General features: G+C 41.0%; 168 protein-coding genes, 1 rRNA gene, 4 pseudogenes and 2 other annotated features (1 of these 175 only partly in view). Of the genes and pseudogenes, 112 read left to right on the forward strand and 61 right to left on the reverse strand.

What is annotated here, in order from left to right; genetic code table 11:
• The 5 genes from ACP7A0_RS12655 to ACP7A0_RS12675 form a co-directional block, all read left to right on the forward strand.
• Positions 1–242, forward strand: the 3' portion of a protein-coding gene (locus ACP7A0_RS12655) for a phage holin (RefSeq protein WP_426005379.1). It extends 22 nt beyond the left edge of the window; 242 of the gene's 264 nt are visible here — the last part of the coding sequence; its start codon lies beyond the left edge, outside the window; it ends in the stop codon at positions 240–242.
• 56 nt (positions 243–298) lie between these two features.
• On the forward strand, positions 299–1117 hold the full coding sequence (locus ACP7A0_RS12660; RefSeq protein WP_426005381.1) for a M15 family metallopeptidase: 819 nt from the start codon (positions 299–301) through the stop codon (positions 1115–1117).
• A gap of 422 nt (positions 1118–1539) precedes the next feature.
• A complete protein-coding gene (locus tag ACP7A0_RS12665; protein WP_426005383.1) occupies positions 1540–1785 on the forward strand; it encodes a helix-turn-helix domain-containing protein in 246 nt (81 codons plus the stop codon).
• 163 nt (positions 1786–1948) lie between these two features.
• On the forward strand, positions 1949–2284 hold the full coding sequence (locus ACP7A0_RS12670) for a hypothetical protein (protein WP_426005385.1): 336 nt from the start codon (positions 1949–1951) through the stop codon (positions 2282–2284).
• Positions 2281–3687 (forward strand): ImmA/IrrE family metallo-endopeptidase, encoded by a 1407-nt coding sequence (locus ACP7A0_RS12675; RefSeq protein WP_426005387.1) that lies wholly within the window; start codon positions 2281–2283, stop codon positions 3685–3687. Before ACP7A0_RS12670 ends, ACP7A0_RS12675 begins: the two co-directional genes overlap by 4 nt.
• A 23-nt stretch (positions 3688–3710) precedes the next feature.
• On the opposite strand, the gene ACP7A0_RS12680 is transcribed toward ACP7A0_RS12675, so the two are convergent.
• Positions 3711–3899, reverse strand: coding sequence for a hypothetical protein (locus tag ACP7A0_RS12680; protein WP_426005389.1), 189 nt, complete (start codon positions 3897–3899; stop codon positions 3711–3713).
• Between the two features lie 819 nt (positions 3900–4718).
• On the opposite strand from ACP7A0_RS12680, the gene ACP7A0_RS12685 reads away from it, so the two are divergent.
• The 7 genes and pseudogenes from ACP7A0_RS12685 to ACP7A0_RS12715 all read left to right on the forward strand — a co-directional run.
• The gene (locus ACP7A0_RS12685; protein ID WP_375567028.1) at positions 4719–6329 is read left to right on the forward strand and encodes an ATP-dependent nuclease; all 1611 of its coding nucleotides are present in this window, start codon (positions 4719–4721) and stop codon (positions 6327–6329) included.
• A complete protein-coding gene (locus ACP7A0_RS12690; RefSeq protein WP_375567029.1) occupies positions 6313–7383 on the forward strand; it encodes a UvrD-helicase domain-containing protein in 1071 nt (356 codons plus the stop codon). Before ACP7A0_RS12685 ends, ACP7A0_RS12690 begins: the two co-directional genes overlap by 17 nt.
• Before the next feature lie 33 nt (positions 7384–7416).
• Complete coding sequence (locus ACP7A0_RS12695; RefSeq protein ID WP_066031197.1) at positions 7417–8211, forward strand: hypothetical protein; 795 nt, start codon at positions 7417–7419, stop codon at positions 8209–8211.
• 43 nt (positions 8212–8254) lie between these two features.
• The gene (locus ACP7A0_RS12700) at positions 8255–9691 is read left to right on the forward strand and encodes a hypothetical protein (protein ID WP_375567031.1); all 1437 of its coding nucleotides are present in this window, start codon (positions 8255–8257) and stop codon (positions 9689–9691) included.
• A gap of 700 nt (positions 9692–10391) precedes the next feature.
• A pseudogene (locus tag ACP7A0_RS12705) lies at positions 10392–10502 on the forward strand (TetR/AcrR family transcriptional regulator); the annotation flags it as partial.
• 418 nt (positions 10503–10920) lie between these two features.
• Complete coding sequence (locus ACP7A0_RS12710) at positions 10921–11892, forward strand: tRNA dihydrouridine synthase (protein ID WP_060595718.1); 972 nt, start codon at positions 10921–10923, stop codon at positions 11890–11892.
• 110 nt (positions 11893–12002) lie between these two features.
• A pseudogene (locus ACP7A0_RS12715) lies at positions 12003–12452 on the forward strand (SMI1/KNR4 family protein); the annotation flags it as partial.
• Between the two features lie 132 nt (positions 12453–12584).
• Here ACP7A0_RS12715 and ACP7A0_RS12720 read toward each other — a convergent pair.
• Positions 12585–13349: a MurR/RpiR family transcriptional regulator gene (locus tag ACP7A0_RS12720; protein WP_060595719.1), complete on the reverse strand. Its 765-nt coding sequence runs from the start codon at positions 13347–13349 to the stop codon at positions 12585–12587.
• Between the two features lie 148 nt (positions 13350–13497).
• Between ACP7A0_RS12720 and ACP7A0_RS12725 the strand changes: the two genes are divergently transcribed.
• The gene (locus tag ACP7A0_RS12725) at positions 13498–15087 is read left to right on the forward strand and encodes an alpha-glucoside-specific PTS transporter subunit IIBC (RefSeq protein ID WP_375567033.1); all 1590 of its coding nucleotides are present in this window, start codon (positions 13498–13500) and stop codon (positions 15085–15087) included.
• A 17-nt stretch (positions 15088–15104) separates the two neighbouring features.
• Positions 15105–16433: a 6-phospho-alpha-glucosidase gene (locus ACP7A0_RS12730; protein ID WP_375567034.1), complete on the forward strand. Its 1329-nt coding sequence runs from the start codon at positions 15105–15107 to the stop codon at positions 16431–16433.
• A gap of 147 nt (positions 16434–16580) precedes the next feature.
• Here the strand turns inward: ACP7A0_RS12730 and ACP7A0_RS12735 are convergent, their stop codons facing one another.
• Positions 16581–16955, reverse strand: a complete 375-nt coding sequence (locus ACP7A0_RS12735) for a hypothetical protein (protein ID WP_106039467.1) — start codon at positions 16953–16955, stop codon at positions 16581–16583.
• 181 nt (positions 16956–17136) lie between these two features.
• Here ACP7A0_RS12735 and ACP7A0_RS12740 point away from each other — a divergent pair, with 181 nt between their 5' ends.
• Positions 17137–17574: an Rrf2 family transcriptional regulator gene (locus ACP7A0_RS12740; RefSeq protein ID WP_034664606.1), complete on the forward strand. Its 438-nt coding sequence runs from the start codon at positions 17137–17139 to the stop codon at positions 17572–17574.
• Positions 17575–17638: 64 nt separating this feature from the next.
• Positions 17639–18553 carry an NAD(P)/FAD-dependent oxidoreductase gene (locus ACP7A0_RS12745; protein WP_426005394.1) on the forward strand — a complete coding sequence of 305 codons (915 nt, stop codon included), beginning with the start codon at positions 17639–17641 and terminating at the stop codon, positions 18551–18553.
• A gap of 10 nt (positions 18554–18563) precedes the next feature.
• Here ACP7A0_RS12745 and ACP7A0_RS12750 read toward each other — a convergent pair whose 3' ends face one another.
• A complete protein-coding gene (locus ACP7A0_RS12750) occupies positions 18564–18773 on the reverse strand; it encodes a hypothetical protein (RefSeq protein WP_106039464.1) in 210 nt (69 codons plus the stop codon).
• Between the two features lie 98 nt (positions 18774–18871).
• Between ACP7A0_RS12750 and ACP7A0_RS12755 the strand changes: the two genes are divergently transcribed.
• Positions 18872–19534 (forward strand): DUF3885 domain-containing protein, encoded by a 663-nt coding sequence (locus ACP7A0_RS12755; protein ID WP_426005396.1) that lies wholly within the window; start codon positions 18872–18874, stop codon positions 19532–19534.
• A 33-nt stretch (positions 19535–19567) separates the two neighbouring features.
• On the opposite strand, the gene ACP7A0_RS12760 is transcribed toward ACP7A0_RS12755, so the two are convergent.
• Positions 19568–20896: a 6-phospho-beta-glucosidase gene (locus ACP7A0_RS12760; protein ID WP_034664592.1), complete on the reverse strand. Its 1329-nt coding sequence runs from the start codon at positions 20894–20896 to the stop codon at positions 19568–19570.
• A gap of 199 nt (positions 20897–21095) precedes the next feature.
• Here ACP7A0_RS12760 and ACP7A0_RS12765 point away from each other — a divergent pair, with 199 nt between their 5' ends.
• Entirely contained in the window at positions 21096–21827 is a 732-nt protein-coding gene (locus ACP7A0_RS12765) for a MurR/RpiR family transcriptional regulator (protein ID WP_060595724.1), read from the forward strand.
• Positions 21828–21844: 17 nt separating this feature from the next.
• Here the strand turns inward: ACP7A0_RS12765 and ACP7A0_RS12770 are convergent, their stop codons facing one another.
• Positions 21845–23044 (reverse strand): MFS transporter, encoded by a 1200-nt coding sequence (locus ACP7A0_RS12770; protein ID WP_375567037.1) that lies wholly within the window; start codon positions 23042–23044, stop codon positions 21845–21847.
• 145 nt (positions 23045–23189) lie between these two features.
• On the opposite strand from ACP7A0_RS12770, the gene ACP7A0_RS12775 reads away from it, so the two are divergent.
• Positions 23190–23669, forward strand: a complete 480-nt coding sequence (locus tag ACP7A0_RS12775; RefSeq protein WP_060595726.1) for an aminoacyl-tRNA deacylase — start codon at positions 23190–23192, stop codon at positions 23667–23669.
• Between the two features lie 34 nt (positions 23670–23703).
• Here the strand turns inward: ACP7A0_RS12775 and ACP7A0_RS12780 are convergent, their stop codons facing one another.
• The gene (locus ACP7A0_RS12780) at positions 23704–24612 is read right to left on the reverse strand and encodes a LysR family transcriptional regulator (protein WP_034664581.1); all 909 of its coding nucleotides are present in this window, start codon (positions 24610–24612) and stop codon (positions 23704–23706) included.
• A gap of 103 nt (positions 24613–24715) precedes the next feature.
• Between ACP7A0_RS12780 and ACP7A0_RS12785 the strand changes: the two genes are divergently transcribed.
• Positions 24716–25918 carry an MFS transporter gene (locus ACP7A0_RS12785; RefSeq protein WP_060595728.1) on the forward strand — a complete coding sequence of 401 codons (1203 nt, stop codon included), beginning with the start codon at positions 24716–24718 and terminating at the stop codon, positions 25916–25918.
• A 64-nt stretch (positions 25919–25982) separates the two neighbouring features.
• On the opposite strand, the gene ACP7A0_RS12790 is transcribed toward ACP7A0_RS12785, so the two are convergent.
• Complete coding sequence (locus ACP7A0_RS12790) at positions 25983–27062, reverse strand: DUF3900 domain-containing protein (RefSeq protein WP_106031362.1); 1080 nt, start codon at positions 27060–27062, stop codon at positions 25983–25985.
• Between the two features lie 198 nt (positions 27063–27260).
• Complete coding sequence (locus tag ACP7A0_RS12795) at positions 27261–27410, reverse strand: DUF1540 domain-containing protein (RefSeq protein WP_003213883.1); 150 nt, start codon at positions 27408–27410, stop codon at positions 27261–27263.
• Between the two features lie 355 nt (positions 27411–27765).
• Between ACP7A0_RS12795 and rfbF the strand changes: the two genes are divergently transcribed.
• The 5 genes from rfbF to ACP7A0_RS12820 are packed head-to-tail and all read left to right on the forward strand — an operon-like array spanning position 27766 to position 32547.
• Positions 27766–28530 (forward strand): glucose-1-phosphate cytidylyltransferase, encoded by a 765-nt coding sequence (gene rfbF, locus ACP7A0_RS12800; protein WP_426005401.1) that lies wholly within the window; start codon positions 27766–27768, stop codon positions 28528–28530.
• 4 nt (positions 28531–28534) lie between these two features.
• Positions 28535–29506 carry a GDP-mannose 4,6-dehydratase gene (locus ACP7A0_RS12805; RefSeq protein WP_025092661.1) on the forward strand — a complete coding sequence of 324 codons (972 nt, stop codon included), beginning with the start codon at positions 28535–28537 and terminating at the stop codon, positions 29504–29506.
• A 12-nt stretch (positions 29507–29518) separates the two neighbouring features.
• Complete coding sequence (locus tag ACP7A0_RS12810; RefSeq protein WP_060595731.1) at positions 29519–30430, forward strand: putative nucleotide-diphospho-sugar transferase; 912 nt, start codon at positions 29519–29521, stop codon at positions 30428–30430.
• Positions 30427–31617, forward strand: a complete 1191-nt coding sequence (locus ACP7A0_RS12815) for a glycosyltransferase family 2 protein (RefSeq protein WP_060595732.1) — start codon at positions 30427–30429, stop codon at positions 31615–31617. The genes ACP7A0_RS12810 and ACP7A0_RS12815 overlap by 4 nt, the downstream gene beginning before the upstream one ends.
• Positions 31618–32547, forward strand: a complete 930-nt coding sequence (locus ACP7A0_RS12820; protein ID WP_106037192.1) for a putative nucleotide-diphospho-sugar transferase — start codon at positions 31618–31620, stop codon at positions 32545–32547. It abuts the gene before it with no gap.
• Between the two features lie 35 nt (positions 32548–32582).
• Here the strand turns inward: ACP7A0_RS12820 and ACP7A0_RS12825 are convergent, their stop codons facing one another.
• The gene (locus tag ACP7A0_RS12825; RefSeq protein WP_375567041.1) at positions 32583–33821 is read right to left on the reverse strand and encodes an MFS transporter; all 1239 of its coding nucleotides are present in this window, start codon (positions 33819–33821) and stop codon (positions 32583–32585) included.
• 134 nt (positions 33822–33955) lie between these two features.
• Entirely contained in the window at positions 33956–35995 is a 2040-nt protein-coding gene (locus tag ACP7A0_RS12830) for a penicillin-binding transpeptidase domain-containing protein (RefSeq protein ID WP_375567043.1), read from the reverse strand.
• A gap of 262 nt (positions 35996–36257) precedes the next feature.
• On the opposite strand from ACP7A0_RS12830, the gene ACP7A0_RS12835 reads away from it, so the two are divergent.
• Complete coding sequence (locus ACP7A0_RS12835) at positions 36258–37673, forward strand: SLC13 family permease (protein ID WP_426005404.1); 1416 nt, start codon at positions 36258–36260, stop codon at positions 37671–37673.
• A gap of 204 nt (positions 37674–37877) precedes the next feature.
• On the opposite strand, the gene ACP7A0_RS12840 is transcribed toward ACP7A0_RS12835, so the two are convergent.
• Together ACP7A0_RS12840 and ACP7A0_RS12845 are read right to left on the reverse strand one after the other, a co-directional pair.
• Positions 37878–39269 (reverse strand): amino acid permease, encoded by a 1392-nt coding sequence (locus ACP7A0_RS12840; protein WP_060595736.1) that lies wholly within the window; start codon positions 39267–39269, stop codon positions 37878–37880.
• A gap of 180 nt (positions 39270–39449) precedes the next feature.
• Positions 39450–40523, reverse strand: a complete 1074-nt coding sequence (locus ACP7A0_RS12845; RefSeq protein ID WP_106048675.1) for a tetratricopeptide repeat-containing glycosyltransferase family 2 protein — start codon at positions 40521–40523, stop codon at positions 39450–39452.
• Positions 40524–40656: 133 nt separating this feature from the next.
• Here ACP7A0_RS12845 and ACP7A0_RS12850 point away from each other — a divergent pair, with 133 nt between their 5' ends.
• Positions 40657–42546, forward strand: coding sequence for an ABC-F family ATP-binding cassette domain-containing protein (locus tag ACP7A0_RS12850; protein WP_106048676.1), 1890 nt, complete (start codon positions 40657–40659; stop codon positions 42544–42546).
• Positions 42547–42571: 25 nt separating this feature from the next.
• Here the strand turns inward: ACP7A0_RS12850 and folE2 are convergent, their stop codons facing one another.
• Positions 42572–43468: a GTP cyclohydrolase FolE2 gene (gene folE2, locus ACP7A0_RS12855; protein ID WP_426005407.1), complete on the reverse strand. Its 897-nt coding sequence runs from the start codon at positions 43466–43468 to the stop codon at positions 42572–42574.
• Positions 43469–43611: 143 nt separating this feature from the next.
• Between folE2 and ACP7A0_RS12860 the strand changes: the two genes are divergently transcribed.
• Positions 43612–44037, forward strand: a complete 426-nt coding sequence (locus ACP7A0_RS12860) for a MerR family transcriptional regulator (RefSeq protein WP_060595739.1) — start codon at positions 43612–43614, stop codon at positions 44035–44037.
• Between the two features lie 56 nt (positions 44038–44093).
• Positions 44094–45284, forward strand: a complete 1191-nt coding sequence (locus ACP7A0_RS12865; protein WP_066031184.1) for an MFS transporter — start codon at positions 44094–44096, stop codon at positions 45282–45284.
• Between the two features lie 49 nt (positions 45285–45333).
• Here ACP7A0_RS12865 and ACP7A0_RS12870 read toward each other — a convergent pair whose 3' ends face one another.
• Positions 45334–46887: an ABC-F family ATP-binding cassette domain-containing protein gene (locus tag ACP7A0_RS12870; protein WP_106073139.1), complete on the reverse strand. Its 1554-nt coding sequence runs from the start codon at positions 46885–46887 to the stop codon at positions 45334–45336.
• A gap of 152 nt (positions 46888–47039) precedes the next feature.
• Between ACP7A0_RS12870 and ACP7A0_RS12875 the strand changes: the two genes are divergently transcribed.
• Positions 47040–48182, forward strand: coding sequence for a DEAD/DEAH box helicase (locus tag ACP7A0_RS12875; protein WP_066031182.1), 1143 nt, complete (start codon positions 47040–47042; stop codon positions 48180–48182).
• 35 nt (positions 48183–48217) lie between these two features.
• Here the strand turns inward: ACP7A0_RS12875 and ACP7A0_RS12880 are convergent, their stop codons facing one another.
• Positions 48218–49222 carry an NADP-dependent oxidoreductase gene (locus ACP7A0_RS12880; RefSeq protein ID WP_375567049.1) on the reverse strand — a complete coding sequence of 335 codons (1005 nt, stop codon included), beginning with the start codon at positions 49220–49222 and terminating at the stop codon, positions 48218–48220.
• A 108-nt stretch (positions 49223–49330) separates the two neighbouring features.
• Complete coding sequence (locus tag ACP7A0_RS12885; RefSeq protein WP_060595743.1) at positions 49331–49720, reverse strand: YfmB family protein; 390 nt, start codon at positions 49718–49720, stop codon at positions 49331–49333.
• Between the two features lie 221 nt (positions 49721–49941).
• On the opposite strand from ACP7A0_RS12885, the gene ACP7A0_RS12890 reads away from it, so the two are divergent.
• The 12 genes from ACP7A0_RS12890 (at position 49942) to ACP7A0_RS12945 (ending at position 65907) form a co-directional block, all read left to right on the forward strand.
• Complete coding sequence (locus tag ACP7A0_RS12890) at positions 49942–50289, forward strand: general stress protein (protein WP_060595744.1); 348 nt, start codon at positions 49942–49944, stop codon at positions 50287–50289.
• A gap of 961 nt (positions 50290–51250) precedes the next feature.
• Entirely contained in the window at positions 51251–51907 is a 657-nt protein-coding gene (locus ACP7A0_RS12895) for a class I SAM-dependent methyltransferase (protein ID WP_106037189.1), read from the forward strand.
• Between the two features lie 336 nt (positions 51908–52243).
• A complete protein-coding gene (locus tag ACP7A0_RS12900) occupies positions 52244–52969 on the forward strand; it encodes a GTP cyclohydrolase II (RefSeq protein ID WP_066031179.1) in 726 nt (241 codons plus the stop codon).
• Between the two features lie 33 nt (positions 52970–53002).
• Positions 53003–53806, forward strand: coding sequence for a formylglycine-generating enzyme family protein (locus tag ACP7A0_RS12905; protein WP_106048678.1), 804 nt, complete (start codon positions 53003–53005; stop codon positions 53804–53806).
• Between the two features lie 4 nt (positions 53807–53810).
• A complete protein-coding gene (locus ACP7A0_RS12910) occupies positions 53811–55568 on the forward strand; it encodes a WD40 repeat domain-containing protein (protein ID WP_106031353.1) in 1758 nt (585 codons plus the stop codon).
• Between the two features lie 283 nt (positions 55569–55851).
• Complete coding sequence (gene ribD, locus ACP7A0_RS12915) at positions 55852–56934, forward strand: bifunctional diaminohydroxyphosphoribosylaminopyrimidine deaminase/5-amino-6-(5-phosphoribosylamino)uracil reductase RibD (protein WP_060595748.1); 1083 nt, start codon at positions 55852–55854, stop codon at positions 56932–56934.
• Positions 56935–57050: 116 nt separating this feature from the next.
• Entirely contained in the window at positions 57051–59186 is a 2136-nt protein-coding gene (locus ACP7A0_RS12920) for an exosporium glycoprotein BclB-related protein (protein WP_426005414.1), read from the forward strand.
• 138 nt (positions 59187–59324) lie between these two features.
• Positions 59325–60923 (forward strand): sensor histidine kinase, encoded by a 1599-nt coding sequence (locus ACP7A0_RS12925; RefSeq protein ID WP_127687513.1) that lies wholly within the window; start codon positions 59325–59327, stop codon positions 60921–60923.
• A gap of 3 nt (positions 60924–60926) precedes the next feature.
• Positions 60927–61625: a response regulator gene (locus tag ACP7A0_RS12930; protein WP_034665245.1), complete on the forward strand. Its 699-nt coding sequence runs from the start codon at positions 60927–60929 to the stop codon at positions 61623–61625.
• Positions 61626–61628: 3 nt separating this feature from the next.
• Positions 61629–62606 carry a tripartite tricarboxylate transporter substrate-binding protein gene (locus ACP7A0_RS12935; RefSeq protein ID WP_106072566.1) on the forward strand — a complete coding sequence of 326 codons (978 nt, stop codon included), beginning with the start codon at positions 61629–61631 and terminating at the stop codon, positions 62604–62606.
• 191 nt (positions 62607–62797) lie between these two features.
• Entirely contained in the window at positions 62798–64096 is a 1299-nt protein-coding gene (locus tag ACP7A0_RS12940) for a citrate:proton symporter (protein WP_034665220.1), read from the forward strand.
• Positions 64097–64275: 179 nt separating this feature from the next.
• Complete coding sequence (locus ACP7A0_RS12945; RefSeq protein ID WP_426005418.1) at positions 64276–65907, forward strand: M14 family metallopeptidase; 1632 nt, start codon at positions 64276–64278, stop codon at positions 65905–65907.
• A gap of 72 nt (positions 65908–65979) precedes the next feature.
• On the opposite strand, the gene ACP7A0_RS12950 is transcribed toward ACP7A0_RS12945, so the two are convergent.
• Positions 65980–66465, reverse strand: coding sequence for a phenolic acid decarboxylase (locus ACP7A0_RS12950; RefSeq protein WP_106031346.1), 486 nt, complete (start codon positions 66463–66465; stop codon positions 65980–65982).
• A gap of 112 nt (positions 66466–66577) precedes the next feature.
• On the opposite strand from ACP7A0_RS12950, the gene ACP7A0_RS12955 reads away from it, so the two are divergent.
• Both ACP7A0_RS12955 and ACP7A0_RS12960 read left to right on the forward strand, forming a co-directional pair.
• On the forward strand, positions 66578–67135 hold the full coding sequence (locus ACP7A0_RS12955) for a PadR family transcriptional regulator (RefSeq protein WP_034665213.1): 558 nt from the start codon (positions 66578–66580) through the stop codon (positions 67133–67135).
• Positions 67136–67239: 104 nt separating this feature from the next.
• A complete protein-coding gene (locus ACP7A0_RS12960; RefSeq protein ID WP_066031173.1) occupies positions 67240–68346 on the forward strand; it encodes a nitric oxide synthase oxygenase in 1107 nt (368 codons plus the stop codon).
• Positions 68347–68365: 19 nt separating this feature from the next.
• Here ACP7A0_RS12960 and ACP7A0_RS12965 read toward each other — a convergent pair whose 3' ends face one another.
• A complete protein-coding gene (locus tag ACP7A0_RS12965; RefSeq protein WP_034665208.1) occupies positions 68366–68635 on the reverse strand; it encodes an acylphosphatase in 270 nt (89 codons plus the stop codon).
• A gap of 122 nt (positions 68636–68757) precedes the next feature.
• On the opposite strand from ACP7A0_RS12965, the gene ACP7A0_RS12970 reads away from it, so the two are divergent.
• Positions 68758–69408, forward strand: coding sequence for an MOSC domain-containing protein (locus tag ACP7A0_RS12970; RefSeq protein WP_060595758.1), 651 nt, complete (start codon positions 68758–68760; stop codon positions 69406–69408).
• Positions 69409–69449: 41 nt separating this feature from the next.
• Here ACP7A0_RS12970 and ACP7A0_RS12975 read toward each other — a convergent pair whose 3' ends face one another.
• The 3 genes from ACP7A0_RS12975 to map form a co-directional block, all read right to left on the reverse strand.
• Complete coding sequence (locus tag ACP7A0_RS12975; protein WP_003214303.1) at positions 69450–69587, reverse strand: YflJ family protein; 138 nt, start codon at positions 69585–69587, stop codon at positions 69450–69452.
• A 134-nt stretch (positions 69588–69721) separates the two neighbouring features.
• Positions 69722–69883 (reverse strand): hypothetical protein, encoded by a 162-nt coding sequence (locus ACP7A0_RS12980; protein WP_003214360.1) that lies wholly within the window; start codon positions 69881–69883, stop codon positions 69722–69724.
• A gap of 122 nt (positions 69884–70005) precedes the next feature.
• Positions 70006–70755, reverse strand: coding sequence for a type I methionyl aminopeptidase (map, locus tag ACP7A0_RS12985; RefSeq protein WP_034665196.1), 750 nt, complete (start codon positions 70753–70755; stop codon positions 70006–70008).
• 188 nt (positions 70756–70943) lie between these two features.
• On the opposite strand from map, the gene nagE reads away from it, so the two are divergent.
• Complete coding sequence (nagE, locus tag ACP7A0_RS12990; RefSeq protein WP_106039448.1) at positions 70944–72308, forward strand: N-acetylglucosamine-specific PTS transporter subunit IIBC; 1365 nt, start codon at positions 70944–70946, stop codon at positions 72306–72308.
• Between the two features lie 18 nt (positions 72309–72326).
• On the opposite strand, the gene ACP7A0_RS12995 is transcribed toward nagE, so the two are convergent.
• Positions 72327–73085 carry a DUF817 domain-containing protein gene (locus ACP7A0_RS12995; protein ID WP_375567059.1) on the reverse strand — a complete coding sequence of 253 codons (759 nt, stop codon included), beginning with the start codon at positions 73083–73085 and terminating at the stop codon, positions 72327–72329.
• A gap of 195 nt (positions 73086–73280) precedes the next feature.
• Here ACP7A0_RS12995 and ACP7A0_RS13000 point away from each other — a divergent pair, with 195 nt between their 5' ends.
• The gene (locus ACP7A0_RS13000; RefSeq protein ID WP_375567061.1) at positions 73281–73784 is read left to right on the forward strand and encodes a DoxX family protein; all 504 of its coding nucleotides are present in this window, start codon (positions 73281–73283) and stop codon (positions 73782–73784) included.
• A 44-nt stretch (positions 73785–73828) separates the two neighbouring features.
• On the opposite strand, the gene ACP7A0_RS13005 is transcribed toward ACP7A0_RS13000, so the two are convergent.
• Entirely contained in the window at positions 73829–74416 is a 588-nt protein-coding gene (locus tag ACP7A0_RS13005) for a YjgB family protein (protein WP_060595763.1), read from the reverse strand.
• Positions 74417–74515: 99 nt separating this feature from the next.
• The gene (locus ACP7A0_RS13010) at positions 74516–76498 is read right to left on the reverse strand and encodes an LTA synthase family protein (protein WP_034665184.1); all 1983 of its coding nucleotides are present in this window, start codon (positions 76496–76498) and stop codon (positions 74516–74518) included.
• 578 nt (positions 76499–77076) lie between these two features.
• Between ACP7A0_RS13010 and ACP7A0_RS13015 the strand changes: the two genes are divergently transcribed.
• From ACP7A0_RS13015 to ACP7A0_RS13045, 7 genes are all read left to right on the forward strand, one after another.
• Positions 77077–78735, forward strand: a complete 1659-nt coding sequence (locus tag ACP7A0_RS13015) for a pyridoxal phosphate-dependent decarboxylase family protein (protein WP_060595765.1) — start codon at positions 77077–77079, stop codon at positions 78733–78735.
• 31 nt (positions 78736–78766) lie between these two features.
• Positions 78767–80491: a methyl-accepting chemotaxis protein gene (locus tag ACP7A0_RS13020; RefSeq protein ID WP_034665174.1), complete on the forward strand. Its 1725-nt coding sequence runs from the start codon at positions 78767–78769 to the stop codon at positions 80489–80491.
• Between the two features lie 79 nt (positions 80492–80570).
• Positions 80571–80957 carry a DUF1992 domain-containing protein gene (locus ACP7A0_RS13025; protein ID WP_060595766.1) on the forward strand — a complete coding sequence of 129 codons (387 nt, stop codon included), beginning with the start codon at positions 80571–80573 and terminating at the stop codon, positions 80955–80957.
• A gap of 164 nt (positions 80958–81121) precedes the next feature.
• Positions 81122–82558 carry a PTS system trehalose-specific EIIBC component gene (gene treP / locus ACP7A0_RS13030; RefSeq protein ID WP_034665169.1) on the forward strand — a complete coding sequence of 479 codons (1437 nt, stop codon included), beginning with the start codon at positions 81122–81124 and terminating at the stop codon, positions 82556–82558.
• Between the two features lie 15 nt (positions 82559–82573).
• On the forward strand, positions 82574–84274 hold the full coding sequence (treC, locus tag ACP7A0_RS13035) for an alpha,alpha-phosphotrehalase (RefSeq protein ID WP_212041111.1): 1701 nt from the start codon (positions 82574–82576) through the stop codon (positions 84272–84274).
• A gap of 19 nt (positions 84275–84293) precedes the next feature.
• Positions 84294–85022, forward strand: coding sequence for a trehalose operon repressor (gene treR / locus ACP7A0_RS13040; RefSeq protein WP_060595768.1), 729 nt, complete (start codon positions 84294–84296; stop codon positions 85020–85022).
• A gap of 73 nt (positions 85023–85095) precedes the next feature.
• The gene (locus ACP7A0_RS13045; RefSeq protein ID WP_375567064.1) at positions 85096–85530 is read left to right on the forward strand and encodes a terpene synthase; all 435 of its coding nucleotides are present in this window, start codon (positions 85096–85098) and stop codon (positions 85528–85530) included.
• Between the two features lie 48 nt (positions 85531–85578).
• On the opposite strand, the gene ACP7A0_RS13050 is transcribed toward ACP7A0_RS13045, so the two are convergent.
• Entirely contained in the window at positions 85579–89868 is a 4290-nt protein-coding gene (locus tag ACP7A0_RS13050) for a multifunctional 2',3'-cyclic-nucleotide 2'-phosphodiesterase/3'-nucleotidase/5'-nucleotidase (RefSeq protein WP_426005426.1), read from the reverse strand.
• 254 nt (positions 89869–90122) lie between these two features.
• Between ACP7A0_RS13050 and ACP7A0_RS13055 the strand changes: the two genes are divergently transcribed.
• Positions 90123–90641 (forward strand): type 1 glutamine amidotransferase domain-containing protein, encoded by a 519-nt coding sequence (locus ACP7A0_RS13055; RefSeq protein ID WP_060595771.1) that lies wholly within the window; start codon positions 90123–90125, stop codon positions 90639–90641.
• A gap of 112 nt (positions 90642–90753) precedes the next feature.
• Here ACP7A0_RS13055 and ACP7A0_RS13060 read toward each other — a convergent pair whose 3' ends face one another.
• On the reverse strand, positions 90754–90969 hold the full coding sequence (locus tag ACP7A0_RS13060; RefSeq protein WP_003214000.1) for a DUF1128 domain-containing protein: 216 nt from the start codon (positions 90967–90969) through the stop codon (positions 90754–90756).
• Positions 90970–91046: 77 nt separating this feature from the next.
• Positions 91047–92402, reverse strand: a complete 1356-nt coding sequence (locus ACP7A0_RS13065) for an alanine/glycine:cation symporter family protein (protein WP_060595772.1) — start codon at positions 92400–92402, stop codon at positions 91047–91049.
• Between the two features lie 174 nt (positions 92403–92576).
• Between ACP7A0_RS13065 and ACP7A0_RS13070 the strand changes: the two genes are divergently transcribed.
• From ACP7A0_RS13070 to ACP7A0_RS13080, 3 genes are read left to right on the forward strand one after another with little or no spacing between them, the layout of a single operon-like run.
• Entirely contained in the window at positions 92577–93047 is a 471-nt protein-coding gene (locus tag ACP7A0_RS13070; RefSeq protein WP_426005429.1) for a low molecular weight protein-tyrosine-phosphatase, read from the forward strand.
• A gap of 20 nt (positions 93048–93067) precedes the next feature.
• Complete coding sequence (locus ACP7A0_RS13075; protein ID WP_095286080.1) at positions 93068–93400, forward strand: hypothetical protein; 333 nt, start codon at positions 93068–93070, stop codon at positions 93398–93400.
• 18 nt (positions 93401–93418) lie between these two features.
• Positions 93419–94237: a YihY/virulence factor BrkB family protein gene (locus ACP7A0_RS13080; protein ID WP_095286081.1), complete on the forward strand. Its 819-nt coding sequence runs from the start codon at positions 93419–93421 to the stop codon at positions 94235–94237.
• A gap of 209 nt (positions 94238–94446) precedes the next feature.
• Here the strand turns inward: ACP7A0_RS13080 and ACP7A0_RS13085 are convergent, their stop codons facing one another.
• On the reverse strand, positions 94447–95628 hold the full coding sequence (locus ACP7A0_RS13085) for an MFS transporter (RefSeq protein ID WP_106043726.1): 1182 nt from the start codon (positions 95626–95628) through the stop codon (positions 94447–94449).
• Between the two features lie 75 nt (positions 95629–95703).
• On the opposite strand from ACP7A0_RS13085, the gene ACP7A0_RS13090 reads away from it, so the two are divergent.
• From ACP7A0_RS13090 to ACP7A0_RS13100, 3 genes are all read left to right on the forward strand, one after another.
• Positions 95704–96081, forward strand: coding sequence for an OsmC family protein (locus ACP7A0_RS13090; protein ID WP_060595775.1), 378 nt, complete (start codon positions 95704–95706; stop codon positions 96079–96081).
• Between the two features lie 64 nt (positions 96082–96145).
• Positions 96146–97213 (forward strand): calcium/proton exchanger, encoded by a 1068-nt coding sequence (cax, locus tag ACP7A0_RS13095; protein WP_060595776.1) that lies wholly within the window; start codon positions 96146–96148, stop codon positions 97211–97213.
• Between the two features lie 67 nt (positions 97214–97280).
• Positions 97281–98063 (forward strand): YfkD famly protein, encoded by a 783-nt coding sequence (locus ACP7A0_RS13100; RefSeq protein WP_066031779.1) that lies wholly within the window; start codon positions 97281–97283, stop codon positions 98061–98063.
• Between the two features lie 38 nt (positions 98064–98101).
• Here ACP7A0_RS13100 and ACP7A0_RS13105 read toward each other — a convergent pair whose 3' ends face one another.
• The 9 genes from ACP7A0_RS13105 to yfkAB all read right to left on the reverse strand — a co-directional run bounded on the left by ACP7A0_RS13105 (position 98102) and on the right by yfkAB (position 105524).
• Complete coding sequence (locus tag ACP7A0_RS13105; RefSeq protein ID WP_060595778.1) at positions 98102–98668, reverse strand: stage II sporulation protein M; 567 nt, start codon at positions 98666–98668, stop codon at positions 98102–98104.
• On the reverse strand, positions 98661–99323 hold the full coding sequence (locus tag ACP7A0_RS13110; RefSeq protein WP_060595779.1) for an ATP-binding cassette domain-containing protein: 663 nt from the start codon (positions 99321–99323) through the stop codon (positions 98661–98663). Before ACP7A0_RS13110 ends, ACP7A0_RS13105 begins: the two co-directional genes overlap by 8 nt.
• Positions 99324–99337: 14 nt before the next feature.
• On the reverse strand, positions 99338–100894 hold the full coding sequence (locus ACP7A0_RS13115) for a hypothetical protein (protein WP_106037178.1): 1557 nt from the start codon (positions 100892–100894) through the stop codon (positions 99338–99340).
• Positions 100895–100912: 18 nt separating this feature from the next.
• A complete protein-coding gene (locus ACP7A0_RS13120) occupies positions 100913–101482 on the reverse strand; it encodes a YIP1 family protein (protein ID WP_159049986.1) in 570 nt (189 codons plus the stop codon).
• Between the two features lie 64 nt (positions 101483–101546).
• A complete protein-coding gene (locus ACP7A0_RS13125) occupies positions 101547–101744 on the reverse strand; it encodes a hypothetical protein (protein WP_024425263.1) in 198 nt (65 codons plus the stop codon).
• A gap of 460 nt (positions 101745–102204) precedes the next feature.
• Positions 102205–102924 carry a YebC/PmpR family DNA-binding transcriptional regulator gene (locus ACP7A0_RS13130; protein ID WP_012009270.1) on the reverse strand — a complete coding sequence of 240 codons (720 nt, stop codon included), beginning with the start codon at positions 102922–102924 and terminating at the stop codon, positions 102205–102207.
• A 131-nt stretch (positions 102925–103055) separates the two neighbouring features.
• On the reverse strand, positions 103056–103457 hold the full coding sequence (locus ACP7A0_RS13135; protein ID WP_127686801.1) for a nuclear transport factor 2 family protein: 402 nt from the start codon (positions 103455–103457) through the stop codon (positions 103056–103058).
• 101 nt (positions 103458–103558) lie between these two features.
• Positions 103559–104395: a mechanosensitive ion channel family protein gene (locus ACP7A0_RS13140; protein WP_060595782.1), complete on the reverse strand. Its 837-nt coding sequence runs from the start codon at positions 104393–104395 to the stop codon at positions 103559–103561.
• 7 nt (positions 104396–104402) lie between these two features.
• Positions 104403–105524, reverse strand: coding sequence for a radical SAM/CxCxxxxC motif protein YfkAB (yfkAB, locus tag ACP7A0_RS13145; protein WP_106157084.1), 1122 nt, complete (start codon positions 105522–105524; stop codon positions 104403–104405).
• A gap of 146 nt (positions 105525–105670) precedes the next feature.
• Here yfkAB and ACP7A0_RS13150 point away from each other — a divergent pair, with 146 nt between their 5' ends.
• Positions 105671–105862, forward strand: a complete 192-nt coding sequence (locus tag ACP7A0_RS13150; protein WP_044139757.1) for an SE1561 family protein — start codon at positions 105671–105673, stop codon at positions 105860–105862.
• A gap of 101 nt (positions 105863–105963) precedes the next feature.
• Positions 105964–106755 carry a delta-lactam-biosynthetic de-N-acetylase gene (gene pdaA / locus ACP7A0_RS13155; RefSeq protein WP_426005437.1) on the forward strand — a complete coding sequence of 264 codons (792 nt, stop codon included), beginning with the start codon at positions 105964–105966 and terminating at the stop codon, positions 106753–106755.
• A gap of 34 nt (positions 106756–106789) precedes the next feature.
• On the opposite strand, the gene ACP7A0_RS13160 is transcribed toward pdaA, so the two are convergent.
• The 3 genes from ACP7A0_RS13160 to ACP7A0_RS13170 all read right to left on the reverse strand — a co-directional run bounded on the left by ACP7A0_RS13160 (position 106790) and on the right by ACP7A0_RS13170 (position 108912).
• Positions 106790–107281, reverse strand: coding sequence for a DUF2716 domain-containing protein (locus ACP7A0_RS13160; protein ID WP_127686803.1), 492 nt, complete (start codon positions 107279–107281; stop codon positions 106790–106792).
• Positions 107282–107313: 32 nt separating this feature from the next.
• Complete coding sequence (gene corA, locus ACP7A0_RS13165; protein WP_426005439.1) at positions 107314–108273, reverse strand: magnesium/cobalt transporter CorA; 960 nt, start codon at positions 108271–108273, stop codon at positions 107314–107316.
• A 132-nt stretch (positions 108274–108405) separates the two neighbouring features.
• On the reverse strand, positions 108406–108912 hold the full coding sequence (locus tag ACP7A0_RS13170) for a hypothetical protein (protein WP_034665101.1): 507 nt from the start codon (positions 108910–108912) through the stop codon (positions 108406–108408).
• 432 nt (positions 108913–109344) lie between these two features.
• Here ACP7A0_RS13170 and ACP7A0_RS13175 point away from each other — a divergent pair, with 432 nt between their 5' ends.
• From ACP7A0_RS13175 to ACP7A0_RS13225, 11 genes and pseudogenes are all read left to right on the forward strand, one after another.
• On the forward strand, positions 109345–110214 hold the full coding sequence (locus ACP7A0_RS13175) for a DNA-3-methyladenine glycosylase family protein (RefSeq protein ID WP_282067439.1): 870 nt from the start codon (positions 109345–109347) through the stop codon (positions 110212–110214).
• A 102-nt stretch (positions 110215–110316) separates the two neighbouring features.
• On the forward strand, positions 110317–111702 hold the full coding sequence (gene rlmD / locus ACP7A0_RS13180; protein ID WP_106039439.1) for a 23S rRNA (uracil(1939)-C(5))-methyltransferase RlmD: 1386 nt from the start codon (positions 110317–110319) through the stop codon (positions 111700–111702).
• 134 nt (positions 111703–111836) lie between these two features.
• Entirely contained in the window at positions 111837–112247 is a 411-nt protein-coding gene (locus ACP7A0_RS13185; protein WP_106031330.1) for a DUF6508 domain-containing protein, read from the forward strand.
• A 216-nt stretch (positions 112248–112463) separates the two neighbouring features.
• The gene (locus ACP7A0_RS13190; protein ID WP_426005443.1) at positions 112464–113291 is read left to right on the forward strand and encodes a MerR family transcriptional regulator; all 828 of its coding nucleotides are present in this window, start codon (positions 112464–112466) and stop codon (positions 113289–113291) included.
• Between the two features lie 26 nt (positions 113292–113317).
• Entirely contained in the window at positions 113318–114505 is a 1188-nt protein-coding gene (locus tag ACP7A0_RS13195) for an MFS transporter (RefSeq protein WP_426005445.1), read from the forward strand.
• Positions 114506–114696: 191 nt separating this feature from the next.
• Positions 114697–115520 (forward strand): annotated as a pseudogene (locus ACP7A0_RS13200) (DNA alkylation repair protein).
• A gap of 119 nt (positions 115521–115639) precedes the next feature.
• On the forward strand, positions 115640–116401 hold the full coding sequence (locus ACP7A0_RS13205) for an HNH endonuclease (protein ID WP_260335879.1): 762 nt from the start codon (positions 115640–115642) through the stop codon (positions 116399–116401).
• Between the two features lie 178 nt (positions 116402–116579).
• Positions 116580–116802 (forward strand) — a binding site (T-box leader).
• A 37-nt stretch (positions 116803–116839) separates the two neighbouring features.
• Positions 116840–117064, forward strand: a binding site (T-box leader).
• A 50-nt stretch (positions 117065–117114) separates the two neighbouring features.
• Positions 117115–119037, forward strand: coding sequence for a threonine--tRNA ligase (gene thrS, locus ACP7A0_RS13210; RefSeq protein ID WP_426005448.1), 1923 nt, complete (start codon positions 117115–117117; stop codon positions 119035–119037).
• 173 nt (positions 119038–119210) lie between these two features.
• Positions 119211–119777, forward strand: coding sequence for a hypothetical protein (locus ACP7A0_RS13215; protein WP_340875594.1), 567 nt, complete (start codon positions 119211–119213; stop codon positions 119775–119777).
• 17 nt (positions 119778–119794) lie between these two features.
• The gene (locus ACP7A0_RS13220) at positions 119795–121087 is read left to right on the forward strand and encodes a hypothetical protein (protein WP_346266246.1); all 1293 of its coding nucleotides are present in this window, start codon (positions 119795–119797) and stop codon (positions 121085–121087) included.
• A 331-nt stretch (positions 121088–121418) separates the two neighbouring features.
• The gene (locus ACP7A0_RS13225) at positions 121419–121700 is read left to right on the forward strand and encodes a hypothetical protein (protein WP_003217864.1); all 282 of its coding nucleotides are present in this window, start codon (positions 121419–121421) and stop codon (positions 121698–121700) included.
• Between the two features lie 54 nt (positions 121701–121754).
• Here the strand turns inward: ACP7A0_RS13225 and ACP7A0_RS13230 are convergent, their stop codons facing one another.
• Positions 121755–123263, reverse strand: coding sequence for a helix-turn-helix domain-containing protein (locus tag ACP7A0_RS13230; protein ID WP_426005451.1), 1509 nt, complete (start codon positions 123261–123263; stop codon positions 121755–121757).
• Between the two features lie 688 nt (positions 123264–123951).
• On the opposite strand from ACP7A0_RS13230, the gene ACP7A0_RS13235 reads away from it, so the two are divergent.
• The 3 genes from ACP7A0_RS13235 to ACP7A0_RS13245 are packed head-to-tail and all read left to right on the forward strand — an operon-like array spanning position 123952 to position 131047.
• Positions 123952–130104, forward strand: a complete 6153-nt coding sequence (locus ACP7A0_RS13235) for a SpaA isopeptide-forming pilin-related protein (protein WP_426005453.1) — start codon at positions 123952–123954, stop codon at positions 130102–130104.
• A gap of 21 nt (positions 130105–130125) precedes the next feature.
• The gene (locus tag ACP7A0_RS13240; RefSeq protein WP_426005455.1) at positions 130126–130728 is read left to right on the forward strand and encodes a class D sortase; all 603 of its coding nucleotides are present in this window, start codon (positions 130126–130128) and stop codon (positions 130726–130728) included.
• Positions 130721–131047: a hypothetical protein gene (locus tag ACP7A0_RS13245; protein ID WP_060595798.1), complete on the forward strand. Its 327-nt coding sequence runs from the start codon at positions 130721–130723 to the stop codon at positions 131045–131047. The genes ACP7A0_RS13240 and ACP7A0_RS13245 overlap by 8 nt, the downstream gene beginning before the upstream one ends.
• Positions 131048–131100: 53 nt before the next feature.
• Here ACP7A0_RS13245 and ACP7A0_RS13250 read toward each other — a convergent pair whose 3' ends face one another.
• From ACP7A0_RS13250 to ACP7A0_RS13260, 3 genes are all read right to left on the reverse strand, one after another.
• A complete protein-coding gene (locus ACP7A0_RS13250) occupies positions 131101–131415 on the reverse strand; it encodes a DMT family transporter (protein ID WP_003217878.1) in 315 nt (104 codons plus the stop codon).
• Positions 131416–131760 (reverse strand): DMT family transporter, encoded by a 345-nt coding sequence (locus ACP7A0_RS13255; RefSeq protein WP_017358819.1) that lies wholly within the window; start codon positions 131758–131760, stop codon positions 131416–131418. It abuts the gene before it with no gap.
• Between the two features lie 73 nt (positions 131761–131833).
• Positions 131834–132412 (reverse strand): TetR family transcriptional regulator, encoded by a 579-nt coding sequence (locus ACP7A0_RS13260; RefSeq protein ID WP_060595824.1) that lies wholly within the window; start codon positions 132410–132412, stop codon positions 131834–131836.
• A 173-nt stretch (positions 132413–132585) separates the two neighbouring features.
• Here ACP7A0_RS13260 and ACP7A0_RS13265 point away from each other — a divergent pair, with 173 nt between their 5' ends.
• The 4 genes from ACP7A0_RS13265 to ACP7A0_RS13280 all read left to right on the forward strand — a co-directional run bounded on the left by ACP7A0_RS13265 (position 132586) and on the right by ACP7A0_RS13280 (position 135569).
• A complete protein-coding gene (locus ACP7A0_RS13265) occupies positions 132586–133134 on the forward strand; it encodes a VanZ family protein (RefSeq protein WP_034665053.1) in 549 nt (182 codons plus the stop codon).
• The gene (locus ACP7A0_RS13270) at positions 133131–133595 is read left to right on the forward strand and encodes a DUF6884 domain-containing protein (RefSeq protein WP_060595799.1); all 465 of its coding nucleotides are present in this window, start codon (positions 133131–133133) and stop codon (positions 133593–133595) included. The genes ACP7A0_RS13265 and ACP7A0_RS13270 overlap by 4 nt, the downstream gene beginning before the upstream one ends.
• Positions 133596–133746: 151 nt before the next feature.
• Positions 133747–134376, forward strand: coding sequence for a rhamnogalacturonan acetylesterase (locus ACP7A0_RS13275; protein WP_034665049.1), 630 nt, complete (start codon positions 133747–133749; stop codon positions 134374–134376).
• Between the two features lie 152 nt (positions 134377–134528).
• The gene (locus ACP7A0_RS13280; protein ID WP_060595800.1) at positions 134529–135569 is read left to right on the forward strand and encodes an NAD(P)/FAD-dependent oxidoreductase; all 1041 of its coding nucleotides are present in this window, start codon (positions 134529–134531) and stop codon (positions 135567–135569) included.
• A gap of 59 nt (positions 135570–135628) precedes the next feature.
• On the opposite strand, the gene ACP7A0_RS13285 is transcribed toward ACP7A0_RS13280, so the two are convergent.
• A complete protein-coding gene (locus tag ACP7A0_RS13285) occupies positions 135629–135739 on the reverse strand; it encodes a hypothetical protein (protein WP_106037171.1) in 111 nt (36 codons plus the stop codon).
• 15 nt (positions 135740–135754) lie between these two features.
• Here ACP7A0_RS13285 and ACP7A0_RS13290 point away from each other — a divergent pair, with 15 nt between their 5' ends.
• The 4 genes from ACP7A0_RS13290 to ACP7A0_RS13305 all read left to right on the forward strand — a co-directional run bounded on the left by ACP7A0_RS13290 (position 135755) and on the right by ACP7A0_RS13305 (position 138190).
• The gene (locus ACP7A0_RS13290; protein WP_106037170.1) at positions 135755–136258 is read left to right on the forward strand and encodes a hypothetical protein; all 504 of its coding nucleotides are present in this window, start codon (positions 135755–135757) and stop codon (positions 136256–136258) included.
• 78 nt (positions 136259–136336) lie between these two features.
• Positions 136337–137344 (forward strand): zinc-binding alcohol dehydrogenase family protein, encoded by a 1008-nt coding sequence (locus tag ACP7A0_RS13295; RefSeq protein WP_106039431.1) that lies wholly within the window; start codon positions 136337–136339, stop codon positions 137342–137344.
• A 15-nt stretch (positions 137345–137359) separates the two neighbouring features.
• Complete coding sequence (locus ACP7A0_RS13300; protein WP_106039430.1) at positions 137360–137887, forward strand: YfiT family bacillithiol transferase; 528 nt, start codon at positions 137360–137362, stop codon at positions 137885–137887.
• Positions 137888–137899: 12 nt separating this feature from the next.
• Positions 137900–138190 carry a hypothetical protein gene (locus ACP7A0_RS13305; RefSeq protein ID WP_060595804.1) on the forward strand — a complete coding sequence of 97 codons (291 nt, stop codon included), beginning with the start codon at positions 137900–137902 and terminating at the stop codon, positions 138188–138190.
• A gap of 22 nt (positions 138191–138212) precedes the next feature.
• Here the strand turns inward: ACP7A0_RS13305 and ACP7A0_RS13310 are convergent, their stop codons facing one another.
• Positions 138213–138692 (reverse strand): MarR family transcriptional regulator, encoded by a 480-nt coding sequence (locus ACP7A0_RS13310; RefSeq protein WP_003217817.1) that lies wholly within the window; start codon positions 138690–138692, stop codon positions 138213–138215.
• Between the two features lie 168 nt (positions 138693–138860).
• Here ACP7A0_RS13310 and mprF point away from each other — a divergent pair, with 168 nt between their 5' ends.
• The 3 genes from mprF (at position 138861) to ACP7A0_RS13325 (ending at position 142875) form a co-directional block, all read left to right on the forward strand.
• Positions 138861–141431, forward strand: a complete 2571-nt coding sequence (mprF, locus tag ACP7A0_RS13315) for a bifunctional lysylphosphatidylglycerol flippase/synthetase MprF (protein ID WP_034665032.1) — start codon at positions 138861–138863, stop codon at positions 141429–141431.
• Between the two features lie 91 nt (positions 141432–141522).
• Positions 141523–142071 (forward strand): thioredoxin family protein, encoded by a 549-nt coding sequence (locus ACP7A0_RS13320; protein ID WP_187704411.1) that lies wholly within the window; start codon positions 141523–141525, stop codon positions 142069–142071.
• 336 nt (positions 142072–142407) lie between these two features.
• Positions 142408–142875: a thiol-disulfide oxidoreductase DCC family protein gene (locus ACP7A0_RS13325; RefSeq protein WP_034665027.1), complete on the forward strand. Its 468-nt coding sequence runs from the start codon at positions 142408–142410 to the stop codon at positions 142873–142875.
• A 36-nt stretch (positions 142876–142911) separates the two neighbouring features.
• On the opposite strand, the gene ACP7A0_RS13330 is transcribed toward ACP7A0_RS13325, so the two are convergent.
• Positions 142912–144168, reverse strand: a complete 1257-nt coding sequence (locus ACP7A0_RS13330) for a transcriptional regulator (protein WP_034665024.1) — start codon at positions 144166–144168, stop codon at positions 142912–142914.
• Positions 144169–144441: 273 nt separating this feature from the next.
• On the opposite strand from ACP7A0_RS13330, the gene ACP7A0_RS13335 reads away from it, so the two are divergent.
• The gene (locus tag ACP7A0_RS13335; protein WP_253294413.1) at positions 144442–145029 is read left to right on the forward strand and encodes a nitroreductase family protein; all 588 of its coding nucleotides are present in this window, start codon (positions 144442–144444) and stop codon (positions 145027–145029) included.
• A 37-nt stretch (positions 145030–145066) separates the two neighbouring features.
• On the opposite strand, the gene ACP7A0_RS13340 is transcribed toward ACP7A0_RS13335, so the two are convergent.
• The 3 genes from ACP7A0_RS13340 to ACP7A0_RS13350 form a co-directional block, all read right to left on the reverse strand.
• Entirely contained in the window at positions 145067–145222 is a 156-nt protein-coding gene (locus tag ACP7A0_RS13340; protein ID WP_034665021.1) for a YfhD family protein, read from the reverse strand.
• Between the two features lie 61 nt (positions 145223–145283).
• Positions 145284–145397, reverse strand: a complete 114-nt coding sequence (locus ACP7A0_RS13345; RefSeq protein ID WP_080869592.1) for a YfhE family protein — start codon at positions 145395–145397, stop codon at positions 145284–145286.
• Between the two features lie 52 nt (positions 145398–145449).
• Entirely contained in the window at positions 145450–146346 is an 897-nt protein-coding gene (locus tag ACP7A0_RS13350; protein WP_375567108.1) for a TIGR01777 family oxidoreductase, read from the reverse strand.
• Positions 146347–146440: 94 nt separating this feature from the next.
• On the opposite strand from ACP7A0_RS13350, the gene recX reads away from it, so the two are divergent.
• Positions 146441–147232: a recombination regulator RecX gene (recX, locus tag ACP7A0_RS13355; RefSeq protein WP_340875620.1), complete on the forward strand. Its 792-nt coding sequence runs from the start codon at positions 146441–146443 to the stop codon at positions 147230–147232.
• Positions 147233–147235: 3 nt separating this feature from the next.
• Positions 147236–147550 carry a YfhH family protein gene (locus tag ACP7A0_RS13360; protein WP_034665012.1) on the forward strand — a complete coding sequence of 105 codons (315 nt, stop codon included), beginning with the start codon at positions 147236–147238 and terminating at the stop codon, positions 147548–147550.
• A 133-nt stretch (positions 147551–147683) separates the two neighbouring features.
• Here ACP7A0_RS13360 and ACP7A0_RS13365 read toward each other — a convergent pair whose 3' ends face one another.
• Together ACP7A0_RS13365 and ACP7A0_RS13370 are read right to left on the reverse strand one after the other, a co-directional pair.
• Entirely contained in the window at positions 147684–147857 is a 174-nt protein-coding gene (locus ACP7A0_RS13365; RefSeq protein ID WP_003217811.1) for a YpzG family protein, read from the reverse strand.
• 25 nt (positions 147858–147882) lie between these two features.
• On the reverse strand, positions 147883–148032 hold the full coding sequence (locus tag ACP7A0_RS13370; protein WP_003217849.1) for a small, acid-soluble spore protein K: 150 nt from the start codon (positions 148030–148032) through the stop codon (positions 147883–147885).
• A gap of 116 nt (positions 148033–148148) precedes the next feature.
• On the opposite strand from ACP7A0_RS13370, the gene ACP7A0_RS13375 reads away from it, so the two are divergent.
• The 4 genes from ACP7A0_RS13375 (at position 148149) to ACP7A0_RS13390 (ending at position 152916) form a co-directional block, all read left to right on the forward strand.
• Positions 148149–148421, forward strand: a complete 273-nt coding sequence (locus ACP7A0_RS13375) for a YfhJ family protein (protein WP_034665009.1) — start codon at positions 148149–148151, stop codon at positions 148419–148421.
• 289 nt (positions 148422–148710) lie between these two features.
• Positions 148711–149694, forward strand: a complete 984-nt coding sequence (locus tag ACP7A0_RS13380; protein ID WP_034665005.1) for a glycosyltransferase family 2 protein — start codon at positions 148711–148713, stop codon at positions 149692–149694.
• Positions 149695–149781: 87 nt separating this feature from the next.
• A complete protein-coding gene (locus ACP7A0_RS13385) occupies positions 149782–152373 on the forward strand; it encodes a YfhO family protein (protein WP_375567112.1) in 2592 nt (863 codons plus the stop codon).
• 48 nt (positions 152374–152421) lie between these two features.
• Positions 152422–152916 (forward strand): DinB family protein, encoded by a 495-nt coding sequence (locus ACP7A0_RS13390; protein WP_106037161.1) that lies wholly within the window; start codon positions 152422–152424, stop codon positions 152914–152916.
• A gap of 4 nt (positions 152917–152920) precedes the next feature.
• Here the strand turns inward: ACP7A0_RS13390 and ACP7A0_RS13395 are convergent, their stop codons facing one another.
• The 3 genes from ACP7A0_RS13395 to ACP7A0_RS13405 all read right to left on the reverse strand — a co-directional run bounded on the left by ACP7A0_RS13395 (position 152921) and on the right by ACP7A0_RS13405 (position 154835).
• A complete protein-coding gene (locus tag ACP7A0_RS13395) occupies positions 152921–153343 on the reverse strand; it encodes a regulatory YrvL family protein (RefSeq protein WP_375567114.1) in 423 nt (140 codons plus the stop codon).
• Between the two features lie 69 nt (positions 153344–153412).
• Complete coding sequence (locus ACP7A0_RS13400) at positions 153413–154576, reverse strand: oxalate decarboxylase family bicupin (protein ID WP_375567115.1); 1164 nt, start codon at positions 154574–154576, stop codon at positions 153413–153415.
• A 94-nt stretch (positions 154577–154670) separates the two neighbouring features.
• A complete protein-coding gene (locus ACP7A0_RS13405; RefSeq protein ID WP_106037159.1) occupies positions 154671–154835 on the reverse strand; it encodes a YvrJ family protein in 165 nt (54 codons plus the stop codon).
• Positions 154836–155001: 166 nt separating this feature from the next.
• On the opposite strand from ACP7A0_RS13405, the gene ACP7A0_RS13410 reads away from it, so the two are divergent.
• Positions 155002–155604 carry a sigma-70 family RNA polymerase sigma factor gene (locus tag ACP7A0_RS13410; RefSeq protein WP_106037158.1) on the forward strand — a complete coding sequence of 201 codons (603 nt, stop codon included), beginning with the start codon at positions 155002–155004 and terminating at the stop codon, positions 155602–155604.
• The gene (gene rsoA, locus ACP7A0_RS13415; protein WP_034620885.1) at positions 155552–155773 is read left to right on the forward strand and encodes a sigma-O factor regulator RsoA; all 222 of its coding nucleotides are present in this window, start codon (positions 155552–155554) and stop codon (positions 155771–155773) included. The genes ACP7A0_RS13410 and rsoA overlap by 53 nt, the downstream gene beginning before the upstream one ends.
• Positions 155774–155800: 27 nt before the next feature.
• On the opposite strand, the gene ACP7A0_RS13420 is transcribed toward rsoA, so the two are convergent.
• Positions 155801–156781 carry a metal-dependent hydrolase gene (locus ACP7A0_RS13420; RefSeq protein ID WP_060595813.1) on the reverse strand — a complete coding sequence of 327 codons (981 nt, stop codon included), beginning with the start codon at positions 156779–156781 and terminating at the stop codon, positions 155801–155803.
• 191 nt (positions 156782–156972) lie between these two features.
• On the opposite strand from ACP7A0_RS13420, the gene mutY reads away from it, so the two are divergent.
• Positions 156973–158073, forward strand: a complete 1101-nt coding sequence (mutY, locus tag ACP7A0_RS13425) for an A/G-specific adenine glycosylase (RefSeq protein WP_106031311.1) — start codon at positions 156973–156975, stop codon at positions 158071–158073.
• Here mutY and ACP7A0_RS13430 read toward each other — a convergent pair.
• Positions 158060–158284, reverse strand: coding sequence for a hypothetical protein (locus ACP7A0_RS13430; RefSeq protein ID WP_060595815.1), 225 nt, complete (start codon positions 158282–158284; stop codon positions 158060–158062). The two genes, mutY and ACP7A0_RS13430, sit on opposite strands and share 14 nt — an antisense overlap.
• An 81-nt stretch (positions 158285–158365) precedes the next feature.
• On the opposite strand from ACP7A0_RS13430, the gene fabL reads away from it, so the two are divergent.
• The 10 genes and pseudogenes from fabL to ACP7A0_RS13480 all read left to right on the forward strand — a co-directional run bounded on the left by fabL (position 158366) and on the right by ACP7A0_RS13480 (position 168035).
• The gene (gene fabL / locus ACP7A0_RS13435; protein ID WP_024425211.1) at positions 158366–159118 is read left to right on the forward strand and encodes an enoyl-[acyl-carrier-protein] reductase FabL; all 753 of its coding nucleotides are present in this window, start codon (positions 158366–158368) and stop codon (positions 159116–159118) included.
• Between the two features lie 75 nt (positions 159119–159193).
• Positions 159194–159343: pseudogene (locus tag ACP7A0_RS13440) on the forward strand (gamma-type small acid-soluble spore protein); the annotation flags it as partial.
• A 174-nt stretch (positions 159344–159517) separates the two neighbouring features.
• Entirely contained in the window at positions 159518–159778 is a 261-nt protein-coding gene (locus ACP7A0_RS13445) for a YgaB family protein (RefSeq protein ID WP_375567122.1), read from the forward strand.
• Between the two features lie 147 nt (positions 159779–159925).
• A complete protein-coding gene (gene ntdP, locus ACP7A0_RS13450) occupies positions 159926–160456 on the forward strand; it encodes a nucleoside tri-diphosphate phosphatase (protein WP_012009337.1) in 531 nt (176 codons plus the stop codon).
• A gap of 94 nt (positions 160457–160550) precedes the next feature.
• The gene (locus ACP7A0_RS13455) at positions 160551–162293 is read left to right on the forward strand and encodes an ABC transporter ATP-binding protein (RefSeq protein ID WP_375567124.1); all 1743 of its coding nucleotides are present in this window, start codon (positions 160551–160553) and stop codon (positions 162291–162293) included.
• Positions 162294–162405: 112 nt separating this feature from the next.
• Entirely contained in the window at positions 162406–163428 is a 1023-nt protein-coding gene (locus ACP7A0_RS13460) for an ABC transporter ATP-binding protein (protein ID WP_106031309.1), read from the forward strand.
• A complete protein-coding gene (locus ACP7A0_RS13465) occupies positions 163397–164374 on the forward strand; it encodes an ABC transporter ATP-binding protein (protein WP_106031308.1) in 978 nt (325 codons plus the stop codon). The genes ACP7A0_RS13460 and ACP7A0_RS13465 overlap by 32 nt, the downstream gene beginning before the upstream one ends.
• Positions 164349–165935, forward strand: a complete 1587-nt coding sequence (locus ACP7A0_RS13470) for an ABC transporter substrate-binding protein (RefSeq protein WP_106031307.1) — start codon at positions 164349–164351, stop codon at positions 165933–165935. Before ACP7A0_RS13465 ends, ACP7A0_RS13470 begins: the two co-directional genes overlap by 26 nt.
• 184 nt (positions 165936–166119) lie before the next feature.
• A complete protein-coding gene (locus tag ACP7A0_RS13475; protein WP_106031306.1) occupies positions 166120–167121 on the forward strand; it encodes an ABC transporter permease in 1002 nt (333 codons plus the stop codon).
• A 17-nt stretch (positions 167122–167138) separates the two neighbouring features.
• The gene (locus ACP7A0_RS13480) at positions 167139–168035 is read left to right on the forward strand and encodes an ABC transporter permease (RefSeq protein WP_106031305.1); all 897 of its coding nucleotides are present in this window, start codon (positions 167139–167141) and stop codon (positions 168033–168035) included.
• 229 nt (positions 168036–168264) lie between these two features.
• Here the strand turns inward: ACP7A0_RS13480 and ACP7A0_RS13485 are convergent, their stop codons facing one another.
• On the reverse strand, positions 168265–169338 hold the full coding sequence (locus tag ACP7A0_RS13485; RefSeq protein ID WP_066031775.1) for an FUSC family protein: 1074 nt from the start codon (positions 169336–169338) through the stop codon (positions 168265–168267).
• 246 nt (positions 169339–169584) lie between these two features.
• Complete coding sequence (locus tag ACP7A0_RS13490; protein WP_066031127.1) at positions 169585–170880, reverse strand: glutamate-1-semialdehyde 2,1-aminomutase; 1296 nt, start codon at positions 170878–170880, stop codon at positions 169585–169587.
• Between the two features lie 129 nt (positions 170881–171009).
• Here ACP7A0_RS13490 and bcp point away from each other — a divergent pair, with 129 nt between their 5' ends.
• A complete protein-coding gene (gene bcp, locus ACP7A0_RS13495) occupies positions 171010–171477 on the forward strand; it encodes a thioredoxin-dependent thiol peroxidase (RefSeq protein WP_034664955.1) in 468 nt (155 codons plus the stop codon).
• A 157-nt stretch (positions 171478–171634) separates the two neighbouring features.
• Positions 171635–172072, forward strand: a complete 438-nt coding sequence (perR, locus tag ACP7A0_RS13500; RefSeq protein ID WP_012009347.1) for a peroxide-responsive transcriptional repressor PerR — start codon at positions 171635–171637, stop codon at positions 172070–172072.
• 34 nt (positions 172073–172106) lie between these two features.
• On the opposite strand, the gene ACP7A0_RS13505 is transcribed toward perR, so the two are convergent.
• Positions 172107–172454, reverse strand: coding sequence for a YgzB family protein (locus tag ACP7A0_RS13505; RefSeq protein WP_024425201.1), 348 nt, complete (start codon positions 172452–172454; stop codon positions 172107–172109).
• A 189-nt stretch (positions 172455–172643) separates the two neighbouring features.
• On the opposite strand from ACP7A0_RS13505, the gene ACP7A0_RS13510 reads away from it, so the two are divergent.
• Together ACP7A0_RS13510 and ACP7A0_RS13515 are read left to right on the forward strand one after the other, a co-directional pair.
• Positions 172644–173522: a nucleotidyltransferase-like protein gene (locus tag ACP7A0_RS13510; RefSeq protein ID WP_375567128.1), complete on the forward strand. Its 879-nt coding sequence runs from the start codon at positions 172644–172646 to the stop codon at positions 173520–173522.
• Between the two features lie 315 nt (positions 173523–173837).
• Positions 173838–173959: ribosomal RNA gene (locus ACP7A0_RS13515) — 16S ribosomal RNA — on the forward strand; the annotation flags it as partial.

Consider the following 173959-nt stretch of genomic DNA (forward strand, 5'->3'; position numbering starts at 1 on the left):
CTGTGATCCGCACGGTGCTTCTTTTAATTGCTTTTATTAATCAAACGCTTGTGATGTTTGGACAGACGGCGTTGCCGATTAGTGAGGAGCAAGTACAAACCGCTGGTGAGTCACTATATGTAGCAGGTTCCACCATTTTTACGATAGTTACAGCCATTATCGCATGGTTTAAAAACAACTATGTGACATCTAAAGGGCAGCTTCAGAAAGAAACATTGAAACAAAAAGGATTAACAAAATAAGAGCTGCCCCAGGCGGCTTTTTTTGTTTTTAAAAATGAATTCAGAGGAGAATGAACATGGCTGAAAAAATTGGATTGCAAACTCTTATAGATCGTTCGGTTAGGAATATGGGTGCTGGCATTCACAGTGTTGTAAAAGTAAGTGCAATTGAAATGATCAAGCGAGCTTATAAAGAAGGCATCTATGTACAGATTACTTCTGGCTACCGTTCGTTTGCAGAACAAAACAAGCTTTACGCTCAAGGTCGTACCGCTCCTGGGAAGATTGTTACCAATGCTAAGGGTGGTCAATCAAATCACAACTATGGTTTAGCGATTGATTACGTTCTATTAAGTGCGGATGGAAAAAAAGCGCTTTGGACAGTTAACGAGAAATGGCGCCGAGTAGCGCAAATCGGTAAATCACTAGGGTTTTCATGGGGGGGAGACTGGAAGAGCTTTAAAGATTACCCACACCTTGAAATGATGGGCGGTTTGACTTTATCACAGCTTCAAGCGGGTAAGCGTCCTGTCTTAGTGTCATTACTTTCAAATAAAGTTTCTGCAAAACCAATCAAGACAACGCCGGTTAAATCATCACCATCAAAAAGCACAGTTAAGCCTAAAACAACTTCTAAAAAGACATATAACCTACCTGCTGGCATTCTAAAAGTTACAAAGCCTCTTACGAAGGGAGCGGGAGTAAAAGCCGTACAGGAAGCCCTAGCCGCTCTTTTCTTCTATCCTGAAAAGGGAGCAAAAAACAACGGCGTTGATGGCTATTACGGACCGAAAACAGCGGATGCAGTGAAACGGTTCCAGCTTATGCATGGGCTTGTTGCTGACGGCATTTATGGACCGAAAACAAAGAAAGCAATTGAAAAAGCATTGAAATAAAAGCGAAAAAACCTCTCTAAAAGGGAGGTCTTTTTTTGTCTAAACTATAGACATAAGTCTATAGTTATAGTATAATAAATATAGGAGGTGAGGAAATGCTAGACAACATGATAAAAGTCCTTCAAATCATCTTTTACGTTGCATCTATAGCGTGGATTGCCCAACAATCACACGACGCAAACAAAGATAATAAGAAGGACTAACACTGGGGAAGCGAGTTAATCGCTCGCTTCTCAATATAATTATAACCAGTCTAGCATATAATATGAACCAAAAACAATTGATCTTCTTTATGATCCTCTTGAGCGCAGCTTCAATTGTAACGCGTTCAATATGGACAAATACTTTCACAACGGTAAGCATGGCGGCTTTAATACTTGCAACGCTTTTTGTAATCATCAAAGACGTAAGGAGAAAATAACATGGAATATCATTTGAAGAACCGTCAGCAAGTTGAGGACTTCATGAAAAACGAGGTCCTCACCTCATCAGAAGCACAGGAGATTTTAAAGATAAACAAGCAGCGTATGAGTCAATTAATAAATAATGATCGAATACAGCCGATAAAAAGAGTGGGGAAAACGACTTTGTTTTTAAAATCAGATATTGTTCTGCTAAAAAAAGACTTGGAAGAAGGCCGAAAAAAATTCCGTCCTTATGAAGAATGATTAAGTAAATATTTAAGTATTCAAGCATATACTGAAAAACAGATGTATAAATAATGGGAAAATGGAGAGTACTGTGCCTAGACAAAAGAAACATTTTCACCTATTATTAAATGGATAAACTTATGATTATGGCACACAAATGATGTTAAGGTGGTGCATTGAAATGAAAAAGATTATAACTGAAAAAGTTAAACGATTAAGAGAAAATCTACACCTTAGAGAAACATACATGGCAGATTTACTTGAAGTAGAATTAAGTGAATATGTAATGTTTGAAGCGGGCTATTTGGATTTAAATAGTGATCGAATCGCTCTCTTGTCTAAAGCTCTAGGGGTTAAAGAGCAATATTTATATGTAGAAGAAGTAGAAGATACACAAGTCTTAGCAAGAACAGATGATGAGGAAATCACTGATAATGACAAAAGACAAATAGCTGAATTTAAAAATTTCCAGAGGAAATTGGGAAAAAAAAGAGATAAGGAGCTAGTCCTCAATTGATTACTGATGCAATTAAAGAATTAAGAGATGGCTATTCTCAGTACGGATATTCAGCTGAAAAACTCGCCAATAACGTTTTAAAAATATATTTTAAAGACGATCCCCCAAAGTTCCCTATTAACATATTTAAAATGTTAAAGGATTTTGGGGTTTTTTATGAGTTTAGAGACTTAGACAAGTTAGAAGGCGTATATTCACCAGAAAGTGAAGATTTAGCAGCACCAGCAGCTGTGCTTATTAACAAAAATCGTCCTTATGCAAGACAAAGGTTTACTACGGCACATGAACTTTGTCATCATATTAAAGATTATGACCAAGATGTGTTATGTCCTAAGAATAGTAAGGACCCAATTGAGCAATTTGCTAATAATTTTGCGTCTAGATTACTAATGCCAAAGAAATACTTCATTATAGAAGCGGATAAACTTGCTAATGAAGATGGCTATGTAGATCCCTTTGATGCTTTTTCTCTGTGTCATATTTTTGGTACAAGCTATCAATCTGTTATGTGGACTCTATATAAGTTTGGTAAATTATCTTTTGAATTAAAAAAAAGTTTTTTTTCGACAGTTCGGGTAACAGAAAAGTTAGGGGAAATAGGTCACAAAGATTTTTTACGAAGTATAATAGATGACTATGAATACTTTCCTTCAGAGAAAAATACTCATTTATGGTTGAAAATTCAACATGAGTTAGTTTTTAATGATAGCAGATTGGAAGGGTTAGATGTCAATTTAGAAGAAGTTGCTGAGTTGCTTACAGATTTTAGGCTTAAAGGTAAGGGAAGCAAATACTATGAGAGGTTTAAAGAAGGGGATCGCGGTGAGGTTATAGGTCATAGTTTCATGTATGATTATATTAAAAGAAAAAATTTCAGCGAAGTCCCAGACCGCTTTTCACTTTTAGAATTACATAAAACCTTGTTTTGTCTATCTCCACATGCAGATGATATGGGGGTATTCAGAAAAATTGATAATATGATTTCTGGTGCAAGCATACAAACTTCTCCATACTATAGACTAGAACAAGATATACATCTTATTTGTAAAGACATTGAAGGTATTTTGAATATAAAAGATAATTTGTCAATTTCAGATTATGTGTCAAAAGTTACTGTGATTCATCATGAATTGACAAAAGTTCATCCTTTTGAAGACGGTAATGGAAGGATTATTCGAGCTTTTTCAAATTGGTTATTAAAATTGAAAAACTTACCACCAATATATATTCCATACGAAGCGAAATCAGAATATGTCGATGCTCTTCAAATGGCTGATGAAAATTTTGATTTTGAAAAATTGGATGCATTTTTTTATCAGCGTTTGTTAGAATCATTTATAATATTAAATGAGGAATTCTCATTAATTTTTGATGAGGATTACGAACTTCAACAAACTAATTAAAGCCTAAGAGTTATTAGGCTTTTTTATATTATCCATTCCTTCTTATCCTTATCCCAAGTCAATTCTTTACGGGATACAAGGTTCTTAACCGCCTTACGAATCGTCGGCTCATCCTTCCCTGTTTTTCTTTTAAGGTCATCCATTGTTGGGTTCTTACGAAACCGGCTCATATTATAAATGATTCGATATATCTTTCTTTCGAGATCAGTCATATCATCACCACCAAGAACATTTTAACAGAATGTTTGTTCGGTGTCTAAGTGTGGTGTATAATTAAAGTATACGGTTTACCCGCGGAAACGGGATTTAAAAAATTCGTATATTTCAATGATTAACTTCTTATATTACTCACAACTTGGCCGCCCAAAAGGACGGCTTTTTTTGACCACTGACCACAAAATTGACCACATTTGATCTAAAAGTTTGCGAAAGTTTGCGAACGTATATTCTCCTACATGATTATTAAGATATTAATTTATACCGGTTGCGAAAGTCGAAAAATATTGACGAGGAAGATGTTTAATACGAGTCATGTGGAGTGCTGTGCGTTACTTGAACTAGTTGACAAATCCTAAGTTAAACATGTTTTTTACATGTATAATACTCGGATGTGGCTTTGGAATACTAACTTGATATTTGTTTAAACATAAAAAGCAGACGGTTTAGAAGTGCGATAATGCACCTTTAATGGCCGTCTGCCCCATGAAAAATAGATTGTTAAAAAGAGGTGGTCCCCAAAGAACCTAAGAAATCGTTAAACAAAAAGGCAAAAAGTAAATAAATAAGTAGTTATACTTAAAGATTAACACAGACTTTTTCTTATTCGAATTACTGGATTGACTCCACATGCATCATTTTTTAACCCTACCATCGAAAACCTCCTGAAAATTAAATGAAATTTTAGAAAGTCATCCAAATTGGTCTACCTATATCTGATATAATTTATTTTCAGATTATTGTAAAATTTGTTAATGATTATTCTTTTAGGTGATATAATAGTGATTATGTTTAGATTAAGTTGAGGTGCTCATATGATTAATAAATTGAAAATCAAGAACTACAAATCTTACGAAGACTTTGAATTAAATTTAAATCCTGATTTAAATATTATCATTGGAGATAATGAAACTGGTAAATCAACATTATTAGAAGCTATAAATTTAGCTTTGACAGGTCAATTGAATAACAGGCTGCTTCACAACGAATTAAGTCCATATCTGTTTAACATTAATAGCGTAAGAACGTATTTACAGCAATTATTAACAAATCCACAAGCCGAATTACCTAAAATCAATGTTGAATTATATTTTGATAACCTAAACAACATATACAGTGAATTAAAAGGGACAAATAACTTATTAAGAATTGATACTCCAGGGGTCTCTATAAGCGTTGAATTTGATTCAACATACCAAGCTGAGTACGAAGCTTATATTCAAGATGTAAGTACAATTAAAACGTTACCAATTGAATATTACAAAGTAGTTTGGCGATCTTTTGCTGGGAATAGTCTAACTTCAAGAAGTATACCTGCCAGATCGACATTAATAGATACATCCACTTCGAAATATCAAAATGGTACAGATATATACCTGCACAAAATTTTAAATGACTCCTTAGAACCTTCACAACGCACTGAATTAACTGTTCATTATAGAAAGTTAAAAGAAACGTTTTCAGAAAACCAATCCATTTCAACAATAAATAAAAACTTAAATGAAAAGAAGGGAGATATTACTGATAAAAATTTAAATGTATCGGTCGATATCTCGAACAAATCTAATTGGGACAAAATTATTACTGCATATTTAGATGAAGTTCCATTTGATTACATAGGGAAAGGCGAACAAAGTGCTATTAAAATGAAATTAGCATTAGAAGCAAATACAGATGTAGAAGCGGTAGTCTTAATTGAAGAGCCAGAAAATCATTTATCACTTTCAAATTTAAATAAATTATTAAACGTAATCAAAACTAAGAATAAAAGTAAACAATTAATAATTACAACGCATAGTAGTTTTATTTTAAATAAATTAGACATTGGAAAGATGATTTTACTATCAAACGATAAGGAAATTACAACATTCAATGATCTTGAAGAGGAAACTAGAGAGTTCTTTATTAGGTTGCCTGGATATGATACGCTGCGCCTTGTTTTAAGCCGAAAAGTTATTTTAGTAGAGGGGCCATCTGAAGATTTAATAGTACAAAGAGCCTACAAAGATTTATATGGGAAATTACCTTTAGAAGATGGTGTGGATGTATTTTGTATAGATGGTTTGTCCTTTAAAAGGTTTATAGAGATATCCGCTAACCTTCAAAAAGAAATAACGATAATTACAGATAATGATGGAAACATTGAACAAAATATTCATAAGAAGTACGAAGAATATTCATCAAATAATTTAGTGAAAATCTACTATGGTTCAGATGAAACGCTAAAAACACTTGAGCCAAATATTGTTGAGGCCAACGAACAAAATCTATCGGTAATTAAAGAGATTTTAGCTCATCCTGAATACACAGATGAACGTTTGTTAGAGTATATGCTAAACAATAAAACAAAGTATGCATTAAAGATATTTGAATCTGACCAAATTATTCAAATGCCGAGGTATATATTAGATGCAATTGAAGAATAAAGTAATTGTCGCAGCTGCTGGTTCCGGAAAAACAACATATATAGTGAAAGAAGCTCTTAATAATACTCCCAAAAAGACTTTGATTGTTACATATACTAATAAGAATCGTGAAGAGATTGAGAAAAAAATTATAGAGTTAAATGGATTTATACCAAATCATATTATGGTGAAAAGCTGGTATACATTTTTATTATCCGACTTAATAAGACCATATCAAAATTTCATTTATGAAGAATTTATAGAAGGTGTATATTTCCCTGCAGGACCTATTAATAGATTTGCAACGAAAACTAACATTAAGGCTTATTTTTTAAATGCAAAAAATGAAGTTAACAAGGATAGACTTTCTGAATTAGCAGAGTTAATTGCGCAAAATACTGAGTATAAGAATATTAATCGTATTAGCGAATTATATAACTCTATTTTTATAGATGAAGTACAAGATATGGCAGGCTATGATTTAGAGATATTTAATTTTTTAATGCATTCTACTATAAATGTATTATTTGTAGGTGATATTAGACAAGCAACTTATGCAACAAATAATACTAATAAGAACAAAAAATATAAAGGCATAAATATTATTGATTACTTTATAGAAAGAACAAACATCTGTGAGGTTGATCAGAGTTTAAATATTAGCCACAGATGCAATCAGTTGATATGTGATTTCGCTGATAGTTTATTCGAGGGTATGGCTAGTACGGTATCAACAAATGAAGAACGAACTGGACACGATGGCGTATTTATTGTTCATCCAAATAATCTGGAAGAGTATATTCAAAGATATAATCCACAGTGTTTAAGATACGACGCTAGAACGGTCTTACCCAAAGCGATTAATTTTGGGGATTCAAAAGGTTTAACATTTGATAGGGTGCTTATAAAACCTACGATTAAGATGGAAAAGTATATGGAATCTGGGGAGTTAGATTTAGATGAAACTACTTTAGCTAAATTTTATGTTGCTCTAACAAGGGCTAAATATAGTGTAGGAATTATTAGTGCAACTGAAAAAGTTAAGATAAAAGACATTTGTCATTTTAAGGAATAAAGCATTTTAAATAATTACGATAAAGGTGATATAATGGCCAAACCTAAAAGCTTTGAAGAATTTTATTATAGTAAGACGGGTAGGACCTGTAATGTTAAAGATGTAGTGGATTATTCAAAAAAAAATCATGGTAATTACACTCCTTTTGAAGGGGCTATGTTTTGTCCAGAGTGCGAAAAAGCAGAATTGTTTTTAGTGAGAGAAACGTCTGGTAAAAGAGCGCATTTAAAAAAGAAACCGTCATCTTCTCATGACGATACTTGCTCATATATATACGAATATGCTTCTAAGACAACGATTCAAAATTATGTTAAAGGATTAACTAATGGTCAAATTCAAGATAAGTTAAATTCTATTATGCATATGTTATTTAAAGTGAAAAATCAAAAATCTAATATCTTAATTAAAAACAATATCTCTAATAGTAAAAACAACTCTAGTCCAATGTTAATCCCTGAAGTAAAAAAAGATGTTATTGAGTTAAAATCACTCAGAAGAAAAAGCTTATCGAGTTGGATTGATGAGTCTGATGGAACGAATCTTTATTTATTTTATGGGGAAGTAAAATTAGAGGTAGTTGAAAAAGAAAAAGTAAATGATGGTGGGGAAAGTTACAAATATTATCTATTAAAGTTATGGACTTTGAATAAACTTGGGCAATGGAAATATAGAACACAAATTTACAGAGGGGGAAATAAAGACGTAGTTGATATTAATAAAGTACATAGAGTTGCAATGATAGGTAATCTTAATTTTAAATGGAAACGTTGGCAAATTGATTTAATTAATCAATCTGCTATACGTATAGAACATATGAAAATAATGTAAGAAAATTCCGAGTGGAATTTATAAATGCTATAAGAGGTGACTTTTGGAAGGATATATATTACAACCAGATGTTTTAACAAATGGTGCTATTACAAGAATCATTGAAAATGCTTGGAAAAATAATAATGAGATAAATCGAAAAGATTTAATAGAAATTCATAAAGCATTACTCGCATCTAATGTTTTTGATGAAATTGCAGAATCTATATCTTTTCCTATGGATAAGACAATAGACACTGAGGAAAAATTATTAGAGGGCTTGAAAATTGCTATAGGCGCAGCGTCACATAAAAAAAATAAACAAGTTACGTTATTTGATGAACCAGGTATAATTTTAAAAGATGGGATTTATGGTGCTGCTTTTGGAAAATACAAATATATATACCGTTGTAAAGGAATAAGAATTTATTGGTTTAGTACAGGAGCTATAGAATATCATCTTGTTTATGCAACTATAGACGAAAATGGATTTTCTTATCATACAGGAAATCAGGACGGATGGAATGTTTACAATGATGAAATTGAAGACTTCTCTAGTAGTCCGATGGAAGAAGCTTTAGGCAATGGAAAGATATTAATTTCAAATCTTATAGGAATTAAAGCAAAATTCTCACGTGACTATGCTATAGAATATCTATTAATACCACCTGATGTAGAGAAACTATCTAGTTTTTCTATTCAAGTAAGGGAGGAGATTTGGAATTCAATAATTGAGTTAATGAAGGACTTGGCTGTAAATTCTAATGAAGAAAAAAGTAATCTTTTAAAATATGTATTAGATTTTATAGATTCTATTAATATTTCTCCAGCGGCTTACCATATAATTTCTTTATTTGATTTTTATAGAGAAAACCAATCATCAATTAATCAAAATGAATTTATAAAGTTATTTTCATTAATAAGAGAACAAAGTCAACCTACCACTAATCAAATAGCTAATGTGGATTTTAATACATTGATACGTAACATAGATACGATAAAAGCAGGCCGTGATTCAGCTAATCAATATCATAATTTAATTTTTGAATGTTTAAACGGAATTTTTCAAGAAAGTTTAAAAAGAGGTAAAAAAGAGGTGATTCAACATGAAGGAAGGAAAAGAATAGATATCGTTTTCGATAACTTTGACACAGAAGGATTTTTTGGACATATAAGAGATAGATATAAAATATTTTGTCCTAAAATATTCATAGAATGCAAAAATTACACTAATGATCCTACAAATCCAGAAATTGACCAATTATTAGGTAGATTAGGAGAAACAACAGGAAAGTTTGGTATATTAGTATGCCGAAAAGTTGATAATATAGAATTACTTATAAAGCGTTGTAAAGACTCAATGAATAGGGACAGAAAGTATATCTTATTTCTTGATGATAATGATATAAAAACTTTATTAACCTTAAAATCAGATAAGAATGAAGAAGGAATTGTTGATTATTTATTTGGTAAATGGGATCGGTTAGTTTTAGATAGTTGAAAGTTTCGAAGATATTTATTTTGGCTAAGTATAGATTTTGTAATTTCTACTACATACTCTTATTTTGCCTATCATCAGCACTTACCACATGTAGAATGTGTGACCTCTTTATCTCTTAAATAATAAGGGATAAAGAGCCATTATCCTTTTTGACCTTAACCTCAAATTTTCATATAAATACCGAATTTAGCTTTAATTTTCGGCATTACGAGGGAGTAAAAGTTACCAATCTGAATGACCAAGACGTTCTATATGTATGATGCCAATCATGAATGCGTATTCTGGTAGAGCTGATTCTTTAGTCGCTCTATTGTCACTTAAAGTACGAGGATAAATTGGTCTGCCATCTTGTCTGTCTGTAAAAAATAAGATCTTAATCCTCATGTAACGATCTTAAACTTATATTCAGCATCCGTTCTCTTGTCTGCAATTGATTTTATCCTTTTCGGCCAATTGAATATCATCTCTTTAATTCCTTTTAATTCCTTTTAATTCCAGTGATAATACCAATTTTGACCATGGACATTCCTCTTGAAATTATTTTGGATGACTCTTTTTTTCGTTTTGCTGTTCAAATATGCAATACATTATATTTGCTTTAAATTTAAATCTGAAGTCATATGAATAATTATCAATAATAATAGTCCGATGAGTTTGATATACAACACATATCATATGGAAAAGTAGGAGGGGTAGCGAAGTGACTCAATCAAAAACGGACACCCGAGTTCTACGCACTCGTAAATTAATTATGGATTCTTTCATAGAACTTTCAAGGAAAAAGGAATTTAAGGATATTATCATAAAGAATTAACGTCATAAGCTATGATTAAGGTGCTTCTGTAGAATTGAGAAGGAGTAGTAATCAGTATCGTCTGTTGCAATTATCTAAACCGCCGTCACTTATATTCTTTCTGACATTAAGGTCAGATAACGAATAGATATTTGTTGGAAGGTGCGACGAGTTAAGGTTATAAGTATAATTCGACTGAAAAAAACATCCTGATTTCGAGGTTTTCACGAAATTAGGATGTTTTTTTGTAGTCTTTAGTCATAAAACCAATATTTTAATGATCAAATCAGCATTAAACCCTACTTCATCACCAAATTTCCTCTTTTGCAATTTTGCCCGGTTCATATTAAAGTATATAATGATAAAAATTGTTGAATGACTTTATAGAAGGACATGCCCTTTAAGGCGCTATGTCATGAGAGGAATTGGATGAAAGATGAGTAAAAATTTCTGGCGTGATTTACCACGGCCATTTTTTATATTAGCACCAATGGAAGAAGTGACAGATGTTGTGTTTCGTCATGTTGTGAGTGAGGCGGCGAGACCTGATGTGTTTTTTACAGAGTTCACGAACAGCGAGAGCTATTGCCATCCGGATGGGATTCAAAGTGTGAAAGGGCGTTTAACGTTTACAGAGGATGAACAGCCGATTGTTGCTCATATTTGGGGAGACAAGCCTGAGAACTTTAGACAAATGAGCATTGGAATGGCGGAGTTAGGATTTCAGGGGCTTGATATTAATATGGGCTGTCCTGTCCCGAATGTCACACAAAATGGGAAGGGCAGTGGATTGATTCTACGCCCAGATGTTGCGGCAGAGCTGATTCAAGCGGCAAAAGCTGGGGGACTGCCTGTCAGTGTGAAAACAAGACTTGGTTTTACAGAAATCGATGAATGGCGCGATTGGCTTAGACACATTTTGGAGCAAGACATTGTGAACTTATCGATCCATCTTCGTACTAGAAAGGAAATGAGCCAGGTGGATGCGCATTGGGAGCTTATTCCTGAGATTATAAAACTGCGTGATGAAGTAGCACCTGATACTCTTTTGACCATCAATGGTGATATTCCTGATCGTCAAACGGGCTTAAAGCTCGCTGAGCAGTATGGAGTGGACGGAGTGATGATTGGGCGCGGGATTTTCCATAATCCATTTGCCTTTGAAAAAGAACAGAAGGAGCATACGAGTGATGAGCTGCTAGGCCTTTTAAGGTTGCATCTTGATCTACATGATCAATATTCATCACTAGGCTTGCGTCCATTCAAGGCACTGCACCGTTTCTTTAAGATTTATGTGAAAGGATTCAGAGGAGCGAGTTTCCTAAGAAATCAATTAATGAACACATCATCAACAGATGAAGTGCGTGCAATGCTGGATGAATTTGAAGCGAGAAATAAAGAACAATAACGATTGAAAAGAGGAGGAGAAGCCCTTCTCTTTTTTCTATGAATAGGACTATTAAACTAGTCGTCTCAAATGGTAAGATAAGATAGAAATAACAATTGGAGGTATTTTATTTGAAATCATTTTGGGATAAAGACAGAGAAAGTGAAGAGACATTTAAGAAAATCAATGAGAAAGGAATTGCAAAAGCGGAAAAGAAGCTAGGCGTCATCCTGCCTGATACATATAAGAAACTTATTCTTGAACAAAATGGCGGTTATACCTTGCATAATGCTTTTCCAACGGACCAGCCGAATGGATGGGCAGAGGATCATGTGTCATTTGATCATTTAAGAGGAATTGCTAAAAATGAAGGCATTATGGATAGTGATTATTTAATAGAAGAATGGGAATTGCCTGAGGGACTTGTGCTGATTTGTGGGGATGGTCATACGTGGATTGCATTGGATTACAGAGAAACAAAGGAGCATCCGCCAATTCATTACTTTGATCTAGAATATGAGACGGATTTCAAATTAGCGGATTCGTTTGATGAACTGCTTGCTGGGCATTATACTGCTGAATAACATTGAGCAGTCATCACTTATTTCAGAAAAATATTTTGGTGTTTTTTGAGAGAGACAAAAGTGTCTCTCTTTTTTATGAAGCAAAATGAATTATTTCACCACTTCACCCCAAAACTGTACCTGTTATTTTTAAGTCCTATTATTCAATTGGTTCCTTTTCCACTCACTAAATTTTCTGACGATAATATCTACCACAATGTAAAATGGCAGAAAGCTGGAGTTGTCCACTTTGTTATACAAAGGAAACGGGGTGCTGCTTACATAGATGTTAAACATGGCATTTTGCGCAAGGAGGTTATTCCTCAATGTGGTCATGCTGATAAATTTGATATGTCTCGTTTTCACCAATTGAATGATTTGATCTAAATTCTTCGATTCGCCTGATAAAGAAATGATAAATAAAAGGTCATCCTCACCAAATTCAACGATTCCATCTGTTAAGTCTCGCTTACTTCGTAAAACTTGAGATTTCTTATGCAGTGACCATAACTGTCGTTGTACATCATTGGCCAAATCGAGCTGAGCTGTTCCTGTACCATAAATATAAATATACGGTGCGCGATCAATCAGTTGATTTAATTGATGAAAGTCCAACTGTTCCATATATTTCCTTGTCTGCTGGATATCTTGATCGAGCAGCTTCATTAAATCTTGTGTTGTTTCTTCAGTATGATTATTCAATTTCACATAAGACTTTAAGTCACTGTAGCCGTCGAAGCCTATTTTCTTGGCAAGCCGATGGATGGATGAGATGGAAGTATGAGCATAATGAGCAAGATCCTGAATTTTCATTGTCTTCATTTCTTCAAGGTGATCGTGAATCGTTTTAATAATGTGCAGATCATTCTTATTTAAATCTTCGAAGTATTCATTTACCAACTTGTCCAATATCATGCGATGTGCCCTCCAACATGAAAATATTTTCTTCCTGTGAAAATATAATCTAATGTTACAACTTGATTTCTAAATACGTCAAACCTATTGGTTTTTGAAAGCGCTCCCTTTACAGTGGTCTTATGGATCAAACAAAGGGGTTATGCTTATGAATGCAATCAAGCGATTTGGTAGTGCTATGGTAGTTCCTGTACTTTTATTCGCGTTTTTTGGTATTGTTGTAGGCCTTGCGACTTTATGTAAGAATCCAGCGATTATGGGGGAAATGGCTGCAGAAGATACGATGTGGTATAAGGTTTGGGCACTGATTGAAAGCGGGGGATGGACGATTTTCAATCATATGGAGCTGGCATTTGTGATTGGCTTGCCCATCTCTCTTGCAAAAAAAGCGCAAGCACGTGCTACGCTCGCAGCTTTGATGATTTATCTTGTGTTTAACAATTATATTCATGCTATTTTGACACTTTGGCCGTCCACTTTTGGTGTTGATTTATCGCAAGGTGTCGAGAATGTAGCGGGTGTAAAAGAAATTGCGGGTATACCTACGCTCGATACAAGTATCATTGGTGCGGTTATGATATCTGGAATCGTGATTTGGATCCATAATCGTTTTTATGATCAAAAGCTGCCTGAAATGCTTGGCATTTTCCAGGGGCTTGTATTTGTTGTCATCATCGGATTCTTTGTGATGATTCCTATTGCTTTTATCGTTGCTTTTGTATGGCCCTATGTTCAGCAAGGGATTCAATCTCTCCAAGGGTTCATGTCACAGTCTGGATATATTGGTGTCTGGCTGTTTCATTTCTTGGAAAGGGTGTTAATTCCAACAGGACTTCACCATTTTATTTATACACCTTTTGAGTTTGGTCCAGCGGCTGTAAATGGGGGGTTAAAACCATATTGGATTGCTCACTTAAATGAATTTGCGACCTCAACTTCCGATTTGAAAAATCTTTATCCATACGGATTTTTACTGCATGGAAATATTAAGATGTTCGGCTGTTTAGGGATAGCTCTAGCGATGTATTTTTCTACCCCGAATGAAAATAGAAAAAAGGTTTTGGCATTGGTGTTACCCGCCACATTAACAGCAATATTTGCCGGAATTACAGAACCACTTGAATTTACATTTCTATTTCTCGCACCTTATTTATTTGTGATACATGCACTTCTTGGAGCGACCATGGTGACAATCATGAATATGTTTGGTGTTGTCGGAATGATGGGTTCCGGGCTGATTGAAATAGCTGCATTGAACTGGATTCCGCTCTCTTCAAATCATGGAGGGGTTTATCTGATCCAAGCAATGATTGGATGTCTATTTACAGCATTGTATTTTGTCATATTTAGATGGATGATTGTGAAATTTGATATTCCATTACCAGGACGAAAACATGAGGAGGAGACGAGGCTATTTACAAAACAAGATTATGAGAATGCTAATAAAAAGGGTCATGACAAAAAGGAAGCGCCCGTTTATGCGTCTGAGTATGAAGAGAAAGCCGTTTATTTCTTAGAAGGCCTTGGCGGTAAAGAAAACATTAAAGATGTGACAAACTGTGCCACGCGTCTGCGTATTACAGTGTTTGACCCTAGCTTGGTGAAAGATAGGGAATACTTTACAAAAAATAAACGGGCACACGGAATGGCTAAGAGTGGTCAAAGCATTCAAATCATTGTTGGCTTAAGTGTACCGCAAGTGAGAGAGTCGTTTGAGACAAAACTTTCATTAGATTGAAAAAGGAGCTGGATATCATGAAAAAAACATTTAATATTACCATTGCTGGAGGCGGAAGTACATTTACACCAGGGATCATTTTGATGCTGTTAGACTATCTAGAGGAGTTCCCAATTCATACAATTAAACTCTATGATAATGATGAAGCTAGACAAAAAACGATTGCAGATGCATGTGAGATTATGTTAAAAGAACGAGCACCAGAAGTGCGATTACTGGCAAGCACGGACCCGGAAGAAGCCTTTACTCAAGTCGATTTTGTGATGGCACATATCCGTGTCGGCAAATATGCAATGCGAGAATTAGATGAGAAAATTCCATTGAAGCATGGAGTCGTCGGACAGGAAACATGCGGTCCAGGCGGAATAGCTTATGGAATGCGGTCCATTCCAGGTGTATTAGAACTTGTCGATTATATGGAAAAATACTCACCTGAAGCTTGGATGTTAAACTATTCTAACCCTGCAGCGATAGTAGCAGAGGCAACACGTAAGCTAAGACCGAATTCCAAGATTTTAAATATATGCGATATGCCAATTGGAATCGAAGAATTGATTGCAAAGAATTTAGGCTTAACTTCACGTAAAGAACTAGAAGTAGATTACTATGGTTTGAATCATTTTGGCTGGTGGACAGATATTAGAGATAAAGCAGGAAATAGCTTAATGCCTGAGGTGATTAAGCATGTAAGCCAGCATGGTTATGCAACAGATGGAACATCTGAACTAGAACAGCAGAAGAGCTGGAACAGCACATTAAAAAAGGCTAAAGATATTCAAGCACTTGATCCAAAAACGGTACCGAATACGTATTTGAAATACTATCTATTTCCAGATGAAGAAGTGGCACATTCAAATATAGAATTCACGCGTGCCAATGAAGTGATGGAGGGGCGAGAAGCTTTTGTTTTTAGTGAATGTCAGGCCATCATTGATAAAGGGAGTGCGAAGGAAACAAAGCTAACCATCGATGAACACGCTTCCTATATCGTTGATTTAGCAAGAGCCATTGCTTTTAATAAAAAAGAACGGATGCTGATGATTGTAGAGAACAATGGCGCCATCATGAACTTTGACCCAACAGCCATGGTCGAAATTCCTTGTATCGTTGGCAGCAGCGGTCCAGAAAAATTAGTGGTTGGAGAAATTCCTAGATTTCAAAAAAGTCTCATGGAGCAGCAAGTTGGCGTAGAAAAATTAGTAGTAGAAGCATTTGAAGAAGGTTCCTATCAAAAACTATGGCAGGCCATCACATTATCGAAAACGGTGCCGAGTGCTAAAGTAGCAAAAGATATATTAGACGACTTAATTTTGGCAAATAAAGCATTTTGGCCAGAGTTAACATAACATGAGAATAAGCAATATGGGCGTTACATCGCTCATATGCTTATTTGTTTTTTCAACCGATGTATTCCGCTTTTTTTGTGATGGCGACAAAGCGGTTTTCACTTGGTACTAAAAGACCCCCTCACCAAAAAGGGGGTCCCCAATTCCTTACTCTGCACTCTCCTCAACCTCACGGCTATCTTCTGTTTCACCAATATAAATAGGGCCGTTTGCGTGGTCGAGTCGGATTGGCCATTCGTATGGAATTTGAAGTCGTTTAGCAATACCTCTCCAGAATTTTGTAGAATCATATTCGAATTCTTGGAAGTCTTTTAATAAGTCTTTGTAAGACGAGCCATCAAATTGAATGAACATATCTTGAAGGCGCATGAACGCGACATGTCTCACTTCTAATGCTGCCGCAGCTTCCATTTCTTCTTCTGTTGCTTCACCAATGATTGTTCCTGCGGGCGGAAGCATGTCGTATACATTGAATTCCTCTTCTTCTTCTTCGTGTGCTGCATTGTGCTGTTGATCTGACATTTTCTTCACTCCTTCTAGTTTTCATCAAAATTTTATTCGTGCTTACCTTTATTATCGGAAGAAAATGCGAAATGTGGAATGAAAAAAGAAACAGATCCACAACACTTGCTTTTTCTTCTTGAATCTTTTATGATCAATTACAGATATAAAAGGTCTATAATAGATAGAAAGGAATGTTCCTATGAAATATTCTAAAGCGACCAACTATGCACTTCATACGATGGTGTTTTTAACTCTTGCGCCGAAGGGGAAAGCAATTGGCGTTGAGCCTCTTGCTAAAATGCAAGATCTTTCACCCACCTATTTATCTAAAATTTTAACAAAGCTTGTAAAGGCAGGATTGATTGAATCAACACCTGGTGCAAAAGGTGGTTACGCCATTATGAAACAGAAGGAAGACATTTCGTTTTTAGACGTCATTCAGGCTGTAGAAGGGCAAACGAATTTGTTTCGCTGTTCTTTAGAGCATGATTCTTTCATGCCTCATGATGACTGTTTGATTGAACAGGTCATGCAGGATGTTGAAACAAAAATGCAGGAGACGTTAAGTCAAAAGCGGTTAGTTGATATTGCAAGCCAAATTGAGCAGACAGAAAAGAATCCATTTTTCAACATGTGATTTTTTTGAACTAATTATAGATATTAAGAGTCTTTAAAATCTTTGATAAAAAGGAGAGATTTACATGTTATTAGATTGTGCCATTATCGGAGGCGGGCCAGCCGGATTAAGTGCAGCACTTGTTGTGGGGCGGGGCAGAAAACAGGTCATTGTATTCGATGACGAGATGCCAAGAAATCGAGTGACACAGAAATCACATGGATTTATTACAAACGATGGAATGACACCGTTTGAGATCAGACAAGCGGGAGAGGCAGATATTCAAAACTACCCTCATATCCAAATAAAGCGAAGCAGAATTGTTGAGATACAAAACAATGAGGACAACTTTACGTTACTGACACAAGAGGGAGAAAGATTCGAAGCGAAGAAAATCATATTGGCAACAGGACTTCAGGATATACTGCCAGAGATTAAGGGAATTCATGACGTGTATGGAAAGACGTTGTTTAGCTGTCCTTTCTGCGATGGCTGGGAGCTAAAGGACAAGCCGCTTGCCCTAATTGCTGAGAATCCACGCGCCTTGCATATGGCTAAACTTCTTTCCAATTGGACAAAGGATTTGATCGTGTTTACGAATGGGCAGCAAGTGTTTGCTGAAGAGGATAAGGCACTGCTATCAGCACATTCTATTCAAGTCACTGATGTACCGATTATGTCAATTCATCATGAGAATGGACAAATGCTCTCTCTACACCTTACGAATGGAGAAACGGTGAAAAGAGAAGGCGGATTTGTCGCAAGTGAATTCAAGCAGTCAGCTCCATTTGCTGAAAAACTAGGCTGTCAAATGACGAAAAATGCGGGCATTGAAACAGATATTCTTGGACGTACAACCGTCAGCGGTGTCTTTGCATGCGGTGACAATTTAGGCGGCCCTGCTCAGCTTGTACTTGCAGCAGCTGCGGGAAGCCAGGCAGGAATGGGCGTCATCCATGAACTTGTGCAAGAGGAATTTCAACAAAAAACATCTCTATGAAAAGAGATGTTCAGCGATGAGCGGTTTTCCGTTTTGCTAAGACGTGAGCTGCCCATTCAAAAAGTGCGTAGATGACAAAGAAGATAAGGATCCAGCTGCTGGCATCGACCCATACATTGGTGATATGAATGATGTTCGCCTGATCAAGTCCAGTCTGTACCCACATAGTGATCAGTGCTGTAAGGAACACTTGTAAAAACCTTGTTGATGTTTTTTTCAATTGGTCACACCTCCATCTCTTTCCATCATATAAGAAATGACAGTTTATTTCCAATTGTTTTCCCATAAGTTTCAACGGTAAAATAAGAAATAAAGCCAATGAAAGGAAAGCAAATGAGCCATCAAACCAATAGATTTTTAAAAAATCATTTCCCTGATCTTATCCTCACACCGTCCCTTTTTTATCAATGGCCTTTTGGGCTTCGCTTTGAAGTGGCAGATTGGTCATTAGGAGAAGAATCAGTTGTATTAGAAAAAGCAGGGGATCGTGCTTTGAAAATTGTCAGATATGCTTTTGATCCAGAAAACGATATTCTGTTTGTCACGGATGTCTATACGCAGCATGAACATGAATTAACGAAGCAAAAGCTCCTAGTTTATCAGAAATATGTCCGCCAGCAAGTACGCAATCGATTGCGTCACGAGCTTTTGACCTATGTTAGACCAGAATTAGATGAGCCACTGACATTGGAGAGATTTACCTTAACTTGTCAGCTGCAAGATATCCGATTACGCCCACTTCTACAAGCCATATGCCAAGAGGATTTCTATGCACCGAATCAAATTATGAACGGGAAGCTTGGTTATGAAATTTATCTCATCAATCTCACAAAACAGATGATTTTCCACTTATATGATGATCGAGGCTGTGATCTTATTGCGGCAGATGCTGAGCGTCTTCGGCCAGTCTATGAGGGCTTACAGCACTGGCTATTAGACTATGATCGTGCTCAGATGGACCGGCTGTTTGCAGCGAAATAAGAAAACCGCACTTTTGACAAGTGCGGTTCTGTTTTATGCTTCTACTTTATTGAAGAACTGTGGTAAATATTCTTTGTGTGCTTCTAGCATCTCATCTAGGATGCTTTTTGCAATCGCATCAGATGGGACTAGCGGGTTGATCGTCATTGCGACAAGTGCTGTGTTGTAATCGCCTGTCACGGCTGCTTCAGCGGCAACACGTTCAAAAGATTTAATTTGAGAAATAAGTCCTTTGACTGCGACAGGCATCTCGCCAACAGCGATTGGTTTAGGACCGTCTTTTGTGATGACACAGTTCAGTTCAACGGCAGAATCATTTGGAATGTCACTGATGGCACCATTGTTGATGGTGTTCACCGGCTGAATGTCGTGCTTGTCGTTATAAATGGATGCAATCAAGTTACAAGCCGCATCACTGTAGTAAGCACCGCCTCGTTTTTCAAGCTGTGGCGGTTTGATATCAAGATCAGGATCTTTGTAAAGCTCGAACAGGTCATTTTCTAGTGCACGAACGACTTCTGCACGAGTTCCTTCATTCTCTGCTGCTTTCTTTTCTTCAGCCAGCATATCACTTGTTTTGTAGTAGTAGCGGTGATATGGACATGGAATGACGCCAAGCCCTTTTAAGAAATCTGCATTCCACGGAATGGCTTGAATGTTGTTCATCGACATGCTGGAGTTTGGATCTGCCATGTCTTCGATGACTTGATCCATGATGCTTTTGCCATCTAAGAATACATTGAGTCCAAAGACCATATGGTTTAATCCAGCAAAGCTGACTTCGACTCTGCTTGCGTCGACATCAAGTCCTTTGGCGATTCCCATGCGAATACCGATTGGCACGTTGCATAAGCCAACGACTTTGCGATGGTTTGAATAGCGAAGAACGGCTTCTGTGACCATACCAGCTGGGTTGGTGAAATTCACAAGCCATGCGTCTGGGCACAGTTCTTCAATATCTTTGACAATATCAAGAATGACTGGAATGGTGCGAAGTCCTTTGAATAGACCTCCTGGACCATTCGTTTCTTGACCAATGACATCATATTTTAAAGGAATGCGTTCATCCTTCATACGTGCTTCAAGAAGTCCGACACGGAATTGTGTTGTAACGAAATCAGCGCCCGCAAGCGCTTTCCGGCGATCTAATGTTAAATGAACCTCGATTGGAAGTCCTGCTTTTTTCACCATTCGTTTTGCAAGATTTCCGACGATTTCAAGCTTTTCTTTTCCTGCTTCAATATCGACAAGCCAAAGCTCGCTAATCGGAAATTCATCGTATCGTTTAATAAATCCTTCTACAAGCTCTGGTGTATAGCTTGATCCTCCGCCAATTGTGACAACCTTTAATCCTTTTGCCATGTGCTGCACCTCCGAATAATGTAACGCGCAATGTTATAATAGAGAAAAGCCAATTCTTTTGTCTGTACATCTATAGCTTATCGTGAGAGCATCTAGTGCGTAAATGACTTCAGCGTCTTTAGGCAAGGGTGTCTCATTTAGAGATTTGTTACATAAAAGAAACACATTGTGACATGCTGTTGGAGAAAGGGGAAGTCAGATGTTTTCAAGTGAGGTCATTTCCAGCTTTAATGAACTAGAAAGCGCTTTATACCGATACATCATGGAAAACAGTGAAAAGGTCGTGTATATGAGAATTCGGGATTTAGCAGATGCTGCCCATATTTCCACCTCGTCAGTCCTTCGCTTTTGCCGAAAAGTGAATTGTGAAGGCTTTTCAGAGTTTAAAGTGAAACTCAAAATGTATTTAGAATCAGAGCAAACTCCTACTTTAAAAAGCACACAGCACTTTCTATATGAATTTATTGAACGCACACTGAAAGGGGACTTTGAAGGGAAAATTAAGGAGGCAGCAAGGCTCATTGCCGATGCAAAAAATGTGCTGTTTATCGGAACTGGCAGCTCTGGTATTTTGGCACAGTATGGGGCGAGGTATTTTTCGAGTCTTGAGAAATTTTCATTTTACATCAATGATCCGTTTTTCCCGATGAATATGCAGTATTTAGACAATAGTGTCACCATTGTGCTGTCTGTATCAGGGGAGAACCGTATTACGATTGATCATATTTCGAAGTTAAAAAGAGAAGGAAGCAAAATCATTAGTATTACAAACAATCAGCACTGTACGATTTCGCGCATTTCCGATTTAAATATTGCTTATTACGTGACAGACGAACGGGTTCACAGAGCCAATATTACGACACAGACGCCAGTTGTGTATATTTTAGAAGCGATGGCTCGTGACATGTTCGCGATGTTAAAGAAAAAGTAAAAGAGCCGCTGCATGAATCAGCCGCTCTTTTTTTTCTGTCTCATAAAAGCGAGGATGGCAATCCCCGAACAGATGAGCACAAACAAACCGCCTAGCAAATACACAGTCCTCGCTCCGAATGCATCTGCAATCAATCCAACAAAGAAAATAGATAAACCGACAGATACAGAAGAAAGGACGTAATGAGCCGAGTACACCTTTGATAAATCTCGGACGGGCGTTTCCGTTTGAAGAATGGTTTGCTGCGAAACATCTCGAATTTGATAAGCAGGCCCCATCAAAATGCAAAGCAGCAAAGCAAGCCACGGCAGGCTATTCAGTGAAAAGACAATAGTCAGCACTGCATAAATGAATGAACCAGCTGCCATAAAGAGAAGAAGCTGCTTTTGAATCAACCGGCTTATCCACGTAGCCAAGAGCCCGCCTAGAATGGCGCCTGTATAATAAGCGGCGTTGATAAAACCCCACCATTCCTCACTTTCGTTTAAATCATGGGTGACAAAGGCAAGGGTAATCGCCCCGATCCACACAGCGCCCGCCATATTTTCACAAACATCCATAAAGGTCAGAGTGCGAATCGTTTTATTTGTCCAAATAATCGCCCAGCCATCCTTGAAACTGTTCATCTTATTTGCTTTTCGAACCGTGTCTTCTTGCTTGAGAAGAGGAAAAACAGGGATGAAAAACAAATAAGACAACACAATCATGAAACAAGTAATCCACATTAAATAAAAAGGACCAATCAACAGGACGAGCATTCCAGTAAACGAATAACCGGCGATTTGCACCGTTTGATGAAAAATGGAGGCTGTACTGTTCGCTTTCACAAGCTGATTTGCTGGCACAAGCATCGGCATGATGGCCTGTAATAAAGGACTAATGACTCCACCTGTGATGGAAATGAGAATAAGCGCACCAAACAGCCAGACCATATGCTGCTGAAAGAAATGAAATTGGGATGTAAACACGATGAGCATCACAAGACGTAAAAGCGGGACCCATTTCAACAGCCGGCCCGCTTGAAAGTGATCTGCCAAAACAGGAGAGATGAGCCCAGCTAATAGCTGGCATAATGTTCTTATTAGCGGAAATAAAGCCGCATACGCAACAGATTGTGTATCTTGATAGATCACAAACGTGATCGTCATCACAAATAGAATATCACTTAGCATGAGAAGGCTTTTACTGCCTGTATAATACCAAAACTTGTTTCCCATATCCAACCGGCTCCTTTTCAAAAACAAGTTCAGTATAGCATGGTGATGAAGGACCTAGAGGCTTTTCATTGAAAAATACATCTTAAGGATGAGAGGATTGTGATAAGCTAAATGAAAGACATCGCAAGGAAAGGGGTTCAAATCAATGAAAGTACTACCGGCACATGAATTCTTGAATCAGCACAGCATCCCATATGAGATCAAAGCATTTTCTTCCGAAACAGAGAAGGGAGCAGCAAATGTAGCAGCAGCCCTTGGTTTTCGTGAAAGACAAATGATCAAAACATTGATTTTTGAAACAGGGGAAGGGGAGCAGCTGCTTGTGATGGTTGGCGCAGACCAGCATATTAAATCAGGGAAACTAAAGAAAGCGGCCGGCTCCCGTAATATTAAAATGGCATCACCAGAGAAGGTTCTGGAAGTGACGGGCTACCGAATTGGCTCGATACCGCCATTTTGCTGGCAGCCAGAAGGCTTCCGCACCATCATCGAAGCTTCGTTATTAGAGGAAGAGGTATTAGGCGTTGGAGCAGGCGAATGGGGAAATGAAATCCTCATCACACCAGAACAATTAGTGAAAGCCTCAAAGGCTGTACCGTATGACATTGTTCAACCAGCCGAATAGAAAAAAAGTGCCTGTTTCTTATGCAGGCACTTTTTTAATTTGCAGCAGGCGCCTTAAATGGACCGATATCTTTCATTTGCAGAAAGGCATCCACTGTTCTATTTTCTTCAAGATCATTCGCCCGTTTGCAGATAACAACGGGTCTGACGATTTCTATGCCTTCGATATATACGCGCCCAATCTCTTTCCGCTTGAGACTGCCTTGAACCGCATCACGGGGAACAAGTGTGATCCCATAGCCAGCTTTGATCATTTGAATCGCTTCATGAACACCGCTGAATTGTAAATCAACAGTCGGTTTTTTAATTCCTTTCGAGGTGAAAAGGGAAAAGAGCTTATCTCTTGTGGAGCTGCCTTCTTCACGCATTAAAAAAGGCTCCAGGCTCAGGCGCTCTAGCGGGACGGTTTTTCCGTTTAACGGATGGTCTGCTGGCACAATAAAATCATAGCTTAAATTCGTCAAATGGGAGGTAACGATCTCCTCATGATCCAAATCTTCAATTACAGCGATGGCCACATCTGATTCATATTGAAGCAGGCTGTCTATCACTTGAGCGGAGTTTCCGCTTTTTAATTCAATTTCTGTCTGTGGTGAAGACGATTTAAAAGCAGCGAGCCAATCAGGCAGTAAAAAGTTGAGTGGTACGTAGGTAGAAGCGATGCGGAGGCGTCCCTTTTTCCCGTTTTGTAATAGTGTGATCTGATATTCTACTTCCTTTTCAGCCTCGAACACTTGCCGGGCATAAGGATACAGCATCTTTCCCATTTCTGTGAGCGCAATTCCTCGGCCGTTTCGTTTAAAAAGGCGAAAACCGATCTCTCGTTCAATGCTTCTAAGCTGAGCCGTCACAGCTGGCTGTGTCAAAGATAGTGCGTCTGCTGTTTGTGTGACGCTTTTAGTCTCTGCGACCTTTGCAAAAATCCGAAGGGCATGTAAATTCAACTTTGCACCACCTATCAATTATTTTAATGGTTTAATCAAAAACATTCATTAGATTTATTATAAAGCATCCCTTATCGTAAAGATAGCGAAGGGGGAAGGGAAAATGGATCATCGTCAAAAGCAAGTTGTGTCAATATCGCTCATCACAGCATTTGCACTTATTGGGGATTCAATGCTCTATATTGTTCTTCCAGTCTATTGGAAAGAGATTGGTTTATCATCTATTTGGGAGGTCGGGTTACTGCTGTCCATCAACCGATTCATTCGCATTCCGCTAGCGCCTGTCGTTTGGTGGCTCTATCGCTATATCCCAATGAAGACCGGTGTATTAATGGCGATTTTGATCGCGTCAGTGACCACGGCATTATATGGGATGAGTGGTTTTTGGCTGCTGCTGATCTGCCGCTGCGCATGGGGGCTTGCTTGGACGTTACTCCGTATGAGCGGGATGAGGGTTTTGGCTGAAATGGACGAAGGCTCACAAGGACATTTGACGGGTCTTTATAATGGGCTTTACCGGCTTGGCAGTTTATTTGGTATGTTATTTGGCGGGATTTTCGCCAGCTTGTTCGGCTTCCAGTCCATGACGCTTGTCTTTGGTTTACTCACATTGATAGGGTGCGTTTTTTATGTATCTTTGGATGAAATTGAAAAGAGAGAAGGCACGCAGATGTATCATGGCATCAAACAGAAGTGGTTTGCACGAGATGTTGTAAAAGTACTGATAACAGGCATGCTGGTCGCACTTATTATACAAGGTTTATTCGCATCCACGCTGAGTCATGTCATTGAAGCAAAGATCGATCAGGATGAATTTGCTCTATTTGGCTTTGTCATCGGAGCTTCGGCTTTAAGCGGTGTCATTCAAGCAATCAGGTGGGGGTGGGAACCATTTGTCGCACCGAGAACAGGCAAATGGTTTGATCGGCTTGTGATGAAGGAACGAATGCTAAGCTGGATGTTTCTTTCATTTGGAGGGCTCAGTTTTCTTGGGGTCATGCTGAAGGTAAGCGGCTGGTTCCTATTGATGCTGCTTTTGATTCAGCTGCTGGCAACGATTGTAACAACGTTCACCGATACACTTGCCTTTCAAAAAGCCTCTGCTCAAACAGATAAGAACCGCTTTCTCGCAAGCTATTCTTTTGTTCAAGATATGGGTGCTGCTTTAGGGCCTTTGTGCGGATATACGTTGATTCAGTTTTTCGGAACAAACAGTGTCTTTTGGCTGATGCTCATCATAAGCTTAATGCTTGTCAGCATGTGGGCAAGAGGCGGGCAGCTGCATGTTTCTTCTGGTGCAGTGTAAAAAATGAAGCGTTATATAAAAAAACTGCCTCATGCAGCTGATCGCAGGAGGCAGTCATATTCTCTTATTCTATGTCTGAATCGTAGGCTTTTTGCGTCAGGTGGCTGACCACCTCTTTTAATCCATTTGGTTTATGGAATTCAACAGGTGTGCTTCCTTTTTCGAAGACGATTTGGTCTGCTTCAACGAGCAAGACATATCGATTGTTGACCTTCGCAATATGGATCGAGTGGCCAAAGTCCGCGAGAAGTCCTTTGATTTCAGTTTCACCTAGACGCATTTTCATTGTGATATCAGGGGTTTGTTCCACAATGTGAGAAGCTGCTAGTGTGACCTGTTCTGTATCGAGTGTTTCTCTAATTTCTCGTTTTTCACTCGCTTCCCATATTTCAAGATCCTCTTCGAACTGCTTTAATTCTTCACTTTCATCCTGTAATGTTTCAAATACTTGTTCCTGCACCATATTCATGACCTGTGATTTCATGATTTCAGGCATAGATTCCCCGTATTCGACGAATTTCAGAAAGTCCTCAAAATAACGCGCATGTGAGGATTGGTGAATTTTCACTTCGGCTTCCTCTGTCATGCCCTCTTCTGGCATAAACGGGTATTGAATCGATTTCATGTTTTTTGTTGTAATGGCCATTTCGACTTTTTTGATCAAGGTAGATGTATCAGCGATAGAAGCCACTTTCTGTTCAAAATCGCATTTCATAATAAAGACAAAGGAGTCATCGAAGTACTTTTTAGGGACGGCAGACGCAACTAAAAAAACGCCGCCTCTGACAGCACTTGTATCTAAATACGTGCGAACAAACTGTTCGCTGCATTCATTAAATACTTCTTTTGTATCGGCAAATCTCGTCTGATGAAATAAATTGTAGTTTGGATTTGAATCGAGTTCATGACCGGGTTCGACAATGAATCGGCCAATTTTGGTCGGTACTTGTTCTGATTTAGGGTGTCTGTCCACTTTTCGTTTGACGATTTTTTTTAGCTCACCATCTAAAAAGTCCTTCAGCTCACTTTGTTCAAATTCCTCTTGATCTAATGTTTGATAATGCTTGAACCGTTTATTTGCTTGTTCATCTTTGCCTTCGATTTCTACGACAAAGAATGATAGAAAACGTATCGTAAAATCCATTGATTGGTCACCACTTTTTCTTCTTCGGATATGTTGAGTATAGAAAAAGGAGTGAAAATCGTCAACGAATGGAGAAATATCGTGTCATTATTTCCCGAGAAATGTTTAGTGAAAAACACTTGATAATAATTATCATTCTTGATAGAATGATAAAAGAAAAGAAGGAACCTGCCAGTTCCTTCATCTCAGAAAAACAACTTATTTTGTTTCAAATGTTTCGCAATCAGTTTCGGCATTGCGAGTCACATCAGTCATTGTGTTTTTACCAATTTTAATGGTAGAAGCAGTACAGCTGTTATCAGCCCAAAAACGGCAAGAGTTCACTTCACAAAGTACGTTTTGTGCCATGGGAATTCACCTCCGTGATTCATATTGAGAATGAAGCAAGCTGCCACTTGAATTCATTCCATCTAGTAGTCTCTTTATAAAAAGAGGCTGTTTGTGCTGATGATGCACATGTTTATCATACCATCTACCCTGATAATATACAATTTAAACTTTGAAAGAGCGAGAATACAAATCTCGCTCTTTTTTTATTTGTAAAAATAGTTAAATGCTAGGTGGCACCATCTCTCATTTCGACATATGAATAGAGTAGATTCAAAACCTGATGTCGGACAAAGTCTGAGGGTACATGTACTGATTTTCCGCATAAAGATAAGGTTTTCAATCAAAAATTTTCATAGAGAGATGAGGGGAGAAGATGAAAGCAGTCATTCTCTGCGGAGGAAAGGGAACGAGAATGAGTGAGGTCACACAAGCGCTTCCTAAACCACTTGCTATGATCGGAGATCGGCCTATTCTATGGCATATTATGAAAATCTATCAGTATTACGGAGTAGATGAGTTTATCTTATTGCTTGGATATAAAGGAGAGAAGATCAAAGAATATTTTCTGAACTACGACTGGCGGCATTACAGCATGCAGCTGGATATGGCAACAGGAGAAATGAAGCTTTTAGGAAAGTTAGAGAACTGGAAAATCACCTTTTTAGATACGGGTGAGGAGACGATGACAGGCGGACGGTTAAAGCAGGCACAGGACTACATTGGGGATGAGACATTCATGATGACGTATGGTGATGGACTTGCCAATATCAATATGTTTCATCTGCTGAAGCGTCATCAGGATCTTGGGGCTGCTGCGACTGTCACAGGAATTGAAAAGAAGTCACAGTACGGGACGTTGAAGGTATATAACGGGATGGCACAATCCTTCTCTGAGAAGACAGACAGTATCGGGATGATCAATGGAGGATTTTTTGTGTTGTCTCCAAAGGTATTTGACTATTTGACAGACGATGATCAATGCGTGTTTGAAGCGGAGCCTCTTCAAAATCTGGCGAATGATGGAGAGCTTGCGGTTTATGAACACCACGGATTTTGGACAGCGATCGATACGTATAAGAACCTGAAGGAAATCAATGGCATGTGGACAAATGGAAAACAACCATGGAAGGTTTGGTGACGGCATGAGCGGATTTTGGAATGGGAAAAACGTATTTGTGACTGGATGTACAGGACTATTGGGAAGCTATCTCGTCAAGGAATTGATTGATCAAGGTGCAAACGTAACTGGACTTGTGCGTGATCAGGTGCCTCGATCGAATTTATATCAAGGCAGTCAATTCGAAAAGATGAATGTGGTGCAAGGTGCATTGGAGGATATGCAAACGATTGAACGTGCGTTAGGAGAATACGAAATTGATACTGTCTTCCATTTGGCGGCGCAGGCCATTGTTGGGGTCGCAAATAGACACCCTGTTTCTACATTTGAAGCCAATATTTTAGGGACATGGAATGTACTGGAGGCTTGCAGAAGACAGCCGCTGATTAAACGAGTCATCGTTGCATCAAGTGACAAAGCATACGGCGATCAGGAGCAGCTTCCATACGATGAAGATATGCCGTTAAATGGGAAACATCCGTATGATGTATCGAAGAGCTGTGCAGATTTAATTTCTCACACGTATTACAACACATATGGTCTTCCGGTTTGTATTACACGCTGCGGCAATTTATACGGGGGCGGGGATTTAAATTTCAACAGAATCATTCCGCAAACCATCCAGCTTGTGCTAGAAGGAAAGGCACCTGAAATTAGAAGTGATGGGACATTTATTCGTGATTATTTCTACATTGAAGATGCGGTCAAGGCTTATTTGCTGCTAGCTGAGAAGATGGAGGAAAAAGGGCTCGCTGGAGAAGCTTTTAATTTTAGTAATGAAATTCAGCTGACGGTGCTTGAGCTCGTGGATAAGATTTTAAAGGCAATGGGCAGTGAACTGAAGCCGCGTATTTTAAACCAAGGAACGCATGAGATTAAGCATCAATATTTGTCGGCAGAAAAGGCGAGAAAGCTGCTTGATTGGAAGCCTGACTATTCCATTGATGAAGGTTTAGAGAAGACGATTGAATGGTACCGCGAATTCTTTCAAAAATAGAGGTGTAAGTAGATGAACAGCATATATTGTACGGTTCTATCAAGTGGAAGACTTTATCAAGCCATTGCGTTTTTCTTATCATTGAAGCAAGTAGAAGATGATGCTGTCATCAAGACGTTATGTATGGATGATGCTGCATTTGATCTGCTTCATCAAATGAATTTTCCTCATGTCGATCTTGTTCATGTACGGGAGCTCGAAACGCCGGAGCTGCTGGAGAAAAAAGAGGAACGGGATGCCTCGGAATATTGCTGGACATTAAAGCCGATTTGGATTGAGTGGTTATTTGAACAGGAGCAGGCAGAGGGCGTAACCTATCTTGATGCGGATTTATTTTTTTATGAGAGCCCGAAAGCGATTTTTCAACATCAGCCGGATGCCTCTGTTTTACTCTCGAGAGGGGATATTGTGATTCCGAGCTTCGATCCTGAGGAAGTGAAGATGCTTCAGAAGCTTTTAGGACGATATAACTCAGGCTTCCTGTATTTTAAAGGAGATGAAGCCGGCCGGAAATGCCTCAGTTGGTGGAAAGAAGAATGCTTGAAGGAATGCAAAAATGCGCCGGGAGAAGGCAAGTTTGGCGATCAAGGATATTTGGATCATATGCCGAAGCTGTTTGAAAAAGTGGAAGATATTCAAACAAAAGGCGTGAATATTGGTCATTGGAACTATGGGCAGCATTCTTATCGGGAAGAGAATGGACGTATTTTGCTGGACGATGGGCATCCGCTCATTTGCTATCATTTCAGCGGCTTTCGCATCGTGAGCAAGGATGAGATGCAGCAAATTCATGAAAAAGGGAGAAATGATCTGCCGTTTTTCCAAGAAGCCTATCGAAACGTGCTGCGCCATGTGATTGAATCTGTTGAGAAGGTCGATCCGCTGTTTAACGGCTATGCCAAATTGGAGGGGGATGACGCATGAATGAGAAGCCAAAGGTAAGCGTCATTATTCCAAGCTATAATGCCAAAGAGCGTTTAGAAGGGAGTCTTTTTTCCTTAACGCTTCAGGATACGGATATTCCATTTGAGGTGATTGTCGCTGATAATGGGTCAACGGACGGCACGATGGAAATGCTTGAGAACATTGAGGTGAATTTCCCGTTTAAAAAGGTACGTATTCCTGTCAATCAAGGGATTGCCAAGGGTCGCAATCATGCCATTCGCGAGGCGGAGGGAGACCTGCTGATATTCCATGACAGCGATATGCTGGCAGAGCCGCAATTTATTCAAAAGCATGCGGAGGCACATGCTGTTCATGAGGACCTTGTGATTTGTGGTGTATGCTGGAAGCGGATTTATCGTTATTTTTACGAAGCATTTGATCAGGATCATATCAATCGGTTGAAAAAGCAAGGCTTGTATAAGCGGAAAATGAAAGATAAAACGCCTCTTTTATCAATGAAGGAAGTTGAAAATGGTGGATTTCTAGAGAAAAGCTTCGATTTGCAGTCTGAGTTTATTGATATTCTCAAAGACATTTTGCGCACGTATAACTATGATTTAGGCTCTTATGAGCTGCCGTGGCGATTTTTTATTACGAATAACTCCTCTGTCAAACGTAAGCATGTCATGGCACTCGGGATGTTTGATGAAAATATCGTTCGGTACGGGTTTGAGGATTATGATTTAGGAATTCGTCTGCATCAGCTTGGTCTCTCGTTTGAATTGCGAGAGGATATCATGAGTGTGCATCAGGAGCATCCAAGTAATTTAACGTCATTTGATGACATCAAATATAACATTTTGTATATGTGCGAGAAGTACAACAATATTGATGCCATTGATGTCCATTTGGCTTTCTCTGGTCCATTTTCTCACACCGTCACAAATGACATTGTGAAAGAGGTCCGGCAGCTGCGTGAAAATCCGGCATTCGATGGTCTGCTTTCTTATTTTTTAGAGCTGCTTCATTTGATCACAGAGCGGAATGTAGGCATCAAACGCGATAAAAAAGATCAGCTGACAGCAAAGCATGTCCCTTTGAAAAAGCTGTCAGAAGCAGCGCAGCTTGCACGGCAGGAATATGGCTGCACAGTGCTTGTAGAAGCCATTCAAGGGCTGACGAAAGAGCTATTACGCGTTGATTTGTTTCAAGTGGATGTGTTATAGATGGCGTCTTATCATTTTACAACCATTGTGTCGAATACCCATATTTTTAAGCTTTTGGCGCTGATTCATTCGCTTGAACAAACCGCCCATTCATTCAAGTTGTCGGTTTTATGTGCGGACCCTTTGGCTTACAAGGTGTTAAGTGAATTCCCTCATCCGCACGTTCAATATGAACAGCTTGAAGACATTGAAGATGACACGCTGCGAAAGGCAAAAGATGATCGGACGTTCCATGAGTATTGCTGGACGTTAAAGCCTGCTTTTCTGCTCAAAATCCTTGAGTCCTCAGAAGCGGATTATCTCGCCCATTTGGATACGGATTTGTATTTTTATCATGATCCAGAGGCGGTATTTGCAGAGAATCCGCTCGCTCATTTATTTTTGACGGATCATATGAATTCCAAGCGGTTCTATCACTTTTATGAGTTGTCTGGCCGCTTTAATACTGGATTTGTCGGCTGCCGCAACACAGACGTTGCCAAACAGGCGGTCACACAATGGAAGGAAAACTGTCTTGCACACTGTACAGTAGAAATGGATACAGAAAATAAGACTTATGGAGATCAGCGGTATGTTGAAAGATGGATCGATGATTTTGAAGGGGTCCATGTGGTGACATCTAAAGGAGCCAATGCCGCCATTTGGAATATTGAAAACTACAAGTTTTCAGTTGTGAAAGGGGATATGTATCTCGACGAATGTCCACTCTTGTTCTATCATTTTTCTGCCTTTACGATCATTGATGAGAATACCTTTAATCTTAATTGGTATTACTATATGACAGAACAAAATCTAGTGGATCATCTATATATTCCGTATGCCGATTTGGTTCATCAAAAAATTAAACAGGTGCAAAAGGTCTTTCCAGAATTTCAGCAAGGGTTTATTGCAAAGAAGCACGTTCCTGACACGCATTTTTATGAGATATGAAAAAACCGCTCAATAACTGAGCGGTTTTCTCCTTTTTATGATTCATTCCATTTGGAGATGGTTTGATCGCTAGGTAGTAAGAAGGCCAGGATGCCTAATATCGGTAAAAAGGCGACTCCGATCATGGTAGGCGTTAAACCGAAGGCATCAATGAATGAGCCTAGAGCGACTGATCCAATTGCACCCATACCAAACGCAAGCCCAACAGTTAAACCAGACATTGTGCCAATTTTCCCGGGAAATAGTTCTTGAGCATAAACGACTGTGACAGAGAAGCTTGATGTCAGAATGACCCCAATTAGTCCAAGTAAAACATAAGCAAAAACAGGTCCGGCAAATGGCAGCAGCAGGGCAAGTGGAAAGGATGCCAATAAGGAAATTAAAATCACGGTTTTCTTGCCGAAGCGGTCTGCAAGCGGCCCGCCTAAAAATGTCCCTATTGCACCTAGAATGAGAAATAAGAAAATATAAGTCTGTGATTCTTTAATCGTCAATCCATATTGTTCAATCGCATAAAACGCATAGAAATTCGATATCGCATTCCCATACCAAGAGCGGGCAAAGATGAGAAAGACGATGATGCCAAGTGCTGTGAGTGCTGACTTACGATGAAGTTCAGATCTTGCAGCTTTTGCTGGAGCCTTTTTCGCTTGAGCTCGAATGGTTTGAAGTCTTCCTGCGTACCATCTTGAAATATAAAGAAGGAAACCGACAGCAATCATTCCAACAATCGTAAACCAAGCCACGCCTGGCTGACCGAGAGGGACGAGCATTAATGCAGCGATCAGCGGAGCAAAGGCTTGACCTGTATTTCCGCCTACTTGATAGATGGACTGTGCAAGTCCTCGTCTTGGACCAGCTGCCATGTTGGCAACACGAGAGCCCTCTGGATGGAAAATTGCAGAGCCGAGTCCGATAAAGACAACGCAAAGCAAAATGGTGGCAAAGGAAGGCGCAAACGCAAGCCCGAATATACCGACAGCACTAGAAAATAAAGCAATCGGGAGTGCATAAGGCATCGGCCGTTTATCTGTATACCACCCAATAGCGGGCTGCATGACGGAGGAGACCATATTTAATGTAAAGGCAATCAGCCCTAATTGTGTAAAGGTCAGCCCCATTGAGCGTTCTAAAATAGGGAACATCGCAGGAATAACGGCTTGCAATGTGTCGTTCAGCATATGGCAAATGCCAATAATCAATAAAATGGGGTAAACCGTTGATCCGGTGACAGAATTTTGAGGTTTATCCTTTGTACGAGCAGCAATAGCCAATGAGACTTCCTCCTTTCATTCAACTGTTTTCTATTTTGCATTCTTCTCATTTTATTCATAAGGTGAACTATAAAACAATAGCAAATTGTCATGATTTAGAAAAAAGAGACACAAGTGCTTGTGTCTCTAAAGGGTTATTGATAAAAAGATGCGATCACAGGCTTCATTTTTTGAATGACGAGTCCGCTTCCGCCGCGGTTTTTCACACCTTCAATCATGCCGACGAGGACGTAATCTTCTTTTTTAGGATTAAATGCAAGTAAAAATCCATTTTCAGAACCGTCTGTTGCCCCTTGTTTGCTCTTCAGCTCTGCCGTTCCTGTTTTAGCGGCAATATCAGCTCCTTCAATTTGTAAGGAGTGAGCTGTACCGTTTGGACTGGTCACGACCTGAGTCAGCGCGTCTTTCACTGTGTTTGCCGAGTCTTCTTTGATGATTTGTTTTGGTGATGCTGTTTTTTCATCTTGAACGACTCGAGGATAGACAAGCTTGCCTCCTGTTGCAAATGGAGAATAGGCATGTACTTGTTCAATCGGTGACATGAGTAATTCGCCTTGGCCATATGCTGAGTCAGCAAGTAAGATGTCCGATTGAATGCCGTCGTTTGATACTTGTGCTGGTTTCATTGTAAATGGCATGTGCAAATCTTCGCCAAATCCAAATGCTTTCACTTTTTTCTCATAGGTGTCTTTGCCAATTTCCAGTGCTTCCTGTCCGAAGTAAATATTATCTGAGTACACGAGGGCATCAACCATATTTACGTTTTCTTTATCGTGAACCCGTGTAATTCGATAATTGCCCCATGATTGATCCTTTTGCCATTTCAGTCCATGAATGGTGCGTACTTTATTTGGCTTTGTGACACCTGTTTCCAACCCGATGGCTGCTGTAATGGTTTTGAATGTAGACCCTGGTGCATACCGGCTCGCATACCGGGCTTGGAATGGGAGGTCTGGGTTTTCGCTGTATGCCTGATATTGTTTAGGTGTGATCCCGTTTGTCATAAGATTGACATCGTAGGAAGGGGTGCTGACAAGCGCTAATAGATCCCCTGATGATGGATTCATGATGGTGACGGCTCCTTTTTCACCTTTCAGCTGTTCATAGGTTTTTTTCTGTAAAGAAGCATCAATGGTCAGCTTCACTGTTTTTCCATCTTTTCGATCTGATTTTTGCAATGTTTCTTCAATGCCTGTTTCATCATGGACGATCAGAATGCTTCCGCCATCTTGTCCGCGCAAGTTTTTGTCAAACGTAAATTCAAGGCCGGTTTTGCCGATGATTTGATCTGCTTTTAATGCCGGATTTCTTTTGATATCATCTGCATTTGCTTTTCCGACATAGCCGGTGAGATGGGCGGCGGCTTCGTTATAAGGATAGTAACGCATTTCCTTCGATTGATAGGTGACGCCTTTTATATCCTTTGGAATCGGCTTCTGTTCTACCATTGATTTGAGCGGGACAAACGTGTCGTCTGTGACCCATGCTTGTTTCAGCTGGTTGTCGATTAGTTCTTCATCTATATCAAATGCCTTGCTGATTTTTTTGATATTGCGTTCTTTTTCTTTCCCTGTCCCGAGTTTACCTGGGATGATGCCAAGTGCGTTTCCACCAGTTGTTTCTGCCAGCGTACGCCCTTTTCGGTCTACAATGTTTCCACGGACAGCAGGGTCTGATTTGACTTTGATAGTATCTCCCTTCTCCATTTGCGGGAAGATGAGATTTGGCTTCCAGTCCACTTTCCACTTGTCATCTTCTTCTGAGAGAACGCCCTTGTAAGAAAGCTTGTGCAGCTTGCCAAAAGACGTTTTCATTGTCACATCATAGGAAAATTGATACCCATTTCCTTTGTCCTGTTTTTCGACGTTGAGCTTTGATATGTTCAGATCATAAGCACCAATTCCGTTAAAGATATTGTCATATTTTTCGGCTAGTTGTTTTTTTGAGAAGTCATTGGCTTTCAAAGACGTACTCGTTACCTCATCAGCCAGCTTCGTAAAGTCTTTCTTCTCCAATTGTTTCGTAAAGGATTGAGCCGCTTTTAAAGCCTCTTTTTCTTTTGAGAAAAGAGTATCTTTTAAGAAAAAGAGAGCAGCTGCTATCACGATGATGCTAAGAAGAGGAATAATGAATTTTTTCTGTTTCCAAAATGATTTTCTTTGATCCTTATACAATGAAAACACCTCAATTTTTGATTAGATCTTCTATATTTTACAGTGATTGCACATGATTTGTATAGTTTCTCCTATGAAAATAGACCAAGGCATCATGTCATGGTATTGGAAATGGGAGTAAAATGACAGCTGTTTTTATGAAAGATATCTTCATTTTTTCATATGATTTAAAGGATTTCTTAAGAGATCATCGAATGTGGAAAATTAGAAAAAATATGACAAGCGCTTTCAATAGGGGGGAATTGTTATCGTTTATAAAAAAGTGAATGTAATTGGACTTATTCTTGGACCGACACTCTTCTTGCTCGTTCTGTTTCTCATACCTGAAGATGAATTGACCTATGCTGCGAGGGTAGTCTTGGGCATTACGGCTTGGACGGCAACATGGTGGGTGACAGAAGCACTGCCCATACCTGCAACATCTTTATTGCCCATCATCCTACTGCCGACACTTGGCGGGCTTTCTATGGAACAGACATCAAGGGCTTATGGAGATCCGATCGTTTTTATGTACATGGGAGGATTTATGATTGCTATTGCCATTGAAAAATGGAACTTACATAGAAGAATGGCCTTACACATTTTGAGGGTGATTGGCACAAGAAGTGATCGCATTGTATTAGGTGTCATGATCGCGACTGCTTTTTTATCTATGTGGATTTCGAATGCAGCGACAGCCCTGATGATGCTCCCAGTGGCACTTGCAGTGATTAAAGAGGTCAAGGCTAATGAAATCTTATCTGGTCCATCTCTTGATCGATTCAGTAAAAGCATCTTATTGTCGGTTGCGTATTCAGCGTCAATTGGTGGTCTAGCAACACTTGTCGGATCTGTGCCAAATGCGGTGTTTGCTGCGATGTCAAAAAAACTGCTAGATCGGGAAATTATGTTTTTTGAATGGTTTTTGTTTGGTTTTCCTGTTGCGATGATTCTGCTCATTCTCTTATTTCTGTATTTGACCAAGGTACAGTTCAAGGTAGAGCACACAGGTGAAATGAGTGTAGCGTTCATTCGAAAGGGATTAGAGAATTTAGGAAAAATGAAACAAGAGGAAAAATGGGTGTTTGTTGTTTTTCTCATGACGGCGTTTTTGTGGATTTTTAAGCTCTTTTTGTTTGGAGGGATCACCGTATCTGATACGTCTATCGCCATTTTCGGTGCCATGCTGTTATTTCTCATTCCAGCAACAAATGGAGAGAGAATATTAGAATGGCAGGATATGAAACAGCTGCCGTGGGGGCTTTTGCTTTTGTTTGGAGGTGGGCTTTCGCTCGCTATGGGCTTTGCAGAAACCAATCTAACGGGATGGATTGGGGAAAATCTACAGCATTTAAATGGGCTTTCGTATATCGTGCTGTTGATCATTTTAACGGGAGCGATTTTGTTTATGACTGAAATTATGTCGAATACAGCTGTTGCCAATATGATTATTCCGATTACGGTAGGGCTTGGGCTTGCGATTGGTATGGAGCCATATGGGTTAATGGCTGCGGCTGCTTTGGCTTCTTCATGTGCGTTTATGCTGCCGATCTCCACACCGCCAAACGCCGCTGTCTTTAGTGCGGACGTGCTGAAAATATCTGATATGGTCAGGGCAGGCTTTTGGTTAAATATCATCAGTATTGTGGCGATTGTCCTTGCGGTGTATTTCTGGCTCCCGATTGTGTTTAAAAGCTGAGCGGGTTAAGAAGATGGCTTTGATCGAATCGAGACCGTCGGTGTTTTTGTTTCTTTTGGCTTCGGTGGTGGTGTGGATTTTTTGATGTGAGTGTCCTTTGGCGTGTAATAAGCGTGTTAGATCCAGACATGGTGGACTCAAATTCAGCCAAAAACAGCGTGATTTAAGCAAAAAAAAGAGACCGGGAAACCCCGTGTCTCTTTTCTAATGTGTTTCATTAAGATGACTTTTTCGTCTTGCATAGGTGAAGTAAACAACGACACCAATGGCCACCCAGATAAGGAAGGCTCTCCATGTCACCCATGAAAGGGTAGTTGCGAGTGTGATACAAATGACCGCGCTGATAATCGGAAGAACAGGCACGAATGGCACTTTAAACGCTGCTTTGACATTCGGGTGCTTTTTCCGTAAAACAATGACGGCAATTGAAATCACCGTAAAGGCTGCAAGTGTACCGATACTCACTAAATTCGCAAGCGTCGATAAATTCACAAAACCTACGATACATGCTGCGACAGCACCTGTCAGCCAAGTGTTGGCAACGGGTGTTTGCGATTTTGGATGAACATTTGAGAAAACTTTTGGCATGAGTCCATCGCGGCTCATCGCAAAGGTTAAGCGAACCTGCGCATAGACCAAGGCAATTAAAACCGTTGTGATCCCAATAATGGCACCGGCTGATATGATACCTGCCACACTATGAAGGCCAACGACTTGAAGAGCAAATGCGACAGGGTCACTGACATTCAGTTTCGTATAGTGAACCATGCCGGTTAAGACAAAGGACACACCGATGTATAAAATGGTACAAACACCGAGCGCCCCGATAATGCCGATCGGCATCGCCTTTTGCGGATTTTTGACTTCTTCAGATGCATTGGCGATCGCATCAAATCCGAGATAAGCAAAAAAGACTGTTGCCGCGCCTGCGATCACTCCTTCAAAGCCCATCGGCATAAAGGGTGTCCAGTTTTCAGGTTTGACGTAAGCAAAGCCTGAAATGATAAAGAGAAGGACGATGGCAATTTTGATTAACACAATGATGTTATTCAGCTTCGTGCTTTCTTTGACGCCTCTTGAGACGATAAAGGTGATGAGTAAAATAATAAGTGCGCCTGGAAGGTTAAAGACGGCACCATCAGCGGCTCCAGGTGCAGCTGATAAAGCCTTCGGTATGTGCAGACCGAATCCACTGAGCAGTGATTGAAAATAGGACGACCATCCACTTGCTACAGCAGAGAGCGCAATGACATATTCAAGCATGAGATCCCAGCCCATTAAGAAGGCGAGAAATTCCCCAAGTGTGGCGTAGGAATACGTATAGACGCTTCCTGACACAGGAATGGACGAGGAGAATTCAGCGTAGCAAAAAGCAGCAAGGGCGCATGCGATCGCAGCCAAAATAAAAGATATAATAATCGCAGGTCCCGCATCCTTTGCTGCCGCAACCCCCGTAATCACAAAGATACCAGTCCCGACCACGCAGCCAATGCCAAGCAAGATTAAATCAAACGTATTTAACGATCGGCTAAGCCGCTTCGTTTGACTTTCAAGCATGAGCTGGTCGAGAGACTTTTTTCGAAATAAAGAACTCATGTTGACCTCCTAATGGATAAATCTTTTCGTAAGACGAATGTTAGTATATGCGTAATTGACAATTTAGTCAATTGGTTGAAAAACGCTTTAAATCACTAAAGTGTTAAACATCACAATCGAATTTGTGCATAAAAAGAGACATCCGCTGGCAGGTGGAAGGCGGATGTGGAGACGGGGGATCTATGTCTGTTCAGCAAATATTTTTTCATTGAACAGCACACTTGGATGAGTGGGGTAATGGGCGGAGGAGGCAAGGTGATGTGTCTTGGCTTTTTCCAAATCGCCGAGCTGATAATAACAATAGCAAAGCTGGAGATGTGGATACCACGTTTTATACTGTGTGAGTGTGAAGGCTGTTTCGTTTTCAGGAGCCTTCAGCGCCTGCTCATACCAAAAGATCGCTGCCTGATGTTTATTTTGTATTTTTAGATGATCCCCGATCCGGCAGCAAAATTCTGGACGGGGCTGATCGTATAAGAAAGAACGTAATAATGAGGATAAAGCCGCTTCCTCGAAGCCTGCCGCATAATAGCAGTCGGCTAAATATTGGCATGTGCGAATTTCATCCTCAATCCAGCACTGTTTTGTCGCTAAAAATTCATGATAAAAACGAATCGCCCTGACATGCTGCCTGTTATCTCTTAATTCATTGGCAAAGTAAAAGAGATCACGTGGCGTCATGTCCTCTCCTTTTGCGAGCATGTCTTCATAAATTCGAAGATTGCGCCCGGGCTCACCAGTGGTTGTTTTCTTGCGCTTTTGATGTGTGACGGCTATATCGGCTGGAAAGATGTTGCCATACACTTGAAGAAACTCATGTACGGCCCCGTACCACTGAAAGTTCAAGGCACGCTTCACAAGGCGATTTCTTCTATATTTAAAATTCACCTGACCGTCTTCATCGAATCCCACATGATAAAACATCGAGACGGCGTCCACCGAAGGATCAAGTGTCTCTTTGAGATGAAGAAGTTTTTGACGGTCTTCTTCAAGCAGAACATCGTCAGCATCAAGCCATAAAATATACTCTTTCGTTGCATGTGAGAAAGCGAAATTGCGGGCTTTTGCAAAGTGCTGAACCCATTCGAAATCAAGTACCTGTGCTGAAAAGGAGTGAGCAATCTCCTTCGTACGATCTGTTGATCCTGTATCAACGATGATCATTTCATCTACAATGTCTTGAACAGAGGAAAGGCAATCCGCCAATACTTCCTCTTCATTTTTCACAATCATACATAAGCTAATGGTTACCATCTTTAGATCACCTCTTCATAGTGTATCGAGCAGCAAAAGGAAACATTCTTTTCAGCAGCGGGTTTTTTAAAACTAGTTTTCTGCTACCGGCTGATTTAAAATAAAGGGAGAATCTATGTAAGGGCTGATAAAAATGAGTTTATTGAATGTTGAAGGATTATATAAAACATATGGCGAGAAAACGCTGTTTGATCATATTTCTTTTCATATAGAACCAAGGGAGCGCATCGGATTGATTGGACCAAACGGAACAGGAAAGTCAACGCTCCTAAAGGTCATTGCGGGACTTGAATCGTATGAGGAGGGTGACATCTCGAAAGCAGGGACACTTGATATCGAATTTCTCGAGCAAGACCCTGAAATGAGCGGGGATGAAACGATTCTTGATTACATTTTTTCTGGAACGGCACCCATGATTCAAACGATGAAGGCATATGAAAAGGCGCTAGCCGATTTAGAGCATGATCCGCAAAATGAAGCAAAACAAGAAGCGCTCATGCGTATGCAAAATCGAATGGATCAGGAAGACGCATGGGATGCGAACCTGTCAGCAAAAACGATTTTGACAAAGCTTGGTGTCAAAGATGTGAGCCGCTCTGTTCATGCATTATCAGGCGGACAGAAAAAGCGTGTCGCGATTGCTAAAAATTTAATTCAGCCCGCGGGATTGCTGATTTTAGACGAGCCAACCAACCATCTCGATAATGCAACGATTGAATGGCTCGAAGGATATTTGAGTCAATACAGCGGTGCTGTCATTCTGGTGACGCATGATCGTTATTTCCTAAACCGTGTGGCCAACCGAATTTATGAATTGAATCAAGGGCAGCTCTATACGTATAAAGGAAATTATGAAGTCTTTTTAGAAAAAAGAGCCGAACGAGAAGCAGAAGCTCAGGTGAAAGAAACGAAGCGTCAAAACTTACTCAGACGAGAACTTGCATGGCTGAGAAGAGGGGCAAAAGCAAGAACGACGAAGCAAAAAGCTCGCATCGGCAGAGCCGAAGAGCTGATGGATCAAAAAGGGCCTGATGCGAAAGGAGAGCTTGATTTCGCTATCGGCTCGCACCGCCTAGGAAAACAAGTCATAGAGGCAGAAGACTTATCAATTTCATTTGCTGGCCAGACCCTTGTGGAGCGGTTTACAGATTTAGTCGTGCCGGGCGACCGGATTGGATTTATCGGACCGAATGGAGTCGGCAAAACGACTCTTCTTAACTGTCTAGCGGGTAAAATAGAACCGACTACAGGACAATTGACGATTGGACAAACCGTTCGCATTGGCTATTACACGCAGGATCACAAGGAAATGGATGAAGAACTGACCATCATTGAGTACATCAAGGAAACAGCTGAGATCGTCAAGACATCTGATGGCGCTATCGTGACAGCAGAGCAAATGCTAGAACGGTTCCTATTCCCAAGATCCATGCAGCGGACGTTTATTCGCAAGCTGTCAGGGGGAGAACGCCGCAGATTGTATTTATTGAAAGTCTTAATGGAAGAACCAAATGTTCTCTTTTTAGATGAGCCGACGAACGATCTTGATACGGAGACCCTCAGCATTTTAGAGGATTATTTAGAACAGTTTCCTGGCGTTGTTATGACCGTATCGCATGATCGTTATTTCTTAGACCGAGTGGTTCACCGTCTGCTTGTCTTTGAAGGTAATGGCCGCATTTCACACTTCCAAGGTGCTTACAGCGATTACATGGAGCAAGAAAAAGAGGCGAAGCGGACAGAGACAAAGCCTGCTGAGAAACAAGTAGAAGCGGCGCCTAAAAAGAGAAAAAAACTTTCTTATAAAGACCAGCTTGAATGGGACGGAATTGAAGACCGGATTCAGGCATTAGAGGAAAAACACCAGCAGCTTGAAGCAAGCATTGCGGAGGCAGGCAGTGATTTTGGAAAAATTCAAGAGCTGATGGACGAACAAAAAGCCGTTGCTGAAGAACTAGAACAAGCAATGGACCGCTGGACAGAACTATCGCTGATGATTGAGGAATTAGAGAGTCATGACTAAGAAATAAGAAACCTGTAGAGTTGATCTACAGGTTTTTTTGATAAGAGCATTTCGCATAGGCATCATGCTGATGAATGGATTCCTCATTACGACACTCGACTTGAAAGCCCCTGACCCATGGCTGCTCATATAATTCGATGGCCATTAACCTTGTGAGATCTTCTACAAAGCGTGGATTTTCATAAGCCTCTTCTGTCACTTTCTTTTCATCAGGTCTTTTAAGCACAGGATACAGCGGTGCACTCGCATTGGACTCAATGATATGTAAAAGAGCTGCTTTCATGTCGTTAGGGAATGATGCTTGTTCAAACAACTCTACCTGAATGGAAACAGAGCCACGCTGATTATGTGCACCGTATTCACTAATTTCTTTAGAACAAGGACATAATGTGGTGACTTGTGCATCGCAGCCAATATGACAGGTCCATCCATCCTTTTCATGAAAATGAATGTCATATGTGATTGTCGCATGTATCAAACCCGATTTCCCGGTGACTGGGCTTTGCTTTTCCATGTACCAAGGGAAGGAAACTTGAACCGAGGCAGATGACTGATTCATCTGACGGGCAAGCGCTGCTGTCAATGCTTTTAAGCTATTCACATCAAGCGGCTTTCCGCTTTCGTAAAACGAGTGCAGCTGTTCAGTGAGACGGCTCATATGAATGCCTTTTTCGTGAGCTCTCAGGGAGGTACTCAGTGCAAAGTCAGCAGAAGTTATTTGGTCCTGCGGTGCCGTTTTAGACAAAATTCGTACAGGATAAGACACGCGGCAGATGCCGACTTGTTCAAGATGAAAATAAAAGTCCTGCTCCGTCTTTTGGGTGTCAGTCATGTTCTCTTTTTGAGAAGGCTTCGTTCCAAGGCTTGGCGGTACAGATCCGAATTGTTGGTGTCGTTCTTTTTTGGGTGGAAAAGAAAACATGAGATCCCTCCTTTAAATCGTAATAATTCCTATTTATTTTGCATCAAAACACGAGAAAAATCAAGAGTGAGAACATTTACGTTTACGTTAAGGTTATAAAGGTGTATAATAAATCATGAATTGATGAGCAGGAGGCACTGGCAATGGAATGGATGAAAATTGATCAAGTGGCGAAAAGAAGCGGACTGACCAAACGGACGATACGTTTCTATGAAGAGATTGGTTTATTATCAGCACCAAAGCGGACAGAGGGCGGTGTCAGACTTTACTCAGAGGACGACATGGAAGAACTAGAGAAAGTGATGCAGGCAAAAGAGGTACTTGGATTTTCTTTACAAGAGCTTCAATCGTTTATGGAAATAGGAAAGCAGCTTGAGCTGAATAAAGAAGGTTACTTGCTGTCGCTTGATCCGAAGGAACGATTAGAGAAGCTGTTAGATATTGAAGCGCAGCTGTCTGTACAGCATCAATTGATTACAAAAAAGCTTGAAACGATCCAATCTTTTAAAAAGGATCTTGAAGCGATGAAAGAAAGAGCGGCTCATGCAATTGAGCAATTACAAAAATAAACACCTCTGCGTGTTTATTTTATTTTGTCAACATTTGAAGGAAAGGTTCTGATGGAATGAAGGAAGAAGAAGTGTTGAAACAGCGTACAAGTCTGCTTAGGCAGCCGAAAGCCGTCTGGGCTGTTGCCTTTGCGTGTGTGATTTCATTTATGGGGATAGGACTTGTGGACCCGATCTTGCCAGCCATTGCATCACAATTAGATGCATCTCCAAGTCAGGTCTCTCTTTTATTTACGAGCTACTTACTTGTGACCGGCTTTGTCATGTTTTTTACCGGCTTTATCTCTAGTCGGATTGGTGCGAAATGGACGTTATTAATAGGACTTATTTTTATTATTGTCTTTTCTGCTTTAGGCGGTACCTCTTCAACGATTAATGAATTAATCGGCTTTAGAGGCGGATGGGGCATTGGGAATGCCTTATTTATTTCAACTGCCCTCTCTGTGATTGTCGGTGTGTCTGTTGGAGGAAGTGCGAAGGCCATTATTTTATACGAGGCTGCACTAGGTCTTGGGATTTCGGTTGGACCGCTGCTTGGCGGAGAGCTTGGGACGATCTCTTGGCGCGGGCCATTCTTTGGCGTTGCGGTGTTAATGCTTGTTGCTCTTTTAGCCATTACGTTTATGCTCCCGCCGATGCAAAAACCTCAGAAAAAGGTGAAATTATTCGAGGCTGTCGGGGCGTTAAAATATAAAGGGCTATTAACGATGGCATCTGCGGCTTTCTTATACAATTTTGGTTTCTTTGTGCTTTTAGCCTATTCGCCATTTGTGCTTCATCTGGATGAGCATGGTCTTGGTTATGTCTTTTTTGGATGGGGACTATTTTTGGCAGTGACATCCGTCTTCTCAGCGCCGGTCATTCATCGCAAACTTGGGACATTGACTTCCCTTGTGGTTCTGTTTGCTTCATTTGCTGTGATTTTATTCGGCATTGGGGTATGGACTTCACATGTTGTAGTCGTCATCTGCGGAATTGTTATTGCTGGGGGCATCCTTGGCATGATCAATACAGTGCTCACGACCGCTGTGATGGGATCGGCACCGGTTGAACGTTCGATTGCTTCATCCTCTTACAGTGCTGTGCGGTTTATTGGGGGCGCGATTGCTCCTTGGATTGCCGGCGTACTTGCTGAATCTTACACAGCAAGCACCCCTTACTATGTAGGGGCGGCTGTCGTTCTGTTAGGCATGATCATCCTGCTTCTTGGCCGGAAGCATTTGGTCAATATTCAAGCAGGTCATTAAATAGAAAAAAGCCTTATATCTTCTGAACAGATATAAGGCTTTTTTGTCGTTATAATACTTTTGTCGTCCAAGATTCGCAATTCCAAGTTTCAGTTGCTACATCTTGATAAAATTCAGGTTCGTGAGAGATCAATAAGACGCTCCCTTTGTATTCTTTTAATGCACGTTTTAGTTCTTCTTTTGCATCGACATCCAAGTGATTGGTCGGCTCATCGAGAACAAGTAAGTTGGTTTCTTCGTTGATCAGCTTACAAAGACGGACCTTTGCTTTTTCTCCACCGCTTAAAACAGACACGCGGCTTTCAATATGCTTTGTCGTTAATCCGCATTTTGCAAGAGCGGCTCTGACTTCATATTGCGTGTAAGAAGGGAAGGTACTCCACACCTCTTCAATACAAGTGTTGCTGTTTTGCTCTTTTACTTCTTGCTCAAAGTAGCCAATATGCAGGAATTCTCCGCGTTCCACCTCACCAGAAATTGGCGTGATTTCTCCAAGAAGACTTCGCAGCAATGTCGTTTTTCCGATACCGTTAGCGCCGTATAACGCAATTTTTTGCCCGCGTTCCATTTTCAGATTCAATGGACGAGAGAGCGGTTCATCATAACCAATGACCAAATCTTTTGTTTCAAAAATCAATTTCCCGGAAGTTCGTGCCGGCTTAAAGTGGAATTCAGGCTTTGGCTTTTCTGCTGCGAGTTCAATCATATCCATTTTATCCAGTTTCTTTTGACGGGACATGGCCATATTTCTTGTGCTGACACGTGCTTTGTTTCTTGCAACAAAATCCTTTAATTCAGCGACTTCCTGCTGCTGCCTTTTATAAGCTGCTTCAAGCTGCTGCTTTTTGGCTTCGTACACTTGTTTAAATTGATCATAATCACCAACATAGCGCGTGAGCTCTTGATTTTCAACATGATAAATCAAGTTAATGACACTGTTTAAAAATGGAATATCATGTGAAATGAGGATAAACGCATTTTCATATTCCTGTAAATAGCGTTTCAGCCACTCAATATGCTGCTCATCCAAATAGTTGGTTGGCTCATCGAGAAGGAGAATTTCTGGCTTCTCTAACAGCAATTTCGCAAGCAATACTTTTGTACGCTGCCCGCCGCTCAGCTCCGTCACATCACGGTCCAGCCCAAGATCCGTTAACCCAAGACCTCTCGCAATTTCTTCGACCTTGGAATCAATGATATAAAAATCATTGTTTGTGAGCGCATCTTGAATGACGCCAACTTCCTCTAACAGCTTTTCCAGCTCATCAGGATCGGCTTCACCCATTTTGCCGTAAATGTCATTCATCGCTGCTTCCATGGAAAATAAATAGTGGAATGCATCCTGAAGCACTTCGCGGATCGTTCTTCCCTTTTCTAGTACAGTATGCTGATCAAGGTAGCCGACACGGACATTTTTTGCCCATTCGACTTTTCCTGCATCTGGCTCCAGCTTGCCAGTAATAATATTCATAAACGTTGACTTTCCTTCACCGTTGGCGCCAATTAAGCCGACATGCTCGCCTTTTAATAAACGGAAGGAGACTTCGTGAAAAATGGCTCTGTCGCCAAAGCCATGGCTTAAATCTTTAACAGATAATATCATTTTTTACACCTCAAATAGATTCAAAACGGCTAGTGCCTCTCATGATTATATCGAACTGTCCGGCTCGATAAAAGCATCAAAAGAAAAATTGCGTTTCAAAGCTGATTTTGAGATACTAAAGGATAGATTGAATGAGGATAAAGGAGATCGACATGATAGAAAATTGGGCATTTTTGAAAGAAGCAAAGCCATTTATTCAGGAAAACTTTCAAGCGGCTGGCTTCGAAAAACCAACAGCTATACAAGAAAAAACAGCAGAGTGGATTACGGAGAAGCGTGATGTGATCGCAGAATCGCCTACGGGAACGGGGAAGACACTGGCGTATGTGTTGCCGCTTTTAAATAAAATCGATGTGAATATCAAGCACCCGCAAGTCTTAATCTTGGCACCTTCAAGAGAGCTTGTGATGCAAATTTTTGATGTCGTGCAAGAGTTCAAACAAGGGTCAGATATCAAAGCGGTCTCCTTGATTGGTGGAGCGAACATCAAAAAGCAGCAGGAAAAACTAAAGAAACACCCGAACATCGTTGTCGCAACACCTGGCCGTGTACAGGAATTAATCAAAATCAAGAAACTGAAAATGCACGAAGTCAAAACGGTCGTGCTAGATGAAGCAGATCAGCTTCTTGTGCCAGAGCATATGAAAACGATCCAAGCGATCATTAAATCCACATTAAAAGAAAGACAAATCCTCTGTTTTTCTGCGACGTTAAAAGAGGAAACGGTTCAACTGATTAAACAAATGACGTCTGAACCAGAAGTATTGAAAATTGCCAGAAGTGAGGAAGAAGCGCAGAAAGTAGGACACTATTATCTGTTATGTGATCAGCGTGATAAAGTGAAATTACTGCAAAAGCTATCACGGCTTGAGGACATGCAGGCGCTCGTCTTTGTGCGTGATATTACGAATTTAAGCATTTATGCAGAGAAATTAGCGTATCACCATGTCGACCTTGGTGTGCTTCATAGTGAAGCGAAAAAAGCAGAGCGTGCTATCATCTTAAAGGAATTTGAACAGCGTGAATTCCCGCTTCTCCTTGCAACAGATATCGCAGCAAGAGGCATCGACATTGACGATCTGCCGTACGTGATCCATGCCGACCTGCCAAACGAAGAAGGCTATATCCACCGTTCAGGCAGAACCGGGCGCGCAGGAAAAGAAGGGGCTGTCATCAGTCTTGTCACACCTCAAGAGCATGCAATGCTCAAAAAAATGGCGAAAAAGCTGAATCTTACGCTTCAGGAAATTGTTTATAAGCAAGGCCAGCTGCATCTTGCGCCCAAGCAAGCATAAAAAAAGGACCCTTCCACATGGAGGGTCCTTTCTTTTTATGAAATTTTGACAAGCTGTTTTCCGACATTTTCCCCTTTAAATAGTCCAAGGAATGCATCAGGAATGTTGTCAAAGCCTTCAATGATTGTTTCTTTATAAGTCAGTTTGTCTTCTTTAACCCAATGTGCGAGATCTCTTGCAGCCTCTTCAAAACGATCTGAATAGTTGGCAACAATGAAGCCTTGCATCAATGCGCTTGTTTTAATGAGTTTTGTTTGCACACGCGGTCCGATGTCCTCGCTTGCGCTAATGTTATAAGACGAAATTGCGCCGCACACTGGAATACGTGCAAAGCGGTTCAAATGATTCATCACGGCATCAGAAATTTCGCCGCCAACATTGTCAAAATACACATCGACGCCGTTTGGACAGGCCTTTGCTATGGCATCATCTAAATCATTTGTTGTTTTATAATTAATCGTTTCATCAAAGCCTAGTTCTTTTAAATAAGCCAGCTTATCATCAGATCCCGCAATCCCAACGACGTGAGCGCCTTTGATCTTAGCAATTTGTCCCACAACGGAACCAACGGCACCTGCGGCTCCAGAAATGACAACGGTCTCGCCTTCTTTTGGCTGGCCAATCGCAAGAAGTCCGAAATAAGCGGTTTGCCCTGGCATGCCCAAAATTCCTAAATAATAGGACAATGGCGCAATGGATGGATCAATTTTAGTCAGAGATTCAGCTTTGGCTGTAGAATATTCTTGCCAGCCAAGGAATCCAAGAACAAAATCCCCTTTTTCAAATTGAGGCGATTTGGATTCAACGACTTCTCCGACAACACCGCCCTGAATCACTTCATTTAGCTTGAATGGAGGTGTATAGGATTTTGTATCCTGCATTCGTCCTCTCATATAAGGATCTACAGAAACATATTTCGTTTGAATCAAGACTTCGCCATCTTGCGGCACAGGTATATCGACTGTTTCAAAATGAAAAACATCTTTTGTAGGTAATCCTTTTGGACGTTTGGCTAATTGAATTTGCTTTTGTTGACTCATGTCAAATCCTCCCTTTCACTTGCAGCCTAGATTTACATTAACATGATGCTTCTTTTCATTCAAAACATACGGTCTTTTTCAAACACATACAAAAAAGCAGCCGCCATCTCATAGATGAGGACTACTTTTTTGGAAGTCAACAGAGAGGAGCGGCGGCAGACAGCCAAACAGCTGATACGCGTCCGCATCACGTTCTTTTAACAAATATTCGTTCGCATTTTGCATGGAGGCTTTCATCATATCGCGCGTCACAAAAGGAAAAAGGATATTCAAGTATGAGGACAACAGGTCTTGTGGATCTTGTTCAATCGACTCGATATCTCCAATGTTAATGATGATTGAAAAGAGATAATCAATGGAGATGCGAAAGTGCTGTTCAGCAAACAATGTAAGCGGCTTTGCTTTTGCTTCTTCAGGATTCCACTTCTGAAAAAGCTGTTTCACCAAATCACTGACAACCCAAGCATTAAACTGCTGCTCCGCTGAAAAGTAATACATCAGCTCTACCTCATTTCTAGCCTCCAGTATAAGAATTGTACAACAAAACAGCAGGGATGAATACAATATTTCAGAAAATTTAGTCATTTTTTCGGGCTTTTTGTCAAAAATAAGCCAATAGGCACGGTTAGTACACAATGTAAAATGGATGTGCTCAAGGAAGGTTTAATGACAAAAGTGACGGGTAAAAGATTCGTAAGACGCTAAAGGAGGAATATAAAATGAAACCTGTTGTAAGAGAGTATTCAAATGATGAGACACTTCAAAGAGATGTAGAGCAATTAAAAGCACTCGGTGTTGCAAGAGAGGACATTTATGTTCTGTCCCATGACGATGATCGTACAGAGCGTATTGCTGGAAATGCAGATGCTAATACGATAGGTCAAAGAGAAGTTGGACTTAAACATGCTGTTGGGAACATCTTTAGTAAAAAGGGCGATGAGCTCCGAAATAAAATCCATGAAATTGGTTTCTCTAAAGAAGAAGCTGAGAAATTTGAAGAACATTTAGACGAAGGAAAAGTCCTTCTCTTTGTGACAGACCATGAAAAAGTGAAAACTTGGGCATAAACGCCAACTGAAAAAAGCCTCTTACTTTCGTAAGGGGCTTTTTTTCATGCCGATATCTCTGAAGAAGAGAACACATCTTTTTTACTATAATAAGAAAAAACATCAGATTGGAATAAAAAGTAAATCATCTAATTGAAAATGCAGATATACCAAAGAAAATGATAGGAAATGAGAAAAGAATAGTCAAAATTTCACAAAAATCCATTCGGGAAATAATCATTGTATCTTTCGATTTTGTTTCAAAATGTAATAAAAATCTTGTGTAATTTAGTAGATAAATTTCTTAGTTCTATTGGTTTATGTTGTATTTTTGTGTAGAAATAAGTGTTTTGAGGTCAAAAAACCACGAAAAATACCTGTATTTTCAATTGGAAAATTCATTTTAATGTTTAGGAAATAACTTGTTGACAAAATAATCTAAAAACAATATATTTGGCTTATTCCAGTCATTATGGAAGTAGTTGTTAAATTTCTGATGGGTTTATTCAAGGCACATTCTAGTGAGAGGTGGTGTCATAAAACCAAGGTACAAGCGCTTTTAAGAGAAAAAGCTTGCTTGGAATATTTCTACTAAAACATAAGAAAACGGTCTTTTACAATGGTAGCCGATCTAAACAGTAGATTGACCTTTCTACTATGATCACTTTGCAAGAGATATTCAAAAGGCGTTATGTTCTTGTCCAAGATAGAAAGCGGTTTCAATAAGGGCTGTGAGTTGATCGAACGGTGAAGGAGGTGAACTCATATGAAAAAAAAGACAATAAGCTGAGGCGCTGCAGCTCTCAAATGGCTGCATATGAGGATGCATGCTGAAAAAGAAGAGTGAACATGTGGGATGCTTCTCTCCTTTTTCAGAAAACAGATTTTCCTAAAAAATCCATCTTTCATTTTAACATAAGGTTTTTGGCTTGAAAATGACCTTTGCCCGAAAAGCCGATTTTGAATAGAAGGAGGTCCTGTGATGAAAAAAGCTTTATATCATGAAGACAGTGGGTTGTATCTAGAAAAAATGCGTATGGCATTTCAAGAACATTATGAAAAAAGAACAGATATGTGGTCTACTGATCCATCCTTAACAGATGCAGCCGTGATGTCATTAAAGGCATGGCATTCACGGGAAAAGAATGCACTTGCTTCTGTGCTCGATATCGGGTGCGGGAACGGCCGGGCACTTGAACATTTAAGGGGGCTTTCTGCATATGTCGGTATCGACCTGTATGGGCATGAGGAGTGGGAAGGATTACAGAAAAGAGAAACGGTTCCTGTCCATTTTGTTCATCAAGATTTTATGTCCTGGTCGATGGATCAGGGACGCGGGATGCAGTTTGATTTAATTTTAGATCATGGCTGCTTTCATCACCAGCATCCTGATGATCATGAGCGTTATTTAAAACAGGTTTCCTCTTTGCTTCATGAAGGCGGCGTCTTCTCACTTGTTGTATGGGGAGAAGAGTGGAGAACAGGATTAATCGGAGAAGATGGCCGTTTCCACTTTTCATTTTCAGACTCTCAGCTTGGAGAAAGAATTTGTTCATCAGGTCTGGAGCTTGTATCGATTACACCATTAAAAGCAAAGGCCGGCATTAGCCAGCATCATGTCATTGCCGTCAAAATCTAGTACAAAGGTGATCACTCAAAGCTAGCAGAGGGGTTCATTCTAAGAAAGAGCATGTGCGCATCATGTAGGCGAAAGGCGTTATGAACCAAGATTTCTGCTCCTTTGTACTGGACAAGACCTAGATTGAAACATCGCTAGAAGAGCTGGGAACGAAGACATTCTTGCGAAAATCAGGGTCTGAACGATGAGAGGAATCGCACATCCATATTCTTTTTAGGCATGAGTGCCGCTTGAAATAGGAGCACATATGCTAAGGGAGTGCGGACACATATTCATCACTCCATCACTGCGCTATGAGAGTCGATTTGGGTGCAGCGATGAATAGGGGGGAGACAAATGAACAAGTTTGTAGATGAATTACAATCAATGATTCATCATTTTACCTTTCAAGAAAAAAACTATTTGCTCGTGGGGCCAGTGAACCTGCCGATCTCCATTCAACATGAAGAAGTGCCATTTAAATGGTATGCCTTCGCACCTGTTGAAGGGGAGACAAAACCAACGATCGAATCTATTGTCCAAATGAGTACCGCGCAGCAAACCTTTTCCTCTTGTCTCTTATTTGGCGACTTTGAAAATGAGGTGCCGCCGCTAGTGCGAATTCATAGTGTCTGCCAAACAGGGGATGTGTTTGGGTCACTGAAATGTGACTGCGGTCCACAGCTTGCGTTATCGCTGAAGAAAATCACCGATTACGGTAAAGGCATGCTCGTATATATGGCCAATCAAGAAGGGCGGTCAATTGGGCTGATGGCGAAAGCATTGACGTATAAATTACAGGAAATGAAGCTGGATACTTTTGAAGCCAACCGCCTGATTGGCTGCGGAGATGATGACCGGCATTACGAGGAGGCAGCGGCTGTTCTGCACTATTTAAACAAAGGGAAACCAATGCACCTCCTAACGAACAATCCAGATAAAGTCGATTCCATTGCTGCTTACGGTCTTCCTGTATTGCGATTTGATCATACGGTCGAAGCTTCTCTCTATAATGCAGCCTATTTGAAGGCAAAAGCAGCCTCAGGACATATGGTCGATGAGAAAAAATTAATTAATCAGTAGATGAGTTTACTTTAAAGAAGGCGGGAGAAAAGCGTGAAACCTGAAATCAATTGGATTCAAATCCCAAGCGGCTATGCAACGATTGGAAGTAATGAAGAAGATATGAAAAAGGCATCAGAATTCTGGAAGGACAAGCTTCTCAATCCAACCTACGGCCGTGAGAAAAAATTTCAAAAATGGCTGTACAAAGAATTTCCATCCTATCAGCCGTATATCAATGAATTTTTTATTTCAGATACGGTCGTCACCAATGAATGGTATCAAAGCTACTGTGATGAAACAGGCCAGGCGTACCCGGAGAGCTTAACGAATCAAGAGCTTGGTGGCGGGAAAGATCATCCGGCTTGGGGCATGGATATCGAGGAAGCCTTCTCGTTCTGCCAGTGGCTGAGCGGGAAACTTGGGTTAGACGTGTCGATTCCTACTGAAGAAGAATGGGAATATGCTGCCCGGGGAAATACGAGAAATCAATACCCGTGGGGAGATGAGTTTGATCCTTCTTTATGTAATACGTTCGAATCAAATATTGAAAAAACGACGCCTGTCCGTCAATACAAAAAGGGCAGATCCTTATTTGGTCTTTATGATATGGGGGGCAACGTCGAGGAATGGGTCAACACCAAATATCATGTATACGATGGCGGCATCGAGGTCGTAGATGATTTAACGGAGACGCTTGGCAGTAATTACTACATTTTAAAAGGCGGCTCCTTTGCAAGAGGCGGAGATTTATGCAGAGTCGCCAGAAGACACGGGAAGCATCCAGATCCCGTTTTCCGATTTACTGGTTTTCGTATAGTGACTCGTCAAAAACAACATATAAAGGTGGGAGTGTAAAATCATGCATAGAGGACCGATTACATCTGTTTTATCAACTCAGCAGGACCAAATTGTTTACACTGGCGGCTATGACCGTTGTATTTATAAGTGGAACCGGGCAACAGGAGAAGGAACGTTTATTGGAAGTCACGAGCATATCATTAACTCTTTATCTCTTTCTGAAAACGGAAAGTATTTAGCGAGTGCATCGTCAGACTACACCATTCAATTGTATGATACAGGTACTCATACTCGAATTCGCACCCTGTTTGGTCATGCGGATGATGTAGAAGCCGTCGCCTTTGCCAAACAGGATACCTTACTAGTATCGGTGTCTAGAGATAGAAGGTGCTTAGTGTGGGATATCGAAACAGGAGCTATTTTAAGAGAATTCCATGGACATAGCAAAGATGTATTAGCTGTATGGATACATGGAGATAAAGCTTATACAACAGGTGATGATGGCTACGTTCTTGTATGGTTGTATGATACAGGAGAAATTGTAGGAGAAATTGGTCCGTTTGATTATGAGCTGGACACAATCAGCGGCAGCAATCAAAAAGAAGTGTTCGCACTTGGCAGAGACGATGGCACCGTCATTATTTATGATGCGGTTACTTTACAGGAGAAAAAAATCATTAAAGCCCATTTACAGGGCGTCAAGCGGGTGAACTTTTCTCCAAGCGGCAATTACTTGCTGACAGCAGGCTATGACCATTTAATTAAGCTGTGGAATTATGAAACAGGGGATTTAGTCGATACGTTGCTGCCTCATAAATATCAGTGGGAGCGTTCGCTTGTCTGGACGGAAGATGAGAAATCCATCCTAGGAGCCAGCTTTGGAAAAACGTATTGTGAATGGTCTATTGAAAAGGGAAAAGTTGTATCAGATGAGATCGAAATGGCGACACCCTCTATTAATGATATTGCGCTGACTGATGCGGGAGATATCATCACAGCATCAGATGACGGAAAATTCAGAAAGAACGGGATTGAAATCGCTAAATCGACAGGCGTTTTAACAAATGGAGTGGCTGTCGCACGAGATGGAAGCTATTATGCGTGGGGAGATCATGCAAGTCAGGTGCATATTGTTCATGAATCATTACAGCAAATGGTTTCGTTTGATCTCAACACAGGGCCGGTCAACAGTGTGTATTTCCACGAGGAGGATCGGCAATTCTATATTGGAACTTACGGCGGTTATGTACATGTCATTTCGACAGAACATTTAAAGGAAATTGGCCGTTCCAAAGCACACGATTGTGCTGTTAAAGCATTAAAAGTAGAAGGAGATCATATCATCACAGCCGCGGTAGAAGGAACCATCTGTCTTTTAGATAAGAAGAGCTTGTCTTTAAAAGCGAAATATATCGGAGCGACAGAGCTGTTAAATGATGTATTCATTGATAGTAAAAGAGATCGTATTGCCATTGTCAGCCGTGACAAGAATGTGAGATTGTTTGATTTGCATACAGGAAGAATTTTAGACCAGCATAATGAACACCAGTATTCTATTAAATCTGTCTCTGTCACAGACTCTGGCTATATTGTGAGCGGAGATTATTGGGGCTATGTCGTTGTGTGGAATCCAGAGCTAGATGTCAATACCGGCCCAATTAGAATTGCCAAGAATGGGATTAGTGCCATCAGACAATTAGGCAATGATGTATACGCAAGCTCATATGACGGCGGGATTTATCATATTCGAGAAGATGGCACACATACTGAAGTACTGCGCTTATTTGAACAATTTCCGAAAGAAGTAATCTCTCATTAAGAAAAAGAATGTAAGCGGGGGATTCTCATGATAAGTGTTTGCAAGGAACATATGAAAAAAGGCCTGACTGTACTCAATTGTCCGCATGTGCTCCTCATTAATAAATATGAATTACGCAAATGCTGTTTTTGTAAACAACGAGCATCATATAAACTTTTTTATTCCTTGCCTTACTATGATCGATCTGAAAAGAAACGGATGGAAAAAATATAGCACATGAGAATAGAACTCCTTCATTTCCTGAAGGAGTTCTTTCCCTTGAAAGAGAAGAAAGGAGACTCACATGAAAGACGATGTTTTTTATATGAAGCTGGCGATTGCCAACGCAAAGGCAATGAAAGGGCAAACCTCCCCAAATCCGCTTGTCGGTGCAGTCATTGTACAGCAAGGTGAGATTGTTGGGATTGGTGCTCACATGAAGGCGGGCGAACCTCATGCTGAAATTCATGCGCTGCAAATGGCAGGGGAAAAGGCAAAGGGAGCTGACATGTATGTGACGCTTGAACCTTGTTCGCATCATGGGAAAACGGGTCCTTGCACGGAAGCCATTATCAAAAGTGGTGTGAAACGTGTAGTCATTGCGACGCAAGACCCAAATCCGCTTGTCGCAGGTAAGGGGGTTACCATGTTGAAACAAGCAGGGATCGAAGTAGATGAAGGAATATGTAAACAGGAGGCGGATCGCTTAAATGTGCCTTTTTTTCATTTCATTCAATCAGACCTTCCTTACGTCATCTTAAAATCAGCCATTTCGTTAGACGGGAAAATTGCAACATCTCATCTTGAAAGCAAATGGATCACAGGAACAGAAGCGAGGAAAGAAGTGCAGCAATTGCGTCAAGAAGCCGATGCTGTGATAACAGGTGTCGAAACGATTATTCAAGATGATGCAGGTCTTATTGTGAAAGATTCAATGGCGACCCAGCCCATTCGTGTCATTTTAGATTCCACATTAAGGATTCCGCTTCATGCGAAATGTTTAACAGATCATATGGCCGAAACCATTATTTGCACCTCGCACATGTATGATCAGAAAAAGTATGAACAGCTGGTAGATAAAGGGCATCAAGTCTATGTCACAAGCGGAGAGCAGCGGACAAATATTCATGACGTGTTACGAATGCTGAAGGAACGTTCTGTCATGTCAGTTCTCGTTGAAGCAGGAGGAAATGTGAGTGCGTCCTTTTTAGAAGAATCACTAGTCAATGAAGCCGTCATTTATATGGCACCTTTATTAATCGGTGGAAAACATGCACCTACTTTTTTTGAAGGAGAGGGGGTGAAAAAACTAAAAGAAGCGATCCGTCCAGCAGATATTGAATATAGTATGGTTGGAAAAGATATCAAAATGACAATAAAATTCTAATAAATGTAAGACTTTGTGCATCGAGCGCAAGGTCTTTTCAATACTTCTTGATAAAAATAAAAGTGTACATACACCTTTCCAAGGAATGATGAATACGATGGATGGGGGGTGATTCCATGAGAAGATGTAGACAATGCGGAAAGACATATCCAACTCATTCGACAGACCACTACCAAAAAGGAAGCTGGTATGATGCGTATAAGGATGACGGCTGGGAATGTGATAGTTGTAAGAAAGGGAAATCTGGAAAGCCAGGGAAACCAGTGAAAAATCCTTGCTGCGGAAAAGATCCTTGTGTTTGTGTGATTCAAGGTCCGCCAGGCGGGAGAGGAAGAAGAGGCCCAGCAGGTCCAGCAGGTGCAGTGGGTCCAGCGGGTCCAGCAGGCCCGGCAGGAGCAACTGGAGCCACTGGTGTAGGCTTAACGGGCATCGTGGCATTTGATCCAGCGGTAGCCCCAACCTATCCAGTAGGTCAAGTCGTGACATTCGATGGAAGTACGTATGTGGTGAATTCAGCGCCGCCAACAGGTACGCCAGGTACGTCACCAGATTATACATTGTTAGCAGCTGCTGGTGAAACGGGTGCAACCGGAGCAACAGGTACAGGAGCGACCGGTGCGACAGGAGATACAGGTGCGACTGGAGTTACCGGAGCAACCGGAATCACAGGAGCCACAGGAGCAACAGGTACAGGAGCAACCGGTGCAACAGGAGATACAGGTGCGACTGGAGTTACCGGAGCAACCGGGATCACAGGAGCAACAGGTACAGGAGCAACCGGTGCGACAGGAGATACAGGTGCGACTGGAGTTACCGGAGCAACCGGAATCACAGGAGCCACAGGAGCCACAGGAGCCACAGGAGCAACAGGTACAGGAGCGACCGGTGCAACAGGTGATACGGGAGCGACTGGAGTTACCGGAGCAACCGGGATCACAGGAGCAACAGGTACAGGAGCGACCGGTGCAACAGGAGATACAGGTGCGACTGGAGTTACCGGAGCAACCGGAGATATCGGGGTCACCGGAGCGACCGGAGTAACGGGAGCAACAGGAGATACTGGAGCGACCGGAGTCACAGGAGCGACCGGAGATATCGGGGCCACCGGAGTCACAGGAGCCACAGGAGATACTGGCGCCACAGGAGATACCGGCGCCACCGGAGTCACCGGAGCGACCGGAGTAACGGGAGCCACAGGAGATACTGGCGCCACCGGAGTCACAGGAGCCACAGGAGATACCGGAGTCACCGGAGCGACTGGAGTAACGGGAGCCACAGGAGATATCGGCGCGACCGGAGTCACCGGAGCGACCGGAGATATCGGCGCGACCGGAGTCACCGGAGCGACCGGAGATACCGGAGTCACAGGAGCGACCGGAGATACCGGCGCCACCGGAGCGACTGGAGTAACGGGAGCCACAGGAGATACCGGCGCCACCGGAGCGACCGGAGTAACGGGAGCCACAGGAGATACTGGCGCGACCGGAGTCACCGGAGCGACCGGAGTAACGGGAGCCACAGGAGATACTGGCGCCACCGGAGTCACAGGAGCCACAGGAGATACCGGAGTCACCGGAGCGACCGGAGTAACGGGAGCAACAGGAGATATCGGGGCCACCGGAGTCACCGGAGCGACCGGAGATATCGGCGCCACCGGAGTCACCGGAGCGACTGGAGTAACGGGAGCCACAGGAGATACCGGCGCCACCGGAGTTACAGGAGCAACCGGAGCAACTGGATCGAGTGCGATTATTCCATTTGCATCAGGTACCCCTGCTGTCTTGACTACAATTGCAGGGGGTCTTGTCGGAACTTCTAGTTTGGTCGGCTTTGGTAGCTCTGCAACAGGCGTTAGCATACTAGGTGGTATCATCGACTTAACAGGAGCAGCAGGTACTCTTTTAAATATGGCATTCTCTGTACCAAGGGATGGCACTATTACTTCATTTGCCGGATACTTTAGTACTACGGCAGCATTGGCTTTAGTCGGCACGAGTATTACAGTGACAGCTAGCTTATTTGCTTCACCGACACCAGATAACAGCTTCACTCAAGTAGCGAGTGTCACATTGGCACCACCATTAACGGGGATTTTAACTATTGGTGCTATTTCAAACGGAATCGCTACCGGCCTGAATGTGCCAGTTACAGCAGAAACAAGATTACTGGTTGTTTTCTCTGCGACTGCAACAGGCTTATCTTTAATTAACACTGTAGCAGGCTATGCGAGTGCAGGCTTATCTATCACGTAATTGAAACAGGGATGACTCGATTTGAGTCGTCCTTTTTTGTTTGAATGAATTTTCTCTTAACTTCGTAAGAAAAAATGATATGATTTTCTTAAAGTCTAGTCGATGAATCTACTTGAATTAGGGGTTGTAGCGGTGAGGATGGGCAAAAGGAAAGTCACTTTACAAACGAAAATTTTGGGGTTAATTATCGGGCTTTTGCTTGTTGTCATTGCGTTATTGACCATTTGTTTTGGTTTTCTGCAGACATCAGAAAGGCAGCGGCAAGCTGAACAGCTGGCGGTGCAAACCGCTAGAACAATCTCATATATGCCGCCCATTAAAACATCGGTGGGCACCTCATCAGTGTCTGAGTATGAAGAACAGGCAGTGCTTGAGCAAATGAAGGATCAAGTCAGAGCACATGCCATCTTCATTACCAATCAAAAAGGGAAGGTCCTTTTTCATACGAATCATGAGAATGTAGGAAAAACCATCAGTGTATTTAGAGGAAGAAGTACCCTGCTATTTGGGGGAACCTCCATATCAACGGGTGATTCTAATGGTGAAATCGTTGTCAGAGGCAGTGCCCCGATTATGAAAGAAACAGGCAAGCATGAAGAAATTATTGGCACAGTCACCGTCGAATTTTTAAAAAAGGAAATTGATCAAGCGACAGCCCATCAACTAATCAAGCTTAGCTATATTGCCCTTTTTGTGCTCTTGCCTGGTATATTCGGAGCGATTTTTTTAACAAGAAGTATTCGCAAAGATACATTAGGGCTTGAACCGCACGAAATTGCTTCATTATTTCGAGAAAGAGAAGCGATGCTGCTTGCTATAAAAGAAGGGATTATTGCATTTGACCGCAAAGGCGCGATAACGATGATGAATACATCTGCTGAACACATGCTGCGCGTTTCATCCGAGCTGCCGCTTCATATTGACCAAGTCTTGCCAAAAGCCAATCTCCTTTTCTATTTAAAGGCAGAAACGATTGAACCGAACATCGAAACCGTCGTCAATGATAAAACCTATGTCTTAAATGTGAAAAAAGTGGTCCAGGACAATCGAGTTTTTGGGGGAATTGTGAGCTTCCGAGAGAAAACAGAGTTGACGAAGCTGCTGGATACATTAACAGAGGTCAGCCAATATTCAGAAGACCTGAGGGCACAAACGCATGAATTCTCAAATAAGCTGTACGCCATTTTAGGTTTGCTTGAGCTGAAGCAAGTGGATGAGGCCATCGACTTAATAAAGGAAGAATATACGCTGCAAAACCGTCAGCACGATTTACTCATGAAGCAAATTCGATCTCCTAAAATACAAGCCATCTTACTCGGCAAGTTAGGGAAAGCATCTGAGAAGAAGGTTCATTTCCACATCGATGAAAATAGTTCATTGGAGCCGCTTCCACCACATTTAAGTCTATCTCACTTTATTACCATCATTGGTAATCTTGTAGATAACGCCTTTGAGGCCGTACTAAATAAGGAGAAGCGCGAGGTAAGCCTGTTCATTACAGATATTGGGTTTGATATTATCATAGAAGTATCTGATTCAGGTGATGGAGTAAACGAGGAAGAACTTTCACATATTTTCACAAGAGGCCATTCGTCTAAGGGGGAAGGACGAGGCTACGGGCTAGCGAATGTGAAAGAAGTGTTGGACGAACTTGGGGGCTGGATTGAAGTGACGAACCAAAAAGAAGGCGGTGCCATCTTCACTGCATACATACCGAAAGGCACAAAGGGGGAATAAATGGTGATGAAGGTACTCATTGCGGAGGATGATTTTCGAATCGCAGCCATTCATGAATCTTATATACAACAAATAGAAGGATTTCAAGTCGCCGGAAAGGCAAAGAGTGCAAAAGATATGTGGGAGGCGCTCCAAAAGGAACAAGTCGACCTCATCTTGCTTGATGTATATATGCCCGATGAGCTCGGTACAAACCTGTTGCCGCTTTTAAGAGAACACTATCCAGAAATAGATGTGATTATTATCACGGCTGCAACGGAAACGACACTTTTAAGAGATGCACTTCATTACGGAGTGGTTCATTATTTAATCAAACCAGTGACCGCACAAAAGTTTGCGCAAGTTTTAACCGAATATAAAGAGAAAAAAGACATCATCAATTCTAAGGATGAAGTCAATCAAACGATGATTGATTTGTTTTTTGGACAGATGCAAGAAGAGCCAAAAGAAAAGGATGGCAGGGACCTGCCTACAGGGATCAATTCGCTGACTTTGGACAAGGTGAAAACATTGATGGCATCAGAGAATAATGGGATTACAGCGGAAGAACTCGGAGAAAAGATGGGGGCTTCACGCACAACAGCGAGACGGTACGTCGAGTATCTCGTGACAACAGGAGAATGCCGGGCAGAGCTTGCGTACGGAATCATTGGCAGACCAGAACGGAAATATTATCCTGCCATAAAGCAAGCGGAGTCATAAAAGATGAAAAAAGGAATATGCCTTGTCATTATGATCTGTCTTTGTATGACGCTCACCTTTAATGAAAAAAAGGGAGGCGACTCTTTCCTGCAGCACAGCCCATTATATATTGTGGTGTCTGGTGTCCCTGACGGCGGCTTTGACCAAACAGCTCAAGTGATGAAATCAGTGCTCGAGAAAGAAAAGCTGGTGAAGCGGCCGGTGAATATCCTTTATCAAAGAGGCGGAACGGTGGATAAAGGATGGACATATATGATGGAGCGAGATACCAACTATGTTAGTTTGAATTCAAGCTTATTGTTAAGCCGTAATTTGCTTGGCAGCAGTAACATGACAATGAACGATGTCACACCGCTCGCCATTTTGGCAGAAGAGTGGCAGGTCGTCGCAGTCCCAGTGGATTCTTCCTTTTCAAATGGGAAGGAGCTATTAAACTCACTAAAGAAGAAACCCGATTCCTTAAAAATTGGATTTGCCCCAGACTTTGGTAATGATGATCAAATCTCATTCGCACGAGCGGCAGAAATGGCAGGAATTGATCCATATCGCATTCAATTTTTGAAATTTGACAGTGCAGATGATTTATTCCAAGCGCTCATAGATCATGAAGTCGATGCAGCAACTACCACGATTACAGAAGTTCGTCATGATTATGAAAAGAAGAGGCTAAAGCTAGTAGCAACCACAACGAATCAGCGTTTAGCGGGATTTGAAGATGTGCCGACTTGGAAAGAGCAAGGCATCCCGCTCATCTTCTCTCATTGGCGTGGTGTGATGGGCCCAAAGCAAATGAATCAGCATGATATTCGTGAATGGGATCAGCTTCTTCAAAAAATGACACAAACGAAGTCCTGGAAAAAGCAATTAAAGCAAAAGGGCTGGACAAGTCGTTATATGAACAGCAAAGAGGCAAAGATCTTTATGGAGGAGCAATTAAGGCGATATGAGCAGTTTATCCAAGGAGAACAAGCGGTCGAGTGAGACCGCTTTTTTTCATGGAATCCATCAAAATCAAAGTTTGAACAAAATGAACAAAAAGCATTTATCGACCGAAAAAGAATTAAAATTCATAATATTTACTTCAATTTCAACGTCAGATATCATGACAGAAAGGGTTGGAAATGGGATACCAACATTTAATGAAAGCGTATACAACATAAGGGGTGAACAAAGTGTTAGCAATCTTAGGATTTCTTATGATGGTTGTATTTATGGTTTTGATTATGACGAAACGTATGTCTGTTTTAACGGCATTGGTGTTAACACCAATTGCATTTGCTCTTATTGCAGGTTTTCATTTTACTGAAATTTCAGACATGATTGTCAAAGGTGTGCAGCAAGTCGCGCCGACAGCGGTCATGATTATGTTTGCGATTTTGTACTTTGGCATTATGATTGATGCTGGTTTATTTGATCCAATGGTGGCGAAAATTTTAAACATTGTCAAAGGTGATCCATTAAAAATTGTCGTCGGAACAGCTGTCCTGACCATGCTTGTTGCACTTGATGGTGACGGGACAACAACGTACATGATTACAACAACAGCGATGCTTCCGTTATTTACGCTGCTTGGCATCCGTCCGATTATTTTAGCGGGGATTGCCGGAGTTGGCATGGGGATTATGAATACGATTCCATGGGGAGGTGCCACACCTAGAGCGGCGAGTGCACTTGGCGTTGATCCTTCACTTTTATTTGGCCCGATGATTCCAGTCATTGGTGCAGGGGTTTTGAGCATGATTGTGGTGGCATACTTTCTTGGGAAGTCTGAAAGAAAACGTCTTGGTGTCATTGAGCTCGACCAGCCGATTCATGCAAATGAAATGGCAGCGGCACTTCAGGATGACATCAAGCGGCCGAAACTTTGGTGGTTTAACTTGACGCTTACGTTGTTATTGGTGCTCCTTCTTGTCTCAGGAAAAGTCAGCTTAACGGTTCTATTTGTTCTTGCTTTCTGTGTGGCGATTATCGTGAACTATCCGAACCTTGAACAGCAGCGTGAACGGATTGCGGCTCATTCAACCAACGTCTTAGCCATTGCTTCCATGATTTTTGCGGCAGGGGTTTTTACAGGCATCTTAACTGGAACGAAAATGGTCGATGAAATGGCGATTTCGATTGTATCTGCCATTCCAGAGCAGCTTGGCGGCTTCATTCCAGTCATTGTTGCGTTAACGAGCGGGATATTTACGTTCTTTATGCCGAATGATGCATACTTTTATGGGGTCCTGCCGATCCTATCAGAAACAGCGGCAGCATACGGTGTTGATAAAATCGAAATCGCGAGAGCTTCTATTATTGGTCAGCCGATTCATATGCTAAGCCCACTTGTTCCATCGACTCATTTACTTGTTGGACTTGTTGGGGTATCACTGGATCAGCATCAGAAGTTTGGCATGAAATGGGCTGTACTTGCAGTCGTCGCCATGACGGTCATGTCGATACTTATTGGGGCCATCTCCATTTGGTAAATAAAAGAGTGTCTGCTACTTGAGCAGGCACTTTTTTTAGGTCATATTGCCGAGCAGGCTCGATTCATTTGCCCTATACAAAGACACTCTTGTTCCTCCAAAAGATATATTTTTGAAAAATACTGACACTTTTACTGTTTTTTTCTTTATAATGCAAATCAACGAAGGGAGAGGATAGCATGTCCAACCGAAAAGGCACGATTCTTTTTACTGCTGTATGCCTCATAGCAGGAAGTTTGTCGATGGTGAGCCCAGCTTCAGCTCATGCAGATACCCCTTATTTTGGAAAGAGTTATGAACAGCCGGCCTCAGTGAAGAAGCTATACCCTGAACCTGACAAGACGTTCGACACCCCTGCCTTTCAGAAAAAAGGAGAAGCCTTTACGACACAAGAAGAGCTTCAAGAATTCTTACGTGATATTGTCCGCAAAAGTCCTTACGCTACGCAGAAACAGATTGGAACATCCATTGAAGGACGGTCCATTTCAGCTCTCTACTTTACAAAGGATCGTCATATCTCTCCACTTTCAAAAAAGCCAACGATCTGGCTTCAAGCACAAATACACGGAAATGAACCAGCCTCCGGTGAATCTGCTCTCGTCATCGCAAAACGATTAGCAGGTGAACAAGGAGAGCGTATACTCAATCATGTGAATATGATCATTGTCCCGAGAATCAATCCTGATGGTTCTTATGCGTTTGACCGCAGGCTTGCAAACGGAACGGATGGAAACCGTGATCATATGACATTAGAATCTCCAGAGCTCACAGCCCTGCATCAAGAATTTAATCGGTATGCACCAGAAGTAGTCATTGATGCCCATGAATACGATGTGGGACAAAAGCAGTTTGATGATATCGGCTCAGCGGGTGCCCTCAAATATCACGATTTACTGATATTATCAGGCAAGAACTTGAATATTCCAGAAAGCATCCGGCTCACGTCAAATGAATTATATGTGAGCGGCGTCCGTGAAACGCTGACAAATCAAGGATTTTCGAATGATTTATATTATACAAGCACAAGAGGAAAGGATGGAAAGATCGATCTCTATGAAGGTGGAACGGATGCACGAATTGGCCGAAATGCCTTGGCGCTCTCGCCAGCGCTATCCTTTCTTGTAGAAAGCAGAGGGATTGGAATTGGAAGAGAGGATTTTACCCGCCGCGTCGCAGCACAAGTCACCACACATGAAAAAATCATTGAAACAACGGTGAAGCATGCTAAGCAGGTGAAGCAGCAAATGGTGACGGAGCGACTGAAGCTAGTGAAAAAAGGACTTCAATCAAATGATGACGATCAAGTGGTTATTCAAGATGATTTCAAAGCGCCTGTGGATGATTCGCTTGAAATGGTGGATATTGAAAAAGGACAGACCATCAATATCCCTGTACGCTTTCACAGTGCGAGCGATGCTGTTCCTGTCATGTCGAGAGAACGACCGACAGCTTATCTCGTTTTACCTGGGCATGAAGGGGTAGAACGGAAGCTACAAACTTTAGGGTTAAAAAGTGTCACATTGCCTGTCGGCGTCAAAGTACCGGTACAAGCCTATCAAGTAACAAAACGAGACGAAAAGAGCAAAACAGATATTCAGCTTGAAACAAAACTCACCCAAAAGAAACGTCAGCTGCCAAAAGGGACAAAGGTATATATCACGGCGCAGCCGCAAACGAATTTATTGTCACTTGCCCTTGAACCAGAATCAAAAGACAGCTATATGTCATCTGGGTTTATTGCTTCAAAAGTGGGCGATGAACTGCCAGTGTACCGGTTCTTGCTATCTCAAAAGACGTTAGGCATTAAATAAAAAAGGGCTAAAATAAACATCATTTTAGCCCTTTGTCTACAATCTAGAAGCGGCACAGTGCGTGCTGCTTTTTTATTTTCGTCCAGCTCGTATTTCATCAGTCATGCCTTCATATGGTGCTTCGGCGATAATGGTTTCGTCATTTACACCTGCATGATGGATATACGTAATGTCCGCAAATTCTGGAACAACATATTTTGGATAGGTGTCGTATTTTTCACGAGATTCTTTCATGAGATCGATATAGTCATTTTGATAGCAAACTGTGATATCTGGACGTTCATGCACCCATTTTGGGAAGAAGATGACGCCATGCATGCGTTTTTCTTCAGGCATAAAGTTCAGAGAGACGTCTGTCCCAGTTGGTTCTGTCCAAGAAACTTTGTAAACGCCTTTTGTCAGCTTCACAATATTCACTTCTTGATCACGGACCCAGCGGCCTCCAACCATTCCGCTATGAATGCGGTAATCAATGGTGTGATCGTTTTTAATGTAAATCTCATATTCCCAGCCATTTTCATACGTATAAATCATATGAAGTCCAACGAATTGATCCATGTTTATTCCTTCTTTCATTAGAATGATATTATTTCAAACATGTCATGATTTACATGTTTATTTTAAAGTCTATGGTATACTATTGTCAAAGAATAAGCGTTGGAGGCACATTATGAGAGTTTTAAAATATGCCATTCTTGGCTTACTAGATCAGTGTGAGCTGACGGGATACGATATAACCAAACATTTTAAGGATTCCCTTGGACAGTTTTGGAGCGCGAAGCACAGCCAAATTTACCCTGAGCTGAAGCGTCTCACAGAAGAAGGGTTTATTGAATTTGATATTCGTATACAAGGAAAGAAGCTGGAGAAGAAGGTCTATCAAATCACAGAGGCAGGGAAAGCAGAATTGCATCAGTGGTTAAGGACAAAAGACCCGATACCAGAAACAACAAAGGATGAATTCATGCTCAAAACATTTTTCATCTCTTCCATGGACAACAAAGAAGCGGCTGACTTGTTTACACATCAACTGCTAGAGCGCACCAAAAAAATAGACATGCTAGAACAGAAGCTGCACGCTTTAACGGAGGAAGACCCTGCCGCTGAATCGCTTCATTCAGCGCAATTTGGGCATTACTTAGTGCTGACAAGGGCAATTGAAAGAGAAAAAGGCTATGTCCGCTGGCTCGAGCAGACCCTTAAACGGATTGATTCATCCGCGCTCTAAGGACAATGGTCGGATGATATGATAAAAAATGGTTTGAAACCAGTGAATTTATTAATAGAAACCGCTACAATGGATATATTCGTATTAAAGTGAGGCGAGTATGTTTGAGTAATCAAGAAGCGTTGTGGAATGAAGCAGAAGCTTTTATTTCTTTATGCTATGAAGAATTAAGCAAGTCAAATGAAGAGAAAGCAGCACGTCTGCATGAAATAAAACAAGAAATTGACTCTGAAGGGATGTATACTCACACACAAGAGGAATTGGCGCACGGGGCGAAAATGGCGTGGCGCAACAGCAACCGCTGCATTGGCCGTTTGTTTTGGTCAACCCTGCAAGTTCACGACTGCCGGCATGTGAAGACAGAAGAAGAGGTGAAAGAGGCACTCTTTCATCATATTGAGTATGCGACAAATGGTGGGAAAATCAAACCATCCATTACGATCTTTCCTCCAGAAAATCATTCGCAAAAGGAAGTCGTCATTTATAATCATCAGCTCGTTCGTTATGCAGGCTATGAGACGGAGTATGGCATCATCGGCGACGAGGCATCTCTTGAATTAACAACGTTGTGTGAAGCCCATGGCTGGAAAGGGGAAGGCACGCATTTTGATATACTGCCTCTCATGTTTCAGCTAAAGGATCAGCCGCCAGTTCTGTATGAGCTTCCGAAAGAAATCGTCCAAGAAGTCGAGATTACCCATCCTGAATATGAAGGATTTCGTGATTTAGGATTGAAATGGTACGCCGTTCCGATTATTGCTGATATGAAATTAGAGATTGGCGGTATTCATTACAATGCGGCACCGTTTAACGGATGGTATATGGGTACAGAAATTGGCGCACGTAACCTAGCCGATGAAAATCGCTACAATATGTTGAAAAAAGTTGCTTCTATTTTAGGAATGGACACGACAAAGAATGCGTCGCTTTGGAAGGACAAAGCCATTGTTGAGTTGAATGTGGCGGTTCTCCATTCTTACCGAGAAGCAGGGGTGACCATTGTTGATCACCATACAGCAGCACATCAATTCAAACAGTTTGAAAAGCAGGAAGAAAAGGCTGACCGCAAGCTGACTGGGGACTGGACATGGCTGATTCCGCCAGTATCACCAGCTGCTACCCACATCTTCCACAAGCATTACGACAATACCATTGTGAAGCCGAATTATTTTTATCAGGAAAAGCCCTACCATGGGACAGAAAAAGCCTAGCGAGAGCTAGGTTTTTTGATTACCTTATTCGAAAATCCTTATAATGAGCTAATTCAGTGAGCGGCTCCATCTGCATATCTGTGACCTTTGAAAAAGGGCTTCCTTTTCGAACGGTCTTTAAGAAATCAAGCACCTTTTGCTGCTCACCCTCTACCTTTAACTCGACATGACCTTCATCTGTGTTGCGTACCCAGCCTTTCATCCCGCGATTGACGGCTTCTCCTTGAACAAAATAGCGAAAACCGACTCCCTGCACCCGTCCTGCGACAATGGCATGATAATGAATCAATGTCATCTCTCCTTTTTTCTCATCGTACCATAGCATGTAACTGACCTTCACGCATCGACTATGATTTAATTGTCTAACGATGTAAAATAATAGGCATGAGACAACCAAAGGAGATGGTCATCGTGGGACAGAAGAGATATGACATAGTAGGAATCCAAGTAGGACAACCCATCACGACCTATGCGAACGGAAAAGAAATCAAAACAGCCATCAACAAAAAGCGTATTCATGAGCCTGTGTATTTGAGTAAGGTCAATTTTGAGGGAGATGGCCAAGGTGATTTGGTTCATCATGGAGGATATGATAAAGCAGTCTGCGTCTTTCCATATGATCATTATGCTTACTTCGAGCAATTTTTAGGGGTTACATTACAGGAAGCTGCGTTTGGCGAAAATCTGACAGTGCGCAAGCTAGTCGAGACGAAGGTGCGTATTGGCGATGTCTTTCAACTTGGAGAAGCACTTGTTGAAGTGAGCCAGCCAAGACAGCCGTGTGTGAAACTATCTTTTAAGCACGCTAACATGAAGCTTGTCAAGGAAGTACAGCAAACGGGGTATACCGGCTTTTATTTACGGGTGCTGAAAGAAGGCATAGTGCCGCCTGATGGTTCTCTTGTATTAGTAGAAAAAGCGCCCCATCACATTACAGTCCATGAAGTGAACGAAGTCAAATATCGTCAAACAAGTCCAGAGAGGCTGAAAGCCGTTCTTGAAGTAGATGCCTTAGCAGATGTGGTGAGGAAGTCTTTAGAAAAACGAGTTCAGCACATTTAAAAAAAGCCGTACATCTTATACTGATGTACGGCTTTAAGCGTTTATGAGCTAGGTTTCTTTTGCTCAAGAAGATTTGCAAGGAAATATGTTTTTAAGCTTTGAAGCTTTCTTCCTTCATGCTTGGTCACACCAAGCTTCTTTAATTCTTCGACATACCAGCCTTTGCTACCATAATGCATGATAGAAAACTCCTTTCAATTGAAACTGCCTGCATTGTAACATCTCAAAAAAGGACGTGAAAAGTGTGCAGGGGTTAAGAAATGAAAACTGATTCTATCTGCCTATGATCCATGTATATGCTGGAAATAATCATTTATGAATTTGGCGGGTTGAGGGTAACGATGATCATGCCGACCGTCATAATCATGATGACAATACCAAGATAAGTCATCATGGATTGTTTTTTCTTAATACCTACAACCGTTAAGATGATACTTTCTATCAAAAAGATAACTCCTATGATGATGAACCACATATCAAATAAGACCCCTTTCGCATATCTTTGCCTATTTTACCACAGGCATTTTTGTTTAGTCGTGACAGATTCGTGAAAGGGAAACGAAAAAACCCCTCCAGTGAAGAAGGGGACCTGCTGGCTTACAGCTTCGTTAAAATAATGGGTTCGTCTTTTGTGATCACAATAGTATGTTCAATCTGTGCCACTAGGCTTTTATCTGGTGTTTTAAATGTCCAGCCGTCATCAGTCTGATAAATCGATTCAGCATTTGTTGAAATAAAAGGTTCGAAGGCGATCACTGTGCCATTCTTAAACAAAGCATTATCGAATGGATCATAATAGTTCAAAATATGGTTGGGTGCTTCATGCAGATTTTTCCCAATGCCGTGTCCTGTTAGGTTTTTAATGACGGTAAATCCTTGTTCTTTGGCTGTATTGTAGACCGCACGGCCAATTTGGTTTTGTCTTTTACCGGCTTTTGCATGCTTTAATCCTTCGAGGAATGCATCCTCTGCACACTGGCATAATGCTTCAAGACGAGCATCACCTGTACCTAATACGAATGAAATGCCGGTATCGGAATAATAGCCGTCCAGCTCTGCTGAGATATCAATATTGATGAGGTCGCCCTCTTGTAAAATGGTTTTTTCACTTGGAATACCGTGTGCAACTTCATCGTTCACGCTGATACAAGTCGTCCCAGGGAAGTCATATTCCTTTTCAGGCGCCGAATTGGCCCCATGCTCTTCTAATATTTTTTTTCCAATCAAATCTAATTCTTTTGTAGACATGCCTGGTTTCGCTTGGCTTTTCATTTCTTCTCTTGCCAAAGCGACAATTCGACCGACTTTTTTTAAGGCTTCTAACTCATGATCATGTTTGACAATCACTGTTCATTCCCGCTTTCTATAACTTCATTCTATTCAATAGCTTACCACATTTTACGCGAAAAGAGTAAAGAGCGGAATGTCAAATGAATGTGGACAAATTGGTATAGATAACTAGATGTGCATATGATATATTTTTTATGAACATCATGAACGTTTGGTCATGATGAAGACAAAGGGGGAGAAGGCAAATGGTGTTTCAGTTTTTTCAAAAGCTAGGCAAATCATTTATGCTTCCAATCGCTGTGCTTCCGGCAGCAGGGATTATTTTGGCTATTGGGCGGGAGGATGTATTCGATATCCCGTTTATTCATGCGGCAGGGAATGCTATTTTTGCAAACTTGGCTTTAATTTTTGCAATGGGTATAGCGATCGGCATTGCAAAGGATGGTAATGGGGCAGCGGCATTATCAGGTGCGATCTCTTATTTTATTTTATCAGCTGGTACAACGTCGATTAACTCAACGAACAATATGGGGGTATTGGGCGGTATTTTATGCGGGCTATTGGCAGGGTATGTGTACAATCGCTTCAAGGATACAAAACTGCCGGAATACTTAGGGTTCTTTAGCGGAAGACGGCTTGTGCCGATTATGACCGCACTTTTCACCATTCTATTAGCAGCCGTTTTCGGATATGTCTGGCCTCCGATTCAAAGCGGGATCAATGGTTTAGGGGAATGGATTTTAAGTCTTGGTGCGACGGGTGCAGGGCTGTTTGGTTTCTTTAACCGATTGCTCATTCCATTAGGGCTTCATCATGTGCTGAATAACTTATTTTGGTTTCAATTCGGGGAATTCAGCGGGGCAACAGGGGATTTAGCGCGATTCTTTAAAGGAGATCCAAGTGCGGGTGTCTTTATGACCGGGTTCTTCCCAGTGATGATGTTCGGTCTGCCAGCGGCATGTCTAGCCATGGTTGTGACCGCAAAGCCTGAAAAGCGAAAAGCTACAGCTGGCTTGATGATTGGGATGGCGCTTACGTCATTTATTACAGGGATCACTGAACCAATTGAATTTTCATTTATGTTTTTATCTCCACTCTTATATGGTGTCCATGCTGTGCTAACAGGTCTTTCGCTCTTTATTGTGAACACCATTGGAATTCATAGTGGCTTCGCCTTTTCAGCAGGAGCGATTGATTACGTTTTAAGCTTTGGCATCGCACAAAAACCACTCATGCTGCTCGGAGTTGGGGTGCTTTATGGCATTGTGTACTTTGTCGTTTTCTATTTCCTCATTAAACTGTTAAAGCTCAAAACACCAGGCAGGGAAGATGATCACATTGAAGATATTGCAGCCGATGATACGAAGACGGCAGGTGCGAGTATGCTTGTAGAGGGACTTGGCGGCAAAGACAATATCACCACGATTGATCATTGTGCCACTCGTCTACGTTTAACAGTAGAAGATACACATTTATTAAATGAAGGCACATTGAAAAAAGCAGGTGCCAAAGGGGTACTGACTTCAGGGAAAACCTCCGTACAAATCATCATTGGAACGAATGTAGAATTTGTCGCAGATGATCTCCGCAAGGAAGTCGATCGAGATTGAAAAAAGCGTTCAGCCAGGTCAAATGGGCTGAACGTTTTTTTGTTTGCGCTGTTCGATCACCAGAACAATACTGATGACAACAAGTAAAAACCAAGAACTGATTTTCCCAAGATGTACGAGAGACCAAGCGTGCTGTTGATTTGGATATTGCCATGCTCCTAAAAAGGTGGTGACATTTTCGGCAATCCAAATGAAGAAACCAATCAGCAGAAATGAGACGACAAGCGGCATTCGAAAGGTAGAAGAGCCAACCTGAAACGAGACGGACGTTTTTCGAAACACGACAACAAGCAGCAATGTCAGCCACCACCTGAGATCATAGAACCAATGATGCGTAAAGAAATTGAGATAAATGCACAAACTGATCCCGATTGAAAAAAACGGATGGGGCCATGAAGCCATCTGCACTTGAAGCCGGGACAGTGCCTGATAAATATAGCTTGCTACACTCGCATACATAAACCCGCTATAGAGCGGAACCCCAAAGACCTTCGTATAAGCTTCTTCAGGATAGGACCAAGAACCCATATGTACTTTATACATTTCTAAGCCAATTCCAATGAGGTGATATAGACAAATCACCTTCAGTTCATTCAATGTCTCCAGCCGAAGCGTCAGCATGAGAATCTGTGCCAGGAGGCAAAGCAGTAGAATGAAATCATACCGGTGAAGAAAAGGAATAGCCACCATCTTTGATAGGACAAGCGCCGCAAAGATCATGACAGGGAATAGACACGACATCGCCTGTAAGTAAGCAAAATGGAATAATGTTTTCATACAAAGTTAAACCCCTTCTTATTGTCTGAAATGACTTAGACGGTTTTAGCAAGGGAAAAGTTTACCTCACATAGATATTCATGAACAATTTGTGAATATCTATGTGAAAAAGATCACAAATTAGAAACGGCATAGTATAATAAGATCATAAAGATAATGTGAAATATTTCACATAAATTAAAAGGAGGCATCATCATGTTTACAAAATTCTTACAAACGAATGTATGGGCAGCGGTTATCCTTTTGGCAGCAAGACTTTATATCGGATGGACTTGGCTGACATCTGGTATAGGAAAACTAACAGGCGGATTCGATGCATCAGGATATTTACAATTTGCGATAGCTGAACCTGTTGTCAAAGATGGCCATCTAGTGTATCCGTTCTATGTATGGTTTTTAGAAAATGTCGCTTTGCCGAATGCGGGACTATTCAGTGTCATGGTCATGTGGGGAGAAATCTTAGTAGGTCTAGGATTAATCGTTGGATTGTTCACAACAACCGCAGCCTTTTTCGGAAGCGTGATGAATGTCTCTTTCTTACTAGCTGGTACCGTCTCTGTCAACCCGCTTCTCTTGCTCATTGCCATCGTCATCATGACAGCGAAAGGGAATGCAGGCAAATTTGGACTTGATTATGTCGCAGGTCCAGTCTTGAAACGAACAATGAAAAGAAAGCCGCATTTAGAAGTGGCTTCATAATAAAGAAAAAGCATCCTCAGCTTCTGCTCAGGATGCTTTTTTATTTAGGAATCGGCTTTCATCAGGTTAATATGCAGGACGGTGAGTTTATGCTGATTTATATCTGGGTCATGGCCGACGATAAATTCAAGCTCATAATCTCCAGTTCGATACACGTATTTTTTCTCTTTTGTCTGAGGGATGGTGCTGACCGAATCCGCTGGTCCAAGTTGTTTCTTTAATAGGGAAGGGGTCATCCCGCCGATATTCGTTTCTTTTTCTACATTTGTACCGAAATAACGGATTTCGTCAATTTTGCCTTTTGCATCATAATGAAAAGCAAATCCCGGATTCCCCATTTCAGCATGATACAAATCAAAGCTGCTGTGACCTGTTTCTGGATATGGATTTCCTAGTTTATGATGAACGTCTTTTTTTGTTTGAACACCAATTTTTAGTCCTTCTGCATAGTACGGCATTTGTCCTTTATGTGCCAGCTCATACACGTTGTTTAATGTGGTTTTCGGACCTTGAGGAACGGATTGTTCTACTGCTGTTTTGGTCATGGCGTGTGCTGAGACCGCAGGGCTGAAACCAATTAGGGCGGACGAAGCGAGTGAAGCAGTCACGACAAAAGCGGTTGTTTTTTTCAAGATAAATCCCTCCTTCTTCTTTCTATACCCGGTGCAATAGCGGTCAAACGTGAAAAGAACCAGCTGATCAGGGATCGGCTGGTTCTTAAAATGAGAAAGTTATTTTGATGAAGAGCTGGATTCATCTTTGGCGGAAGAGGAATCTTCTTCATCCTGTACTTTCTTTGTATAGTCATATTGATTGCGGTCAATCGGTGTAAAGCCTTTAGGCTTGTAGAAACGGAGTAAATCTTCGGTGACGATCTTATCAGATGTCTCCAGCATCTTTTTCACCGTTTCATTTTCTTGTGATGCTTTATCAGTCGGCTCAATTTTCTCGCCTGTTTTGTTGCTGTAATAGTTATTGCCTACTTTTGTGTAGTCCTTAGAGACGAAGTCACCGTTTCTAAATGGCACAAGCTCTTTGAAGTTCTTCGATAAGATATCAGAACCAGACATTAAATAGTTCTTCGTATCATCGCCGAGCAGGTGCAGAAGGGTTGGTGCGATATCGACTTCTCCAGAGTATTTATGAATCTGTCCGCCTTTTACCCCTGGTACATGAATAAAGAGCGGCACACGCATGAGCTGCGCATTTTCATAATCTCCGATTTTTTGTCCTGTCACTTTTTCCATCGCTTCATTGTGATTTTCAGAAATGCCGTAATGGTCTCCGTACATAATGACGACTGTATTGTCATAGAGACCTGATTTTTTCAAGTCGTTGAAGAACTGTTCAATGGCTTCATCTAAATAATGAGCCGATTGGAAATAGTTATTGACGACAGAGTCTCCGAAGTCACCAGGTTCGAAATCGGTATCACCTTCATCCATTCCAAATGGGAAATGGTTCGATAACGTAATGAATTTCGAATAAAACGGCTGCTTCAAGTTTTCGAGCATTGGCATGGATTCTTTGAAGAAAGGTTTATCTTTCAGCCCATAGTTCTTCGTATCTTGCTCATTCATATCGTAGTACTCAGAATCGTAAAATCTGTCATATCCAAACGACTTAAACATTTCATTACGGTTCCAAAAGGTTTTCGTATTGCCGTGGAATTCTGCTGACGTGTATTGATCCTTCTTCAAGATGCCAGGAAGTGCTTGATACGTGTTTTGCGCTTTGTTAATAAAAACAGAGCCCTGTGATAATGGGAATAGCCCAGTATCCATCATAAATTCAGCATCAGACGTCTTTCCTTGTCCTGTTTGATGGAAGAAGTTATCAAAGTAAAACGTTTGGTTGTCGTGTGCCAATGAATTAAGGAATGGCGTCACTTCTTTTCCATTTACTTTGTAATCAATGACAAAGTTTTGCAGAGATTCAAGAGAAATGGTGATCACGTTCATGCCTTTCGCTTTCCCGTAATACGCCGGGTTAGGATCAGCGCTGTTCGCTTTTAAATAGTTCTCTACATCTGTCACGTCATTTGAATTTGCCAGAGCACGCTGGCTGTTTGATTTCACATTTTGAATGGCATCAAACACAGTAAAGTTATAAGCACCTAAATATTTAACTAAATAATTGCGGTCAAACGATCTTGATAAAAGCTCTGGTCGATCAATCTCTGCGGCGACTAAGTTCATCACAAAGATCACAACAGAGGACACAAGGACGAGTCTAAACGATTTTGATTTTTGAACAGGTACAGTAGCTGTACTTGTTTGCTGCTGCTTTTTCATGCGGACTGCGAGTACGATCAAAATGATTGTATCCATAAAGTAAAACATATCAGTCCAACGCATGAGTGAAAATGCACTATCACCTAATTGTCCGCCATTCGTTCCTGCCTGCATCACGGTAGGCAGCGTGATAAAGTCATTGAAGAATCGATAGTACACGATGTTTGCGTATAGTAAAAAAGACATGAAAAAATGAATCACAATGATAGCGGCAGGCTGCCATTTTTTCTTGAACAATAAAGCAAAGCCAAGAAAGAACAAGCTGGAGCTAATAGGATTCACGAAAAGCAAAATATGCTGAAGCACATTTGATATACCAAGTTTAAATTCAATTAAATACGCTGAATACGTTTTGAGCCAAAGTAAGATGGCTGCAATAACAAAGAAGCCGAGGCCTCGTTTTTGAATAAATGTTTTCATAAAAACACTCCTTTTCTCCGATACACGGAAGAGGCGGAACGAAAGAAAACGAACCATTAGAATATACCATGAAATGCTCAAATAGAAAAGTGTTAACCGGAGAAGAGCGTCAGCAGCCTGTCCGAGCAATAAAAGGGAAGAAAACGAAATTATTCGCTCTTCGAAAAACTTTTTATGAAATTCATCCTATTATTAACAGAAAATTCAGCAATTTTCCAGTTGTTATATCAATAAAACGGGTAAAAAGACACAAGTCTAAAGAATTAATTTGGTTTCTACAATGATGATTTAGAGAGTATTTCCAGTGTTTCTTAATGTTTATGCAGGTTAAGTAAAAAAAATGAGAAAAAGAATGGAGGAGGAACATGGATGAAATTTCCTGCGATGAGATATATCAATATATTTTTTTGTTTCATCAACATAATGTTTTCGATGTGTTTTGTAAGGGTTTTATTTATTTTAATGAATGAACAAATTATCTAAATATACTTAAGTGAACATTTCGAGACTATAAACTTTTAAATTGGGGTCGATATAGACTTTGACAGGAAATCTTCCATTGAAAGGATTGATAGTATATGACTGTACGAGCAGAGAACCTCGTTCAGAACTGGTTTCCGAGTGAGGACGGAAATGCAGCAGAGCGTAAAGAACTCATCAAATTGATGGAGCAGATTGTTTCAGGGGTCGATCACCTGAAAGATCCGAACCGTGCACACCTAAAGGGTGAAAAGAATCGTGGAGAAGATTTTTACCAAAAGCTCACTGAAACAAGTCAAATTCCGGTGAACGGCCAACAAGCGGAACTTGTGAATGAAGAATTACTGAAGCTTTTACATAACCATCCATACCACACAAAGTATTTCTTCACGAACATTTTGCCAATGGCAAGTACACCAGGAATTCTAGGCATGCTGACGGCCATGCTGGTAAATGGAAACAACCTATGGGATGTTTATGGACCAGCAGGAGCGGAAGCTGAGGTCAGAGTGGTCTCAATGATGTCTAAGCTCATCGGATATGATCCAAGTGTGAGCGGGGGATATACAACATGGGGAGGTCAGGGAGCCATTTTCTCAGGACTACGTTTAGCGATTGCAAAAGTTGCGCCGGAGTCACTGCGAAAAGGTGTCCCGCAAAATCTTTATGCGTTTTGTTCTGATGCTGCACATTACAGCTTATTTAAGTCAATGGAAGCAACAGGACTTGGCACAGACAACTTGATCAGAATTAAGACGAATAAAGATCATTCGATGGATATGGAAGATTTGCGTTGTCAAATGGAACGTGTTGCACAAAATGGCGGAATTCCCGTTTATATTGTCGCAACAACCGGAACAACAGATGCCATTGCAATTGATGATGTAAAAGGGGTACGTGAAACAGCAGAAGCCATTGCTGAGGAGTATGGTCTACAGGTGCCGCATATTCATGCGGATTCAGCGCTCGGCGGATTCTTTGCTTTCTTTAATGAGTATGATGTAGCTGAAAACCCGCTGCAATTCTCAGACGGTGTTCTTCGTATGCTAAAAGAAATCAAAGCGAAATTCCAGCATCTTTCTCTTGCTGACACGATGTGCTTTGACTTTCAAAAGCTCGGCCAAACACCTTACACATCTAGTTTATTCTTAGTGAAAAATGCTGCTGACCTAAAGCGTTTAGATCTGGAAGAACAAGAGACACCATATGTTGGTCATAGAGGCTACGGCGAATACCATACGGGTTATACACTGGAATGCTCAAGAATGGGAAGCTCTATCAGTATGCTGAGTGTGCTGTTAACGTTTGGAATTGAAGGCTACCAGCGCTTGCTCGGTCAATTCCTAGAGGTGAACCTTGCCTTCAGAGAAGCACTCAGTCAAGAAATTCCGCAAGCAGAAGTCGTGAATGATGACAACGTCGGAATGGCTACATTATTTAGAATTTACCTAGACGGCTCACCGCGCTTTCAAGAAGAAATTTCAGGCGAAGCGACTGCAATGGAAATTGAGCGGAACAATGAATTGAACAAAATGCTGTTTGAAAAGCTTGGAGAGAAAAGAGACGAAATGTTCTTTGGCGATACAACGAAGTTTTTACTTGTAAATGCAAAAGAAGGACAAGAATTCTATCTAAGTGTTAGTAAGTTTTTTGTCATCTCACCTTATACGTTACCAGAGCATATCCCACATATCGTATCTTATTTAAAAGATGTGATCGCATCTGTTTGTGGACAATTTGAACATGTACATGCTTAAATCAAATCTGAGAGTGGAGATGTAGGAAAAAATGGCGAAACAAAGGAAATTTGGAGGATACACGATATCCTCTAAAATCATGTCAGTCGTTGTCGTAACATTACTTGCAACCGTTGCACTATTCGTTTTAACATTTTATCTAGTCAGCCAGGATTTATCATCCCAGTTATTAAAGCAATTTGATTATCGATTAACAACAGATATTGATACTGCAAAGAAAGAAATCGATAATTTGGATGGAAACGTTCTTGGCATTAGCGGGAAGGATGATCCCCTTTATGTGGAGGTCAAAAAGAAATTCAAGGAGCTTCAAGAAGATCATACGCTTGAGAACTTATACGTGCTATCTAATAAAGGCGGCAAAGAAAGAATTATTATATTAACTGGGGAAGAAAATGATTTTGATCAAGATTATGCCTTTTCAGATGAGATGAAACAAGCACTTTCTGAAGATAAAATGATCAAAAGTGATATTTACAAAGACTCATTTGGTACACATAAATCAGTCTTTTTGCCAATCAAGGATTCAGGCGGTGAGCTGACAGGGATTTTAGGAATTGATTTAGATGCGTCTGTTGTGCCTGAAACAACGAAGAAGCTGACGATCTATATCACGGTTGCATCTGCTATTGTGCTCATCGGTGGGTTGTTTTTCTCCTTTATCATGGGCAGAAGAATTGCGAAACCAGCACGTTCATTGATGGAATCAGCGAACCGAATTGCTGACGGTGATTTAACTGGAATGGTAGAGGTTGAAAGTAAAGATGAGATCGGTCAACTTGCCGCATCCTTCCAAAAGATGCAGGGGCGGATCAAAGAGCTCATTGCGAAGATCTCAAACTCATCTAGTGAAGTGTCGAAAATGTCCTCACAGCTTCGCACCGTAACGAATGAATCGAGTCAAAGTGCGCAGCAAGTGTCAGAAGCCATGACGAATATGAGTGAAGGAATCAATGATTCTGTCGCAAATATTACGGATTGTACAACATCCGTTGCAGAGATCGATACTCAAATCGAAGGTGTCACAAAAGAAGTCGATGAAATGAAATCTGTTTCATCTGACGTACAAGAGCAGTCAGAATCTGGTCAAAAACTAGTGAATCATGTGCTTGAGCATCTGAATATGTTACATGACAAGATGACCAACTCAAAGCAGGCAGCAGAAGAATTACAATCTCATTCAACGGAGATTGAAAGTGTCATCTCGATTATTACGGACATTTCAGCGCAAACGAATCTGCTTGCACTGAATGCTTCAATTGAAGCGGCACGTGTTGGAGAAGAAGGAAAAGGGTTTGCTGTTGTGGCAGATGAGGTGCGTAAGTTAGCTGAGCAATCAGCGGATGCGGCTAAAACCGTTTCAGACCTCGTCATCGGCACACAGGAAAACAGTCAGCGTGTTCTTGAAAGCGTAGAGGAAAGCAGTAAAGCAGTGGAAGAAGGACGTGAACAAATGGAAGGCACGTCACAAAACTTCGCTGTGATTTACGACGGCGTATCTCAGTTTTCAAGAAGAACGAACAATTTGCTTGCTTCTATTAAGCAAGTAGAGCAAGCATATCAAACGATTTCTACATCGATTGAACAAATTTCGGTTGTATCGGAAGAACACGCCGCCAGCTCTCAAGAAGTAGCGGCAGCAACAGAACAGCAAAGTGCTGGCATGCAGCAAATTTCAAGTGCGATTGAACAGCTCTCTGATATGTCAGAGGACTTAGCACAGATGGTTTCTACCTTCAAAATTGACAATAAATAACGAGAAAGCTGACTCTTGTGAGAGAGTCAGCTTTTTTGCTATGCTTAATCAAATCGTTTCAGACGAAAGGAGAAACGCCATGGATTTTGCGCAGAGATTATCAGAAGAACGGATTAAAAAAGCGATGGATCACGGGGCTTTTGAAGGATTATCTGGCTTTGGGAAACCCCTGCCTAAAGATGATGCTGCTCATGTACCTGAAGAACTCAGAATGGGCTACAGGATGATGAAAAATGCTGGCTTTGCTGGGGAAGAAACAGCACTGAAAAAAGAACTCATGACCGTCAAAGAGCTGCTTCACTCCAGTATAGACGGAGAGGAAAGAAAAAAACTTTCTCTCATATGTGAAGAAAAACAAAAACGCCTGGATGAACTCGCATCAAAGCGTCAAACTTTTGCCCGTCCAGCCTCCTCCTTTTATAAAAACAGGGTCTACGAAAAATTAACGGAGCATAAAAAAAGATGATGACACGCTGCCTCTCCTGAGCACATTGAGGGAGCTTTTTTTATGAAAGCGCTACATTTTGTTGTTGACTACATGTATATACAAATATAAAATAAGAAACAAACATGTATATACAAGTTTTTTGGTTCTTTTTTCTTATAAAAAACGATCTCGGAGGGGATAGCATGGCTGATTATCAGGCAGCAGCAGATCAGATTGTGAAAGCCATCGGCGGCAAAGAAAATATTGATCAAGCGACACATTGTGTGACAAGGCTGCGCTTTGTACTGAAAGATGAAGGAAAGGTTGACGAGAAAGCACTTGAACAAATAGAAGAAGTGAAGGGATCTTTCTCAGCGAACGGTCAATACCAAGTTGTTATCGGCCAAGGGGTCGTCAATCGGGTATATGCCGAAATGGTGAAACAGACAGGCATTGGGGAAGCCACAAAAGAGGACGTTAAGCGTGCCTCTGATCAAAAATTAAATCCATTGCAGCGTGCTGTGAAAACGCTTGCGGATATCTTTATTCCGATTCTTCCTGCCATCGTCACAGCCGGTTTATTAATGGGGATTAATAATATTTTAACAGCTCCAGATATTTTCTTTGATCAAAAATCGATTGTGGATGTGTATCCGGCATGGGCTGATTTAGCGAATATGATCAACTTGATTGCAGGCACTGCCTTCACATTCCTGCCCGCATTAATCGGCTGGTCAGCAGTGAAGCGGTTTGGAGGAAATCCGCTCTTAGGGATGGTCCTTGGGCTGATGCTTGTACACCCAGACTTATTAAATGCGTGGGGCTATGGAGCGGCTGAAAAATCTGGTGAGATTCCTGTCTGGAATTTGTTTGGACTTGAAGTGCAAAAGGTAGGCTATCAAGGGCAGGTTCTTCCGATACTCGTTGCCTCGTATTTACTAGCGAAGCTCGAATTATTTATCACAAAACGGACACCTGAAAGTATTCAGCTGTTAGTGGTTGCACCGATTACGTTATTAGTCATTGGCTTTTTATCCTTTATCGTCATTGGACCTGTTACATTTGCGATCGGAAACGTTTTAACATCTGGACTTGTGGCTGTATTCCAGCAATTCGCAGCACTTGGCGGTCTATTATACGGCGGATTGTACGCTGCATTAGTGATTACAGGGATGCACCATACGTTCCTCGCTGTCGATATTCAATTGATTAATTCCAAACTGCATGGCACGTTTCTATGGCCGATGCTCGCACTGTCTAATATCGCACAAGGATCAGCCGCACTTGCGATGATGTTTGTTTTAAAAGATGAAAAGCAAAAGGGGCTCTCACTGACATCAAGTATTTCCGCTTACTTAGGAATTACCGAGCCAGCGATGTTTGGCGTCAACCTGCGCTATCGATTCCCATTTATTTTTGCACTTATTAGCTCTGGTTTAGCTGGTATGTTTATCGCCTCTCAAGGGGTGCTGGCAAGCTCAGTTGGTGTTGGAGGCATTCCAGGAATCTTCTCCATTATCCCGAAATATTGGGGCGCATTTGCGATAGGGATGGTCATTGTACTCATCGTCCCGTTCATTGGAACCCTTTTGTATGCAAAGCTAAAAAAGAAGAAAGATGTTTCACAAGAACTTAACTAGTGGTGGTGAAGGAAATTGAAACAACAAACAAACGAACCGTGGTGGAAAAAAGCGGTGGTCTATCAAATTTATCCGAAGAGCTTTTTAGATACAACGGGCTCAGGTACAGGCGATATCAATGGTGTGACAAAAAAGCTCGATTATATTAAAGAGCTGGGGGCGGATTGTATTTGGCTCACGCCAATGTATGAGTCTCCGCAGCATGACAACGGCTATGATATTAGTGATTATACAAAAATCCATGACATGTACGGCACAATGGCGGATTTTGAACACATGCTGAAAGAAGCCCATGATCGAGGTATACGAGTCATCATGGATTTAGCCGTCAATCATACATCCATTTTCCATGAGTGGTTTCAAGCATCACGCGAGTCAAAGAATCATCCTTATCGAGATTATTATATTTGGAAGGAGCCTAAAGCAGACGGATCACCGCCGAATGATTGGCAGTCAAAATTTGGCGGTCCGGCATGGGAGCTAGATGAAGCAACGGGAGAGTATTATCTTCATTTATACGATGTCACACAGGCGGATCTTAATTGGGAAAAGGATGAGGTGCGCAGGCAAGTATATGACATCATGCATTTTTGGTTTGAAAAAGGAATTGATGGATTCAGGCTGGATGTCATTAACAACATCTCGAAAGATCAACGCTTCTTAGATGACGCCGGACAGTCTGTGCAAGGAGACGGCCGGATATATTATACGGATGGCCCAAGAATTCATGAGTTTCTGCATGAAATGAATCAAGAGGTTTTTTCGAAATATGACAGCATGACAGTCGGGGAAATGTCTTCAACGAATATCGCAGACTGCATTCGGTATACAAGACCGGATCGGCAGGAGCTGGATATGACGTTTAATTTCCATCATTTAAAGGTCGATTATCCAAACGGAGAAAAATGGGCCCTCGCACCATTTGATTTTCATGAATTGAAGTCGATTCTGTCTGAGTGGCAGACGAAAATGCATGAGGGCGGCGGCTGGAATGCGCTCTTCTGGTGCAATCATGATCAGCCGCGTATCGTCTCAAGATACGGTGATGATGAAACGTACCATCAGCAATCAGCCAAGATGCTGGCGACCACGATTCATCTCATGCAAGGGACTCCATATATTTATCAAGGTGAAGAGATCGGCATGAAGAATCCTCAGTTTGAGGACATCTCATCTTACCGCGATATCGAATCACTCAATATGTATGAAGCCATGCTTGAAAAAGGGAAATCAAAGGAAGAAGCACTCGCCATTTTACAGGTCAAGTCAAGAGATAATGCGAGAACACCGATGCAGTGGACCTCAGAAAAGAATGCAGGTTTCTCAAAAGGAACACCTTGGATTGAGCCAGCCAATAACGACATTTCAGTAGAAGCTTCATTAAAGGATCAGTCGTCTATTTTCTATCATTATCAAGCGCTTTGCAGACTGCGTAAAGAACTTGATGTGATCACATATGGAAGCTTCACTTTACTCTTAGCAGAAGATCCGAAGGTTTTTGCTTATGTCAGAGAAAGCCATGAGGAGAAGCTTCTTGTGATCAATCATTTTTATGCAGGGGAGGCGGACTTTACGCTTCCTGATGAGCTCGTGCAGGCTATAGATGAGATGGAGGGGCAAGTGCTGTTATCCAATTATGAGGATGTACCGGCAGATATGAAGGGATTTACGTTGCGTCCATATGAGTCAATCGTTTATCATTTAACCAAACGCTAGAAAATGGGGCGGAGGGAAAATGAAAGAGAATAAGTTTCGAGTGATTTATGATCAGCTCGCAAGACGAATTGAACAAGGTGATTGGCAGGATAAAGGCATTCTGCCATCAGAGCATGAGCTATCCTTGATGTACGATACGTCCCGTGAGACGGTAAGAAAGGCATTAAATATCCTTGTGCAAAATGGCTATATCCAAAAAATCCGCGGGAAAGGCTCTGTCTTGCTGAATCGTGAGAAAATGCAATTCCCAGTCTCGGGTCTCGTCAGCTTTAAAGAGCTTTCCCAAACACTTGGCCGAAAGACAGTTACGACGGTTCACGAATTTGGTTTAATCAAACCGGATCAGTATATTCAGTCTCAGCTGAAAATAAGTGGACAGGAGGATGTCTGGGAAGTCATCCGCTCTCGCAATATTAGCGGAGAAGAAGTGATTTTAGACAAGGATTACTTTTTGCAAAAGCATGTGTCAGTCTTGTCGAAGGACATTTGTGAAGGATCAATCTACGAGTATATTGAAGGAGAGCTCGGTGTATCAATCAGCTATGCCCAAAAGGAATTTGTGGTAGAGCCATGTACAGAAGAGGACGCCAAGTATCTTGATTTGAACGGATTTGACCATGTCGTCGTCGTGAAAAATTACGTGTTCTTAGAGGATACAAGTTTATTTCAATACACGGAAAGCCGTCACCGATTAGACCGCTTCAGATTCGTCGATTTTGCAAGAAGAGAAAAAGTGGACAGAGCATAGGCTCTGTCCATTTCAAGTTTTGGGAGAAGGAGAGAGATAGACGACGAATAGATCACCCTTTTTAGGAGGAAAGATGATTAGATTAAATAGACCACTAAAATTAAGAGATTTAGAAATATTCAGCGTGATGAAAGATCATCAGATTTTATGTTATGTCATCATTGAAGATACGCGAAAACCGTTTACGGAAGAAGACAGAAAGCTAGACCCATTATGTTATATGGATAAAGAAGATATACAAGCGTATTTGAATGTTTTTCATATTTCCATTATCAATGATGAGAAATTAAGTGAAGAGGATTTAACGATGGTAAAAGGTTTTTTTGCTGATTTAGTAAATAATACGAACTTAACGAATTTTATTACGAGAGATTATGTTTTAAAGAATTTATATGATGTCGAGGATGAAAATGACATGATGTTCTTTAATAGAATGCTTCGGCATATAGGGTCAGATGATGTGAAAGAATTTGACGACCGCAATTGGATCTATTTATCTCAAGATTAATGACTATTCCATGAAAAAAGGACAGAGCCTATGCTCTGTCCTTTTCCTTTAGGATGATACATTTTTTCTTGTACGCTTGCGCTGGTAGTAATAAAGGATACCGCCTGCGGCGAGCATGAGCACGCCAATCAGTACAGCTGTATACATCATCGTGGCTGTATTCGGCAGTGTGCCGCCTGGGAGGCCGGTTCCTTCTTGGTTTGGATCTGTGCCTGTACCTCCGCCTGGTGCTGATGTTTCGCCGTCTCCACCATTTTGATCTGGGGTTGTTCCAGCTGCTGCATTTTGATTGAGGACGGTGTATTCGCTAAAGTGCTCAGTTTGACCTGATACGACTCCATTTTCGAACGATCCGTTACTTGTTTTGGCGTAACGATTCTTCTCGCGATCCACATAATACACACCAGGTTTTTTCGCCTTTTGAGGCTCGTCTAGTGTAAAGGATAGTGTGACAGGGTCTTTAAAGGTCGAAACCTTTTTCTTGTCTTGTTTGATTTGGAAATCATACGTATCCGTTAATGCGTTTTTCACTTTATCCGTCTTTGTCATCCATATATCTGCGCTTTTCTCTGACAAATTGGAGAGCGGCAATGCGAGTCCCACTTTGTCATGATAGATGGTGACGTTTGGATCTTGCTCTCTTTTCTTCAGCTCGGCTACTTGCGCTTTTGATAGAGACAATTGAACGTTTTTCGCTTTGCTTGCTTTGTCTAGATAGAGCAATGCTTTGTTTGTATGCTGCACATACGTTTGGAATTTCTTATCATCTTGAATGTCATAAGCGCCTTTTCCTTTCACGCGAGGAAGGAACACTTCTTTCACCCTGTGATCGATGACAGGCGAAATCTGCCCGTCTGCCTTTTCAATTTGCTCTTTGAAGATTTCATAGTCGACATAACCTAAGTCTTCGCCGTGAGAGGCTTCTGTAAAGACGCTGTAGCCGTCGCCGCCTGTGCCAACAAAGGCATTTGTGGCTACGCGGTATGTTTTCTCATCATCAATGTCTGTCAGTTGACCTTTTTGGTCTTTCAATTTCACATCAATCAGTCTGCTGCCAGCTGGTTTACTGAGTGTAAACGTATATTCAATGCCAGCTACATGAGGGAATGCACCTCCGCCTTCCTCAATGCCTGACAGCCCCTGTTCGAGTGCTTTTTTAATTTGACTGCCTTTTAAATCTGCGACATAAAGTGTATTTCCGAAAGGCATCACCGTTAAAATATCACCTAAAGTGATATCTCCTTTTTCAATGCTTCCACGAATACCGCCGCCGTTTGTGATGGCAAGGTCAGCACCGGCAGATTCTTGCGCTTTCTGCAGCATGCCGTCGGCAATAAAGTTCCCAAGATTCGTTTCCTTCGCACGGACGTGCTCGCGTTGTCCGTCTAATAGGACATCTGTATAGCCGACTTTTTCTGTTTTTAAATCTTGAATATCTGCTTTGTACCCATCAAGGATCGCTTTTGCATCTGCATCTTCTTTGACAGAGTCATCAATAGAGATCAGGTCAAAAGAAGATTCTTTTGGCTGTACGACGCCTTTTTTGTCAAAGGCTACGTCTACTTTCCCTAAAAATTGTCCGTAGTCTTTCACCTGAGCGACAATTGTAGGTTCTTTTTTATTGATGACCTTTAATTTTTCAACAAGGGTGTGCGTGTGACCGCCAATGATTAAATCAATACCGTCAACTTTTTGAGCCAGCTCAAGATCACGATTGTAGCCAATGTGTGTTAACGCAATGATTTTATTGATTTTTTCTTCTGTTTGAATGGTGTTGACTGTTTCTTTTGCTTTCTTGTACGCATCTTTAAATTGAATGTTAGGACCGCTGCTGGATGTAATGGCTGTGTCTTCAGTCGTTAAGCCGAATACGGCCACCTTTTCACCATTAACATCAAGCAGGATGTAAGGGTAGATCCCGGCTTCTTTTTTCTCACCAGCTTTAAATGAGGCTGGTTTTTTCACTAAGTCGCTCAATTGTTTTTCCTTCGAGACATCCACGTTTGATGACACGACCGGGAATCGAGGCTTTTCAAATTGATGACGGTTTTTCGGATCGACATCTGATGCATCACCTGTCAGAAATTGACGTAGTACAGAAGGACCTTTGTCAAATTCATGATTACCAAACGTCATGGCATCGTATTTCATTAAGTTCATCAATTTCAGATCGGCAAGTCCTTGCCATTTTGTGAAGTATAGGTCACCAGAGAAGACATCTCCAGCGTCCAATAAAATATTGTTCTTGCTTTCAGCACGGATTTCTTTGATCTTTGTTGCGCGTCTTGCCGCATCATCAAGGTGTGCGTGTGTATCGTTCGTATGCATGACTGTTAAATTCCAGTTGTCTGATGAAGGCGGTTCTGTTGTTCCATCCTCTTTAAAGGCTAGCTTGTACACACCAAGACCATCTGTGCTTGCGTTACGAACAAAGTCTACGCTGCTTGATTTCTCAGCAAACGGTTTGGCTAAAAGAGAAGATTCAAATGTTAAAGTTGCGCCTTTCACCGGTGCAATGGCCCAGTTTTGATCAGCACTTGGGTTGATGGTTTTTTGTTCGATAATATAATCCATCAGCACTTGACGGTTCTCATCTGCTGAGGCAAGCACCACTTTATCTTGGGTCAGATGCGGAAAGCCTCCGCCGCCAGAAGCACGATAGTTATTTGTCACGACTAAAAATTCTTGATTGTCAGAGACTGTTTTCCCGTTGTAAGACAGGTTTTTGATGCGGTTTGCATTGGCGTTGACAAGTGTGCCTGTTGTGCTGTATTTAGCAGGCTGCGTCACATCGACTTGGTATGTCACACCATCTATTACATCAAAGTTATACGAGCGGTATTCCTCGTTTAAAATCGGCTGTTCTTTTGAAACGTTCGGTTTGATCTGATTAAACTGTCCGGCAGACATCTCTAACCAGTCTTTCACTTCACTGCCTCTCAGTTTCACAATCTGCACAGTGTTATCGTAAAGGTAGAGATCGCCGATGTTCTTAATCGCTAAATCTCCTTTTGCGATATTTGTATAATAATTCACACCGTTTCGTCCGCCTGCTTTAAACGGGGCACCTGCAGATAAAATCGGTAAATTTTGATACGCAGTGTCCTTCATTTTTTCTTGTGCATACCATTTTTGGGCATCTGTCACAATTTGAATCGAAGGGTCATCCATCACTTGAGCGAAAAAGCTATTAATGTCTGCTTCTGTTTTGCCAACAGGCTTTCTCACGTAATCAAGTGTGTTTTGATGCGTTGTTTGAATGGCATCTTTTACTGTGCTTTTCTGAGATGATACTCCGGCAACAGATTCGATCTTGCCTGTTCCGTCGGTGACCTTCCAGCTACTGCCGTCAGGCTCTAGTGTTAAATCAATGACTCCGAGGTAGCTGCCCCAGTTTTTTGACATGACGACTGGGATGCCGTTGATGGTTCCTTTTGAGACATCGAATTTGTCAACGCCGTTATATTCAGCGCTCGGGAATGTGCCATGCTGGTGCCCAGATACAATGGCATTGATGCCTTTTGTTTTCGTGGCAAGGTCAAAGATCATATTTTCTGATCCTTTAGGTGAAGCTGTTTTTTCAATTCCTGTATGGGCAAGAGCGACAATGACATCTGCGCCTTTCGCCTTCATTTCAGGAATGGTTTCATTGGCAGATTCGACGATGTCCTGCACTTGGACTTGTCCATCTAAATGCTTCTTATCCCACGTCATAATTTGTGGTGGAACAAATCCTATGTAACCAACTTTCACAGTTTGTGAGGCTCCGTTTGCATCTTTAAAGGTTTTATCTTGGATCACGTAAGGTGTAAAACGGTGTTCTCCATTTAGCTTTTTGACGTTCGCATTGACAATCGGGAAGTTGGCGCCCGCAATGGTACCGTCAAGGAAAGATAATCCGTAGTTAAATTCATGATTGCCAAGTGTTCCTGCATCGTATTTTAGTTTGTTGAGTGTATGAATAATGGGGTGAACCTTTGTTTGATTGATGATGCTGTCTTTCTCATGTTTGTAAACGTATTCTCCAAGAGGGGTTCCTTGAATCAGGTCTCCGTTATCAACAAGGAGTGTATTTGGATTTTGTGAACGGTGCTTGTCAATCAGCTCGGCTGTTTTTGCCAAGCCAAATTCATTTGTTTCTTTGTCGCTGTAATAATCATAATTCATCATGTTCGCATGAACATCGGTTGTGGCTAAGATGCTGACCTTTACGGCTTTGCCGTTTTCTGTTTCTGCATGAGTAGGTACTGCTGGGAGAATGAGACTAATCATCATAATGGAAGTGAGCAGAATAGACAGGTTTTTCCTTCGTTTAGACCTATGTGTTTGCTTCTTCACCTGATCTCCGCCTTTCTAATTTTTTTGACCACAATACCTATTGTAGAAATGTTTCGTTAACTTTTGTAGTTATTTTTTGCAGATTATTGTAAAGATAACATAAATCATACGAATTACCTTGTTAAGGGAATGCGAATGAGTCAAATTGCTTATTTTTATCATAAGGGGTTTTCTGATAGGGATAGGATGTTTCATTTCAACATGCCCGGGTATAGTGTGTAGTGTAAACGATAATCAAGCAGGAGGGTTTCTACATGGGTAAGAAAATTGCAGTTGTATTAACAGATTACTTTGAGGATGTTGAATTCACCGAGCCTGCAAAAGCCTTTAAAGATGCAGGTCATGAAATCACAGTGATTGAAAACGAAAAAGGAAAAACAGTGAAAGGGAAGCAAGGAGATGCAGAAGTGAGAGTGGATGCGTCCATTGATCACGTGAAGCCTGAAGACTTCGATGCACTTCTCATTCCTGGCGGTTTCTCACCAGACATTCTGCGTGCAGATGATCGTTACGTCCAATTCACTAAAACATTTATGGATGAGAAAAAACCAGTATTTGCGATCTGTCACGGACCGCAATTGCTTATTACAGCGAAGACGCTGGAAGGAAGAGGCGCAACTGGCTATACATCCATTCAAGTAGATATGGAAAACGCAGGCGCTAAATTTAAAGACGAAGAAGTTGTCGTTTGTCAGGATCAGCTTGTGACAAGCCGTACACCTGATGACATTCCAGCATTTAACCGTGAATCATTAAAACTGCTTGAGAAATAAACCGCAGTTATGACAGGATAAAAAAAGCCAGCACCTTAAGGGGTGCTGGCTTTTTCTGCGCATGATGTAAGGAAACTGCGTGCAGACCGCAAAGCAGCTTCCTGATGCACCATTATTTTCTTAAGTTTTTTAGCTCGCTTGCGATGGCTTGCATTTCACTTGGGCTGAATGAAGATTTTTTCATCACCATTTGGTGAAGAAATTCGATATCTTCGTACTTGTCTGGACTGAAGTCCTCGGCTTTGATGACTCCAATGTTCAGCATATTTAACTTTTGCGAAATGTCTTCAATCAGCTGATTGACTTCAGCCGCTTTTTGCTCTGACAAGGGCGGCACGTCCTTTCCTGCATATATGTCGAATAATATGTCTATTTTAACAGAAATGCAAAAGAATAAAAGGGCTATTAAGATGACACGGAGATGTTTTTCTCCTTTTTCTCCTGCTTAATCTTATCAATGATTCGTTTGGATTCAAATACGACAACCCCTGATAAACCGATGAGCCCGATTAAGTTTGGAATGGCCATCAGCCCATTGAGCATATCTGCTACACCCCAAACGAAGTCATTTTTAAACACGGCACCGAAAAAGACAGCAATGACAAACACGATGCGATAATACATGACGTACGAATCCTTCGCCAAATATGTAAAGCATTTTTCGCCATAATAGGACCAGCCAATGATGGTGGAATAGGCAAACAAGAGCAGACCGATTGCCACAATGGTTGAGCCAACTGGACCGAGGAAATGAGCAAAGGATAACGAGGTCAGCGCATCACTTTTCACTGTTAAATACATATCTGCCATGACAATGGTAATGCCAGTGATAGAACAAACAATGATTGTATCGATAAACACTTGCGTCATAGATACGAGAGCTTGACGGGCAGGCATATCCGTTTTCGCAGCCGCAGCAGCAATTGGTGCTGACCCAAGACCTGCTTCATTGGAAAATACTCCTCGTGCCACACCCCAGCGAATGACAGTTCCAATTGCACCACCTGCCACGGCTTGACCCGTAAAGGCATCTGAGAAAATAAGACCGACTGCGCCTGGAACGAGATCAGCATTCATGACAAGAATGATCAGACCGCAAATGACGTAGAATAAAGCCATGACTGGTACAAAAATAGATGTGACCCGGCCAATGCTTTTAATTCCGCCTAAAATCACGAGTGCCGTAAAAGCCGTAATGATGATACCTGTTACCCATGTTGGAATTTGAAAAGTAGAATTCATGACTCCTGAGATGGAATTAGACTGTACCAGGTTGCCGATCCCAAAGGCAGCACTGGCGCCGAAAACAGCAAATAGAACCCCTAGCCATTTCTGTTTCAATCCATGCTCTAAATAATACATAGGTCCGCCAGACATTTCGCCTTTTTCGTTTTTGATCCTGTATTTAACTGCAAGAACAGCTTCTGCAAACTTAGTGGCCATTCCGAAAAATGCAGCAAACCACATCCAGAATACCGCACCCGGACCACCCGCTATAACTGCCGAGGCCACACCTACGATATTCCCTGTACCGACAGTTGCAGCAAGAGCCGTCATTAACGCTTGGAAATGAGAAATATCTCCTTCTGACATTTTGTCTTGTTTAGAAAAAGCGAGCTTTAAAGAATAAGGAAGTAATCTAATTTGAATGAAGAGAACGCGAAAGGTGAGGTATATTCCAGTACCAACAATTAAAATCAATAGGGGAGGCCCCCACAAAAAATTGTTCATCGTCGTGACAAACTGCTCAATTATTCCCATCTAATATCCCCCTTTGTTTGTGTAATTCTCCTAAAGTTTCTCCTGTTTTTGTGTAATTTGTCAATGGCGATGAGAGCTTTTCTTGCAAAGTTTCCAAAAGAAAAAGGGCTTGATATGATAGAGAAAAGGTTTTCGAAAAGAACTCTTAGGGAAAAGATAGGAGGAGAATGAAGAATGATTCATGTGTTATTCGTTTGTCTTGGCAATATTTGCAGGTCACCGATGGCAGAGGCCATGTTTAGAAAAAGAGTAGAAGATGAGGGGCTTAGCGAGCACTTTGTGATTGATTCAGCAGGGATTGGCGGCTGGCATCAAGGAAGTCCTCCGCATGAAGGAACGCGAAAGCTGCTTGATGAAAAAGGCATCAGCTATGAAGGAATGACTGCAAGACAAATCATGGAGAAGGATATCACCACATACGACTATATCATGGCGATGGATGCAGAAAATGTAGGGGCACTTCGCAGTATAGCCTGCTATGGGAAACATCACTTTATTGGCCGTCTTCTTGATTTTGTAGAAGACGACGATCGAGATGATGTGCCAGATCCTTATTACACTGGGAACTTTGAGGAAGTCCATGAATTAATTGAAACAGGAATTGACCGTTTTTTGACGTATGTAAAGAAAGAGAACCACCTTTAACTGAAAGGAGATCAGACGAGATGGAAGAAAAAAATCAAATCGTGCTCCGAGGAGCTGCCATAGGAGCAGCTTGCGGCGCATTGCTAACTTTATTTCATCGGCCAACGAGAATTGCACTCAAAGACAAATGGAATGACTGCCAGCAAAAGCTGGATGAATACCGCCAGGAGCCAGGCGGAATATCGGCTTGCATGAAAGAAAAGATGGAAGAAACGAAGCAGCTGATGCGAACAGTCTCAGATGATTTGTCATTTTTAAATGAACAGGTCAATCAGTTAAAGGAAACAACCCCAAGGGTATTAGAAATTATTGAAGAAACAAAGGATCACTTTCAATCGAAACAGACAGATTGATCATTGGAGATGAGGCGTATGGGTTTTATTAAAGCGTTAATTGAACGCTTTTTGCTGCATGAAGGACCGGCAAAATCTGCTGAGCTTGCGTATTTCTTTTTGCTTTCATTATTTCCGTTTCTCATCTTCGTGCTGACACTGGTTGGGTATTTGCCGCTGACGTCAAAGGATGTCCTGAGCGTCATTTCTAGTTATGCGCCAGAAGGAGCGCTTTCGATGATTGAATCCATTGCCGATCAGACGCTGAATAATCGTAACGGCGGATTATTATCGTTCGGGATTATTGCCGCCCTTTGGTCAGCATCTAACGGCATTAATGCCGTCGTCAGAGCTTTTAACCATGCTTACGAAGTTGAGGAGAATCGTTCCTTCATTCTCGTACGTTTAACATCAATCATCTTAACGATCGCGATGGTTTTGACCATTATTTTTGCCTTGATGCTACCTGTCTTTGGAAAAGAACTTGGTTTATTTGTCGCTAAATTAGTCGGGCAGTCAGATGCCTTTCTCACCGTATGGACTGCGATGAGATGGATCATTAGCCCGCTGATTTTGTTGATTGTTTTTACATCCTTGTACTATTTTGCTCCAAACATTAGACTGAAATTGAAATTTGTTCTGCCAGGTGCCATTTTTGCATCGATTGGATGGATTTTGGTCAGCATGCTGTTTTCATTTTACGTAGGCGAGTTTGCCAACTACAGTGCGATGTACGGAAGCATTGGGGGAATCATTATTTTAATGATCTGGTTTTATTTAACCGGCATCATGATTATCCTTGGCGGCGAGCTCAATGCGCTTTTACATAAACGTAAAATCGTACCAGGCAAGCTATAAAGAAATCCGGGCATCCTAAAGAAGAACGAACAAGTTCAATCTGAATGGATGGGGGAAATCACATATGTCCAAACAATCGAAAAAAGGCGGAAGCAATACGAAACAAAACAAAGGTCATCAGCCTAAGCACAAAACAAGCGGCAGTGCGAACGGGCAAAATGGATATCACTAAATGAAAAACTCCTCTGCATAGCGCAGGGGAGTTTTTTTCATTTAGAAATGGATGCATTGGAACTTTCAACCACTGCTGCCGTTCGCCCAAATCGAACGCAGAAAAACACGAATAATATCACGATGCTGACAAGGTAAAGTAAATTCATTCCTTCAAACGTTTGCACAAAGATTCCACCGAGAACAGGCCCGAGAATACTCCCTGCACTAAACGCCATCCCGCACATCAAATTTCCCGCAGGAAGCAGATGCTTTGGCAATAAGTCGGTCATATAACTGATGCCAAGTGAGAAGGTAGAGCCTACAGCCATTCCGGCAATAAAGAAACAAATCGCAACAGCCAAAACCGATTGAATGAAAATTCCTGCTAGTAGGAAAAAGAAAGACCCGACGAGTGTGACACATAAAATGATGCGGCGCCTGCCAAACCGGTCGCTGAGCATCCCGAGAGGTAGCTGAAAGACAATACTTCCAATGGCAAACGCAGGTAAAATAAACGCCACTGCATCCACTGTTACCCCGCTTCTAAGTGCATACACAGGGAAGTTGCTATTGAGTGTCGTTTCTAAAAAGCCATAGCAAAACGGCATCATAAAGGCGACCCAGCCAAATTGAAAGGCTTTCTTAAAGCGCTTCAAACTGTTTGTCTGCTCTGACGTCTGCACTTCGCCCGTATCTGGATATGTATTTTTCAAAACAAAAACAAGCAGCCAAATACATAAACTAACGGCACCAGAAACAATGAAAGGTAAAGATGGGTTGATTTCAATGAGTGGTGTTAAAAAAGGTCCAGCGGCAAAACCGAGTCCAAAGGATAACCCATACAATGAAATATTTCGCCCGCGATTTCTCGATGACGACGCATAGGTCACCCACGTCTGTGTAGAGAAATGCAGCATATGATCACCAATCCCGATCATGAGCCGCAGGAAGAACCAGACGACATAAGATTCAAAAAACACAAAGCTAAACAAGCTTAAAAAGACAGCAGCGCCCCCAATGACAATTAACGGCTTAAACCCAAACCGGCGAAGCGGCGCTTCCATAAAGGGAGATGCTAGCAGCACGCCAAGATATAAGCCTGTGGCATGCAGACCGTTTAACGTAGGAGAAGTGCCGGCATGTTCAAAAATAATCGAAATGACAGGCAATAACGCTCCCTGCGAAAAACCAGATACAGATACAAGTAAAATTAAAATCATAAAGTGAATTCTCGACATAAGAAGCTCCTTACAAGTTCATATTTTCATCGTACAATGGAACCATAGGGGTTTCAATAGAAAGGTGGAAAAGGAATGAAACTGATATACGAAACGGACCGGTGGATTGCGGGAACAGATGAAAAGCAGCTGTATATCTCAGGAAAAGAAGAAATGGGGTACAGGCCATCTCAATTGTTCACCTCAGCTATTGCAGGCTGCTTTGGAGAAATGCTCATTCATGTATGCCGGAAAAAGCGAATATCCTGTGAAGGGCTGTCGATCACACCTGAAACGACAAGAGCAGGAGCTGTAAACAAAATCTCCCGTATTCATTTACATATCATTTTTGAACACATCAATACATCTAAAGAACAAATAGATAAAGTCATCACAATTGCTTTGAAGCATTGTTCGATGGTGCAGTCTGTGAAAGGAAGTATTGAGGTCACCTTCTCACACGAACGAATCTAAATGTATATGATGCCGGCACTCACGAAAGAATAACAATCAGACATATGTAAAGGAGAATGGCTGTATGAATCGTTTGTTTCTTGTGATTGTCGCAATTGGTGTGCCGCTATCGGTCATTGGCAGTTTTCTTCATTTCCCGCAGGTCATCATGTTTGCCGTGTATTGTATCGCCATTATTGGTCTTGCTAGTTTTATGGGAAGAGCCACAGAAAGTCTTGCCATCATAGCGGGCCCAAGAATTGGCGGGCTTTTAAACGCCACATTTGGAAATGCGGTAGAGTTAATTATTTCATTTTTTGCATTAAAGCAAGGACTGACAGCTATTGTACTTGCTTCATTAACTGGATCAGTTATCGGAAACTTACTGCTTGTGGCGGGGCTGTCTTTTTTCGTTGGCGGATTAAAATATAAGCGCCAAGTGTTCAATGTCCACGATGCAAGGCACAACTCGGGCTTGCTCATGTTTGCCATTATTGTGGCGTTTGTCATTCCAGAAGTGTTTTCGGTGGAGATGGCTGAGGATAAACAATTTGTTTTAAGCATTGGAATTAGCATTGTGATGATTTTGCTTTATGTCGCAGCGCTCTATTTCAAACTGGTCAGCCACCGCGGAGTCTATGTTGCCAAGCTGGAGAGCATGGACGGGGAAGCGGAGACGGAAGAAGAAACACCTGAATGGTCTGGTAAGTTTGCCACTGTGATTTTGCTGCTTGCGACGATTGCCGTTGCGTACATTTCAGAGCGCCTCGTCCATACATTTGATACGGTGGGAGAACAATTTGGCTGGAGTGAGCTGTTTATCGGAGTCATTATTGTGGCCATCGTCGGAAATGCCGCAGAACATGCCTCAGCTGTCATCATGGCGTATAAAAACAAAATGGATGTCGCGGTGGAAATTGCTTTTGGCTCAACGCTTCAGGTTGCCATGATGGTCGCGCCAATCCTTGTCATCAGCTCTCTTTTTTTCAATAAGCAGATGCCGCTCATTTTCTCTTTACCAGAGCTCATTGCGATGGCATCCGCTGTGTTACTCACGGTCATTTTATCAAATGATGGTGATACAAACTGGTTTGAAGGTGCCACATTACTTGCTGCCTATTTCATTATGGCGATTGGATTTTTCCTTTTATAATCTTTTGTGGATAAGGGACGTCTTTGCGGAAAATACTATGGAAAAATGAATGAGAAAGAGTGATGATATGAAAAAGATGCCCCGCATCATGTTTGTTGTTCTCTTATCCTTAAGTTTTCTATACAGCTTTCCACTAGAGGCGGCGAAGCCATTTAAAGTGCCATCCTCTGTCGCTAGTATCTCAAAGGAGAATACGTATCCGAACGCGTCACAGGATCAGCCCCTGCTCCAGCCGAGTGAGCTGACAGCTGAATTGTTCAAAACAACGAATGTACCGATTGAGAATACCCATTTGATCAAAATGCTGAATGAATCCAGCATTTCAGGGACGCCATTAGCTGTTGGTTACCGCGCGACCATTTTCCTTGGCAGATGGGCACTGAGCTACGATTCAAACGAAACGGTCGCCAACTGGGAATACAAAAAAGTGAATATGAACCATATTGATAACAGAGGCGGCAACAAAACAGCCATTGGCAAATACGTTCAAAAGCAGCAAGTGAAAGTAAGCGGCGGGCTCACAGCAAAAGTGCCAAGCCCAGAAGATGTGAAAACATTGATGATGCAAAAAGCCATTCAAAAAACAAAGCTGCCCCTCGCTTTTGACACCGTCATTGGCGCAGGAACAAAACGAGATCAGTCGTACCATGTCTCTCCGAAAAAAGCAGCTTCACTTCATGCCTATGCCCCGGCCATTAACGAAAAAGGAAAGGTGACATACGGAGAAGTGTACCTTGTGCTTAAAGGAAATAAACGCAAACTCGTCGTGAAAAACGTGACCTCACAAGGAATCGGCGCTTGGATTCCTGTTCAGGATCACCTGACGTTTGGGTTTCAAGGGATGAATTAACATAGTAAAACCCCCTCTTTCACTATAGAAGAGGGGGTTTAATTTGTCGTAAAGTTATTAATGTCAGGCGTGATATAAAACTCTATGATGGCCGAGAAAAATAATAGTATAGTTACTAGCACAAGCCCTGTACAAGTAATTTTACATATATTTTTAAAATTTATTTTCTTCTTTTTATCAAACAATAAAAGGATGGCCTCTTTCAGAAGGATAAAACCAATACCACCAGAAATCATAATAGCCATCAATTCGCTTATACCATGAGGTAAGATGAGAAGTAATGATTGTAAAGGATGCATTAAATACGGAATCGAAATTTTAAAAGCTCCACCAATCATTAATCCATTGATAAACAATATGTATACACTAGATAAACCAAAAGTAACCATTCCAACTATCATCATGATACATATAGATAAATTTTGAAAGAAATAATCAAAAAAATGACGTTGATCATTTATTCTAACAATATCCTCTGAATAATCTCCGTTTGTCATATAAAATCCCATGACCATTCCAATTGTTATGAAGAAAATAGAAGGTAAAATAAGCACTTTTAAAGCATGGTAAAAATCTTTTAAGTAACTCTTAATTGCTTTACTCATCAGTAAACAGCTCTTTTAAATTTTCTGTCGTCACGTTTGTTAATTGCTGATTCCGAAGAAGATATGTAGAGTGACTGAGCTCTTCAACAAAATCTAAAGTATGTGATGAAAAAAGCACACTTCCAAATTGAAGAAATTCTTTTAGCTTCTGAACTAATTTAATACAACTAGATGGATCTAGCCCATTAAAGGGTTCATCTAAAATAAGTAATCGAGGTTTTAATAAAAGAGCAAGTGAAATAGCTAATTTCATTTTCATTCCTTTAGAATAGTCTCTAATTAATTTGTTGGACAGGTAGTCAAGTTCAAAGAATGAAAGCATAGTATTGATTTCTGTTGAGTCTAACTTTTTGTTGTAGAGTCTAGAAACAAAATTGATATACTCGGATGCAGTTAAGTATTCATATACAAGAGAATCATCAGGTACAAAGAAAAGGTGACTTGAATAATGACGATCCTTAGGTTGCTTATCTAAAAAGCGGATAACGCCATCATCAGTTAATCGTATGCCACAAATGATCTCAAATAGAGTCGTTTTTCCTGCGCCGTTTTTTCCTATAATACCAACAGAATCATGTGGCTTAACATGAAGAGACAAATCATGGAGAATGGATTTGTTGTTAATTTGGACATGAATATTATCTAACTTTAACATTTTACTTCCCCTTTTTACTTACTTAAATTAAGAAATTGTATCTTAAGACTAGAGATTTTCAAAATAATAAAAATAAATATCAAATAAATCAATGTAGAGATAATAAAAGCAAGGTAATGCTGTTTATCAAATATGATTAGCATCAGTCCTTCCAGCAAAAAACAAAATAGAATTAGCAAATTCGCAGTCATTTTTGCTTTGCTTGAAGGAAGATTACTTACAAAATTTCTTTTAAATTCTGGATAACTAATGCTTGATAAGAAATAAATACAATTGAATAAGATCATTTGTGTTATTGCCATAACACAAATGAAAATAAAGAAAGGGAAAGACATTTGAAATATGATTGCAGCTATTGTAAAAAGGATAATGAACAGCGTGATATTAATTGAACTAGAGAGAATAATGTGACTTCGTACGATGAATTTGGGATGAATCCCAGTCAATTTCAGAAGTTGAAAACGTGCACCATGAAAATCGATGCTTGCGAGAAAGCAATATGTATCTGATAACATTTTAACAATGGCAGCTGACAGAATGATAAAAACTAAACTCTCATTAGCATTCATAAATGTTGGTATTCTATAATAAAGCAAATATAAAATAAGTATGATAGAAAATAGCGAGCTAAATAAAGGCAAGTATGTCATAATAATTTCTTGTTTTCTTTGTCTTTTGATGTAAGCAATCATTAACTGGATGAGAGACAGCTCCTTTCTTTCATGAAAGGAAAGGTGAGAAATCATTGTTTTAACCTTTCTTTTTTTTGAATTTTCACCAATGAAATGTGCTCTTACCCCATTAGAAAAAGAAGTTCGAATCAATAACATAACGATGATTAATAATGAAATTTGTAAAAAAATGATGAATTTATCTTGGAAAATTGTTGGTAAAACCGCAAAAGGCATTTGGGATATCCAGTTGAAAAACCAATTAAGCATTGAATGAGATTGGAAATCTATTTTGTTGGATAAAAAAATAACAGCTAATATAGACAAAACAAAAATTCTCAGAATTGAAAAAAACAATTGGTATGCTGTCGCAATATAACGGTACCCAATGACAGATAAGTAGAAAACCGCAAATTTCATTATATAAAGAAAGCATACAGAGTTAAGTGTAAATACAATGCCTAAAAAAACCGAACCTATTTGTGAATAATGATATAAAAAAATTGTTGGAATAAGAATTGAAGAGATTAAAACCTCTTTCAAAAATGTGGTTTCAAAATATTTTGCTAGTAACAACTCGTGAAAAGAAAGTGGTGATACAATTAATAATTTCAGGTCATTTTTTGTAGATGTTTTATAAACAGTATTTGTAATGGATTGCTGAATTCCTGTTAATAAAAAAGTAATGATGAAAAAAGTTGATATGTAAAAGATCTCGTTATGTGAAAATAAATGATTGGTATATAATTGAGTCATTATAGTGGTAAAAACTGCGCTGAATAAAAGAATGACGGATAGAGCGACATAAACAAATAAGTCATTCTTTATTTTTAATTTTGGAAGTCGATAGTAAAAAAAAGATTTTTGTCTAAAATAAATATATGTTAGTACATTTCTCATTAGAAAAATGAATCTCCTTTATCTAAAAATATGAGTTATATCACTTCCGAAAAATATAATACATACCTCAATGATTACGAAAATTATCGCAATAGCAATTAATTTTTTTATTTTCATGTTGATTAGTACATGAAAGCCACATATTAACAACATATATCTCCAGATATTAAAGGGATTTATGATAAAGATGGCAAGGGCTGTTAGAAAATGATCGTACTGAGATATATTGGTGTTATCTAAAAATGGAAAGAATAAAAGGCTGATGGCAAAAAAGATTTTTGGCATTTGACTAAATCCATAAATTGAAATGGTCGTTTTGAAACTGATTTCTCTATCTAACATAAAAGTATTTAATAACAAATAGATGGTAAAAGAAGTAATGAAAAAAGTCATTAATGAAAAAAAACTCATACCTAAAGCTATTAAATATAACCACTTGCTTTCCACATGTTCAAAGCGTTCAAAAATGACTTGAATATAAAGTAAGGGTATTAAAGCAGAAAATAATAATGGAAGAGCTATGTTAGGTTTTTTATTAAGAGAGTACATCAATTCTAATGGCTGATAAAAAATCTTGAAAAATCTCATAACGTAAGAACAACCTTTCATTAAAAGAGGAGAGAATCCTCTCCTCTTTGTTAAATCTAGTATACTACCAGTTTATTGCCTGTTTTGTTCCCCACTTTGCGACAGCACCTCTAATAAGTGGGTAAGCAATTGCTCCCCAGCCATACGTAGCACCAGCAAGTCCTATTATCGTTAGAATTCCTAAACCATTATTTACAGCATTAACTATTTCCGTTGCTGTTCCAATAGTTAAAAAAAATTTCGTGGCTACTTCAAATATCAACGTCTACACCCCCTTTCATGACTTTTTGTCCTTTTTGTTTCTTACCTCACTTCTATAAAAGTCAATAACATTAAATAATAACCAAGCAAGGAAAAGGAAATAGATAATTTTTGTAAAGTGAGAGAAGTTGTTAAAGATAAACCCCATAGTAATAAATGGTATGATCATAAATCCAAAATACTGTTTCCACCATATTTTAAAAATAATAACACCACCTAACTTTTATATATAAAATTATGTATTATTTCTCGTAATCACTATAATACAACTAGACAAAGGAGTAGTAAACCTTTTTTGTTAAATTTTACACAAAAATAGAATATTTAACTTTACTCTATTAAGATACGTTTTTCCTAATTTGAATATAAAGTTTTGCTTTCAAAAGATATTATGAGTTTTAAATAAAAAAGCCATAACATAAGTTTATTTAAATAAACTTATGTTATGGCAAAATTTCCTTTTATTCCCCTAAATCCACATTATGATAAACCTGCTGCACATCTTCAAGCTCTTCTAATACATCGATTAGTTTCTCGAATTGTTCTTTAGATTCATCATCTAATGTCACTTCATTTTGAGGAAGCATTGTGATTTCAGCGACAGTAAATTCTTCGACGCCGGCTTGTTTGAATGCTTCTTGTACTTGATGGAATTGATCTGGTTCAGCGTATACAATCACTGTTTCATCTTCTTCCATGATGTCACGTACATCAACGTCTGCTTCCATTAAAAGCTCAAGCGTTTCTTCTTCACTTTTTCCTTCGACACCGATGACAGCTGTTTGGTCAAACATGTAGGCAACAGAGCCGCTTACGCCCATGTTTCCACCGTTTTTCCCGAATGCCGCACGAACATCTGACGCTGTGCGGTTCACGTTATTGGTAAGGGCATCAACGATCACCATTGATCCGTTTGGACCAAATCCTTCGTAGCGCAGCTCATCGAAATTCTCTTCCGCACCGCCTTTGGCTTTTTCAATGGCACGGTCTACAATGTGTTTTGGGACACTATATGTTTTTGCACGTTCTAGGACAAAACGAAGTGCTTGGTTTGATTCTGGGTTTGGCTCACCTTGTTTGGCAGCCACATAGATTTCACGCCCGAATTTTGCGTAAATACGACTTGTACTGGCATCCTTTGATGCTTTCTTTTCTTTAATGTTGTTCCACTTACGACCCATCTTATTCACTCTCTTTCACTTAGAAAATACACAGTATGAGGGTCCCCATGCTGCATGAAATCATTCTGTTTTCTATTATACATGAATTAGTCAAGAGGATAGAAGTTAGAGGGCTGAAATGAAGAGATTTCTTAGCTGATGTGTCCAAGCTGTTCAAGCGTTTCATGCTGCTTGTGAGATCTCGTCAGCTCGTCGCACCGAATGATCCTGCCATCTAATAACGTGAAAAGAGCCATGACATCAATTAAACCCCTGTCCCCGCTTGCGAGTTCCACATTTACAGTGTAACGAAAACACCCTTGCTGCGTATCTTCATCAAATAACACATCATGAAAAACGGGGATCTCAAGCTGTTTTGTCAATCCTTTTAATGTGGATAGATGCTTTTTAAACTCATCAAGTGTCGAAACCTTTCCATCAGTCACTTGCTGATAATCAGGTGAAAAATAAGCCTCCACTTTTTCTATATTGAATTTGATTAATACCTCTTCATACATCTCTTTAATAAATGATATCGCTTCTTTTTTTGTCATGAATCAACATCCTCTCTTTATGTTAACCAGTTAACTATAATCCATTATAATTAACTGGTTAACAAAAAACAATCAAAAAAATAACCCCATCATAAATGAGGTTATTTTGCAGGCTGGGGATAAACGAGATCTTCAAGCAATTTGACATCATGCTGATGAAGTTGTTTGATCATTTCTTTTCGGACAGCGAGGGCAGCATCGAAGTATTTTTCGTCTTCGACCATTCCTTTCACTGTGATCTCAATCCCGCGGTTCAGCTTGTTCAGGCCCATAATGCCATGGACTTGAAACGGTTCAATGGCATGTTGAAATTCATCTTTTTTGAGAAAATCATGATGCATCTGATTTAAATTGTCACAGGCCGTTTCGAGTGCTTGAAAGGCTGTATCTGGGTTTTGATTCGCACTAATTAATACAGACTCCGTAATCCGCATGTAGTGCATGTTATAGTTTTGAATTTGCCGGATGTCTCCGTTAGAGATGGTTAACAGCTTGCCGCTCCATTCTCTAATTTGCAGAGAGCGGAGACCAATCTCTTCAATCGTTCCATTAAAGAGGTTATTCACTGTCACATAATCCCCTTTATGAATCTGACGTTCATAGATCAGAAAAATGCCTGCTAAAATATCGCGAATCAGTGTCTGGGCGCCAAAACCGATGACGATCCCAGCAACACCAGCACCTGCAAGAATTTTTCCGAAATCATGAAAGAAGAGAGAAATGACATACATGACAAAGCAAATCGAAGCGGTGTATTTTGTAACAGATTTGACCAAGCTCTCGATCGTTTTTTTCTTCTTGTCCTCTATAAACTCCGTTCGTTTAAAGAAAATTTGAAGCGCTTTGTTAATCATAAAGACGGCAAGCCAAAGAACGAGTCCAACAAGGAGAATTTCAATGTATTTGTTCTTGACTATTGTCAGAAAAGTATCGTCCATCTATAGGTTACCCCCTGGCTGTACGAGAAGTAAAATCAACATCTTGATAATAGCTGTTTTTCACAAGAACATTCGGACCGAGGCATTGTACGCTTGGACAATGGCAATTCAGCTCTTTTGCTAATTTTGTGTCCATCCAGCGTGAATAAGCAGATTGCAATGTATCAGTAGCAATGTTTCCAAGCGGCGGTGTATCGCCAAAGTCTGTCACAATAATATTCCCATCAAAAATATTCACATTCAAACGTGAGCGGCCGTCAGGGTCATTTCGTACCGTGACATGTTTCTCCTGACGCAATCGCTTGAGGAGGCGCTGATCTTCTTCATCTGTGCTGCAAGAATAAAATGGCAGGGTGCCAAACAGCATCCATGTGTCTTGATCACGAATATCAAGCAGCTGATGAATCGCATCACGCATTTGCGGAAGCGTCAATGATTCAAGGGCGCTGGCAAAATCACTTGGGTACATTGGGTGAACTTCGTGGCGCTGGCATTTCATTTCCTCCACGATTTGCCGGTGGATGTGTTCAATATATGGAAGCGTGCGCTTATTCAGCATGGTTTCAGCAGATACGGTAACACCTGCTTTGACAAGTGCCCGGCTATTTTCAATCATGCGGTTAAATAATTTCTCGCGCTGCTCAAAGGTTGGTTTTCTGTCCATCATCGCAAAACCGACCGTTGCAAACTCTTCGACAGTTCCCCAGTTATGTGAGATGTGAAGGACATCTAAGTATGGAATAATTTCTTCATATCGCGCCAAATCAAGTGTTAAGTTTGAATTGATCTGTGTACGGACGCCGCGTTCATGGGCATATTTTAATAAAGGGACGACATATTCCCGCACAGATTTGAGAGAAAGCATAGGCTCTCCGCCTGTAATACTAATTGAGCGCAGGAGCGGAACTTCATCTAAACGGCGAAGTAACAAATCAAGCGGCAGTGCATGTGGGTCTTTCGGCTGCAAAGTATAGCCAACCGCACAGTGCTCACATCTCATGTTACACAACGTCGTTGTCGTAAATTCAATATTTGTCAGCTTCATTTCTCCGTAATCCTGCACATCGAGATAGGCTTCCCAAGGGTCATATGCAGGTGTAATCGGACGAAGTGCTGTTTTTTGGTTCATGGTATCTATCTCCTTTTCATTCGGGCAAACGTGGACCCGCCAACAGTTAATTTTAAGCCCCATCACCGTTATACGCAAGTGGGGTTTCATTGATTTACAAGGGAAAAAAAGATAAGCTAGAAACAAATGCTAAAGGGAGTGTATCTATGGGCAAGGCAGCAGACAGCAAAGAGCAGCAGGTTGATTATTTAAAGAACCGATTAGATATGTTTATGAATGTGATTGATTCATTAGATCCTGAATCAACAGATGTTGAGGATATAGACAGACTGATCCAGATGATTGACGACCTAGAAGCGAAATATGAACGGTTTAAAAGCGATTGGAAGGAAGAATAGCTCGCGCAGTGCGGGCTTTTTTCTTTAATTTGGCAAGTGAATCAGTGTATGAGTCTCGGTCTTATTCTGCACAATAGAAGAAAAACCGGGAAGTGACGTAAATGAAAAAATACATGCTCATCTGTTTATGTGCGCTTTTTGTATCCATGCCTCTCTCAGAAGCGGAAGCCGTGTCTAATAAGCCCGTCCATTGGGGATTTGCGAAAAGCAAAGAACACAAGCCAGCAGATGCGGGTAAAGAATTGAACGTCCTTTTAAAAAAGTATGATGCCTTTTATTTAGGAAACACGAAAAAGAAAGAGATTTATTTTACCTTCGACAATGGCTATGAAAATGGGTATACGCCGAAGATCTTAGATGTGCTGAAAAAACATCAAGTACCAGGCACCTTTTTTGTGACAGGGCACTTTGTAAAGGATCAGCCTGAGCTCGTCAAACGGATGGCAGAGGAAGGTCATATCATTGGCAACCACTCCTATCACCATCCAGATTTAACAACAAAGAGTACGAAAGAAATCAAAGAAGAGCTGGACCGTGTCAATGAAGCCGTGTACAAAATCACTGGAAAACAAGACAACCTCTATCTTCGTCCGCCGCGCGGTGTATTCAGTGAAAGAGTGCTGAAGGAAACAAAAAAGCTCGGCTACCAAACCGTTTTCTGGTCAGTAGCGTTTGTGGACTGGCATATTCATCATCAAAAAGGAAAACAGTATGCCTACGATCAAATGATGAAGCAGGCGCACCCAGGTGCCATTTACTTACTTCATACCGTCTCAAGGGACAATGCCGAGGCATTGGATGATGCCATCACGGCTCTGAAAAAACAAGGATATTCCTTTAAAAGCCTAGACGATCTCATGCTTGAAAAAGTATGGCATCTGCCTCAGCTATAGAAAAAAGCTTGCAGAAGACCTGCGAGCTTTTTCTTTATCCTTCTCTTATTTTACGCTGAAACAAAATCGGGTGATGATTCGTAAAAGAGTCAATCAAGCCCTCACCGAAAATCGTGATTGTTTGCTCCCAAGGATGTCCTAGCAAGCCCCAATGCATCTCTTTTGATAAAAAGAAATCATAATCCCCGTTAGGAAGCACAGGGACTCTCCATTCCCCAATTTCATCTTTTTCAAATGACCCGTATGGTGTGATCCAGTAGCATTCGTGCTGCCAATCGAGTGCCAGCATATATTCGTCTGTTCTCATATGCTCCTGAAAAGCAAGTAACGCTTTCTCTTCAAGGTCTTCCTCCGCATGTAGAAGGGAAGGGTCCTCAAAATAAACAGAGATATCATATGTAATATAAGGAGATGGTACGTGGAATGAGGGAAAACGAGAGATGCTTGGATTAAATTTGAAATCTCGATAGAACGTCTTCCATACCAGCCTTAGTTCTTGATGAGTCAATGGAATCCAGTTTTCCACCTTAACCGCCCCCAAGCTATTCTCTCAACAAATTATTTGAAAATGCGGAACCACCCTTTATGCTTAAACCACAAAAGCATACCCGAGACGAGCAGACCCATGAAAATCAGCACCCCAAAATAGCCATACTTCCAGTGTAATTCAGGCATGTTGTCAAAGTTCATCCCGTACACCCCAACAATAAAGGTCAGTGGAATAAAAATGGTCGACACAATGGTCAATGTCATCATGATTGCATTCATTCGATTGGAATTCAGCGTCTGATAGCTGTCTCGTAAATCGGCCGTCATATCACGGTTTGACTCGACGATCTCGGTTAGTTTCAAAAGGTGATCATAAATATCATTGAAATATGCTTGCCGGTTCGTATCGCTTCTCATCGTATTTGTGTTGACAATACGATATAAAAGGTCCCTCATCGGGATAATCGTTCTTCGCAGCTTGAGCAAATCGGATCGAATTCCGAATACTTCGTTCATCAGCGTTCCATATGTTTTATGACCTTCTTCATCCTCAATTTCATTCAGCCTGTCCTCAATTTGATAAATAATAGGGAAATAATCATCGACAAGCTGATCAATCAGCATATAAGCAATATGCTCAGGTCCGCTATTTCGGGTTTTATCAGATTCTTTGAGCTTTCGAATGACACGGTCAATGTATGGCGCCTCCTTCAAATGAAAGGTCACGATATAATTGTCACCAACAAACAGATCGATTTCCTCAGATCGAAGCGTCTTTTGATTCAGGGCATGAAGCACGAAAAATAAATACCCTTCATAAAAATCAAGCTTCGGCCGCTGTAAATAATGGAAGCAATCCTCAATCGCAAGCGGATGGAACTGAAAGTATTCCTTCAAAAGCGCTGCTTCCTTTTCCGTTGGCGCATGGAAATCAATCCAGTACCAGGCGATATCGGGGCTTGAAAGCTGCTGTAATGTTGCATGTTCAATCAAGTCGCCGTTTTTTGTCACTGCAATTTTTTTCAGCATGTGCACCCCTCCAGACTTGCATTATATCATGAAGCAGCACCGGTGAACTTATACGTGTTCTGCATAAAAAAGCCGATCTCATTACTGAGATCGGTCCAATGTGCGTGTATGATTGATGGATAAAACCGAGAATTAAGGACGACGGAAGTTGACGAAACCACCGTTGCGGTCGAACCAGCCTCTAAACGCCCAGTTGATGTAGCCACCGTCACCTTTGTTTGTGAAAGATCCATTTTCAAATACCCAAACTCCGTAAGTAATGCTTCCGTATTTCACAGTAGCAAACGTTTTGACTCCGTTGAAACGAGTCTCATAACCTTGGCTTAAGTTAAATACCATGACATTGTATTTTGAGCCCGCAGCATAGAAAGCAGACTCCATTAGTCCTTTGACAAAGCCTTCACGGTTTGTGTTAGCATTTGCAGCATTGATTAATGCATTAGCTATACCAAGTACGTCAAAGTTAATATTAACGTTTCCTGCGGTTGTAGATGCTTTACTTTCAGCAGCTTTGTTTAAAACAGTTTGCTGAACAGTAGTTGAAACTGGAGTAGTTTTTTGTTCAGCAGCGTCAGCGAATACTGGTAGTGTCGAAGAAACAGCAGTGGCAAGGGCAACAGAAAGAATGGTTTTTTTCATTGGTCGGATCTCCTTTGTTTTTAAATTTTGGGTCTTTCTTTTCGTAAAAAGTGAAACTAGGTGAAGCCGGTTATCAATGAGGTAAAATATGGTCCTGCAAGATAAAACAAATGATTGCCTAATCAGCTAATTCCTTTGTTCACCTCCTTGATATGTCATAATTATACAAATGTTTTCGGAATAGAAGATATCACCCAGAGGTTCTATTTCTAATTTAAGGTAAATAATCCTAAAATATTGAAGGGTGCTGTCGAATTTTAGCTGAATTCGACTAAAAATGTTACTTCATCCAAAAGGAAAATGACCGTAAATAAGGAAGATATAACTGATAAATTCTTGTACTCTTTAAGTTTAAAAGTATTCAATATAGAGAATCATTCATGCAAAGTGAAACAATCGCATCTGCGTGTTTGCAGAAAGGAAGAGGAAAACATGTGGGAAAAAGAGCTGGTGGTGGAGCCGCCGTATCATTTCGATCAAGTGCTCAGACGCTTATCAAGTGATCCATTAAAAGCAGTCGATTTGAATAAACGAGAAATCAAAGTACCAATTAGGTTAGAACAAAAACCATACGTTGTCGTCGTTCAAGCCACCGGAACAAAAGAAGCGCCCACGTTTCGGGTGAAAGGAAACGGTCCAGAGGAACCTCTCATATGTGAGGTGAAACGGATATTTGGAATGGAGCATCAATTAGACGCTGTGCATGAGCATTTTTCTCAAACGAATTTAGCGTCCATATTTGAGCGTCATGTCGGGACACCGCTCATGCTGGATTTTCATTTATATCATTGTTTGATGAAATGCATCATTCATCAGCAGCTCAATCTGGCGTTTGCTTATGAGCTCACGAAACGGTTTGTTCATACGTACGGTGAGCAAATAGAAGGTGTTTGGTTTGATCCTTTACCGGAAGCCATCGCCTCACTTGAAACAGAGGATTTGAGAAAGCTCCAATTTAGTCAGCGGAAAGCGGAATATGTCATCGATGTATCGAAGCGAATTGTGAGCGGCTCTCTTTGTTTAGAAGAATTACACGATTTAACTGATCTGGAGGTGGAAGAACGTCTGCTTCCGATTAGAGGGATTGGACCTTGGACAGTTCAAAATGTGCTCATGAATGGACTTGGAAGACCAAATCTCTTTCCGATGGCAGATATCGGTATTCAAAACGCCATCAAGCGGCACTTTGACCTGCCTGAAAAGCCGACAAAAGAAGAAATGGCAGCATTAAGCAAGGAGTGGACCCCGTATTTAAGCTACGCTTCTTTATATTTATGGAGAAGCATTGAGACAGATAAATAAATGAAAGGGATTTTCTCTCTTTGTCCAAGTCATGATATACTAATGAGATGGAATAAAATGAAGACAACCTATCAAGGGTTCAGATAGAACGGAGAGAATGAAGTGAAGGAAAAACAGCAAGGTGCCCTTTTACAAAAGGGACAGCAGTTCCCGCTTACCATTAAACGCCTTGGCATTAATGGGGAAGGGGTCGGTTATTTTAAAAAGCAAGTGGTCTTTGTCCCGGGTGCGCTTCCAGGCGAAGAAGTGGTTGTGGAAGCAACGAATGTCCAAGCAAAATATGCAGAAGGTACGGTTAGAAAAGTCCGAAAGCGCTCCGAGCATCGAGTGAAACCGCCATGCCCAGTATACGAGCAGTGCGGAGGCTGTCAGCTACAGCATTTGGCATACGAGCAGCAGCTAAAGGAAAAACGAGATATTGTCATTCAATCAATAGAACGACATACGAAGCTATCAGTTGAAAAACTAGATATTCGACCAACGATCGGTATGGAAGATCCGTGGCACTACCGGAACAAAAGCCAGTTCCAAGTAGGGCGTTCTCACAGCGGTGACATCATTGCTGGACTTTACGGACTGAACTCTCATAAGCTTGTACCGATCAAGGAATGTATCGTGCAGCATCCAAATACGAACAAAACAACGGGCGTTGTCCGCAAAATCTTAGAGAAATTCGGTGTATCGGTCTACAATGAACGGACGAGAAAAGGCGACGTACGCTCAATTGTTGTGCGTGTCGGTTTTGAAACAGGTGAAGTACAGGTCGTTCTAGTCACATCAAATCCTGAATTTCCAAAGAAAAAAGAAATCGCCGAAGCCATTCAAAAACGTCTGCCAGAAGTGACGTCCATTATGCACAATGTCAACGGTGAAAAAACGTCGGTCATCTTTGGCCATAAGACATCTCACCTAGCTGGCAACATGGTCATTCAAGAATTTTTAGGAGACGTCTCCTTTGAACTGAGTGCACGTGCTTTCTTCCAATTGAATCCGAAGCAAACGCTAAAGCTTTACGACGAAGCGAAAAAAGCGGCCAAACTGACTGGCAAAGAAAAGGTTGTCGATGCATATTGCGGCGTTGGAACCATTGGTATGTGGCTCTCAGATGGTGCAAAAGAAGTAAGAGGAATGGATGTCATCAAAGAATCGATTGATGATGCCAAGAAAAATGCCAAAAAACACGGCATGAAAAACGCGACCTATGTGACAGGAACAGCTGAACACTGGCTGCCAAAATGGGTCAAAGAAGGCTTCCGTCCTGACGTCATCGTCGTGGACCCGCCAAGAACAGGCTGCGAGCGCACCTTCTTAGACACTGTCAAACAAGTCAAACCAAAACGCCTTGTCTACGTCTCTTGCAACCCATCAACATTAGCAAAAGACCTCGAATACATGTCAAAAGACTACAAAATCGAATACATGCAGCCAGTCGATATGTTTCCGCAAACGGCGCATGTGGAGACAGTTGTATCAATGGTTAGAGTATAAAAAGTGAAGTGAATAAAGACTGTCCGTGATTTGAATACTGGTGTCTAGCTGGTAGGATGATCACGGATTTTTTTATACTGATCCATAGGTGTCGATCAGAGTAAACCATATAAAGGAGATAGAGGAGGATGAAAATGAGTCAATTCGATATTCTAACAAAATACATACCGCTGCTTCAGGAAGATCATATTGGAGAATGGGTAATCGATCAAGAAAATGATGGAACAGCTGAACGCCCAATTCAGATGCCCTTTGTGAATTATTCCGAAACGGTTCGTCACTTGATCGAAGATGTTTATACCTTTGCAAAACAACATCAAGAGCTGGAGCTTACCCGCTACAGAGAGATCCTCAAAGAAAATGGGATTGAAGGTGGACCGAACGATATGGAGAATGTGGACATTTCAAATTTAAATGCGCAGTGTGTGCTTGCTCTCATGATGGGGGTTGTAAGAGCCGAACGGTTTAGCGAGGGTGCCATATTCAATTTCTTTAAAAGTGGAGATATTGTAAAGTGCCTGAAAAGATTGGATTGTTTGGGGTAAATGAATAAATTCAAGGGGTGATGGCATGTGCTCCGCTCTTATCAGAAAGCATTCTTTTAAAAGTGAATCGAAAACCTTCGTTTTAGGCACTATTTGAAAATAGTGCTTTTTTGTTTCTACTGAAGCGAATCGACATTTTTAAATTCTTCAGTTGACCTTCCCCTTTACTGAAAGGTTTATACTTTGATCAGATCAACAAAACGGAGGAGATGCAGGATGTTCAAGATCGGCGATTTTTCTATGTTAAGTAAAGTGCCTGTTAAAACCTTAAGATATTATGACCAAATTGATTTATTAAAGCCTAAGCAGATTGATCAAGATTCGGGATACCGATATTACTCAGCTGAGCAGCTGCTTGAGGTCAATCGAATTTTTCTGTACAAGGAATTGGGCTTTACGTTAAAGCAAATGGCTCAGCTTCTTCGGGAAGATATTTCGGTAGAGCAGATTCAGGGCATGTTTCTGCTGAAAGAAAGTGAGATTCAGCAATTGATCGAGAGAGAACAACAGAAATTAGCGCGTATTAAGGAGCGGATGCACCTCATTAAACGAGAGGGGTGTGTTGAAAAAGAACAGGAGGTCATTATCAAATCTGTTGAAAGCAAAAGCATCATGTCTTTTCAATCCAACGGAACTGTTGACGAAATTCCTTCATTCTTTCAAACGTTTCATCATTTATTACTTAAAATTCAACAAGAATCGATCTCGGGACCACAAGTGGTGCTGTGGAGGGAATCATTCGAAAAAGAAAGTGAGTTCGAATTTGAGGTGGGGTATTCCGTCAAATCGTTAAGGGGCACTCTTCCTCAAGGAATCAAGATACGTACGTTACCTGCAGAAGAAACAATGGCGACACTGTTATTTCATTCACATTCTCCATCCGCACAAACTGCTTGTATTGACCTGGCGACATGGATTGAAAATAACGGATACCGCGTGAAAGAAGACCAGCCGGGCCGAGAGATTTATTACCCTTTGTCTGAAAATGAAGAAGGCAGACTCATTGAAATTCAAATTCCTATTATAGATGAAATCAAATCGTAAACATTGCCCAAAGGAGAAACGTCACGATGAAAAACAAAGCCGTTGTCTATTTACTTGCTTTAGCAGCCTTTTTAATTGGAACGATTGAATATATCATTACAGGCATTATCCAGATGGTCGCAGATGATTTACATGTCACGACGTCTGCTGCTGGATTATTGGTCACGTCTTTAGCGCTCTCAGCAGCCATCGGCGCACCGATTGTCATTGCACTGACGATCAATATGGACCGCAGAAAAATATTATCATGGATGCTGATCATTTTTATTTTAAGTAATTTCATCACAAGTGTCAGCCATTCGTTTGAAATGGTGATGATGACAAGGATTTTACAAGGAATCAGTGGGGGGACGGCTATTGTAGTGGCAATGGCTGTTGCGACTCGTCTTGTAGAACGTGAAAAAAGAGGAACAGCCATTGGCATCATTTTAATGGGATTAAGCAGCTCCTTGGTTTTAGGTGTTCCAATCGGGACATTTCTAAGCAGTATGATCGGATGGAAAGCATTATTCGCAACCATTGGATTGATCACGCTTATTCCGCTGATTGTTGTGTATAGGCGAATTCCCTCTATGAAAGAACAAGAACCGGTGACACTTGGTATGCAATTATCGATTTTAAAAGATAAGCGAATATTACTTGCGGTGGCAGTGACGCTATTCTATGTAGGTGGATATTCCACGTTATTTACCTATTTAACGCCCTTCCTGCAAGCATCAGCAAACCTTAGCATCACAGAAATCAGTGGCATTTTATTACTAGCTGGAATATGCAGCTTTTTGGGCTCCAGCCTTGGAGGGATTGCAGCAGATAAAAAGGGCCCAATATTCACGATTTTCTCTGGAATCATTCTGCAAATCATCATGCTCATGCTGCTAGCATTTGTCACAGGGAATCTCGTGGTCATGGTGGCTGTCATCATGATATGGATGATCGCTACATGGAGCACATCACCAGCTCAGCAGCTATATCTTGTAACACTTGTACCAAAATCTCCTGATATCGCATTAAGTGTCAATACATCATTTATTCAATTCGGATTTGCCTTAGGCTCTGGTGTAGGAGGGATTGTGTTAAGCGAAACATCTATATTAAACCTAAGCTGGATCAGTGCTGGAACCGTTTTTCTCTCTTTACTCATGACCATTCTAATGGTGGCGTTTGACCGATTTTCTCAGCATAAGAGTTTGAAGGTGATCGAACAAGGAAGCTAACTTAAATTCAATTATGTATGGAAGGGACTACTTATTTCGGATAGTTCCTTTTTGATTTGAAGAATGCACCAGTGAAATTGTTTATTTGCTACAATAGGAGTCAATATCCAAAGATTAAGGGCATCAACAAATTTCTTTTAAAAACGATGAATGTCTAACAAAAGAACTGCTAGACGAGGAGAGAAAATAGAATGCAAATAAGTGAGGATATCATCAATCGAAAAGGCGCTCGAAAGGGGACTGATATCCCTCGTGACGTCTGGACCCTTTTGAATCAGGGAGAGATCGAAAGTGTGAATTTAACTGAATGGCTGGCTGTCAATCATATGACGCTAATACAGCATGTTTTGCCGTCCGTTGGTTTTGACCATTATATAGACGATATTTCATCTGAGATCACTAAACAAAAAGCTGAATCAGGAATGAAAGCAATTCGTCTCATCGGTCAATTGTTAGATGAAGTGCTACACAAAGAGAATGAGGAAAAACAAGCGGAAGTACTACAGGCATTTGCTCACCACGTATCTGATAGCGTTCGCTGTTGGGCTGCTTATATGAACAAACAACACTTATCAACTCTGGAAGAGAAACTTGCGTACATTCAGCCATTTGCAGCTGATCATCATTTTGGTGTACGAGAAGGATGTCAGTGAGAGAAAGCCTCAGTCATCAGCTTGATCAAAGTATAGAATATTTAACAGAATGGGCAAAAAGCGGGGATGAAAATATTCGCCGGTTCTCTGTAGAGTCGATCCGTCCTAGAGGGGTATGGACAAAGCATATTGAGTTATTAAAACAAGAGCCAGAGAGGGCACTGCCTATTCTAAATTTACTCAAATCCGATCCATCAACATATGTTCAAGATTCTGTAGGAAACTGGCTCAATGACTCTAGTAAAACACAGCCAAATTGGGTAACAAACCTGTGCGACCAGTGGTCAAAGGATTCTGATACAAAAGCAACTAGCAGAATTGTTAAGAAAGCCAAGAGAACGATTGTGAAGGGGAATTTGTGAATAAGAATATGAATTGAAATTTCTTTATAATACAAAATTCATATTATTTCTGCTGACTAACTCTAAAAATAATATTCATTTATAAAGAAAACAATATACAGAGAGAGTGAATAGTACCATTGATGAATCAAGATACTTTTGCTGAATGGTTAAGAACTTATGCAAATATAAAACCATACTCTATAGGAAGATACTCTAAAGCTATTGGTACAATATCATTAGAATTAAGAGATTATGGATTACAGAGTTTTAATTTATTTACTTTAACTGATACTGCCTTTATCGATGCAATTCTTGATAATTCTGAGTTTAAAAAGAAGAATGAAAAAGGACATAGGATGTATAGTGTAGCTTTAAATCATTTTAAAAAATACATTGAGTATTATTATGCTTCAGAGTTACAAGCAGAACTATTTAAAGAGGAGCAGGAGTTTGAAAAATACCTAATAGGAAATTCTGCTGATATCAGTAGTGTTGATATTGAGGATAAGCCAAAAAATAAGCCTAAACATAGATTAGTGAATAATAAAAAGGTATGGCGTAGAAATCCTAAATATGCAAGTGGAGCTATAGCCGATGCAAACTATTTATGTGAGTTTGACAATCAACACAAGCATTTTATTTCTAAGTTTAATGGAGAGAATTATGTAGAGGCTCACCACTTAATACCAATGCAATATCAAGACCAATTTGATAAAAGTTTAGACATCCATGCTAATATTGTTTCAATTTGTTTAGTCTGTCATAAAAAAATCCATTATGGACGATTTGAGGACAAGAAAGAAATATTAGATAAACTATTTAACAGTAGGATACAAAGACTTATTAAAGGTGGAATAGATATAGAAATTTCACAGTTATACTCTTACTATCAGGATTAAGGAATCTAAGGAAATTATTTCTGGCTTAATTATTCCTACAGCAAAATAGGATGCTAACAGACAAAATTTAATTAATGTCAAAAATCACCCAACATATCATTTAAAGAATGAATTTCAATTGCTCTGCACAAAATAAAGCTTTACATGTTCTATCATCATCATGTAAGATATGGAGAAATTAAAAGCGAAGAAAAGGACATGAGCCATTTTTACTGGTTACCAGAGAGGGAAGTCACGCTGAAATCTTCCTAACGCAGAAAAGTGTCTTACCACCTTTGAGCTGTATTGGGGAAATCATAGTATCCAATATCGTCTACGCCACGTTACGGCACCAGAGCCATAAAGCGAATACGCGTTATGGGAATTTGGGTGGAACCACGGATCACACATTCGTCCCTCTATGAGGGATGGGTGTGTTTTTTTGTTCACTCCTATATCATCATTGCTTTGAAAAGGACATGAGCAGCTTTTATCGGTTACTAGAGAGGGAAGTCACGCTGAAATCTTCCTAACGCAGAAAAGTTGTCTTACCACCTTTGAGCTGTATTGGGGAAAATTGAAGTATCCAATACCGACTATGCCACGTTACGGCACCAGAGCCATAAAGCGAAAATGCGTTATGGGAATTTGGGTGGAACCACGGATTACACATTCGTCCCTTTATGAGGGATGGGTGTGTTTTTTTATATCAAAAAATGAAAGGTGTGTCAGTCATGAAAGAAAACATGGTGAAGATTCAATTTCCAGATGGAAAGATAAAGGAGTTTTCTGCAGGTACGACTGTCGCAGGTGTTGCCTCCCATATTAGCCCGAGTTTAAGGAAAAAAGCAGTGGCAGGAAAGATCAATGATCAATTGGTCGATTTAAGTCACCAGCTGGACAGCGATGCTGGGCTGTCTATTGTCACACTCGATTCAAAAGAAGGGCTTGAAGTGCTGCGCCATACATCTGCACACGTATTAGCCCAAGCGGTGAAAAGGTTATATGACAATGTCACACTTGGAATCGGACCTGTCATCGAAAATGGATTTTACTATGATATGAAGCTAAATCAAACATTAAGCGTAGAGGATTTGGCAGAGATTGAAAAAGAGATGGAAAAGATCATAAACGAGAATCATCTCATCCAAAGAAAGGAGGTCTCTTACAAAGAAGCTGAATCGTTGTTTGCACATGATCCATATAAGCTGGAGATTTTAAAACGACTCCCATCTGAAGAAGCCATCACAGTGTATCAGCAGGGTGAATTTATCGACTTATGCCGCGGGCCTCATTTACCTTCTACTGGGTTCGTAAAGTCATTTAAACTAACACGTGTTGCAGGTGCTTATTGGCGGGGTGACAGTCATCAAGATGTATTGCAGCGAGTGTATGGTGTAGCGTTTCAACATCCAAAATATCTAGCTGAGTATCTTCATTTCATGGAAGAAGCAAACAAGCGTGATCACCGGAAATTAGGGAAACAATTATCTCTGTTCATGTTTTCGGAAGAAGCGCCAGGTATGCCGTTTTATTTACCAAAAGGTCAGCTTGTCAAAAATGAATTAATGGCTTTTTCTAGAGAAGTGCGAGGCAAAGCGCAATATGAAGAAGTGAGCACACCGTTTATGATGAACCAAGAGCTTTGGGAAAAGTCGGGACATTGGGATCATTATCATGAAAATATGTATTTCTCAGAAGTAGACCATACAAGCTTTGCTTTAAAGCCTATGAATTGTCCAGGACATATGCTCATGTTTAAAAACAGCTTATTTCCATACAGAGACCTTCCGATCAGGATGGCTGAGTTTGGTCAGGTGCATCGTCATGAATTTAGCGGAGCATTAAATGGATTGTTCAGGGTCAGAACATTTTGCCAAGATGATGCCCATATTTTTTTGAGAGAAGATCAAATTGAAGCTGAAATCAAACGGATTTTCCAATTAGTTGATCATGTGTATCGGACATTTGGGTTTGAGTACTCTGTGGAACTATCCACTCGTCCTGAAAAAGCGTTAGGCGATGATGCCATTTGGGATATCTCTGAATCAGCGCTAAAGAATGTGCTTGATCGACTAAAAGTCGATTATCAGCTAAATGAAGGAGATGGGGCATTTTATGGCCCGAAAATCGATTTTCATATAAAAGATGCCTTGCAGCGGAGCCATCAGTGCGCCACAATTCAGTTAGATTTTCAAATGCCTGAGAAATTTGATTTAACATATATCAATGAAAAGAATGAAAAGGTACGGCCAGTTGTCATTCATAGTGCCATTTTCGGTTCTCTGGATCGTTTCCTTGGCATTCTCATCGAGCATTTTGCAGGCGCCTTCCCGTTATGGCTGGCACCAGTACAAGTACAAATCATCCCTGTCTCAACGGTTCACCTTGATCACTGCCTTGAGGTGCAGCAGCAATTAAGAAAGATCGGAATAAGAGTGACAATCGATGAACGGGATGAAAAACTCGGCTATAAAATGAGAGAAGCACAAATGCAAAAAATCCCTTATATCGCTGTCATTGGCGATACAGAAATGGAAGAAAAAACACTGAACATCAGACAGCATGGAGAAAAGACATCTAGACAGCTGTCTGTTGATGACTTTAAACACCTGGCAGCTCAACAAATAAAAGACAGAACAGCTGCTCAAATATGATGTGCTGATTTCATGAAGAAAGATAAGACGTTCATTGAATGATGGGCGTCTTTTCATTTGCGAAAAAAGCCGAATTGACAGTAGAAAGGGAAAATATTGAAACATTTTTTCGGTAAAATCGTAATAAAGATAGAGCGTTCAACAGAAACATTTAAAACGGAGAGGAGTATTACATGGAACAAGCTGCACTGAAAAAGATGAGGACGAAACAAATAGCTGTCTCTAATTTAATAGCCGCTATCATAATCGTCGCTTTTTTTATGTTGATCCAAATTGTTGAAATTCGATTTACACATTTCTTTCTTTGTTTAGGAATTTTAATGCTCCTTCAAAGCATTTATGGTTTTATTAAAAAAGGATCAACAAAGTCTTTCATTCCAATTTTCGAGCAGATAGCTATTTATGAAAAAGAAAAATTGGGGAAAGAGTGGGAGAAAGAACAGAAGATGGATAATGTTTGGAAACTGATATTGAGTGGGCTTATGTTCTTTCAGTCTTTTAGCTTCCAAGATGTATCGAACCCATTCTTTGATATCCAACCTTTATTTCTACTTTTCTTATTGATTATGGCTCTAGCTCTTATCAATATAAGCATGCTTTTTCGCTTTAGAAAAATCGACCGATCGACTGATGGAGAATTAACAGGCTATACAAAAGAGTCAAACATAATGGGAATTGCTTTAGGATTCTTGTTAGTAATCATCATCTTCATCTTTATCGTTATTTTTGTTCTTCCATAAAACTTAACCAATTTGAGGTGAAACCATTGAATGCAAACATACAACAATTGATTGATCAGACAAAGGCGAAATTTGGCTTAGATCTTTATCATCTAAAAAGACACAGCTTTCATCGTTACGTCAACATGTTTAATGAAACGATTTATACATTCAATATGGAATGGTTCCCCTCTCATGAAACGGAACCTGAGGACGACGATTTAAACCCAGACGGCACAGCCGTTATTGAAGTGAATTTGAATACGGGACAGGTGGAAACAGTTATTTTTGTCATGGACAAAACCTATGCGCAGCATGGTGTCACATTTAAGAGACCATATCCAGCTCATGTCATTCAATGGATCGAACAAGAAACAGGGTTGATCTATGGTGAGCATTTTCACATGCATCAGAAGGAGAAAGGGGGACTTTTTTTCGAAGAAGCAATAGATGGTGTGAAAGTGACGCCTTCAGGCAGAATTGAGGTGAAATGGGATGAACATGGACAGCTCATGTACTTTACACACCACGGACCATTTTTAGCCAAAACATTACTGAGAGCTGAGGAATATGTGCTTTCTATTGATAAGCTGGAGAACTTAGCCGAGCAGCAAGTGCAGCAGTTTCAATGGCCTTCCTTCGAGCACAATCGAATTCGAACAATTTATGCATTAGAAGAAATCTATGTCAAGAACGATGGAACAGGAACTATACCGTTTGAAATTGGGCGTGAAGAAACACTTTGTATACACATGAATGAGATCATTGAATGGAATGAACCGTTAAACAAAGCCTTTGAAAAAAAGGAAATGAATATCCATGAGGACATTTCAGCTGAACAAGCTTTCTCATTGGAGCCTTCACCGGATACCATCCCGATATCAAAAGAAGAGCAAACTGAGTGTATAAAAGCAGTCCGAACCTTTTTGGCGCAAAAATATTCAAAGGATACAGGAAAGTGGGTTCTGAAAACACTCCATCGTGATCATGGATACATCCATGCGATATTAAAAACGAACGGGCAAGAAGGCAGTGGATTTATGGACAAGATCAAGGTCTTCATTGATGCCAGCTCGTTTGAAGCCGTTAATTACATAGATAAAAAAGAAATGTTTCAAGTGTGCGGGATACTGAGTCCCTCTCAAGCGGCAAGTGAAATTACTGTATCTCAGAAAGAAGCCTTTGAAAAATTGAGAGAACGTCTTGAACTGACACCTATCTACGTCTATGACGAAGCGCAAAAACAATATGTTCTATGCGGAAAGCTCGATTGCCATGATGGTGTTGATGCAGAGAGCGGCGAAGTGTTTTCTTTGAAAGACCTCTCATAATGTCTGAAAGAACAGTGAGGAGCTGTTCTTTTTTGTCTCATTGCACCAATTTTTTGAAGAAATTTGGAATTTTGTAGCAGGAAGTTGTCGTTTCATCACGAAAGAAACAGATAAGAATATGATCATAGGTCCATCGGTTGGAATATAGTAGACGTCATACATAGTAAACACTCCTGACAGTAAAGTTGAGCTACAATGCTTTTTGAAGAAAAATGAAATCGTGTCTCTAGTAGTATACGACATTTGGTGGACTGACATCATAGGATGACTTGAACACGTTTGTTTTTAGGTAAGCTTGAAGCCATGATAGAAGAAAGTGAGGATATCTACCTTGAGTACATTGGAAGTGTTTCGTCAGTTTTTGGTTGACCATTATCCTGCGTTACAAGATGAACTTTGGCTGAAAGATGTTGATACCCTTCGAATCTCTCCTATTCTTCATCCTTTTCTGAAAAGCAAGCTGCCAGAGGGGATCGAAAAATTCACTTGTGTACTATTCACGCAGCAGACAGATCAAACGGCTGCACCGCTCAAAGTATACCTTCTATTAGATGAATATGAGCAATCACTTTATGCCATTGATTTGATGAATGAACAAATCGTGCTTCATTAATACAGAAGCAAAAAGCTGCTTGAGAAGCTCTCAAGCAGCTTTTTTTGATGAACATTAGTCGATTATATCAACCAATCTTCGGTTCAAGTTGTCCAATTCTTTCTTTGTTGGAAAAGAGCTGATCAGCAGCGTATATCGTCCAAATTGAATAGGGAGCTCGGTATCGGTCACGATCATATCAATCCCAAGTTGATCCATCGTTACATCATTTAATGTATTTTCTGGACTTGTAAAAGTGTGAATGAGAGGAGGCACGCTTAATTTAATTAAATCTGCTATAAACAAACTATGATAATAGCCTAATGTTGAAATAACAAATATGTTCAACACGTTTCTTCGCTCCATTTCAAATTGAACAAGCCCTCTCCAGGTAGACGTAATGATACGGATCAATTCCCGTTCATTTTTCACAAAAGAAGCGAGTATATCGTCTGTTTTTAACTCTTGGATGATATGAGTAATCCTCGAATAGAAGTAAGGAAGCTGCTCTTTCACCTCTGATAAATAACTCGATTTCTTTTTGAAAAGGAATCCATCTCTCACGGTAATTTCCTTAGAATACACATAATATTGGAGAAGAATCAGTGTCATCACCTTGCGATTAGCCACCTCTTGATGATAAATCAACTCCAATTGATTGATAAATGAATGAATGGCTTCAAAGAGGTGTGGTGTATGCGATTGAAAGAACGTCAACTTTTCTTCGACAGATTCAATTGATTTAAAGTGGCCAATAGCTGGTTCGATCAATAGTAAAAAGACAAATTCGTGATGATCCAGTGTAATACCAAAAATGTCCTTTGTCATTTGGCAAATGTGCTCTTCCCAGTTTTTAATTTGATTATAGATACCTTTGGCTGTAGAGGTCTGTTTTTCTTCATTCATCGAGTACGTATAATTGCGTCGTATGGTAAAATTTTTCCTCACTCGGTGAATGGAAACACCGAGCCACAGGCAGTATTTATCTATAGCCACATCTGGTACATTGACTTCGAGCACCTGAAATAGCTCTTGTAATAAATCAACTGCGTCTTGCTTTTGAATATCATCGAATGGCCAAAGCCGGCTTCCATACACTTCAAACAAAAACTCAACAAAGAATTGACGAATCTCCTTCTCATTCCCATGGAACTGCATACTATCTGGGCGTAACTCGATGTCATAGGATGTAAGGATCGAATTGATTTTATGAATGGTGTTATACAATGTGGATCTACTAATATTAAGCGTGTCCATCCATTCATAGAAAGACCTGTTTTGTTCGAAAAAAATGCCGTCAATCAATCGAATTTCAATCGTATCTTTTAAAATTTCTTTGATATAGTAGTCTACTCGTATCGTCTGTGTATAACAAATGGATATGCCTTGTCTTGGCTTTATGTGGATTAACGGCTCTCCATTCTCTGTTTTGAACGATTTCATTTGTTCTAAATCGCTTTGAATGGCACGAACCGAACCGATATGTTCATTCGATATTTCTTGAAGGCTCCACCACTTATTTTTGGATACAAGCAGTTTTAAAATTTTTATCCATCTCTTTGATTTATTATCAATGAGCTCCATCAAACAACTAACTCCTTCCCTTGGCTTGCCTCTATATTATGAAGTTCACTTAAAGAACATTTGATTCTCAAAATAGGCATGAAATGATTGTAATGTTTAGGCTAAATCGTTTTGTCTTCACTTTTGATGATAAAAGAGAAAAAAATTAGACGAAAACAAATGTTATGCGCTGATTCTCCATATTTTTCTTTTAAAAGGTGATAAGTAAGCCATGAATCCTATAAAAATGGATCATTTTAGATATTTTGTTTATTTTTTTGCTGTTGAAACGGTAAATGTAAGAATAAAACGGAGAAGCTTTTTGATTACCATATGAAAGGGAGTAGAAAGGAATGCGATCTATATGATGCTGAACTGTCTCACCATACATACCATATGATACATGCTTGTTTCATATGAATGAACCATATGTGAATATATGATTATATAAGCATGTAAACATCATTTATTGTTCATTCCAGTATAAATAGAAAATTCACATTTATTTTTTCATGATCCCTCTCACTATTCCCCATTTCTATAGACCCCTATCCAGTTACTATATCCACTACTCAAGATTGATCATCTCATTTTATTCATAGGGTCTTAAGGTGCAATTTTTAGAAAATATTTGATTAGAAACGGAGTGGTTTATCAGACAAGATACAAATGGTTTTTTATCGTTGTTGAAAATTAATTTTAGAAAAGGGTGGATGTATTGAAAAGAATATTGTCATTGGCTCTCATCGCGGTGTTAGTCATACAGTCTAGTATATTAGGAATCTTGCCTCTGGCAGGGGCACAAGCCAAAGAAAGCCAAGAAAACATTTATGGGGATATTGAGTTTGCTGATAGCGAAGGAAACAAGTTATCAAACATGGAAGATCAGCAAGTAAGAAAGGCCACTGTCCATTGGTCTATAAAAGGAATTGATCTAAAAAAGCAATATCCGTATGTTCTCTCTCTTCCTTCAGCCATTCAGGTAGAGAAGGAGCAGAATGAACCAATTATTGTCAATGAAGTATCTGTTGGAGAGTATACCGTTTCAAAACAAAATGAAGTGACGGTCATATTTAAAGAAGATGTTGAGCTTGATCCAAATTTAGAAGGAGCAATAGACATCGATGTCACTAGTATATCTGAGCAAAAAGAGAAAACAAAGCAAAACGAGCGTAAAGAAAGCCTTCCAAAAGATGACACAATCTCAACTGAGAAAGACAAAGCAGCTAAGAATCAAGAAGCCGCTCAAACGAAACAAAGCGATGAGGATGAATTACTAAAAAACAAAGTGAGCATATCTAAGCGTGTAGGGCTGCAAAGTGTTTCAAAACAAATGCTGATACAAGAAAATCTCCTCACTGATGCGAAATTGATATTTGAAGATCAGGAAGGAAATTCAGTTGATAGGCCTGATATCAACTCGCTGATTTCCATTAACTATAAGTGGGCCATCCCGAATGGGCATAGCTATAATGGCGGTGATGAATTCCATTTCAAGGTTCCAGAGGAATTAGTGATTTACGAAAAAATCGATCGTCTCGAGATGAAATTTAATCAAGCAACCATTGGTTATTTTTCTGTAGATGAAAGTGGAAATGCCTCCATCGAATTCACTGACTTTATCAAACAATATTCAAATATCCATGGAACACTTCAAGTGTGGACGCAATTAGATAAAAAAACTGTCATTACTGAAGAAAAAGAAGTGGTCATTACTCCAATTGAAGGCAAAGATACGGTATCGATCCCGATTCAATACCTTCCAAATGGCCCAAATGTCTCTAAAAAGGGAAAACCCAATCGATCTTACAATGCTGAAACCATTCAATGGACAGTCGATTTTAATATGGACTTAGACGATGTGAAACAAGCGAGACTGTTAGATCCGATTCAAGAAGGTCAAGCGTTAAAAAAAGATTCAATCAAGCTTTACCGTGTTGATACAAAGCTAAATGGTGAAACCTCGCTTGGTCAGCTGCTTGACGAAAACCACTACACCATCGGCCAAACAGCAGATGGTCAAGATTTCACGATTGAATTTAAAGATGACGTGCATCTAGCTTACCGTTTAATGTATGAAACGGACATGACGAATCAAGATCAGTCTGCGTTTCGTAATAAAGCGTCCCTTGTCTCTGCTGATAAAGTGATTAGTTCAGCAGAAGGAACAGTGAATGTGACTAGAGGCAGCCCTTTAAATAAAAAAGCCGCCCACTACGACCCAGTCACACAGACGATTACCTGGGAAATTCGTTATAACTATAACGAAAAAACAATTGCTAAAAAGGATGCTTTGTTAGAAGACTTCTTTAATGGCACACAGGCGCTGATATCCGATTCATTTCAAGTCAAGGAAGTCACAATTGATCAGGATGGCAAAGAATCAGGAACAAAAGCGTTTGGAAATTATGTGGTTCAACCTCAAAAAAAGGATGAACAGAACGGGTTTACCTTGCAATTCAGTCAAGATATTCAATCGGCTTATCTCATCACATATCAAACAAAAGCAACCGAGCGGATTTTTGAAGCTGAAGAGATTATCAATACTGTAACAGCTGGCAAAGAGAGCAAACAAGGGAAGCAAAGAATTGACCAACAAATCCTAACGAAAAATCATGGAACACCGAATTACAAAAACAAGACCATTCCATGGCGTATCATCTTCAACAAAGATCAACAAACCATGAACAACCTGATATTAAAAGATACGTTTACAAACGAAGGATTGACGCTGCAAAAAGATAGTTTAAAAGTGACGACAGGAAATACAGTGCTTGAAGAAGGCACAGATTATCAAATAGTTGAACATGCAAATGGATTTGATATTCAATTTACGAAAGAAATAAAGACAGAACATGTAGTCACATATACAACGTCTTTTGATTATGAAAAAAGAGCAGATAAAGATCAAAAGAACTTGCGTAATCATGTAAAGCTTGAATGGGTAAATGAAGATGGCAAGGAATTGACGAAGGAAAATCAGTCTGTCTTCACGCCTGACACATACACGCAGTCAAATGGGTTCAAGAACGGAACATATGATGCAAAGAAAAAAGAGATCACCTGGAATATCGGTGTGAACTATAACTTGAAACATTTAGAAGAGGCGAAAATCGAGGATTTCATTCAAGGAAATCAGCGTTTGCTTAAAGATTCAATCACCATCTACTCGCTTGATTTACATGGCGGGGAAAATGGAGCAGAAGAAAAAGAGGTATTAGCGAAAGAACATTATGACATCAAATTCCTTGAAAATGAAAAGGGAGAATCAGGCTTCGAAGTCATTTTCAAAAATGCCATTGATTCCCCATACAAAATCACGTATCAAACAAGTGTTGAAGGAATGGATTTAGTACAGAAAACCTACGAAAATAAAGCGGCCCTTTATGATGGAAAGACGAAAGAATCAGATGTGAACGCTGTAGTGTCCATTCCAAATGGAGGGAAATACACGAGCAAATCAGGAAATCAGCAAGGGAAAGTTATTGATTGGAAACTGAATATCAATTTTGGTCAATCAACAGTCCAAGATGCGACGATTATAGACCATCCGAGCAGTAACCAAGCCATAATAGAAAACTCATTTCATCTCTATTCGACGACAATAGATGAAAAGGGGCAAGTGACCAAAAAGGAAGAGCTGGAAAAAGGGAAGGATTATGAGCTAGACCTTGAATTCGATCCAGACTCTTTTCAAATCAAATTTAAAGAAGACATCACCAGACCATATATTTTAGAATATCAATCTCTCATTTTAGATAAGGTGGGAAGTACACTTCAAAACGAAGTAACGTTTAGAGGTGAAAATGTAAAAGAAATAAAAAAGGAATCCGAAGCCTCAATTGTGGTAAAACGCACCGCTGGCATGGGAGATGGCACGGGAGCGATTGGCGCTTTAACCATTAAAAAGGTAGATGCGAGTAGTGGAAAAGTGCTAAAAGGAGCAAGCTTTTCTCTGACAGATGCTGCGAGCGGTATCGTCATTGGAACAAAGGCAACAGATGAAGAAGGAGCTCTTCGATTTGATCGTCTCTTGTATGGTGACTATATAGTGACAGAGGTGAAAGCACCTGATGGTTATATGAAGACCAAAGAACCGATCCATGTAACGATTGATCAGCCTTACGAATCAGGAGATCAAGCGAAAACAGGAAATAGCATGACGGTGCAGAACCAAGAAATCCGCCAGCATGTCAAGTTAACAAAAAAAGACAAAGAGACGGGTGCAGCATTAGAAAATGCAGAATTTGAACTAAGAAATGAATCTGGAGATACCGTCCAAACCCATTTGAAAACGGATGAAAAAGGAGAAATTCTTTTCAAACATCTTGAGCCAGGTTCCTATTATTTCGTTGAGACAAACGCACCGAAAGGCTATCAATTAAATCAGCAAAAATGGCCGTTCACAATTAAAGAGAATCAAACAGAAACAACGACTGTAACCGCAGTAAATGACATGATAAAAGGCTCTGCAGAATTGAGCAAAATAGGCGAAGGCGGAGAGAGACTAGAAGGTGCACAATTCAAGCTCTTAGATCAAGATGGGCATGAGCTAAATGATTCGATTGTCACAGGAGAAAATGGCAAGATCACGATAAACGAACTAAGACCGGGTACGTATCAGCTCATTGAAACAAAAGCACCTGATGGTTATGTATTAGATGAAACGCCAATCAAATTTGAAGTACCACTCGATCCAAAGGAACCGGTCATCATTTCGAAAAAGAACCTCTATGAAACAAGTGCATTAGAAGTGATGAAAGAAGGAGAAGATGGCAAGAAGCTTCAAGGTGTTCGATTTGAAATCACGGATCAAAATGACGAAGTTGTACGTAAAGATTTGACAACAGATGAAAATGGGAAGCTTTTGGTCGACAACCTCAAACCGGGCAAATATCAGCTCGTGGAGACAGAGAGTATTGATGGTTACCAAAAGAAAAATAAACCTTATCCTTTTACCATCGAAATCGCACAAAAAACTCAGGCAGAGATCAAAGTAATCAATGATCTTAAAACTGGAGCTGTCCAGCTCACGAAGCTCGGTGAAAAGAATGATGTGCTTAAAGGAGCAGAATTCAAGCTTTTAGATGCAAATGGAAAAGAGATTGAAACGGGTCTCGTCTCAGATCAGAACGGGCAGATCACAATCAGCGATCTTAAACCTGGAACCTATCAGTTTGTTGAAACGAAGGCTCCATTCGGTCATGAGCTTGACGAAACACCTGTCACTTTTGCTATTCCATTTAACCCACAGAAGCTGGTCAGTGTCACAAAAGAAAATAGCCGCACAACAGGCGGAGTGCTGTTGCACAAAAAAGGCGAAGATGGGAAATCTTTAGAAGGGGTTGTCTTTGATCTATCTGATGCTAAAGGAAAGATAGTGGCAGGAGGAGAAGGGATAACAACCAATCAGGATGGAAAAATCACCTTCACAGGTCTAAAACCTGGAACCTATCAATTTGTTGAAAGAAAGAGTCTTGAAGGCTATGAATTGAATGCGAAACCACTTGTCTTTCAAGTTGAATTAGGTCAAAAAAAGTTGATTCAAGTGGAGGCAATCAATCAGCTCAAGAAAGGTTCTGTAGAACTAACAAAAATAGGGGAAGAAAAAGAAAGATTGAAAGGTGCAGAATTTACACTTTTCAATGACAATGGTAAAGAATTGATGTCAGGTTTAACAACCAACGAGAAAGGCATCATCACTGTAAACGATTTGAAACCAGGCGCTTACCAATTGGTTGAAACGAAAGCACCTTTTGGACATAAACTAGATGCAGAACCAGTAGACTTTAAGATTGATTTCAACCCAAATCAACTGGTGAAAGTGACAAAAGAAAATATTCGGACGACAAGTGCTGTGAAGCTTCAGAAAAAAGGGGAGGATGGACAGTTGCTCGCTGGGGTGACCTTTGACCTGATTGATGAGCATGATCAGCGTATTCAGAAAGACTTAAAGACAGACAAAAACGGTCAACTGACAGTCGATCAACTGAAACCAGGAACCTATCAATTTGTCGAAACAGCAAGCATTGCCGGCTATGAATTGGATCAGACACCTGTCTCATTTATGATTCGTTTAGGTCAAGACAAACCAGCAAAAGTAGAAATGATCAACAAACTGACGCCGGGGGCAGTGGAACTGACCAAAGTGGATGATGAGGGATATACGCTGGAAAATGCAGAGTTTGCTCTTCTGAGTAAAGAAGGGAAAACGTTGAAGACATCACTTGTAACGGACCAAAAAGGAAAGCTCCACATCAACCATCTAAAACCGGGAGAATATCAATTCGTTGAAACGAAAGCACCTCACGGCTATCAATTGGATGATCAGCCGATCCCGTTTACAATTGAGAAAAATCAGCAGAAGCCACTTCAATTAACAGCGAAGAATCACTTGATCTTAGGAAGTCTGCGTATCATAAAGGTAGACCAGCAGACAGATAGAACCTTAAAAGGTGCAGCCTTTGACATTCGTACAAAAGCTGGGAAAACCATAAAATCTGTGACAACAGGAAAAGACGGAGAAGCCATTGTAAAAGGGCTTAAACCTGGTGAGTATATACTCACAGAGACGAAAGCTCCAAATGGTTATGTAGCTTTAAAGAAACCGCTCATCTTTACAATTCAAATGGGAGAAGTGGAGATCAAGACAATGATTGTGAAAAATGCACCAGTGAAGAATGAAGAGGAACACACGAATCCTCCAGCCTCATCTAAATGGGATCAATATCCGCCTCATGACTCAAACGGTGAGCTGCCAAAGACTGGAGAAGAATGGCTGCGTTATTTGATGTATGCAGGGATTTTACTAGTAGCTTCTGGAACTGTTCTTCTTGTTGTCAGAAGAAGAACCATTCAGTAAAAGGAAGGAACGAGTGTATTGATGAAAAAAAGAACCTTATTAGGCAGCTTTTTGGTGTTCACAGGGCTGATGCTCATCTCCATTCCTTTTATATATGAGTGGCGAACTTCTCAAGAGACAGCGGCAATGGAACAGGCATTAAAGATGATTGAAGAAAATGACAGTGATGCCCTTTCTTCTATTCCACATTTAACTGTGTCAGAGGAAGACCTACGAGATGTGATGGGGCTAGAGATCCCGTCAATTGATTTAAACGAAAAAGTGCTTCCAGTTACATCAAAAGAAAATTTAGGTATTGCACTGACTCAAATCAAATTTCATCAAATTCCAGGTAAAGGGAATTTCACGATTGCAGGGCATAGAGGGTATAGAGGTGATCGTCTTTTCAGGCAGCTGCCAGAGGTGCCGAAAGGAGAAAAAGTCGTCTTACATCATCAAGCGGAAACATATGAATATAAAATTGTCAGCTCAGCTACGATTGAACCGACGGATGTTGATGTACTAAAGGATCGCGGGAAAAATGAACTGACATTGATCACTTGTACTCTTGATGGTCAGAAACGATTTGTCTTAAAAGGAATACGAGTCAATGCTTCAAAGGGTGAGCAACCGTCGGATGTATAACACCAACATAATAGATGATGGGTACGATGGAAAAGCAGCGCTCACGACCGACATGTTACACCAATTATTATCAGAGCATTATCCAACATTAAAAAACGAACTTTGGGATGTTGATGTAGATACAATTCGGACTTCGCCTATTCTTCATCCTATATTAAAAAGAAAGCTTCCAATTGGTATCGAAAAATTCACCTGTGTTTTGTTCACGCAGCAAACAGCAGCTTTTGGAGAGCCTTTGATTGTGTACTTTTTATTAGATGAAAAAGGCGAATCGATTTACGCAATGGATCTCTTGCTCGAGCAGCATGATCCACATTAAACGAGAAATAAAAAAGGAAGGGGCTTTGACTCCCTTCCTTTTTTGTCATTCAATTATGCAAACAACTTCAGCCCGACCACACCAATCACGATCAGCAGCAAGCTGAGTATACGAATCATGTTTTTCGGCTCTTTAAATAGAATCATATTAAACAAGACAGAGCCCGCCGTTCCAAGTCCAATCCAGACCGTATAGGCAACGGATACTTGAACGGAAGAGAACGAGGCGTATAAAAACAAAAAGGATAAGGCAAATCCGCCAACAAATAAAATGCCTGTCGTGATTTGCTTTTTCTTACTAAACATATTGAGGCCAATGGTTCCGCCAATTTCACAGGCAGAGGCTAACAGTACAAAAAACCAGCCCATTTATACCGCTTCTCCTTTCTGCTCATGTGCATCCCCATCAGACACTTTCAGTCCAATAATTCCGAGAATTAAAATGCCCATAAATAAGAGCTTTTCTAATGAAAATGAACCGCCAAACAGCGCATAATCCATCAAAGACGTACCAATCGTTCCAACTCCGGCAAACACGGCGTATACGGTCCCTGTCGGCAGCTTCTCGCAGGCTTTCATTAAAAAGTAAAAATCAACTGGGATCAGGCATATAATGATCGCCCACTCCCACACAGCATCAGCTTTATTTAAACCAAACACCCAAAGTAATTCGAATAAACAAGTGAGTGCGACATACATCCAGCTTTTTTTCATCCTATTTCCTCCTAAAACTGACGATTCGTCATTTTGAAACCAAAAAAGAGCGTACAGCAAGTGCTGTACTAAGTTAAGGTGTCTCTATGCCAAGTGCGTAAAGAAGAAATTGCTTCACCTCTCGCTTTTGAATCAGAACCTCTTCTGTATCTGTTTCTGTAAATAAGTACATTTGCTCAGCAGACGATTCAAGTAAACCGATAATGAATTTGGCTGCATATTGACAGTTCAAATTCGCACGGACTCTTTTGTCCTGCTTTGCTTTTTCTAAAAAAGCAGCGACCCATTTGTAAATCGGCTCATAAATATCTTCCCATTCCTTTAAATGCTCCGTGGCAGCTAAACCTGAGTAGGTCAGAGCAAGGACATCACGGTATTGTCTTGTAAAAGAGAAGATGAATTCAACAAGCGCGTCTGCTTGATCGAGGACATCCGCATGCTGAGTTAATTCCTTTTCAATAGCGGGGACCATCTGTGAGATCAGATATTCTGCGATAGCAGGCATGACAGACAGCTTTGAAGGAAAATATAAATAATACGTCCCTTGCGCCACTCCTGCTGCTTTCACAATATCCGATATGGTCGTCTTTTCAATTCCTTTTTCTTTAAACGCGTCAATGGCAGCAAGCATAATCTTTTCTCGTTTCGACACATCTTCACCGACCTTAAATGACTGAATGTCAGTCAGTTTAGCTGAAAAATGACGATTTGTCAATATGGTATTCTCGTCATTGAATATGAGAATAAGTGATGAATAGATGCGGGCAGGCCTGAATAAGCTGTAAATATGGTCAAGCATCATGTGAGAAAGGGGCAGCTCTCCGTATGACATCCAGTGCTATAGTTTCCATTGCTTATTTTCTCTTGCTCGTCCCGCTCTATCTACATATGAGATACAGACAGGCGAAAAAGCAAAAACGATTTATCTATTTACGTACAGAATTAGTTCTTGCCTGTCTATTTATTTATACGAATGTTTTATTATATTTGACGGTCTTTCCAAATCGTTTTTCTGCACCAAGGGATCAGGTGAGTGTCAACCTCATGCCTTTGCAGTCCATTTATCAAAATCTTCACGCCTACCATCACGGCTATCCCAATCTTGTTTTTTTAAATCTGGCAGGGAACATTTTGTTATTTGTGCCACTTGGTTTTTTTCTATATCAAGCATTTCGTACCATGCGCTGGCAAAAGGCGATTCTTGCTGGCTTTTTCTTGTCAACAATGATTGAAGTGCTTCAATGGATGTTCTCGCAATCTGGTATCATTACAAGAAGCAGCGATATTGATGATATCCTCTTAAATACACTTGGCACAGCGCTAGGTTGTATCTTGTATCGGATGTATCGACGAAGGAAGGAGAAAATCAAGTGAAGCGAGTTTGTATCATTCCATGTGGGGCTAAGAAAATTTGGGACGTCCATCCAGAGGCAGGGAGCCAGCCGGCGAATCTTGTTTATTTAAGTCCGCTGCATCAGTGCACGAAAAGCTATGCCCAAACGTTCTTTTCAGACTGGCTGATCTTATCAGCGAAGCATGGATTCTTAAAGGCAGATGAGATCATTCATGAAAATTATGATGTGGCTTTTGGTACACCGCATGCTGATCAAATGACACGAGAAGCACTAAGGCAACAATTTCATGAAAAACATCTCACTGCATATGATGAACTAGTGATTCTAGGTGGAAAGAAATATCGAAAGGTGATCGATCCTTTGTTACTTCCTCATCAAACAGCGATTTATCCGCTGGCTCCATATAAAGGAATTGGCTACATGCTTCAGGCGTTAAAGCAAGCCGTTGAGACAAAAGTAGAACTTCCGCCGCATATTTAAACCATTCACATCTACTGGTAGGCAGGGTTTTGATCATCAAAAAGAGAATGAATGAAGTAGCGATGCTGATTGTTTCATATCTTTTCAGCAGCCACTAGGATGTCCGCATCGCTTAGAAGAGGTGGCTATTTGAAAAAGGGGGCGTATGAACATGACAACCATCTATTTAGCTGGTGATTCAACCGTTTCATCTTACCCAGACCGTCCTGTTCAAGGAGGATGGGGAGAGTTTTTACATCGCTATACAGCGCAAGGCGTGAGCGTCGAAAACCGTGCAATCGGTGGAAGAAGCTCAAAAACATTCATTGAAGAAGGACGGCTTGATGACATATTGGCTGACATTCAGCCAGGGGATTGGCTGTTCACACAAATGGGGCACAATGATGCTTCAACGGAGAAGCCCGAGCGGCATACAGATCCTTTCACGACGTATAAAAGCTATTTGTCTCAATATATTCATGGAGCAAGAGCGAAAGGAGCAACACCGCTTTTATTAACGCCAGTCGGCCGCTTTCATGAAAAAGACGGTGAATATATCAATGATTTCCCTGATTACTGTGCCGCTATGAAAGAACTAGCCGATGAAGAAGAGGTCCTGCTCGTTGATTTGAATACGGCAAGCCTTCAGTTTTATCAAATTTCCGGCATAGAGAAAACGACCTCTTACTTTATGCTGTCAACAGGCATAGAGGATCGCACGCACTTTACAAAAGAAGGAGCAGATGCGATCGCACGACTTGTTTCGCTTGAATTAAAAGACCTTGGATTAACGATTGTGTGATGGATGACAGGACGAGTAAGCGCTCGTCCTGTTCTTTTTTGCAGAAAGCTATTGATTCCTTTCACTAGAGTAGACTACAATAGATACATATGATAATGAGAATCAATATCACTGACAAATAGATCAATCGATGAAAAACTGGAGGGACTCAAATGACAGAGCAGCTTGAATTGTTTGACGTCACCATTATTGGCGGCGGTCCAGCAGGAATGTACACCGCCTTTTATAGTGGGATGCGAGACTTAAAGACCAAGGTACTTGAATACAACGAAAGCCTTGGTGGAAAAATCCTTCTGTATCCTGAAAAAGTCATTTGGGATGTAGGGGGTTTGCCGCCAACAAGAGGAGAACAGCTGATTCAGCAGCTGGAAACGCAGGCGAAAACATTTGAACCAGAGATTGCACTGAATCAGAAAATCACGTCTTTTGAACGAGATGAACATCATCACATCTTGCTGACGGCTGAAAATGGTGATCGCCATTTGACGAAGACCCTCATTTTAGCGATGGGCCACGGCATTCCTGTCCAGCGGAAACTTGAAATCGAGCATGCAGACCGCTATGAAGTGACAAACCTTTATTACACAGTGCAGGAGCTTAAGACATTTGCAGGAAAGCGGGTTGTTATCTCTGGAGGCGGCGACTCAGCGGTTGACTGGGCAAATGCGCTTGTTCCGATTGCTGAAAGTGTGACCGTCGTGCATCGCCGTGACATGTTTGGCGGACATGAGAAAAACGTCGCCAACATGAAGGCATCTTGCACACGAATTTTAACCCCGCATGAACTGACAGAACTTCATGGTCAAGGCGATAAAATTGATGCTGTCACCATCCAAAACATAGAGACAGGTGAAATCGAACGAATGGAAACAGACGCTGTCATCGTCAATCACGGCATGAAAGGTGATTTAAGTGTATTATCAGAATGGGGACTCAAGCAAGGTGAATGGGGACTGATCGAGGTCAATGAAAAAATGGAAACCAATTTACCGGGTGTCTATGCGGTAGGTGATTTATGTACACATAAAAGCAAGGTCCGCTTAATAGCTGGGACATTTGTTGACGGAGTCAATGCGCTCAATAGCGCAAAGCTTTATATCGAACCAGAAGCCGAAAAAGTGGCGTACGTGTCCTCACATAATGAACGCTTTAAAGAGAAAAACAAAGAATTGCAAACGGCTGGAGCTCGTTAAATCATTCAAATCACATCATAAAAGTGCTGCCCGCATGTGGCAGCACTTTTTATGTGGGACTATGAACTGCGGGGCGCAAATAACATCACACTGACCCCGGCTAAATAGATCAAAGCACCTATCCAGTCGTAAGAAAAAGGGAACTTTTTGGCAAATGAGACGTAGTACATATGGAGGTGAAACAGATGAAATCATACATAGAAAAAGAACTATTTCTCTTATCAGTCAGACACGCATGTATTGCATGTTATTTTTTAGTATTTCCGTTTGCTGCACAAGTCCTTTATACCCCATCACCTTTATTGATCGCCCTCATCGCTCTTTTTATGACTCATAACTTAGTAGAATGTATCATTTGGTTTTACAAATCGAGAAAGATCAGGAAGCACCAGTCTGGTGATCTATCGAAACGAGGACATGTCTTTACTCAGCTCATGCAAAGGCTGGAACAGCTGATCATGATCGGTTTTGTTGTTTTCTTTATCACTGAATGGATGCAGGGAGCGGCTGATCTCCAAACTCTTTCACTAGCTGTTTTTCTATTGATGATTTTTTTCCTACAGCACATTCAGTTTTATTACGTCCAGCTATTCTTTAAATCCAAAAGCTGGTTCTCCTATGTTCCTTCATTGCAAAAGGCACGTCCTTCTTATATAGCGAGGGAGCGAAAGGCTTTGAAGAGATCCTAAATGTGCAAACTATCCAAAAACATCAGAAAATTATGATAAAATGTGGAAAAGAAGCATGGAGAAAGGGAGTGCGAGCGAGTGAAAGCCGTTGGACTATTGGAGTACTTACCGATTGAGCATGAGCAAAGCCTGATGGATCAGGAAGTAGAAAAGCCTAAAGCAATGGGCAGGGATATACTGGTGAAGGTAGAGGCAGTCTCAGTGAATCCAGTTGATACAAAGGTGAGATCACCGAAGGATCAGAAGGAAGAAGAACTGAAAATTCTTGGCTACGATGCAAGCGGCACGGTTGTTGAAGTCGGTGAAGCGTGTACATTATTTCAGCCTGGTGACCACGTGTACTATGCGGGAGATATCACGCGTCAAGGTTCAAATAGTGAGTATCAGCTTGTGGATGAACGGATTGTGGCGAAAAAGCCTGCCAATCTCTCCTTTGCAGAAGCAGCCGCGATGCCTCTTACGACGATTACGGCATATGAAGCGTTATTTGACCGGATGCATATGAAGCGAAATGCAGAAGGGGCAACACTGCTCATCATCGGTGGTGCAGGCGGGGTAGGTTCTATCGCCATTCAACTAGCCAAATTAGCGAATGCCACTGTGATCGCCACCGCATCAAGACCTGAAACAAAAGAGTGGTGTCTGTCATTAGGTGCTGATCATATCATTGATCATCATGAGCCGCTTCTCGCGCAGCTTCAGGAAAAAGGAATAGGCGAAGTGGATTTTATTTTATGCTTAAATGACACAGATGGACATTTCAAAGGCATGGCAGAAGCCATAAAACCCCAAGGCACGATCTGTACCATTGTCGAGAATCAGCACAATCTAGACATTCAATTACTCAAAAATAAAAGTGCCGCATTTGTATGGGAGTTCATGTTCACACGCCCTGTGTACAAAACAGCGGACATGATCAAACAGCATGAGCTTTTAACAGAGGTAGCTGAGTTATTTGAACAGGGAACATTAACGCATACCTTAACAAAGGTTCTCAGTCCGATCAATGCCGCTCATTTGAAGCAGGCGCATCAAACGCTTGAGCAAGGAAAAATGATTGGCAAATTTGTGCTAGAAGGATTTTAAGAGAGGGGAGAGCGTATGACGTCATTACAATATCCGATTGGCTTATATGAACCGGTTGAAGAAAAAACGAAAGAACAGCTTGAGGCATGGATTGATCAGTTGGCTGCGATTCCACAAGAATATGAAACGGTCACCAATCAATTGACAGATGCTCAGCTGGATACACCCTATCGGCCTGGAGGATGGACCGTCCGTCAGCTCATTCATCACGTAGCAGACAGTCATCTGAATGCATACTTACGATTCAAGCTTGCACTCACAGAAGAAACACCGCACATACGTCCATATGATCAGACGGGATTCGCCGAGCTTCCAGACACCAAAGCGCCCATCAGCCTATCACTGCCCTTAATCAGCAGTCTGCATCGCAGGTGGGTTACATTACTTCGAGGGATGTCAGAGGAAGACTTCACTGCGTCCTATTATCACCCAGCCGATCAACAAACGGTGTCCTTATATGATGCAACAGGAATGTACGTCTGGCATTCAAAGCATCACCTTGCCCATATCACGGAATTAATGAAAAAAAATCACTGGAATTAAAGGAGTCATCACATGTCTGGTAGAAGAATTGTCGGCGCCATGTTTATTTGCATGGCGGCATTGTTTTATCTAGCGAAATACGTACTTTTCGAGATTCACTATTCTGGAACGAGTTTCGCTGAGGATGTAAATGAATTCCAACTTCTTGAAGAGGTGCTGCCTGGCGGTACGTGGATCAGCATCCTTTTTCTCATCATCGGTTTAGCCTATCTTTTATGGGATGACAGGGGAGTTATTCAAAAAACGTTTATCCTCTCAGATAAACAAGTAGAAGAAGAAATAAAAAAGACGGACCTCAAGTGACCGTCTTTTTTCCTTTTCATGTTTAGCCGCGTTCAGGACGCAGTGCTTTTTCTAAAATAGCCAGACCTTCGTTGACTTTTTCTTTTTCCTCGTCATTGAGCCGTTGCAGGGAATTTTTGATTTTTTCGTGTCCTTTTTGATAAATGCTTCTGAAAATATTTTTCGCTTCCTCCGTTAGTTCTACCACAATGATTCTCCGGTCGCGCTCAGAGTGTTTTCGCTCGACAAAGTGAGACTGTTCTAACCGGTCAAGCAGACCTGTCATATTGGATAGAGAAGCGCCCATTTTTTCAGCGATTTCGGATACTTTGAGAGAGCCATGGTTATTGAGCAGCATGAGCACCTTCATTTGAGGCATACTCATATCGAGCTTCATCCATTCTGAAACATCTCCAAGACCTGCAGCTGTGAGTACTTTCATATAAAGCACCCATGTCTTTTTTTCCTCTGGAGATAGAATCTCTTCTTTTAATACAGTGGTGTCATGAATATTATATTCCACGCTTGTTCACTTCCTTTAAGCGGCTCTTTTCTCTATACTACTGATTTTTACTTCTAATTGAAAGGTTCGTCAAGCTTTTGAATGTTAAACTGCATGAATCAAGTGGTATTTGTTGTATAATAATGTTCAGTCTAAATAAATGAAGCAACCTAGAAAGTTGGGGAAAACATGTGGAACAAAAAAACGGGTATGACGATCTTAAAAATGCTTTTTCCGATCGTGATCATCCTTGTCTTAATTTTTGTCGCCAAGCAGGAGCTGAGCGGCCTTTCCATTAAAAAGACGTTTTATATTATTGACAGCTTGAATCGAATGGACTTGTTTATTCTTGTCTTTCTTGGACTTGTCGCAGTGTTATCGATGTCCTTATATGATTTTATTTTACGAAGAAGCCTTAATATGCCTATCAGCGGCTGGAAAACGATTCGCATTTCCTGGATAGCGAACTCCTTTAACAGTGTCCTTGGGTTCGGCGGTCTATCAGGAGCAGGGCTTAGAACGCTTCTATACAAGGAGTACATAACCGATACGAAAAAACTGCTGAAAGGCATTGCCCTTTTGACTTCCTCGGTCCTTTTGGGCTTATCTATTTTCAGTGATCTGATCTTGGTGAGGGTGCTTCCTGTTGAAAGTATTATCAGCCAAGAGCCGTGGCTATGGGCCTTTGTTATCATCTTTGCCTGTATTGTACCGATATATATCATCATGGCATCAATTCGAAAAAGCTCGATTGAGAGCGGTGAAAATGGACTGAAGCATCCAATTTACGCTTATATCGGTGCATCGTTTTTAGAATGGCTGGCAGCTGGTCTTGTCATGTACATGGCTGTCGTCTCTATGGGGATGAATGTCGATGTCCGGATTGTATTAGGCGTATTTGCGATTGCGTCAATCGGTGGTTTAATCAGTATGGTTCCGGGCGGATTTGGTTCGTTTGATCTCATCTTTTTACTCAGCATGCAGTACATTGGGTTTGATAAAGAGATGGTGCTGACGGCGCTCGTTTTGTACCGCTTCGTGTACTCGATTTTCCCGTTTATCCTTGGGCTTTGTCTAGCTGCTTACGATTTAACGGGAACGACGCTTAGACGTCTTGAAGGCAATCCGAGAATGGCACCTGCCATAGAAACAACGAACGTCTTAATTGTGTTGCACCGTGCTTTATTAATCCGTTTATTGTACGGATCATTATCAATTTTAACCTTCGGAAGCGGCTTGCTCATCATGGCGTCTGTTGTGCTTCCTGTCGATCGATTAGGCGTGATTACCAGCATTCCACGCTTTCTGTTATCAGGATTTAATGGTCTTTCTTTAATGTTCGGAATCATTCTGATGATATTGTCCATTGAAGTGTATAAACGAACAAAAAGATCGTACGTGCTGACGATGATCGCCCTAGCAGGCGGCTTTGTGTTTACTTTGTTAAAAGGATTTAACCTGAGTCTCATCTTTATTCTGCCAGTCATCATGGCTGTATTTTTCTCTCTTCGAAATCAATTTGTGAAGCAGCAGGCACCTTATTCCTTGTATCAGTTTGTGGCGGCCGCCGCTGGATATTTACTCGTGCTGTTTAACTATAATGTCATCGGCAACTTTATTTGGACAAAAATTGGGCATTTCTTGAGTAAGGATTACCTGGTGCATAATGAACGGCATATCACGATGACGAGCATGATTGCTCTCATCGGTGTACCACTTTTCTTTTTCATTAGTAAATTGATTTTTAATAAAAAAGCATTTCCTATTGGAGAAATAGCAGATGAGGAAAAATTAAAAACGTTTTTAGAGGAAAAGGGCGGAAATGCCCTCAGTCATCTTGGCTTTTTAGGCGATAAAAAATTATTTTTCTCAAGTGATGGAGAGGCGATGCTTCAATTTGGACGAATTGGCCGCTGCGTCATTGTGCTCGGAGATCCCTCTGGACGTAAAGCGTCCTATCCACTTGTGCTTGAAGAGTTTTTACAGCAGACCGAAAAAGCAGGCTATCGCGTCGCTTTTTATCAAGTAGAACGGGAAGGAATGGCACTTTATCATGACTTAGGCTTTCATTTCTTTAAGCTTGGAGAAGAAGCCATGGTCGATTTAGAAACGTTCTCTCTCTCCGGTAAGAAAAAATCAAATTTACGGGCTGTGGCCAATAAGTTTGAACGAGAAGGCTATACGTTTGAAATGCTGGAACCGCCTTTTTCAGATGAGTTCATTTCAACCTTAAAACAGATTTCTGACAGCTGGCTCGGAAAGAAAAAAGAAAAAGGATTTTCGCTCGGCTATTTTCAAGAAGATTATCTTCAAAAAGCACCGGTTGCGATTCTGAAGGATGAACAAGGGGAGATCATTTCTTTTGTGTCACTAATGCCGATGTATCAAGAAGGGGAGATTTCTATCGACTTAATGCGTCATATGCATGATGCACCGAACGGGATGATGGATGCGCTGTTTATCCACCTTTTTCAATGGGCGAAAGAAAAAGGCTACAAATCCTTTAACATGGGAATGGCGCCTTTATCAAATGTAGGGACGTTTCATCAGTCCTTCCTCACGGAGCGTTTGGCGAGTGTCATTTTCAACAACGTCAGATTTATGTACAGCTTCAGCGGATTAAGGTCGTTTAAACAGAAATATAAACCCGAGTGGCGCGGAAAATATTTAGCGTATAAAAAGAATACATCATTACCTGTCACAATGGTGCTTGTCACCAAGCTGATTGGGATGGACCCAAATCGCAACCGGCGTCCATAGATCAAAAACCTTTACCTTTCACTAGGTGAAGGTTTTTTTAGACAAAAGAATAGCAAAAGTGGTAAAGTTGAAGGGTAAGGGGGATGTAAATATGACATTAAATGAATGGTTTACAAAGGGATTAACTGAACGTACATATGTACACAACATGGAGAAAAACCGAGAAAATCTGCTCACGGTGTACAATCAGTACGCAATTCATCAAAAAGAAAAAGAGCTGCTTCAAAAGCTGCAAAAGAAAAAGCTCAGAGCGCTTGTCATCACAGCGGATTGGTGCGGGGATGCGATGGTCAATGTACCAATTTTCATGCGTATCGCGAGTGAAGCACTCATTGATGCGCGCTATTTTATTCGGGACGAGCATCTAGATCTGATGGATCAGTATTTAACGAACGGGACCGCAAGATCGATTCCGATTATCGTGATCATTGATCAGGACGGGAATGAAGTAGGAAAATGGGGGCCACGCTCAACAGAAGCACAGCGCTTTGTTGATGGGAAAAAACCAGACAAGGATGCACCTGATTTTGAAGAAGCTTTTCAAGTATTTGCGAAAGAAGCCGCACACCACTATACGACAGATCGTTACTTATGGAAAGATATTGAGAAAGAAATAGTAGAAGTTTTGGAAAAAATATAAACCAAAAGACTACTTCGCCGCAACGGGAAGTAGTCTTTTTTTATCTTGTTTTTGCGTCTCACCTACAAAACACCGCATAAAGATGTAGAAAAACCGCAGAATTCTACAAAAAACCGCAGAAAACCGCAAAGCATCACGATTTTCCCAACCATTTTTAGTTGAAAAACCTCATATGTGCCATGAAAACCTCAATTTTGCCCTTATCTAAAGGCTCATATAACGCACGTTGGTTTGCTTTTTCCCAATACAAGAGGCCCAGCAACTATAGTAATCTAGTTGTAATCTCCTTTGAACGAACTAAAAAACAAATGACGGAAAAGGGCTGGCGATCAATCTATGAAAAAAATCATTTATCTCGATCAAGAAAAAAAGAAGCTCGCTGAATCGAAAAAAAGAGAACAGCGTTCCATCAAATCACTGAGGCTGCTTGTGTTTTATGACGGGCAAAGTCCTTCATGTGCAAAAGCGATTGACTTGTTGAAAGCTCTCGATTGGAAGAACCGTATTCATTTTGAATCCTTTAGGCATTCGCAGCTGCTCAAGCTGAACAAAATAAGTGAAGAGAAGGCAGAAAAACGAATCGTGTCTATTTCCTTAGCCAAAAACCAAAAAAATTCGGGGATCTATACGTGGCTGCGAATTGCCTGCAATATCCCTGCATTATGGGGAACGATCCCATTCATCGTGCTCAGCATTTGGTTAGGCTTTGGACAGCATGCGTATGATTATTTTGCGAGAAAACGGTACATTCATTCTGTCAAACAAGTCACTCGTCCTGGTACAGATCAACAGAAGACCATTTAATGAATAGGAAAAGCATGACCTTCGATCGGCAGAAGGTCATGCTTTTTTGTAATAGGGAACATATGATGCTAAGTGATCAAGCAGCGTTCTCGTATAGGACATATATGCACGTTCGTCAAGCTCAGAAGCCGCATAGGAAAGCAAGGTTCTAAGAGCAAACAAGTACTCACTGTGCAGCTCATTTTGTTTAAAGTAAGGAAGGGCTGCTTCGATCAAATAGGTTTTCAAATCAAGAGGGTTTTCCTCAATCATCAATTTATAGATCTTGATCATATATAAACAATTTGGCTGAATACGAGGCTGTTTTAAGAGCTCGTGTATGTAGGGAAGTGCCTTTTTGCGGTCATATTCAGCATATAATGTCGCAATTTCATACAATGTTTCACAGTAACGGTCTTCTATCTGTTCTTGATTAAAGTAATTGAGTGAATCTAGTAAATAAGGCACAGCTGAAGAGAAATCGCCTTCACGTTTTAAGAGCACCCCATAATAAAAATAAGCCGTCATTTTAATATAGGCATCAGGGTGAAGGGACGTGTGCATAATCACTTCTTTTAAATATTTCTTCGCCGTTTGAAAGGCTTTTAGTTCCAGTGAGATCACGCCATGAATGAGTGTACAGTGAATAATCCGCTTGAAATTGTTCTTTTGTCTATATAAATCCATCGCTTGATGTGTCGCTTCAAGCGCATCACCAAGATGTCCCATATTTCCGAGTGCTTTTGCATAGTGATAATATAGGTCACTTTGTTCAACAGACGCGTAAGAAAAGCAGCTCTCAAGTTTTTTTAAGCCTTCTTCAAGCTGACCATTTTTTATTAGATGAATGCCATCTAAATATTCGAAAATTTCTTTTTCTGTTTCAATAAAGGTTTTTTCAAACTTTTTAAGCACGCGGTGTGTTTTTAAGGCAAGCGGCTGTTTGTCCGTTAATAAATAAAATTGAAATAAGGACAGATGATACTGAATGCCTAAATCCAGCGAAAAGAACTGTTCTTCGTGCTGAATGATCATTTCTGCATTTTGTTCAGCTTGATCGAGTGCATAGAAATACATATTCATTTGAAACTCATCCAAGAGTGACAGCAGGTGACGCGCCTTTTGTGACAGCGTTTCTTGACTGATGCCCAGCCGTTCAAGCAGTAAATTGATGGTATCTTGATTGGCCTCCTTTGAGCCATTTTCGATTTTACTTAAATGAGAGACAGAACAAATTCCTTCTGCCAATTCAGATTGGGTCATATTTTGTTTATAACGGTAGAGCTTGATGATTTGCCCGATATTGATTTTCATTCCATCCAGAAGCCTCCCTTCCAATCATGGGTTGAAAGCCTTTTGACAAAATAACCGAATCAGACAAAATGGGAATACCTGAAACCATTTCATCATCATGGTTTTTTTATCAAAATTTGTTTAAAACGTAATATGATTGTAACATTACTTGAAAAAGTCAAACAACTTTTTAGCAGACAGGAAGGGAAACACCATTTGCAAATTGCCCTAAATGATGTTTATAATGTGAATGAGAATCAATTTCAATTAAGATTGATTGAAAGGATGACAGATATGCCAGAAATCAAACAACAAACAGAAGCGTTAACGGTTCGAGACGCTGTCAGATATAGACGATCCATTCGAAAATTCAAAGAGACGCCGGTGACCATTGAGCAGCTTCAGCCGTTATTAGAGGATGCAGTCTATGCACCGAACCATAAAATCACGGAGCCATGGCGCTTTCTATATGCGGTGACGGATGAGGCCAAAGCAACTTTTGTTGATCGCTTCATTGCGTTCTTTCAGCGCAACAACCCAGATGCAAAGGAAGAAAAGATCAATCAATATAGAGATTACTTTTCTAAGGTCCCAGCGCTTTTACTTGTCGTGCTAAAAGAAGACGAGAACCCTGTGGTGAGAAATGATGATTTTGCCGCCGTGAGTGCGCTTATTCAAAACTTCCAGCTGCTTGCGTGGGATCAAGGGATCGGTATGGTCTGGAAGAGCGGCCGCATTTTATATGACAAAGGCTTTCAACAAGACATGGGCTTAAAGGAAAACGAGCGTTTTGCTGCGATCCTTCACATTGGTTATCCAGAAGAGGTGCCTGAGGTAAAATCACGTCAGAAAGCATCAAGTCTTCTCACTGAAATTCAATAAAAGAAAAGCAGACCGCTAAAGGCGTCTGCTTTTTTACTTATTGTTTTTTGGCGCGCTGGTCGGCTGCTTTCATACGTGCCATTGCTTTTACGTCATTCGGATCTGCAAGTTCTTTGGAAAATTCAACATATTCGCCATCCGTCTCTTGTGCTGCAAGCTCGTGGTTGGATTTTTGGTGTTGGTCTTTTTTCAAAGCCTTTCCCTCCTTTACAAGATCACTTTAGTTATGTGCTTGTTGGAGTGGAATATCCATCTTATTTGTTTCTTTTTTCTGCTGCTGCTCTTTCTGCTTTTTTGAATTCCTGCTGATACAGGACTTCCTGGGTTTTCTTCAGCTTTGAAGTTGGCTGGTGTTCTTTTTTCTTCATCAAAATCGCCCCCTCATCTCATTTCTAATAGGATGGGTGTTTTTGAGAAAATTTATTCCTCTGAATGCAAAATGGCTTCTTTTAGTTCAGGATGCAAAAAGTCATAAGAAGAAAGCAGCGCCTTTTTCGGCAGCGCACGCTGGCCTTCTAAAACAAGTAATGACATTTCGCCAAGTGCCGTTTGAATGACAAAGGATGGGACCTTCAGCCAGTGGGGGCGGTGAAGGGCAGACGCAATCGTTTGTCCGAGCTGCTTCATTTGCACAGGATTCGGTGATGTGACATTGAGTGGACCTGAGATGTCGTCATGGTGTATCGCATAAGCAATAAGGTGTGCCACATCTTCGACATGAACCCATGAAACCCATTGCGAACCAGAGCCGATCGTCCCGCCGGCAAACAGCTTATATGGCAGAGTCATCAGTGGCAGTGTACCATTTTCTCCTAACACGACACCAAAGCGTGTGTAGACGGTACGAATGCCAAGTGCTTCAATCTTTTGCCCCTCAGCTTCCCAACGCTTTGATGTATGGCTTAAGAAATCAGTATCCGCAGGAGGTGATTCCTCCGTAAAATCTCCTGTTTGAGACGTGCCATAAATTCCGACAGCACTAGCTTGAATGAGCACAGATGGTTTCGATTCCTGCGCTTCTATAATGCGTCTCACTTCTTGTGTGGATTGAATACGGCTAGAGAGGATGCCTTCTTTTGCCTTGTCTGTCCAGCGTGTGAAAATGGATTTTCCAGCAAGGTTAATCCAGACATCAATGGCAGGCAGTTCATGCTCAGGCGCAGCACCTTCTGTCAGCCACTGCACATAGTGTAAATGATTTTGTTCGGATTCCTTTGGATTTCTTGTTAAAATATATAGATGATGTCCTTCAGCAGCGAGCACTTTTGTGACGTGCTGGCCGATAAAACCGGTTCCTCCGGTGATGGCGATATTCAATTGACATCTCTCCTCTCATATACATACCTATATCTTTCACGATTTTGAATCAGAAGAAACATCCTGACTGTATTAAAAAAGGAGTGATCACAGGATGCCCTATATTACAAAAATCTCCGCTCAGAAAAACAATACAGAGCGGGTGAACATCTTTCTTGATGAAAAGTACGCCTTTAGCGTTGATCTAGATGTGCTCGTCCAGCACGATTTGAAAAAAGGGAAAGAGCTGGACGAAGCAGATATCATTGAAATTCAATTCGGTGATGCTGTGAAAAAAGGATTTCAGCAGGCCGTCGATTATTTATCCTACCGAATGAGATCGGTGAAAGAAGTGACCGATTATTTGACGAAAAAAGAAATTCCAGCGCCTGCTATTAGTGAAATTATACACAAATTAAAGCATTACAAGTATGTAAATGATCTTGAATTTGCGGAAGCCTATGTAAGCACCCACCGTAAAACGAACAGCAAAGGGCCGTCCGTCCTGAAAAAAGAGTTAAAACTCAAAGGGATAGATGATGACAACATTGAACAAGCGCTATCTCAATATCCTGATGACTTACAGCTGGAGGAAGCTGTGAAGCAGGTTCTCAAGCTTGTGAGAAAAGAAAAGAATCGTTCTGCAAAAGAGATCGAGCAGCGTATCAAGCTGCAGCTGCAGCGAAAGGGATTTTCGTTTGGGATCATTGATAAAGCCCTTCAAGAAGCCTATGATGGACAAGAAGAGGAAAAGGAAGAAGAAGCCCTCCTCTATATGCTGGAGAAGGCAAAACGCAAGGTAGGATATGACGGATCATTTGAAAAGAAGATGAAAGTGAAGCAATTTTTATTCAGAAAAGGCTTTGATCTCGATACAATTGATCACGTTTTAGACAAAGGGGAATGACAGATGGAAAAACGCTATAGTGAGATGACGGAATACGAATTGAAGCAGGAGATTGCCTCTCTTTCTGAAAAAGCACGAAAGGCTGAACAGCTTGGCATTGTAAATGAATATGCCGTCTTAGAACGGAAAATCGATATGGCGAAAGCCTACTTATTAGATCCAGCTCTCATTCAAACCAAAACGACATATCAAATCAAAGATACAGACGAGCAATTTTACGTAGAATATCTAAATGGTGTATTTGCATGGGGATACAGAGTATCGGCTCCAAATAAGGAAGATGCCCTGCCGATTTCAATGCTTACGCAAAAGGACTGATCCAGCGTGTAGGCAAACCCTCGCATTCGGTGTCAGGTCTGCGCGCCGGTGCTCGTCCTTCCTAGGGCTGCAAAGGTTTTCTATCACGCTGAAAAGAAGACAAAGGACTGATCCTAGAGATCAGTCCTTTTCTTTACTTCGAACGCTGTTTACGGACGTTGTTCTGAAGTACGATGTCGTGCTGCGTTTGCTGCGTTTCTCCGTTGACCTGAGAGGCAGAATGCTTTGCATTCGCCCATGGTTGAGGGTAAGCGGTTGTCCTTAATTGAACAAAGTCTTCCATATACGATTTCCCATTTGAACTCATATCTCAAGCACTCCCTTTGGAAAAATTAGCGTTTCCCTGATGCCCTCATACGTTCCTGTGGACGTGTATTCGTCTCACCATTCGGCCTTTTAGACGCATAAGCATCTGTGGCGCCTGGTTCGCCTTCAAATTTGTGATTCACTTGATTTGGAAAGCCTTTTGCTTTATTACGCATATCGATTCCCTCCAAACAATACAAATCATTTGCGTCTTTTGAAGACGTAAGGGTAGTATATGAAAAAAGAGGTTTTTTTAAAAAGGCACTTTCTGCTAGATGAAGGAGGAACCGACATGGAACAATACTTTGAGCGACTAACAGAACAACTCATGGAAAAAAACAATATGCTGACATATGAAGAAGCACGTACATGGGTAGAGCTGCTTTGGAGTGATTTTGAAACGACCTATGCAAAGGCTGGCCGCAAGTATAAAGGACAGGAAACAACAGAACGGATTGTCCAAGAATGGATTGAGAGCTACGGTGCACAGCTGCATTTATTTCAAAATAAACAATCAAAGGCAAACGAGCATCTGCAAGGGCAGAACAAAGGGCTGCTTCATTAAAAGAAGTGCCCGCTCATCTTTTTCAATAAATAGGAAAATATATAAATAAGCAAACAATTTTATGATACAATACCCAGTCTGTGATCGAAATTACAGGCTTTTTACAATGGTTAAACTTAAAATTACATTAAATTCATCTTACTGAAAATCACTGGAAATAAAACTTTGATATAATGGAACGATTAAAGAGACATGTAATTTATGGATAATAAAAAAGGGTTTCGTTTTCTGACAAAAAGGAATAATGAACATAACAGACTATGTGAAAAAAGTGAAGAGAAGGTGCGATATGGAACGAGAATTGCTCTCTGTTATAATTCCTTCTTACAATGAAGGTGAAAACATCAGACGAATCTTTGAGGCACTCGAGGAAGAGTTTCGCGATTTTCATTATAACTTTGAAATCATCTTTGTGAATGATGGAAGCAAGGACAACACACTTCAATACATGAGAGAGCTCTCTCGCAAAAGTGCAAAGGTCAAATACATTTCCTTCTCGCGTAACTTTGGGAAGGAAGCCGCTATTCTGGCAGGACTTGAATATGCGAAGGGAGTAGCTGCGATCATAATGGACGCCGACCTGCAGCACCCAACGTATTTGATTCAGGATTTTGTCAGAGGGTATGAAGAAGGCTATCATCAAGTCATTGCCAAACGGAACCGTAAAGGAGACAGCAAGCTACGCTCTTACTTAGCATCCATGTACTATAAAGTGATGAACAAGGTAGTAGAAGTGGACTTGCGTGATGGCGTCGGGGATTTCCGTTTAATTTCACGCCAAGCAATCGATGCATTGCTTCAGCTGAAAGAGGGAAATCGTTTTTCAAAAGGGCTTTTTTGCTGGATTGGGTTTGAAGAAAAGGTCATCTATTATGAAAATGTAGAAAGACAGCATGGTGATACAAAATGGTCACTGAAGAAGTTATTTAACTATGGCATAGATGGCGTCATTTCTTTTAACAACCGCCCGCTGCGTATTTGTTTTTATACTGGCATACTGATCTTATTCCTCTCTTTGATTTACATCGTGGCCACCTTTATTCAAATTGTCAGAACGGGCGTGATGGTACCGGGTTATTTCACTTTAATATCGGCTGTGCTTTTCCTCGGAGGTGTCCAGCTTTTGAGTCTAGGTGTGATTGGAGAATATATTGGCCGTATTTATTATGAAACGAAAAAGAGGCCGCATTATTTGATCCAAGAATCAAATGTCATGCAGCAAGAGACAAGCTCAAAGGAACAAGACCGAGTGTTAACACAGTTATTTAAATAACGTGGAGTCAAATAACCGGCAAGCACGAATCGCTTGCTGGGTTGTTTTGTTTCAAAGAACAGTGGATCTTTTGTGGAAAGGATTTAGATGATGAAACGTAGATGGATAATCATTGGAATGTGCCTCATTCTTGCTTTATTAGGACACTCCTTTTTCTTATATGAATATACGCAAGGCCGGTACATGACAGGAGATGGGGACGGCATCTCGCAAATGCTCCCATTTAAAAAGCTGCTTTACGACGAATATGTCAAAGGGAATTTCTTTTATTCCTATCAATTCGGTCTAGGCGGCGGTACATACACGCAATTAGGGTATTATTTCACAACGTCGACGGTCTTTATGGTGACAGTCGCTGTCGTCTGGCTGATGAATGCGCTTCATCTCATACAGTCAACGGACATTCATTTCTGGGCACATGCTGTGATTTGGCTGAGCGTGATCAAGCTGACGCTCATTCTAATCATCGCTTACCGTGTGCTTCTTTCAATGGTTCAAAATAGACTAAGTGCATTGACAGGTGCCGCAATTTACGGACTGTCTATTGTGTATTTTCGGCATCAAACATTTTGGGAGTTTTTTACCGACAGCATGATGTGGCTTCCGCTGCTTGTGCTTGGGGTTGAACGGATATTCAAAACGGGTAAGCCGGCTTGGTTTATTTTGGCGTGCAGCCTGATGCTCATCAACAACTTTTACTTTGCTTATATTCATTTTATCTTTTTAGCGATCTATCTTGTTTTCAGATATATGATCAAGCTGCGAAGTGAGGAGCGCGGGTGGAAGGTGTTCTGGACGCTTGCGATCTCTACGCTGTTATCCTTTGGGATCAGTGCCGCTTTTTTTATCCCGTCTGTTTATGGCTTTCTCAATAATGTAAGACCACCATATGATCAATCTATACCTTGGTTTGATCTGCATGATCATCTGCTGTTTATGAGCAGGGTATATTTATTACCCGTGATTTTTCTGATTTGTCTGTTCCTCGTTCCGCTTTACCGGAACAGATGGTTTTTCATGTTCACATCCATCAGTATCCTGCTCATTATTTTTCACTTTAGCCCAAAGATGGCGAGCGTGTTTAATGGTTTTTCGGCACCGCAGTACAGATTTGAATACATTCTTGCCTTTACAGTTGGAGCGGTTGTTGCCATCATGATCAAGCATTTCTCACAAATCGAGTGGAAGTGGAAAAAGCGTGCGGTCTTAGGCGCTTGGATCGTGTTCCTTCTCGCAGTCGCTCTTTCAGAACGAGCAAAGGGAAACATGGATGTCGTTGTGTTTACAGGCATAGGACTGCTTGTGATCAGCTTGTTCTTCCTATGGATGCATGCGGAAAAACGTCAGCACCTTCGTCTCTTTTCAGCTGTGCTTCTTGCCATTAGCCTACTGACAGCAGGCGTGTATCAGCAGGAATACTTATCTGAAAGAAGCAATATAAAGAGCGTATCAGATACGTATCTGAATAGTGAGGCATATGCTGGACATGAGCAAATGAAGCTCATTCAGCAGATTCAAAGCCGCTCAAAAGATCCGCTCGCCCGGATTGATTGGATGAATGGCGTGCGAAACAATACCCCATTATTTGAAGGCTTCCAAGGCATGAGCGTGTATTCAAGTATATTGAATCAGCATTTGCTCAATTTCTACTGGAATGACCTGCAAATCGATATGGGAAGGGAAAGTGTCAGCCGTTATGCAACAATGGGGGACAGGGCGAATTTATACAGCCTGACCTACGGAAAGTATTATATGAGAAACAACATGATGCCTTACTCACCGCCAGCTTATTTTAAGCCAATTTTGAAAAGTGAGCATTATGAGGTATATGAAAATACTCGGTCACTGCCATTTGCAAGAACAACAAGCACCGTTTATTCAGAACAATCCTTAAAGAATGCCTCAGCACTTGATAAAGAGCATGCGATGCTGCAAGGCGTCATTTTAGACAAGAAAGGCAACGCTGAAATCGAGCGCGCAGCAAATCGCGTCAAAGATACGAATATCCATACGGAACAAGCTGTATACGAACACGGTGTGCTTGATGTATACGGGGAAATGGGCGGTCTGAATATCACACTGCCAGATGACATCGCTCGCGCTGGGGATGTGTATGTGAGCTTTTATGTGAAGCGGACCGACCGTAACGCAGGGTTTCAGTTATCCGTTGACGACTACGTCACCTCACGAAAAAGCAATACATCCATCTACAAAACAGGCGTAAATGAAGTGACGATTCGAGTCCCTGCGGAAAAGATCCTCTCCATTCGAGTACAAAAAGGGACATATGAGCTCAATCAACTGAAGCTGTATCAAGAGCCTTACCGCGTCCTAGAGAAAGCATATGAAAAAGAAAAACAGGATGATGGCAGCCAGCAGGTAAAGCTTAAAAATAACCGCTTTACGATTTCATATGATAACAAGCGCGGCGATGATTACATGGTTCTGCCTGTTCCATATGAAAAAGGCTGGGAGCTCACGGTGAATGGACACCAAACCGATATTGAAAAAGCCAACTACACTTTTATTGGTTTTCCAATAGAAAAAGGAAAAAACGAGATTGTGCTAACCTACTATCCGCCTTATATCAGAATTCTCGCATTGATTTCATTGATCAGTTTGATTGGTGCGATCCTCTATGCACGGAGAAAACACAAGAGACACCACTTTTCATCATAAGTGGTGTTTTTTTATCTTTCTCAAAATTGATACAATCAACATAAAAGCATGAGAATGGGGGAAAACCATTTGACGTTAAACAAAGAATCCATTACTGATCATTATGAACACACCCTTGAATGGGTACAGTCACTAGCGGAAATAACAGACGAAGAATGGCGCAGAGCCATTGCTGATGGAAAGTGGAGCATTGCTGAGATCATCGCACATTTCGTTCCATGGGATGAATTTATTTTACACGATCGTCTAAAGGAATTTTGGAACAATCAAGCGTTACCGCAGGCACCTGATGTGCATGAAATGAATCGACAGTCAGCCGAAAGGGCGAGACACGAAGAGAGAAGCGAGACGATTGGACGATTTATTGCTGTCAGAACAGAATTGCTTCAAGAAATGAAGAAAATCGAAGCATCTCGCTGGAATACATCCTTTTTGATCGGTCAATCCGAGCTGACGTTATCAAGTTATTTTCAAGGACTGATTGATCACGACATCCATCATATGAAGCAGATCAAAGAAGCGCTCTCTCCAGAAAGACGATAGAGAGTCATGAAGCTTCTTTCTCAAACGGAAACGTCGCATAATCAAACAAAAAATGAAACAACCAAAGACTAAGGGCAAAAAGAATTTCCTCAGAAGTAGACAGCCAAATGCCGTCAACCAATTCGTCTGATAAATAAACAGCACCCCAAATAAACAAAAGGTGAAATATAATGGCATAGAAAACGATGGATCGTTTTCTAGACCGGCACTTTCGAACAAACTGCATGAGCACATGTTCCAGATGTTCAAAAGAGATCCCGAGTACAACATAGATGCCCATAAACAGTAGCAATGATAAAATCGATTGATAAAAAGCACCCGTCAAATGAAAGAACAGCACACAAAACAACAAAAATATGTAACAGACAGCCGACGCTGCCATGAGCCATTTCAGCCCTTGCCATAAAGCGTGAACAGATTGCTGCATAGGTGATCAAACACTCCTTTACATGAAGATACCTGCAAAAAGGACAGCCTTTTTGCAGGAAGTCATACGTTAATCCTCTTTTTTAGGGGCAGCGATGACAGGATGCTTTTCTGTATCAAGCAGTTTTAAGAAATCTTCACCTTGATCTAAATGATCAAGAACAAGCTGTTTCGGTGTGACCGCAAGCCACTGATTGAGTGAAATGTCTGCATAATGGTCGCTCTTAAAGATTTCTAAGAAATAAAGCGGTTCGTCGCCTGTATTCTCTACATAATGCCCCATTGCAAATGGCACATATCCAACGTCTCCCGCCTGATAGTTGAAGGTTCTCGCATGTCCATCAGAAGCAAATACGGTCATTCGTGCCTTTCCAGAAATGAAATATTGCCATTCATCCGTATTTGGATGCCAGTGCAGCTCACGAATGGCGCCTGGATCGACTTTCACAAGAGCAGAGGCAATTGTTTTAGATGCTTTAAAATTGGTAGAATCCGCAATCCACACTTGTCCACCGCTTGACGTAATCGGCTCTTGTTTTAACAGCTCATATTTAAAGGAATTCGGGACTTCTCCTTGCTCTGTTTTCACCTTGTCACACTCAAGGGAACTAGGAATTCCTTTTTGGAAAATATACTTCTCTTTCTCTGGCAGTTTCTCAAATTGCTCCTTTGTCATTCCAAAGTTTTGGAGCACAACTTCCTCTGGCGTATGGGCAAGCCAATCAGTCACTTGGAACGTACTATTTTCAGAGAAGGAACCATCATCAAACACAAGCAAGAATTCAGCTCCCGGTTCAAGTGCTTGAATAGAGTGCGGCAAGCCTGAAGGGAAGTACCACAAATCACCCTCGGTCACATCCTCTGTAAAATTTCGCCCCTCTGCATCAACTGATGTAATCCGGGCTTCCCCATAAATCATGTATGCCCATTCCGCTTCCTTATGCCAGTGCAGCTCACGAATCGCACCAGGCTTTAGCCGCATATTGACAGAGGCAAGGCTTTTAGAGATCGGCAGTTCACGTACCGTCACTTCACGGGCATAACCGCCTTTTTCTAAGCGATTGTGTGTATCAGAAAAAGAATATTTCATGTTGGAGACCGTTCCATGATCTGTTTCCGGCGGTGTGAGCATATCTGGGTTTTGTCTGTCTCGCTCGAGATTACGTGGAATTTTGACCGTTGCTCCTTTTTCTCCTCGAATCGGCTGCGGTACACCATTTTGCTTTTCACTCATGATAAAATCCCCTTTCAACATCGTATTGTGTGAGGTGACAAAAGGCCTTTCATTTCGCCCTCGTTTTCATAAGGTGAAACGAATCAAGAAGATGTCAATCTGATTCATCATTTTTTTGAACAGCGACCAATTGTTGGATGAGCTTGCTTAATTCATCAAACTTTCGTTCAAAGCGTGTCAGCAAGTAAATCGTCAAAATGGCAGGGAAGCCAGCCTGACCGAGCTGCTTCAGCCACTCCTCCGAAAAAAAGTTCTCCATTTGTCTCACCTCCCAGCGGATGCTCGTCTTCTATATAGGTGGTCTGAAAGAAGAAAAAGGAAAGCAGAGGAGGAGAAAATGATCCATTAGACCCGTTTCATAAAGTTTACTTTTTTTAACTTTTGTCCACTTAATGCAAGTAGAGGGAACAAAGGGGAGGATGCACATGGATTATCGGCTGTTATTGAAAGCAAAATGGAAGGAAATCATTGATCACCCGCTCATTCAGCAATTTTTAAGCAATCCTAAAAACCAGCAGCTTCTCAGGAAAGTCATGGAAGAACCGAACGAAGAGAATGCGAAAAAGTTAGATTCCGAGTTCAAGCAGTTTTATCAAAAAATCCGCATCATTAAGTATATTTCCACAATGATCCGCATCTTTTCAGTCGACTTTGATAAACGAGTCAAAAAAAAGCAGCAGCGTTTTCCGCTCATACTCGATCATCCTGATCATCAAGAAGTGAAAGACCCTGTTCAAACAGATACGTATGAAGCTGTGCTCTTTAACCAACAAGACTTAGGGGAGCACCTGCAAGACAAAACAATGTACAAGGCCTACCAGCAGCTCACAGACAAACAAAAAATGGTCTTAACCCATATTTATGTTGAAGGTCAAACAATGAAAGAAATAGCCGACCGGCTAGGCGAAACGAGACAAAATATCTCAAACATACACAAAAAAGCGCTCAACAAACTAAAAGAAGAAACAGGGGGAGATGTCCGTGAACGAAGAAAAAATGACCAATGGGGAAATGGAAGAACTCATTGAAACCTTCACACCCATGATCAAAAAGAAACTACAAAACACGGCATATCAAGAAAGAGAAGACCTCGAACAAGAACTCTATATCAAACTCATCGAAAAAGTAGACTGGCTGATTTACCAAGAGGGACCTGGCTTTTGGGAGTTTATTGTGGAATATATGACGAAGTTGTAAGATAGTTAAACACAAAAAAAGACTCGCTCACACAGAGCCGAGTCTTAATTTTTTTTGCAGTTTTTCTTCACTGAAAATCCAGCCGGTATAGGAATTTTTGATTTGGTGGTCCATGTCGATATGGCAGATCGCGACAAAAGGGTAGTGACCTTTGCTGCGGTAGCGCAAATCAATGAACCGTACCTCGTAATGATCCTTGTATTTATCCACTTCCCACCGGTAGACAGGGGAGAAGGAGAGAAAGGCTGAGATGTTTTCGTCTTGTTTGGCAATTTTCATAATCTCTGTATCAGGGACCGGCACACGGTTAAAGGTGTCTAAAATGACGATTTCCCCATTCATGCTGCGCCCAACATGGAAAGAAGATTTACATTTCACGGCAATGCGCCATTGTCTGAACTTCATTGTAGGCGAAATAATAATCTCTTCAATTTCATCGAATTGTGCACGCAGCTGATGTTTAATCTGAAGCTGCATGATCACCCTGACGATATAGTAACAGAAAATCACGGCGTACAGCGTAATGAACGTATAGCCGGGATGTCCGCCAATGGCCCAAACGACAATGGCGACAAGGTGTGTAAAAAAGATGAAAGGATCAAACGTGTTAATGATCCCAAGCGCTACCCATTTCTTTGAAAATGGACGAATGGCCTGCGTGCCGTATGCATTGAATATATCCACAAACACATGGAGCACAACGGCTAATAGTGTCCATAACCAAAGGTGAAGTAAATCTGCCCCCGGCACAAATGGGAAAATCACAGCCGGAATCAGCAATGACCAAAACAGTACAGCAGGAATGGAATGTGTAAATCCTCGGTGATTTCTTATATAAACCGCATTATTTTTTAGTTTTAGCACAGTATCAATGTCTGGTGCTTGGGAGCCGGCGATGGTCGCGATCATCACGGCGTGTGCCATGTGTGGATCTGCGCTGACGGCTGGATCTAAAAGTGCAAGTCCCCCAAGAGAAATGCCCATTACTACATGAGTACCAGTATCCAATTGATTACCTCCTAGTTGTCATGCTTAGGAACAATCATACAAAGTATACGCCTTCTTTCAAGACTATGTGCAAAAGCACTTTTGCTTTGTCTTGATTTAATGTAACATGTTAACGTATCTACAAACAGTATACAACAAATAAGGTTCTTTTCAGAACGTTAGCCCTCGGTTCAATGAGAAGGAGTATAGATATGAAAGACATTCAAGAAAAGCTGGACCGCAAAGATATTGCGGGATTTCAGCATGATTTAATTGATTGGTATGAAAAAGAACAACGAACACTACCGTGGCGTGAAAATCAAGATCCATACCGCGTATGGGTATCAGAAGTAATGCTCCAGCAAACGAGGGTGGATACGGTCATTCCGTACTTCAACCGGTTTATGGAGCAATTCCCCACGGTGAAAGATCTTGCTTTAGCTGATGAAGAAAAGGTCATGAAAGCATGGGAAGGTCTTGGCTACTACTCAAGAGTGCGTAATTTACAGGCAGCTGTGAAAGAAGTATATGAATCCTACGGGGGCGTTGTCCCTGATTCGAAAGAGCAGTTTTCAAAGCTTAAAGGTGTAGGTCCGTATACGAGCGGTGCAGTGCTGAGTATCGCCTATAACAAGCCGTACCCTGCGGTAGACGGCAACGTCATGAGGGTCATTTCCCGTATTTTGTCTGTATGGGATGATATAGCAAAACCAAAAACGAGAAATATTTTCGAGTTTGCGGTCGATCAGCTCATTTCCCGGGAAAAGCCGTCAGAATTCAATCAAGGGCTGATGGAGCTAGGTGCGCTCATTTGCACCCCAACATCCCCTGCATGCCTCATTTGCCCTGTGAACATGCATTGCTCGGCACTCGAGGAGGGCGTTCAGCATGAGCTCCCAGTGAAAAGCAAAAAGAAAAAGCCGACTGCAAAATCAATGGCAGCAGCGGTGTTATTTGATGATGCAGGCAACCTATATATTCATAAGAGGCAAAGTACAGGTCTTCTTGCGAATTTATGGGAATTCCCTAACATGGAAACCATGAAGGGAAGAAAAACGGAAAAAGAGCAGCTGGTTGATTTCTTAAAAGAGGAGGCGGGTGTACAAGCGGAGCTTGGTGATTTAGAAGGCACCATTCAGCACGTATTTACCCACCTCATCTGGAATATTTCTGTTTTCTTTGGACGAGTTACCTCTGTATCTGATGACACGATGCTGAAAAAAGTCACAACAGAGGAATTTGAGGCATATGCTTTGCCAGTCTCACACCAAAAAATCTGGAAGATGGCACTTGAAGAGCCTAGTCGTATTTAACCGTTGTACCATGAGTATAATCGGCTTCATTTCTGTGCAGACCCCCGCGGTCTTCAATTTCAGAAATGATTTCTCGATACTTAGATTGCCCTTCTTCGTTCAAATAAGGTAAAATTTGTTGGAAAGCATGATGAAAGAAAGCAAGCTCAGTATCTTTCCATTGATCCTTGGACATCATGCCAAGCTGGCTTAAATCGCGTCCGACATACATGAATGTAACCTCCTAATAGGAATTTTCCTATTAGTGTGAAGCGAATGAACGAAAACTATTCAAATCAGGAGATGAACCATAATGAGTCAACGTAAATGTGCATTAATTACAGGCAGCAGTAGAGGAGTAGGGAAAGAAGTAGCCCTTCGCCTGGCTGAAAAAGGATATGACATTGTCATTAACTATGCGAGAAGCAAAAAAGCCGCACTAGAAACAGCGGAAGAAATTGAAGCGATGGGCGTGAAAACATTGGTTGTAAAAGCCAACGTAGGCCAGCCAGAAAAAATTAAAGATATGTTTCAGCAAATCGATGAAACCTTTGGCCGTTTAGATGTATTTGTGAACAATGCAGCATCAGGTGTTCAGCGTCCAATCATGGACCTTGAAGAAAATCATTGGGACTGGACGATGAATATCAATGCGAAGGCTTTGTTATTCTGCGGACAAGAAGCGGCGAAATTAATGGAGAAAAATGGCGGCGGACATATCGTCAGCATTAGCTCACTAGGCTCCATCCGCTACCTTGAAAATTACACAGTGGTCGGCGTATCAAAAGCGGCACTAGAAGCTTTAACGCGTTACCTATCCGTTGAGCTGTCACAAAAAAATATTGTCGTGAACGCAGTATCAGGCGGTGCGATCGATACAGATGCACTAAAACATTTCCCGAACCGGGAAGAACTTTTAGAAGATGCGAAGAAAAATACACCTGCTGGCCGAATGGTAGAAATTAAAGACATGGTCGACAGCGTGGAGTTCCTTGTATCAGGCAAGGCAGACATGATTAGAGGACAGACCATTATTGTGGATGGCGGACGTTCTTTGCTAGTTTAAAAAAATCATGAATAGGATGTACACCTTCTGCACAAATTAATGTGCGTGGAGGTGATAATGATGGATCAACAACAAAACAAAACAAACGCACAACAAGTGAAGAAACAAAACCAAGCTTCTGCACAAGGCGGTCAATTTGGTACTGAATTTGCTAGCGAGACTGACGTACAGCAAGTAAAAAAATACAACCAAAAAGCTGAGCAAAACAAACAACAAAACAGCTAATCACTGAAACAAAGGAAAGCACTTCATCTACGAATGAAGTGCTTTTCTTTTTGCCTCTCCCCACCATCCGACAAAACCTGTAAAACCTCTACATAAACAGTCAAAGGATTTCCTCCTTCTTTCAAGAAATGGTATACAGACAAAAAGTGGATTCGATGAAAAGGGAGGAGTTAGATGTCTGATTTCGATCAGCTTGTAAAAGAACAAATGCAGCTCATGGATCAACTGCTCAATGTACAGGGAGAACTCGATCTATGCTTAGAAACAGAAAAACAATTGCTCCAGGATGAAAAAAAAGAAGAGTGGACCAGGCTTCATGATCAAATCAAACAGAAACGGGAGGAACTGCAAAAAGTCCAAACCTTATTTACAAAACAGACAGAAGAGGTCATCAATTCATACAAGCAGATGGAAAAGAGTTCAACCGTGATGTAAGACAGTGTGCCGTTCAATTGGGTTGAATGGCTTTTTCATTTCATTTTTTAATGATGTAACGGTATAATATAATAGAGACATGTTTAGTTGGGAAATTAGGTCTTTGGACTGTTAGGTTTGTTTGTTATAGAAAGTAGGGGAGAAAATATGGGCTATCCCAAGGAAGGAGAAACCATCCAAATTCAAAGCTATAAACACAATGGCTTGATCCACAGGATTTGGAATGAAACCACCATTCTGAAAGCAACGGAATTGTGTATCATTGGTGCAAACGACCGTACAATGGTGACTGAATCCGACGGCCGTACTTGGATGACGAGAGAACCGGCTATTTGCTATTTCCATGCAAAACAATGGTTTAATGTGATTGGGATGCTTAGAGATGATGGGGTATATTATTACTGCAACATCAGCTCTCCTTTTGCGACAGATGAAGAAGCAATTAAGTATATTGATTACGATTTAGATGTCAAAGTCTTTCCAGACATGACGTACAATATTTTGGATGAGGATGAATATGCAGATCATAAGAGGCAGATGAATTATCCAAAGGAAATCGATAGTATCTTAAGAGAGCATCTGAATACATTATTGCATTGGATTCACCAGCGGAAAGGTCCGTTTGCTCCTGAATTTGTGGATATGTGGTATGAACGTTTTTTACATTATACAAAATAAGCAAGAGCAGCAAAAACCTGTTTGGCTTTTTAGGCTAACAGGTTTTTGACTGCGTACGGATAAGAGGCACTGATAGATTGGGAAGGAGATTTACATGGGGGTCATTAAACGCTACATGGCTTTTGTTACACCGTATAAAAAACAGATTGCATTGACAATGGTCATCGGGATGATCAAGTTCTCGATTCCCTTAACATTGCCTCTGCTTTTAAAGTATGTCATTGATGATGTCATTCAAGGCTCGGGGTCGGCTGAAGAAAAGACATCATCTCTATTGGTCATTATGGGAATCATGCTCGTCTTATTTTTAGTGATGAGGCCGCCTGTTGAATACTATAGACAATACTATGCGCAGTGGACAGGCAGTAAGGTATTATTTGATATTCGGGAAAAGCTGTTTTCGCATATTCAAAAGCTCAGCCTTCGTTATTATGCCAACACGAGAACAGGAGAAATCATTTCAAGAGTCATCAACGATGTGGAGCAGACAAAGGAGTTTGTCATCACAGGTCTTATGAACATTTGGCTTGATTTGATGACCGTGCTGATCGTGATCGCCATTATGTGTACACTGGACATCAAGCTCACCATCGTGTCTGTCATTATTTTTCCGCTATATGCGTTTGCAGTGAAGTATTTTTACGGCAGGCTTCGCAAGCTGACAAAAGAGCGGTCGCAGGCGCTGGCTGAAGTGCAAGGGCATCTGCATGAGCGGGTACAAGGTATGCCAGTCATTCGGAGCTTTGCCATTGAAGAATATGAACAAGAACATTTTCATGATGAAAACAAAAATTTCTTAAACAAAGCGATCAACCATACGAATTGGAACGCCAAAACATTTGCCGTCGTCAATACCATCACTGACATTGCACCGCTATTAATCATTGCATTTGCTGGCTACACCGTAATTAATGGATCACTTTCGATCGGGACCATGATTGCCTTTGTCGGCTATATTGACCGGATGTACAACCCGATTCGCCGTCTCATTAACTCATCCACGACTTTAACCCAGTCAGTGGCGTCAATGGATCGTATTTTTGAATTTATTGATGAGCCATATGAGGTAACAGATCGGCCGAATGCAAAAGAAGCTGATCATTTAAAAGGTGAGGTCGAATTTAAAAATGTGTCGTTTCGTTATGAACACACACAGGAAGAGATTCTGCACAATATCTCCTTGAAAGTAGAAAAAGGACAAACGGTTGCGCTTGTAGGAATGAGCGGTGGAGGGAAGTCGACACTCGTCAGCTTAATTCCAAGGTTTTATGATGTCACAAACGGGTCACTTGAAATTGACGGCATCGATATCAAAGAGTACAAAGCAAGAAGCCTTCGAAATCAAGTCGGAATGGTGCTGCAGGATACATTCTTATTCAGTGACACGATTAAAGAAAATATTGCGGTGGGAGACCCAGAAGCATCTTTTGAAAAAATCGTTTCGGCTGCAAAAGCGGCAAATGCCCATGATTTTATTATGTCTCTTCCTGAAGGATATGACACGAAGGTAGGAGAACGGGGCGTGAAGCTGTCAGGCGGTCAAAAACAGCGTATTTCAATTGCAAGGGTCTTTCTTAAAAATCCACCGCTTTTGATTTTAGATGAAGCGACGTCTGCACTTGATTTAGAAAGTGAACATTACATTCAAGAAGCGATGCAAAAGCTAGCGAAGGACCGTACAACCTTTATTGTCGCGCACCGCTTATCGACGATTACTCATGCTGACCTCATTGTCGTCATGGAACAAGGCGAGATTGTGGAAAAAGGAACACACGAAGAATTAATGAACAGAGACAGCCACTATCGCCATCTATTTACCATTCAAACATTAAATTAGTAGAAGCCTATCCGATTCTAGCGGATAGGCTTTTTTATGCTTGTCAAAAACATGACATATTTCCCAGCTTGTCTCAATACAATTTTAAAAAGTATGACGGGGTGGTGAATATGTGAAAGAACAAGACGTGCTGCTAGATGTCAAACAGCTGTCCATTGCGTTTCAGCAAAAAAAGCAAAAAGTACCCATCGTCCATCACATATCGTTCTCGATTCAAAAAGGGGAAACCTTAGGGATTGTTGGCGAATCTGGCTGCGGGAAAAGTATCACATCTATGTCATTAATGGGCCTGAACCAGCAAACAGACACAACGGGTGAGGTTCAATTCGAAGGGCAAAACCTGCTGTCGCTTTCAGAAAAACAGTGGCGAGAGATAAGAGGGAATGACATTTCGATGATTTTTCAAGAGCCAATGACCTCTCTGAACCCATTAATGACCATCGGCAAACAAATGACGGAAGCCCTTTTCACACATCAAGCAATCGGTCAAAAAGAAGCAAAAGCAAAGGCGGTTGATCTGCTTCAGACAGTTGGATTGAAGCAAGCCGAATCGTTGCTTAAAAAATACCCGCATGAATTATCAGGCGGCATGCGCCAGCGTGTCATGATTGCGATGGCGATGCTTTGTCACCCAAAGCTCATGATCGCAGATGAACCGACAACTGCACTTGATGTGACCATCCAAGCGCAAATCCTTCGCCTGCTCAAAAAGCTAAACGAAGAGATGGACACCGCTATTTTATTTATAACCCATGATCTAGGCGTCGTGCGGCAAATATGCCAGCGAGTCATGATTATGTATGCCGGTCGAATTGTAGAAGAAGGAACCGTTGACCGTATTTTTCAAAAACCTCTGCATCCCTACACAAAAGGTCTTTTCGCCTCAGTTCCATCGTTTAAAGAGAAAAAAGAAAAGCTCATCTCTATTACAGGTCATGTACCTAAGCCGGGAACCATTCGATCCGGCTGTCAATTTGCCGCGCGCTGTCCTTATCAAATGGCGCAATGTCTTGAAGAAGATCCAGTTTTGCAATCCATTGAACAGGATCACCGCGTCGCATGTTTTCTAATGGAAGGAGGAGAAGACACTGAGTCGCCCACTCTTGCAAGTGAATCAGCTGACAAAACGGTATGACACAGCCGCTTTTTTTTCTAAACATAAACATTCGACTTTGGCTTTAAATCAAGTGTCCTTTCACGTGAAGGAGGGGGAAACGCTTGGCATTGTTGGTGAATCGGGCTGCGGGAAATCAACACTTGGCAAAAGCTTAATGAGATTGACTGAACCGACGTCAGGCTCTATTCAACTGAAAGGGCAAGAGGTCACCCTTCTGAAAGAACGAGATATGCGTTCTTTAAGAAAAGATATTCAAATGATTTTCCAAGATCCATACGCTTCATTAAATCCACGAATGAAAATCAAAGATATTTTAGAGGAACCGCTCATTGTTCACTGGCATGGGACGAAAGAAGAAAGATGGAAGCGGGTCAAAGAGATGCTGCATATTGTCGGATTTGACCCTTCCTACGGGGAGCGTTATGCGCACCAATTCAGCGGCGGACAAAGGCAGCGCATTGGTATCGCTAGAGCACTCATTACCCATCCAAGTCTTGTCATTGCGGATGAACCCGTTTCGGCTTTAGATGTATCCGTTCAAGCCCAAATTTTGAATTTGATGCTTGAATTGCAAAAGACGCTTTCTCTGACGTATCTGTTTATTTCTCACGATCTTGGCGTTGTCAGGTATATGAGCGACCGAATCGCCGTCATGTATGCTGGCCGCATTGTTGAGATGGGGCCTGCCGAAGACGTGTTTCACAGCCCGCTTCATCCTTATACGTCGCTGCTTCTGAAATCCATTCCACATATGGACCACGTGCTGGAGACGCAAGATGTGTCAGCAGAAGAGTCCACAATGACGATAGAAGGCGGCTGTCCTTTCTACAAAAGGTGTCCAAAAAGCTGGGAGAAATGCCTAAAAGCAGTCCCTGCTTTGTATGAGGAGGAACCGGGGCACGCAGCGGCGTGTTACTTATATCAAAAGGAGGAACACAATGAAGAAGACATGGTTGTTCAGTAGTTTCATTTTTGTGCTGGCACTTGCACTGTTTTTGGGGGGATGCTCGTCCGCACCGTCATCAGAAGAAAAAGCAACAAAAGACACCCTCGTATTTGGCAGAGGAGGAGACTCCACTTCACTAGATCCGATCACAACGACAGAAGGCGAAACCTTCAAGGTCACAGAGAATATGTTTGAAAAGCTACTGAATTATGGTGAGAAAGACACGACCATCCATCCTGGTCTCGCAACAGACTGGGATGTTGCAAAGGACGGAAAATCGTACACGTTCTACTTGAGAGAAGGTGTGAAATTTCACGATGGCACAGACTTTAACGCAGAAGCAGTGAAATTCAACTTTGACCGCTGGATGAATGGTGATGCAGAAAAATTTCCTTACTATGGCATGTTTGGCGGCTATAAAAAAGATAAAGGACATGTGATTAAAGACATCATCGTCAAAGGAGAGCATGAAGTTGAATTTCAGCTAAAGCGCCCGCAGGCGACATTCCTTAAAAACATTGCTATGTCACCGTTTGGCATCGCAAGTCCTGCGGCTGTTGAAAAAAGCGGTGATTCTTTTCGTGAGAATCCAGTGGGAACAGGACCATTCAAGTTTAAAGAGTGGAAGCAAAACGACCGTATTGTGTTAGAAAAGAACGAAGATTACTGGCAGAAGGATAAACCAAAACTGAATCAAATCATCTTCCGCTCTATTCCAGAAAACTCGGCTCGTTTAAATGCCCTGAAAACAGGTGAGATCGATTTGATGGATGGCGTGAATCCGTCAGATTTAGATGGCATTAAAACTGATAAAGCACTCCAGCTTATTGAAAGACCATCAATGAACGTAGGCTATATCGGACTGACCGTCACAAGAAAGCCGCTTGATAACAAGCTCGTTCGTCAGGCACTCAATTACGCGGTCGATAAAGAATCCATCATTGAGTCATTTTATGGCGGACTTGCCGAGCCAGCAAAAAATCCTCTTCCCCCAGCTTTAGAAGGCTACAATGACGACATTGATCCATATCCGTATGATCCAGAAAAAGCGAAGGAACTTTTGAAAGAAGCGGGTTTTCCTGACGGCTTTCGCATCAAGCTTTGGGCGATGCCTGTACCGCGTCCATATATGCCAGATGGGATGAAGGTAGCAGAAGTCATTCAATCAAACTTTGAAAAGGTCGGCGTCAAAGCAGAAATTGTGACATATGACTGGGCGACCTATTTAGATAAGGCAAGTAAAGGGGAAGCAGATGTGTTCTTATTAGGCTGGACAGGGGACAATGGTGATCCTGATAATTTCATCTACACACTGCTGGACAAAGACAGCATTGGCGGCAACAACTATACATTCTTCGAAAACGATAAAATGCACGACATCCTCATTGAAGCGCAAACAAATACAGATCAAAAGAAACGAAATGACCTGTATAAAAAAGCGCAAGAAATCATTCATGATGAAGCACCTTGGATTCCATTGGTGCATTCGATCCCAATGCTTGCAGCATCTAGTGATTTAAAAAGCTATCAACCGCATCCAACTGGTTCAGAAGCTTTAACTGACGTGTATTTCGAATAAGCAAATAAGGGAGATCTTGTCTCTCCCTTACAGCGTGTAGACAAACCCTCGCATTCGGTGTCAGTCCTGCGTTCCGGTGCTCACGAATGTCAAATTCGCTTCGCGCCAGTACTCGTCCTTCCTAGACTGCAAAGGTTTTCTATCACGCTGAAAAGAAGACAAAGAAAAAGGCGGTGAAAGCTGTTTGTTTGCTTATTGTATGAAGCGGGCAGGAATGCTCATCCCAGTACTGATTGGAATGACATTGGTCGTGTTTTCAATTATTCGGTTTATTCCAGGGAATCCAGCACAGGTCATCTTAGGACAGCGGGCAACGAAAGAGGCAGTAGAACAATTAACCATCCAGCTCGGTTTAAACCAGCCTTGGTATGTTCAATACGGACATTACATGCTGGGGCTTTTAAAAGGGGACTTAGGGACTTCGATACGAACAGGAGCGGCTATTGCCCAGGAAATGAAGCCTTACTTATTTGCAACGTTAGAATTGACCTTTTTTGCCATGGTGCTGGCGATTGTTGTGGGAGTGAATGCCGGAATCATTAGTGCTTGGTTTAAGCATTCCATCTTTGATTATGTCGCAATGTTTATTGCACTCATTGGAGTGTCTATGCCGATTTTCTGGTTAGGCTTAATGGGGCAGTGGCTGTTCTCGATCGAATTAGGTATTTTGCCGACGACGGGCCGAGAAAACGTAAGGAATCCAGTGGAGTCGATCACGTATATTCATACGCTGGACACGCTTTTGCAAGGCCGGTTTGATCAATTCACTGACAGCATCAAGCATTTGATATTACCAAGTACAGCTCTTGCGACAATTCCTGCTGCGATTATTGCAAGGATTACAAGGGCAAGTATGCTAGAAGTACTTCATTCAGACTTTATTCGAACCGCAAAAGCAAAAGGGGTACGTTCATTTTTCATCATTTATCAGCATGGCCTGAAAAATGCGCTTATTCCGATCTTAACGATTATTGGTCTTCAAACAGGCCTCTTGCTAGGCGGAGCCATTTTAACAGAGACCATTTTTGCATGGCCGGGCATTGGGCGATATATATATGATGCCATCAGCTATCGGGATTACCCAGTCATTCAAACTGGCATTCTCATCGTTGCGCTCATATTTGTCCTGATCAATTTCATTGTGGACATCTTGTATGCGGTCATTGATCCAAGGATTAAATATTAGGGAGGGAGAGTGATAACATGGAAGCGCAAAAAGAGCTTGAACCACCTCAACCAAAAGAAGAACGCTCTCAATCATTGGTTCTTGAATCGATGAAACTGTTCTTTCAGCACAAGCTGGCGGTCATTGGCAGTGTGATTGTCTTTTTATTTCTTATCTTAGCAATATTCGCACCGCTCATTGCTCCTTTTGGAATCAATGAACAATCTCTCGGTGAGCGATTTAGTGCGCCATCAGCTGCGCACTGGTTTGGTACAGATGATTTCGGCAGAGATATATTTTCAAGAGTTGTGCATGGCGCGCGGATTTCCTTATGGGTTGGTTTCTTCTCGGTTCTCGGGTCTGTCATTTTAGGCACACTGCTTGGATTGATAGCAGGCTATGGCAGAAGAGTGCTAGATGCTGTGATCTCGAGATTGTTTGATATTTTACTCGCTTTTCCTAGTATTCTACTAGCGATTGCGATCGTCTCCATTTTAGGCCCCTCCTTACAAAATGCCCTTATTGCCATTGCGATCATTAATGTCCCAACCTTTGGACGGCTCGTTCGTTCAAAAGTGCTGAGTATTAAACAAGAAGAATACGTGCTGGCAGCAAAGGCGGTTGGGATGTCACACCGCCGCATCGTGCTGCGTCACATACTGCCAAATAGTATGGTGCCGGTCATCGTACAGGCGACGCTTGCGATCGGAACGGCGATTATCGAGGCAGCCGCTTTAGGCTTCTTAGGATTGGGTGCACAGGCACCAAGCCCAGAGTGGGGGAAAATGCTCGCCGATGCGAGACCTTATCTCGTGCAAGCCCCCTGGACATTAATTTTCCCAGGTGTAGCGATCATGCTGACAGTTTTGGGCTTTAACTTGATGGGAGATGGATTAAGAGACACACTGGATCCTAAAATGAAGAAAATAAAATAAGACCGATTCTAGGAATCGGTCTCAGCGCGCAGACAAACCCTCGCATTCGGTGTCAGTCCTGCGTGCCGGTGCTCACGAATGTTCAATTCGCTCCACTCCGGTACTCGTCCTTCCTAGACTGCAAAGGTTTTCTATCACGCTGAAAAGAAGACAAAGGGCTAAAATCAAGATCATTTTAGCCCTTTGTCAACAATCTAAGACCGATTCTAGGAATCGGTCTTTTCTCATTTTATGCTTCTTTTTCATCTGTCTCAATTTCACTGTCTTTTGGGTGATACGTCTGGAAGCTTGTAATCAATGTATCTAAATGCTCTAGTTCATCACGGTATTCGATGATGCTGGACATGACATTCAGCATATTGTAATCGAGCAAGTCGTTTTCTTGGTTTTGCTGATGCTGGATAAATGATTTCGTTAACGTTTCAAGACGAAGAGAGCATTCATTTTGAAATTCATCGTCCTGCGGTTTCATTTTACCGACGAATTTCATCAAGGTACGCTCATGCCAATACAGTAAGTAATCAATTTCATCTGTTAAGCTTTCCCTGAAATGCTCTGGCATCAAATGAATTTCATTTTCTAATTTATGAAGCTTTTTCAGCAAGTAAAGAGCGCGATTCGATGCCATAATGGCCTGTCTAAACAAAACGAGCTTTCTTGATTTTACATAGGTTGTTTTCTTTAAATAGCTTCGTTCCTCTTTGTATAACAAGTAAATGTGATCTAATTTGATCATGCGTTCTTTTATTTGATCGATGTCATCCTTTAAAGTGGAATGATCAGTAGACTGTCTGGAGCTCAGACGGATCCATTTTAAAATCTCCTCCGTATTTTCCATAATGTGATGAACAAGCTTTGTTTCATACTTTGGCGGCAGGAAGATTAAATTCACTAAAAATGAAGAAAGAACTCCTAACACCACAGTAGCTGTTCGAATTAAGGCAAAGGAAAGGAAATGATCCCCAGCACTTTCTAAAATCGCAATGACGGTTACAAGTGCAATTGGAATCGTGTGTTCAATCTTCAGCTTTAAATTAATGGCGATGACCATGACGGCGGTTAAACCGATAATGACTGGCCCAGTGCCAAAAAGCAGGCCGAACGTAATGGCAAGTGCTGCTCCAATAATATTGGCTTGCACTTGATCAACAATCGTTAAAAAAGATCGATAAATAGATGGCTGGATAGCAAATACAGCTGCAATTCCCGCGAAGACGGGCGTTGGCAACCCAAGCCATGTTGCCAGGTAAAGCGCGAGTACAATGGCAATACCAGTTTTTAAAATACGGGCTCCAAGTTTCATTGGTTTTGTCCCTGCATTCCTTTCTTTTTGATAATAGATGATCACTCGTCATTTATCATCAATATTTTGATGAACAACTAAGTAATATACAGCGGTCTTCCGAAATATTCAAGTGATTTTTGAAAGTTCATGAAAACATCAAAAGAAGGTATTGAGAAGAAATGTAACAGATTCGCACGCTTTTGACAAACAAGAGCTGATAAATAAAAAAACAGGCGCATTTTTTTTCGCCTGTTTTTGACCCTATTATGATTGTTTTAACTGTTCAAACGCATGATCTACTGCTTGCAGCGTCTCAGAAATATCTTTTTCAGTATGTGCGATCGTTAAGAACCAAGCTTCATATTTAGAAGGAGCGAGGTTAATCCCTTGAGAAAGCATTAATTTGAAGAAGCGGGCGAACATTTCGCCATCCGTATTTTCCGCCTGTTCATAGTTTACAATGATTTCTGTTGTGAAATAAATCGTGAGAGCCCCTTTTAAGCGGTTCACCGTAATATCTACTTGATGTTTTTTTGCATGGGCTAAAATGCCTTTTTCTAGCATAGCGCCAAGCTGATCAAGGCGCTCGTAAACACCATCTTGTTTTAACACTTCCAAGCATGCAATACCAGAAAGAATGGATGCAGGATTTCCTGCCATCGTGCCAGCTTGATAGGCTGGTCCAAGAGGAGCGACTTGCTCCATAATTTCTTTTTTACCGCCGTAAGCACCGATCGGAAGTCCGCCGCCAATGATTTTTCCTAATGCAGTGAGGTCAGGTTTTACTTGAAGCAAGTCCTGTGCTCCTCCGTACATAAAGCGGAAAGCTGTAATCACTTCATCATAGATCACAAGTGCGCCCTTTTCATGAGTGAGGTCATTGACCTGCTGCAAGAAGCCGTCCTTAGGCTCCACGATGCCGAAGTTCCCGACAATTGGCTCGACAAGGACAGCTGCGACTTCATCACCCCATCGATCCAATGCTTCTTTGTAGCTGTCAATATCATTAAATGGAACGGTAATGACTTCATTGGCGATGCTCTTTGGTACGCCTGCTGAATCAGGGGTTCCTAAAGTGGAAGGACCAGAGCCAGCTGCCACAAGCACAAGATCAGAGTGGCCATGATAGCATCCGGCAAACTTAATGATCTTTGTTCTGCCTGTATATGCGCGCGCGACACGAATCGTTGTCATCACCGCTTCTGTTCCTGAATTGACAAAACGAACTTTGTCCAAAGCAGGCATGGCTTCCTTCAGCATTTTAGCAAAAGTGACTTCATGCTTCGTTGGCGTTCCGTAAAGGACACCTGTTTCAGCCGCTTTTGTAATAGCTTTTGTAATATGCGGGTGAGCATGTCCTGTAATAATTGGACCGTATGCTGCTAGATAATCGATATAGCGGTTTCCATCAACATCCCAAAAATAAGCGCCTTCTCCTCTTTCCATAGCCACGGGTGAACCGCCGCCTACTGCCTTATATGAACGAGACGGACTGTTGACACCTCCAACAATATGCTCCAGCGCCTCTTGATGTAATTTTTCTGATTCTGTGAATTTCATAAATAGCCTCCTATCTCAACGTATCACGTCGTCTATCATTATTTTAACATGCCGATGCAAGCGTCCTTAGTTGAATATCCTCTCAAAATTGGATAGGCTAATTAAAAAATAGGTTGGAGGGATTGTGTCATGACAATCGAAATAGGCCAGCAAGTACCTGAAATCGAATTAACCGGTGACAATGGGGAGAAAGTAAAGCTTTCTGACTTTAAAGGAAAACATATTGTCCTTTATTTCTATCCAAAAGATATGACACCAGGCTGTACAACAGAAGCATGTGATTTCCGCGACCGCCATCAAAGCTTTGCAGAATTAGATGCTGTCATTATCGGCGTAAGCCCAGACAGTCAGGACAAGCACCAAAAGTTTAAAGAAAAACATGATTTACCGTTCCTGCTTCTTGTAGACGATGAACAGAAATTATCTGAAGCCTTTGGGGTATGGAAGCTGAAAAAGAACTTTGGCAAAGAATACATGGGCATTGAACGTTCAACGTTTCTTATTAATAAAGAAGGAACGCTTGTGAAAGAATGGCGAAAAGTCAAGGTGAAAGACCACGTAGAAGAAGCGCTTGAGGAACTGAAAGCTCACGCTTAATATCATCACAGGATGAGATCGGCAGACATGCCGGTCTTTTTTGTGAAGAAGAATAGGTAAAAAAGAGGATTGTAATTGACAAAGATTCGGCTCTGGGGGTACACTATTTATAAAGATTATAATATAAGAATATTTTTGAAGAGAGGTGCATGATGAAATGGCTGCTCACGAACTAAAAGACGCTTTAGATGCTTTAAAAGAAACCGGTGTTCGAATTACTCCGCAGCGCCATGCCATCTTGGAGTTTCTCGTAAATTCTATGACTCACCCAACCGCGGACGATATATATAAAGCACTTGAAGGAAAATTTCCAAACATGAGTGTCGCAACGGTTTACAACAATTTACGAGTCTTCCGGGAATCTGGATTAGTAAAGGAATTAACGTACGGTGATTCCTCAAGCCGATTTGATTTTGCGACATCTGACCATTACCATGCGATTTGTGAAAACTGCGGAAAAATAGTGGACTTTCATTATCCTGGCCTTGATGAAGTTGAACAGCTTGCATCCCATGTGACGGGCTTTAAGGTCAGTCATCATCGCTTGGAGATCTATGGAACTTGTCAAGAATGTGCGAAAAAAGAAAATCATTAATGAAAAAGCTGACCGGTTAAATGGTCAGCTTTTTTTATGACTTTTTTCGATTGTAGGATTCATCAAACTCTTTGCCTTCTAATGCTGGATCGAGTGTAAGCGGCTCTCTGCAATGCATGCACATATCCACCCGCCCAAGCACTTTTGTTTCTTTCTCACAGCCTGGACAAACGACACGTACTGCCTTCGTAGAAAGCATACCAATCCAAAAGTAAACGGCTGTACTTAATCCGATCGATAAGACGCCGAGCAGCATAAAGAAAGTCGACAGCCAGATCGATTCCTTGAAGAACACACCGATATACATGATCAGAAAGCCAACAAAAACCAAACTAAGTGCAAATGTTCTGATTTTATTAATTTTACTGGAGTATTTCGCCATCCCTAGTCCCCCTTGTCTCCAATATAGCACATTTTACCTTTCCGTTTGAATTAGTTATAGAGTTTTGTGAATAAATTGCTTATAATGATTCAATGATCTTTTTTCTTGTATTGAAGGAATTTTGATTCTATGAGGAGAAATACATAGCATTAGAGAAGAACTTTACACCCGAGTATTGGAGGAATCACTATGGAAAATCTTCTCCGTCCTATTTATCAAGAGAGAGCAAGCCATCCAGACACATTAGCTGTGATTATAGTAGAAAGAAGACATAAAGTATCTTCTGAGACGGATAACTTTGATGCAGCACTTTTAGTCATCGTAAAAGAAGCGGAAGAGCCGTTATTTATCAAGCACTATGAATCCGATCACCAAACAGCTTCTTTAAATGTTGTCACAGATGATCAGCTGAAGGAATGGATTATCCTCGGCACTAACCGCCGAATCATTGATTGGATTTTAAATGGGAAAGTCCTATTTGATCGAAATGAATATATTTTCAACTTGATTGATGAACTGAGTACATTCCCGTTTTCAAACCGCAAACTTAAAATCGGTTTAGAATACGGCAAGCTCATTCGCAGATATATAGAAGGAAAAGCATTTTTTGAGTCAAATCAATTCCTTGATGCATATAATTCAATTGTGCATGCTCTGCATCATTTGGCACGTATTGAAGTGATCGATAAAGGCTTCCACCCAGAAGTGACGGTTTGGAATCAGGTGCGTCATATGGAACCGGAAGTATATAAACTTTATTCAGAACTCATTGAAAGCCACGAAAGTCTGCATAAGCGTTTGGAACTTTTATTTTTAGCAAATGATTTTTTGATCCATTCAAAAGCAGAAATTGGTGCCGCTCATTTGCGTCATGTCATGGAACAGCAAGATATATGGCTTTTTGGCGAGCTTCTCGCGCATCCTGATCTCAAGTATTTCACGCCTGACCTTAGCGTCATGATTGATTTCTTTGTGGAAAAAGGAATTGTTCAGGTGGAGCCGATTGAGACAAAGGGACAAAAAATCTATCATCGAGGATATTTTGTGAAAAAAGATATTGACGCATGAATATTATGATGGTATATTATTATACGTCGCTAACGAGCAACCAAGTTGCTTCGAAAGAAAAGCTGACAAAAAGAAATTGTAAAAAACACTTGACGCACACAGCGCCGAAATGTTATATTGAAAAAGTCGCCTCTGAGCGACAATGAAGATGATCTTTGAAAACTAAACAAGACAAAACGTACCTGTTAATTCGAGTTTTTATAAAAAATCCTATGATACATCATAGGTAGTCAGTCAAACTGGCGAGGCAGGAAATGATCACATGCTAAGTTCGCTACTTCGTGTAGCAACGCATGTGTGATATGCATCCTGCATACCTCGGAGAGTTTGATCCTGGCTCAGGACGAACGCTGGCGGCGTGCCTAATACATGCAAGTCGAGCGGACAGAAGGGAGCTTGCTCCCGGATGTTAGCGGCGGACGGGTGAGTAACACGTG

Source organism: Bacillus sp. DWP3-1, assembly GCF_049896565.1.
Lineage (GTDB): Bacteria > Bacillota > Bacilli > Bacillales > Bacillaceae > Bacillus.

Excerpts from the sequence above, each read along its gene's own strand:
- ACP7A0_RS13130 (WP_012009270.1), bottom strand. The coding sequence starts at position 102,924 with ATGGGTCGTAAGTGGAACAACATTAAAGAAAAGAAAGCATCAAAGGAT.
- ACP7A0_RS12900 (WP_066031179.1), top strand. The coding sequence starts at position 52,244 with ATGAACAAGTTTGTAGATGAATTACAATCAATGATTCATCATTTTACC.
- ACP7A0_RS13195 (WP_426005445.1), top strand. The coding sequence starts at position 113,318 with ATGAAAAACAAAGCCGTTGTCTATTTACTTGCTTTAGCAGCCTTTTTA.
- ACP7A0_RS12770 (WP_375567037.1), bottom strand. The coding sequence starts at position 23,044 with ATGGGAAACAAGTTTTGGTATTATACAGGCAGTAAAAGCCTTCTCATG.
- ACP7A0_RS12910 (WP_106031353.1), top strand. The coding sequence starts at position 53,811 with ATGCATAGAGGACCGATTACATCTGTTTTATCAACTCAGCAGGACCAA.
- ACP7A0_RS13075 (WP_095286080.1), top strand. The coding sequence starts at position 93,068 with ATGGAAGAAAAAAATCAAATCGTGCTCCGAGGAGCTGCCATAGGAGCA.
- ACP7A0_RS12975 (WP_003214303.1), bottom strand. The coding sequence starts at position 69,587 with ATGCATTATGGTAGCAAAGGCTGGTATGTCGAAGAATTAAAGAAGCTT.
- ACP7A0_RS12870 (WP_106073139.1), bottom strand. The coding sequence starts at position 46,887 with ATGATATTATCTGTTAAAGATTTAAGCCATGGCTTTGGCGACAGAGCC.
- ACP7A0_RS13120 (WP_159049986.1), bottom strand. The coding sequence starts at position 101,482 with ATGAGATTTTTCAAGATTTTTTATCAGCCATTAGAATTGATGTACTCT.
- treR (WP_060595768.1), top strand. The coding sequence starts at position 84,294 with ATGAAAGAGAATAAGTTTCGAGTGATTTATGATCAGCTCGCAAGACGA.
- ACP7A0_RS13405 (WP_106037159.1), bottom strand. The coding sequence starts at position 154,835 with ATGGAGAACTTTTTTTCGGAGGAGTGGCTGAAGCAGCTCGGTCAGGCT.
- ACP7A0_RS13370 (WP_003217849.1), bottom strand. The coding sequence starts at position 148,032 with ATGCGTAATAAAGCAAAAGGCTTTCCAAATCAAGTGAATCACAAATTT.
- ACP7A0_RS12890 (WP_060595744.1), top strand. The coding sequence starts at position 49,942 with ATGAAACCTGTTGTAAGAGAGTATTCAAATGATGAGACACTTCAAAGA.
- ACP7A0_RS12680 (WP_426005389.1), bottom strand. The coding sequence starts at position 3,899 with ATGACTGATCTCGAAAGAAAGATATATCGAATCATTTATAATATGAGC.
- rsoA (WP_034620885.1), top strand. The coding sequence starts at position 155,552 with ATGTCCGTGAACGAAGAAAAAATGACCAATGGGGAAATGGAAGAACTC.
- ACP7A0_RS13400 (WP_375567115.1), bottom strand. The coding sequence starts at position 154,576 with ATGAGTGAAAAGCAAAATGGTGTACCGCAGCCGATTCGAGGAGAAAAA.
- ACP7A0_RS13080 (WP_095286081.1), top strand. The coding sequence starts at position 93,419 with ATGGGTTTTATTAAAGCGTTAATTGAACGCTTTTTGCTGCATGAAGGA.
- ACP7A0_RS13360 (WP_034665012.1), top strand. The coding sequence starts at position 147,236 with ATGGAAAAACGCTATAGTGAGATGACGGAATACGAATTGAAGCAGGAG.
- ACP7A0_RS12925 (WP_127687513.1), top strand. The coding sequence starts at position 59,325 with ATGGGCAAAAGGAAAGTCACTTTACAAACGAAAATTTTGGGGTTAATT.
- ACP7A0_RS12950 (WP_106031346.1), bottom strand. The coding sequence starts at position 66,465 with ATGGATCAATTCGTTGGACTTCATATGATTTATACGTATGAAAATGGC.
- ACP7A0_RS13305 (WP_060595804.1), top strand. The coding sequence starts at position 137,900 with ATGTCTGGTAGAAGAATTGTCGGCGCCATGTTTATTTGCATGGCGGCA.
- ACP7A0_RS12865 (WP_066031184.1), top strand. The coding sequence starts at position 44,094 with ATGAAGGAAGAAGAAGTGTTGAAACAGCGTACAAGTCTGCTTAGGCAG.
- ACP7A0_RS13490 (WP_066031127.1), bottom strand. The coding sequence starts at position 170,880 with ATGAAATTCACAGAATCAGAAAAATTACATCAAGAGGCGCTGGAGCAT.
- ACP7A0_RS12710 (WP_060595718.1), top strand. The coding sequence starts at position 10,921 with ATGAGTAAAAATTTCTGGCGTGATTTACCACGGCCATTTTTTATATTA.
- ACP7A0_RS12790 (WP_106031362.1), bottom strand. The coding sequence starts at position 27,062 with ATGGATTTTACGATACGTTTTCTATCATTCTTTGTCGTAGAAATCGAA.
- ACP7A0_RS12895 (WP_106037189.1), top strand. The coding sequence starts at position 51,251 with ATGAAAAAAGCTTTATATCATGAAGACAGTGGGTTGTATCTAGAAAAA.
- ACP7A0_RS12840 (WP_060595736.1), bottom strand. The coding sequence starts at position 39,269 with ATGAGTTCTTTATTTCGAAAAAAGTCTCTCGACCAGCTCATGCTTGAA.
- ACP7A0_RS13090 (WP_060595775.1), top strand. The coding sequence starts at position 95,704 with ATGAAACTGATATACGAAACGGACCGGTGGATTGCGGGAACAGATGAA.
- ACP7A0_RS12660 (WP_426005381.1), top strand. The coding sequence starts at position 299 with ATGGCTGAAAAAATTGGATTGCAAACTCTTATAGATCGTTCGGTTAGG.
- ACP7A0_RS13330 (WP_034665024.1), bottom strand. The coding sequence starts at position 144,168 with ATGAAAATCAATATCGGGCAAATCATCAAGCTCTACCGTTATAAACAA.
- ACP7A0_RS13215 (WP_340875594.1), top strand. The coding sequence starts at position 119,211 with ATGGAACAAGCTGCACTGAAAAAGATGAGGACGAAACAAATAGCTGTC.
- ACP7A0_RS12945 (WP_426005418.1), top strand. The coding sequence starts at position 64,276 with ATGTCCAACCGAAAAGGCACGATTCTTTTTACTGCTGTATGCCTCATA.
- ACP7A0_RS12740 (WP_034664606.1), top strand. The coding sequence starts at position 17,137 with ATGAAATATTCTAAAGCGACCAACTATGCACTTCATACGATGGTGTTT.
- ACP7A0_RS13240 (WP_426005455.1), top strand. The coding sequence starts at position 130,126 with ATGAAAAAAAGAACCTTATTAGGCAGCTTTTTGGTGTTCACAGGGCTG.
- yfkAB (WP_106157084.1), bottom strand. The coding sequence starts at position 105,524 with ATGAACCAAAAAACAGCACTTCGTCCGATTACACCTGCATATGACCCT.
- ACP7A0_RS12920 (WP_426005414.1), top strand. The coding sequence starts at position 57,051 with ATGAGAAGATGTAGACAATGCGGAAAGACATATCCAACTCATTCGACA.
- ACP7A0_RS13395 (WP_375567114.1), bottom strand. The coding sequence starts at position 153,343 with ATGCAGCAATCTGTTCACGCTTTATGGCAAGGGCTGAAATGGCTCATG.
- ACP7A0_RS13470 (WP_106031307.1), top strand. The coding sequence starts at position 164,349 with ATGAAGAAGACATGGTTGTTCAGTAGTTTCATTTTTGTGCTGGCACTT.
- ACP7A0_RS12820 (WP_106037192.1), top strand. The coding sequence starts at position 31,618 with ATGGCGTCTTATCATTTTACAACCATTGTGTCGAATACCCATATTTTT.
- ACP7A0_RS12720 (WP_060595719.1), bottom strand. The coding sequence starts at position 13,349 with ATGATATTGGACAAGTTGGTAAATGAATACTTCGAAGATTTAAATAAG.
- ACP7A0_RS12885 (WP_060595743.1), bottom strand. The coding sequence starts at position 49,720 with ATGTATTACTTTTCAGCGGAGCAGCAGTTTAATGCTTGGGTTGTCAGT.
- ntdP (WP_012009337.1), top strand. The coding sequence starts at position 159,926 with ATGGGCTATCCCAAGGAAGGAGAAACCATCCAAATTCAAAGCTATAAA.
- ACP7A0_RS12665 (WP_426005383.1), top strand. The coding sequence starts at position 1,540 with ATGGAATATCATTTGAAGAACCGTCAGCAAGTTGAGGACTTCATGAAA.
- ACP7A0_RS13285 (WP_106037171.1), bottom strand. The coding sequence starts at position 135,739 with ATGTACTACGTCTCATTTGCCAAAAAGTTCCCTTTTTCTTACGACTGG.
- ACP7A0_RS12995 (WP_375567059.1), bottom strand. The coding sequence starts at position 73,085 with ATGAAAACATTATTCCATTTTGCTTACTTACAGGCGATGTCGTGTCTA.
- folE2 (WP_426005407.1), bottom strand. The coding sequence starts at position 43,468 with ATGTTTTCTTTTCCACCCAAAAAAGAACGACACCAACAATTCGGATCT.
- ACP7A0_RS13010 (WP_034665184.1), bottom strand. The coding sequence starts at position 76,498 with ATGAAAACATTTATTCAAAAACGAGGCCTCGGCTTCTTTGTTATTGCA.
- ACP7A0_RS13170 (WP_034665101.1), bottom strand. The coding sequence starts at position 108,912 with ATGAAAAAAACCATTCTTTCTGTTGCCCTTGCCACTGCTGTTTCTTCG.
- ACP7A0_RS12860 (WP_060595739.1), top strand. The coding sequence starts at position 43,612 with ATGGAATGGATGAAAATTGATCAAGTGGCGAAAAGAAGCGGACTGACC.
- ACP7A0_RS13105 (WP_060595778.1), bottom strand. The coding sequence starts at position 98,668 with ATGAGTAAAGCAATTAAGAGTTACTTAAAAGATTTTTACCATGCTTTA.
- recX (WP_340875620.1), top strand. The coding sequence starts at position 146,441 with ATGCCCTATATTACAAAAATCTCCGCTCAGAAAAACAATACAGAGCGG.
- fabL (WP_024425211.1), top strand. The coding sequence starts at position 158,366 with ATGAGTCAACGTAAATGTGCATTAATTACAGGCAGCAGTAGAGGAGTA.
- ACP7A0_RS13510 (WP_375567128.1), top strand. The coding sequence starts at position 172,644 with ATGGAAAATCTTCTCCGTCCTATTTATCAAGAGAGAGCAAGCCATCCA.
- ACP7A0_RS13275 (WP_034665049.1), top strand. The coding sequence starts at position 133,747 with ATGACAACCATCTATTTAGCTGGTGATTCAACCGTTTCATCTTACCCA.
- ACP7A0_RS13290 (WP_106037170.1), top strand. The coding sequence starts at position 135,755 with ATGAAATCATACATAGAAAAAGAACTATTTCTCTTATCAGTCAGACAC.
- treP (WP_034665169.1), top strand. The coding sequence starts at position 81,122 with ATGGCTGATTATCAGGCAGCAGCAGATCAGATTGTGAAAGCCATCGGC.
- ACP7A0_RS13255 (WP_017358819.1), bottom strand. The coding sequence starts at position 131,760 with ATGAAAAAAAGCTGGATGTATGTCGCACTCACTTGTTTATTCGAATTA.
- ACP7A0_RS12795 (WP_003213883.1), bottom strand. The coding sequence starts at position 27,410 with ATGGCACAAAACGTACTTTGTGAAGTGAACTCTTGCCGTTTTTGGGCT.
- perR (WP_012009347.1), top strand. The coding sequence starts at position 171,635 with ATGGCTGCTCACGAACTAAAAGACGCTTTAGATGCTTTAAAAGAAACC.
- ACP7A0_RS12845 (WP_106048675.1), bottom strand. The coding sequence starts at position 40,523 with ATGGTAACCATTAGCTTATGTATGATTGTGAAAAATGAAGAGGAAGTA.
- ACP7A0_RS13280 (WP_060595800.1), top strand. The coding sequence starts at position 134,529 with ATGACAGAGCAGCTTGAATTGTTTGACGTCACCATTATTGGCGGCGGT.
- ACP7A0_RS12980 (WP_003214360.1), bottom strand. The coding sequence starts at position 69,883 with ATGTGGTTCATCATCATAGGAGTTATCTTTTTGATAGAAAGTATCATC.
- ACP7A0_RS13015 (WP_060595765.1), top strand. The coding sequence starts at position 77,077 with ATGACTGTACGAGCAGAGAACCTCGTTCAGAACTGGTTTCCGAGTGAG.
- ribD (WP_060595748.1), top strand. The coding sequence starts at position 55,852 with ATGAAAGACGATGTTTTTTATATGAAGCTGGCGATTGCCAACGCAAAG.
- bcp (WP_034664955.1), top strand. The coding sequence starts at position 171,010 with ATGACAATCGAAATAGGCCAGCAAGTACCTGAAATCGAATTAACCGGT.
- ACP7A0_RS13265 (WP_034665053.1), top strand. The coding sequence starts at position 132,586 with ATGACATCCAGTGCTATAGTTTCCATTGCTTATTTTCTCTTGCTCGTC.
- ACP7A0_RS13365 (WP_003217811.1), bottom strand. The coding sequence starts at position 147,857 with ATGAGTTCAAATGGGAAATCGTATATGGAAGACTTTGTTCAATTAAGG.
- ACP7A0_RS13100 (WP_066031779.1), top strand. The coding sequence starts at position 97,281 with ATGAAAAAGATGCCCCGCATCATGTTTGTTGTTCTCTTATCCTTAAGT.
- ACP7A0_RS13320 (WP_187704411.1), top strand. The coding sequence starts at position 141,523 with ATGACATTAAATGAATGGTTTACAAAGGGATTAACTGAACGTACATAT.
- ACP7A0_RS12730 (WP_375567034.1), top strand. The coding sequence starts at position 15,105 with ATGAAAAAAACATTTAATATTACCATTGCTGGAGGCGGAAGTACATTT.
- ACP7A0_RS12875 (WP_066031182.1), top strand. The coding sequence starts at position 47,040 with ATGATAGAAAATTGGGCATTTTTGAAAGAAGCAAAGCCATTTATTCAG.
- thrS (WP_426005448.1), top strand. The coding sequence starts at position 117,115 with ATGAAAGAAAACATGGTGAAGATTCAATTTCCAGATGGAAAGATAAAG.
- ACP7A0_RS12955 (WP_034665213.1), top strand. The coding sequence starts at position 66,578 with ATGAGAGTTTTAAAATATGCCATTCTTGGCTTACTAGATCAGTGTGAG.
- rfbF (WP_426005401.1), top strand. The coding sequence starts at position 27,766 with ATGAAAGCAGTCATTCTCTGCGGAGGAAAGGGAACGAGAATGAGTGAG.
- ACP7A0_RS13505 (WP_024425201.1), bottom strand. The coding sequence starts at position 172,454 with ATGGCGAAATACTCCAGTAAAATTAATAAAATCAGAACATTTGCACTT.
- cax (WP_060595776.1), top strand. The coding sequence starts at position 96,146 with ATGAATCGTTTGTTTCTTGTGATTGTCGCAATTGGTGTGCCGCTATCG.
- ACP7A0_RS13430 (WP_060595815.1), bottom strand. The coding sequence starts at position 158,284 with ATGTATGTCGGACGCGATTTAAGCCAGCTTGGCATGATGTCCAAGGAT.
- ACP7A0_RS12850 (WP_106048676.1), top strand. The coding sequence starts at position 40,657 with ATGAGTTTATTGAATGTTGAAGGATTATATAAAACATATGGCGAGAAA.
- pdaA (WP_426005437.1), top strand. The coding sequence starts at position 105,964 with ATGAAAAAATACATGCTCATCTGTTTATGTGCGCTTTTTGTATCCATG.
- ACP7A0_RS12685 (WP_375567028.1), top strand. The coding sequence starts at position 4,719 with ATGATTAATAAATTGAAAATCAAGAACTACAAATCTTACGAAGACTTT.
- mprF (WP_034665032.1), top strand. The coding sequence starts at position 138,861 with ATGTGGAACAAAAAAACGGGTATGACGATCTTAAAAATGCTTTTTCCG.
- ACP7A0_RS13175 (WP_282067439.1), top strand. The coding sequence starts at position 109,345 with ATGTGGGAAAAAGAGCTGGTGGTGGAGCCGCCGTATCATTTCGATCAA.
- ACP7A0_RS13135 (WP_127686801.1), bottom strand. The coding sequence starts at position 103,457 with ATGACAAAAAAAGAAGCGATATCATTTATTAAAGAGATGTATGAAGAG.
- ACP7A0_RS13375 (WP_034665009.1), top strand. The coding sequence starts at position 148,149 with ATGGAACAATACTTTGAGCGACTAACAGAACAACTCATGGAAAAAAAC.
- ACP7A0_RS12935 (WP_106072566.1), top strand. The coding sequence starts at position 61,629 with ATGAAAAAAGGAATATGCCTTGTCATTATGATCTGTCTTTGTATGACG.
- ACP7A0_RS13335 (WP_253294413.1), top strand. The coding sequence starts at position 144,442 with ATGCCAGAAATCAAACAACAAACAGAAGCGTTAACGGTTCGAGACGCT.
- ACP7A0_RS13385 (WP_375567112.1), top strand. The coding sequence starts at position 149,782 with ATGATGAAACGTAGATGGATAATCATTGGAATGTGCCTCATTCTTGCT.
- ACP7A0_RS13480 (WP_106031305.1), top strand. The coding sequence starts at position 167,139 with ATGGAAGCGCAAAAAGAGCTTGAACCACCTCAACCAAAAGAAGAACGC.
- ACP7A0_RS13445 (WP_375567122.1), top strand. The coding sequence starts at position 159,518 with ATGTCTGATTTCGATCAGCTTGTAAAAGAACAAATGCAGCTCATGGAT.
- ACP7A0_RS13070 (WP_426005429.1), top strand. The coding sequence starts at position 92,577 with ATGATTCATGTGTTATTCGTTTGTCTTGGCAATATTTGCAGGTCACCG.
- ACP7A0_RS13380 (WP_034665005.1), top strand. The coding sequence starts at position 148,711 with ATGGAACGAGAATTGCTCTCTGTTATAATTCCTTCTTACAATGAAGGT.
- ACP7A0_RS13230 (WP_426005451.1), bottom strand. The coding sequence starts at position 123,263 with ATGGAGCTCATTGATAATAAATCAAAGAGATGGATAAAAATTTTAAAA.
- ACP7A0_RS12880 (WP_375567049.1), bottom strand. The coding sequence starts at position 49,222 with ATGAGTCAACAAAAGCAAATTCAATTAGCCAAACGTCCAAAAGGATTA.
- ACP7A0_RS12735 (WP_106039467.1), bottom strand. The coding sequence starts at position 16,955 with ATGTCAGATCAACAGCACAATGCAGCACACGAAGAAGAAGAAGAGGAA.
- ACP7A0_RS13485 (WP_066031775.1), bottom strand. The coding sequence starts at position 169,338 with ATGAAACTTGGAGCCCGTATTTTAAAAACTGGTATTGCCATTGTACTC.
- ACP7A0_RS13250 (WP_003217878.1), bottom strand. The coding sequence starts at position 131,415 with ATGGGCTGGTTTTTTGTACTGTTAGCCTCTGCCTGTGAAATTGGCGGA.
- ACP7A0_RS12755 (WP_426005396.1), top strand. The coding sequence starts at position 18,872 with ATGAAAGGAAAGCAAATGAGCCATCAAACCAATAGATTTTTAAAAAAT.
- ACP7A0_RS12670 (WP_426005385.1), top strand. The coding sequence starts at position 1,949 with ATGAAAAAGATTATAACTGAAAAAGTTAAACGATTAAGAGAAAATCTA.
- ACP7A0_RS13150 (WP_044139757.1), top strand. The coding sequence starts at position 105,671 with ATGGGCAAGGCAGCAGACAGCAAAGAGCAGCAGGTTGATTATTTAAAG.
- ACP7A0_RS13325 (WP_034665027.1), top strand. The coding sequence starts at position 142,408 with ATGAAAAAAATCATTTATCTCGATCAAGAAAAAAAGAAGCTCGCTGAA.
- ACP7A0_RS12805 (WP_025092661.1), top strand. The coding sequence starts at position 28,535 with ATGAGCGGATTTTGGAATGGGAAAAACGTATTTGTGACTGGATGTACA.
- ACP7A0_RS13245 (WP_060595798.1), top strand. The coding sequence starts at position 130,721 with ATGTATAACACCAACATAATAGATGATGGGTACGATGGAAAAGCAGCG.
- ACP7A0_RS13085 (WP_106043726.1), bottom strand. The coding sequence starts at position 95,628 with ATGTCGAGAATTCACTTTATGATTTTAATTTTACTTGTATCTGTATCT.
- ACP7A0_RS12760 (WP_034664592.1), bottom strand. The coding sequence starts at position 20,896 with ATGGCAAAAGGATTAAAGGTTGTCACAATTGGCGGAGGATCAAGCTAT.
- ACP7A0_RS13410 (WP_106037158.1), top strand. The coding sequence starts at position 155,002 with ATGGATTATCGGCTGTTATTGAAAGCAAAATGGAAGGAAATCATTGAT.
- ACP7A0_RS13055 (WP_060595771.1), top strand. The coding sequence starts at position 90,123 with ATGGGTAAGAAAATTGCAGTTGTATTAACAGATTACTTTGAGGATGTT.
- ACP7A0_RS13020 (WP_034665174.1), top strand. The coding sequence starts at position 78,767 with ATGGCGAAACAAAGGAAATTTGGAGGATACACGATATCCTCTAAAATC.
- ACP7A0_RS12810 (WP_060595731.1), top strand. The coding sequence starts at position 29,519 with ATGAACAGCATATATTGTACGGTTCTATCAAGTGGAAGACTTTATCAA.
- ACP7A0_RS12765 (WP_060595724.1), top strand. The coding sequence starts at position 21,096 with ATGTTTTCAAGTGAGGTCATTTCCAGCTTTAATGAACTAGAAAGCGCT.
- ACP7A0_RS13185 (WP_106031330.1), top strand. The coding sequence starts at position 111,837 with ATGAGTCAATTCGATATTCTAACAAAATACATACCGCTGCTTCAGGAA.
- ACP7A0_RS13300 (WP_106039430.1), top strand. The coding sequence starts at position 137,360 with ATGACGTCATTACAATATCCGATTGGCTTATATGAACCGGTTGAAGAA.
- ACP7A0_RS12815 (WP_060595732.1), top strand. The coding sequence starts at position 30,427 with ATGAATGAGAAGCCAAAGGTAAGCGTCATTATTCCAAGCTATAATGCC.
- ACP7A0_RS13045 (WP_375567064.1), top strand. The coding sequence starts at position 85,096 with ATGATTAGATTAAATAGACCACTAAAATTAAGAGATTTAGAAATATTC.
- ACP7A0_RS12690 (WP_375567029.1), top strand. The coding sequence starts at position 6,313 with ATGCAATTGAAGAATAAAGTAATTGTCGCAGCTGCTGGTTCCGGAAAA.
- ACP7A0_RS13115 (WP_106037178.1), bottom strand. The coding sequence starts at position 100,894 with ATGAGAAATGTACTAACATATATTTATTTTAGACAAAAATCTTTTTTT.
- ACP7A0_RS12775 (WP_060595726.1), top strand. The coding sequence starts at position 23,190 with ATGAAAGTACTACCGGCACATGAATTCTTGAATCAGCACAGCATCCCA.
- nagE (WP_106039448.1), top strand. The coding sequence starts at position 70,944 with ATGGTGTTTCAGTTTTTTCAAAAGCTAGGCAAATCATTTATGCTTCCA.
- ACP7A0_RS12745 (WP_426005394.1), top strand. The coding sequence starts at position 17,639 with ATGTTATTAGATTGTGCCATTATCGGAGGCGGGCCAGCCGGATTAAGT.
- ACP7A0_RS13390 (WP_106037161.1), top strand. The coding sequence starts at position 152,422 with ATGAGAATGGGGGAAAACCATTTGACGTTAAACAAAGAATCCATTACT.
- mutY (WP_106031311.1), top strand. The coding sequence starts at position 156,973 with ATGAAAGACATTCAAGAAAAGCTGGACCGCAAAGATATTGCGGGATTT.
- ACP7A0_RS13065 (WP_060595772.1), bottom strand. The coding sequence starts at position 92,402 with ATGGGAATAATTGAGCAGTTTGTCACGACGATGAACAATTTTTTGTGG.
- ACP7A0_RS13345 (WP_080869592.1), bottom strand. The coding sequence starts at position 145,397 with ATGAAGAAAAAAGAACACCAGCCAACTTCAAAGCTGAAGAAAACCCAG.
- ACP7A0_RS13000 (WP_375567061.1), top strand. The coding sequence starts at position 73,281 with ATGTTTACAAAATTCTTACAAACGAATGTATGGGCAGCGGTTATCCTT.
- ACP7A0_RS13110 (WP_060595779.1), bottom strand. The coding sequence starts at position 99,323 with ATGTTAAAGTTAGATAATATTCATGTCCAAATTAACAACAAATCCATT.
- ACP7A0_RS13455 (WP_375567124.1), top strand. The coding sequence starts at position 160,551 with ATGGGGGTCATTAAACGCTACATGGCTTTTGTTACACCGTATAAAAAA.
- ACP7A0_RS12725 (WP_375567033.1), top strand. The coding sequence starts at position 13,498 with ATGAATGCAATCAAGCGATTTGGTAGTGCTATGGTAGTTCCTGTACTT.
- corA (WP_426005439.1), bottom strand. The coding sequence starts at position 108,273 with ATGCTGAAAAAAATTGCAGTGACAAAAAACGGCGACTTGATTGAACAT.
- ACP7A0_RS13140 (WP_060595782.1), bottom strand. The coding sequence starts at position 104,395 with ATGGACGATACTTTTCTGACAATAGTCAAGAACAAATACATTGAAATT.
- ACP7A0_RS12785 (WP_060595728.1), top strand. The coding sequence starts at position 24,716 with ATGGATCATCGTCAAAAGCAAGTTGTGTCAATATCGCTCATCACAGCA.
- ACP7A0_RS13025 (WP_060595766.1), top strand. The coding sequence starts at position 80,571 with ATGGATTTTGCGCAGAGATTATCAGAAGAACGGATTAAAAAAGCGATG.
- ACP7A0_RS13190 (WP_426005443.1), top strand. The coding sequence starts at position 112,464 with ATGTTCAAGATCGGCGATTTTTCTATGTTAAGTAAAGTGCCTGTTAAA.
- ACP7A0_RS12695 (WP_066031197.1), top strand. The coding sequence starts at position 7,417 with ATGGCCAAACCTAAAAGCTTTGAAGAATTTTATTATAGTAAGACGGGT.